This window comes from Streptomyces sp. NPDC002018, assembly GCF_042890865.1.
In the GTDB taxonomy this organism is placed as follows: domain Bacteria; phylum Actinomycetota; class Actinomycetes; order Streptomycetales; family Streptomycetaceae; genus Streptomyces.
Genome location: NZ_JBIASO010000011.1, coordinates 1 through 180191, shown reverse-complemented (window position 1 = coordinate 180191; position 180191 = coordinate 1). Strand labels below are relative to the sequence as shown.

Annotated in this window: 131 protein-coding genes, 1 tRNA gene and 4 pseudogenes; 85 read left to right on the top strand and 51 right to left on the bottom strand. The window is 71.7% G+C overall.

Features of this window, described 5'->3' with window-relative positions; all coding sequences use genetic code 11:
• The first annotated feature begins 258 nt into the window (after positions 1–258).
• Complete coding sequence (locus tag ACFYYH_RS20150) at positions 259–1134, top strand: DMT family transporter (RefSeq protein WP_388552563.1); 876 nt, start codon at positions 259–261, stop codon at positions 1132–1134.
• A gap of 66 nt (positions 1135–1200) precedes the next feature.
• Here ACFYYH_RS20150 and asnB read toward each other — a convergent pair whose 3' ends face one another.
• Positions 1201–3039 (bottom strand): asparagine synthase (glutamine-hydrolyzing), encoded by a 1839-nt coding sequence (gene asnB / locus ACFYYH_RS20145; protein WP_388552560.1) that lies wholly within the window; start codon positions 3037–3039, stop codon positions 1201–1203.
• A gap of 736 nt (positions 3040–3775) precedes the next feature.
• Between asnB and ACFYYH_RS20140 the strand changes: the two genes are divergently transcribed.
• The 4 genes from ACFYYH_RS20140 (at position 3776) to ACFYYH_RS20125 (ending at position 7685) form a co-directional block, all read left to right on the top strand.
• Positions 3776–4732, top strand: coding sequence for a ParB N-terminal domain-containing protein (locus ACFYYH_RS20140; protein ID WP_388552557.1), 957 nt, complete (start codon positions 3776–3778; stop codon positions 4730–4732).
• Positions 4733–4870: 138 nt separating this feature from the next.
• Positions 4871–5494, top strand: a complete 624-nt coding sequence (locus tag ACFYYH_RS20135; RefSeq protein ID WP_388552554.1) for an isochorismatase family protein — start codon at positions 4871–4873, stop codon at positions 5492–5494.
• Positions 5491–7353: an anthranilate synthase family protein gene (locus tag ACFYYH_RS20130; protein ID WP_388552551.1), complete on the top strand. Its 1863-nt coding sequence runs from the start codon at positions 5491–5493 to the stop codon at positions 7351–7353. The genes ACFYYH_RS20135 and ACFYYH_RS20130 overlap by 4 nt, the downstream gene beginning before the upstream one ends.
• The gene (locus ACFYYH_RS20125; RefSeq protein ID WP_388552548.1) at positions 7350–7685 is read left to right on the top strand and encodes a hypothetical protein; all 336 of its coding nucleotides are present in this window, start codon (positions 7350–7352) and stop codon (positions 7683–7685) included. Before ACFYYH_RS20130 ends, ACFYYH_RS20125 begins: the two co-directional genes overlap by 4 nt.
• Positions 7686–7813: 128 nt before the next feature.
• Here ACFYYH_RS20125 and ACFYYH_RS20120 read toward each other — a convergent pair whose 3' ends face one another.
• Positions 7814–8698: a PhzF family phenazine biosynthesis protein gene (locus ACFYYH_RS20120; RefSeq protein ID WP_388552546.1), complete on the bottom strand. Its 885-nt coding sequence runs from the start codon at positions 8696–8698 to the stop codon at positions 7814–7816.
• Between the two features lie 189 nt (positions 8699–8887).
• On the opposite strand from ACFYYH_RS20120, the gene ACFYYH_RS20115 reads away from it, so the two are divergent.
• A complete protein-coding gene (locus ACFYYH_RS20115) occupies positions 8888–9379 on the top strand; it encodes a PhzA/PhzB family protein (protein WP_388552543.1) in 492 nt (163 codons plus the stop codon).
• Between the two features lie 81 nt (positions 9380–9460).
• The gene (locus ACFYYH_RS20110; protein WP_388552540.1) at positions 9461–10471 is read left to right on the top strand and encodes a methyltransferase; all 1011 of its coding nucleotides are present in this window, start codon (positions 9461–9463) and stop codon (positions 10469–10471) included.
• Between the two features lie 76 nt (positions 10472–10547).
• Here ACFYYH_RS20110 and ACFYYH_RS20105 read toward each other — a convergent pair whose 3' ends face one another.
• The 5 genes and pseudogenes from ACFYYH_RS20105 to ACFYYH_RS20085 all read right to left on the bottom strand — a co-directional run bounded on the left by ACFYYH_RS20105 (position 10548) and on the right by ACFYYH_RS20085 (position 37625).
• Positions 10548–11123 (bottom strand): flavoprotein, encoded by a 576-nt coding sequence (locus tag ACFYYH_RS20105; protein ID WP_388552537.1) that lies wholly within the window; start codon positions 11121–11123, stop codon positions 10548–10550.
• Positions 11124–11275: 152 nt separating this feature from the next.
• Entirely contained in the window at positions 11276–12163 is an 888-nt protein-coding gene (locus ACFYYH_RS20100) for an NAD(P)-dependent oxidoreductase (RefSeq protein WP_388552534.1), read from the bottom strand.
• A 97-nt stretch (positions 12164–12260) separates the two neighbouring features.
• Positions 12261–18797, bottom strand: a complete 6537-nt coding sequence (locus ACFYYH_RS20095; protein WP_388552531.1) for a type I polyketide synthase — start codon at positions 18795–18797, stop codon at positions 12261–12263.
• A gap of 183 nt (positions 18798–18980) precedes the next feature.
• A pseudogene (locus ACFYYH_RS20090) lies at positions 18981–23654 on the bottom strand (SDR family NAD(P)-dependent oxidoreductase); the annotation flags it as partial.
• 108 nt (positions 23655–23762) lie between these two features.
• Positions 23763–37625: a type I polyketide synthase gene (locus ACFYYH_RS20085; RefSeq protein ID WP_388552529.1), complete on the bottom strand. Its 13863-nt coding sequence runs from the start codon at positions 37623–37625 to the stop codon at positions 23763–23765.
• A 261-nt stretch (positions 37626–37886) separates the two neighbouring features.
• Here ACFYYH_RS20085 and ACFYYH_RS20080 point away from each other — a divergent pair, with 261 nt between their 5' ends.
• The 3 genes from ACFYYH_RS20080 (at position 37887) to ACFYYH_RS20070 (ending at position 40233) form a co-directional block, all read left to right on the top strand.
• Positions 37887–38264 (top strand): YybH family protein, encoded by a 378-nt coding sequence (locus ACFYYH_RS20080; RefSeq protein ID WP_388552526.1) that lies wholly within the window; start codon positions 37887–37889, stop codon positions 38262–38264.
• A gap of 51 nt (positions 38265–38315) precedes the next feature.
• Positions 38316–38741 (top strand): YybH family protein, encoded by a 426-nt coding sequence (locus tag ACFYYH_RS20075; RefSeq protein WP_388552523.1) that lies wholly within the window; start codon positions 38316–38318, stop codon positions 38739–38741.
• 316 nt (positions 38742–39057) lie between these two features.
• Complete coding sequence (locus tag ACFYYH_RS20070; protein WP_388552520.1) at positions 39058–40233, top strand: acyl-CoA dehydrogenase family protein; 1176 nt, start codon at positions 39058–39060, stop codon at positions 40231–40233.
• A 76-nt stretch (positions 40234–40309) separates the two neighbouring features.
• Here the strand turns inward: ACFYYH_RS20070 and ACFYYH_RS20065 are convergent, their stop codons facing one another.
• On the bottom strand, positions 40310–40858 hold the full coding sequence (locus ACFYYH_RS20065; protein ID WP_388552517.1) for a flavin reductase family protein: 549 nt from the start codon (positions 40856–40858) through the stop codon (positions 40310–40312).
• Between the two features lie 196 nt (positions 40859–41054).
• Here ACFYYH_RS20065 and ACFYYH_RS20060 point away from each other — a divergent pair, with 196 nt between their 5' ends.
• Positions 41055–42653: an aspartate aminotransferase family protein gene (locus ACFYYH_RS20060; protein ID WP_388552514.1), complete on the top strand. Its 1599-nt coding sequence runs from the start codon at positions 41055–41057 to the stop codon at positions 42651–42653.
• 195 nt (positions 42654–42848) lie between these two features.
• Complete coding sequence (locus tag ACFYYH_RS20055; RefSeq protein ID WP_388552511.1) at positions 42849–44912, top strand: BTAD domain-containing putative transcriptional regulator; 2064 nt, start codon at positions 42849–42851, stop codon at positions 44910–44912.
• Here ACFYYH_RS20055 and ACFYYH_RS20050 read toward each other — a convergent pair.
• From ACFYYH_RS20050 to ACFYYH_RS20035, 4 genes are all read right to left on the bottom strand, one after another.
• Entirely contained in the window at positions 44884–45504 is a 621-nt protein-coding gene (locus ACFYYH_RS20050) for a hypothetical protein (RefSeq protein ID WP_388552508.1), read from the bottom strand. The two genes, ACFYYH_RS20055 and ACFYYH_RS20050, sit on opposite strands and share 29 nt — an antisense overlap.
• Positions 45505–45629: 125 nt before the next feature.
• Positions 45630–47864: a BTAD domain-containing putative transcriptional regulator gene (locus tag ACFYYH_RS20045; RefSeq protein WP_388552506.1), complete on the bottom strand. Its 2235-nt coding sequence runs from the start codon at positions 47862–47864 to the stop codon at positions 45630–45632.
• A 51-nt stretch (positions 47865–47915) separates the two neighbouring features.
• The gene (locus tag ACFYYH_RS20040) at positions 47916–48671 is read right to left on the bottom strand and encodes a thioesterase II family protein (protein WP_388552503.1); all 756 of its coding nucleotides are present in this window, start codon (positions 48669–48671) and stop codon (positions 47916–47918) included.
• A 7-nt stretch (positions 48672–48678) separates the two neighbouring features.
• Positions 48679–49287, bottom strand: a complete 609-nt coding sequence (locus ACFYYH_RS20035; RefSeq protein ID WP_388552500.1) for an NADPH-dependent FMN reductase — start codon at positions 49285–49287, stop codon at positions 48679–48681.
• Positions 49288–49461: 174 nt separating this feature from the next.
• Here ACFYYH_RS20035 and ACFYYH_RS20030 point away from each other — a divergent pair, with 174 nt between their 5' ends.
• Entirely contained in the window at positions 49462–52734 is a 3273-nt protein-coding gene (locus ACFYYH_RS20030) for a BTAD domain-containing putative transcriptional regulator (protein ID WP_388552497.1), read from the top strand.
• Positions 52735–52849: 115 nt separating this feature from the next.
• Here ACFYYH_RS20030 and ACFYYH_RS20025 read toward each other — a convergent pair whose 3' ends face one another.
• The gene (locus ACFYYH_RS20025) at positions 52850–53287 is read right to left on the bottom strand and encodes a winged helix-turn-helix transcriptional regulator (protein WP_388552494.1); all 438 of its coding nucleotides are present in this window, start codon (positions 53285–53287) and stop codon (positions 52850–52852) included.
• A 217-nt stretch (positions 53288–53504) separates the two neighbouring features.
• On the opposite strand from ACFYYH_RS20025, the gene ACFYYH_RS20020 reads away from it, so the two are divergent.
• The 4 genes from ACFYYH_RS20020 to ACFYYH_RS20005 all read left to right on the top strand — a co-directional run bounded on the left by ACFYYH_RS20020 (position 53505) and on the right by ACFYYH_RS20005 (position 58147).
• Positions 53505–54908 (top strand): MFS transporter, encoded by a 1404-nt coding sequence (locus ACFYYH_RS20020; RefSeq protein WP_388552492.1) that lies wholly within the window; start codon positions 53505–53507, stop codon positions 54906–54908.
• A gap of 360 nt (positions 54909–55268) precedes the next feature.
• Complete coding sequence (locus ACFYYH_RS20015) at positions 55269–56447, top strand: acyl-CoA dehydrogenase family protein (protein ID WP_388552489.1); 1179 nt, start codon at positions 55269–55271, stop codon at positions 56445–56447.
• A gap of 133 nt (positions 56448–56580) precedes the next feature.
• Positions 56581–57423, top strand: coding sequence for an NAD(P)H-binding protein (locus ACFYYH_RS20010; protein WP_388552486.1), 843 nt, complete (start codon positions 56581–56583; stop codon positions 57421–57423).
• Between the two features lie 235 nt (positions 57424–57658).
• Positions 57659–58147, top strand: a complete 489-nt coding sequence (locus ACFYYH_RS20005; RefSeq protein ID WP_388552483.1) for a pyridoxamine 5'-phosphate oxidase family protein — start codon at positions 57659–57661, stop codon at positions 58145–58147.
• A gap of 52 nt (positions 58148–58199) precedes the next feature.
• On the opposite strand, the gene ACFYYH_RS20000 is transcribed toward ACFYYH_RS20005, so the two are convergent.
• The 7 genes from ACFYYH_RS20000 to ACFYYH_RS19970 form a co-directional block, all read right to left on the bottom strand.
• Positions 58200–58841, bottom strand: coding sequence for a hypothetical protein (locus ACFYYH_RS20000; protein WP_388552480.1), 642 nt, complete (start codon positions 58839–58841; stop codon positions 58200–58202).
• Positions 58842–58974: 133 nt separating this feature from the next.
• Positions 58975–61185, bottom strand: coding sequence for an FdhF/YdeP family oxidoreductase (locus ACFYYH_RS19995; protein WP_388552859.1), 2211 nt, complete (start codon positions 61183–61185; stop codon positions 58975–58977).
• A 124-nt stretch (positions 61186–61309) separates the two neighbouring features.
• A complete protein-coding gene (locus ACFYYH_RS19990) occupies positions 61310–61822 on the bottom strand; it encodes an SRPBCC family protein (RefSeq protein ID WP_388552477.1) in 513 nt (170 codons plus the stop codon).
• Between the two features lie 226 nt (positions 61823–62048).
• On the bottom strand, positions 62049–62915 hold the full coding sequence (locus ACFYYH_RS19985) for an alpha/beta fold hydrolase (RefSeq protein WP_388552473.1): 867 nt from the start codon (positions 62913–62915) through the stop codon (positions 62049–62051).
• 356 nt (positions 62916–63271) lie between these two features.
• Entirely contained in the window at positions 63272–64459 is a 1188-nt protein-coding gene (locus ACFYYH_RS19980) for a cytochrome P450 (protein ID WP_388552470.1), read from the bottom strand.
• A 189-nt stretch (positions 64460–64648) separates the two neighbouring features.
• Entirely contained in the window at positions 64649–64900 is a 252-nt protein-coding gene (locus tag ACFYYH_RS19975) for a hypothetical protein (protein ID WP_388552467.1), read from the bottom strand.
• Positions 64901–65379: 479 nt separating this feature from the next.
• Positions 65380–65464: transfer RNA gene (locus tag ACFYYH_RS19970), tRNA-Leu, on the bottom strand.
• 207 nt (positions 65465–65671) lie between these two features.
• Here ACFYYH_RS19970 and ACFYYH_RS19965 point away from each other — a divergent pair.
• The 3 genes from ACFYYH_RS19965 (at position 65672) to ACFYYH_RS19955 (ending at position 68380) form a co-directional block, all read left to right on the top strand.
• A complete protein-coding gene (locus ACFYYH_RS19965; RefSeq protein WP_388552465.1) occupies positions 65672–66997 on the top strand; it encodes a M20/M25/M40 family metallo-hydrolase in 1326 nt (441 codons plus the stop codon).
• Between the two features lie 244 nt (positions 66998–67241).
• A complete protein-coding gene (locus ACFYYH_RS19960; RefSeq protein ID WP_388552463.1) occupies positions 67242–67475 on the top strand; it encodes a chaplin in 234 nt (77 codons plus the stop codon).
• A 137-nt stretch (positions 67476–67612) separates the two neighbouring features.
• Positions 67613–68380, top strand: a complete 768-nt coding sequence (locus tag ACFYYH_RS19955; RefSeq protein WP_388552460.1) for a chaplin family protein — start codon at positions 67613–67615, stop codon at positions 68378–68380.
• 82 nt (positions 68381–68462) lie between these two features.
• On the opposite strand, the gene ACFYYH_RS19950 is transcribed toward ACFYYH_RS19955, so the two are convergent.
• Entirely contained in the window at positions 68463–68651 is a 189-nt protein-coding gene (locus ACFYYH_RS19950; RefSeq protein WP_030354641.1) for a DUF5703 family protein, read from the bottom strand.
• Between the two features lie 47 nt (positions 68652–68698).
• Between ACFYYH_RS19950 and ACFYYH_RS19945 the strand changes: the two genes are divergently transcribed.
• Positions 68699–69349 (top strand): hypothetical protein, encoded by a 651-nt coding sequence (locus ACFYYH_RS19945; RefSeq protein WP_388552458.1) that lies wholly within the window; start codon positions 68699–68701, stop codon positions 69347–69349.
• A 296-nt stretch (positions 69350–69645) separates the two neighbouring features.
• On the opposite strand, the gene ACFYYH_RS19940 is transcribed toward ACFYYH_RS19945, so the two are convergent.
• Both ACFYYH_RS19940 and ACFYYH_RS19935 read right to left on the bottom strand, forming a co-directional pair.
• Positions 69646–71961: a helix-hairpin-helix domain-containing protein gene (locus ACFYYH_RS19940; RefSeq protein WP_388552856.1), complete on the bottom strand. Its 2316-nt coding sequence runs from the start codon at positions 71959–71961 to the stop codon at positions 69646–69648.
• A gap of 41 nt (positions 71962–72002) precedes the next feature.
• Positions 72003–72986 (bottom strand): aldo/keto reductase, encoded by a 984-nt coding sequence (locus ACFYYH_RS19935; RefSeq protein WP_388552456.1) that lies wholly within the window; start codon positions 72984–72986, stop codon positions 72003–72005.
• A gap of 129 nt (positions 72987–73115) precedes the next feature.
• Here ACFYYH_RS19935 and ACFYYH_RS19930 point away from each other — a divergent pair, with 129 nt between their 5' ends.
• Together ACFYYH_RS19930 and ACFYYH_RS19925 are read left to right on the top strand one after the other, a co-directional pair.
• The gene (locus ACFYYH_RS19930) at positions 73116–74168 is read left to right on the top strand and encodes an LLM class F420-dependent oxidoreductase (protein ID WP_388552453.1); all 1053 of its coding nucleotides are present in this window, start codon (positions 73116–73118) and stop codon (positions 74166–74168) included.
• 330 nt (positions 74169–74498) lie between these two features.
• Positions 74499–75284: a ferritin-like domain-containing protein gene (locus ACFYYH_RS19925; RefSeq protein WP_388552853.1), complete on the top strand. Its 786-nt coding sequence runs from the start codon at positions 74499–74501 to the stop codon at positions 75282–75284.
• Between the two features lie 144 nt (positions 75285–75428).
• Here ACFYYH_RS19925 and ACFYYH_RS19920 read toward each other — a convergent pair whose 3' ends face one another.
• The gene (locus ACFYYH_RS19920) at positions 75429–76454 is read right to left on the bottom strand and encodes a magnesium and cobalt transport protein CorA (protein WP_388552450.1); all 1026 of its coding nucleotides are present in this window, start codon (positions 76452–76454) and stop codon (positions 75429–75431) included.
• Positions 76455–76556: 102 nt separating this feature from the next.
• Here ACFYYH_RS19920 and ACFYYH_RS19915 point away from each other — a divergent pair, with 102 nt between their 5' ends.
• The 4 genes from ACFYYH_RS19915 to mshC all read left to right on the top strand — a co-directional run bounded on the left by ACFYYH_RS19915 (position 76557) and on the right by mshC (position 80196).
• Positions 76557–77243, top strand: a complete 687-nt coding sequence (locus tag ACFYYH_RS19915; RefSeq protein WP_388552448.1) for a histidine phosphatase family protein — start codon at positions 76557–76559, stop codon at positions 77241–77243.
• Positions 77244–77381: 138 nt separating this feature from the next.
• The gene (locus ACFYYH_RS19910; RefSeq protein ID WP_388552445.1) at positions 77382–77972 is read left to right on the top strand and encodes a DUF3090 domain-containing protein; all 591 of its coding nucleotides are present in this window, start codon (positions 77382–77384) and stop codon (positions 77970–77972) included.
• The gene (locus ACFYYH_RS19905) at positions 77936–78763 is read left to right on the top strand and encodes an SCO1664 family protein (protein ID WP_388552442.1); all 828 of its coding nucleotides are present in this window, start codon (positions 77936–77938) and stop codon (positions 78761–78763) included. The genes ACFYYH_RS19910 and ACFYYH_RS19905 overlap by 37 nt, the downstream gene beginning before the upstream one ends.
• Before the next feature lie 203 nt (positions 78764–78966).
• Positions 78967–80196, top strand: coding sequence for a cysteine--1-D-myo-inosityl 2-amino-2-deoxy-alpha-D-glucopyranoside ligase (gene mshC / locus ACFYYH_RS19900; protein ID WP_388552439.1), 1230 nt, complete (start codon positions 78967–78969; stop codon positions 80194–80196).
• 485 nt (positions 80197–80681) lie between these two features.
• On the opposite strand, the gene ACFYYH_RS19895 is transcribed toward mshC, so the two are convergent.
• The gene (locus ACFYYH_RS19895) at positions 80682–81755 is read right to left on the bottom strand and encodes a PAC2 family protein (RefSeq protein WP_388552437.1); all 1074 of its coding nucleotides are present in this window, start codon (positions 81753–81755) and stop codon (positions 80682–80684) included.
• 251 nt (positions 81756–82006) lie between these two features.
• On the opposite strand from ACFYYH_RS19895, the gene ACFYYH_RS19890 reads away from it, so the two are divergent.
• Genes ACFYYH_RS19890 through ACFYYH_RS19870 form a run of 5 tightly spaced genes read left to right on the top strand, consistent with a single transcriptional unit; the run spans position 82007 to position 87791 of the window.
• Positions 82007–83326, top strand: a complete 1320-nt coding sequence (locus ACFYYH_RS19890; RefSeq protein WP_388552434.1) for an enolase C-terminal domain-like protein — start codon at positions 82007–82009, stop codon at positions 83324–83326.
• Entirely contained in the window at positions 83323–84099 is a 777-nt protein-coding gene (locus tag ACFYYH_RS19885) for an SDR family NAD(P)-dependent oxidoreductase (RefSeq protein WP_388552431.1), read from the top strand. The genes ACFYYH_RS19890 and ACFYYH_RS19885 overlap by 4 nt, the downstream gene beginning before the upstream one ends.
• Before the next feature lie 28 nt (positions 84100–84127).
• Positions 84128–85216 carry a sugar ABC transporter substrate-binding protein gene (locus tag ACFYYH_RS19880; RefSeq protein WP_388552429.1) on the top strand — a complete coding sequence of 363 codons (1089 nt, stop codon included), beginning with the start codon at positions 84128–84130 and terminating at the stop codon, positions 85214–85216.
• 2 nt (positions 85217–85218) lie between these two features.
• Positions 85219–86766: a sugar ABC transporter ATP-binding protein gene (locus ACFYYH_RS19875; protein WP_388552426.1), complete on the top strand. Its 1548-nt coding sequence runs from the start codon at positions 85219–85221 to the stop codon at positions 86764–86766.
• Complete coding sequence (locus tag ACFYYH_RS19870) at positions 86763–87791, top strand: ABC transporter permease (protein ID WP_388552423.1); 1029 nt, start codon at positions 86763–86765, stop codon at positions 87789–87791. Before ACFYYH_RS19875 ends, ACFYYH_RS19870 begins: the two co-directional genes overlap by 4 nt.
• Positions 87792–87911: 120 nt before the next feature.
• Here ACFYYH_RS19870 and ACFYYH_RS19865 read toward each other — a convergent pair whose 3' ends face one another.
• The 4 genes from ACFYYH_RS19865 to ACFYYH_RS19850 all read right to left on the bottom strand — a co-directional run bounded on the left by ACFYYH_RS19865 (position 87912) and on the right by ACFYYH_RS19850 (position 92985).
• Positions 87912–88583, bottom strand: a complete 672-nt coding sequence (locus ACFYYH_RS19865) for a FadR/GntR family transcriptional regulator (protein WP_388552420.1) — start codon at positions 88581–88583, stop codon at positions 87912–87914.
• Positions 88584–88727: 144 nt separating this feature from the next.
• The gene (locus ACFYYH_RS19860) at positions 88728–90338 is read right to left on the bottom strand and encodes an FAD-dependent oxidoreductase (RefSeq protein ID WP_388552417.1); all 1611 of its coding nucleotides are present in this window, start codon (positions 90336–90338) and stop codon (positions 88728–88730) included.
• An 80-nt stretch (positions 90339–90418) separates the two neighbouring features.
• Positions 90419–91984: a glycerol kinase GlpK gene (gene glpK / locus ACFYYH_RS19855; RefSeq protein WP_388552415.1), complete on the bottom strand. Its 1566-nt coding sequence runs from the start codon at positions 91982–91984 to the stop codon at positions 90419–90421.
• 236 nt (positions 91985–92220) lie between these two features.
• Positions 92221–92985 (bottom strand): IclR family transcriptional regulator, encoded by a 765-nt coding sequence (locus ACFYYH_RS19850; protein ID WP_388552412.1) that lies wholly within the window; start codon positions 92983–92985, stop codon positions 92221–92223.
• A 258-nt stretch (positions 92986–93243) separates the two neighbouring features.
• Between ACFYYH_RS19850 and metH the strand changes: the two genes are divergently transcribed.
• From metH to ACFYYH_RS19835, 3 genes are all read left to right on the top strand, one after another.
• Positions 93244–96753 (top strand): methionine synthase, encoded by a 3510-nt coding sequence (gene metH, locus ACFYYH_RS19845; protein WP_388552410.1) that lies wholly within the window; start codon positions 93244–93246, stop codon positions 96751–96753.
• 181 nt (positions 96754–96934) lie between these two features.
• Positions 96935–97636 (top strand): HAD family hydrolase, encoded by a 702-nt coding sequence (locus tag ACFYYH_RS19840; RefSeq protein ID WP_388552408.1) that lies wholly within the window; start codon positions 96935–96937, stop codon positions 97634–97636.
• A 503-nt stretch (positions 97637–98139) separates the two neighbouring features.
• Positions 98140–99750: an ABC transporter substrate-binding protein gene (locus tag ACFYYH_RS19835; RefSeq protein ID WP_388552405.1), complete on the top strand. Its 1611-nt coding sequence runs from the start codon at positions 98140–98142 to the stop codon at positions 99748–99750.
• Between the two features lie 76 nt (positions 99751–99826).
• On the opposite strand, the gene ACFYYH_RS19830 is transcribed toward ACFYYH_RS19835, so the two are convergent.
• A complete protein-coding gene (locus tag ACFYYH_RS19830) occupies positions 99827–100498 on the bottom strand; it encodes a response regulator transcription factor (protein WP_351391057.1) in 672 nt (223 codons plus the stop codon).
• Positions 100499–100572: 74 nt separating this feature from the next.
• On the bottom strand, positions 100573–101460 hold the full coding sequence (locus ACFYYH_RS19825; protein WP_388552402.1) for a RecB family exonuclease: 888 nt from the start codon (positions 101458–101460) through the stop codon (positions 100573–100575).
• A 64-nt stretch (positions 101461–101524) separates the two neighbouring features.
• Here ACFYYH_RS19825 and ACFYYH_RS19820 point away from each other — a divergent pair, with 64 nt between their 5' ends.
• From ACFYYH_RS19820 to ACFYYH_RS19810, 3 genes are all read left to right on the top strand, one after another.
• Positions 101525–102766, top strand: a complete 1242-nt coding sequence (locus ACFYYH_RS19820) for a site-2 protease family protein (RefSeq protein WP_388552399.1) — start codon at positions 101525–101527, stop codon at positions 102764–102766.
• 422 nt (positions 102767–103188) lie between these two features.
• Positions 103189–104091 carry a tRNA (adenine-N1)-methyltransferase gene (locus ACFYYH_RS19815; protein WP_388552396.1) on the top strand — a complete coding sequence of 301 codons (903 nt, stop codon included), beginning with the start codon at positions 103189–103191 and terminating at the stop codon, positions 104089–104091.
• 185 nt (positions 104092–104276) lie between these two features.
• On the top strand, positions 104277–104861 hold the full coding sequence (locus ACFYYH_RS19810) for a hypothetical protein (protein ID WP_388552393.1): 585 nt from the start codon (positions 104277–104279) through the stop codon (positions 104859–104861).
• A 41-nt stretch (positions 104862–104902) separates the two neighbouring features.
• On the opposite strand, the gene ACFYYH_RS19805 is transcribed toward ACFYYH_RS19810, so the two are convergent.
• The gene (locus tag ACFYYH_RS19805) at positions 104903–105223 is read right to left on the bottom strand and encodes a ferredoxin (protein ID WP_388552390.1); all 321 of its coding nucleotides are present in this window, start codon (positions 105221–105223) and stop codon (positions 104903–104905) included.
• Positions 105224–105475: 252 nt separating this feature from the next.
• On the opposite strand from ACFYYH_RS19805, the gene arc reads away from it, so the two are divergent.
• The 5 genes from arc to prcA all read left to right on the top strand — a co-directional run bounded on the left by arc (position 105476) and on the right by prcA (position 111235).
• Complete coding sequence (gene arc / locus ACFYYH_RS19800; protein WP_388552387.1) at positions 105476–107242, top strand: proteasome ATPase; 1767 nt, start codon at positions 105476–105478, stop codon at positions 107240–107242.
• 242 nt (positions 107243–107484) lie between these two features.
• Entirely contained in the window at positions 107485–108996 is a 1512-nt protein-coding gene (gene dop / locus ACFYYH_RS19795; RefSeq protein ID WP_388552384.1) for a depupylase/deamidase Dop, read from the top strand.
• Between the two features lie 135 nt (positions 108997–109131).
• Positions 109132–109350 (top strand): ubiquitin-like protein Pup, encoded by a 219-nt coding sequence (locus tag ACFYYH_RS19790; RefSeq protein ID WP_030754525.1) that lies wholly within the window; start codon positions 109132–109134, stop codon positions 109348–109350.
• A 143-nt stretch (positions 109351–109493) separates the two neighbouring features.
• Positions 109494–110339, top strand: a complete 846-nt coding sequence (gene prcB / locus ACFYYH_RS19785) for a proteasome subunit beta (protein WP_388552380.1) — start codon at positions 109494–109496, stop codon at positions 110337–110339.
• A gap of 53 nt (positions 110340–110392) precedes the next feature.
• Positions 110393–111235: a proteasome subunit alpha gene (gene prcA / locus ACFYYH_RS19780; RefSeq protein ID WP_388552377.1), complete on the top strand. Its 843-nt coding sequence runs from the start codon at positions 110393–110395 to the stop codon at positions 111233–111235.
• 83 nt (positions 111236–111318) lie between these two features.
• On the opposite strand, the gene ACFYYH_RS19775 is transcribed toward prcA, so the two are convergent.
• A complete protein-coding gene (locus ACFYYH_RS19775; RefSeq protein ID WP_388552374.1) occupies positions 111319–112338 on the bottom strand; it encodes a LacI family DNA-binding transcriptional regulator in 1020 nt (339 codons plus the stop codon).
• Positions 112339–112482: 144 nt separating this feature from the next.
• On the opposite strand from ACFYYH_RS19775, the gene ACFYYH_RS19770 reads away from it, so the two are divergent.
• The 12 genes from ACFYYH_RS19770 to ACFYYH_RS19715 all read left to right on the top strand — a co-directional run bounded on the left by ACFYYH_RS19770 (position 112483) and on the right by ACFYYH_RS19715 (position 124746).
• Entirely contained in the window at positions 112483–113742 is a 1260-nt protein-coding gene (locus ACFYYH_RS19770) for an MFS transporter (RefSeq protein ID WP_388552371.1), read from the top strand.
• Between the two features lie 9 nt (positions 113743–113751).
• Positions 113752–115113, top strand: coding sequence for a Pup--protein ligase (gene pafA, locus ACFYYH_RS19765; protein ID WP_388552368.1), 1362 nt, complete (start codon positions 113752–113754; stop codon positions 115111–115113).
• Between the two features lie 233 nt (positions 115114–115346).
• On the top strand, positions 115347–116282 hold the full coding sequence (locus ACFYYH_RS19760) for an FKBP-type peptidyl-prolyl cis-trans isomerase (RefSeq protein ID WP_388552365.1): 936 nt from the start codon (positions 115347–115349) through the stop codon (positions 116280–116282).
• Positions 116283–116325: 43 nt separating this feature from the next.
• Positions 116326–116700: an FKBP-type peptidyl-prolyl cis-trans isomerase gene (locus tag ACFYYH_RS19755; protein WP_388552362.1), complete on the top strand. Its 375-nt coding sequence runs from the start codon at positions 116326–116328 to the stop codon at positions 116698–116700.
• A gap of 127 nt (positions 116701–116827) precedes the next feature.
• On the top strand, positions 116828–117784 hold the full coding sequence (locus ACFYYH_RS19750) for a helix-turn-helix transcriptional regulator (protein ID WP_388552359.1): 957 nt from the start codon (positions 116828–116830) through the stop codon (positions 117782–117784).
• A 14-nt stretch (positions 117785–117798) separates the two neighbouring features.
• Entirely contained in the window at positions 117799–118755 is a 957-nt protein-coding gene (locus tag ACFYYH_RS19745; protein WP_388552356.1) for a helix-turn-helix transcriptional regulator, read from the top strand.
• Between the two features lie 45 nt (positions 118756–118800).
• On the top strand, positions 118801–119049 hold the full coding sequence (locus tag ACFYYH_RS19740) for a hypothetical protein (protein ID WP_388552354.1): 249 nt from the start codon (positions 118801–118803) through the stop codon (positions 119047–119049).
• Between the two features lie 154 nt (positions 119050–119203).
• Entirely contained in the window at positions 119204–119401 is a 198-nt protein-coding gene (locus ACFYYH_RS19735; RefSeq protein ID WP_388552351.1) for a hypothetical protein, read from the top strand.
• A gap of 257 nt (positions 119402–119658) precedes the next feature.
• A complete protein-coding gene (tatA, locus tag ACFYYH_RS19730) occupies positions 119659–119949 on the top strand; it encodes a Sec-independent protein translocase subunit TatA (RefSeq protein WP_388552348.1) in 291 nt (96 codons plus the stop codon).
• A 43-nt stretch (positions 119950–119992) separates the two neighbouring features.
• Entirely contained in the window at positions 119993–120958 is a 966-nt protein-coding gene (gene tatC / locus ACFYYH_RS19725; protein WP_388552346.1) for a twin-arginine translocase subunit TatC, read from the top strand.
• An 18-nt stretch (positions 120959–120976) separates the two neighbouring features.
• Positions 120977–121873, top strand: a complete 897-nt coding sequence (locus ACFYYH_RS19720; protein WP_388552343.1) for a diacylglycerol kinase — start codon at positions 120977–120979, stop codon at positions 121871–121873.
• A 44-nt stretch (positions 121874–121917) separates the two neighbouring features.
• The gene (locus ACFYYH_RS19715; RefSeq protein WP_388552340.1) at positions 121918–124746 is read left to right on the top strand and encodes a DEAD/DEAH box helicase; all 2829 of its coding nucleotides are present in this window, start codon (positions 121918–121920) and stop codon (positions 124744–124746) included.
• A gap of 174 nt (positions 124747–124920) precedes the next feature.
• Here ACFYYH_RS19715 and ACFYYH_RS19710 read toward each other — a convergent pair whose 3' ends face one another.
• A complete protein-coding gene (locus ACFYYH_RS19710) occupies positions 124921–125571 on the bottom strand; it encodes a fasciclin domain-containing protein (RefSeq protein WP_388552337.1) in 651 nt (216 codons plus the stop codon).
• 129 nt (positions 125572–125700) lie between these two features.
• Positions 125701–127248, bottom strand: coding sequence for a molybdopterin-dependent oxidoreductase (locus ACFYYH_RS19705; protein WP_388552850.1), 1548 nt, complete (start codon positions 127246–127248; stop codon positions 125701–125703).
• Positions 127249–127474: 226 nt separating this feature from the next.
• On the opposite strand from ACFYYH_RS19705, the gene ACFYYH_RS19700 reads away from it, so the two are divergent.
• Genes ACFYYH_RS19700 through ACFYYH_RS19680 form a run of 5 tightly spaced genes read left to right on the top strand, consistent with a single transcriptional unit; the run spans position 127475 to position 133110 of the window.
• Positions 127475–128782, top strand: coding sequence for an NAD(P)/FAD-dependent oxidoreductase (locus ACFYYH_RS19700; protein ID WP_388552334.1), 1308 nt, complete (start codon positions 127475–127477; stop codon positions 128780–128782).
• Positions 128779–129531 (top strand): DUF1365 domain-containing protein, encoded by a 753-nt coding sequence (locus ACFYYH_RS19695; protein WP_388552331.1) that lies wholly within the window; start codon positions 128779–128781, stop codon positions 129529–129531. The genes ACFYYH_RS19700 and ACFYYH_RS19695 overlap by 4 nt, the downstream gene beginning before the upstream one ends.
• A complete protein-coding gene (locus ACFYYH_RS19690; protein ID WP_388552328.1) occupies positions 129528–130964 on the top strand; it encodes a class I SAM-dependent methyltransferase in 1437 nt (478 codons plus the stop codon). Before ACFYYH_RS19695 ends, ACFYYH_RS19690 begins: the two co-directional genes overlap by 4 nt.
• A complete protein-coding gene (locus tag ACFYYH_RS19685) occupies positions 130961–132280 on the top strand; it encodes a class I SAM-dependent methyltransferase (RefSeq protein WP_388552325.1) in 1320 nt (439 codons plus the stop codon). The genes ACFYYH_RS19690 and ACFYYH_RS19685 overlap by 4 nt, the downstream gene beginning before the upstream one ends.
• Positions 132277–133110, top strand: coding sequence for a DUF1295 domain-containing protein (locus tag ACFYYH_RS19680; RefSeq protein WP_388552322.1), 834 nt, complete (start codon positions 132277–132279; stop codon positions 133108–133110). The genes ACFYYH_RS19685 and ACFYYH_RS19680 overlap by 4 nt, the downstream gene beginning before the upstream one ends.
• A gap of 57 nt (positions 133111–133167) precedes the next feature.
• On the opposite strand, the gene ACFYYH_RS19675 is transcribed toward ACFYYH_RS19680, so the two are convergent.
• From ACFYYH_RS19675 to ACFYYH_RS19655, 5 genes are all read right to left on the bottom strand, one after another.
• Complete coding sequence (locus ACFYYH_RS19675) at positions 133168–134541, bottom strand: cryptochrome/photolyase family protein (protein ID WP_388552319.1); 1374 nt, start codon at positions 134539–134541, stop codon at positions 133168–133170.
• A 50-nt stretch (positions 134542–134591) separates the two neighbouring features.
• Positions 134592–135347: an anti-sigma factor domain-containing protein gene (locus ACFYYH_RS19670; protein WP_388552316.1), complete on the bottom strand. Its 756-nt coding sequence runs from the start codon at positions 135345–135347 to the stop codon at positions 134592–134594.
• A complete protein-coding gene (locus ACFYYH_RS19665; RefSeq protein WP_388552313.1) occupies positions 135344–135928 on the bottom strand; it encodes a sigma-70 family RNA polymerase sigma factor in 585 nt (194 codons plus the stop codon). Before ACFYYH_RS19665 ends, ACFYYH_RS19670 begins: the two co-directional genes overlap by 4 nt.
• 340 nt (positions 135929–136268) lie before the next feature.
• Positions 136269–137108, bottom strand: a complete 840-nt coding sequence (locus ACFYYH_RS19660; protein ID WP_388552310.1) for a siderophore-interacting protein — start codon at positions 137106–137108, stop codon at positions 136269–136271.
• A gap of 59 nt (positions 137109–137167) precedes the next feature.
• Positions 137168–138073, bottom strand: a complete 906-nt coding sequence (locus tag ACFYYH_RS19655) for a 5'-3' exonuclease H3TH domain-containing protein (RefSeq protein ID WP_388552847.1) — start codon at positions 138071–138073, stop codon at positions 137168–137170.
• A gap of 308 nt (positions 138074–138381) precedes the next feature.
• Between ACFYYH_RS19655 and ACFYYH_RS19650 the strand changes: the two genes are divergently transcribed.
• From ACFYYH_RS19650 to ACFYYH_RS19635, 4 genes are all read left to right on the top strand, one after another.
• Positions 138382–139557 carry a glycine betaine/L-proline ABC transporter ATP-binding protein gene (locus ACFYYH_RS19650; RefSeq protein ID WP_388552307.1) on the top strand — a complete coding sequence of 392 codons (1176 nt, stop codon included), beginning with the start codon at positions 138382–138384 and terminating at the stop codon, positions 139555–139557.
• Positions 139550–141397 (top strand): ABC transporter permease/substrate binding protein, encoded by a 1848-nt coding sequence (locus ACFYYH_RS19645; protein ID WP_388552304.1) that lies wholly within the window; start codon positions 139550–139552, stop codon positions 141395–141397. Before ACFYYH_RS19650 ends, ACFYYH_RS19645 begins: the two co-directional genes overlap by 8 nt.
• Positions 141398–141663: 266 nt before the next feature.
• A complete protein-coding gene (locus ACFYYH_RS19640; RefSeq protein ID WP_388552301.1) occupies positions 141664–142209 on the top strand; it encodes a helix-turn-helix domain-containing protein in 546 nt (181 codons plus the stop codon).
• Between the two features lie 13 nt (positions 142210–142222).
• Positions 142223–142942, top strand: a complete 720-nt coding sequence (locus ACFYYH_RS19635) for a helical backbone metal receptor (RefSeq protein ID WP_388552298.1) — start codon at positions 142223–142225, stop codon at positions 142940–142942.
• Here the strand turns inward: ACFYYH_RS19635 and ACFYYH_RS19630 are convergent.
• Positions 142881–144047, bottom strand: a complete 1167-nt coding sequence (locus ACFYYH_RS19630) for a TDT family transporter (protein ID WP_388552295.1) — start codon at positions 144045–144047, stop codon at positions 142881–142883. The two genes, ACFYYH_RS19635 and ACFYYH_RS19630, sit on opposite strands and share 62 nt — an antisense overlap.
• 70 nt (positions 144048–144117) lie before the next feature.
• Between ACFYYH_RS19630 and ACFYYH_RS19625 the strand changes: the two genes are divergently transcribed.
• Positions 144118–145083 (top strand): LysR family transcriptional regulator, encoded by a 966-nt coding sequence (locus ACFYYH_RS19625; protein WP_388552292.1) that lies wholly within the window; start codon positions 144118–144120, stop codon positions 145081–145083.
• Between the two features lie 130 nt (positions 145084–145213).
• Here ACFYYH_RS19625 and ACFYYH_RS19620 read toward each other — a convergent pair whose 3' ends face one another.
• The 3 genes from ACFYYH_RS19620 to ACFYYH_RS19610 form a co-directional block, all read right to left on the bottom strand.
• Entirely contained in the window at positions 145214–145942 is a 729-nt protein-coding gene (locus ACFYYH_RS19620; RefSeq protein WP_388552289.1) for a gamma-glutamyl-gamma-aminobutyrate hydrolase family protein, read from the bottom strand.
• A 79-nt stretch (positions 145943–146021) separates the two neighbouring features.
• Positions 146022–147536, bottom strand: a complete 1515-nt coding sequence (gene eat, locus ACFYYH_RS19615) for an ethanolamine permease (protein ID WP_388552287.1) — start codon at positions 147534–147536, stop codon at positions 146022–146024.
• 117 nt (positions 147537–147653) lie between these two features.
• Positions 147654–148370 (bottom strand): FadR/GntR family transcriptional regulator, encoded by a 717-nt coding sequence (locus ACFYYH_RS19610; RefSeq protein ID WP_388552844.1) that lies wholly within the window; start codon positions 148368–148370, stop codon positions 147654–147656.
• A 99-nt stretch (positions 148371–148469) separates the two neighbouring features.
• Between ACFYYH_RS19610 and ACFYYH_RS19605 the strand changes: the two genes are divergently transcribed.
• From ACFYYH_RS19605 to ACFYYH_RS19595, 3 genes are read left to right on the top strand one after another with little or no spacing between them, the layout of a single operon-like run.
• Entirely contained in the window at positions 148470–149834 is a 1365-nt protein-coding gene (locus tag ACFYYH_RS19605) for a glutamine synthetase family protein (protein ID WP_388552284.1), read from the top strand.
• Positions 149835–149842: 8 nt separating this feature from the next.
• Positions 149843–151219 (top strand): aldehyde dehydrogenase family protein, encoded by a 1377-nt coding sequence (locus ACFYYH_RS19600; RefSeq protein WP_388552281.1) that lies wholly within the window; start codon positions 149843–149845, stop codon positions 151217–151219.
• Between the two features lie 6 nt (positions 151220–151225).
• Positions 151226–152017: a 3-oxoacyl-ACP reductase gene (locus ACFYYH_RS19595; RefSeq protein WP_388552278.1), complete on the top strand. Its 792-nt coding sequence runs from the start codon at positions 151226–151228 to the stop codon at positions 152015–152017.
• A 97-nt stretch (positions 152018–152114) separates the two neighbouring features.
• Here ACFYYH_RS19595 and ACFYYH_RS19590 read toward each other — a convergent pair whose 3' ends face one another.
• Entirely contained in the window at positions 152115–153317 is a 1203-nt protein-coding gene (locus ACFYYH_RS19590) for an amino acid deaminase/aldolase (protein WP_388552275.1), read from the bottom strand.
• Between the two features lie 744 nt (positions 153318–154061).
• On the opposite strand from ACFYYH_RS19590, the gene ACFYYH_RS19585 reads away from it, so the two are divergent.
• Together ACFYYH_RS19585 and mycP are read left to right on the top strand one after the other, a co-directional pair.
• The gene (locus ACFYYH_RS19585; protein ID WP_388552841.1) at positions 154062–154934 is read left to right on the top strand and encodes a hypothetical protein; all 873 of its coding nucleotides are present in this window, start codon (positions 154062–154064) and stop codon (positions 154932–154934) included.
• Positions 154934–156232: a type VII secretion-associated serine protease mycosin gene (gene mycP, locus ACFYYH_RS19580; protein ID WP_388552272.1), complete on the top strand. Its 1299-nt coding sequence runs from the start codon at positions 154934–154936 to the stop codon at positions 156230–156232. The genes ACFYYH_RS19585 and mycP overlap by 1 nt, the downstream gene beginning before the upstream one ends.
• Here the strand turns inward: mycP and ACFYYH_RS19575 are convergent.
• Positions 156198–156920: a serine hydrolase gene (locus tag ACFYYH_RS19575; RefSeq protein WP_388552269.1), complete on the bottom strand. Its 723-nt coding sequence runs from the start codon at positions 156918–156920 to the stop codon at positions 156198–156200. The two genes, mycP and ACFYYH_RS19575, sit on opposite strands and share 35 nt — an antisense overlap.
• Positions 156921–157067: 147 nt before the next feature.
• Here ACFYYH_RS19575 and ACFYYH_RS19570 point away from each other — a divergent pair, with 147 nt between their 5' ends.
• Positions 157068–157829 (top strand): SseB family protein, encoded by a 762-nt coding sequence (locus tag ACFYYH_RS19570; protein ID WP_388552266.1) that lies wholly within the window; start codon positions 157068–157070, stop codon positions 157827–157829.
• Positions 157830–157954: 125 nt separating this feature from the next.
• Here ACFYYH_RS19570 and ACFYYH_RS19565 read toward each other — a convergent pair whose 3' ends face one another.
• Entirely contained in the window at positions 157955–158317 is a 363-nt protein-coding gene (locus ACFYYH_RS19565) for a DUF1844 domain-containing protein (protein ID WP_388552265.1), read from the bottom strand.
• Positions 158318–158801: 484 nt separating this feature from the next.
• Here ACFYYH_RS19565 and infC point away from each other — a divergent pair, with 484 nt between their 5' ends.
• From infC to ACFYYH_RS19515, 10 genes and pseudogenes are all read left to right on the top strand, one after another.
• Entirely contained in the window at positions 158802–159464 is a 663-nt protein-coding gene (infC, locus tag ACFYYH_RS19560; RefSeq protein ID WP_388552263.1) for a translation initiation factor IF-3, read from the top strand.
• Between the two features lie 125 nt (positions 159465–159589).
• Positions 159590–159784 (top strand): 50S ribosomal protein L35, encoded by a 195-nt coding sequence (gene rpmI, locus ACFYYH_RS19555; protein ID WP_388552261.1) that lies wholly within the window; start codon positions 159590–159592, stop codon positions 159782–159784.
• A 102-nt stretch (positions 159785–159886) separates the two neighbouring features.
• The gene (gene rplT, locus ACFYYH_RS19550; RefSeq protein ID WP_066950970.1) at positions 159887–160273 is read left to right on the top strand and encodes a 50S ribosomal protein L20; all 387 of its coding nucleotides are present in this window, start codon (positions 159887–159889) and stop codon (positions 160271–160273) included.
• 217 nt (positions 160274–160490) lie between these two features.
• Positions 160491–161330 (top strand): TrmH family RNA methyltransferase, encoded by an 840-nt coding sequence (locus tag ACFYYH_RS19545; RefSeq protein ID WP_388552257.1) that lies wholly within the window; start codon positions 160491–160493, stop codon positions 161328–161330.
• Positions 161331–161412: 82 nt separating this feature from the next.
• Positions 161413–162576, top strand: coding sequence for an ATP-binding protein (locus tag ACFYYH_RS19540; protein WP_388552254.1), 1164 nt, complete (start codon positions 161413–161415; stop codon positions 162574–162576).
• A 172-nt stretch (positions 162577–162748) separates the two neighbouring features.
• On the top strand, positions 162749–163900 hold the full coding sequence (gene pheS, locus ACFYYH_RS19535) for a phenylalanine--tRNA ligase subunit alpha (RefSeq protein WP_388552838.1): 1152 nt from the start codon (positions 162749–162751) through the stop codon (positions 163898–163900).
• A complete protein-coding gene (pheT, locus tag ACFYYH_RS19530; protein ID WP_388552251.1) occupies positions 163900–166428 on the top strand; it encodes a phenylalanine--tRNA ligase subunit beta in 2529 nt (842 codons plus the stop codon). Before pheS ends, pheT begins: the two co-directional genes overlap by 1 nt.
• A 289-nt stretch (positions 166429–166717) precedes the next feature.
• Positions 166718–167836: pseudogene (locus ACFYYH_RS19525) on the top strand (PP2C family protein-serine/threonine phosphatase); the annotation flags it as partial.
• A gap of 822 nt (positions 167837–168658) precedes the next feature.
• Complete coding sequence (locus ACFYYH_RS19520; protein ID WP_388552248.1) at positions 168659–169999, top strand: transcriptional regulator; 1341 nt, start codon at positions 168659–168661, stop codon at positions 169997–169999.
• Between the two features lie 86 nt (positions 170000–170085).
• Complete coding sequence (locus tag ACFYYH_RS19515; protein ID WP_388552245.1) at positions 170086–170616, top strand: NUDIX hydrolase; 531 nt, start codon at positions 170086–170088, stop codon at positions 170614–170616.
• A gap of 138 nt (positions 170617–170754) precedes the next feature.
• Here the strand turns inward: ACFYYH_RS19515 and ACFYYH_RS19510 are convergent, their stop codons facing one another.
• Positions 170755–171615 carry a 3-hydroxybutyryl-CoA dehydrogenase gene (locus ACFYYH_RS19510; protein ID WP_388552836.1) on the bottom strand — a complete coding sequence of 287 codons (861 nt, stop codon included), beginning with the start codon at positions 171613–171615 and terminating at the stop codon, positions 170755–170757.
• Positions 171616–171840: 225 nt separating this feature from the next.
• On the opposite strand from ACFYYH_RS19510, the gene ACFYYH_RS19505 reads away from it, so the two are divergent.
• Positions 171841–173121: a glycoside hydrolase family 10 protein gene (locus ACFYYH_RS19505; RefSeq protein WP_388552242.1), complete on the top strand. Its 1281-nt coding sequence runs from the start codon at positions 171841–171843 to the stop codon at positions 173119–173121.
• Between the two features lie 236 nt (positions 173122–173357).
• Here the strand turns inward: ACFYYH_RS19505 and ACFYYH_RS19500 are convergent, their stop codons facing one another.
• Complete coding sequence (locus ACFYYH_RS19500) at positions 173358–174113, bottom strand: SDR family NAD(P)-dependent oxidoreductase (RefSeq protein WP_388552239.1); 756 nt, start codon at positions 174111–174113, stop codon at positions 173358–173360.
• A gap of 150 nt (positions 174114–174263) precedes the next feature.
• On the opposite strand from ACFYYH_RS19500, the gene ACFYYH_RS19495 reads away from it, so the two are divergent.
• Positions 174264–177122, top strand: a complete 2859-nt coding sequence (locus ACFYYH_RS19495) for a BTAD domain-containing putative transcriptional regulator (protein ID WP_388552236.1) — start codon at positions 174264–174266, stop codon at positions 177120–177122.
• 256 nt (positions 177123–177378) lie between these two features.
• Here ACFYYH_RS19495 and ACFYYH_RS19490 read toward each other — a convergent pair whose 3' ends face one another.
• Positions 177379–177882 carry a MarR family transcriptional regulator gene (locus ACFYYH_RS19490; protein WP_388552233.1) on the bottom strand — a complete coding sequence of 168 codons (504 nt, stop codon included), beginning with the start codon at positions 177880–177882 and terminating at the stop codon, positions 177379–177381.
• A 164-nt stretch (positions 177883–178046) separates the two neighbouring features.
• On the opposite strand from ACFYYH_RS19490, the pseudogene ACFYYH_RS19485 reads away from it, so the two are divergent.
• Positions 178047–178730: pseudogene (locus ACFYYH_RS19485) on the top strand (type 1 glutamine amidotransferase domain-containing protein); the annotation flags it as partial.
• Positions 178725–180050: an aldehyde dehydrogenase family protein gene (locus ACFYYH_RS19480; RefSeq protein WP_388552833.1), complete on the top strand. Its 1326-nt coding sequence runs from the start codon at positions 178725–178727 to the stop codon at positions 180048–180050. The pseudogene ACFYYH_RS19485 and the gene ACFYYH_RS19480, both read left to right, overlap by 6 nt.
• A 15-nt stretch (positions 180051–180065) precedes the next feature.
• On the opposite strand, the pseudogene ACFYYH_RS19475 reads toward ACFYYH_RS19480, so the two are convergent.
• Positions 180066–180191: pseudogene (locus tag ACFYYH_RS19475) on the bottom strand (IS5/IS1182 family transposase); the annotation flags it as partial.

Here is a 180191-nt window from a genome sequence, read left to right as displayed (position 1 = left end):
GTCCCGCGGCGCGGGAGCCGCCGGGTTCGGCCCGGTCCACGGCCGCGCCCAAATACCCCACACAATTTTACGGGGGGGGGGGGGGGGGGCGCCCGGGGCCCCCCCCCCCGGGCCCCCCACACCCGTATGTCCCGACGGCCACCCGGGTGGTCGGGGCGCGTCCCCCGGTGACCCGCCGGGTGACCCGTTCGGCTCCCGGGTGGGCCGTATGCGGCGGTATGACAGGGTGACGGCGGCGGTGACCCGCATGATGGTCCGGTGATCAGTGTTCTGTTCGCCGTCCTGACCGCGATCAGCAACGGCTCCGCCTCGGTGCTCCAGCGCCGGGCCGCCGCCACGGTCCCCGATGGCGAGGCCATGCGGCTCTCGCTGATCCGGCATCTGCTGCGGCAGAAGGTGTGGCTGGCGGGGATCGGCCTGGTGATGGTGGCGGCGGTGTGCCAGGCGGTGGCGCTCGCCACCGGGCCGATCGCCGTGGTGCAGCCGATCTTCGTGATCGAGCTGCCCGCGACCCTGCTGATCGCCGGATATGTCTTCCACCGCCGGCTGCCGCGCACCATCTGGTACGGCGTGGCCGCGGTGACCTGCGGGCTCGCGCTCGGCATGGCCAGCGCGGCGCCCGGCGGCGGCCAGGAGTCGGTGCGCGGGTACGCCTGGATCCCGGCGCTGATCGCCACCGGCGTCTTCGAGGCCGTACTGATCCTGTGGGCCCTGCGGCTGCGCGGCAATCCGCGCGCCGCCCTGCTCGGTCTCGCCGCGGCCTGCGGATACGCGCTGACCGCCGCGCTGATGAAGGACGCCGTCTCGCGGCTCGACGACGGGGGCGGGGCCGGGGCCCTGTTCTCCGCCTGGCAGCTCTACGCCACGGCCGTGGCCGGGGTGGGCGCGCTGTTCCTGTTGCAGAACGCGCTCCAGGCCGGCTGGCTCGCCGCCTCCCAGCCGATGCTCACGCTCGGCGACGCGCTGATCAGCATCACCTACGGGGTGACCCTGTTCGGCGAGACCCTGCGCACCGGCTGGTGGCTGGTGCCCGAGATCGCGGCCGTCGGGCTGATCGCGGTGGGCTGTGTGGACCTGGCCCGCTCGCCCCTCGCCGGGGGCGGCCCGGCCCCGGCGAAGCCCCGCGACCGCTGACGCGCGGGCCACGGGACCTTCGGGGCCCGCGCGGATGACACGACGCGGGCCGCGCGGGCCGACGGCTCAGCCGAGCTGGATCTCGGGCCGGTACAGGTCGAACCAGTGGTAGAGGTCCAGGACCCGTTCGAGGCCCCGCCGGTCACCGCCGGGCATCGTGACGTCCCGTCCGACGGCATCGGTCAGCCAGACCCGGTCGACCAGGGTGAACACCGGATGGCCGTGGTCGGCGAGCACCTCCTTCGCCTGCTGCTGGAGGGCGGCCCCGTACCCGGGGTCCTGTGTGGAGGGGTACGGGCTCTTCCGCCGGCCCTGCACCGACGGGGGCACCACATGCGCGGTGGCGTGCCGCAGCAGGCTCTTCTCCCGGCCGTCGAAGGACTTCAGCGACCACGGGGTGTTGTACACGTACTCCACCAGCCGGTGGTCGCAGAACGGCACCCGCACCTCGAGCCCCACCGCCATCGACACCCGGTCCTTGCGGTCGAGCAGCATCCGGACGAACCGCGTCAGATGGAGATGGCCGATGGTGCGCATCCGCCGCTCGTGGGCACTGTCCCCCGGAAGCCGCCCGACCGCCGCCACCGCCGTCGCGTACTGGTCGGCGACATAGGTGCCGAGATCGAGCGAGCGGCGCAGCTCCGGACGGAGCGGCGCCGCCCGGTCGCTGCTCATGGGACTGCGGAAGGCCAGCCACGGGAAGGTCTCCGCGTGGACCGCGGCGGGATCGTGGAACCAGCGGTACCCGCCGAACACCTCGTCCGCGGACTCGCCCGACAGGGCCACCGTCGACTCCGCCCGGATCGCCTTGAACAGCAGATAGAGCGAGGTGTCCGTCTCGCCCAGGCCGACCGGCATGTCGCGTGCGGTGATCACCGCGCGGCGCAGCGCCGGGTCGGTCAGCTCGTGCGGGCCGAGCGTCACGAAGCGGTGTTCGGAGCCGACCAGATCCACCACGTCGCGGATATAGGGCGTGTCCGGGCTGTCCCAGTTCTCGTCGGCACGGAAGGTCTCCTCCCGGTCGGCGAAGTCCACCGAGTACGTCCGCAGCCGCTCGCCCCGCGCGGCCTGCCGGGCCGCCGCGAGTCCGGTGACCGCGCTGGAGTCCAGTCCGCCGGAGAGCAGGACGCACTGGGGCACATCGGCGACGAGCTGGCGGTCCACGATGTCGGTCATCAGCGCGCGGATCCTGGCGACCGTCGTGTCCCGGTCGTCGGTGTGCTCCGTGGCGTCGAGCCGCCAGTAGACGCGGCTGCGGATGCCCCGCGCGTCGACGGTCACGACGGTGGCCGGCTCGACCTCGTACATGTCCTTCCACAGGGCCCGGCCGGGGGCCATGGTGAACGCGATCAGTTCGCGCAGACCGGCCGTGTCGACCACGCGGCGCGCCGCCGGATTGGCCAGGATCGCCTTGGGCTCCGAGCCGAACAGGACGCCGTCGTCAGTCGGGTAGTAGTACAACGGCTTGACGCCCAGCCGGTCGCGGACCATGACGAGCTTGTTCTCCCGCTCGTCCCAGACCGTGAAGGCGAACATGCCGTTGAGGCGCTCGGCCAGGCCCTCGCCCCACTCCAGATAGCCGAGCAGGACGACCTCGGTGTCGCTCGCCGTACGGAACCGGTGCCCCTTGCCCGCCAGCTCCGCGCGCAGCTCGGTGAAGTTGTACACCTCGCCGGTGTAGACCAGGGCCACCGCGCCGTCGGGGGTACGTCTCTCCATCGGCTGCCCGCCGCCGGCGAGATCGATGACCGCCAGACGCCGGTGGCCCAGACCCACCCGCGGCCGGACCCAGACCCCCGCGTCGTCCGGGCCCCGGCAGGCCATGGTCGCCGTCATGGCGTCCAGCACCTCGCGGCGCTCCGTCAGATCGGTGTCGTAGGAGACCCAGCCGGCGATACCACACATGAGGAGTCCACTCCTGGTAGCGGTGCGAGGGAGATCACGAAGCTGCGGAGATGAAATACGTCCGAAAAGCAGTGGCAGTAACCGGCCCGGGTGCTTGAATTCTTTTATCACTCTCCCTCGATGCCTGTCCAGGGTTCATGCCGGTGCACGGCGCCCGTGGTCACAGGTGTCCAGCCGGGGAAAATCGTCAGTTGGACGGCCCGGTGGTCCGGTATTTTTCTGGCAGACCCGGAACAGTGGCTCATGGCCGTATTCCCGCGACCGTCCGTATCCCCCGGGGCGGTCGCGGGCCGCTGTCCGGTCCCGGAAATCCGGCAGCGTCGCCGGAATGCGGGACCGTATCCGTGCCGACGTCTTCGCCGCTATGTCTCCTGCGGGCCGCCCGGCTGTCCGTACGGGGATGGATTTCTGTCGAACCGGAGCAAAATTCCCACCGAACTGGAGGCGTGGCATGGCCGCCAGCAGGTCACAGGGCGCCGTGGACCAGGAGTTCCGCCGCCCTCCTGGCACGGGCGCGATGCGGTGCACCGTCTGCGACTTTTGTGATATTGACGTTCTCGACATTCATTCCCTAGTGTTGCGGCGGATCTTCATCGGAGGTTTATCTCATTTCCTAGCGACGGTTGGGGTGTAGATGGTGAAGAATTCGGCGGCCAATTCTCTCGAAAAAGAGAAAGGTCTTTCCCAGGAACGCAGGGGCGCAATTCCGGGACGGCGCAGGAAGCCGCTGGGTCCGGTGGTCAAGGTGGTCATCGGGTCATTGGTGATCGCCGACACCCCACGTATCGCGGGGCAGAATGCGGAGCATGTCAGAATGCTGGCCGGTGCCCCCGGTGAATTCCCGCCGATCGTTGTGCACCGCGCGACCATGCGCGTCGTCGACGGCCTGCACCGGCTGCGCGCCGCCGAGCTGCGCAAGCAGGAGTTCATCACCGCCCGTATGTTCGAGGGGGACGAGGCCGAGGCGTTCGTCCTGGCCGTACAGGCGAATCTGACGGGCGGGCTGCCGCTCTCCGTGGCCGACCGCAAGGCCGCCGCCGCGCGCGTCATCGCCTCGCACCCCCAGTGGTCGGACCGATTAACCGCCTCCGTCACCGGGCTGTCCGCCAAAACGGTCGCCGAGGTGCGCCGCAGGCACCCCGCGGCGACCACGCGCCGCCCGGACAGCAGGATCGGCAGGGACGGCCGGGTGCGGCCCACCGACGCCCTGGAGAAACGAAGGCTCGCCTCCGAACTGATCCTGCGCAATCCCGAGCTGTCCCTCCGTCAGATCGCCAAGGCCGTCGGCATCTCGCCGGAGACGGCGAGATCGGTCCGGGCCCGGCTGCTGCGCGACAAGGACCCGGCCGACCGGGAACCCGGCGAAGGGCGGTGGACGGCCGAGCCGCCGCCACCCCCGTTCCCGGATCCGCCAGGCACCCGGGCCGGCACCGGTCCGGGCCAGGAGTCCGCGGACCGCGCCACGGTGGTCCAGCGGCTCAGAACGGATCCCTCGCTGCGCTACAGCGAGAACGGACGCACCCTGCTGCGTCTGATGGAAGCCCACGCCATGAGCAGCGAGAAGTGGGCGACCCTCGCCAACAGCGTCCCCGCCCACCGCCGGGGCGCCATCGCCAACGCGGCGATGGAGTACGCCAGGGGCTGGCGGGTGGTCGCCGAGCAACTGGCACGCAACGCGCCCCACTCGGCCTAGGGCCTGTCAGTCGGACCCCTGTCAGGCGGACAGGACCTGTCCGGCGGACAGGAACCTGAGGGCTGTCCCGGCGCGGCTGTCCCGGCGCCCTGGCGTTCCCGGCCCGGACTCATGTCTTCCTCGAGGAGAGAACCACTCATGCCCGGTATTCCCCCGATCGCGCCCTACGCGTTACCCGGCGCCGCCGACCTCCCCGCCAACTCCGCGAACTGGACCGCCGATCCGGCGCGGGCCGTCCTGCTGGTCCACGACATGCAGCGCTACTTCCTGCGGCCGTTCCCCGAGAGCCTGCGCGACGGGCTGATACGGAACGCCGCCGCACTGCGCGACCGCTGCCGCGAGCTGGGCGTGCCGGTGGCGTACACGGCGCAGCCCGGCGGTATGACCGACGAACAGCGCGGGCTGCTCAAGGACTTCTGGGGCCCCGGGATGCGGACGGACCCGGCGGACCGGGAAGTGGTCGCGCCGCTGGCTCCCGGCCCGGACGACCGCCGGTTCACCAAGTGGCGCTACAGCGCCTTCCACCGCTCCGACCTGCTCCCCTGGATGCGCGCACAGGAGCGCGACCAGCTTCTCGTCTGCGGGGTGTACGGACATGTGGGCGTCCTGGCGAGCGCGGTGGAGGCCTTCACCCACGACATCCAGACGTTCCTGGCCGCCGACGCGATCGGGGACTTCTCCCGGCGCCACCACCGGATGACGCTGGAGTACGCGGCGGAGCGCTGCGCGATGGTGGTCACCCACCGGCAGGTCCTGGCATGACCGGGGACCCGCTGGCCCGGGTGCTATCCGACCGGCCGCCGCCCTTCGCGCTGCTGCACCGCCCGGAGACGACCGGCCCCGGACGGCTGGACGTGCTGCTCGGCGACCTGTCCGAGCCGGCCACCCTCGCCGATGTCCCCGTACCGGCGGACTCCCGGGGGCGGGGCCACGACGTCCTGGTGATCATCCCCTACCGGCAGATCACCGAACGCGGCTTCGCCTGTGTCGACGACGGGGCCCCGCTGCTCGCGCTGCGGGTGACGGAGCAGGCCGTCCTGCCCCTGCCCGAGGTGCTCGGCCGGCTCCCCGATGTCCCGGTCACCCTCGCGAACCGCCGGTTCGATCTCGCCGACGAGGAGTACGCGGAGATCGTCCGCAGGGTCGTCGCCGACGAGATCGGCGCGGGCGCGGGCGCGAACTTCGTCGTCAAGCGGTCGTTCACCGCCGATATCGAGGAGTACGGCCCGGCCCGCGCGCTGGCGTTCTTCCGGCGGCTGTGCGCCCGGGAGTCGGGCGCGTACTGGACCTTCATCGTGCACACCGGCACCCGTACCTTCGTCGGCGCCACCCCGGAGCGGCACATCAGCCTGCGCGGGGGCACCGCCGTCATGAACCCGGTCAGCGGCACCTACCGCTACCCGCCGGGCGGCCCGGTGCTCTCCGACGTCCTGGAGTTCCTCGCCGACGAGAAGGAGAGCGACGAGCTGTACATGGTGCTGGACGAGGAGCTGAAGATGATGGCCCGCGTCTGCGACTCCGGCGGCCGGGTCGTGGGGCCGCGCCTGAAGGAGATGGCGCGGCTGGCGCACACCGAGTACCTCATCGAGGGCCGCTCCCACCGGGAACCGCAGGAGATCCTGCGCGAGACGCTGTTCGCGCCGACCGTGACCGGGAGCCCCCTGGAGAGCGCCTGCCGGGTCATCAGCCGGTACGAGCCGGGGGGCCGCGGCTACTACAGCGGTGTCATGGCCCTGATCGGCCGGGAGGGCGGTGCCCGCTCCCTGGACTCCGCCATTCTGATCCGTACCGCCGACATCGACCGCACGGGCCGGGTGGACATCGGTGTGGGCGCCACACTCGTACGGCACTCCGATCCCCTCTCCGAGGCCGCCGAGACCAGGGCCAAGGCGGCCGGTCTGCTCTCCGCCCTGGAAGGGGACGGACAGGGCCGCCTCGGCGGCCATCCCGCCGTACGGTCGGCCCTGGCCGCCCGCAACGAGGACCTCGCCCGGTTCTGGCTCGCCGGGGACGGCGGCCGGGAGCGGCCGGCACCGGCCCTGGCCGGGCTGCGCGTCCTGGTGGTCGACGCGGAGGACACCTTCACCGCGATGATCGGCCATCAGCTCCGCTCCCTGGGCACCCGGGTGACGGTGCGCCGGTACGACGAGGCCTACTCCTTCGACGAGCACGACCTGGTCGTCATGGGCCCGGGTCCCGGGGATCCCAACGACAGCGGGGATCCCCGTATCGCCCATCTGCACACGGCCGTCGGCACCCTGCTGGAGAGGCGCCTGCCGTTCCTCGCGGTCTGCCTCAGCCATCAGGTGCTCAGCCGGCGCCTCGGTCTGGAGGTGGCGCGCAGCGAGGACTGCCGTCAGGGCACCCGCCGGGAGATCGACCTGTTCGGCACCCGCGTGCTCGCCGGCTTCTACAACACCTTCGCCGCCCGCTGCGACCGGGACGAGATCCACCTCCCCGGTGTGGGCCCGGTCGAGGTCAGCCGGGACGCCGGGAACGGTGAGGTGCACGCGCTGCGCGGGCCCCGCTTCGCCTCGATGCAGTTCCACGCCGAATCGGTGCTCACCCGCGACGGGCGGCACATCTGGGCCACACACATGGAAGAGGTGCTCCGCGCGTGATCGTCACCGTCGCCTGGTGGGATCTGACCGGGTCCGAGCAGACCATCGACTCGCTGCGGGAGTACCTCCGGGACGACGGGGTGCCGCCGTGGACCACGGTCAAGGGGCTACGGCTGAAGTGCTGGCTCTCCGACCGGCCGGGAAACCGCTGGGGAGCGGTGATGATCTGGGAATCGGCCGAGGCGCCCGAGCCGCCGCTGCCGCCGCACCGCGCCGCCAGGCTGATCGGCTATCCGCCCACCGAGCGGGTCCGGTTCGAGGTCGAGGCCACCGTCGAGGGCGCCTACGACCGGGCCGCGCTGTCCGGTCTCGGCCTGGTCTACGACACCTGACCCGCGAGGCCGCGCCGCCCCCGCCGGTGCCCGGTCCTCAGGGGGAAGTCCTCACCGGGGGCGGTCCTCCGGGGGCGGTCCTCACCGGGGGCGGTCCCGGCGGGCGTCCGGCGCCCGGCGGGCCGGCCTCACACCCGGTAGGTCCCCCGGGCGACGACGACCGCGGAGCCCGCCACCTCCACCGTGTCCACCCGCAGGCCCCCGCCCCCGCCCTTGCCTGCGCCTGCGCCTGCGCTTTCGAGTGTGGTGGCGGTGGCGGTGGCGAACATCGTGGAGGGGCGGCCCATCTCGACACCCTGGCGGATCTCGATCCGGCGCCCGAACGGGATCAGCCCGTGGCGCGCGAGATGGATCGCGAGCGGTCCGGCCGCCGACCCCGTCGCCGCGTCCTCCGCGACCCCGTAGGCGGGCGAGAACATCCGCGTCCGCCAGGTGCCGCCCGAGCCCGCGAAGCAGTTGGCCGCCATGTCCGGGTGGCGGGCCAGCGCCCGCAGATCGGGCTCGACCGCGGACAGCTCCGCCACACTGCCGAGTCCGACGAACACATGGCGCGGCCCGTTGCGGTAGACCTCCACCGGCAGGACGGAGGACCGCACACCGAGCGCGGCGAGCAGGTCGTCGGCCTCCTCGTAGGGCTCCCAGGTCGGGACGGGCTGCCGCATCCGGGCCGAGCGGATCCCGCCGTCCGGGCCCCGGTCGAAGACGAACGGCACGGTGCTCATGGCGGTCTCCATCAGCAGCCGGTCGCGGCGGGTCGCCGTGCCCAGCACGATCGCGGTGCCCAGCGTCGGATGGCCGGCGAACGGCAGCTCGTTCACCGGCGTGAAGATACGCACCCGTACGTCCCCGCCGTCGCGCGGCGGCAGGACGAAGGTCGTCTCCGAGAGATTCAGTTCCCTGGCCAGCCGTTGCATCTGGCCGGTGGAGAAACCGGCGGCGTCCAGGAAGACGGCCACGGGATTTCCTGAGAGAGGTTCGTCGGTGAAGACATCGGCCACCACGTAATCGTGCATTCCCGCAAAATACTGGGCCGGTGGGAGGCCCGCAAGGAGTCGCTCCTTGTCCAAGTGCGGGCCCGGTTCCGCATGTCCAACGGCCGCATATCGCCGGTTGGACACCCGAGGGTCCGGATAAGGTGCTCCGGACCGGCCCGGGAATTCCTGGCCCCATCATCCATCCATCGTCTTCTGTGAGGTACGGCAATGGCTGAAGTCACCGTCAGCGAACCGGCGTCCGACGGCGAGGCGGATCTCCGGCGGCGCAACCGGGCCGTGGTCGAGGACTATATGAGCAGGAGGGGCGAGGGACGGCTGACCCGCTATCTCCTGTTCACCGAGGAGGGCAGCGGCGGTCTGTACACCGCCGACACCGAGGAGCCGATCGTCTCCCGCGGCCTCGACAAGCTGAAGGCGCACGGCGCGTGGTCGCTGGAGTGCTTCCCCGACTGGGTCTGGTACAACGTCGAGATCTATGAGACCCAGGACCCCAACCGCTTCTGGGTCGAATGCGACGGCGAGGGCGCGATCCTCTTTCCCGGCTATCCGCCGGGGCATTACAAGAACCACTTCATCCACTCGTTCCTGCTCGACGACGGAAAGATTGTCCAGAACCGGGAATTCATGAATCCGTACAACCAGCTCCGTGCGCTGGGCATAGATATTCCGGTGATCAAGCGCGGCGGTATTCCCACCTGAGCCCGGGGTTTTCGGCGGGGCATGCGGCAGATGATTTCTCCAGACCCTGGAATGATTCCCCGACATCCTGGAGGGTTCGCAGTGAAAGCCGATCTGAAGGCGGCGCAGGACGTAGTCGAGCTGATCACCGGGGGATGGCGGGCCCAGGCCGTCCACACCGCCGCGAAGCTCGGCCTGCCCGATCACATCGAAGCCGGACGTGCCACCAGCGGCGAACTCGCCGCGGCCACCGGAGCCGAGGAGGAGGGCATCCGCAGGCTGATGCGTCTCCTGGTGGCGATGGGTGTGTTCGAGGGGGATCACGAGAGCGGCTACCGGAACACGCCGGTGGCCGCCGCGCTCCTGGACCGGCCCGGCACCCTGCGCGACATGTGTCTGCTCTACGGCGAGGAGTTCTACACCGCCTGGGGCAACGCGGTGGAGTGCTTCACCACCCTGACCGCGGGCTTCGAACTCGCCTACGGCCGGCCCCTCTACTCCTATCTCGACGGGCACGAGGACCTGGCCGTGCGGTTCCAGCGGACCATGAGGGCCGGCAATCTCTTCTTCGAGTACGTCCCAGGGATCTTCGACTTCTCGGGCGGCAAGACCGTCGTGGACTGCGGCGGGGGCAACGGCCATCTGCTCTCCGTCATCCTCGGGGCCGCCCCCGACGCCCGGGGCGTGCTCATCGACCGCGACCATGTCATCCCCATCGCCCGCGACCACCTCGCGCGCACCATCGGACTCGACCGGGTCGAACTCCACGCGGGAGACATGTTCAAGGCCGTGCCCCTGGACGGCGACGTCTATCTCTTCTGCCGTGTGCTGGCGGGCTGGTCCGACGACGACGTGGTGGAGGCCTTCCGGCACTGCCGGCACGCGATGAGCGGACCCGACGCGCGGCTTCTCGTCCTCGACCGCACCGTGACCGACAAGGACTCCACGGTGCTGCCCGCGCTGTGGGACCTGCATCTGCTCATGACCAACGGCGGCCGGCACCGCTCCGACGCCCAGTTCCGTACGCTCCTCGACCGGGCCGGCTTCGATGTCGAGCGCGTCGCGGAACTGCCCATGGAGACCACGGCGCTCATCGCGGCGCCCCGTCCCTGAGCGGACGGGAGCCGGGGCGGCCCGGTTGGGTGGGATCATCGTGGCGGGCCGGGCCGGGCCGGGCCGCGCCGGGGGCTCAGCGCATCAGTCCCGCGACCACCTCGGCCACCCGGGGCGGTGGCGGCAGGGCCGGGTCGCGTACCACCGTGCGCAGCCCGGCGGCGGGCCGGTCCGCCCGGACCGGGTCGTTCACATGGAAGCCGTCCGCGCGGAGCCGGGCGACATCGCGCGCGACCGACGGCCTGCGCCACAGGTCCCTGTGCATCACGGGAAAGAACACGACCGGGAAGTCCGCGGCCAGGATGACCGCGGCGAGACGGTTCGGCGCCGAGCCCGTGGCGGCGTCGGCGAGCGTGTTCGCCGTGGCGGGCAGCACGACGAGCAGGTCGTGCTCCGCCACGAGCCGTGCCTGGTTCTCGGCGGCCGGATCGGCGGGAGAGTTCCCGCTCACCACCCGGTCCGCGAAGAGCGCCACCGTGTGGGACGGGAGGAACTCCGTCGCCGTATGGGTCATCAGCACCGTGAACCTGCCGCCGAACCGCTCGCGCAGGGTGTTGACGTACCGGGGCAGCATCGTGACGGCCGCCGCACCGCAGGCGCCGATGAGGAACCGCTTACCGGGCGGTGGCCCGTCAGCCTGTCGGGTGATCATATTGGCACGCTAACACGTGCAATTCCGACATTCTTCTCCTGTCCCGGGGAATGGGCCAGGGGAGTGAGCACCGGCTCGTCCCCACCACGACGGGAACGGGCGGCGGCCGCGTCCCGGCCGCCGTCCGTTCCCGTCCTGTGGGTCCCGGGCGGCTACTCCGACAGCCTGCGGTACGCCTTGACCACCGCCGCGTAGCTGTTCCCGGCATGCCCCTGCTCGATGACGCGCTCGATCAACGCCTGCGAGTACTTGGGGAGTTCGGTGTCCACGCCCAGCGCCTCACTCTGGTGGACCAGATGCTTGAGCGCTTCCAGATGCGTCTCCAGGGTGGCGTCATGGGCGGGGAACGCGCCGTCGCCCGCGTCGATCTGGGCCGCGTAGTCGGCCGTGAATCCCTTGACCGCGTCCAGCCACATATGGGCCCAGGGAAGGTACTGACGCGCCCCGATCCCCGCCGTCTCCAGTACCGCGACCCCGTGCAGGAAGCTGTTGAGCGTGCCCCACATCAGGCCGAGCAGCGACACGTCGTACAGCGCCGGCATCCCGTGGTCCGCGCCGAGATAGGTGGTGCCGCCGCCCAGGAGCTTCAGCGTCGGCTCATGCGCCTCGTAGACGGCCCGGGGCCCGGCGTAGAAGAGCACCGAGGAGTCGGCGCCGATACCGGGCGGCGTGGCCATGATCACGCCGTCGAGATACTCGGTGCCCTGTTCGAGCGCCCACTCGGCCGTCTCATGGGCCCGCTCCGAGGGGCCGGTCGTCAGATTGACCAGGACCTTGCCCCGCAGAGCCGCGCCCAGCGGACCGATCACCTCGTGCACGGAGTCGTACGTCGACAGGCACACCACGACCAGTTCACCGGCCGCCACCGCCTCGCCCGGGGTGGCGGCGGACACGGCTCCCCGCGAGACGAGCCCGTCGGCCTTGCCGGCCGTACGGTTCCACACGGTCGTCGGGTGTCCGGCCCCGAGGAACGCGGCGGCCAGCGCCTGTCCCATGAGACCGAGTCCCAGGACCGTGACGGGGGTGCGGTTGTCGCTCATGAATCATCCTTCGGTGCGAGGGAGCTGCGGGTGGGGGGCTGACCGGAGGCGGTGCCGGGGAACGCGTGCGGGGTGGCCTGCCCACCCCGCCCCCGGCCTATCCGGCCGCCGCGGGGAAATGGCCCTCCGCCACGAAGAACTCGACGTATTTGGCGAAGAGTTCACCGGTCAGTGGCGGACAACTGATCCCGGTGCCCCGCAGGGCTTGCTCGGTCTCGGTGGTGTCGATGGGCGGATAGAAGGCGTCCGTGTCCGTCGTCATCATCTCGAAGGCGTGGAGCAGCGGCAGCAGGGCGTTGTCGCGGTCGGAGCGCACCGCGCGGATCCACTCGTCCCGGTCCATGTCGTCGAGCCGGTACCCGAGACCCCGCAGCCCCTCCACGCAGTCGGCGAGACTCAGTGAGCTGCGGTTGAAGAGATGGAAGGTGCCGCCCGCGGCCTCGGGGCGCCGGGAGACCGCGAGGATCGCCGCGCTGACATAGTCGGCCGGCAGGAGGTGGAAGCGCCCGCCCGTACCGGCCGGCACGGCCCCGGACTGGAGCAGCCCCTTCAGCGTGAGCCAGACGAAGTCGCGGGTCTGGCAGGCGCCGTTCACCTGGTCGCCGGAGATCACGTCGACGCGGTAGACGGAGACCGGAAGACCGCGCTCCCGGGCCAGCTCCAGGACCTGTTCGGCGACCCACTTGCTCTGGAGATAGCCGCTGGGCAGCGCCCGCGCGGGCCCGGTGGGATCCGTCACCTTCAGCGGCACGCCCGGGGTCACCGGCCCGTTGAACACGCCCACCGTGGAGACATAGTGGACCGGGACCGTGCGGTGGCGCGCGGCGAGCCGCAGTATCTCCTCGGTGCCGCCGACATTGGCCGCCTTGAGCGCCGGGTACGGATGGAGCCAGTGCACGGTGGCCCCGGCGTGGTAGACGACGTCCACCGTACGGGCCAGACCGTCGAAGACCTCCCCGGTGAGACCGAGTCCGGGCTCGGCCAGATCGCCCGCGAGGACCGAGAGCCGGGCGGGATCGATCTCGTCCCAGACGCGGTACCACCGCAGGCTCGCGCGCAGCCGCTCGTACGCGGCCGTGTCGTCCGCCCCGCGGACCAGGCAGTGGACACGGGCCCCGGTGGTGCGCATCAGATCGCGCAGCAGGAACGCGCCGAGGAATCCGCTGGCCCCGGTGAGCAGCACCTCGCGCGGATCCCCGACGGTCCGTACGACCTGCCCGGCGGGGCGGATGTCGTCGGCGAGCCGGATGTCCGCCGTGTGGTCGACGGCGTCGGCGGCCCCCGACGCGGGGTCCTCACCGCCGTCGCCGGAGGTGAGACGCCTCAGCAGATACGCGGCCAGCGCGTCCGGGTCCGGATGGTCGAAGACCAGGGTCGCGGGCAGCCGCAGACCGGTGCGCACCGCGAGCCGGTTGCGCAGCTCCACCGAGGTCAGCGAGTCCAGGCCGAGCTGCTGGAAGGGGCGGCCCGGGTCGATGCCCCGGGCGCCGGTGTGCCCGAGCGCCCCGGCGATCTCGTCGAGCACCGCGTTCCGTACGGCCTCGTGCCGCCGCTCCTCGTCGAGCCCGGCGAGCTGCTCGCCGAGGGTGCCGGCCCCGGCCGTCCCGCCCTGTACGGTCTCCCGCGCGGGACGCCGTACGAGTGAGGTGAACACCGGGGAGATACGCGGCTGTTCGCGCAGCGCGCCGAAGTCGAGCGGGGTGGCCACGGCGTCGGCGCGGCCCGAGCGGAGCGCCAGATCCAGCAGGGCGGGCCCCTGGGCGGTGGGGACCGGGAGCAGTCCGCTGCGGGCGATGCGCTTGAGGTCGGTCTCGCTGAGCCCGCCGGTGAGACCGGTGGCCTCGGCCCACAGGCCCCAGGCGATCGAGGTGGCGGGCAGACCGCTCGCCACCCGGTGGTGCGCGAGGGCGTCCAGCGCGGCGTTCGCGGCGGCGTAGTTGGACTGGCCGGGACCGCCGACGAGGGCCGCCACGGAGGAGAACAGCACGAACGCGGTCAGGTCCAGCCCCTCGGTCAGCTCGTGCAGATGCCAGGCCGCGTCCGCCTTCGGCGTGAGGACCGCCGCCAGCCGCTCGGCGGTCATCGCCGGGACGAGCCCGTCGTCCAGGATGCCCGCGGTGTGCACGACACCGGTCAGGGGACGGTCCTCGGGGATGCCGTCGATGAGCGCGGCGAGTTCGTCCCGGTCGGAGACGTCGCAGCTCCTGATGGTGACGGTGGCGCCGAGCCCGGTCAGCTCGCGCGCCAGCGCGGCGGCCCCGGCGGCCTGTTCGCCCCGGCGGCTGACGAGCAGGAGATGGCGTACGCCGTGCCCGGTGACGAGATGCCGGGCGAAGAGCGAGCCCAGGGAGCCGGTACCGCCGGTGATCAGGACGGTGCCCCCGGGACGGAACGACGGTGCCGGCGCCTCGGGCCCCGGGCGCCCGGCGCGGGCCAGCCGGGGCACCAGCACGGCGCCCCCGCGGATCGCCGCCTGGGGCTGGCCGGACGCGGCGGCGGCGGCGAGCACCGCCGGGTCGGTGTCCGGCTCCGCGTCGACGAGGACGATCCGGTCCGGGGCCTCGGACTGCGCCGAGCGGAGCAGACCCCAGGCCGCGGCGGCGCCCGGATCGGTGATCGGTTCGTCCGCCCGGGTGCCCACCGCGCCCGAGGTCACCACCACCAGCCTGGTGCCGGTGTTCTCCTCGTCCGCCAGCCGGCGCCGTGCGAGGTCGAGCGCCCGCCGGGTGGTGTCGTGGAGGGAGGCGACGGGGTCACCGGGATCGGAGGAGCGCAGATACGCGATCTCGATCCCGGCGAGGGGAACCGTGACCGGGGCGCCGGACGGGGCGTCGGAGGGAGCGCCGGACGAGGTGCCGGACGAGGTGCCGGACGGGGCGTCGGAGGTGACGAGCGGGTACGGCGTCCACTCCAGGTGGAAGAGTGCCTCGTGGTCGCGGGCCGCGCCGGCCGCCAGGGCCGACAGATCGACGGGGCGCACACCGATGGCGGCGATGTCCGCGACGGGCTGTCCGGCCGGGGTGGTCAGCCGTACCGCCACCGTGCCGTCCTCCCCCGGAGTGAGCCGGACCCGGAGATCCGTCGCCCCGGTGGCGTACAGACGTACCCCCCGCCAGGCGGTCACGGCGGCGGGCCCGGCCTCGGCGAGCAGCGGGCACAGGGCCGCTTCGAGCAGCGCCGGATGCAGCCCGAACAGGCCCGCGTCGGCCGCCGCGCCCTCCGGGAGCCGTACCTCGGCGAAGACTTCCCGCCCCCGGTGCCAGAGCCCGGTGAGAGCCCGGAACTCCGGCCCGTAGGTCACCCCGGCCGCCGCGAAGCGCTGGTCGAGGTCGTCGTGAGCGGTCTCCGTCGCCTCGGCGGGCGGCCACCGCTCCGCGTCCGCGGACGGGTCGGGGGCCGGGACCGGAGCGGTGGCACTCAGGACGCCCCGGGCATGGACGGTCCAGGGCACCTCGGCGCCGTCCGGGCGCGCGTGGAAGGTGATCCGGCGCCGTCCCCCGGCGTCCGGGGCACCGAGCAGGACCTGGAGCTGGACGCCGCCCTCGGCGGGCAGCACCACGGGCTCGTCGACGAGGAGTTCGTCCAGGGAACCGCAGCCCGCCTCGTCACCGGCCCGTATCGCCAGCTCCACCAGCGCGGATTCGGGGAGCACCCCCGTACCGCCCCGGGCGTACTCCGTCAGCCAGGGCGCCGTCCCGCGCGACAGCCGGCTGGTGAACACCGTCTCGTCGCTCCCGCCCAGCCGCAGCGCGGCCCCGAGCAGCGGATGCCCGGCCGCGGCGAGGCCGAGCCCGGCGGCGTCGGCGGGGGCGCCGGCCTGCTCCACCCAGTACCGCTCGTGCTGGAAGGCGTAGGTGGGCAGGGGGACGCGCCGGGCGCCGGTGCCCGCGAAAAAGGCCGCCCAGTCGGGACGTACGCCCGCGCAGTGCAGGTGGCCGAGCGCGGTGACCACCGTCTCCGCCTCGGGGCGGTCGCGGCGCAGCAGGGGGACCGTGGTGACGGCCCCGCGCCCGCCGTCCAGGACGGCCTTGGCCAGACCGGTGAGGATGCCGTCCGGGCCCAGCTCGGCGTAGGCCGTCACCCCCCGTTCCTGGAGGGTGTGGAGTGCGTCGGCGAAGCGGACGGTGTCGCGGACCTGGTTGGTCCAGTAGTCGGGGGTGCGGAGGTCGTCTCCGGTGGCGGGGCGTCCGGTGAGGGTGGAGATGACGGGGATGCGGGGTGGTGCGTAGGTGAGTTGTTTGGCGGTGGTGCGGAAGTCGTCGAGCATGCCGTCCATATGGGGCGAGTGGAAGGCGTGCGACACGGGCAGTCGGCTGGTCTTCCTGCCCGCCTGGCGCAGGAGCGCCGCCACTTCCTCGGCGGCGTCGGTGTCACCGGAGATCACCACCGACGACGGTCCGTTGACGGCGGCGATACCGAGCTGGGTCTCGCGGTCGGTCAGCAGCGCGCGGACCTCGTCCTCGGATGCCTGGATGGCGATCATGGTGCCGCCGGGGGGCATGGTTTGCATGAGGCGGGCGCGGGCGGTGACGAGTCGGGTGGCGTCGGGGAGGTCGAGGATGCCGGCGATGTGGGCGGCGGTGAGTTCGCCGATGGAGTGTCCGGTGAGGTAGTCGGGGGTGATGCCCCAGGTTTCGAGGAGTCGGTAGAGGGCGACTTCGAGGGCGAAGAGGGCGGGTTGGGTGTGTGCGGTGTCGTTGAGGGTTTGTCCGGTGGTGATGATGTGGTGGAGGGGGTGGGTGAGGTGGGGGTCGAGGTGGGTGGCGATGGTGTCGAAGGCGTGGGCGTAGGCGGGGTAGGTGGTGTAGAGCTGTTGGCCCATGCCGATGTGCTGGGCGCCTTGTCCGGTGAAGAGGAAGGCGAGGCGGCCCGAGCTGCGGGCGATGGTGTTCGGTGTGTTGGGTGTGTTGTCGGCGAGTGAGATGAGGCCGGCACGGAGGTCGTCGCGGTGGGTGCCGGTGGTGACGGTGCTGTGGTCGTGGGTGGTACGGGTGACGGCGAGGGAGTAGGCGATGTCCTGGGCGCTCAGTGTGGGGTGGGCGTCGAGGTGGGTGAGGAGCTTGCGGGCCTGGTCCGCGACGCCCTGCGGGGTCTTCCCGGACAGGATCCACGGTACGGGTGCGCCGGATCCGGCAGCGGCGGTCACGGTCACGGTCTTCACGGCCGGTGCCGCCGCGGTCTTCACGGCCGGTGCGCCCTCGGCGGGTGTGTGACCCGCCGGTGTCTCCTCGGCCGTTTCGGCCGGGGCCTCCTCGACGATCACATGGGCGTTGGTGCCGCTCACACCGAACGCGGACACGGCGGCGCGCCGGGGCCCGTCGGCCCGCACCGGCCAGGGGCGCTCCTCGGTCAGCAGCTCCACCGCGCCCGACGACCAGTCGACCATCGGGGTCGGCTCGTCGACATGGAGCGTCCTGGGCAGGACGCCGTGGCGCATGGCCTGCACCATCTTGATGACACCGCCCACCCCCGCCGCCGCCACCGTATGGCCGATGTTCGACTTCAACGATCCCAGCCACAGGGGCCGTTCGGCCGGGCGGTGCTGTCCGTAGGTGGCGAGGAGTGCCTGTGCCTCGATGGGGTCGCCGAGCCGGGTCCCGGTGCCATGGGCCTCGACGACGTCCACATCGGCGCCGGTCAGCCGGGCGTCGGCGAGCGCCTGCCGGATCACCCGCTCCTGGGACGGTCCGTTGGGGGCGGTCAGTCCGTTGCTCGCGCCGTCCTGGTTGACCGCGCTGCCGCGCAGCACGGCCAGCACCCGGTGGCCGTTCTTCCGCGCGTCCGAGAGCCGCTCCACGACCAGGATGCCCACGCCCTCCGACCACGAGGTGCCGTCGGCCGCCGCGGCGAAGGACTTGATACGGCCGTCGGGGGCGAGGCCCTTCTGCCGGGAGAAGTCCACGAACCCGCCGGGTGTCGCGGTGACCGTGGCGCCGCCCGCGAGGGCGAGGGCCGACTCCCCGCGCCGTACCGACTGCGCCGCGAGATGCAGCGCGACCAGTGAGGACGAGCAGGCGGTGTCCACCGAGATCGCGGGGCCTTCGAGGCCCAGGGTGTAGGCGATACGGCCGGAGGCGACACTGCTGAGCCGGCCGGTCATCAGATGGCCCTCCAGCTCCTCGGGCCCCTCCAGCCCCAGATAGCTCTGCTCCACGACCCCGGCGAACACCCCGGTGCTGGACCCCCTGAGCGTCACCGGATCGATACCGGCGTCCTCCAGCGCCTCCCACGCGGTCTCCAGAAGCACCCGCTGCTGAGGATCCATAGCCCGCGCCTCGCGCGGGGAGATCCCGAAGAAGCCCGCGTCGAACAGGGCCGCCCCGTCGAGGAATCCGCCCTCCTTGGTGTAGGAGGTGCCCGGGGTGTCCGCGTCGGGCGAGTAGAGCCGTTCGAGGTCCCAGCCCCGGTCGGCCGGGAACTCGCTGATGGCGTCGGTGCCTTCGGCCACCAGGCGCCACAGTCCGTCCGGCGAGGTGACCCCGCCGGGGAAACGGCAGGCCATGCCGACGATGGCGACCGGTTCCTCACCGGCGTTCTCCAGCTCCGCGATCCGCTCACGGGCCTTCTGAAGATCCGCGGTGACCCACTTCAGGTAGTCGACCAGCTTCTGCTCTTTGGACGGGTCTGCGGACATGCGGGATCAGTGACTCCTCGTTTCGGGGTGCGGCGGGGGGTTGCCGGTGCGCGTCGGTGTGTGCCGGGCGCGGGGTGCGTGCGGTGCGTGGGCGCGTGCGGTGTGTGCGGTGTGTGCGGTGCGTGCGGTGTGTGGCGCGTGCGGTGCGGGGGCGTGTGGACGCGCGGTACCGGAGGGGGGAGGTCAGCCGCCGCTCCGGCCGAGCTGGTTGTCGATGAAGTCGAAGATGTCGTCGGCCGACGCCGTCGCGAACCGCTCGGCGGAATCCTCCGCTGGGGCGTCCGGAGCGGTGGCGCTGAGCCGGGTGAGCAGCGCGTGCAGACGGACGGAGACGGTGGGCCGGACCTCGTCCTCGGGGGCCAGCGAGGCCAGAGCCGCTTCCAGCCGGTCCAGTTCACCGAGGACGGCCTTCGCGGTGTCCTCGGCGCCGGGCGCGGACCGGGTGTGCAGATACGCGGCGAGCGCGGCCGGCGTCGGCTGGTCGAAGACCAGGGTGGCGGGCAACGGGACTCCGGCCGCGGCGCTCAGCCGGTTGCGCAGCTCGACCGCCGTCAGCGAGTTGAAGCCGAGTTCCTGGAAGGGCCGGTCGGGGGTGACGGCCGTGGCCGCCGTGTGGCCCAGCACGGAGGCGACCTCGTTCGTCACGAGGGTCAGCAGATACGGATCGCGCTCGGCCGCCGGCAGCTTCGCGAGCCGCTCCGCCAGTGTGGCCGGGCCGGCCGTGCCGGCGGGCGCGGCCGGCCGGGCCGGGCCGCGCAGCGCCCCCGTCCCCACCGGACCGGCGATCAGGGTCGGGCGCCCCGACGCCAGGGCGCGGTCGAGCAGCGCGAGTCCCTCCTCGTCCGTGACCGCCCGGAAACCGTCGCGCTCGAACCGGTCCAGCTCCGTCCGGCCGAGATGGGCGTTGATACCGCCGGTCCGCCACAGTCCCCAGGCGACCGAGGTGGCGGGCAGGCCCTCCGCCGCCCGCCGCTCGGCGAGGGCGTCGAGATAGGCGTTGGCGGCGGCGTAGTTGGACTGACCGGGCGCGCCGAACGTCCCGGCGGCCGACGAGAACAGCACGAACGCCGCCAGATCGAGCCCTTCGGTCAGTTCGTGCAGATGCCGGGCCGCGTCCGCCTTCGGCGCGAGGACGGCGGCGAGCCGGTCCGGGGTCATACCGGACACCAGACCGTTGTCGAGGACACCCGCGGTGTGGACGACCCCGGTGAGCGGATGCTCCGGCGGTACGGTGCCGAGCAGCGCGGCGAGCCCGTCCCGGTCCGCGACATCACAGGCCGCGACCGTCACCGAGGCGCCGAGGTCCGTCAGCTCGGCCCGCAACCCGGCCGCCCCGGGCGCGTGTTCACCCCGACGGCTCGCCAGCAGCAGATGGCGCACGCCGTGCCCGGTCACCAGATGGCGGGCGACCAGTGAGCCCAGCGCCCCGGTGCCGCCCGTAATCAGGACCGTGCCGTCGGGGTCGAATCCGCGGGGCGCGGGACCGGCCGCGTCCCGTACCGGCCGGAGCCGGGGCACCAGGACCCCCTCCGGGCGGACGGCGGTGCGGAGTTCACCGGAGGCGATGATCGCGGAGAGGACCGCGGGATCGATCTCCGACGCGGCGTCGACCAGGGCGATCCTGTCCGGTGCCTCGGACTGCGCCGAGCCGAGCAGTCCCCACGCGGCGGCGGCGTACGGGTCGACGGCGCCGCCGGCCGGCACGGCGCCGCTGGTCACCACGGTCAGCCGGATGCCGAGCAGCCGGTCGTCCGCCAGCCACTCCTGGACGAGACGGAGCGCCCGGCCCGGTGCCTCGTCCGACCCGGTGAGGTGATGCACCACGGCGTCGGGCCGGAATCCCGCCTCGGCCCGTGCGGCGATGTCCGCGACCCGGGCGAACCGGGGCGTGTCGTGCGGCGCGTCGAGCGGGGGGCCGGCCGGGGCGTCCTGCGACGGATCGACGGGCGGGGCGGCGGGCGGGTTGACGGGTGCGTCGTTCCCGGGCGGTGCCAGTACGGCCCAGCGCACCGGCTCGTCGGGCCGCGGCAGATCGAGGGGTTCCCACGCGCGGTGGACGAGTCCGGCCTCCTCGGCGGCGACGGGCGCGGGTGCCTCGGGGGCGAGCCAGTACCGCTCGTGCTGGAAGGCGTAGGTGGGCAGCGGGACGCGCCGGGCGCCGGTGCCCGCGAAGTAGGCCGCCCAGTCCACCCGTACCCCCCGGGTGTGCAGGGTGCCGATCGCGGCGGCGAGGGTCCGGTCCTCCGGCTGGCCACGGCGCAGCGCGGGGACGGCCGTCAGCGCTTCGGGCCGGTCGGCGCCCGCCGCCGCGAGCGCGCTGAGGACGCCGTCCGGACCCACCTCCAGGAAGGTGGTGACGCCTTCGGACTCCAGGGTGTGGAGTGCGTCGGCGAAGCGGACGGTGTCGCGGACCTGGTTGGTCCAGTAGTCGGGGGTGCGGAGGTCGTCTCCGGTGGCGGGGCGGCCGGTGAGGGTGGAGATGACGGGGATGCGAGGCGCCGCGTAGGTGAGTTGTTTGGCGGTGGTGCGGAAGTCGTCGAGCATGCCGTCCATATGGGGCGAGTGGAAGGCGTGCGAGACCGTGAGCCGGCGGGTCCGGTGACCCAGCTCCTTCAGCCGGGTCTCGATCAGCGTCGCCGTGTCCGCGTCGCCCGAGATCACCACCGACGACGGTCCGTTGACCGCCGCGATGCCGATCTCGCTCTCCAGGCCCGTCAGCAGCGGACGCACGACGGCTTCCGGTGCCTGGATGGCGATCATGGTGCCGCCGGGGGGCATGGTTTGCATGAGGCGGGCGCGGGCGGTGACGAGTCGGGTGGCGTCGGGGAGATCGAGGATTCCGGCGATGTGGGCGGCGGTGAGTTCGCCGATGGAGTGTCCGGTGAGGTAGTCGGGGGTGATGCCCCAGGTTTCGAGGAGTCGGTAGAGGGCGACTTCGAGGGCGAAGAGGGCGGGTTGGGTGTGTGCGGTGTCGTTGAGGGTTTGTCCGGTGGTGATGATGTGGTGGAGGGGGTGGGTGAGGTGGGGGTCGAGGTGGGTGGCGATGGTGTCGAAGGCGTGGGCGTAGGCGGGGTAGGTGGTGTAGAGCTGTTGGCCCATGCCGATGTGCTGGGCGCCTTGTCCGGTGAAGAGGAAGGCGAGGCGGCCCGAGCTGCGGGCGATGGTGTTCGGTGTGTTGGGTGTGTTGTCGGCGAGTGAGATGAGGCCGGCACGGAGGTCGTCGCGGTGGGTGCCGGTGGTGACGGTGCTGTGGTCGTGGGTGGTACGGGTGAGGGCGAGGGAGTAGGCGATGTCCCGGGCGCTCAATGTGGGGTGGGCGTCGAGGTGGGTGAGGAGTTTGCGGGCCTGGTCCGCGACGGCCTGCGGGGTCTTCCCGGACAGGATCCAGGGCACCGCCGCCGGCGTCGGGTCGCCCACGGGCGCGGTGACGGTCTCCACGGCCGGTGCCGCCCCTGTCTCCACGGCCGGTGCTCCCTGGGTGGGCGCTTCTTCCGCCGCTGTCTCCTCGGCCGTTTCGGCCGGGGCCTCCTCGACGATCACATGGGCGTTGGTCCCACCGAAGCCGAAGGAGGAGACGGCGGCGCGGCGGGGGTGTCCGGTCTCGGGCCAGGGGGTGGCTTCGGTGAGGAGCTCCACCGCGCCGGAGTCCCAGTCGACCATCGGGGTCGGTTCCTCGGCGTGCAGGGTCTTGGGCAGGATGCCGTGGTGCATGGCCTGCACCATCTTGATGACGCCGCCGACGCCCGCCGCGGCCTGTGCGTGGCCGATGTTGGACTTCAGTGAGCCGAGGAGCAGGGGGCGTTCGGCGGGGCGGTCCTGTCCGTAGGTGGCGAGGAGTGCCTGTGCCTCGATGGGGTCGCCGAGCCGGGTGCCGGTGCCGTGGGCCTCGACGACGTCCACATCGGCGCCGGTCAGCCGGGCGTCGGCGAGTGCCTGCCGGATGACGCGTTCCTGGGCGGGGCCGTTGGGGGCGGTGAGTCCGTTGCTGGCGCCGTCCTGGTTGACGGCGCTGCCGCGCAGCACGGCCAGCACGTGGTGGCCGTTCTTCCGTGCGTCGGAGAGGCGCTCGACGAGGAGCAGTCCGACGCCTTCGGACCAGCCGGTGCCGTCCGCGTCCGCCGAGAACGACCGGCACCGGCCGTCCGCCGCCAGTCCGCGCAGCCGCGAGAACTCGATGAACGCGACCGGGGTCGACATCACCGTGGCGCCCCCGGCGAGGGCGAGATCGCACTCCCCGTTGCGCAGCGCGTTCGCCGCGAGGTGCAGGGCGACCAGCGAGGACGAGCAGGCGGTGTCCACCGTCACGGCGGGACCCTCGAAGCCGTAGGTGTACGAGAGCCGGCCCGAGGCGACGCTGCCCGCGCTGCCGCTGAACAGATAGCCCTCGAAGCCGTCGGACGGCAGATGGGGGCGGGAGCCGTAGTCGTTGTACATCACGCCCGTGAAGACACCGGTACGGGAGCCGCGCAGCGCGGTGGGGTCGACCCCCGCGCTCTCCAGCGCCTCCCACGCGGTCTGGAGCAGCAGCCGCTGCTGCGGGTCGGTCGCCAGGGCCTCGCGCGGGGACATCCCGAAGAACTCCGCGTCGAAGCCGTCCGCGTCGTGCAGGAAGCCCCCCTCGCGCCCGTACGACGTACCGGCGTGGTCGGGGTCCGGGTCGTACAGCCGCTCCACCTCCCAGCCCCGGTTGTCGGGGAACTCGCTGATGGCGTCGGTGCCTTCGGCCACGAGCCGCCACAGCTCGCCGGGGGAGGCGACGCCGCCCGGATAGCGGCACGCCATGCCCACGATCGCGATCGGCTCGTGCCGCCTGTCCTCGGCCTCGCGCAACTGCCTGCGCGCGTCACGGGCATCCGCGATGGCCTTCTTGAGGTAGTCGCGGAGCTTGTCCTCGCCCGCCATGGTGGTCTCAACTCCTGTTTGATCGGTCTGCTTGCCGGATGGGTGCGCCGGGACGGCCCCGGGTCATTCGAGGTCGTCGAGCAGGGCGAACAGCTCCTCGTCGGTGGCGGTGTCGAGATCGTCGTCGGTGTCGTCCCCGGCGGCTTTCCCGGCGGCGGTGGCCGACAGGCCGGCCGCGTCGGCGGCCTCCAGGAGTTCCCTGAGCCGCGCGATGATCCGGTCGTGTGCCCCGGCGTCCCCGGAGGCCGCCTCGATGGCGGGCCTGAGCCGGGTCAGCTCGGCCAGGACGGGTTCGTCCGGGGTGAGGTCGTCGACCGCGAGCCGCTCCCGGAGATGGGCGGCGAGCGCTCCCGGGGTGGGATGGTCGAAGGCGAGCGTGGTGGGCAGCCGCAGTCCGGTCTCGGCGGCCAGCCGGTTGCGCAGCTCGACCGCCGTGAGCGAGTCGAAGCCCAGTTCCTGGAGGGCCCGTTCGGAGGCGATCTCGGTGGGATCCGCGTGGCCGAGCACCTCGGCGACCACCCGGCGCACCAGGTCGGTGAGCAGACGGTCCCGGTCCCCGGGCGTCAGGGCGGCCAGCCGTTCGGCCAGGCCGGGGCCGCTCTCCCGGGCGGACACCGTGCTCGCGGCGCGCTTCGGCGCCGTACGCACCAGTCCGCGCAGCAGCGCCGGAGGCAGCTCCCCGGAGGCCCGCAGGGCCGCGGTGTCGAGCTGGGTGACCGCGAGCAGCGCCTCGCCCGTGGCGGGCACCGCGTCGAACAGCGACAGCGCGTCCTCGGTGGCCAGGGGCCGCAGTCCGGAACGGGCCAGCCGGCGCAGATCGGCCTCGGCGAGATGCCCGCTGAGGGCGCTGCTCCGCGCCCACAGTCCCCAGGCCAGCGAGGTGCCGGGCAGACCGAGCGCCCTGCGGTGGGCGGCGAGGGCGTCGAGGAAGGTGTTGCCCGCCGCGTAGTTGCCCTGCCCCGCCGTGCCGAGCAGTCCGGCGACCGAGGAGTACAGCACGAACGCCGACAGACCGAGGTCCCGGGTCAGCTCGTGCAGATGCCAGGCCGCGTCGGTCTTGGGACGCAGCACGGCGTCCAGCCGCTCGGGGGTCAGCGACTCGACCGTGGTGTCGTCGAGTATCCCCGCCGTGTGCACCACCCCGGTGAGCGGACGCTCCGCCGGTACGGAGGCGAGCAGCGCCGCGAGCTGCTCCCGGTCGGCGACGTCGCAGGCCGCGAACCGTACGTCGGTGGCGCCCGCGCGCGTCAGTTCCGCGCGCAGTTCACCGGAGCCCGGGGCGTCCTCGCCGCGCCGGCTGACCAGCAGCAGATGACGGACGCCGTGCCGCCGCACCAGATGTGCGGCGAGTACCGCGCCCAGCGCCCCGGTGGCCCCGGTGACCAGGACCGTACCGTCGCCCCAGGAGGACGTGGCGTCCCCCGCCGGCCGGCTGCGGGCCAGCCTCGGTGTGTGGATCCGTCCGTCGCGCACGGCGAGTTGGGGCTCGTCGCCGCGCAGCGCGGCGAGGAGCGCGGGGCCGTCGGCGGTGCCGGTGGCGGCGGCGCCGTCACCGTGGTGAGCGTGGGGAGCGTGGTGAACGGCGGGGGCGGTGTCGAGATCGGCGAGCACGATCCGGCCGGGGTTCTCCGTCTGCGCGGAGCGCAGCAGCCCCCAGACCGGGGCGTGCACCAGGTCCGTCCGCTGCCCGGCCGCCGTGGCGACGGCGTTCCTGGTGACCACGGCGAGCCGCGAGGCGGCGAACCGGTCGTCGGCCAGCCATGCCTGTACGTCCGCGAGCACACGGTGCAGCACCGCGCGGGCGGCGTCCGGCACCGCGGGTCCCTCCACCGGCGCGGCGGTGAGGAGCGGAAGCAGGACGAGGGAGGGCACGGGCGCGCCCTTGTCCGTCGCGCGCAGGAGTTCGGTCAGGTCGCCGTACTCCGTCGCCCCCGCCGCCCAGGGGACGTCCCCGGCCGGGCCGACGACGGCCGTACGGCCCTGGTCCGCGCCCCCGGCGCCGCCGGCGAGCGGGATCCAGTCCACCCGGAACAGCCCGTCCGCCGTCCCGCCGCCCGCCGACCGCAGCGCGTCGGCCGACAGGGGCCGCAGGGTGAGCGCCTCGACGGAGGCCACCGGTGCCCCGGTGGAGTCGGCCACCGTCAGGGCGAACACGGGGGAGTCGGCGTCGCCGCCCGGCGTGGGCGTCAGTCTGACCCGCAGGCTCGCCGGGCCGCTCGCGTGCACGGTGACACCGGCCCAGGAGAACGGCAGCCAGGGCCGTCCCCGGCCGTCCGTGACCCCGGGCAGCAGCGGGTGGAGCGCGGCGTCCAGCAGCGCGGGGTGCAGGGCGAACCGTCCCGCGTCGGCGCGGAGTTCCTCACCGAGCGCGACCTCCGCGTACAGCTCACCGGCGGATCCCGTCCACAGCCGGCGCAGATTGCGGAACGGCGGCCCGTAGCCGTAGTCCCGCGCGGCGAGCCGTTCGTAGGCCCCGTCCAGACCGGTCTCGGTCGCGCCGGGCGGCGGCCATGCCGTCAGCTCCTCACCGGTGGCGGCCGGGGCCGTGACCAGACGCCCGTGCGCGTGCAGCGTCCACTCCTCGTCCCCCTCGCCGCCGTCCGGCCGTGAGTGGACCCGTATCGCGCGCCCCCCGTCGGCCTCGGCCGCCGACACGGACACCTGGAGCTGGACGCCGCCGTGCTCCGGCAGCACCAGCGGCGCGGCGAGCGTCAGCTCGTCCACTCCCTGCGCCCCGGCCTGGCGCGCCGCCCTGAGGGCGAGTTCGAGCAGACCGGTGGCGGGCACGAGGACGGTGTCCGCGACCATATGGCCGGTCAGCCACGGATGGCTGTGCCGGGAGAGCCGGCCGGTCAGCACATGCTCGTCGCGGTCCGCCAGGACCACCGCGGCGCCGAGGAACGGATGGGCCGCCGCGGCCAGACCGAACCCGGCCGCGTCGCCCGCGCCGGACGGCGCGTCCAGCCAGTAGCGCCGGTGCTGGAAGGCATAGCCCGGCAGCCCGACCGGGCGCGCGCCGGGGAACACGGTGTCCCAGCGCACCGGGGCGCCGCGCAGCGCGAACAGCGCGAGGGCCGAGGCGAACACGGCGGCCTCCGGGCGGCCCCTGCGCAGCGCCGGGGCCAGCACCCCCGCCTCCTCGTCGCCGAGGCAGTCCCGTACGAGCGCCGTGAGCACCCCGTCGGGACCCAGCTCCAGCCACTCCGTGACGCCCCGGCCGGCCAGATACCGTACGCCGTCGTGGAAACGGACCGCCTCGCGGATGTGCCGTGCCCAGTACTCCGGCGAGGCGAGCTGCTCCGCCGTGGCGAGGGTCCCGGTGACATTGGAGACGACCGGGATGCGCGGCGCGTGGAAGGTGAGGCCCTCGGCGACGGTACGGAACTCGTCGAGGATCTCCTCCATGTGCGGGGAGTGGAAGGCATGGCTGACCGGCAGCCGCTTGGCCCTGCTGCCCCGCTCGCGCCAGAGCGCGGTGAGCCGGTCGACGGCTTCGGCGTCCCCGGAGATCACCGTGGCGCGGGGGCCGTTGACCGCCGCGACGGTCACCGCGCCGTCCAGGCCGTCGAGTGTGGCGCGCACCTCGTCCTCGCCCGCCTCGATCGCGGCCATGGCGCCGCCCTCCCGGGCGGCCTGCATCAGCCGGCCGCGCTCGGCGACCAGGACACAGGCGTCCGGCAGGTCGAGCACCCCCGCGAGATGGGCGGCGGTGACCTCCCCGATGGAGTGGCCGAGCAGGAAGTCCGGTACCAGCCCGTGGTGTTCGGCGAGCCGGAACAGCGCGGTCTCCACCGCGAACAGCGCCGCCTGGGTGAACGCCGTCTGGTCGATCAGCGCCGCGTCGGCGGACTCCTCCGGCGCGAGGAGCACCCGCTGGAGCGGGCGTACCAGCTCACGGTCGAGATGCTCACACACCGCGTCGAACGCGGCGGCGAACACCGGGGAGGACGCGTACAGTTCCCGTCCCATCCCGAGCCGCTGCGCGCCCTGGCCGGTGAAGAGGAACGCGGTCCTGCCGCGCTGGGCCGGGGAACCGCCGCGCACCACCGAGGCCGAGGACTCGCCCCGGCCCAATCGCTCCAGCCCGGTCAGGAGCTCGTCCCGGCCCGAGGCGAGGACGGCGGCGCTGTGCTCGTGCAGGGCGCGGGTGGTGGCCAGGGACAGCCCGATGTCCGCGAGATCCGCGTCGGACAGGCCCGGCCGGTCCGCGATATGCGCGCGCAGCCGTTCGGCCTGGGCGCGCAGGGCGTCCTCGCCGCGCGCCGAGACCAGCCAGGGCGCGACGGGCGGGGCGGGCGGGGCGGCCTCGGCGGCCGTGTCCCGCTCCGGGGCGGACGGACCCTGTTCGATGATCACATGGGCGTTGGTGCCGCTGATGCCGAAGGAGGAGACGGCGGCGCGGCGGGGGTGTCCGGTCTCGGGCCAGGGGGTGGCTTCGGTGAGCAGTTCCACCGCGCCGGAGTCCCAGTCGACCATCGGCGTGGGTTCACCGACATGGAGGGTTTTCGGGAGGACGCCGTGGTGCATGGCCTGGACCATCTTGATGACGCCGCCGACTCCGGCGGCGGCCTGGGCGTGGCCGATGTTGGATTTCAGTGAGCCGAGGAGCAGGGGGCGTTCGGCGGGGCGGTCCTGTCCGTAGGTGGCGAGGAGTGCCTGTGCCTCGATGGGGTCGCCGAGCCGGGTCCCGGTGCCATGGGCCTCCACCGCGTCGATGTCCACCGGGGTGAGCCCGCCGTCGGCCAGCGCCTCACGGATGACCCGTTCCTGGGCGGGGCCGTTGGGGGCGGTGAGTCCGTTGCTGGCGCCGTCCTGGTTGACGGCGCTGCCGCGCAGGACGGCCAGTATCTGGTGGCCGTTCTTCCGTGCGTCGGAGAGCCGTTCGACGAGGAGCAGTCCGACGCCTTCGGACCAGCCGGTGCCGTCCGCGTCCGCCGAGAACGACCGGCACCGGCCGTCCGCCGACAGACCGCGCTGCCGCGAGAACTCGACGAAGACACTCGGCCCCGCCATCACCGTCACACCCCCCGCCAGCGCGAGATCGCACTCCCCGCGCCGCAGCGCGTTCGCCGCGAGGTGCAGGGCGACCAGCGAGGACGAGCAGGCGGTGTCCACCGTCACGGCGGGACCCTCGAAGCCGTAGGTGTACGAGAGCCGGCCCGAGACCACACTGGAGAGGTTCCCGGCGAGCAGGAAGCCCTCGTACTCCTCGGGGCTGGCGGCCAGCCGCGAGACGTAGTCGTCGTACATGGCACCCGTGAACACACCGGTACGGGACCCGCGCAGGGCGGCCGGGTCGATGCCCGCGCTCTCAAGGGTCTCCCAGGCCGTCTCCAGGAGCAGCCGGTGCTGGGGGTCGGTCGCGGTGGCCTCGCGCGGCGAGATACCGAAGAACTCGCGGTCGAACTGGTCGGCCTCGTGGAGGAACCCGCCGTGGCGCACATAGGACGTGCCGGTGTGGGCGGGGTCCGGGTCGTAGAGCCGGTCCAGGTCCCAGCCCCGGTTGACGGGGAATCCGCTGATCGCGTCCCCGCCCTCCTCGACCAGGCGCCACAGGTCCTCGGGCGAGGCGACCCCGCCCGGATAGCGGCACGCCATGCCCACGATCACGATCGGCTCGTCGTCGGTGGCGGTACGGGCCGGGGCGGTGCGCGCCGCCCCGGAGGCGGGCTCCGTACCGGCGGTCAGGGTGACGAGATGGTCCGCCAGCGCCTGCGGCGAGGGATGGTCGAAGACGACGGTGGCGGAGAGCCGGATCCCCGTGGCGGCGTTCAGCCGGTTGCGCAGTTCCACCCCCGCCAGTGAGTCGAAACCGATCTCGTTGAACGCGCGGCGCGGATCGACGGCCGTGGCACCGCTGTGCCCGAGGACACCCGCGACGGTCGACCGCACCAGCTCCAGCACCGTGTCACGGCGTGTGTCGTCGGGCAGCCCGGCCATGAGCGCGGCCCATCCGGAGTCACCGCCGGCCGCCGCGGCGGCGGCGCGGCGCGGCCTGCTCCTGACGAAGCCGCGCAGCAGCGGCGAGGGCGCCTCGGTACGGCCGCGCAGCGCGGCCAGGTCGAGGGCGACGGGCACCCGCAGCGCCCGCTCGCCCGCGAGCGCGCGGTCGAACAGGGCGAGACCCTGCTCCGGGGTGAGCGGCCTGACCCCGGCGCGGCTCCACCGGGCGAGGTCCGCCTCGCCGAGCGTGCCGCCCATCCCGTGGGTGGCGTCCCACAGCCCCCAGGCCAGGGAGGTGGCGGCCAGTCCGAGCGCGCGCCGGTGCGCGGCGAGCGCGTCCAGAGCGGTGTTGGCGGCCGCGTAGTTGGCCTGACCGGCGGTACCGGTGAGTCCGGAGACCGAGGAGAACAGGACGAACGCCGACAGCGGCAGATCACGCGTCAGCTCGTGCAGAAGCAGGGCGGCGTCGGCCTTGGGACGCAGTACGGCGTCCAGCCGCTGCGGGGTCAGCGCCTCGACGGTGGCGTCGTCGAGCACACCGGCGGTGTGGACGACCCCGGTCAGCGGATGGCGCGCCGGTACGGAAGCAAGCAGCGCGGCCAGGGCGTCCCGGTCGCCGGCATCGCACGCGGCGACGGTGACCCGGGCGCCCAGCTCCTCCAGGGCGGAGCGGAGTTCCCCGGCGCCGGGGGCGTCCTCGCCGCGCCGGCTCACCAGCAGCAGATGCCGTATCCCGTGCGCGGTGACGAGATGACGGGCGATCAGCGCGCCCAGACCGCCGGTCCCGCCGGTGATCAGCACCGTGCCGTCCGGGTCCAGCGGGGAGGCGCCGCTCCCGGCGGCCTCCTGCCCCGCCCGGACCAGCCGGGGCGCCAGCAGCTCGCCCCCGCGCACGGCGAGCTGGGGCTCGCCGGTGGCCAGGGCTGCCTGGACCGGCTCCTCGGGACCGGGCGCGTCGACCAGGACGAGACGGCCGGGATGCTCGGTCTGCGCGGAGCGGACCAGGCCCCACACCGGGGCGGACGCGAGGTCCGTGATCTCCTCGCCGTCCCGGGCCGCGACGGCGCCCCGGGTGAGGAACACCAGCCGCGTGCCGTCGTACCGTTCGTCGGCCAGGAACCGCTGTGCCAGATCGAGGGCGCGCCGCGCCGCCGTGTGCGCCGCGCGCACCGGATCGCCGTCGGGGGCGGCGAGATCCCCGATGCGTACGACGACGGCCCCCAGGCCCTCCTCGTACGGGAGCGGGCCGTCCGTCGCGTGCGCGATCCGGATCTCCCCGCCGGGGGCGGGCGCGGGTACGGCCGTCCACTCCACGCCGTACATCGCGTCGTCAGGACGCCCCGCCGCACGGGCCGTTCCCTCCCGGGGGACCGCGCGCAGGGTGAGGGACTCCACCGACGCCACCGGAGCGCCCGCGGTGTCCGCGACGGTGAGTGCGAAGGTGTCCGGTCCCGCCGGGGAGATACGGACGCGCAGCTCGGTGGCGCCGGTCGCGTACAGCTCCGTGCCCGTCCAGGCGAACGGGAGCCGGACCGCGCCGTCGGCCGCCGCGTCGGCGGCGTGCAGCACCAGCGGGTGCAGCACGGCGTCGAGGAGCGCGGGATGGAGACCGAACCGGTCGGCCCGCGCCCGCTGTTCGTCGGGCAGCCGCACCGTCGCGTACAGATCGTCGCCGGACTTCCACAGGCCCGTCAGCCCCTGGAAGGCCGGGCCGTACGCGTACCCGAGATCCGCGAGACGGTCGTAGACGCCGTCCAGCGGTACGGCGGACGCGCCGGCGGGCGGCCATGGCCCGAGCGGGACGGCGGCGGACCCGGCGGGACCGCCGAGCACACCGGAGGCATGGCGGGTCCATGGCTCCGCGCCGGGCGCGTCGGCCGTGCCGTGGTCGGTCCTGGCGTGCACGGCGAAGGGCCGGCCGCCGTCGCCGCCGGGAGCGCCGACCGAGACCTGGACGCGGACATCCGTGTCGGCGGGCAGCGGCAGCGGCGCCTCCAGGGTGAGATCACCGACCCGGTCGGTGCCGAGGCGTTCGCCCGCCGTCAGGGCCAGCTCGACGAAGGCGGTGGCGGGCAGCAGGACGGAGCCCCCCACGGCGTGGTCGGCCAGCCAGGGGTGGGCGGCGGTGGACAGCAGACCGGTGAGGACCAGACCGTCGCCGTCCGCGAGATCCACGGCGGTGGAGAGCAGGGGGTGCTCCGCCGGATCGAGGCCGAACGCCCGCGCGTCCCCGGACGCCCGGGGCGCCAGCCAGTAGTGCTCGCGCTGGAAGGCGTACGTGGGCAGATCGACGGGGCGGGCGCCCGGGAAGAAGGAGGCCCCGTCGAGCGGCGCCCCGTGCACGCGCGCGGTGGCGAGGGCGGTGACCAGGGTCTCCGGCTCGGGGCGCCCGGCGCGCAGCAGCGCCACCGTGACCGCCTCCTCGCCGAGCAGGCAGCCCCGGGCGAGCGGGGCCAGCACCGCGTCGGGGCCGATCTCCACGAACACGGTGGCGCCCCGCGCCTCCAGTTCACGGGCGGCGTCGAGGAACCGCACCGCCTCGCGGATCTGCCCGGCCCAGTAGTCGGGCGAGGTGAGTTCGGCGGTGGTGGCGAGCCGTCCGGTGACCGTCGACACGAGCGGGATCCGGGGCGCGTGGAAGGTCAGCTCCGCCGCGACGGCGCGGAACTCGTCGAGCACCCCGTCCATATGGGGCGAGTGGAACGCGTGGCTGACCTGGAGGCGGCGTGTCCTGCGGCCCTGGGCCCGGCGGCGCTCCTCGACCGCCGCCACGGCGTCCTCGTCACCGGACACCACCACGGAGGCCGGGCCGTTGACGGCGGCCACGGCGAGCCGGCCGGTGAACTCGGCCAGATCGGACGCGAGTTCGCTCTCCTCGGCCTCGACGGCGAGCATCGCGCCACCCGCGCGCGCCGCTTCCATCAGCCGGCCCCGGGCGGCGACCAGACGGGCCGCGTCGTCGAGCGAGAGGACCCCCGCGCAGTGGGCGGCGGCCAGCTCGCCGATGGAGTGCCCGGCGACCAGATCGGGGGTGAGCCCGTGATGGGCGGCGAGACGGAACAGCGCGACCTCGACGGCGAACAGCGCGGGCTGGGTGTAGGCGGTGCGGTGCAGCGGCGCCGCGTCGTCATCGTCCTCGGCGGCGGACATCACCGCGCGCAGCGGCCGTTCGAGATGGGCGTCCAGGGCGGCGCAGACGGCGTCGAGGGCCTCGGCGAAGACCGGGTGCGCCGCGTACAGCTCCTGTCCCATGCCCGTGCGCTGGGCGCCCTGGCCGGTGAAGAGGAAGGCGGTCCTGCCCGCGCCCGCGGCGCTGCCGGTCACCACCCGGGGGTCGTCGGTGCCCTGCGCGAGGGCGTCGAGCCCGGCCAGCAGACCGTCCCGGGTGGTGGCGACGACGGCCGCCCGGTGGGGGAGCGTGGCCCGGGTGGTGGCGAGGGAGTGTCCGATGTCGGCGGGAAGCGCCCCGGCGGAGGCCAGCTCGCGGATACGGGAGGCCTGTGCGCGCAGCGCCGGCGCGTCGTGGGCGGAGAGCAGCCAGGGCGCGGGCCCGGACGGCGCGGTGGAGATGGCCGGCGCAGACTCGGCGGGCTCGGCGGGCTCAGAAGGCTCGGAGGACTCGGCCGGCCGGGAGGGCTCGGCGGGCTCAGAGGGCTCGGCGGGCTCGGCCCCGGTGTCCTGCTCGATGATCACATGGGCGTTGGTGCCGCTGATGCCGAAGGAGGAGACGGCGGCGCGGCGGGGGTGTCCGGTCTCGGGCCAGGGGGTCGCCTCGGTGAGGAGCTCCACGGCGCCGGAGTCCCAGTCGACCATCGGCGTGGGCTCGTCGACATGCAGGGTCCTGGGCAGGACGCCGTGGCGCATGGCCTGCACCATCTTGATGACACCGCCGACGCCCGCGGCTGCCTGCGCGTGGCCGATGTTCGACTTCAGCGAGCCGAGCAGCACGGGGGAGCGGTCCGTACGGTCGCGCCCGTAGGTGGCGATGACCGCCTCCGCCTCGATGGGGTCGCCGAGCCGGGTGCCGGTGCCGTGCGCCTCCACCGCGTCGATGTCCACCGGGGCCAGGCCCGCGTCGGCCAGTGCCTCGCGGATGACGCGTTCCTGGGCGGGGCCGTTGGGGGCGGTGAGTCCGTTGCTCGCGCCGTCCTGGTTGATCGCGCTGCCCCGGATGACCGCCAGCACCTGGTGGCCGTTGCGCCGGGCGTCCGAGAGCCGCTCGATCACCAGCAGACCCACACCCTCGGCCCAGGAGGTGCCGTCGGCGGAGGCCGCGAACGACTTCGACCGGCCGTCGGCGGCGAGCCCGCGCTGGCGCGAGAACTCCACGAACATGCCGGGGGACGACATGACGGTGGCGCCGCCCGCGATCGCGAGCGCCGACTCGCCGGAGCGCAGCGAGCGCACCGCGAGATGCAGGGCGGTCAGCGAGGACGAGCACGCCGTGTCGACCGTCACCGCGGGCCCGGCCAGACCCAGTTGGTAGGCGATGCGCCCGGACATGACGCTCGGTGTGGTGCCGGTCAGCAGATAGCCCTCGACGCTGTCGGGGGCGTCCTGCATCCGGGGCCCGTAGTCCAGGGTGGTGGCGCCGATGAACACGCCCGTACGGCTCCCCCGGAGGGTGTCCGCGTCCAGCCTGGCCCGTTCGACGGCCTCCCACGCGGTCTCCAGGAGCAGCCGCTGCTGCGGGTCCATCGCCAGCGCCTCGCGCGGCGAGATCCCGAAGAAGGAGCTGTCGAACCGCGCCGCGTCGGCCAGGAACCCGCCCTCGCGCACCGTGCTGTGGCCGCTGCGGCCCGGGTCGCTGTCGTACAGGTGCCGGTCCCAGCCACGGTCCGTGGGGAAGCCGGAGACCGCGTCCCGCCCGTCGGCCAGCAGCCGCCACAGGTCCTCGGGCGAGGCGACCCCGCCCGGGTAGCGGCAGGCCATGCCGACGATGGCGATCGGTTCGTCCGAGCCGCCGGGCGCGGGGGGCCCACCGGCGGCGGTGGTGTCCGTGCCGGCCAGGCCCGCGCTGAGATGGTCGATGAGCGCGGCGGGCGTCGGATGGTCGAAGAGCAGCCCGCTGGTGAGCCGCAGACCGGTCGCGGCGGCCAGCGCGTTGCGCAGCTCCACCGACATCAGCGAGTCGAAGCCCAGCTCCTTGAAGGTGGTGTGCGGGGAGACCTGCCGCCCGGCCGGGTACTCCAGGACGGCGGCGACCTGACCGGTGACCAGCGCGCTCACCGCGACCGCGGCACTCGCGTCGTCCGGCGCCGCCGCCGCCGTCTCCTGTCCGGCGGGCGCGGGCGCGGCGCCCCGGGCGGTGCCCGAGACCCAGTACCGCTCGCGCTGGAAGGCATAGGTCGGCAGGGGGACCCGGCGGGCGTCGCCGTGGATCCCCGGGGCGCTCCAGTCCAGGCCGGCGCCGTGGACGAAGACCGAGGCCAGGGCGGTCAGCAGGGTCCTGGGCTCGGGACGGCCCCGGCGCAGCGCGGCCACCGCGACCGCGGCGTCCGGATCCCGCAGGCTGTCGTCGACCATGGCGGAGCAGACACCGTCGGGCCCCAGCTCCAGGAAGGCGGTGGCGCCGGCCGTCTCCAGGGCGCGCGCCGCGTCCAGGAAGCGCACCGGGCGGCGCACCTGCTCCACCCAGTACTCCGGCGACGACCACTCGTCGGTGACGGGCTCACCGGTCACCGACGACACGGCGTCGATACGGGGCGCGCGCAGCGTCAGCCCGGCGACGACCGTGCGGAAGGCGTCGAGCATCGGCTCCATGAGCGGCGAGTGGAAGGCGTGCGACACGGTCAGCCGCCTGGTCCTGCGCCCCTGTTCCCGCAGCCGGTCCGCGAGGGCGAGCACCGTGTCCTCGGCGCCCGACAGGACCACGGAACGGGGCCCGTTCACGGCCGCGATCCCCGCGTGCCGCTCATGGCCGGCGAGCAGCTCCCGTACCTCGCTCTCCGTCGCCTCCACCGCGCACATGGCGCCGCCCGCGTCGAGGCTCTGCATCAGCCGGCCCCGGGCGGCGACCAGCCGCGCGGCGTCCGGCAGATCGAGGACCCCCGCGACATGGGCGGCGGCGATCTCGCCGATGGAGTGCCCCGCGACCAGCGCGGGCACCACGCCCCACGACTCCACGAGCCGGTGGAGGGCCACTTCGAGGGCGAACAGCGCGGGCTGGGTGAAGCCGGTCCCGTCCAGGCCCTCACCGGAGGTGATCACCTCCAGCAGCGGCCGGTCGAGCAGCGGGTCCAGCTCGGCGCGCACCGCGTCGAACGCGGCGGCGAACGCGGGGAACGTCCCGTACAGCTCCAGGCCCATCCCGGCGCGCTGGGCGCCCTGCCCGGTGAACACGAACGCGAGCCGCCCCGGTCCCGCGGCGCCGCGCACCGTCTCCGTCGACGCGCGTCCCTCGGCCAGCGCGGTGAGCGCCTCCAGATGCGCGTCGCCGTCGGGCGCCGCGAGCACGACCGCCCGGTGCTCGAACACGGTCCGGGTGGTGGCCAGGGACCAGGCGGTATCGGCCAGGGAAGGGGATCCGTCACGGCCGAGGGCGTCCCGCAGCCGGCCGGCCTGGGCCCGCAGGGCCGCCTCGGAACGGCCGGAGAGGACCAGCGGAACCACACCCGGGGCGACGGCCGCGGGCTCCGGCGCCCGCGCCGGGACCACCGGGCCCTCGGTGAGCACGACATGCGCGTTGGTGCCGCCCATGCCGAAGGAGGAGACCCCGGCGACCAGCGGACCGTCCGGCGCGGGCCATTCCGTCAGCTCCCGCTGTACGTCGAGTCCCAGCTCGGCCAGCGGGATGGCGGGGTGGGGGGTGTCGAAGTTGAGGCTCGGGGGCAGCCGCCGGTTGCTCAGCGCGAGCAGCGTCTTGAGCAGGCCCACGATGCCCGCCGCGCCTTCGAGATGGCCCACATTGGTCTTCGCGGAGCCGACCCGCAGCCGGGTCCCCGGGGTGCGCCCCGCACCGAGCACCGCGCCCAGCGCCGCCGCCTCGATCGGGTCGCCGACGGGCGTCCCCGTGCCGTGGAGCTCGACATACCGCACGGATGCCGGGTCGACCCCGGCCTTCCCGTACGCCTCGCGCAGCACGCGCTCCTGCGCGTCGCGGCCGGGGACCGTCAGACCGGGCGTCGTCCCGTCGTTGTTGACCGCGCTGCCCCGGATGACGCCGTAGATCCGGTCACCGTCCTCGACCGCGCGGGCCAGCGGCTTCAGCACGACGACGGCCCCGCCCTCACCGCGTACGAAGCCGTTGGCGCGGGCGTCGAAGGTGTAGGTCGTGCCGTCGGGGGAGAGCCCGCCGAACCGTTCCTCGGCGACCGCGCCCTCGGCGAGGACATTGAGGTTGACGCCCGCCGCGATCGCCGTGTCGCTCTCCCCGGCGCGCAGCGACTCGCACGCGAGATGGACGGCGACCAGCGACGAGGACTGCGCCGAGTCGACGGTCAGGCTCGGCCCGTGCAGACCGAGATGGTAGGAGACCCGGTTGGCGATGACTCCGCGGTTGACCCCGGCCATGGTGTGCTGGGTGACCGCCCGGTCACCGTACTGGTAGAGCAGTGCCGCGTACTCGTCGCGCAGGGTGCCGACGAACACGGCGGTACGGCTGCCGCGCAGCGCGGCCGGCAGCGTCCCCGCGTCCTCCAGGGCCTCCCAGGCCAGTTCCAGGACGAGCCGCTGCTGCGGATCCATGGTGACGGCCTCGCGGGGCGAGATGCCGAAGAACGCCGCGTCGAAGGTGTCCACCCGGTCGAGGAACCCGCCCCGGCGCATCCCGGGCTCCGCCGCCTCGTACGTCTCCTGGCTCGCCGCGGCCACCCAGCGGTCCCCGGGCACCTCGGTGATGGCGTCCGAGCCGGTGCGCAGCAGGTCCCAGAAAGCGGCGGGGCCGTCGGCCCCGGGAAGCCGACAGGACACTCCGACGACCGCGATGCCCTCGTCGAGCCCGCCGCCGTGAGCGGCCCTGCGGGAATGGTGCTGATTCGTCATCGCGCTCGACTTCCCTTTCCAGTGAATCCGGCCGAACTGGGGGTCCATGAAAGGCATTTCCATGACACTGCTCGCAGATCGTAGGCAGGTGGTCCTCTCTGGCCCCTCAGTGCCGCTCCATCGGACGGTAACCACACGCGCCGGAACCCGGGAGATCGCGGTATTACCCGTTCATGGGTGGGAAGTTGCTGGCACCGCAATAGTGTCGGGCCACGGAATGTGTGGCACCGGGCCACATGAGAAGGCAGGTTGGATCTCCTCATGTCTCAGCTCACCGATGACGTGGAAAAGCACACCGATCTGTATGTGCAGGCCTTCAACGCGGGCGACTTCGAAACGGTCGACAGCTTCTACACGGCGGAGGCCGTCGCCGTGTGGGAGCAGGGGAAGCCGCTGACGGGTGACGCGCGCCGCGAGTACCAGCGGGAATTCCTCAGGAGCCGGCCGACGATGACGGCCCAGCCCCGCCAGACGTTCGTCACCGGCGACACGGCCCTGCTGATCGTCGACTGGACGATCGACACCGTCGACGAGGAAGGAAAGCCCGAGCGTCTCCAGGGCACGGGCGTCGACGTCCTGCGGCTCGGCGAGGACAAGGTATGGCGCTACGCCATCGACGACCCGTACGGCCAGGGCTGAACCGGGTCGCACGGATATCCCCCCGAACTTACGGAAAGGACCGACCGACCCATGTCGTACACCTTCAGTATCGACTTCGATCCGGCACGCCCGGATCTCACCGGCGACACCGACACCCAGAACGAGATCTTCATTCAGGCGTTCAACTCCGGTGACGGGGAACTGTTCAACAGCCTTTACCGCGAGGATTCCATCTCGAATTTCTCCGGTGAGCCCCTCACGGGCAAGGAGCGCCTCGCGTTCTTCAAGGAGTTCCTCGCCACCAAGCCCGATCTGCACGCCACCGTCACCCACGCGTATGTCGCCGGTGACGTCGCGCTGATCGGCGTCGACTACAAGATCGACACCACCGGGCCCGACGGCGAGCCCGTACAGCTCAGGGGCGTGTGCACCGACGTCCTGCGGCGCGGGGACGACGGCCGCTGGCTGATGTCGATCGACCGTCCGGTGGCCGCCAACGGTCTGGTCGCCGACTAGGACGGCGCCCCGGCCGACAGGGTCCGGGCCCGCGGCGCCCAGGCCGACCGGGCCCAGGCCGGGAGAGCCCGGTCCTGGCCGCCGGCCGGGCGGCGGCCAGGACCGCACACGGGTCCCGGCCGGCGCGGGAGGTCCCGGCACACGGCCGGCACACGGCCGGGACACGAGCGAGGGGCACGACCGCGAACCCCCCTGGTCGCAGGGGGGTTCTGGCGTGGTGAAGGCGATCACGCCCCCCCCGGACCCCACCACCCCCGCGCCCTCACGACCCCACCAGCTCACGACATCGCGACATCACGCACACCGAGGAGAGACAGTGGCCACGCAGGAAGAACTGACCTCAGTACTGGACGCGGTACGCGACGCCGTCCCCGTGCTGCGCCGCAACGGGGCCGGCGCGGAGGAGCGGCGCTGGATACCCGACGAGAACATCGACCTGCTGGAGAAGGCGGGGGTGTTCCGTACGGCGGTACCGCGCGAGCACGGCGGTCTCGACTTCGACGCGGCGCAGCAGGCCCAGGTCATCGCCGAGGTGGCCCGGGGCTGCCCCTCCACCGGCTGGCTGACCATGGTGTGGCTCACCAGTGCCTGGTGCGCCACGCTCTATCCGGACCAGGCGCAGAAGGAGGTCTTCGAGGGCGGCAGCAGCCGGGTCTCGATCGTCTTCGCCCCCACCGGCACCCTGCGTCCGGTCGAGGGCGGCTACCGTCTCAACGGCACCTGGCGGTTCAACTCCGGCTGCCGCGGCGCCGGCTGGGACCTGCTCGCGGCCGAGGTCGAGCACCCCGACGGTACGAGCGAGGAACTCGTCGCCCTGGTGCCCACCGGGGAACTGGACCTCGCGGACGACTGGCATGTCTCGGCCGGCGCCGCCACCGGCAGTTCGACGACCACCGCCACGGATGTCTTCGTGCCGGCCCACCGGGTGGTGCCGCTGGAGGAGGCCATGGTCAGCGCCACCGGCAACCGCTCCAACACCGGGGCCACCGGGCGCAACTACGGTCTGCTCGGCTACATCATGTCCAGCGTGTCGGCGACCTTCCTGGGGATGGCCCGCGGCGCGTTCGAACTCTTCCTGGAGCGGCTGCCCGGACGGGGCATCACCTATACGCAGTGGACGGAGCAGAGCCTGCACCCGCTCACCCAGCAGCAGGTGGCCATCGCGTCCAGCAAGATCGACGCGGCCGAGGCGCTCTCCCACTCCTGGCACCGGGTGCTCCAGACGGCGGCCGACGCGGGCGAGCAGCCCTCCGACGAGGAGAAGGCCGTCATCCGGGGCCGGACCGCCTATGCCGCGCAGCTCTCCAAGGAGGCCGTGGAACTGCTCTTCGCGGCGAGCGGGGGCTCGGTCATCCGCCTCGACGTGGACCTCCAGCGCTTCCACCGCGACATCCAGGGGTTCTCGCTGCACGCGCTGGTGCAGCTCAACGCCAATCTGGAGGTGCAGGGACGGGTCCTGATCGGACTGGACCCCGGTACGTACTTCCTCTGACGCTCGCGGGTACCCCAGAAGGCCCGGGTCGCTGTTACGGCCCCGGGCCTTCCCGTATGTCCGGCGGCGCCGGGGATCAGGCGCCGGCCTGATCCGCCCTGCCGAAGCGGCCGTTGACGAACAGCAGGCCCTCCTCGTCGCTCTCCTGCCCGGCCGCCAGGACCGTCCCGATGAAGATGGTGTGGTCGCCGAAGTCGTGCGAGTCCGTCAGATCGCACTCCAGCCAGGCCACCGAACCGGCCAGCAGGGGCGCTCCGGTGTGCTCCCCGGCGTGCCAGGCCAGCCCCTCGAACTGGGCGGCGCCCAGCGTCCGGTGCTTGTCCGCGAAATGCCGTGCCAGCCCCTCCTGCCGCACTCCGAGTATGTTCACGGCGAATCGCCCCGCCGAGGTCAGCGCCGAGTGCATCACCGCGCTGTGACTCACACTGCACAGCACCGACGGGGGTTCGAGGGAAACCGAGCTGAACGCGTTCGCCGTCATGGCGTGCAAATGCTCACCCCCCACCGTGAGCACCGTCACACCGGTCGCGAAGCGGGACATCACTTCTCTCAGCCGGACGGGCTTCACCGGCTGTGGCCCGGAACGCAAGGCCGCGGGATCGAGTTCAGTGGACGCGGAATTCATGCCACCCTCTCCGAGGTATCTTTCGCGAGGCACATCACGTGCCGTCCATGGGCATTGGCAGCCAGTGGCCTTCAACGTACCCGGGCCGGCGTCGCCGTCTCCCACCGTCGGGTAACCGCTGCCGCACCTGGCCCCGCACACCGGGGATGACCCTCCGGTGACCGCTGGTTGACCGGGCCCGAGCACCCTGTGGGGCATGAATCACAACAGCACCGCAACCAAGGCCCCCGAACTGGCCGAGCCGTTTCTGCGCGAGGTACTCGACAGCGCCGGGCTGGCCGTCGAATATGTGAGCGCGAAGGGCAACACGCTGTACTGGCGGGACGACGAGGGACACGAGACGCCCGTGGCCGACTTCGCCGGCGGCTACGGATCCGTCCTGCTCGGGCACAACCACCCCGAGATCGTCGAACGGGCGCGGGAACTGCTCGCCGGGAACACCCCCGTGCACGCGCAGTTCTCCAGCCACCCCTACGCCAACCGCCTCGCCGCGGAGCTGAACCGGATCATCCACCGGGAACTGGGCACCGACGAGCCGTACTTCGCGGTCTTCGCGAACAGCGGCGCGGAGGCCGTCGAAGCCGCGGTCAAACACGCCGAGCTGGACCGGGGCATGCGCATCGCCGCCCTGCTTGAGGAGATCGCCGCCGGGAACGAGGCCGCGCGCACCGCCGTGGAGAACGGTACGGCCACGGTCGCCGAGCACACCCTCGAACGGGTCGGGCTGACGGCGTCCGCGGCGGGCGCCCGGGAGTCCCTCCGGCTGATGGAGACGGCACTGGCGCTGCGCAACGCGGAGCAGACGGCCCGGCCGCCCCTGTTCCTGGCGCTGGAGGGCGGCTTCCACGGCAAGCTCGCGGCGAGTGTGCAGCTCACGCACAACGAGGGGTACCGCACGCCCTTCAAGGCGCTCGCGGCCCAGGCCCGGTTCATTCCCCAGGACCGGCCGGACGTGCTCAAGCAGGTGCATTCCGAGGAGCGGGGCGTTCTTCTCGGCATGCGGGTCGTCGACGGCCAGCTCACCATCACGGAGCGGGAGTTCCCGGTCTTCTGCGCCTTCCTGGTGGAACCCATCCAGGGCGAGGGCGGAATCCGTGTGCTTTCCCGGGAATTCGCCGGGGAGATCCAGGAATTCTCCGAGAGCGTCGGCTGCCCGGTGATCGTCGACGAGATCCAGAGCGGAATGGGAAGAACCGGCGCCCTGCTGGCGAGTTCCCGGCTCGGACTGCGCGGCGACTATTTCACGCTCGCGAAGACGCTGGGCGGCGGTATCGCCAAGACATCCGTGATGCTGGTGCGCCAGGCGTATTACAGAAAGGAATTCGAGATCGTCCACAGTTCGACCTTCGCCAAGGACAGCTTCTCCTGTCATATCGCGCTCAAGGTCCTCGAACTGCTGGAGGCCGACGGCGGCGCGGCGTACCGCAGGGCCGAGGAGCGGGGCGAGGCGCTGCGCGCGATGCTGACCGCCGTCCACACGGACTTCGGCGATGTGGTCGCCGACGTCAGGGGCCGGGGCCTCATGCTGGGCCTCGAATTCCGTGATCAGTCGCACTCCCCGTCGGACGTGATCCAGGGGGCCGCGCGCGGCGGTCTGTTCGGCTACGTACTCGCCGGTCACCTGCTGCGGCACCACCGGGTCCGTACGTTCCCGACCGCGAGCGCGGTCAACACCCTGCGCTTCGAGCCCTCCGTGGAACTGAGCGACGCGGAGATCGCGCAGTTGGAGGCGGGGCTGCGCGATGTGTGCGCGCTGCTGCGCGCCGGGGCGGGAGAAGCGCTGACCGCGGCCTGAGCCGGCCGGCCGCCACCGCCGGCGGCCACCGGCTCGTCGCACCCCGGTAATACCCACGCCTCGGTAAACCTTTGACGAAAGCGTTATCCGATTATTACCGTGGCCGGTGGCCATTGAACGGGGGAGTTCATGCGTTTTCGTGTCCTGGGCGCGTTGGAAGTCGATAATGACGACGGTCTGGTGGAACTTGGTGGCGTGAGGCAACGATCCGCTCTCGCCTACCTGTTGCTGCACGCCAATCAGGTGGTCTCGACCAGTCAGTTGCTCGGCGCGCTGTGGCCGGCGGACGACGCGCCCATGACCGCGCGGAAGATCCTTCAGAACGCCATCTGGCGGCTGCGCGGGGTGCTCGCGCGGCCGTCCTCCGAGCATCCCGCTCCCGAGCTGCTGACCCGTAACCCCGGCTACATCCTGCGCGTACGGCCCGAACAGGTCGACCTGCTCGTCTTCCAGCAACGGGTCGCCGCGGGCCGGGCGGCACTGGCCGGCGGCCGGCCGCTGGCCGCGCGCGATCTGCTGACCGACGCGCTCGCGCTCTGGCGCGGCTCGGTGCTCGCGGACCTCGCCGAGGAGGGCACGTACTGGGCCGAGGTCTCCTCGATCCAGAAGAAGCGCCTCGATGTCATGGAGGACTGCTTCGAGGCGGAGCTGGCGTGCGGCGGGCACCAGCGGGTGCTGCACGAGCTGAAGGCACTGGTCGAGGCCGAGCCCCTGCGCGAGCGCGCCTCGCGCCAGCTCATGCTCGCGCTGTACCGGTGCGGCCGGCAGGCGGACGCGCTGGCCGTGTACGGGAGGGTGCGGGAGGCGCTCGTCGACGGCCTCGGGCTGGAGCCGAGCCCCGAACTCCAGCAGCTCCAGCGGGCCGTCCTCACCCAGGACCCGGTGCTGGACCTGCCGCGCACCGCGCCCGTCGCGGAACACGCGGCTCCCGCGGCCCGTCCGGTGCCCAGGCCGGAGTCGCCGCGCGTGCCCGGTCCGCCGGTGCCCGAGGCCGTCGAGATGCCGAGCGAGTACCGGCAGGCCAGTGTGCTTCTGCTGCGCTTCGGGCTCGGACCGGACGTCGGGCGGCTGCCCCCGGAGGTCGTCGACCGCGTGCTCGACGCGGTGACGCAGCTCGCCCGCGAGAAGATCGAGGCGGAGGGCGGCATCGTCGCCTCGGCGCTGGGCTCCGTCCTGCTCGGGCTCTTCGACGACGACACGTCGGAGGCCGCGGGCGCCGTCCGCGCGGTACGGGCGGCGGCGGCCGTCCGTGACTGCCTCGCCATCGCGTCGGCCACCCTGCGCTCCGCGGCCCACGGGCTCTCCGCGCACGGCGCCGTGTACACCGGACAGGTCGTCGTCTGCCGCTGGCCGGGCGCCGGGGTGACCCCGCCGTGGATCGGCGGCCATCTCGTGGACGACTGCCAGGCCGCGCTGTCGTCGGTCCCGGCGGGCGAGGTCCATGTCTGCGACACCACCCGCCGGCTGACCGAGCCGCACATCACCTACCGCGAGGGCGGCACCGTCCTGGCCCCGTGGGAGCTGATGGCCGTGGGGGACGGCTTTCCCAACCAGTGGCCGGCCCCGGCCGGCGACCGGGAGTGCGAACTGGACCTGATGCGGGCCATCCTGCTGCGGACCCGGCACCGGTCCACACCGCACCTCGTCACCGTTCTCGGCCCCTCGGGCCGCAAGACCCGGCTGCTCGTGGAGTTCCAGCGGCTGGTGGAGGCGGGCGCCGCCGAGCCGGTACGGGTGCTGAGCGGCACGGTCACCCCCTCGCGCGACGGGATGTCCGCCCCGGCCGAGATGCTCGCCTCGTACGCGGGGATCGTCGCCGAGGACACCCCCGAGGCCGCGTCCGCCAAGCTCGACGGGGTCCTCGCCGTGCTCACCGGGGACCAGGACATCGCCCGGACGCTCCGCTCCTCGTTGCGGCCGATGATCCACTCGCGCGGCCCGGTGCGCCGCGAGGCGCTCGCCGCCTGGCGGGACTTCCTCATCCTGGCCGCGTCGAAGCACCCCCTGGTGGTGGTCTGGGACGATCTCGATCTCGCCGACGAGCCGCTGCTCGACCTGGTGGAGAGGCTGGCCGACCCCCGTGCCGACGTACCGCTGCTGAATGTCGTCGGCGCGGACGCGCGGCTGCTCGCCCGCCGTCCCGGCTGGGCCGCCGGGCGTCCGCAGGCGATGACGATCAGCCTGGGTCCGGTGACCGACGACGCCCTGGATCAGCTCCTCGAATGCCTGCTCATGCCGGGCCGGGCAGCAGTGGCCTAGGGCCTCTCGGGCGCGCCCCGCGGGGCGCGGCGGCGGTCCTGGCGCCTGCGGGGCCGCCGGCGCGGGCCAGGGCGCGGATGACCTCCAGGCCCTCCGGCGCGTGGGACGGCAGCGACAGGGTCGCAGACTCGATCAGCAGGGATATCGCGACGGCGTGCTGATGGGCCGCCCCCCGGGGGAAGGCGGGAGCGCCCCCGTCCCCGGGGCGCGGGGTCCGGCAGGCGCTGGAGAGCACCTGCCGTGCCCACCGCACCACCGACGGCCGCGTCCTGTGGTGGCCCAGCAGCGTCGCGGTGGGGGCGGTGAGCAGTGTCTTCTCGAAGCGGCGGAGGATCGCGTCCGCGTGCTCCGCCAGCAGGGATTCGCCCGGCTCGTGCCGATGGGCCGGCGCGGGACGGGGAAGGGGGACTTCGCCGCCGGACGCCGTTGTCCGGGAGGTGATTCTCGCGCGACGAAGTCCCTCGGTCAGGGCTACGGTGAACTCCCTGCCGACGAAGGCGGCGAGGGTCGCGTCATGTTCGAAGGGCCCCAGGACGACCTGGGATGAGGACCCGGGGCCAGGCTGCTCGCGGTGCGTATGGCTGTTGTCCATACGGAGCAGCTAACCAAGTCCCGTACACCGGGGAACCACTTGCTGATCTGCGTGGCGGTCATGGAGGGCCCGTGACCGTACGGTTCCCGGCGCCCGCGCTTCCCGCGGCGTCCGGACGGAAGACCCTAGGCATCGCCGCCGGACACCGCCTGGAGCGGTACACGCGGCGACTCGGAGAGCCGGGTGAGACTCAGCGTGCTGGTGCTGCGCTGCCCGACTCCCCAGAGCGGACGCTTCCCGAGCAGTTCGGGGCGGGCACTCGCCACGATGAGCAGGGCGGCGTTGTCGGCGGTCGTGGCCAGCTCCTCCACCCAGTCGAGCACGGCGTCCGAGGCGAGGTGGAGATTGTCCAGACACAGGACCAGTGGCTGCTGCCGTGCCCGCAGCGACAGCAGGTCGGCCCAGCCGTTCATGACATGACGGGGATGCATGGCGGGCGGCGGATGGTTCGGTACGAGCAGGTCCTGGAGCAGCCGGTCCGCGACCGGCCCGATGCCGACCGTGCCGTGCACGAGACCGGTGAGCAGCTCGCCCTGCGGGGTGTCCGGCGGGGTGGACGAGAACTCCCGCCAGGCGTCGAGCAGGGCACCGGCCAGACTGTGCAGGCTGGTGGCGCCGTTCGCGGGCGCCGCCGGCCGCAGCACGAGCACCTCGTCGGGCCCTCCGGTGATCCGGCGCTCGAACTCCGCCAGCAGCCGGGACTTGCCCGCCCCGGGCTCACCGAGCACCGTCAGCAGATAGGGGACCCGGTGATGGCGGGAGTGGGCCAGCAGGCTGTTCAGGATGTCCAGTTCGTACTCCCGGGGGAACGGCGCCCCGCCGACGGCGCTCACCGGGAGGCCCTGCGGACAGACGGCACAGGCCTCGCGCACATCGGGGACGGAGCCCCCCTTCCCCGGGACCCGGAGATAGCGGACCTGGCTGTCCGTGCCGACCGCGGCCTTCCTGCTGACGTAGACCTTCCCCGGCGGTACGTCCGAGAGCAGATGCTGGGTCGTGTCCAGCAGCGCCCCCACCACGGAGACGGCGCCGTCGGGGGCGTCGGGGGCGTGCCGCACGAGCACCCCGCCCGTGGTGACCACCGCCCGGACGGCGAGGTCCGGCACATCCCCGAACCGGTCCCGTACCGCGAGCGCCGCCCGTACCGCGTCCAGCGAGGCGGACAGCGGATCGGAGCGCAGCCCGAACAGGGCGGCGGAGAGATGGCCGACGGATCCCACGACGGTGCCGCCGTGCTCCTCGATGCCCTCCGCCACGACGGTGACCGCCCGGTGCAGCGCGGTGTTGAGCCGCCCCGGCTCCAGCCGTCCGTCCTCCGGTGTGCCGGTCTGGATCAGCAGGACGGAGACCTCCTGCCGGGTGCTCACCGGAGTACCGCCGCGCGTGCGTGCCGGGCGCTGGTCCACCACGAGCCGGGGCTCGGCGGGACGGCGCGCCGTCCCGGGATCCGGGCGGTTCCCGTCGGCCGCGGTGGCGGGCACGGGAGCGGGCGCCGCCTCCACGGCGTGCCGCACGGGCCCGCCGTCCGGCCGTCGCGGCAGATCCGTCACCTGCGCCACCTCCGCGGGCGCCCCGGTGGGAGCCGCGAGCGAGGGGTGGTGGTGCAGGATGTGCTGCTGGAGCGTCTGGAGATCCCGGGAGGGTTCGAGACCGTACTCCTCGACCAGTTCGAGCCGTACCCGGCTGAACACACTGAGGGCCTCGGCCTGCCGCCCGCAGCGGTACAGCGCCAGCATCAACTGCCCGCAGAGCCGTTCGCGCAGCGGCTCGGACTCCACGAGGGAGACCAGCTCGCCCAGCACGGCGTGGTGACGCCCGCACGCCAGTTCGGCCTCGAAGCGGTACTCCATGGCGTCGAGCCGCAACTGCCGCAGCCGTGCCACCTCGGGCCAGTCCAGCCCCTGTTCCACCAGGTCGGACAGGACGGGTCCGCGCCACTCGTCCAGCGCCTCGCGCAGCAGCTCGGCCGCCAGGGCCGGCTCGTCGGCGTCCAGCAGGGTCCGGCCCTCGGCCACCCTCCGGTCGAAGCGCGACACGTCCAGCGTGTCGGGTGCGACATGCAGCATGTATCCCGGGGACCGGGTGAGCAGCTCCGGCGTCGCGGCCCCGGACACGTCCACCAGGGAGTGCGGCCGTGACAGCGCCGCGCGCAGCCCCGACACCGCGTTCTGAATGATCTTCCTGGCCGTTACGGGACGGCTCTCCTGGGACCAGAGCGCGTCCAGCAGCTCGCTGGTGGCCACCACTTGATTGGCCCGCAGGAGCAACTTCCCGAGAACGGCCCGTTGTTTGAATCCTCCCAAGGCCAGCGTCCGGTCGCGGGACTGTACTTCCAGCGGCCCCAGAATCCTGAATTCCACGCCTTCTCCCCCATTGCTTGACCACCTGTCGGTCGGTGACTGGCGCTCGCGCTACCTGCCTCCCTGCGTGACCGGGTCCTGGGCACCGCTCACCAGCAGTTCGGCGACGGCGTCGAGATGCCGGTCCAGATAGAAGTGGCCGCCGGGGAAGACCTTCAGCTCGCAGCCCGCGCGGGTGAACTCCTCCCAGCGGGCCGACTCCGTGACCGGGACGACCGTGTCGTCCCGCCCGGTCAGGGCGGTCACCGGGATGTCCAGCGGCCCGCCGGGCCGCCAGCGGTACGAGGCGAGCGCCCGGTAGTCGGCGCGCAGCGCGGGCAGCGCCATCTCCACCAGCTCGGGGTCGTCGAGCACGGCGGCGCCGGTCCCGCCGAGCGAGCGGACGGCGGCGAGGATCGCCTGGTCGTCCGCCAGCAGATCGTGGGGATTGGGGTACGGTCCTGGCGCACCGCGCCCGGAGAGGAACAACCGGATGGGGAGGGGCGCTCCCCACCGCTCCAGGGCGCGGGCGGTCTCATAGGCGACCAGCGCCCCCATGCTGTGGCCGAAGAGCGCGTACGGGCGGTCGTCGGCCCCGCGTAAGCCCTCGGCGATCCGCTCGGCGAGACGCACGATGTCGTCCGCCGGTGTCTCGCGTCTGCGGTCCTGGCGCCCCGGATACTGCACGGCCAGGACATCGAGGCGCGAGGAGAGCCGGCGCGACAGCGGGGCGAACACCCCGGCGGAGCCGCCCGCGTGCGGAAAACAGATGAGTCGGGTGTCGTGGAACCTGGCCTCTCCGAACCGCCTGAACCACTGACTGTCCATGGTGATCTCACTCCTCCGTGTGGGATTGAGGTTGCTCGTAGGGTTCCTGGGCGCGGGCCCCGCGCAGGGCCCGCGCCCACCAGCTCAGCCGGTCGAGCATCAGACGGGCCGCCTCGTCGCTCGCCTCCGTGGCGACGGGGCGGCCCTCCGGCCCGAAGCGCTCCCAGTAGTTGTGGAAGCTCACGGTCTCGCGCACCGTCACGGCGTGGACCTCGGCGAAGACCTGGCGCAACTGGCCGACCGCGGCCAGCCCGCTGGAGGGGCCGCCGTAGGAGAGGAAGCCGACGGGCTTGGCGTGCCACTCCTCGTCGTACCAGTCGATCGCGTTCTTGAGGGAAGCCGGGAAGCTCTGGTTGTATTCGGGCGTCACCACCACGAAGGCGTCGGCGGCGGCCAGCCACGGCGCGAGATCCTTCACCGACTGCGGTTTGACCGCCCGGGGATCGGCGGACATGACATCGGGCAGCCATGCGGTGGCGAGATCGATGACATCGACGTCGAAATCACGCCGTAACCTCGCGCGCGAGGCGAGCCACTCCGCGGCGACCGGCCCGAACCGGCCCTTCCTGACACTGCCGATGACAATGACCAGCCGAAGCCGTTCACTTTCGGCCATTCCGTTCTCCCCCACCGGACTCCCCCTCTGGCCCTCGGTCCGGTCCCACAGTCGCGGATGGTCCTTCGGGTTTGCTTCGGGTCCGGTTCGGAGTTGTTCGGGCAGCCGTCCGATCCGCTTTGGGGCCCACGGAACAGCCGTCACTCCATGAGGCGCCCGGGTTACTGTGAGGTCATGCGATTCGGGGTGCTGGGACCACTGGAGGTGTGGAGCGCCGAGGGAAGGCTGGTGCCGGTTCCCGAGGTCAAGGTCCGGACGCTCCTCGCGGACCTGCTCGCCCACCACGGCGAAGTCGTCCCCACGGGACGGCTGATAGAGGACCTCTGGGGCGGCTCCGCCTACACCGCGCGTCCCACCTCCTCCCTCCAGGCCAAGGTCTCCCAGCTGAGACGGGCACTGGAGAACGCCGAACCGGGCGCCCGTTCCCTCGTCGCCCACCAGGCGCCCGGGTACACCATCGACGTGCCCGCCGAGGCACTGGACATCGGCCGCTTCCGCGCCCTGGTGGCCGAGGCCCGGCTCGCCGAGGAGCCCCGCGCGAAGGCCGCCGTGCTGACCGACGCGCTCTCCCTGTGGCGCGGGGCGGCGTTCGCCGACTTCGCGGACCAGCCGTTCGTACGGTCCGCGGCGGCGGCTCTGGAGGAGGAGCGCCTCGCCGCGGTGGAGGAGTACGCCGAGACCCGGCTCGAACTGGGCGAGCACAGCGTACTGGTCGGTGAACTCACCGCCCTGGTGGACCGGTTCCCGCTCCGGGAGGGCTTACGCGCGGTGCAGATGCGCAGCCTCTACCGCGCGGGACGCCCGTCCGAAGCCCTCGACAGCTACGCGGATCTGCGCCGCCGCCTCGACGAGGAACTGGGACTGATGCCGGGACCCGCGCTCGACGCGCTCCAGCAGGCCATCCTCCGCCACGATCCCGCACTGGCCCGGCAGGAGGTACCTCCCGATCCCGCCACCACGGCCCGGGTCCGCACCAATCTGGCCGCCTCGGTGAGCACCCTGGTGGGCAGGGACGGGGCGATGGAGGAGGTGCGTACCCTCATCACCCGGCGGCGCCTGGTCACCCTCACCGGCCCGGGAGGCGTGGGCAAGACCCGGCTGGCGGTCGCCACGGTCGCCGGACTCTGCTCGGAATTCCCCGACGGTGCCTGGCTGGTGGAGCTGGCGGGCGCCTGTGCCCCCGATTGTTCCATCGGTGCGGAACCATTGGCTGAACGGGTGATGGCCGTCCTGGGAATCAGGGAGTCGGCCTTCGACAGCCGCGCGGCCCCGGCGACCCAGCGCCTCGCGGACGTCCTGGCCTCCCAGCGGCTGGTGCTGGTCCTGGACAGCTGCGAGTACGCCATCGACGACGTGGCGCGGCTGGTGGGGCCGCTGCTCGACAGCGCGCCCGGACTCCACGTCCTGGCGACCAGTCAGGAGCCCCTGCGCGTCAGCGGGGAGACGGTCTGGCCGGTGCCCTCGCTCGGGCTTCCGCTGCCCGGTGAGAGCAGGCACGACGTCCTGCTCGCCTCCAGTGCCGTACGGCTCTTCGTCGAGCGCGTCCGTGCCACCGGGCCGGACTTCGCGCCGGACGCCGCCACCGTCCGGCGGATCGCCGAGATATGCCGCCGTCTGGACGGCATCCCGCTCGCCCTGGAGCTCGCCGCCACCCGGGTCAGGGCGCTCGGCGTGGACGAACTGCACGACCGGCTCGACGACCGCTTCCGCATACTCACCAGCGGCTACCGTGACGCCCCCCAGCGCCACCGCACCCTCCAGGCCACCATCGAGTGGAGCTGGAGCCTGCTGGACACACGGGAGCGGACGGTGCTGCGCAGGCTCTCCGTCTTCGCCGACGGCTGCGACCTGGAAGCGGCCGAACAGGTCTGCTCCGGCGCGGGGATGCCGGGAGAGGACGTGCTCGACGCCCTCGCGGTCCTGGTGGACCGTTCCCTCGCCCTCAGAAGCGACAGCCCGGCCGGGGCACGCTACCGGCTGCTCGAGTCCGTCGCCGCGTACGGCCAGCAGCGACTCGCCGAGTCGGGCGAGGCCGCCGAGGCCGGCGCCCGGCAACTGGACTACTACACCGAGCTGGCCGAGCGTGCCCAGCCTCATCTGCACGGACGTGACCAGCGCCGCTGGCTGCGCCGTCTCGACGCCGAGGCGGCCAACTTCCAGCGCGCCCTGGAGGAGGCCAGGCGCGGCAAGGACGCCCATCGTGCCCTGCGGCTGTCCAACGCGCTGAGCTGGTACCGGTTTCTGCGGGGCCGCCTCGGCGAGGCCCGCAGGGCCCTGGCGGCCGCGCTGGCCATCGACGGCGAGGCGACACCCACCGAACGGGCCGAGGCCACCGCCTGGCACGCCGGGTTCGCGATGCTGCTGGGGGAGGGGACCTCGGACACCGGGTTCCCCGCCGAGCGCGAGGGCGGCGGCCGCGAGGGCGGCGGCACGGAGCGGGAGGTGGGGCAGGTCAGGGCCGAGTGGTTCCTCGGCGCCGCCCACTGGAGCGTGGGCGTGCTGTCCGCCGGGGAGGACGGCGTGCAGCGCGCGCTCCAGCACTTCCGCGCGCTGCGCGACAGCTGGGGTACGGCGGCGGCGCTCAGCAGCCGCGCCGCGCTGGCCCTGGCCCGGGGGGACCTGGACGGGCTGCGTGACAACGCGCTGGAGGCCCGCGAGCACTTCACCGAACTCGGCGAGCAGTGGGGGCAGTTGAAGGCGGCGGAGGTCCTCAGCGTGCTGGCCGAGATCAACGGCAGTTACGAACAGGCCGAACAGCTCCACCGGGAGGGCCTGCGGATCGCCGAGGCCCTGGAACTGTGGCCGGAGGTCTCCCGCCAGTTGTCGGGACTCGGCCGTATCGCCCTCCTCGAACGCCGCTACCGGGAGGCCGAGGAGTTCCACACCCGCGCCCAGCGCCTGGCCGTCGAGCAGGGCAACCGGCCGGCGGAGCAGTTCGCCGCGCTCGGCCTCGCGCTCGGCGCCCGGCGCGAGGGGCATCTCGATATCGCGGAGGCCCGGCTGCGCCCCTGGCTCACCTGGAACCGCAGCCGCTCCGACGTCCCGGGCCTCGCCCTGGTCCTGGCCGAACTGGGCTTCATCGCGGAGCAGCGGGGCGACGCCGCCCAGGCGCTGGCCCTGCACCAGGACGGCCTGGCCACGGCGATGGCCACCGGCGACCCGCGCGCGGTCGCGCTCGCCCTGGAGGGGCTCGCCGGCGCGCACTCACTCGCCGGTCTGTGGGCCAGGGCGGCCCGGCTGCTGGGCACGGCCGCCGCCACCAGGAGAAGGGCCGGGGCACCGCAGCCGCCCGCGGAGCAGGCCGATGTGGAGCGGATCGCCGCGCGGCTGCGCCAAGCGCTCGGCGAGGACGGGTACGCGGCGGAGTTCTCGGCGGGCGGGACGACGGACCATGTGACCCAGGCGGCCGCGGAGATGGAGCACCTCGACTCCGCACGCCGCCCGTGACGGCGGCGGGACGAGTCCGTCCGGTCACGGACGTCGGGTGAACGCCCCTCCGTGGACGGGCGGTTACCCGGCGATTGCCGGGGCCGGCCGGCCCCGGCGCGCACCGGCCGACGGGTCAGGAGGCCTGCTTGTCGTACTCCAGACGGCGGTCGTACTCGGTGCGGGCGATCGCGATCTCGTGCTGGTGCTGCTCCGTCCACGCCACCAGGGCCTGGATGGTGTCATGGAGCGTCGCGCCGAGCGGTGTGAGTTCATAATCGACACGAGGCGGCACGACCGGGTGAACGGTCCTCCGGACGAGCCCGTCACGTTCGAGCTGACGCAGGGTCACCGTCAGCATGCGCTGGCTGATGCCCTCGATCCTGTGGCGCAGTTCCGTGAAGCGCAGGGTCCGGCGTTCGAGGAGCGCGATGACCAGCAGTGACCACTTGTCCGCGACGCGGTCGAGGATCTGACGCACCTCGCAGCCCTCGCGCGTGTCCCACTGAAGGATGTCGTAGTCCCCATCGGTACCCGTGCAGTGCGTCGGTGACTTTAAAGTGCCTTCTTCCATGGCCAGTCAGCTTGCCCGATGATTCCGAGAGTTACAAGTGGGAACCGGCAGGCTCCCGCGTAACTGGACTTGTGCGCCCGGGAACCCCGAATTGATTCCCTGGGCGCTTCACCGACGCGCCGGGAGCGCGGACGGAATCCCATTCATCATTCCTGCGTGTTCAAGGAGACATCCTGTGTCCACAGTGCAATCCCCATCGAGCAGCGGATCTGACCGCATGAGCGGGCGCGCTTGGGGCGTGCTCTTCGTGCTGTGCGGCGCGATCTTCCTGGAGGGTATCGACGTAGCCATGCTCAATGTGGCGCTTCCGTCGATCCGCGAGGATCTGGACATGTCCACGGGCATGCTTCAGTGGGTCATGAGCGCGTATGTCCTCGGCTACGGCGGCTTCATGCTGCTCGGCGGCCGCGCCGCCGACCTGTTCGGCCGCCGTCAGATGTTCGTGTTCTGGCTGGTGGTGTTCCTGCTCTTCTCCGGCCTGGGCGGTTTCGCCACCGAGGGCTGGATGCTGATCGTCGCCCGGTTCGTGACCGGTGTGGCGGCGGCCTTCATGACCCCGGCCGGTCTGTCCATCATCACCACGAGCTTCGAGGAGGGTCCCAAGCGCAACAAGGCCCTGCTCGTCTACTCCGGCACCGCCGCCGGAGGCTTCTCCATCGGTCTGGTCGTCGGTGGTCTCCTGGCCGCCGTCAACTGGCGGTGGGTGTTCTTCGCGCCGGTGATCCTCTCCTTCCTCATCCTGGTCACCGCGCTCGCCCTGATCCCCAAGTCGGCCCGCCCCGACCGCAAGGGCCAGCCCGTCGACCTCGGCGGCGCGATCACCGTCACCGCCGCCATCCTGCTGCTGGTGTGGGCCGTGGAGCGCGCCACGCACGTGACGGCCCTCTGGACGGTCGGCACGGTCGCGGTCAGCCTGCTGCTGTTCCTCACGTTCACCGCCATCGAGCGCAGGTCGGCCTCGCCGCTGGTACGGCTGGGCATCTTCCGCAACGCCGCGCTCGTCCGCTCCAACATCGCCGGTCTGCTCTTCGCCGCCGGGTTCTTCGGCTTCCAGTTCATCGTCGTCCTGTACCTCCAGGAACTGCGGAACTGGTCGACGCTCCAGACCAGCTTCGCCATGATCGTGATCGGTATCGACGCGATCCTCTCGCCCACGCTGACCCCCAAGCTGGTCGAGAAGTTCGGCAACGCACGGGTCATCTTCGGCGGTCTGATCCTGGCCTCGCTGTCGTACGCCCTGTTCCTGCCGGTCCAGGCGGACTGGACGTACGCGGTCATGTTCCCGAGCCTGATCGTCCTGGGTCTGGCCTTCTCGCTCGCGTACGGCCCGCTGACCATCGTCGCCACCGAAGGCATCGCGGAGGAGGAGCAGGGCGTCGCCGGCGGTCTGCTCTACACCTCCTTCCAGTTCGGAGCCGCTCTGGGACTCTCCTCGGTGGCCGCGGTCAACATCGCGGCGACGGACGGTTCGTCCCCGGCGGAGCAGCTCTCCGGATACCAGGCCGCCCTGGTCGTGCCCCTGGTCGCGGCCCTGATCGCCACCGTGATCAGCGCGTTCGGCCTGCGCAGCCGCGCCGCCGCCCCCGAGGTCGCCCCCGAGGCCCCCGCTCCGGTCCGGTAGAGGCGTCACGCCGACCTCCCGGAGCAGTACTCCGCGCCACCCCCCGAACGCGACGCCCTGGCCGCAATTCCCCCGTCGGCCAGGGCGTCGCTTTTTGCTGTGCGGCGCCAATTGACGTGAGGATTGGCGAAGACTTTCTGATTACCGATACGTGACCGCCCCTGGGCAAGAATGGCGGGGCGCGCCGGAATCGAGGTCGATTGCTTTCGGTTCCCGCCGCCCAGTCGCGTTGCGGTGCGAACCGCGCGGCGCACGTATTGCCCCATTCACGAACCGGTCCCGGGCCGTCGTCCGACAAGCGGCCCGGGGCTCGGCTCCGCCTCCCACCCCCCGGTGGGACAAGACTGCTCAGGAGGCAGAATGACTACCACGGACAGTGCCGTCGCCGCGGTTCTCGACGAGGTGACCGGTCTGGCCGCGACGCTTCGGGAGAGCGGTCCTGAGGCCGAGGAGCGCCGCTGGATCCCGGACGCCAACATCGAACTGCTCGACAAGGCCGGTGTGTTCCGGCTGTCGGTGCCGCGCCGCTTCGGTGGGCTGGAGGCACCGCTCGCCGACCAGGTCAGGATTCTGTCCGAGATCTCCCGCGCCGACACGGCGAGCGGCTGGGTGTCGATGATCTGGGTGTCCAGCTCATGGGTTCCCAGCCTGTTCCCCGACCAGGCGCAGGAGGAGGTGTACGCGGGCGGTGCGGCGCGCGTGTCCACCGGCTTCACCCCCACGGGCACGCTCACCCCGGTCGAGGGCGGCTACTCGCTCAGCGGCTCGTGGAAGTGGATCTCGGGCTCACGGGGCGCCAACTGGGGCCTGCTGTCGGCCCTGCTGGCCGGTCCTGACGGAACTCCGGCCCCCTACGCGGCCCTGGTGCCGTTCTCCGAGCTGACCATCGCGGACGACTGGCACACGTCGTCCGCGGCCGGCACCGGCAGCTCCACCGTCACCGCCGAGAATGTGACCGTGCCCGCCCACCGGGTGGCCGGCCTGCTGGACATCCTCTCCGGCGCGACCGGTGACCGTTCCAACACCGGGGCCACCGGCCGTAATTACGCGTTCATCCCGTTCTTCATGGCCCAGGGCGCGTCGGCGTACCTCGGTATCGCCAAGGGTGCCTACGACCTGTTCCTGGACCGGCTGCCGGGCCGGGGCATCACGTACACCTCGTGGACCGACCAGAGCCAGTCGCCGGTCACCCAGATCCAGGTCGCCACGGCGGCCAACAAGATCGCGGCGGCCGAGGGGCTCCAGGAGGCCTGGCTGAGCCTGATCCAGCGGCACGCCGACGCCGGCACCCAGCCGTCCGTCGAGGAGCGGGCCGCCGTGCGCGGCAAGGCCGCGTTCGCCATCCAGTTGGCGAAGGAGGCCGTGGACGAGCTGTTCGAGGCCAGTGGCGCGTCCGTCATCATGCGCGACGTCCCCTTCCAGCGCTTCCACCGGGACATCCGGGGCCTCTCGCTGCACGCGCTGTTCGCGTTCAACTCCAACCAGGAAGTGCACGGGCGCTCCATTCTCGGTCTCGCCCCCGACACGCCCTTCCTGTGAGCCGCCCCCGATAGCCGGTTCCGGCCGGCGCTCCTCCGGGCCACCCGCCGTGCCCGCGGGCGGGTGGCCCTCCTCGGCGCGCCCCATGTCCCTCATGTCCTCTGCTCGAACGGTTGGAAGGAACTCCGCTGCCATGACCGACAAGACCGTCCTCGTCCTGGGAGGGACAGGCAAGACCGGCCGCCGTCTGGTGGACCAGCTCCAGGAGCGCGGCGCGAACGTCCGGGCCGCGAGCCGGTCAGGACGTACACGTTTCGACTGGGACGACCGCAACACCTGGGAACCGGCGCTCCAGGGCGTCGACGCCGCCTATCTGGTGGACATGCAGGACAAGCCGGGAACCTGGGACGCGGAGAAGCACATCCGCGAACTGGCCGCCCTCGCCGTGGAGTCCAAGGTCCGCAGGCTGGTCCTCCTCCAGGCCCGGGTCACCGAGCCGGTGGGCGGCAAGTCCCTGATCGCCGGTGAGCAGGCGGTCAAGGACTCCGGCGCCGAGTGGACCGTGCTGCGGCCCAACTGGTTCAACCAGAACTTCGACGAGGGAGTGCTGCTCGACGGCGTCAAGGACGGCGAGCTGCGACTGCCCGCGGGCGACGGCCGGGAGCCCTTCGTGGACGCTGCCGATGTCGCGGCCGTCGCCGCCGTCGCGCTCCTGGAGGACGGGCACGCCGGGGAGACCTATGAGCTGAGCGGTCCGCGCGCGCTCACCCTCGACGAGGCGGCCGGCGAGATCACCGCCGCCATCGGCCGCGACGTGCGCTATGTCTCCGTACCCCACGGGGAGTACGTGGAGGAGCTGGTCCAGTACGAGGTGCCCGCCGACTACGCGCTCTTCGTGGCCGACCTCGTCGCGCAGATCCGTGACAACAAGAACGCCGTCCCGACCGACACCGTACGACGTGTCCTGGGGCGCGAGCCGCGTGACTTCTCCGACTTCGTGGCGGACGCGGCGGCCCGCGGGGCATGGAACCTCTGAGCCCGGCCGGCATTCCGTAAAGCCGCCCCCGGATATTTCCGGGGCGCGGGACGCGGGATGACTACTCGCTCGTGATCGAACGGTCCCGTGGTGGACTCGCTTGGTATGGCGGGGGTGAGTAGGTGACTTTGAAGTGCCCTCTTCCGCGACCCCTGAGGCCCATGCATGCTGGCTTCGGGTGAGTCTTCCACGGATCACTGTTCGATCAGGTAATTGCACGCAGACAGGAGCTGGCATGGCCGCCAAAGTCGACTCGTTCTCCGAGCTCGAGGACAAATTCTTCGAATACATCAAAGATATTCGTTACTGCACCATGATTACGGTGGACAAGAAGTCCCGCCCGCGTGCCCGTGTGCTGCTGCCGATCTGGGAGGTGGTCGACGGGCAGCCGGTCGGCTGGCTCGCCGCGTACAAGACCCCGGTGAAGGTCGCCCATCTCGCGAACAACCCGCACACCACCTACGCGTACTGGAGCCCCCGGCAGAACGCGGTCTATGTCGACAGCGTCTCCACCTGGGCGGAGGACATGGAGACCAAGACCTACGCCTGGGAGCTGTACCAGAAGGGCAGCCCGGCCGGGGTCGGCTACGACCCGTACAACTTCTGGCGCGGCGGCCCCGCCGATCCGCAGTACCACATCCTGAAGATCGAGCCCTGGCGGGTGCAGGTGCTGCGGGGCACGGACCTGAGCAGCCGTATCTGGACCAAGAAGGAGCAGGACTGAACGGACAGCGGCGCTGGCCGATGAGCACGCACTCGTCGGCCGGAAGGCCCGGTCAGCCGGACGGCAGCGCGTAGTCCAGCGAGATGTTGAGCGTGGTGGCGAAGGTCAGGTACATCAGCCACAGCCCGGTGAGGATGTGGAAGAACCCGAGCGCCAGCTCGCCCGGATTGCGCACCGCGGGCGCCTTCTCGTTCGCGCCTCCCACGGGCCGCGTGCGCGCCCCGATCCGGAAGCTGGCGAAGATCTCGCTGAGATAGACCCCGGTGAGTCCGGCGAACAGCACCCCCAGCGGCCAGGAGTCGGCGGAGAAGAAGACCACCATGCCCAGCACCGAGATGATGGTGAACGGAATCGACATGAGCCCGTTCGGACGTACGTCATTTCCCTGGTAGCGGTTCCACCCCATCGCGAACCAGTGAATGCCGTACGCCGAGAACGCCAGCGCCGCCGTGTAGAGGGCCGGTTCCTTGAGCGTCTCGAACCAGGCGAGGGCGACGAACAGATAGACGCCCGTGATGAACTGGCAGAAACCGGGGAGCCAGATTCCCCACACACCGCTCGCCCGGTCGACCGAGGTATTCCTCTCCGGGAACCGGAAGAGTTCCTGCGGCCCGTAGATGAGATAGCCGGTCCCGAGACCGAAGAATCCCAGGACGACCGGCGCGAACGTCGTCGTAGCGAACCCGATGCTCATCGGCGCTCCACTCCGAGGGGGAAAGCCAGGTCGTTCCGATCATGCGTCGGGCCCGTCGGCCGCGCAAATGGAGCCGAGCCGCCCCGGGTGCGTACTCCCCGGGGCGGCTCGTACGGCCTCGTACGGCGGGAGTTCAGCTCCCCACCCGCCGCGCACGGGGTTCGAGACGGACGACGACCCCCTTCGACGTCGGTGTGTTGCTGATCTCCGCGACGCTGTCCAGCGGCACCAGGACATTGGCCTCGGGGTAGTACGCGGCGGCGCACCCCCGCGCGGTCGGGTACGAGACCAGACGGAAGTCGTCCGCACGCCGCTCGACCCCGTCGTGCCACACCCCGATCACGTCCGCCCGGTCGCCGTCGGCGAGGCCGAGGGCCCGCAGGTCGGCCGGGTTCACCAGCACGATCCGTCTGGATCCGTGGATTCCGCGGTAGCGGTCGTCCAGGGTGTACGGGACGGTGTTCCACTGGTCGTGGGAGCGCAGGGTCTGGAGCAGCAGATGCCCTGCGGGGGCCCGGAGCATCTGGAACTCGTTCGCGGTGAACAGCGCCTTGCCGCTCGGGGTCGGGAAGACGCCCTCGTTCACCGGGTTGGGCAGTCCGAAACCTCCCGGGACGGCCACCCGTTCGTTGTAGTTCTCGAATCCCGGCACGACCCGGGCGATCCGCTGCCGGACGAGGTTGTAGTCGGCCTCGAAGCCTTCCCAGGGCACATCGACCCGGTCGCCCAGGGTGTGGCGGGCGAGTCTGCACAGGATGCCCACGTCGCTGAGCAGCTTTCTGGAGGCCGGTTCGAGCCGCCCGTACGAGGCGTGCACCTGACTCATCGAGTCCTCGACGGTGATGAACTGCTCCCCGCCGGCCTGCCGGTCCTTCTCGCTGCGGCCCAGCGCCGGGAGGATCAGCGCGATGTCGCCGCAGACCGTGTGCGAGCGGTTCAGCTTGGTCGAGATGTGCGCCGTGAGGCGGCACCGGCGCATGGCCTGCTCGGTCGCCCCGCTGTCGGGTGTCGCCCGGACGAAATTGCCGGCGAGACCGAGGAAGATCTTCGCGCGGCCGTCCAGCATGGCCCGGATGGAATTCACCGTGTCCCAGCCGGGCTCGGCCGGCGGGGTGAACGAGAATTCGCGCCCCAGGGCCTCCATGAACGACTGCGGCATTTTCTCCCAGATGCCCATGGTGCGGTCGCCCTGGACATTGCTGTGGCCGCGCACCGGGCACGCGCCCGCGCGGGCCTTGCCGATATTGCCGCGCAGCAGCAGGAAATTGACGATCTCCCGGATCGTGGGCACCCCGTGCTTGTGCTGCGTCAGGCCCATCGCCCAGCAGACGACGATCCGTTCACTGCGCAGTACCAGATCGCGCAGTCTCTCGATCTCCGCACGCTCGATTCCGGTGGCCGCGCGGACATGGTCCCAGTCCAGCCTCCGCGCATGGGCGGCGAACTCGTCGAAGCCACTGGTCCGTTCGTCGATGAACTCACGGTCGAGCACCGTGCCGGGGCGGGCGTCCTCGGCCTCCAGCAGCAGCAGATTCAGCGCCTGGAAGAGGGCGAGATCGCCGCCGAGACGGACACGGAGGAAGTCGTCGGCGATCCGGGTGCCCCGGCCGATCACACCACGGGCCTCCTGCGGATGCTTGAACCGGATCAGACCGGCCTCGGGCAACGGGTTCACCGCGACGATATGTCCCCCGTTGAGCTTGGTCTGCTCCAGCGCGGTGAGCATCCGCGGATGATTGCTGCCCGGGTTCTGGCCCACCAGGAAGACCAGATCGGAGTGGTGGATGTCGCGCAGACTCACATCCCCCTTGCCGACGCCCAGTGTCTCGTGCAGTGCGGCGCCGCTCGACTCGTGGCACATGTTGGAGCAGTCCGGCAGGTTGTTGGTGCCGAAGGCGCGCGCGAAGAGCTGGAAGACGAACGCGGCCTCGTTGCCGGCCCTTCCGGAGGTGTAGAAGACGGCCTCGTCGGGGGAGTCCAGCCGTTTCAGTTCCCCGGCGAGCAGCGTCAGCGCCTCGGTCCAGTTGACGGGTTCGTAGTGGTCGGAACCGGCCCGCTTCACCAGGGGCTCGGTGAGCCGGCCCTGCTGGTTGAGCCAGCGGTCCGACTTCCCGGCCAGCTCGCTGACCGGGTGGCGCGCGAAGAAGGAGGCCGGGATCCGCCGCGAGGTCGCTTCGTCGTTGACGTGTTTGGCGCCGTTCTCGCAGTACTCGTTGCGGCTGCGGTGCCCGGGTGCGGGGTCCGGCCAGGCGCAGCCGGGGCAGTCGAACCCCTGGGTCTGATTCATGTTCAGCAGCGTCAGGCCCGTACGCCGCAGTGTGGTCTGCTCCAGGGAGTACTCCATCGCGTGCGCCACCGCGGGCACACCCGCCGCCCAGGTCTTGGGCGGTGTGACCTGTGGGTCGTCACCGCTCGGATCGGCGATCGGTGGTTTTCTCTGCACAAGCTCAGCCTTTCGCTCGGCGCGCTCAGCCGGTGGGCCAGGTCGGGACCCGGGGACCGCCCTGCACGGGGTCGGGCCGTACCCGGCCGCGGCGGATCTCGCCCCGCCAACTGCCGGTCTCCCGCCCGTGTCCCTCGATGAAGTCCTTGAAGGACTCCATGCCTCGGTGGATCCGGCGGTGCACGACCTTGAGGGCGCTCCCGGTCCTCTCCACCACTCCGCACGGTTCGAGGTCCAGCCGCAGACGCACCCGGGTCCGTCCGGGGGCGAGCGATTCGAAGGCGACGGTGCCCTCGTGCCGGGGCTCGGTCAGCATCAACCAGGACATCAGCTCGTCCGGCCGCTGCTCCACGATCTCCGCCTCGAACTCGCGGGTGACCGCGCCGATCCTGGCGACCCAGTGGGTCAGTGTGCGCTGGGGCTGGTCGATGCTCTCCACCCCTTCCAGGAAGCGGGGGAAGCTCTCGAACTGGGTCCACTGGTTGTAGGCGGTCCGCACGGGGACGTCGACGTCCACCGAACTCTCGATGATGGTCATACCGGCCTGTCCTCCGCTGCCCCTCGTGGGGCGGATCGGAATGCGCGTCCGACCGAGCCCAGGCGGTCGCGCTCCGGACCTGGGGATACGTGTTTTCCATTAGATACGGATACACAACGGCGTGCATGTTGTCGGAGCCGCCCACGCGCCGGAGAGGATGACATGCACGCGGACGGTGCCGGCCGGGGAGCCGGCCGGCACCGCCCGTTCCGCACGCGGGATCACCTCACCGCTGTCGGCCCACCGCGTCGATGGCGGCCTCGATGACCTTGGTGACGGCTTCCGGGTGGGAGATGAGCGTCAGGTGCGAGCCGCCCTCGAACGTGGTGATCTTCGAACCGGCCCGGCGCGCCATCATCCGCTCCGATTCGGGAGTGATGATCCGGTCGCCGGTGCTGATGAAGTACCAGGAGGGGATCGTCTTCCACGCCGCGTACGCCGACGGGGTGTCGAACGCGGCCATCGACGCGGCGCGCTGGGTGGCCCAGAGGTCGGTGGCCTGCTGGACCGGCAGGTCCTGGGCGAACTTCTTGAGGAAGATGTCCTTCTTCAGATAGAGGTTCGTCACGCCTGCCGGGGCGTTGGCGTACGGGACGCTGTCGAACAGCGTGGCGGCGGGGGCGTTGAGCGCCGAGGTGGAGCCGCTCAGCGATCCGGTGGTCTCCCCGACGGCCGGCGCGGCGGCGTCGACGTAGACGAGGGCCTTCACGTTGTCGGTCTGCGCGGCGGCGTTCGTGATGACCGAGCCGCCGTACGAGTGGCCGACCAGCACGACGGGGCCGGGAATGCTCTTGAGGAAGCCGGCCACCGTCTCCGCGTCGGTGGTGAGGTTCTCCAGCGGGTTGGCGATGGCGCGCGCGGTGTATCCCTCACCGCGGAGGATCCGCACCTCGCCGCTCCAACTGGAGGTGTCGGCCCAGGCTCCGTGGATCAGGACGACCGTCGGCGCGGCGTCGGTGCCGCCGCCCCCAGGCAGGGCGGGACGGGCAGCGGCGGGAACGGCGACGGCGAACACCGTGGCGGTGAGGACCGCGGCGAGCGTGTACCCGTGACGTGGACGTGTCCGCGGGGCGGGAGTGGACGGCTCGGCCATCTGCTCTCTCCTTCGAACGGCTTCGAACGGCGAGTGGGCTGGCCTCAGCGTCACCGGCCCGCGCGGCCGGGGCGCGCGATGAGCGGCAGCCGGGTGAAACACAACCGCCACCCGAGTGACGATCCCCGCACATCCGTGAGGGGCGCCCCCGACGCACACGGTGCCGGCCCGCCCCCACGGGCCCGCCCCCACCGGCCCGAGCGGGACGGCTCGGGCCGGACGGGTGTCCGGCTGAGCCGCCACGGCATCCCGTGCGAGATCTTCGAACGCCGCTCGGCGCCCTGTCCGCCGGCCGACGCGGTCCGCGACGCGTTCATGACCGGTGAGTTCGTGATTCCGTGACGGCTCGACCTGGCTCAGGAAAATTTCAGCGGCAGTTCTTTCAGCGCCCGGACGGAGAGGTTGTCGTGCCAGGTCTCTTCCTTCTGGAGAGTGAACGAGGATGTTCGTTTCAGCAGTTCGCTGAATACGATCTCGGCCTCCAGGCGTGCGAGATTCGCTCCGGGACAGGCATGTATCCAGTCGCCGAACGCCAGATGGGAAGTGGGCTTCCTGTGGATGTCGAATTTTTCCGGGTCGGGGAAAACGTCGGGATCATGGTTGGCCGCACCGGTGAGGAAGAAGACCAGGTCTCCTGCGCGAATATGTTTTCCGTTCAGTTCCAGATCCATGGCTGCCATGCGCGAGAGCCGCTGCACCGGACTTTCGATGCGCAGCATCTCCTCCACTGCGGCGGGTATCAGATCCGGCTGCTCGCGCAGGGCGTTTCGCTGATCAGGGTGGCGCATCAGGAGAAGCAGTCCGTTGCCCAGGAGGTTGGTTGTCGTCTCAAATCCGGCGAATACCATCATCATGCATGTCGCCGCTACTTTTTCCGTGGTGGCGGATGGATCGGCGAGTAATGTGCTGATCATGTCGTTGCGTGGGCTGCGACGACGTTGCTCTATGATTTCCTTCAGGAAGTCGTTTGCCTGACTGATACTGCGAAGAGCTTCTGCGGCAGTGGGAAGATAAGTGGCGGGAGGGGTGCCGAAGAAGGACACGATGTCCACGGCGCAACGCTTCAGGAGGTCGAGACCGTCACGCGGAATTCCGATGATCTCGGACACCACGAGAAGTGGCACCGGGACGGCCAGTTGGTCGACCGCGTCCAGGGTGCCGTCGCTGAGGGCGCCGGAAAGGATCTCCTGGACCGTCCTGGTCACCAGAGGGCGGAACGACCTGATGATCCGCTGATGAAGCGCGCTGGTGACGGGCTTGCGCACGGAGGCGTGACGTGGAGGGTCGGCCATCAGGGGCCACGCCCTCAGCATGGTGGCCAGGGACTCGAACTGGGCCCGGGAGTCTTCGGGGAATTGGTTGATCCGGGGGGTGATGCGGTCTGCCGAGATGGCGGGGTGGGCGAGACCCGTGACGACGTCTTCGTAACGGGTGACCAGCCAGGCGTTCAATTGAGGGCTGAAGTGAACGGGATCCGACCGGCGCATCTGTCTGAGCGTCGGGTAGGGATCCTCACGGAATTCAGGTGTCAGCAGGTCATACATGAGGAAGGCAACCTTCTTCTGATGGGTTTGATTTACGGAAGGGGGACCGGCGGAGAGAGGACCGCGCGATCGGCCGGGAAATCTGCTCGACGAGGCACGACGAGGCAGTGTGCTGCCGCCGGCATGGGCGGGGGTATGTCCGGAGTGTGCGCTCCGAGGGGCGGCAGCCGCATATGCGGGCACGTCCGTCTAGACAGGAGAATTCTTGTGCCAGACCAGGGTGGTGTCGCTCTGGCCGATTCTTCCGCTGATCGTCAGTAGTGCCCCGGCCGCGGACTGGATGAGCGATGCCCTACGGGTGATCGAAACCCCGGGAGTGATGGGCTCCAAGCCGACGGTGACGTGGTGGATGATCTCCCGGTCCTCGATGGAGAAACGCCCGCCGTACGCCACGAACGGCCAGCCGAACAGGGTCTCCGGGGCCTGAACCAGGGCAGACATGTGACCACAGTCGGTATAAGTGAGAAGTCCCAGCACACCGGGAAATTCGGTTCGCGTCACACCGCCGGCTCCGGACACCTCAAGAGAGTCCAAGGACCATGAGCCCACCAGAACTAAGCCGGTCAGCTTCTCATCGTCAGCCATCGATCCTCGCATTCGGCGTGTATTTCGAGTGGCTGATTCAGCCCAAACAATCGAAAAAACTTGAATACCGGTGAGCCGAGCGCGTGAACGCAACCACGATAAGAGGACATTGCCCGGATCTCCAGCCACCGTGCGACAAATGGCTAATTTTCGATCAGGATGCGATCGGGACCGACCAGGATACCGATCGGGATCCGGGGGCAGGGCTGATGCGCGGCCTCGGCGGACAGGGCAGGTACACCCCCGGAAAACAGCAGGTCCGGGCAGAGGAGAACCTCTGTCCGGACCTGATCACCGCTTCCGCGTCACCCCATGGGGCGACGCTCCGTGCTCTGTGTCCGAGGGGGGACTTGAACCCCCACGCCCGATAAAGGGCACTAGCACCTCAAGCTAGCGCGTCTGCCATTCCGCCACCCGGACCAGGTGTCCGCCGGAGGGCTCAGGGCCGTTCCGACGTGGAAAACCATAGCAAACAATCGGCGGTGCCCGATCACGGCCCGGTCGCCCCGTCCCCGGGCCCGCTCCGTTGTGACGGGCGTATGTCGGGCGGGGTACGGCCTTGGGGTGCGGGGGCGGGACGCGCGAGGATGAGGGGGACCACCAGCACCGACCGTGGGAGTGAGCAGCGTGAGCGAGTCGAACGCGGGCAGGACCGTCTCCGCCGAGGACGAGGTCGTCGACCTCTGCCGTGACCTGATCCGGATCGACACCAGCAACTACGGCGACCACTCCGGACCGGGAGAGCGGGCCGCCGCCGAGTATGTGGCCGAGAAGCTCGCCGAGGTGGGCCTCGAACCGCGGATCTTCGAGTCGCACAAGGGCCGCGCCTCGACCGTCGCCCGGATCGAGGGCGAGGATCCCTCCAGGCCCGCCCTGCTCATCCACGGCCACACCGATGTCGTTCCCGCCAACGCCGACGACTGGCAGCACCACCCGTTCTCGGGCGAGATCGCGGACGGCTGTGTCTGGGGCCGTGGCGCGGTCGACATGAAGGACATGGACGCCATGACCCTCGCGGTCGTACGGGACAGGCTGCGCAGCGGCCGCAAGCCCCCGCGCGACATCGTGCTGGCCTTCCTCGCCGACGAGGAGGCGGGCGGTACGTACGGAGCGCGCTTCCTCGTCGACAAGCACCCCGGTCTCTTCGAGGGCGTCACGGAGGCGATCAGCGAGGTCGGCGGCTTCTCCTTCACCGTCAACGAGAATCTGCGGCTGTATCTGATCGAGACCGCGCAGAAGGGCATGCACTGGATGCGTCTGACGGTCGAGGGCACCGCTGGCCACGGCTCGATGACCAACAAGGACAACGCCATCACCGAGCTGTGCGAGGCCGTGGGCCGGCTCGGCCGCCACGAGTGGCCGGTCAGGATGACCAAGACCGTACGGTCCTTCTTGGACGAGCTGTCCGACGCGCTCGGCACCCCGCTCGACCCGGAGGACATGGAGGCCACGCTCGCCAAGCTCGGCGGGATCGCCAAGATGATCGGCGCGACCCTGCGCAACTCCGCCGCTCCCACCATGCTCGGCGCCGGCTACAAGGTGAACGTGATCCCCGGCCAGGCGACCGCGCATGTCGACGGCCGCTTCCTGCCCGGCTACGAGGAGGAGTTCCTCGCCGACATCGACCGGATCATCGGCCCCCGGGTCAAGCGCGAGGACGCGCACTCCGACAAGGCCCTGGAGACCAGCTTCGACGGGAGTCTGGTGGACGCCATGCAGAGCGCGCTCCTGGCCGAGGACCCGATCGCGCGGGCCGTTCCGTACATGCTCTCGGGCGGCACCGACGCCAAGTCCTTCGACGACCTCGGTATCCGCGGTTTCGGTTTCGCGCCGCTCAAGCTCCCGCCCGAGCTGGACTTCGCCGGGATGTTCCACGGGGTGGACGAGCGGGTGCCGGTGGACGGTCTGCGGTTCGGGGTCCGGGTTCTCGACCGTTTCATCGACCAGAGCTGACACCGACCAGAGCTGACACCGACCAGAGCTGACACCGACCCGAGCTGACATCCGCCGGAACTGACACCGCGGCCGGACCTCGTCCGGGGGAGATCCGGCCCCGGAACCCCCAACAATCGTCAACGCGTGCGCATTTGACTGAAAAGAGTGAATCGGACCATACGCTCGTAGCCTCATTGGTCCCTCCTCGTTACAGGTGTTGTGACCCGTGGTTGGGGTCGCGTTTGCCAACAAGGAGGAAATAATGATCAAGAAGATCGTCGCTGCTGCGGCTGTCACGGGTGGTCTGGTGCTCGCCGGCGCGGGTATGGCCGTCGCCGACTCGGATGCCCAGGGTGCCGCTGTGGGCTCTCCCGGCGTGGTCTCGGGCAATGTCATCCAGGCGCCCATCCACGTGCCGGTGAACCTGTGCGGTAACACGATCTCCGTGATCGGGCTGCTGAACCCCACCTTCGGCAACGTCTGCGTCAACAACTGACGTCTCACTCGCACCCGTGAGGGTCTGAGCCCGAGCGGCCCCGGAGTGCGCGCCATGCACTCCGGGGCCGTTGGGCCTCCTGCCCCGGCACCGATGCCCAGGGCAGTCCCGGAAGGCAGAAGGCAGGGATCGAAGCAATGCGACAGGTCACGCGCAAAGGCCTGATCACCGTGGCAGCCGCGGGCGGCGTGCTCGCGCTCGGCGGCGGCCACGCACACGCGGACTCGGGAGCCGAGGGAACCGCGGCGAAATCTCCGGGCGTGCTGTCCGGGAACACGGTGCAGGTACCGGTACACGTCCCGGTCAATGTGTGCGGCAACACCGTGGATGTCGTCGGGGTGCTCAACCCGGCGTTCGGCAACGGCTGCGCCAATGGAGGCGGCCCGTCGTCCGGCGCACAGGGCGGCTCGGGCACCGCACCGGGGGGCGGCGGCTCGCATCAGGGCGGCTCGCACCACGGCGGCGGATCACAACCGGGCGCCACGGACACCGTGCCGGGCGGCGGGTCCCACGCGGAGGGAGGGTCGGCGAACTCTCCCGGTGTCGGCTCCGGCAACACCATCGAGGTGCCGATCGAGATCCCCGTGAACGTGTGCGGGAACAGCGTCTCCCTCGGCGGTCTGCTCAATCCCGCCACGGGCAACGGCTGTGAGAACGACGCGCCGGTCGCCCCGCCGGTCGGGCCGGAGCAGCCCGGGAAGCCCGTCGTCCCGGTCAAGCCCGAGAAGCCGACCCAGGTGCGAATCGTTCCGCCGTCCCCGGAGCCGAGGACGGTCACACCGCCCGAAGCCAGTGGGACACTCGCCCGGACCGGCGCGGGCGGGCTGGGGATCGCCGTTCCGGTGGGTGCGGGGCTCCTGCTCGCGGGCAGCCTCATCTACCGCCGCGCCCGCGCCGCCGCGTAATCAACGGCGTACGAACGGTGCGTACGGCGGTGGGGTACGGACAGGGGCGGGCCTCGCGACAGCGGGGCCCGTTCCGCCGCACTCACCAGGTGGCGCGCACCTGGCGGATGATGCGTCGGCGCAGCCGCACTCTGCGACTGCCGTCCCGGTGCAGACTCAGACGGTCCAGTTCCCAGTGTCCGTACTCGGCATGGTCGGTCAGCAGACGGGCCGCTTCCTTGCGGGAGACCCCGCGCGGCACGTACACGTCGACAAATTCGTATTCCGGCATCGCATCTATTGTGCGGGCAGAGGCCAGGTACGGATAGCGTCTGCACTATGTCTGATGCTGCGCAGCCCACCGCTGCCGAGGTACGCGCCGCCGCCGAGGCGGTCAAGGTAGCCCTGGACCGCCACCTAGCGGCGGTCGAACACCGCACGGGTGAGGACGATCCGGCGGTCTCCGACGCGTTCAACGCCCTCGCCGTCGCGGCCGAGGTCTACGACGAGCGGCTCTACAACCGGTACGACGAGGTCACCCCCTTCGAGATCCCGGATCCGGACGACTCGCTTCCGCCCTACAAGGGCCCCGAGGAGCCGAACGCCCTCAGCGTGCTGATCCGGCGTGACTACGCGGTGGTCGAACCGCAGCGGCTGCTCGCCCAAGCACAGCGCATCGCCGATGTGGAGGGCGACACCATCACCGGCGGTGTGGTGGGCAGCAGTGTGCACGCCGCCCTCGGCGTGCTCTTCGGTGAGTACGAACCGGACGAGATCGCGTCCCGGCACAAGGAATTCGGGCTCGAAGAGGGCGATTCGACGCTCTGGGTGGCGGCGGCCGACGATCTGCCCGAACCGGGGGAGTGGCTGAGCGCCCCCTTCGACCAGGCCGATCCGCAGCAGGTGGTCTGCCGCTTCGATGTCAGCGCGGTCTTCGACGAGGACGATCTCGACGCGGATCTCGACGACCTGGAGGAGCAGGACGCCTGACCGGCGGCCGGTGGCCCTGGAGCCGGGGGTCACCGCAGGCCGCCCGGCACCACCGGACGGGCTGAGGATCCAGCCCGTCCGGCGCGCGCCCGCCGCCGGACCGCCCGCAAGGCCGAGGCGCCCCCGCGCCCGGCGCCGGACCGCCCGCAAAGCCGGACCGCCCGCAAAGCCGGACCGCCCGCAAGGCCAGGCGCCAGCGAAGCCCAGACGCTCCCCCCGGATGACGGCCCCGCCGGCCGGCGAACCCTCCCACCGGCGAACCGTCCCGCCGGGCCCTCCGCCCGCGGTGGCCGGGCCTACGCGTGCGGTGCGGCCGGGGTCAGCAGGCCCTCGATCAGGGGGCGGAGCCGGGTGGTGCGCTGCTGGGAGGGGATCGCGGCCACCGCGTGCGGCAGGGCCTGGTCCACCCCGTGGACCACGGAGAGATGCCGGTCGCCCCGGCCGAAGGCCGTATAGACCCAGGGGCGGCTCAGCCCCGGGGCGGCGTCGCCCGGGAGGACCACGACCGCCGCGGGCCAGCGCATTCCCGCCGCCTGGTGCGCGGTGAGCGCCCAGCCGTGGCGCACGGCCGACTCGACCTGCTCCCGGGGGACGGTGACCTCCCCGCCCTCGCAGTCGAGACGCAGCCCCTCCTGGTCCGCGGCGACCACGGCGCCCTGGAGCGTCCTGCCCGGTGAGGGTACGTACGCGATCCTGTCTCCCGGGTCGAAGCCGCCGAACCGGCCGGGGCCGGGGTTGAGCCGCTGTTTGAGCGCCGCGTTGAGCGCGCGGGTGCCCGCCGCCCCGCCATGGCCCACGGTGATCACCTGGGTCTCCCCGGCGGCCGTCCCGAAGGCGCGGGGCACCGACTCGGCGACCAACTGCACCGTGCGGTGCACCGCCTCTCCCGCGTCCCGCACCGGGACGATCACCACTTCCCTGCCGGGTGCCGCCACCTGGTTCAGCTCGCCGGCACCGATCCCGGAGACCAGCTCCCCGACGGGTCCCGGGTCGGGGACACGGGAGGCGATCCGCGGGCACACCCGGGCGGCCAGCAGATCGGCGAAGACGCAGCCCGCGCCCGCCGACCACAGCACCCCGGGATCCCCGCTGAGCACCAGCCGGGCGCCGTCCGGCAGGGACTCGACCAGCAGCGCGGCCGTCTCCACATCGAGCTGCGGCGCGTCCAGCACCACCAGGAGATCGAGGGCGAACCGGCCGTCCCCGTCCCGCCCCGGGCCCTCCGCGCCGGCCAGCAGCCCGGCCACGGTGACCGCCTCCGCGCCCAGCCTGGCGCGGCCGTTCTCACTGTGGACCGCGACGACGGCGCGCACTCCGAGCGCGCGGGCGGCCTCGGCCAGCGCGGCCGGCTCGGCGCGCGCCGCCTCACCGCCCGTGTGCAGGACCAGCCCGTGCCCGGCGGCCGCGCGGATCAGCTCGGCGCCCGAGGGAGTGGGGGCCGCCGTCGCGGCCTCTTCCCAGGAGGCGTCGGCGGCCGTCTTGACCAGCCGCGCCAGTCCGTCGGCGAGGCTCTCCTCCGCGAGGGCGTAGCGGTCCAGCCCGAGCAGGACCGGCACCGGCGCCGCGTCGGCCACCGCTCCGGTCTGCCGCGCGGGTCCCTGGGCGCCCTCGGCCTCTCCCGCGCCGCTCTCCGTACCCTCGTCCTCCGCGCCCTCCAGGCCCTCTTCGAGGCCGTCCTGGAAGACCAGCACACCGCCCCCGGCGATGGCGTGCTCCATGGCCTCGTCGGGATCGGGCACCGCGTGCTCGGCCAGCGCGCGGCGCACCGACGACGCCTCCAGCGCGGTGTGGCCCCGCAGCGCGGCCCGCTCCAGCAGCCAGCCGACCAGCGCGGCGGCCCGGCGCTCGTCCCCGGGGCCGCAGGCCGCCCCCAGCAGCGCCCGCGCGAAACCGTCGGCCTGCTCGGGCCGCACCCCGGACACGGCGAGGAGCTGCCACGGGTCCTCCCGCAGCGTGTCCGCCGCCCGCTCCCCGAGCACGGCCGCGGCCTGCTCGGCGAGGGACTCCGGTGCGCCGCCCTCCGTGAGGACGGCCCGCACGCCGGACACGGTCCCCGGCGCGGCCCCGCGCGGCCCGGCCGGGGGCGCGGACGCCGGCGCGGGGGAGGGAGCGGCGGGCGCCGCCGTGGGCGTGCGTACGGGCGCGGGAGTGCGCAGCAGGGCCGGGTCCACCGTGGCCCCGCTCTCCACGGCCCGTACGGCGGCGAGCAGATCGGCGGCCTGCCCGCTCAGCTTGGTGCCCGCGGCGATGGGCCCGTCCTTCTCCGCCTTCCGCCGCTCGATGCGCTCCCGCAGCTCCCGCTGCGCCGCCAGCTCGGCCGCGGCCTCCGACACCTCGGCGCCGTCCCCGGCGTCTCCGGCGTCCTTGCCGTCCTCGGCCGTGCCACCGGCTTCCCCGGACGCGCCGTCGGACACATCGCGGGACGCGTCGTCCGGCTCGGCCGTGCCGTCGGTCCCGGCCGGGGCCTCCTCGGCCCCGGCCGGCCCGCCGGGGGACTCCGTGACGGCCTCGGGCGCCTCCGTCTCCGTTTCGGTCTCCGGCTCCGTACCGGCCGCGGCGGTGTCGGGGCCTGGCGCCGCCGGGGCCGCGGGGTGCTCACCCGTGTCGGCCATGGGCTCGGCCTCCTCCGTGGCAGCGGTGTCGCGGTCCGTACTCACAGCGTGCTCCAGTCCTGGTCGGGATAGCGGTGCACGGGCGCCGACACATCGTCGAGCGCCTGGCAGATCTCGTCAGGAAGACTAAGGCTCTCCACTGACAGTGCCGCCGTGAGCTGCTGCACGGTGCGTGCGCCGATGATCGGGGCCACCACTCCGGGGCGGTCCCTGACCCAGGCCAGCGCCACCTCCAGCGGTGTCGTGGCGAGCCCGTCGGCGGCCGTCGCGACCGCGTCCACGATCCGGCTCGCCGCCTCGTCCAGATACGGCTCGACGAACGGTGCCATCTGCTCCGACGCACCCCGGGAGTCCGGCGGGGTGGTGTGCCGGTACTTGCCGGTGAGCACCCCGCGCCCGAGCGGGGACGAGGGCAGCAGTCCGACGCCCAGGTCCAGCGCGGCGGGCAGCACCTCACGCTCCACACCGCGCTGGAGCAGGGAGTATTCCATCTGGGTGCTGGCCAGCCGGGTCCGTATCCCGGGTGCGGCAAGCTGCCAGGTGGCGGCCTTGGCGAGCTGCCAGCCGCAGTAGTTGGACACTCCCGCGTACCGGGCGCGACCGCTGCTCACCGCGATGTCCAGGGCGTGGAGCGTCTCCTCCAGCGGTGTCTCCGTGTCGAAGGCGTGTATCTGCCACAGATCCACATAGTCCGTTCCCAGCCGCTCCAGGGACGCGTCGAGCGCGGCGAGCAGATGCCCGCGCGATCCGTCGAAACGCCGGTACGGATCGGGGACGCTGCCGGCCTTCGTCGCGACGATCAGATCGCGGCGCGGCACCAGCCGTTCGATCAACTGCCCGAGCAGATATTCGGACTCCCCTCCGCCGTACACATCGGCTGTGTCGACGAGCGTCCCGCCCGCCTCCCAGAAGGCCTTCAACTGATCGGCGGCGTCGTGCTCGTCGGTGTCCCGCCCCCAGGTCAGGGTGCCGAGCCCGATCCGGGACACACGCAGGCCGGTACGGCCGAGATGCCTCTGCTCCATGGCTGCTGAGATTACTGGCCAGGGCCCCACGCGGAGAGAGCCTGTGGACAACCCGCCGCTGACGGAAGCCCGTACGGCGCGCTAGAGTCCCGGCACACGGACGTTACTCATCAGTAGTAGGGAGTGGCCATGCGGCTCGGCATCAACCTCGGGTACTGGGGCGCGGGGATGGACAGCGACAACCTCGCGGTCGCGCAGGAGGCCGACCGGCTCGGCTACGACGTCTGCTGGGCCGCCGAGGCGTACGGCTCGGACGCCCCGACCGTACTGAGCTGGGTCGCCGCGCAGACCGAGAGCATCGACGTCGGCTCCGCGATCCTCCAGATCCCCGCCCGCCAGCCCGCGATGACCGCCATGACCGCGGCCACCCTCGACTCCCTCTCCGGTGGCCGGTTCCGGCTCGGCCTCGGAGTCTCGGGCCCCCAGGTCTCCGAGGGCTGGTACGGCGTCAAGTTCGACAAGCCGCTCGCCCGCACCCGGGAGTATGTCGAGATCGTCCGCAGGGCCATGTCCCGTGAGCGGCTCTCGTACGAGGGCGACCACTGGACGCTGCCGCTGCCCGGCGGCCCCGGCAAGCCGCTGAAGCTCACCGTGCACCCGGAGCGTGAGCACATCCCCCTCTACATCGCCGCGATCGGCCCCAAGAACCTGGAGCAGACCGGTGAGATCGCCGACGGCGCGCTGCTGATCTTCCCCTCCGCCGCGCACCTGGAGGACACCGCGATCAGCCATCTGCGGGCGGGCCGCGAGAAGGCGGGACTGACCATGGACGGCTTCGACGTCTGCCCCACCGTGCCGCTCGCGGTCGGTGACGACATCGGCGCCCTGGCCGACACCTTCCGCCCGTACACCGCGCTGTACGTGGGCGGCATGGGCAGCCGCAGGCAGAACTTCTACAACCAGCTCGCCTGCCGCATGGGCTACGAGAAGGAGGCCGCGGAGATCCAGGACAAGTACCTCGCCGGCGACAAGGAGGGCGCGGCGGCGGCCGTGCCGCACACGCTGATCGACTCCACCACCCTGCTCGGCCCGGTGGAGCGGATCGCGGACGGGATGCGGGCCTACGCCGCCGCCGGTGTCACCACGCTGACCCTCGCCCCGGCCGGCTTCACCCTCGACGAGCGCGTCGCCGCCCTGCGCGCCGGCACGGAGGCGCTGGAGCACGCGGGGCTGGTGTCCTAGACGGCGCCCGGCCGGGTCCCGGCGGTCCTCACCGGGTCCCACCGGCCCCTTACAGGTGCCGACCTGCTCCGGGCCCCGGTCCGTTGGCCCGGACGGGCGATACGGGCGGCCGGGAACGCGCACGGAAAAGTCCGCGGCCGTGGTGGGGGCTCGGGGGGTCTTCCCCGCCACGGCCGTCATGTACGACAACGCCTCCGGGCCCGCTCGGTTACGCGCGGGACCCGCCGGAGCGCTCCTTCTTTCGGCTCAGCCGAACGGCACACCTGTTGCCTGTTGTCCCGCACCCCATTTGACTCGTTTTCTGCGGATGTCTGTATGGAGGTGACAGTGATGCTCTCGGCCCGAAGCCTGTTCCAGGAAATCCTGGACGACGACCGTTCCTTCCGGCTCTTCTGTTCCATCGCGGCCAGCGGAGAGGCCCAGGGAGGGTGGGAGAACGGCCGGATCGCCGCCCTGGTGCCCGAGTCCATGCGGGATCTCGCCCCGAAGATCGCCCGGCACGGAGCCGACGAGGACAAGCACGGGCGCATCTTCCACGCCCTCCTGAAACGACGCGGCCTCGAACCGGTCGAGGTGCCGCGCGAGACCGACTACACCATGCTGCTGGAGCGCCGGGGCATCGGGCTCACGCATGTCAAGCTGCGCCGCGACGAGCAGCTCACCGAGGCGGACATCGTCATCTATCTCGCGCACAGCCGGATCACCGAACAGCGCGCCGCCGACCAGATGGTGATGCTGGTCAAGTACTTCGGCGGCCACCCCGAGGTCGGCAGGGCCGTCAAGATGATCAGTGATGACGAGGACAACCATCTCGCCTACTGCCACGAGGAACTGCTCAGGCTGGCGCGGGAGGGGCACTCCCGCACCATCCACCGGATCCTGCGGGAGTGCGCGCTGGCGGAGATCGAGGTCTACCGGCAGGTGAGTCTCGCCGTGATGGCACGGATGGGCCGGCTCCTCGACTGGCCCGCGCCCAAGGCCGCGGTGCTCGCCGCGGGGATCCACGCGGTGTACGCGCACGAGCGGCTCCTCGGCTGGCGCCGGATGGTCCGCCTCAGGATGCCCGAGCGCCGTAACGCCCTCGGCGGCCCCGCGACCACGGCCCCGGCCTTCTAGACCCCGGCTTCCGGGCCCCGACCTTCTGGCCCCTGCCTTCTGACCCAGGCCTTCCGGGCCCTGGACGGCGGCCTGAACGGCCCCGGACCACGGCCCCGGACCACGCGGCCCCGGACCACAGCCCCGGACCACGGCCCCGGCTTCTCAGAGCCAGCCCCGGCGTTTGAACTGGCGGTGCAGTCCGAGGACCACGACCGCCATGAACCCGATCACAGCGGGATAGCCCCACACATAGTGCAGCTCCGGCATGTGGTCGAAGTTCATGCCGTAGATCCCCGCGACCAGCGTGGGCACCGCGGCCATGGCCGCCCACGCCGAGATCTTCCGCATGTCGTCGTTCTGCCGCACCCCCATCTGCGCGAGATGCGCCGACAGGATGTCCGACAGCAGCCGGTCCAGCGCCTCCACCTGCTCGTTGGCGCGCAGGAGATGGTCGTTGACATCCCGGAAGAACGGCCGCGAACGGTCATGGACGAACGGCACCCCCGCGCTCGCCAGCCGGGCCATCGGCGCCGCCAGCGGCCCACTGGCGCGGCGGAACTCCAGCACCTGCCGCTTGAAGTTGTAGATCCGCGCCGCGGTCGACGTCGCGGACACCGAGGCCCGCGACGAGCCCGGCGCGCCGTCGCCCCCGCTCGGCGCGAAGACGTCCGCCTCCAGCTCCTCCAGATCGACCTGAAGCTCCACGGCGACCTCGATGTAGTGGTCCACGACCGCGTCGCTGACCGCGTAGAGCACCGCGGTGGGACCGTGTTTGAGCACCTCGGGCTCCGCTTCGAGCCGCTGCCGTACGGCCGTGAGCGCGGAGCCGCTGCCGTGGCGGACCGTCACCACGAAGGAGTCGCCCATGAAGACCATCAGCTCGCCGGTGGAGACGGTGTCGCCCTGCGGCTCGTACTCCACGGGCTTGAGGACCATGAACAGCGAGTCGTCGTAGACCTCCAGCTTGGGCCGCTGATGCGCGTGGAGCGCGTCCTCCACGGCCAGCGGATGCAGCCCGAACTCGTCGCGTACGAGGTCGAACTCGTGCTCCGTCGGATCGTGCAGCCCGAGCCAGAGGAAGACGTCGCCCCGGGAGCGCGCCTCGTCGAGGGCATCGGAGAAATCGGCGGGGCCGTCGGTGCGGCGTCCGTCGCGGTAGATGGCACAGTCCACGATCACGGCGGGCATTCTTCCCGCTCATGTGCCCGGCCGCACCCCCCGGGGGCCCCCGGCTCACCCCGCCGGGCCCCGGGCGGCCCCGCGCGGCATACGCGGCATACCCTGACGGGCATGGCCACGTTGATCCTCGTACGTCATGGACGGTCCACCGCCAACACCGCGGGGGTGCTCGCCGGCTGGACGCCGGGGGTCGCCCTCGACGAGCGCGGCGCCGCGCAGGCCGCCGCGCTGCCGGGACGGCTGGCGGGCGTGCCGCTCGCCACCGTCGTCACCAGCCCCCTCCAGCGCTGCCGCGAGACCCTCCAGCCGCTGCTCGACGCCCGGCCGGAGCTGGAGGCGCGGACCGACGACCGGATCGGCGAGTGCCACTACGGCGACTGGTCGGGCCGCAAGCTCGCCGAGCTGGCCGACGAGCCGCTGATGACGGTCGTCCAGCAGCACCCCTCCGCCGCGGCGTTCCCCGGCGGCGAGTCGATGCGCGCCATGCGGACGCGCGCCGTGGAGGCCGTACGGGAGTGGAACGCGCGGGTCGAGGAGGAGCACGGCGAGGACGCCGTCTTCCTGATGTGCTCCCACGGGGACATCATCAAGGCGATCGTGGCGGACGCCCTGGGCATGCACCTGGATCTCTTCCAGCGGATCCATGTGGACCCGTGCTCGGTGACGACGATCCGCTACACGCGTCTGCGCCCGTTCCTGACCCGGCTCGGTGACACCGGGGACCTCGGGGGGCTGGCCCCGCGCGAGAGCACCGGCGGCGGCAGCGGGGTCGTGGGAGGCGGAGCGGGAGCACCGTGATCGCTCCGCGCAGTAGGGTGGACGCGCCGTCCGCGCGATCCGGGGGGCCGTACGCGGCCTCCGGTTCCGCCCGCTGCGATGTCCGTCCGTATCCGTCACTGTTTGTCAGTGCCGGTCGATTTCCAAGGGAGACAGGACGTGTCCCGTCAGGTGTACCTCTACGATCCGCCGGACCGCTTCGTGGCCGGCACGGTCGGGCTGCCTGGACGCCGTACGTTCTTCCTCCAGGCTTCCGCCGCGGGGCGCGTGACCAGCGTGGCCCTGGAGAAGACCCAGGTGGCCGCGCTCGCCGAGCGGATCGACGAACTGCTCGACGAGGTCGTACGCCGCACCGGGGGCAACGCCCCGGTACCGGCCATGGCGCCCCCCGACATCTCCGACTCCGCCCCGCTGGACGCCCCGGTCGAGGAGGAGTTCCGGGTCGGCACCATGGCGCTGGCCTGGGACGGTGACGAGCAGCGCATGATCGTCGAGGCGCAGGCGCTCGTCGAGCTGGACGCCGACACCGACGAGGACCTCGCCGAGGCCGAGGAGCGGCTGCTCCAGGACGAGGAGAACGGTCCCCCGATGCTCCGCGTCCGGCTCTCCGGCGCCCAGGCCAGGGCCTTCGCCAAGCGCGCCCTGGACGTGGTCAACGCCGGCCGGCCACCGTGTCCGCTGTGCAGCCTGCCGCTCGATCCGGAAGGACATGTATGCCCGCGCCAGAACGGATACCGCCGCGGAGCGTGACCGTGGTAGATCTGCTGACCAAGGGCGAACTGACCGTGCGCGGGCGGATCCGTGACGCGTCCAACGCGGTGCTGTACTGCTCCGTCTCGTACGAGGGCATGGAAGCCCACTGTGTGTACAAGCCCGTCGCGGGGGAGCGGCCCCTGTGGGACTTCCCCGACGGGACGCTGGCCCAGCGCGAGGTGGCGGCGTACGAGGTCTCCGAGGCGACCGGCTGGTCCCTGGTGCCGCCGACCGTGCTGCGGGACGGCCCGCACGGACAGGGCATGTGCCAGCTCTGGATCGAGCCGGAGGCCGAGGACGCGGCGCGGCCGCTGCTGGCCCTGGTCGAGGACGAGGAGGCGGGCGACGGCTGGAAGGCGGTCGGCCTCGCCGAGGTGGGCGAGGGGCGTACGGCGCTGCTGGTGCACGCCGACGACGAGCGGCTGCGGCGGCTCGCGGTGCTCGACGCGGTCATCAACAACGGTGACCGCAAGGGCGGTCATCTGCTGCCCGCGCCCGAGGGGCGGCTCTACGCCATCGACCACGGTGTCACCTTCCACGCCGACGACAAGCTGCGCACGCTGCTGTGGGGCTGGGCCGGTGACGCCCTGACCCCGGAGGCGCTCGATGTGCTCGCGCGTCTGGAGGACGCCCTGGCGGAGTCGGCGCCCCTCGCCACCCGGCTGGCCGAACTCATCACCCCGGCCGAGACCGAGGCCCTACGGGCCCGGGTCCGCGAACTGCGCCGCACGGGCCGTCATCCGGAGCCCTCGGGCCAGTGGCCCGCCATCCCCTGGCCTCCGGTGTAGGCGGCGGTGCGGGCGGGGGTGTAGGCAGGGGTGTAGGCGGGGGGACCGACGAGGGCAGGGGCCGGGCGGGGAGCCATCCGCGCCGGGGCGGGTACCGGCCAGACGCGACATGCACTTTCCGGCCCGGGGCGCAAGAGTGCCCAACCGGCCAGGGCCACCCATCCGGTTCGTATGCGGAACATCCACCCGGTTACGCTCATGGCATGTATGCCTGGCCCGCTTCCGAGGTCCCCGCCCTGCCTGGCAGTGGCCGCGACCTCAGGATTCACGACACCTCGACCCATGGCCGAGTCACCCTCGAGCCCGGTCCCGTCGCCCGTATCTACGTCTGCGGAATCACGCCGTACGACGCGACCCATATGGGTCACGCGGCGACCTACAACGCGTTCGACCTCGTTCAGCGCGTGTGGCTCGACACGAAGCGGCAGGTTCACTACGTCCAGAACGTGACGGATGTCGACGATCCGCTGCTGGAGCGGGCACGGCGTGACGGGGAGGACTGGGTCGGCCTCGCGGAGCGCGAGACGGCCCTCTTCCGGGAGGACATGACCGCCCTGCGGATGCTGCCGCCCCAGCACTACATCGGCGCCGTCGAGGCCATACCGGGCATCGTGCCGCTGGTGGAGCGGCTGCGTGACATGGGGGCCGCCTACGAACTGGAGGGCGACGTCTACTTCTCGGTGGCGGCCGACCCGCACTTCGGCGAGGTCTCCCGGCTCGACGGCGAGGCCATGCGGCTGCTTTCGGCCGAGCGCGGCGGCGACCCCGACCGGCCGGGCAAGAAGAACCCCCTCGACCCGATCCTCTGGCTGGCCGCCCGTCCCGGCGAGCCGAGCTGGGACGGGGGCAGCCTCGGCCGTGGCAGGCCCGGCTGGCACATCGAGTGTGTGGCCATCGCCCTCGACCATCTCGGCATGGGCTTCGACGTCCAGGGCGGCGGCAGCGATCTGGCCTTCCCGCACCATGAGATGGGCGCCTCGCACGCCCAGGCGCTGACCGGTGAGCACCCGTTCGCGCGTGCCTATGTGCACGCCGGAATGGTCGCCCTCGACGGCGAGAAGATGTCCAAGTCCAAGGGCAATCTCGTCTTCGTGTCGACGCTGCGCCGTGACGGCGTGGACCCGGCGGCGATCCGTCTCGCGCTGCTCGCGCACCACTACCGCTCCGACTGGGAGTGGACCGGCCAGGTGCTCCAGGACGCCGAGGAGCGTCTCGCGCGCTGGCGGGCGGCGGTGTCGAGACCCGACGGACCGCCCGCCGAGGCGCTCGTCGAGGAGATCCGCGAGGCACTGGCGGACGATCTGGACGCGCCCGCGGCCCTGGCGGCCGTCGACCGCTGGGCGGCGCTCCAGGAGTCCACGGGCGGTACGGACGAGGGGGCGACCGGGGTGGTGTCCCGCGCGGTCGACGCGCTGCTGGGCGTCGCGCTGTAGGGAGTCGCACGGGGGCGGGCGCGCTGGAGGACGGCACATCCGGCGGGCACTCCGGCCCCGGGCCCCGACGGGGTCCGGGGCCCCGACGAGGTCCCAGGCCCGGACGAGGTTCCAGGGCCGGACGAGGTTCCAGGGCCGGACGGGTCCCAGGGCCGGACGAGGGCCCAGGTGCCCGACGAGTCCCGGGCCAGGACGAGGGGCCCAGGTGCCCGTCGAGGCTTGGGCCCGGACGGGTCCCGGGCCCGACGGGAGCGGGGGGGGGGGGGGGGGGGGGCGCCCGCCCCCCCCCCGGGGCGCCGAGAGGGGGGCGGGGGGGGCGGGGGCGGGGGGGGGGGCGGGGGCCGGGGGGGGGGGCGGCGGGGGCGCGGTGTGGGTTGGGCCCGGGGGGGGCCCGGGCCCGGGGGGGGGGGGGGGGCCGCCCCGGGCGCCCCCCCGCTTCTCTCTGTCCTTCTCTGTCTCTCTCCGTGCTTTCGCCGGGCGGAGGCTCAGTCCTCGGAGGAATCGTCCTCGTCGTCCGGCGCCTGGTCCGGTCCCCGGGAGGGACCCTGCCCGGACCCCGGAGCCTGCCCGGAACCCGGGCCCTGCTCGGTGTCCTTGCCCGGCTCGCCGCCGCCGCGCTGCGGCCGCTGCGGCCGGCCGCGCCCGCCCGAGGCGTCCCGCAGATAGGAGGACCCCTCGCCGCTCTCGGTGGCATGGCCGCCCGGCGTCTGCCCGGGACCGCCGTCACGGCGCCGCAGATACCGTTCGAACTCGCGGGCGATGGCCTCGCCGGACGCCTCGGGAAGCTCCGCGGTGTCCCGCGCCTCCTCCAGCGACTGGACGTACTCCGCCACCTCGCTGTCCTCGGCGGCCAGTTGGTCCACACCGAGCTGCCAGGCCCGCGCGTCCTCGGCCAGTTCGCCCAGCGGGATCCGCAGACCGATCAGATCCTCCAGCCGGTTCAGCAGCGCCAGTGTCGCCTTCGGGTTGGGCGGCTGCGACACATAGTGCGGCACCGCGGCCCACAGGCTCACGGCGGGAACGCCCGCGTGGGTGCAGGCCTCCTGGAGGATGCCGACGATGCCGGTCGGTCCCTCGTACCGGGTCTCCTCCAGATCCATCGTCCTGGCCAGGTCCGTGTCCGAGGTGACCCCGCTGACCGGCACCGGCCGGGTGTGCGGGGTGTCGCCCAGCAGCGCGCCCAGGATGACCACCATCTCCACACCCAGCTCATGGGCGAAGCCCAGCAGCTCGTTGCAGAATGAGCGCCAGCGCATGGACGGCTCGATCCCGCGGACCAGCACCAGGTCACGGGGTTTCTCGCCGCCGACCCGCACCACGGAGAGCCGGGTGGTCGGCCAGGTGATCTTCCGTACGCCGCCGTCCAGGTAGACCGTGGGCCGGTTGACCTGGAAGTCGTAGTAGTCCTCGGCGTCGAGCGCCGCGAACACCTCGCCCTTCCACTCCCGGTCGAGATGCGCGACCGCTGTGGAGGCTGCGTCGCCCGCGTCGTTCCAGCCCTCGAACGCGGCCACCATGACCGGGTCGATCAGCTCGGGAACCCCCTCGAGCTCGATCACCCAGTGCCTCCTTCCGAAGTTCCCTTTCGTACGGACCAACCTTACGGCTTTCCCCGTGCCCGCCCGCAGCCCCGTGCACGCCCGGGTGAACTTCCGCGTACGGGGGCATAGGCCCGAGAGCTGACGCTTCTCCCGGAAGATTCATCCGAGCTGTCATCGTAATTTTCGTTCCGACCCTGGACTATCGAGGTTCGACGGCGCTATACATCGGATGACCACTAGAGGTCCGATGTTCTTCTCAGGGAGCGTGCATGAGTCAGACCGTCTCGGGGTTCGAGGTTCACGACATCCGTTTTCCCACCTCGGAACAGCTCGACGGCTCCGACGCCATGAACCCGGATCCCGACTACTCGGCCGCCTATGTGGTGCTGCGTACGGACAGCGGCGCGGAGGGCCATGGGTTCTGCTTCACGATCGGGCGCGGCAACGAGGTCACCGCGACCGCCATCGAGGCGCTGCGTCCGTATGTGCTCGGCAGACCGGCCCCGCACACGGCGGCCGACCTCGCCGCTCTCTACTTCGAACTGACCCATGACTCCCAGCTCCGCTGGCTCGGCCCGGAGAAGGGTGTCATGCATATGGCGGCGGGCGCCGTCGTCAACGCGGCCTGGGACCTGGCGGCCAAGGCAGCGGGCAAGCCCGTCTGGGAGTTCCTCTCGGACATGACGCCCGAGGAACTCGTCTCGCTGGTCGACTTCCGCTATCTGAGCGACGCCCTCACCCCGGACGAGGCGCTGGCCATCCTGCGCGCCGCCGAGCCGGGCCGGGCGGAGCGGGCGGCCCGGCTGCGCGCCGAGGGCTACCCCGCGTACACCACCTCGCCCGGCTGGCTCGGCTACTCCGACAGCAAGCTCGTCACGCTCGCCAAGCAGGCCGTCGCCGACGGGTTCGAGCAGATCAAGCTGAAGGTCGGCGGCGATCTGGAGGACGACATCCGGCGGATGAAACTGGCCCGCGCCGCCGTCGGGCCCGACATCCGGATCGCTGTCGACGCCAACCAGCGCTGGGACGTCGCCGAGGCGGTGCGCTGGATGTCGGCCCTCGCGCCGTACGAACCGCACTGGATCGAGGAGCCGACCAGCCCCGACGACATCCTCGGCCACGCCGCCGTGCGCGCCGGCCAGCCGGTCAAGGTGGCCACCGGTGAACATGTCGCCAACCGCGTGATGTTCAAGCAGCTTCTCCAGGCCGAGGCCGTCGACTACGTTCAGATCGACGCGGCCCGGGTCGCCGGCGTCAACGAGAACGTGGCGATCCTGCTGCTCGCCGCCAAGTACGGCCGGCCCGTCTGCCCGCACGCGGGCGGGGTCGGACTCTGCGAACTCGTGCAGCATCTCTCGATGTTCGACTACGTCGCCGTCTCCGGGAGCTGGGAGGACCGGGTCATCGAGTACGTCGACCATCTCCACGAGCACTTCGCCGACCCCGTGGTGATCACCGCGGGACGGTACGCCACGCCGGGCGCACCGGGCTTCTCCGCCCGGATGCTCCCCCAGTCGATCGCCGCGCACAGCTATCCGGAAGGGCCCGTCTGGCAGGCCCGCCGCACCGCCGAGGAGAGCAACCGATGACGGACCCACGGGACTTCGAGGGGCTCGGCGCCCTGGTCACGGGCGGTGCCTCCGGCATCGGCGCGGCCATCGCCACGCTGCTGCTGGAGCGCGGCGCCCAGGTCGCCGTACTGGACCGTGACTGCGCGGGCGCGCCCAAGGGGACGCTGGCGCTCACGGCGGACGTCACCGACGACGCGGCGGTACGGGTCGCGGTGGACACCGCGGCCGCGGAGTTCGGCGGGCTGCACACGGTGGTCTCCAACGCGGGTCTCGGCGCCGTCGGAACGGTCGCGGACAACCCCGACGACGAGTGGCGGCGGGTCCTGGACATCAATGTCCTCGGCATGGTCCGCACCGCCCGCCACGCCCTGCCGCATCTGCGCCGCTCGGCCCCCGAACGGCCCGGCGCCGTCTCGATCACCCAGACCTGCTCCATCGCCGCCACCGCGGGACTGCCCCAGCGCGCGCTCTACAGCGCCAGCAAGGGCGCCGTCCTGTCGCTGACCCTGGCCATGGCGGCCGACCATGTCCGCGAGGGCATCCGGGTCAACTGCGTCAACCCCGGTACCGCGGACACCCCCTGGGTCGGCAGGCTGCTCGACCAGGCCGCGGACCCCGAGGCCGAACGCGCCGCCCTCGAAGCCCGCCAGCCCACGGGACGGCTGGTCGCCGCGGCCGAGGTCGCCGCCGCCGTCGCCTATCTCGCCAGCCCCGCCGCGGCGGCCGTCACGGGGACGGCGCTCGCGGTCGACGGCGGAATGCAGGGACTGCGCCTGCGCCCCGTCAACTGAGCCGCACTTCACCAACAGGATGGACATCATGCAGCGACACAGCACGGGACGCTCCGCTTCGCACAGAATTCCCCTGGGGCGGCTCCGCACCACGGGCGCCTCGGCCTGCGCCGTACTCCTGGCCGTCGCGGCCCTGGCCGGCTGCAACCGTGAACAGGGCAGCGACGCCGCGGGCGGTGGCAAGGTCGGTATCGACCTGCCGCGCAGCGACAGCGACTTCTGGAACTCGTACCAGCAGTACATCGAGAAGGGCGTCGACGCCGGTGAGGTCGACGCGCTCTCCCTGACCAACTCGCAGAACGACATCGGCAAGCTCGTCTCCAATGTCCAGGTCTTCACCGACCAGGGCGCCAAGGCCGTCATCATGGCGCCGCAGGACACCGGCGCGATAGCCGAGACGCTCCAGACGCTGAGCGACAAGAAGATCCCCGTCATCAGCGTGGACACCCGCCCGGACAAGGGCGACGTCTACATGGTCGTACGGGCCGACAACCGCGCGTACGGCGAGAAGGCCTGCCAGTACCTGGGCGAACAGCTCAAGGGCAAGGGCAAGGTCGTCGAGTTCCAGGGCGACCTCTCCTCCATCAACGGCCGTGACCGCTCGGAGGCGTTCAAGTCCTGTATGGACGAGAAGTTCCCCGGTATCCGGGTCTTCGAGCTGGCCACCGAGTGGAAGGGTGACGTCGCCTCGGCCAAGCTCCAGTCGACCCTGGCCGCCCACCCCGACATCAACGGCATCTACATGCAGGCCGGCGGTGTCTTCCTCCAGCCCACACTGGCCCTGCTGGAGCAGAAGAAGCTGCTCAAGGCGCCCGGCACACCGGGGCACATCACGATCATCTCCAACGACGGCATCCCCGAGGAACTGGACGCCATCCGGGAGGGGAAGATCGACGCCACGGTCTCCCAGCCGGCCGACCTGTACGCCAACTACGCGCTGTACTGGGCCAAGCAGGCGCTCGCCGGGGTGACCCCCAAGGAGGGGCCGACCGACCACGACTCCACGATCATCAAGATTCCCAACGGCTTCGAGGACCAGCTCCCCGCGCCGCTGGTCACCAAGGAGAACGTGGACGACCCGAAGCTGTGGGCGAACCAGCTGGAGAAGAAGAGCTAGCGATGGACTCCTTGCGGCAGGAAGCGCCCGCTGCGGTACACGCGGAGGGCATCGTCAAGCGCTTCGGTCCCACCGTGGCGCTCGACGGGGTCCGGCTCACCGTGCGGCCCGGCGAGTCCCACGCCCTCGTGGGACGCAACGGCGCGGGCAAGTCCACCCTGGTGAGTGTGATCACCGGGCTGCACAGGCCGGACGCGGGCGAGGTGAGCTTCGGCGGGGAGCCCGCGCCCGCCTTCGGCGACACCACGGCCTGGCAGTCCAAGGTCGCCTGTGTGTACCAGAAGTCGATGGTCGTCCCCGATCTGACCGTCGCCGAGAATCTGTTCCTCAACCACTACGGTCTGGACCGGACCGGCGCCGGACCCGGCGGCCGGTTCATCAGCTGGCGCGGACTGCGGGCGCGGGCCCGCGATCTGCTCGCGGAGTACGGGGTCGATGTCGACCCGAACGCCCGCGCCAAGGACCTCCCGGTCGAGCAGCGGCAGTTCGTCGAGATCGCGCGGGCGCTGTCCTTCGGCGCCCGGCTGATCATTCTCGACGAGCCCACGGCGCAGCTCGACGCCCGGGGCATCCAGCGGCTCTTCGACAAACTCCGCGAACTGCGGGAACAGGGAGTGGCGTTCCTCTTCATCTCCCACCATCTCCAGGAGGTGTACGAACTGTGCACCGCCGTCACCGTCTACCGCGACGCCCGCCATGTGCTGACCGCACCGGTGGCGGAGCTGTCGAAGACGGATCTGGTGTCGGCGATGACGGGGGAGTCGGCGGGCACGGCCGTCGCCTGGCACGCCGCGCACGCGAGCGCGCCGGACGCCGGGGCCGCGCCCGTACTGGAGACCGAGGGGCTCGCCCTGGAGGGCGAGTTCGAGCCGCTCGATCTCACCGTGCGGCCGGGTGAGGTGCTCGGTCTGGCCGGGGCCGCGGCCAGCGGCAACACGGCGCTCGGCGAGACGCTGGTGGGGATGCGGGCGGCGACCTCGGGCCGGATCGCCGTGCGCGGCCGGACGGTCAGGCCCGGCAGCGTCCCGGACGCCCTGGACGCGGGGATCGGCTACATCCCGGAGGACCGGCACCGTCAGGGGCTCGTCCTGGACCGCAGCGTCGCCGAGAACGCCACGCTCACGGTCACCGACCAGCTCGGCCCGTGGGGGACCGTACTGCCCTCGCGTACCCGGGAGTTCGCCCGGGGAATGATCGAGTCGCTGGACATCAAGACCCAGGGCCCGGAACAGCCCGTCTCGGGGCTGTCCGGCGGTAATCAGCAGAAGGTCGTCGTCGCCCGCGCCCTGGCGCGCGGCCCGAGCGCGCTGGTCGCCCTGCGGCCCACCGCCGGTGTCGATGTGAAGTCGAAGGACTCGCTGCTCGGCGTGGTGCGCCGGGTGGCGGACGAGGGCAGCGCGGCCGTGATCATCTCGGACGAGCTGGACGATCTGCGGGTGTGCGACCGGGTGCTCGCCCTGTTCCACGGGCGGGTGGTGGCGTCGTTCGACAGCGGGTGGACCGACCGGGAACTGGTCGCCGCCATGGAAGGTGTGGGAGAGCGGGAATGACGGAGACCATACGACCCCCGGTCGCGGAGAAGACCGGGACCGCGAGTCCGGGCGGCCGGCTCCGGCTCATCCGGTGGAGCGACTTCTCGCTGGTGCCGGTGATCCTGGTGCTGATGGTGATCGGCTTCATCGTCTCGCCGGTCTTTCTCACCTCCAGCAATCTGATCAGCGTCGTCCAGCAGTCCTCGGAGCTGAGCCTGCTGGTCCTCGGCCAGGCGCTGATCCTGATCGCCGGCCGGATGGACCTGTCGCTGGAGTCGACGATCGGTATCGCGCCGGTCGTCGCCATGTGGCTGGTGCTGCCCTCGGAGGGCGGCCGGTTCGCCGGGCTCGATCTGCTGCCGGTCTGGATGGCCATCCCGGCCTGTCTGCTGGTCGGCATGGCCATCGGGGCGATCAACGGCTTCCTGATGCTCAAGCTGCGGGTGAACGGCTTCATCGCCACCCTCGGCATGCTCACCATGCTGCGCGGCCTCCACATCGGCATCACCGAGGGCAAGTCGATCACCGATGTCCCGGAGTCCTTCCGGTACCTGGGCAAGACCGACTGGCTGGGCGCCCCGGCGGCCGTCTGGATCTGTCTGGCGCTCTTCGCGATCGGCGGCGCGGCACTCGCCTGGCTGCGGCACGGACGGTCGCTGTACGCCATCGGCGGCAACCCGGAGGCGGCCCGCGCGGCCGGTATCCGGGTGGACCGGGTCACCTGGATCGTGCTGGCCATCGGCGGGCTGCTCGCGGCCTTCGCGGGCATCCTCTACACCGGCCACTACGGGTCCGTCGCGGCCACCCAGGGCAACGGCTGGATCTTCCAGGTGTTCGCCGCGGCCGTCATCGGCGGTATCAGCCTCAAGGGCGGGCGCGGCACGCTCTTCGGCGCGCTGACCGGTGTGCTGACCCTTCAGCTCGTGGTCAATGTGATGACGCTCGGGGGTGTGCCCGCGCTCTGGAACCAGTTCCTCAACGGCGCGATCATCATCGTCGCGCTGGTCATCTCCCGCTTCGCGAGCGGCGAGAAGCAGGACTGACGGCGGGCGCCGCCGGCCCGCGCCACCCGCGCGGGCCGCGCGGCGCCGTCACCGGCGCCCGCGACTGCGCCGCGCGGCGGGGCGTCCCGCGGGGCCGGGCGTCCCGCGGGGCCGGGCGCGTCACAGCGTCGAGCGCAGCCACATCTCGACGCTCGCGATATGCACGGTCGCCCAGGACCGGGCCGCTTCCGCGTCCCGGTCCCTGAGCGCGTCCAGGATCGCCCGGTGCTCGTGGAGGGTACGGCTGACGGCGTCCTCCTGGGTCAGCCCGCGCCAGATCCTCGCCCGGGTGGTGGGCCCCGAGAGCCCGTCCAGCAGCGAGCAGAGCACCGAGTTGCCCGACGACTGCACGATTCCTCGGTGGAACTCCAGATCGGCCGCGACGAGCTGCTCCACCGAGGGCCACTCCCCGAGCGCGTTCAACTGGGCGTCCAGCACGTCCAGTTCGGCTTCCGTTATCCGCGCGCTCGCCATGGCCGTGGCGGCCGGCTCCAGGATGCGGCGTACGGCGAGGAACTCCAGCACCGTGTCGTCCCGGTGGAAGTCCACCACGAAGCTGAGGGCCTCCAGCAGCAGTTGGGGATCGAGGCTGGTGACATACGTGCCGTCGCCCTGCCGTACGTCGAGGATCCGGATGAGCGACAGCGCGCGCACCGCCTCGCGCAGCGAGTTGCGCGACAGCCCCAGATCGGCGGCGAGTTCGCTCTCCTTCGGGAGGCGGTCTCCCGGGCGCAGCGCACCGGAGACGATCATCCCCTTGATCTTCTCGATGGCCTCGTCGGTGACTGCCATGGCGACCTCCATACATCCGATGTATCGGCTCCCATTATGCGTCGAGGACGCGCGAAGAGGGGCGCTCCGGGACAAGGAGCGCCCCTCTGTTCGTACATACGTCCCCTCGGGCCGGGTCGGACGTCTGTGCCCGTGGCGCCGGGCTCAGTCCCGCTTGGCGAGCAGCTCCTCGACCCGGGTGCGGATGTCCTCGGTGTCCAGACCGCGGATCGTCAGGGTCGTACGGCGGCGCAGCACGTCGTCCGCTGTCTCGGCCCACTCGTGGTCCCGGGCGTGGACGACCTGGGCCCAGATCTCCGGCGCGTCCGGATGGATCCGCTCGCCCAGCTCCGGGCGCTCGTTCGCCAGCCGGACGATGTCGAAGGCGAGCGAGCCGTAGTGGGTGGCGAGATGGCGGGCGGTGTCCGGCGCCATGGAGGGGCCCGTACCGCCGCCGTCGACGAGCAGCCGGTGGGTCACCGCGTTCGGGCTGGCGATGCCCGGCAGGGGCAGTTTCTTCGGCAGGGCCGCGAGCGGTTCCATGCCCTGGCCGAGCGGATGCCCCGGCAGCGACTCCAGCTTGGCCAGCACCGTACGGCCGATGTGCCGGAAGGTCGTCCACTTGCCGCCGGCCACCGACAGCATGCCGCCGCGGCCCTCGGTCACGACCGTCTCGCGCCTGGCCCGGGAGGTGTCCCCGGGGCCGCCGGGCAGCACCCGCAGCCCCGCGAAGGAGTAGGTGATCAGATCAGGGGAGAGCTGCTGGTCGCGGACCGAGAGCGCGGCCTCGTCCAGGATCTGGCGGACGTCCTTCTCGTTGACCCCGACCGCGCCGGGATCGCCCTCGTACGCCTCGTCCGTCGTACCGAGCAGCAGCATGTCCTCCCAGGGGAGGGCGAAGGTGATCCGGTACTTGTCGATGGGCGTGGCGAGCGCGGCCCTCCAGGGCGCGGTGCGCCGCAGGACGAGATGCGCGCCCTTGGAGAGCCGGATGGACGGGGCCGCCCGCGGGTCCTCCATCCGGCGCAGATGGTCGACCCAGGGGCCGGTGGCGTTGAGGACCAGCCGCGCGTCGACGCCGAACTCCGTACCGTCCGTACGGTCCCGCAGCTCCGCGCCCGTCACCCGGTCCCCGGTGAAGCGCAGCCCGGTGACCTCCGCGTGGTTGAGCACGGTGGCCCCGGACTCGACCGCCGCGCGGACCGTCATCAGCGCCATCCGCGCGTCGTTCATCTGGTCGTCGCCGTACACGGCCACGGCCTTGAGCCCGTCCGTACGCAGCTCGGGCACCGCCCGGCGGGCCTTGGCGGGGCTGATCACATGGCCGACGCCGTCGCCGAAGGCGGAGAGCGCGGAATAGGCGAAGACGCCCGCGCCGAGCTTGGCGGCGCCGTGCGGCCCGCCTCGGTAGACCGGCAGATAGAAGGTGAGCGGACGGGCGAGATGCGGTGCCACGTCGCGGGAGAGCGCGCGCCGCTCGAAGTGGTTCTCCGCCACCAGCCGCACGGCGCCGGTCTGGAGATAGCGCAGACCGCCGTGGAGCAGCTTGGAGGAGGCGGAGGAGGTGGCGCCGGCGAAGTCGCCGCCGTCCACCAGGGCCACCCGCAGTCCCGACTGGGAGGCGTGCCAGGCGGTGGATATGCCGAGAATGCCGCCGCCTATCACCAGGAGGTCGTACGCCGCCCTGGACAGGGTGTCCCGGGTCTGCGCCCGGCTCGGCAGGGAACCGCCCGCCGGATGGGTGCCCAGGGCGGGGACATGCTGCGGGTCGCTCATTCGTTGCTCCAGTCCTTTTCCGACGGCCGCACGGGCGCGCTGCTCGTCCGGCCCGTGCGGCCGTCCTCGGCGGCCGGCGCTCAGCCGTTGCTGGTGTTGCTGGTGTCGCTGTTGTCGAGCCAGCCCATGGTGCGGTCGACGGCCTTGAGCCAGTTCCGGTACTCGCGGTCGCGGGTCGCGCTGTCCATCCGCGGGGTCCACTCGGCGGCCCGGCGCCAGTTGGCGCGCAGCGCGTCGGTGTCCGGCCAGAAGCCCACGGCCAGCCCCGCGGCGTAGGCGGCGCCGAGACAGGTGGTCTCCGCGACCAACGGACGCACCACCGGGGCGTCCAGTACGTCGGAGAGCGTCTGCATCAGCAGATTGTTGGCGGTCATCCCGCCGTCGACCTTCAGCGAGGCCAGTTCCACCCCGGAGTCCTTGGCCATGGCGTCGCTGATCTCGCGGGTCTGCCAGGCCGTGGCCTCCAGGACCGCGCGGGCGATGTGCGCCTTGGTGACATAGCCGGTCAGTCCGGCGATCACACCGCGCGCGTCGGAGCGCCAGTGCGGTGCGAAGAGCCCCGAGAAGGCGGGGACGAAGTACGCGCCGCCGTTGTCGTCGACCGAGGACGCCAGGGTCTCGATCTCCGCCGCCGACTTGATCAGCCCCATCTGGTCGCGCATCCACTGCACCAGCGACCCGGTGACGGCGATGGCGCCCTCCAGCGCGTACACCGCGGGCTCGTCACCGATGCGGTAGCCGACGGTCGTCAGCAGACCGCTGTAGGAGTTCACCGGCTTCCCTGCGGTGTTCATCAGCATGAAGGTGCCGGTGCCGTAGGTCGACTTGGCCTCCCCCTCGGCGAAACAGGTCTGGCCGAAGAGCGCCGCCTGCTGGTCACCGAGCGCGGAGGCGACCGGGACGCCGTCCAGGACCCCGCCCTTGGCCGTGCCGTACACCTCGGACGAGGAGCGGATCTTCGGCAGGACCGCGGCCGGCACCCCCATCGAGGCGAGGATCTTGGGATCCCACTCCAGCGTGCGGAGGTTCATCAGCATCGTGCGCGAGGCGTTGGTGACGTCCGTGACATGGGTGCCGCCGTGGACCCCGCCGGTCAGATTCCAGATGACCCAGGAGTCCATGGTGCCGAAGTGGATCTCGCCGCGCTCCGCCCGCTCGCGCAGTCCCTCGACGTTGTCCAGCAGCCAGCGCGCCTTCGGACCGGCGAAATAGCTGGAGAGCGGCAGGCCCGTCTCACGGCGGAACCGGTCCTGGCCGACATTGCGCCCCAGCTCACGGCAGAGCGCGTCGGTGCGGGTGTCCTGCCAGACGATGGCGTTGTGGACGGGCCGGCCGGTGTTCCTGTCCCAGAGCACGGTGGTCTCACGCTGGTTGGTGATACCGATCGCCTTCACATCGGCGGAGGTGATGCCCGCCTTCTCGATCGCGCGCGCCACGACCTCCTGGACATTGGTCCAGATCTCGGTCGCGTCGTGCTCCACCCACCCCGGCCTCGGGAAGATCTGCTCGTGCTCCTTCTGGTCGACGGCGACGATGCGGCCGTCCCGGTCGAAGACGATGCAGCGGCTCGATGTGGTGCCCTGGTCGATGGCCGCGATGAACGGCCCGGTGCCGCGGGAGGTGCCGGTGGTGGTCGCGTCGCTCACGGTGTCTGCTCCTGCTCGTCTGCGAAGGGAGAGGGTGCCCGCGTGGAGCCCCAGGAGGTGGGGTACCCGCCGCCGTCCGGTGCGCCCGTCCCGTATGGCGCAGTCACACCCTAACGCTTCACTCCGACAGCCGTTCGGCAATGCCGACCGGCAGACGGCGAAAAGCCCCCGAGGCAACGTCCCGGGACGGGGGCGGCAGCCGGAACCCGCTCCTCACCGATGATCCGCCCTCCGGTTCAGAACCGCCCGGCGCCGATCTCCCTGGAGACCGCGCGGGCACACGCGCGGACCGCCGCGACCAGCTCCGACCGCACCTCACCCGTGGGACAGAGGCGTTCCACCGCGCCGGTGACGGCGATCGCGCCGACCGGCATCCGCCGCCGGTCGTGGACGGGCGCCGCCACCGCGGCCACGCCCTCCCAGGTCTCCTCGACGTCCGCGGCCCAGCCGCGCGCCCTGGTCAGCTCCAGCACCGCCGCGAACTCCGCCGCGGCGGTGACCGTCCGCGCGGTGAGGGCCGGGCGCTCGTTCCCGACCGCCTCGGCGCGCGCCACCGGGTCGTACGCGGAGAGCACCTTGCCCAGCGCGGTGGAGTGCAGCGGCTGCATGGCGCCGACCTCCAGCACCTGCCGGCTGTCGTCCGGGCGGAAGACATGGTGGACGATCAGCACGCCCCGCTGGTGCACGACCCCGAGATGCACGCTCTCCCCGCTGGACCGGGCCAGATCGTCCGTCCAGACCAGCGCGCGGGCCCGCAGCTCGTGGATGTCCAGATAGCTGTTCCCGAGCCGCAGCAGTTCGGCCCCGAGCTGATAGCGGCCGGACGCGGGGTCCTGCTCGACGAAGCCCTCCGCCTGGAGGGTGCGCAGGATGCCGTGGGCCGTGCCCTTGGCCAGACCGGCCGCCGCGGCGATCTCGGACAGACCGAGCCGGCGCTCGCCGCCCGCGAGCAGCCGCAGCATCGCCGCCGCCCGCTCCAGCGACTGGATGTTCTTCGCCATCGGAACCGGACCTCCACGACCGTCGACCATGCTGAACACTATCGGGCACTGCCGACCGCGTACCGTCCGCGGGAAGGCCTGTCCCCGCCGGAGCCAGGGCCCCGTTCGGCCGCGCGTCCGGATCCTTCCGTGCACAGGATGCCGTCCGGCCGCTGGGATGCCACACCGCGAAGGGGCCCGCCCGGCTACGCTGGCCGGGTGCGCCCTCCGATCAGGGGGCGCAAAGCCGACAGCCGTCGCATCCCAGGGAGTACTTTCATGGCCTCGTCGCCGACCCCCTCCACCGACAGCCGGACCCGTATCGAAGCCCTCCGCGAGGCACTCGCCACCCGGGTGGTGGTCGCCGACGGCGCGATGGGCACGATGCTCCAGGCACAGGATCCGACGATGGAGGACTTCCAGGACCTGGAAGGCTGCAACGAGATCCTGAACGTGACACGCCCGGACATCGTCCGGTCCGTCCACCAGGAGTACTTCGCGGTCGGTGTGGACTGCGTCGAGACCAACACCTTCGGTACGAACTACGCGGCGCTCGCGGAGTACGACATTCCCGAGCGGGTCTTCGAGCTGGCCGAGGCCGGCGCGAGGATCGCCCGTGAGGTCGCGGACGAGTTCACCGTGTCCACCGGGCAGCAGCGCTGGGTGCTGGGCTCCATGGGCCCCGGGACGAAGCTCCCCACGCTGGGGCATGTCCCGTATCTCACCCTGCGCGACGCCTACCAGCGGAACGCGGAGGGCATGATCGCGGGCGGCGCCGACGCGCTGCTGGTGGAGACCACACAGGACCTGCTCCAGACGAAGGCCGCCGTCCTCGGTGCCCGCCGCGCGCTGGCGGCCACGGGCACGAACCTCCCGGTCATCTGCTCCGTGACGGTCGAGACGACCGGCACGATGCTGCTCGGCTCGGAGATCGGCGCCGCGCTGACCGCGCTGGAGCCGCTGGGCATCGACATGATCGGCCTGAACTGCGCCACCGGTCCCGCCGAGATGAGCGAGCACCTGCGCTATCTGGCCCGCCACTCCCGTATCCCGCTCTCCTGCATGCCCAACGCCGGTCTGCCCGTCCTCGGCAAGGACGGGGCGCACTACCCGCTGTCCGCCGGTGAGCTGGCCGACGCCCAGGAGACCTTCGTCCGCGAGTACGGCCTGTCGCTGGTGGGCGGATGCTGCGGTACGACGCCGGAGCATCTGCGCCAGGTGGTCGAGCGCGTACGCGGCAAGGAGCTGACGGAGCGTGAGCCGCGTCCCGAGCCCGGCGCCGCGTCCCTCTACCAGACCGTGCCGTTCCGCCAGGACGCGTCGTACCTCGCGATCGGTGAGCGGACCAACGCCAACGGCTCCAAGAAGTTCCGTGAGGCCATGCTGGACGGCCGCTGGGACGACTGTGTGGAGATGGCCCGCGACCAGATCCGCGAGGGCGCCCATCTGCTGGACCTGTGCGTGGACTACGTCGGCCGCGACGGTGTCGCCGACATGGCCGAGCTGGCGGGCCGCTTCGCCACCGCCTCCACCCTGCCGATCGTGCTGGACTCGACCGAGCTGAACGTGATCGAGGCCGGGCTGGAGAAGCTCGGCGGCCGCGCGGTGATCAACTCGGTGAACTACGAGGACGGGGACGGCCCCGAGTCGCGCTTCGCCAAGGTGACCGCGCTGGCGGTGGAGCACGGCGCGGCGCTGATCGCGCTGACCATCGACGAGGAGGGCCAGGCCCGTACCGTCGAGCACAAGATCGCCATCGCCGAACGGCTGATCACCGACCTGACCACCAACTGGGGCGTCCATGAGTCGGACATCCTCATCGACTGCCTCACCTTCACCATCTGCACCGGGCAGGAGGAGTCCCGGGGCGACGGCATCGCCACCATCGAGGCGATCCGCGAGCTCAAGCGCCTCCACCCCGACGTCCAGACCACCCTGGGACTCTCGAACATCTCCTTCGGTCTGAACCCGGCCGCCCGTGTCGTCCTCAACTCCGTCTTCCTGGACGAGTGTGTGAAGGCCGGCCTGGACTCGGCGATCGTGCACGCCTCGAAGATCCTTCCGATCGCCCGGCTGGAGGAGGAGCAGGTCGAGGTCGCACGCGATCTGATCTACGACCGCCGTGCCGAGGGCTACGACCCGCTCCAGAAGCTGATGGAGCTGTTCGAGGGCGTCAACACCAAGTCGATGAAGGCCGGCCGTGCCGAGGAACTCCTCGCCCTGCCGCTGGAGGAGCGGCTGCGGCGCCGGATCATCGACGGCGAGAAGAACGGCCTGGACACGGACCTGGCCGAGGCCCTGGAGACCCGGCCGGCCCTGGACATCGTCAACGACACGCTGCTGGAGGGCATGAAGGTCGTCGGTGAGCTGTTCGGCTCCGGCCAGATGCAGCTTCCGTTCGTGCTCCAGTCCGCCGAGGTGATGAAGACCGCGGTGGCCTATCTGGAGCCGCACATGGAGAAGACCGACGACGACGGCAAGGGCACGATCGTGCTGGCCACCGTCCGCGGGGACGTCCATGACATCGGCAAGAACCTGGTCGACATCATCCTCTCCAACAACGGCTACAACGTGGTGAATCTGGGCATCAAGCAGCCCGTCTCCGCGATCCTGGAGGCCGCCGAGGAACACAAGGCGGATGTGATCGGCATGTCCGGTCTGCTGGTGAAGTCGACCGTGATCATGAAGGAGAACCTGGAGGAGCTGAACCAGCGCAGGATGGCGGCCGACTACCCCGTCATCCTCGGCGGCGCGGCGCTGACCCGTGCCTATGTCGAGCAGGACCTCCACGAGATCTACGAGGGCGAGGTCCGGTACGCCCGGGACGCGTTCGAGGGTCTGCGGCTGATGGACGCGCTGATCGCGGTCAAGCGCGGTGTGCCCGGCGCCGTACTCCCCGAGCTGAAGCAGCGCCGGGTCAGGGCCGGCGCCACCGCCGTGGTGGAGGAGCGTCCCGAGCAGGGCGCGGTCCGCTCCGATGTCGCCGTCGACAACCCCGTCCCCGCACCGCCGTTCTGGGGCACGCGCGTGGTCAAGGGCATCCAGCTCAAGGAGTACGCCTCCTGGCTGGACGAGGGCGCCCTCTTCAAGGGCCAGTGGGGCCTCAAGGAGGCCCGCAAGGGCGGTCCCAGCTACGAGGAGCTGGTCGAGAGCGAGGGCCGGCCCCATCTGCGCGGCTGGCTGGACCAGATGCACACCCAGAACCTGCTGGAGGCGGCCGTCGTCTACGGCTACTTCCCGTGTGTCTCCAAGGGCGACGACCTGATCGTCCTCAACGACGACGGCTCCGAGCGCACCCGCTTCACCTTCCCGCGCCAGCGCCGAGGCCGCCGGCTCTGCCTGGCGGACTTCTTCCGCCCCGAGGAGTCCGGCGAGCGGGACGTGGTCGGCTTTCAGGTCGTCACCGTCGGCTCGAAGATCGGTGAGCGGACCGCCGAGCTGTTCGAGTCCAACGCCTACCGCGACTACCTCGAACTGCACGGGCTCTCCGTCCAGCTCGCCGAGGCGCTCGCCGAGTACTGGCACGCGCGGGTCCGGGCCGAACTGGGCTTCGCCGGTGAGGACCCGGCCGATGTCGAGGACATGTTCGCCCTGAAGTACCGGGGTGCCCGGTTCTCGCTGGGCTACGGCGCCTGCCCCGACCTGGAGGACCGCGCGAAGATCGCCGCGCTGCTGGAGCCCGAGCGGATCGGTGTCCAGCTCTCGGAGGAGTTCCAGCTCCACCCCGAGCAGTCCACCGACGCCATCCTCATCCACCACCCCGAGGCCAAGTACTTCAACGCACGCTGACCCGGTGACGCGGCGCAGCCGCTCCCGGCACCCCCGGGGAGTGGTCCGCCGGAATCCGTTCGGCGCGGAAGACGGACGAGTCGTACACTGGTCGGTCCAGCGCAGGCCGGTCGCCTGTCCCTGGGGGGAAACCCCGCGGGACAGGTGACCGGCCTTCTCGTCCCTCATGGAGGTGTGCCGGATGACCAGTACGGTCCCCGCGTCCTTGACCCGTACGGCCGAAGGCTCGGCCCTTCAGGCCGTTCTTCTCGACATGGACGGCACCCTGGTCGACACCGAGGGATTCTGGTGGGACGCCGAGGTGGAGGTCTTCAAGACCCTCGGCCATGTCCTCGACGAGACCTGGCGCGATGTGGTGGTGGGCGGTCCCATGACGCGCAGCGCGAGCTTCCTCATCGAGGCCACCGGCGCCGCCATCACCCTCGCCGAGCTGACCGTGCTGCTCAACGACACCTTCGAGAAGCGCATCGGGCGCGGCGTACCGCTGATGCCGGGCGCCACCCGGCTGCTCACCGAGCTGGCCGCGCACGAGGTGCCCACCGCCCTGGTCTCCGCGTCGCACCGGCGCATCATCGACCGGGTCCTGGCCTCGCTCGGGCCCGAGTACTTCTCGCTCACCGTCGCGGGCGACGAGGTGACCCGTACCAAGCCGCACCCGGACCCGTATCTGCTCGCGGCCCGGGGCCTGGGCGCCGAGCCCGCGCGGTGCGCCGTCATCGAGGACACGGCCACCGGTGTCGCCGCCGCCGAGGCCGCGGGCTGCCGGGTGGTCGCCGTACCCTCCGTCGCCCCGATCGCACCGGCCGCCCGGCGGCTCGTCGTCGGTTCCCTGGAAGAGGTCGATCTGGTATTTCTGCGCGGGATGATGACGCGCGGGCACTGATCCCCACACAGAGCGTCGCACCGGAATAAGGACGGAAACTCTCGGCATTGGAACGGGTATTTTCCGTTACCGTCGGCTCCGGCAATCCAGCACCCCCTAAACGGGATGCGGAGTGACGTTTATCACCTGCGCTCACGTCGACAGGCGTGGGCGAGGCTGATCCATGGCCGCCCGGGCGGGGTCCGCGTGGGCCCTTGTGTCCTGATTGATGGAGGCCTGTACGAAACATTCCGGGCCCGTATATCCACACGCCGCTATTGCCGATCACTGTGTGATTACGTTTCAGATCAGGCCCGTTCCGGCATTCCCGGTGCCTCCGACTAATCTCATCGCGAGCACTTCGCCGCATCAACGACGTGTCCCGACGACCCACCAAGTCGCCATGTACACAGGACCGATCGCCCTGTATCCCGGCCCGATCGCACTGCCCCGAACGGGTGGGCGCGGAGGAGTCTCCGTTAGCACCGCTGTATCTCAGTGCCGGATGAGGGAGTACGTCCAGGATGAACCGCAAGACTTTGGCGCTGTCGGCCGTGATCGGCCTGCTTGCGCCCGTGCTCGCCGGTTGCGGCGGCTCGGACGGTGGGTCCGACGGAGGCGAAGCCATTGTCGTGGGCACCACGGACCAGTACGTCGCCACGGAGGACGGCCCCGCCCCGCTGGACCCGGCCTTCGCCTACGACACCGGTTCCTGGAACGTGCTCCGCCAGACCATCCAGACGCTGATGCATGTGCCGCGCGGCGGCGGGGCGCCGGTGCCCGAGGCCGCCTCCAAGTGCGGATTCACGGACCGCGAGAACGAGAGCTACCGCTGCACCCTGCGCGAGGGGCTGAAGTTCTCCGGTGGCGACCCGGTGACCGTCGAGGACGTGAAGTACTCCATCCAGCGCGTCCTGGACATCAAGGACCCCAGCGGTATCTCCGGTCTGCTGAGCAATATCGACACCATGGAGACGAACGGCGACTACGAGATCGTCTTCCATCTCAAGGCGCCCGACGCGACGTTCCCCTACAAGCTGTCCACCCCGCCGGCGGGCATCGTCAGCCAGAAGCTGTACGAGCCGAACAAGCTCCGTGACGGCTTCGAGGTCAACGGCTCGGGTCCGTACAGCTTCAAGGCCGAGGTCAAGGGCGACACCGTCGTCAAGGCGATCTTCACCAAGAACCCGGACTACAAGGGCGATCTGAAGCTCCGCAACAGCAAGGTCGAACTGCGGCCCTTCAAGGACGCCGACGACATGGGCAAGGCGCTCGACAGCGGCGACATCGACGTGATGACCCGGGCGATGACGCCCGAGCAGGTCCACTCGATGGTCGACAACCCCAAGGAAGGCGTCCAGCTCACCGAGATGCCCGGCCTGGAGATCCGCTACCTCGGCTTCGACACCGAGGCGCCGACCGCCAAGGAGAAGGCGGTACGCCAGGCCATGGCGTACACCATCGACCGCGGGAAGCTCATCACCAAGGTCTACGGGGGCATGGCCGAGCCGCTGTACTCGCTCATCCCGTCCAGCGTCGCGACCCACACCAACTCGTTCTTCAACAAGTACGGTGACGCGAACCCGGCCAAGGCGGCCAAGCTGCTGGAGGAGGCCGGCATCACCACCCCGGTGAAGCTGACGCTGAACTACACCACCGACCACTACGGCGAGGCGACCGCCAAGGAGTTCGAGACTATCCGGGAGCAGCTCAACGGCAGCCGGCTCTTCGACGTCTCGATCAAGGGCGCGGAGTGGAGCGTCTTCCGGCCGAAGCAGACCAAGCGGGAGTACGCGGTCTACGGCATGGGCTGGTTCCCGGACTTCCCGGACCCGGACACCTACATCGGGCCGTTCCTCGACAAGGACAACTTCCTCAACACCCCGTACAACAACCCGACGCTGCGCAACCAGCTCATCCCGCAGTCGCGCCGTGAGGCCGACCGCAGCGCCGCCTCGAAGACGTTCGCGAAGATCCAGGACATCATCGCCGAGGACGTACCGGTGCTGCCGCTCTGGCAGGGCAAGCAGTACGTCGCCGCCCGCGACGACATCACGGGCGTGGAGTGGGCGGTCAACTCGTCCGCCGAACTGCTCCTGTGGGAGTTGCGCAAGGGCACGGGCACGGGTTCCTGACCCGGCGTCGAGCAGAGGACGAGGCCGGCCGGGGCGCACCCCGGCCGGCCTCGTCCGTATCCCTGTCCCTGTGCTCCTACTGGGCGCCGGGGCGCACCAGCCCGCTCTCGTACGCGTACACCGCCGCCTGCACCCGGTCGCGCAGCCCCAGCTTGGTCAGCACATGGCCCACATGCGTCTTGACGGTGGTCTCGCTGACGAAGAGATCCGCGGCGATCTCCGCGTTCGACAGCCCGCGCGCCACCAGCTTGAGCACCTCGACCTCGCGCTCGGTGAGCGTGTGCAGGGTGTCGGGCACCGGCTCCTCGCCGGACGGCAGATGGTCCGCGTACTTGTCGAGCAGCCGGCGGGTGATGCTCGGCGCCAGCATCGCCTCGCCCGCCGCGACCACCCGGATCGCCTGCACCAGCTCATGGGCGGGGGCGTCCTTGAGGAGAAACCCGCTGGCCCCGGCGCGCAGCGCCTCCACCACATACTCGTCCAGATCGAAGGTGGTCAGGACCAGCACCTTCGCCGGACCGTCCCGGCCGGGCCCGGTGATCTGGCGGGTCGCCTCGACGCCGTCCATCCGGGGCATCCGGATGTCCATCAGCACCACATCGGGCTGGAGCGCCCGGACCTGGTCGATGGCCTGGAGGCCGTCCCCGGCCTCGCCGACGACCGCGATGTCCTGCTCGGCCTCCAGGATCATCCGGAAGCCGGTGCGCAGCAGCGGCTGGTCGTCGACCAGTAGGACGCGGACTGTCACGGGGAACTCCTTCACTAGACCGGCCCCATTCTGCCCTGACGGCCCTCAGGGAATTCCGCCGGGCGCGAACGCCCCTACTCACCGCCCCGCGCGGTGTCCGCGGGCCGCACGCTCAGCGGATACACGGGAGGAGTGCCGCCGAATTCCGGGCAGAACGCCTGGTGATCACACCAGCCGCACAGCTTCGTCGGCCGGGGCCGCCAGTCACCCGTCTCGGTGGCCGTCCTGATCGCGTCCCACAGGGCGTGCAGCTTGCGCTCCACCCGCAGCAGATCCGCCTCCACCGGGTCGTACGTCACCACCTCGCCGCTGCCCAGATAGACGAGCTGGAGCCGGCGCGGCACCACACGCTTCAGCCGCCAGATCACCAGGGCGTAGAACGTCATCTGGAACAGCGCCCCCTCCGCGTACTCGGGGCGGGGCGCCTTGCCCGTCTTGTAGTCGACGATCCGCACCTCACCCGTCGGCGCCACATCGACCCGGTCGATCACCCCGCGCAGCCGCAGCCCGGACTCCAGCTCCGTCTCCACGAACAGCTCCCGCTCCGCGGGCTCCAGACGTGTCGGATCCTCCAGCGAGAACCACCGCTCCACCAGCTCCTCCGCCTGGCCCAGCCAGCGCGTCAGCCGCTCGCCCTCGGAGTCCTGCGCGAACAGCTCGGCCAGCTCGGGCCGGGACTCCAGCAGCCGGTCCCACTGACCGGGGATCAGCGCCTTGGCGCGCGGCGCCGTGCGCTCGACGGCCGGAGCGTCGAAGAGCCGCTCCAGCACGGCGTGCACCAGAGTGCCCCGGGTGGCCGCCTCGCTCGGTTTCTCCGGCAGTTTGTCGATCACCCGGAACCGGTACAGCAGGGGGCACTGCATGAAGTCGCTCGCACGTGACGGCGACAGCGAGGAGGGGGGCAGGCTCGTACTCATGACGCAGACCCTATGACCCGACACCGACAGCGATCCGAATACCATCGACTACAGAGCCACTCGCACCGCATGATCGAGCGAGCGACGCTGCCGCGAACGAAGGGAACCCGTGAAAGAGGACGACGAGAGCGGCGAGAGCAGGCGGCCGCAGCCCGGCCAGGGGGACGCGGGCCCCGACGGGAAGCCCTCGAAGCGCGAAGACCCCGGCGGGGGCATTCTCATGGGCCGCCCCTTCGGCGTGCCCGTCTATGTCGCCCCGAGCTGGTTCCTGGTGGCGGCGCTCATCACCTGGATCTTCGGCGGCCAGCTCGACCGGGTCCTGCCCGAGCTGGGCAACCTGCGCTATCTGGTCTCCCTCTTCTTCGCGGTCGCCTTCTACGCCTCCGTCCTCGTCCATGAACTGGCCCATACGGTCGCCGCGCTGCGCTTCAAGCTGCCGGTGCGCCGGATCCAGCTCCAGTTCTTCGGCGGAGTCTCGGAGATCGAGAAGGAATCCGAGACACCGGGCCGTGAATTCGTGCTGGCCTTCGTGGGGCCACTGCTCTCCCTGGTGCTCTCGGGGCTCTTCTACCTCGGTCTGCTGGCCGTCGAGGCCGGCACGGTCCCCGGTGTCCTGCTCGCCGGACTGATGGTCTCCAATCTGATCGTCGCCGCCTTCAATCTGCTGCCCGGCCTCCCCCTGGACGGCGGCCGGATGCTGCGCGCGGTCGTCTGGAAGATCACCGGCAAGCCGATGAGCGGCACCGTGGCCGCCGCCTGGGTCGGCCGCGGACTCGCCGTCGCGGTCCTCATCGGCCTTCCGCTGCTCACCCAGACCGGAGCGCTCGGTACGTCGGCGGCTCACGTCAGCGGGATGGAGACGGTCACCGACGCGCTGCTCGCCGCCATCCTCGCCGCGATCATCTGGACCGGAGCGGGCAACAGCCTGCGGATGGCCAGGCTCCGTGAGCACCTGCCCGAACTCCAGGCCCGCGCGCTCACCCGCCGCGCGGTCCCCGTCGAGTCCAGCACCCCCCTGTCCGAGGCCCTGCGCCGTGCCAACGAGGCGGGTGCCCGCGCGCTGGTCGTGGTCGACGGCCACGGCGATCCGACGGCCCTGGTACGGGAGTCCGCGATCGTCGGCGTACCGCAGCACCGCCGCCCCTGGGTCGCGGTGAGCGCCCTCGCCCAGGACCTGACGGACGGCATGAGGGTCCCGGCGGAGCTGGCGGGGGAGGCGCTCCTGGACCGTCTCAGGGCCAATCCCGCGACGGAGTATCTGGTGGTGGAGGAGTCCGGCGCGATCTACGGGGTGCTGTCGACGGCCGACGTGGAGCGCGCGTTCGTCTCGGCGATGGCCCGCCCGCAATAGCCCCCGCCGGGGCCGGTCCGGACGGTGCCGTGCCTTCCCGGAGCGCCCTGGCCCCCCGTACGGCGCCCGCGGGGCGGTGCACTGACGTTCTGGCCGCTGTCGCCCGCCGGCGAGTGAGCCGAAGGGGCGCGTCGGTGCCGAAAAGGAGAGCGCGCGGAGGTTCGTGAGGTACGAGCGGACCGAGCACGGTCGACTGTCGGCATCGACATAAAGCGCCCCGGAGGCGAACCGAGCCCAAAAAAGAAGGTGCGTGAGCCGAAGGGCGCGCCGCTGTCGAAAGGGAGAGCGCGCGGAGGTTCGTGAGGTACGAGCGGACCGAGCACGGTCGACTGTCGGCATCGACATGAGGCGCCCCGGAGGCGAACCGAGCCCCGGAACAGCAGGCGAACCGAGCCCTCGGAAGAACGTACTAAGGTGGGACCATGTCCGAACCGACCGGTGCCGCCCGCCGACGCGGGCCCTTCAAGGTCGGGGACCAGGTCCAGCTCACCGACCCCAAGGGACGCCACTACACGTTCACGCTCGAAGCCGGGAAGAACTTCCACACCCACAAAGGGTCCTTCCCGCACGACGAGCTGATCGGTGCTCCCGAGGGCAGTGTTGTCCGTACCACGGGAAACGTCGCCTATCTCGCGCTGCGCCCCCTGCTCCCCGACTATGTCCTGTCCATGCCCCGCGGCGCCGCCGTGGTCTACCCGAAGGACGCCGGCCAGATCCTGGCCTTCGCCGACATCTTCCCCGGCGCGCGCGTCGTCGAGGCAGGTGTGGGCTCCGGCTCGCTCAGCAGCTTCCTGCTGCGTGTCATCGGTGACCAGGGCATGCTCCACTCCTACGAGCGCCGCCAGGACTTCGCCGAGATCGCCCAGCAGAACGTGGAGCGCTACTTCGGCGGACCGCACCCCGCGTGGGAGCTGACGGTCGGTGATCTCCAGGACAATCTGTCGGACACCGACGTCGACCGGGTCATCCTGGACATGCTCGCTCCCTGGGAGTGCGTCGAGGCCGTCTCCAAGGCGCTCGTCCCCGGCGGCATCCTCTGCGCCTATGTCGCGACGACCACGCAGCTCGCCCGCACGGTGGAGACGATCCGGGAGTTCGGCACGTTCAACGAGCCGGCCGCCTGGGAGTCGATGATCCGGAACTGGCATGTGGAGGGCCTGGCCGTACGCCCGGACCACCGCATGATCGGCCACACCGGCTTCCTCGTGACCGCCCGTCGGCTCGCGGACGGGGTAGAGCCCCCGCTGCGCCGTCGCCGGCCCGCCAAGGGCGCGTACGGGGACGACTACGACGGCCCGGGTAGCGGCAGCGGCTCACGCGGCTGATCGCCGGTCCCAACACGTCGGTGATGCCGCCGACTTCCCCTTGAGGAGGGGGGAAGTCGGCGGCTCTGTCTTTACGTTGACCTTACGGACCCCCCTGTTCCGCCCCGCTGTGACGTGTGGCACGATGCTGTCTCCCCTCCCACCGTTGGTTACTCGCCGGCACCCCTTCACAGGAGACACTCCGCGTGCAGATCTCCGACGTACCGGACCTGGCGCACACCCGGCCCCACCCCATGCACTGGCTCGCGACAGCCACCGCGATGGCCGGTGTGGTGGCTCTGGCGGGTCTGCTCCAGCCCGGCGCCGCCACCGCGTCCCAGACGGGCTCCGGCCCCGCGAGGACGGCGTCCGGCGAGGCGCCCCTGCCCGCCCCCGATCCGGCCGGGGCCGACTATCCGCTGGAGTGCGGGGGAGCGGGGACGGTGGTCGTCCGGCAGGCCTCCGGCGATCTCGACGGCGACCGGAATCCCGAGACCGTGGTCGCGGTGCGCTGCCAGGCGGGCTCGGGCACCCCGCCCCAGGGTGTGTATGTGCTGACCAGGGGCGCGGAGGCCGGGCCGAGGATCGTGGCGACGCTGGTCGACCCGGGGGAGAAGCGGAGCGTCGGACCCGACTTCGAGATCCGTGAGGGAGTGATTCTCGCCACTCTGCTCGGCTACTCGGGGCCCGAGGTGCCGAGCTGCTGCCCCGACGAGGAGGAGCGGGTCTCCTGGCAGTGGAAGAACGGTGCCTTCGTACGGGCGGAGAGGCCCGAGGCGCGGAGTGTGTGAGCGGTCGCCCCGGGTGACCTCCGGCCGCCGGTAAGGCCGCCTTATTCCGCGTCGGGTCCGTAAACCTCTACCCTGTCCGAAACGCGACGTACATGAATACAGTCACCCGGGCACTCCTTGGCGGAGTCGACGACATCACGCAGCAGGGGAAGCGGTACCCGGGTGGTGGCCCCGGGGGCCTGGAGCAGTTCGTCCTCGGGACTCTTCACATACGCGAGCCCGTCGATGTCCAGCTCGAAGACCTCAGGAGCATACTGGGCACAGATCCCGTCCCCGGTGCAGAGGTCCTGGTCGATCCAGACCTCGAGCGGCTCACCGGACTCGGTGGTGCCTTCGGTGGGAGCCTGCTGCTGCACGGTCATCTCTCCTGCCGTTTGCCCCGCTGGACGGTGCGTTGTTAAGTAAGTCGCGCAAGCCCTGACGGGTGTTGAACACTTCGACGATACAACCGACAGCTTTCCGACGGTCCTGGGTGGGTATTCCCCTGGCGTGAGGGAGAGCGCAAGGGTGAAGATCGGACACACCCCGGAGTCTTTGTGATCTAGGGGTTTCAATCATCACCCACCCAGGTAGGGTCAGGAAGCGTCCAGCTCCCCTTGGAGGAGGTGAGGACCGTGGCAGCCCACGACGACGACATCAACCGCGGCATCCGGCCGGGGCGGGGGTCTGAAGACCCAGCCGGCCAGGTTGCCTATCTCGAGCAGGAAATCGCCGTCCTGCGACGAAAGCTCGCCGACTCTCCGCGGCACACGAGGATTCTCGAAGAGCGGATCGTCGAGTTGCAGACGAACCTGGCGGGTGTGTCCGCACAGAACGAGCGGCTCGCCAATACGCTGCGTGAGGCCCGCGACCAGATCGTGGCCCTCAAGGAGGAGGTCGACCGGCTCGCACAGCCGCCGGCCGGCTTCGGTGTGTTCCTGCAGGCGAACGAGGACGGCACCGCCGACATCTTCACCGGGGGCCGCAAGCTCCGGGTGAATGTCAGCCCCAGTGTCGAGCTCGACCAGCTCAGGCGCGGCCAGGAAGTCATGCTCAACGAAGCGCTCAACGTGGTCGAGGCCATGGCGTACGAGCGTGCCGGGGACATCGTCACCCTCAAGGAGATCCTTGAGGACGGCGAGCGCGCCCTGGTGATCGGGCACACCGACGAGGAACGGGTGGTGCGGCTCGCCGAGCCGCTGCTGGACATCACCATCCGCCCCGGCGACGCCCTGCTGCTCGAACCCCGCTCCGGCTATGTCTACGAAGTGGTCCCCAAGAGCGAGGTCGAGGAACTGGTCCTCGAAGAGGTCCCCGACGTCGACTACGACAAGATCGGCGGCCTCGGCGGCCAGATCGAGATGATCCGCGACGCGGTGGAGCTTCCGTATCTCCACCCGGATCTCTTCAAGGAGCACGAACTGCGGCCGCCGAAGGGCATCCTGCTCTACGGCCCGCCCGGCTGCGGCAAGACACTGATCGCCAAGGCCGTGGCCAACTCCCTTGCCAAGAAGGTCGCGGAGGTGACCGGCAGGCCCGCGGGGAAGAGCTACTTCCTCAACATCAAGGGTCCGGAGCTGCTGAACAAGTACGTCGGCGAGACCGAGCGGCATATCCGCCTGGTCTTCCAGCGGGCCCGGGAGAAGGCGAGCGAGGGCACCCCCGTCATCGTCTTCTTCGACGAGATGGAATCCCTCTTCCGCACCCGCGGATCCGGTGTGAGCTCGGACGTGGAGAACACCATCGTCCCGCAGCTCCTCGCCGAGATCGACGGTGTGGAGGGCCTGGAGAACGTCATCGTCATCGGCGCCTCCAACCGCGAGGACATGATCGACCCCGCGATCCTGCGGCCCGGCCGGCTCGATGTGAAGATCAAGATCGAGCGTCCGGACGCGGAGGCGGCGAAGGACATCTTCGCGAAGTACCTGACGGCCACGCTGCCGCTGCACACGGACGACGTCTCGGAGCACAACGGCTCCAAGGCGGCCGCGGCCCACGGAATGATCCAGTCCGTGGTCGAGCAGATGTACGCGGAGTCCGAGGAGAACCGCTTCCTCGAGGTGACGTACGCCAACGGCGACAAGGAAGTCCTCTATTTCAAGGACTTCAACTCCGGCGCGATGATCCAGAACATTGTCGACCGGGCCAAGAAGATGGCCATCAAGGACTTCCTCGACCACAACCAGAAGGGCCTCAGGGTCTCCCATCTCCTCCAGGCTTGCGTGGATGAGTTCAAGGAGAACGAGGACCTGCCGAACACCACCAACCCCGACGACTGGGCCCGTATCTCCGGCAAGAAGGGCGAGCGGATCGTGTTCATCCGTACCCTGGTCACCGGAAAGCAGGGCGCGGACACCGGACGCTCCATCGACACGGTGGCGAACACCGGTCAGTACCTGTAAAGCGCAGACGCAGACCGGCTGCGGATGTCCGGAAGGGCATCCGCAGCCGGTTGCTTTCCACGCTCCTTCCACCACACCAGGCCAATGACGGAAATGATCTCCCCACCGGCGCGGAGGCGTTCTAGGCTCTTTCGTACCGCCGTGTGGCGGCGCCCGGAGCCGGGTGCCGCACACGCACCGGAGGAAGAGCGGTACTTGAGCGCCGTTCCCGGAGGGGAGCGCCGCCGGGCAAGGAGGGCCGCATGACCGTACGGCGAGTAATGGGCATCGAGACGGAGTACGGGATCTCCGTCCCGGGGCACCCGAACGCCAATGCCATGCTCACCTCGTCCCAGATCGTGAACGCCTACGCGGCGGCGATGCACCGCGCGCGGCGGGCCCGCTGGGACTTCGAGGAGGAGAATCCGCTGCGGGACGCCCGTGGCTTCGACCTCGCCCGCGAGACGGCCGATTCCAGCCAGCTCACCGACGAGGACATCGGTCTGGCCAATGTGATCCTCACCAATGGCGCGCGGCTGTACGTCGACCACGCCCACCCCGAGTACAGCTCTCCCGAGATCACCAATCCGCGGGACGCCGTGCTCTGGGACAAGGCCGGCGAGCGGATCATGGCCGAGGCCGCCGAGCGCGCGGCCCAGCTTCCCGGCGCCCAGCCGATCCATCTGTACAAGAACAACACCGACAACAAGGGCGCGTCCTACGGCACGCACGAGAACTACCTGATGAAGCGGGAGACCCCCTTCTCGGACATCGTGCGCCACCTCACCCCGTTCTTCGTCTCCCGCCAGGTGGTCACCGGCGCGGGCCGGGTCGGTATCGGCCAGGACGGCCATGAGCACGGCTTCCAGATCAGCCAGCGCGCGGACTACTTCGAGGTCGAGGTCGGGCTGGAGACGACCCTGAAGCGCCCGATCATCAACACCCGTGACGAGCCGCACTCCGACGCGGAGAAGTACCGCAGACTCCATGTGATCATCGGCGACGCGAACCTGTCGGAGATCTCCACCTATCTCAAGCTCGGTACGACCTCGCTGGTGCTGTCCATGATCGAGGACGGCTTCATCAACGTCGATCTGGCCGTGGACCAGCCGGTCCGTACGCTGCACCAGGTCTCGCACGACCCCACGCTCGGCCGGCTGGTCACGCTCCGCAGCGGCCGGACACTCACCGCTGTCCAGCTCCAGATGGAGTACTACGAGCTGGCCAGGAAGTATGTCGAGGAACGGTACGGCGCCGACGCCGACGAGCAGACCAGGGATGTCCTGGGCCGCTGGGAGGACACGCTCAACCGGCTGGAGAACGATCCGATGAGCCTCTCCGGCGAGCTGGACTGGATCACCAAGCGGGAGATCCTGGAGGGCTACCGCCGGCGGGACAGCCTGGACTGGGACGCGGCCCGGCTGCATCTCGTGGACCTCCAGTACGCCGACGTGCGTCCCGAGAAGGGTCTGTACAACCGTCTGGCGGCCCGGGGCAGGATCAGCCGCCTGCTGGACGAGCAGGACGTCGAGCGGGCCAGGACGAAGCCTCCTGAGGACACCAGGGCGTACTTCCGCGGGCGCTGCCTGGAGCAGTACGCGGACGATGTGGCCGCGGCCTCCTGGGACTCGGTCATCTTCGATCTGCCCGGCCGTGACTCGCTGCAACGGGTTCCCACGCTGGAGCCGCTGCGCGGTACGCGCAACCACGTCAAGGAGCTGCTCGACCGCTGCCGCACGGCGGAGGAACTGGTCCGGGTGCTGTCCGGAGGCTGAAAGAGCACCGGTCCGGGAATCATCGGGGTGGTACCCGGACGTTGTAGCAACTGCGGGGCCGATGTCAGACGCTCCTTGTAGGGTCTGATCTTGAAGGTCACATCGAGCGGGGCGAAACCGAGCGGGGTGAGGGATATGGCGACCAAGGACACCGGCGGCGGCCAGCAGAAGGCGACGCGTTCCACGGAGGAGACCGAGGAGCAGGCCCAGGAGGCGCAGGCCTCCGAGGACCTCAAGGAGCGCCAGGAGAAGCTGTCCGACGACGTGGACTCCGTCCTGGACGAGATCGACGACGTCCTCGAGGAGAACGCCGAGGACTTCGTGCGGTCCTTCGTGCAAAAGGGCGGCCAGTAGCGGCCGTTGTCCGTCCCGGGCCGTCGGCGAAAGCCGGTAGCACCGGGACGGATGACAGGCGACGGCGCGGGTAAGGTCCGTGCACAGATTCAAAGATCGGCCCGGCGCGAGCGGCGGGCCGCCGCCCATCCGGAAGGAAACGTGTGGAAGCCAACCCTCGTAGCACCGGGCGTCTGCCGGCAGCCTTCCTGACGCCCGGCTCGTCCTCGTTCATGGACTTCCTGTCCCACCACTCGCCGGACATGCTGCCGGGCAAGCGTTCGCTGCCGCCGTTGCAGGGTGCCATCGAGGCGCCGCACGGTACGACGATCGTCGCGGCGACCTTCCCCGGCGGGGTGGTGCTCGCCGGTGACCGGCGGGCGACCATGGGGAACATGATCGCGCAGCGCGACATCGAGAAGGTCTTCCCGGCCGACGAGTACTCGGCCGTCGGTATCGCCGGCACCGCCGGTCTCGCGGTGGAGATGGTCAAGCTCTTCCAGCTCGAACTGGAGCACTTCGAGAAGGTCGAGGGCGCCCAGCTCTCCCTGGAGGGCAAGGCCAACCGGCTCTCCACGATGATCCGCAGCAATCTCGCCATGGCCATGCAGGGCCTGGCCGTGGTCCCGCTCTTCGCCGGCTGGGACGTGGACCGCGGAAAGGGCCGCATCTTCTCGTACGACGTGACGGGCGGCCGGTCGGAGGAGCTGGGCTACGCGTCCACCGGCTCCGGCTCGATCTTCGCCCGCGGCGCGATGAAGAAGCTCTACCGCGAGGACCTGACGGAGCAGCAGGCCACCACCCTGGTCATCCAGGCGCTGTACGACGCCGCGGACGACGACTCGGCCACGGGCGGCCCCGATGTGGCGCGCCGTATCTATCCGATCGTCACGATCATCACGGACGAGGGCTTCCGGAGGCTGACCGACGAGGAATCCTCGGAGATCGCCCGCTCGATCATCGAGCGCCGGCTGGAGCAGCCCGACGGCCCGCGCGCCGCGCTGCTCTGACGCCGCCCTCTTCTGGAACAAACACGCCACTGACAGAAAGGGACGGATAGCCGGTGTCGACGCCGTTCTATGTCTCACCCCAGCAGGCCATGGCCGACCGGGCGGAGTACGCGCGCAAGGGCATCGCCCGTGGTCGCAGCCTGGTCGTGCTTCAGTACGCCGACGGCATCGTCTTCGTCGGCGAGAACCCGTCCCGCGCGCTGCACAAGTTCAGCGAGATCTACGACCGCATCGGCTTCGCGGCGGCCGGCAAGTACAACGAGTACGAGAACCTGCGCATCGGCGGTGTCCGCTACGCCGATCTGCGCGGATACACCTATGACCGCGACGATGTCACGGCCCGCGGTCTGGCCAATGTCTACGCGCAGACGCTCGGCACGATCTTCTCCAGCGCCGGCGAGAAGCCCTACGAGGTGGAGCTGGTGGTCGCCGAGGTGGGCGCGACGCCGGACGGCGACCAGATCTACCGGCTGCCGCACGACGGGTCGATCGTGGACGAGCACGGCTCGGTCGCGGTCGGTGGCAGCTCGGAGCAGATCAGCACCTATCTCGATCAGCGGCACCGCGAGGGCATGTCGCTCGCGGAAGCGCTGAAGCTGGCCGTGCAGGCGCTGTCCAGGGACACGAACGGCGGCGAGCGGGAGATCCCCGCGGAGCGGCTGGAAGTGGCGGTCCTGGACCGTACGCGACCGCAGCAGCGCAAGTTCAAGCGGATCGTCGGCCGTCAGCTCTCCCGGCTGCTGGACGCGGACGGCGCCGCCTCGACCCCGACGGACGCTCCCTCGGACACGGAGGAGCCGGACGGCACCGCCGCCGGGTCGGCGGACTCGCCCAAGGACGCCAAGAACGTCAAGGACGTCAAGGACACCGAGAAGCCCGACAGCACCGAGAAGTAACAGCACCGAGCAGCGGCGGGCCTGGACCGGCCCCCCCCGTGCCCCGGCCCGCCCACGCGGCCCGGGGCACGGTCATGTGTGGCTCAGCCGCCCGGGGGCGGGGGCGCGGTCGAGGCGCGGACCACCAGGGAGACCGGCAGATCACCGGAGTCCGGCCGCCGGCCGTCCAGCACCGCCAGCAGGGCCGACATCCCGCGCTCGCCCACCCGCTCGGCCGGGAGGCTCACCGTGGTCAGTTCCGGCTCGATCGCCGTGGCGAGCGCCAGATCGTCGAAGCCGGTGACCGAGATGTCCTCCGGCACCCGCAGACCGAGGCGCCGTACCGCCTTGCAGGCTCCCGCCGCCAGGATGTCGTCGTCGCAGATCAGCGCCGTGGGCCGGGGGCCCGGGGCGCCGAGGGCGCGCTCGGTGGCCGCACGCGCGGCGCCGACCTCCAGGGGTGCCGAGACCGTTCGTACGACCGCGTCCGGCACTCCCCGTACCGCGGTGGCCAGTGCCTCGGCCCGTACGTCGAAGGTCCACGAGGCGACCGCGGAGGCGAGATGGACCAGACGCCGGTGGCCGAGGCCGAGCAGATGCGCGCTCACCTGCCGGATGCCGTCGGCGATGTCGAGATTCACCCGTGCGGCGGCACCGGGGGCCGCCGGATCGCTGTCCAGCATCACCAGCGGCAGGTCCGCGCCCCGGATCGCGTCCAGCGCCTCCGTCGCCATCGAGGAGGCGATCACCCCGTCCAGCGCGGCCCGCGCCGAGGCGAAGGGGTCCCGGGCCGGCCCCACTCCGGCGGGTGAGGGGTAGAGGACCACCCCGAAACCGTGCTCGGCGGCGACCTCGGCCGCGCCGGTGTACACCCGGGCGAAGAACTCGTTGGTGAGCGCGGGGACGACGAGGAGCGCGGTCCTGGTCGTGCCCAGACGGAGATTGCGGGCGGCGAGATTGGGCCGGTAGCCGAGCGCGTGCGCCGCGTCCCGTACGAGTCCCGCGGTGCGCTCCGAGACCCTGCCCCGCCACTTGTCCCCGAGGACCAGCGAGACCGTGGCCTGGGACACACCCGCGGTCCGCGCCACATCCCTGCTGGTGGGCCTGGCGGGCTGTGCTGTCATCGCTGCGGTTCTCCATCGCGCTCGTCCGGCGGTCCTGTCCGCCGTGGCGCCGGCAGTGGACCCGCGGACAGGCCACATGGTACGTATGACGCCGACGTTATACGTAAAACCCCGGCCGGGCCGGGGAAAGAGAAGGGGCGGCACATGGCCACCGGCTACGTGGACATCCTCAAGGCGCCGCACGCCGCGCGGCTGCTCGCCGGCACACTCGTGGGCCGGCTGCCGAACGCCACGGGCCCCATCGCCATCGTGCTGCTCGTCCGGGGCGCCGGGGGCAGCTACAGCCTCGCCGGGGCGCTCGCCGCGGTGTACGGGGTCGCCAACGCCGTCGGGCAGCCGCTGCTGGGCCGGGCCGTGGACCTGTACGGGCAGCCCCGGGTGCAGCTCCCCGCCGCCGTCGTCTCCGCCCTCGGCGCCGTACTGCTCGTCGTCGCCGGGACCGACACCCTGCCGCTCGCCTACGGCGCCGTCGCGGTCGCGGGTCTGTTCACCCCGCCGCTGGAGGGCGGGCTGCGGGCCCTGTGGCCGAATGTCCTCGGCGGTGAGGAGCGGGTCCACCGGGCGTACGCCATGGACGCCGTGGCGCAGGAGATCATGTTCACCGTCGGCCCGCTGCTCGTGACCCTGCTGGTGGCACTCTGGTCACCGGCCGCCGCGCTGCTCGTCATCAACGCGACAGGGGTGCTCGGAGCGCTCTCCGTGGTCCTCTCCGCGCCCTCCCGAGCCTGGCGCTCCGCGCCCCGCGAGGCGCACTGGCTCGGCGCCCTGCGCTCACCGGGCCTGCTGGCCCTGCTGGGCGCCTTCCTCTTCGTCGGGATCGCCCTCGGCTCGATCACCGTCGCGGGCGTCGCCTTCGCCGACGACCACGGCCGCGAGTCCGTCTACGGCTGGCTGATGGCCGCGTTCGGCCTGGGCGCGCTGGTGGGGGGCTCGGTCTACGGGGCCGTTTCCTGGACCGGCGCCCCGGAGCGGCGGCTGCGCGCCATCATCGCGCTGCTCGCCCTCTGCTATCTGCCGCTGACGCTCACACCCGGTGTGCTCCCGATGACAGGGCTGGCCGCCGTCGCCGGGATATTCCTGGCCCCCGCCATCGCCTGCGCCTTCATCGTCGTGGACCGGCACGCGCCGCGCGGCACCGTCACCGAGGCGTTCTCCTGGCTGGTGACCACGATAGGTGTCGGTGCCGCGCTCGGCACCGCCGTCGCGGGCCCGGCCGTGGAACTGGGCGGCACCTCCGCGAGCTTCGCGGTCGCGGGGGCCGGCGGCATCGCCGCACTGCTGGTGCTGCTGGCCACCCAGCGGGTCCTCGCAGCTCCCGACCGTGGTCCCGATGCCACCATCCGGACGGAAAATGATCCAGGCGGAGCGGCCGAACCCGGTTTCAGCTCTGGTCATCAGGCGTAATGTTCAGACATGGACCGCCGCATTTTCGGGCTGGAGAACGAGTACGGCGTCACGTGCACGTTCAGGGGACAGCGCCGACTGTCACCTGACGAAGTGGCGCGCTACCTCTTCCGCCGTGTTGTCTCATGGGGCCGCAGCAGCAATGTCTTCCTGCGGAACGGCGCCCGTCTCTACCTCGACGTGGGTTCGCATCCGGAATACGCAACTCCCGAATGCGACAACGTGACCGAACTGGTGACCCACGACAAAGCGGGCGAGCGCATTCTCGAAGGCCTGCTCGTCGACGCCGAACGCCGCCTGCACGAGGAGGGAATCGCGGGCGACGTCTATCTCTTCAAGAACAACACCGACTCGGCGGGAAACTCCTACGGCTGCCACGAGAACTATCTCGTCGCCCGCCATGGAGAGTTCTCCCGGCTCGCGGACATCCTCATCCCCTTCCTCGTCACCAGGCAGCTCCTCTGCGGCGCCGGCAAGGTGCTCCAGACCCCGCGGGGCGCGGTCTACTGCGTCAGCCAGCGTGCCGAGCACATCTGGGAGGGCGTCAGCTCCGCCACCACCCGCTCCCGTCCGATCATCAACACCCGTGACGAGCCGCACGCGGACGCGGAGCGCTACCGCAGGCTCCATGTCATCGTCGGCGACTCGAACATGTCCGAGACGACCATGCTGCTCAAGGTCGGCGCCACCGATCTCGTGCTCCGCATGATCGAGGCGGGCACGGTGATGCGCGATCTCACCCTGGAGAACCCGATCCGGGCGATCCGCGAGGTCAGCCACGACCTCACCGGCCAGCGCAAGGTGCGGCTGGCGAGCGGCCGGGAGGCCTCCGCGCTGGAGGTCCAGCGGGAGTACTACGAGAAGGCCGTGGACTTCGTGGAGCGCCGGGGCATCCGCACCGGCACGGTCGACCAGGTGCTCGAACTGTGGGGCCGTACGCTCGACGCGATCGAGGAGGAGGACCTCGACCGGATCGCCACCGAGATCGACTGGGTCATGAAGTACCAGCTCATCGAGCGGTACCGGGCCAAGCACAATATGACGATGTCGCATCCGCGGGTCGCTCAGATAGATCTCGCCTACCACGACATCCACCGCCGCCGCGGCCTCTACTACCTGCTGGAGAAGCGCGGCCAGGCCGCCCGTATCTGCAACGACCTGAAGATCTTCGAGGGCAAGTCCGTGCCCCCGCAGACCACCAGGGCGCGGCTGCGCGGGGACTTCATCCGCCGGGCGCAGGAGCAGCGCCGGGACTTCACCGTCGACTGGGTGCATCTCAAGCTCAACGACCAGGCGCAGCGCACGGTGCTCTGCAAGGACCCGTTCCGGTCCGTGGACGACCGGGTGGAGAAGCTGATCGCCGGTATGTGACCGGCGGGCGCCGGCACCCGGCACCGGGAGTGGCGCGATGCGATCGGGCCCCGTACGCGATGGCGTACGGGGCCCTCGCGGTGTGCCCGGCGGTCGCCTACGCTCCGCCTGGGCCCCCTTCCCCCCACCCCCAGGTGCACCGCACCGGAGCCCGCTCGCCTATCCGGCCCGATCGAGGGGACAACCCCTAGAGTGTCGGGCAACTACTGTGCCGTCTGAGATCTGAGGAATACGTGCGCCGACTTGCCGGCCTGATCGTCGTCCCCTTGCTGCTGCTGTCGACAGCGGCCTGCGGCGATGACGGAGGCTCCGATCCCGCCCCGTCCAAGAACGGACTTCCCGCGATCACCGCGGGCGCCAAGTTCGGTCAGAAGCCGACCCTCGCCAAGGGGGAGGGCACTCCGCCCAAGGAGCTGAAGGTCGACGTCATCAGCGAGGGTGACGGCGCCGCGGTCAAGAAGGGTGACGCGATCCAGGTCAACTACCTGGGCCAGAGCTGGGACTCCGAGAAGCCGTTCGACAACAGCTTCGACCGCAAGCAGCCCTTCGATCTGACCCTGGGCGCCGGCATGGTCATCAAGGGCTGGGACCAGGGCCTGGAGGGCCAGAAGGTCGGCAGCCGGGTCGAGCTGGGCATTCCGCCGGAGCTGGGGTACGGGGCGCAGGGCCAGGGCGACATCAAGCCCAACGCCACGCTGGTCTTCGTCGTCGACATCCTGAAGGCGACCCAGGTGCCGGCCTCCGCCAAGGGCACCGCCGTCGCACAGGACAACATCGATCTGCCGAAGGTCGGGACGAACGACGACGGCAAGGAGCCGACGGTCACGATCCCGAAGTCCGACCCGCCCAAGAAGCTGGTCTCCAGCTATGTGCTGGAGAGCGACGGACCGGTCGTCAAGGACTCGGACACGGTGGTGCTGAACTACGCGGCGTACCTCTGGAAGGACCGCAAGCAGTTCGACAGCACGTACAAGACGGGCCGCACCACCACCTTCCCGCTGCCCCAACTGACGCTGAAGGGCCTGAAGTCGGGAATCGTCGGCAAGAAGGTGGGCAGCAGGATCCTGATCGTGATCCCGCCGGACCAGGCCTTCGGCGACCAGGAGCAGCAGGGCATCCCGAAGAACTCCACGCTGGTGTTCGCGGTGGACATCCTGGCGAAGGTGTAAGACTGTCCCGGTTGCCCCGTTCATCATTTAGAGGAGCAGTTCAGTGAGCATCGAGAAGCCCGAGATCGACTTCCCGGGTGGCGAGCCGCCGGCCGATCTGGAGATCAAGGACATCACGGAGGGCGACGGCCCGGTGGCCAAGGCGGGCGACACCGTCTCCGTCCACTACGTGGGTGTGGCCTTCTCCACCGGCGAGGAGTTCGACGCGTCCTGGAACCGCGGTACGCCGCTCCAGTTCCAGCTCGGCGCCGGTCAGGTCATCAAGGGCTGGGACCAGGGCGTCCAGGGTATGAAGGTCGGCGGCCGCAGGCAGCTCACCATCCCCGCGCACCTCGCCTACGGCGACCGTGGCGCCGGTGGTGGCCGTATCGCTCCGGGCGAGACGCTGATCTTCGTCTGCGACCTGGTCTCCGTCTGATCCCGCCGGACCGACAGCGCCGAGGGCCCATGCCGTCCGCATGGGCCCTCGGCTTTTGTCCCGACACCCCGGGGCGGTACGGTCAACGAGCGGAGGACGCAACGATCAAAAGGGGTGCAAGGCGTCGATGGCCATTGCCAAGGCCGAGCGACTGATGAATCTGGCGCTGTGTCTGCTCGGGACCCGGCGGCCGCTCAGCAAGCGCGAGCTGCGGGGCTCCATCGAGGCCTATCTGGAGGCGGGCACCGACGACTCCTTCAACAGGATGTTCGAGCGCGACAAGGAAGATCTGCGCGAGCTCGGGCTGGTCATCGAGACGGTGGAGAACCTCGACGGGGAAACCGGCTATCTCGCCCGGCGCGACAGCAACCGGCTGCCCGCCATCACCCTCGACGCCGAGGAGGCCGCGGCCCTCGGACTCGCCGCCAAGGTCTGGCAGCAGGCCCGGCTGGCGGGCGCGGCGAGCGGCGCGCTCCAGAAGCTGCGCGCCGCCGGGATGCCGGAGGCGGAGGACGCCTACGAGGCGCACCACAGCGCGCTCGAACCGCGGATCCCGGTCCATGAGGCCGCGTTCGAACCGCTGATGCTCGCCTGCCGCGACCGGCGGCCCGTCATCTTCGACTACCGCAAGGCCAACGCGGCCCGCCCCGAGCAGCGCCAGGTCGAGCCCTGGACGCTGGAGTGCTGGCGCGGCCACTGGTATCTGGCCGGCTGGGACCGGGACCGCGGCGCCGAGCGTGTCTTCCGGCTCTCCCGGATCACCGGCCGGGTCCGCTCCCGCAACGGCGTGTTCACCGCGCCCGTGCCCGATGTGGTGACGGTACGGGAGACCGTGGAGACCTGGGCGGGGGAGACCGCGACCCGCTCCGCGCTGATCAAGCTGCGCTCCGGCTGCGGCTATCCGCTGCGCTCCCGGGCGCTGTCGTCCAGGGAGCTGGGGAACGGCTGGGACGAGCTGGAGATCCCGTACGGGCACGGACTGGACGCCTGGCTGGTGGAGTTCGGCCCGGATGTGGTCGTACTGGAACCCGCCGATCTGCGGGCCGATGTGGTCGAGCGGCTGCGCGCCGTGGCCAAGGGCTGAGGGGACTCGACACCATGGCAGCCAACGCCATCGACCAGACCCGGCGGATGCTCTCGCTGGTGACCTATCTGCGGGAGCGCCCCGGCGCCCATGTCAGCGATGTGGCCCGCGCGTTCGGGATCAGCGAGGACGAGCTGATCTCCGACCTCGATGTCCTGCCCATGTGCGGGACCAGCTTCCGCGGCGGCGATCTGCTCGACATCGACACCGACGGCGACCGGATCTGGTGGCACAACCCGGACGATGTCGCCGAGCCGCTGCGGCTCGCCGCCGACGAGGCGACGGCCCTGCTGGTCGCGGCCCGTGCCGTCACCACCCTGCCGGGGCTGCGGGAGGGCGACCGCCAGGCGCTGCTGCGCGCCACCGCCAAGCTGGAGGCCGCGGCCGGGGAGGTGGCGGGGGCCAGCTCGCGGCTCTCGGTGACCTTCGAGTCCGAGGGCGGGGTGTTCGCCGAGGTCGACCGGGCCATCTCCGAGCGCCGCAGGCTGTGGCTGCGCTACTACTCTCCGGCGCGCGACGAGCTGACGGAGCGCGAGGTCGACCCGATCCGGCTGTTCGCCGTGGGCCACACCTATATGGAGGCCTGGTGCCGGCTCTCCGAGGCGCGGCGCACGTTCCGGCTCGACCGGGTCGCCGAGATCAAGCTGCTGGACGCCCCGGCCGCGCCGCCGGAGCTGGAGCTGAGGGATCTGTCGGAGGGGCTGGTGCAGCCGTCGGCGGACGATCCCGAGGTGGTGGTCGAGGTCGGGCCCGGCGGCCGGTGGGTCGCGGAGTACTACCCGCACGACAGCGCGGTGGAGCTCCCCGACGGCGGACTGCGGATCACACTGCGGACCCCCGCGCCCGCCTCGCTGCGGCGGCTCGCGCTGCGGCTCGGCGGTGACGGACGGATCGTGTCCCCGCCGGACCTCGCGGAGAGCGCGCGGCTGGCGGCGGGTGAGGCGCTCGCGGCCTACGACGGCCGAGAGTGAACGGGAACGGACAGGAAAGAAGGAGAACCGGGGAATATGTCGGCCATGTCTGAAGTGTCGGAAATCTCGGCGGTGCTCCCCGTTCTCTTCAAGGCGGCCTGTCCGGAGTGCCGGGCCCGCTTCGAACTGTCGGCGGGCGCGCTCCGGCTGGCCATCGGGGCCACGCGGAAGACCACCTTCTACTCCTTCACCTGTCCGGAGTGCGACACCCTGGTGCGCAAGCCCGCCGGGGAACGCATCGTCGAACTGCTCACCGGCGGCGGGGTGCGGACGCTGCGGCTCGCCACCTCGTAGCCCGTGCGGCGCCCGGCGGTCCCCGCCCTTGTGCCCGGTCCCGCGTGCCCGGTCCTTCGTGTCCGCCCCGCGTGCCCGGCACGGCCGCCTTCTTCCTCCGTCCATGAGTTCCCTGTACACCATGCCCTTCTCGAGAACGGTCTAGGCTCCGCTCATGTTCTGGCCCATGCTCGCCATCGCCCTGGGTTTCTGCGGGATCGCCGTGCTCGGCGTCCTGGCGGTCCGGGTCTTCGTCGAGGCCCAGCGGCTCGGCCGGCAGGTCGCCGCGACCACCGAGCGGATCAACCGGGCCACGGAGGACCTGGAGCGCGCCGCCACCCGGCTCGCCTCGACCGGGGACGCGCTGCGGTAGCCGGGCGCCCCGTGCCCTCCGGCGCGGGCGGGGCGGACGGTACGCTGATGATCGCGCCCCTCCGAGGGGGACGGACGCGGCCGGACCGTGAGGTACGGGTCGCGTTCGGGAGTAAGCACGGCAGTCGGGAGTATGCACAGGCATTGCCCCGCGTTTACCCCTGCGGGTTACGATCGCTCCGAGTACTAAGGCCGGACACCGGTTCGGTTGTACGGGCAGCGCCCGTCCCAGCCGCCTCAGCGAGAAGGAAGTCGTACATGATCGGCAATCTGAAGCCCCTCGAGATCGTTCTGATCATCGCTGTCATCCTGCTGCTGTTCGGTGCCAAGAAGCTTCCCGACATGGCGCGTTCGCTCGGCAAGTCGGCCCGCATCCTCAAGAGCGAGGCCAAGGCCATGAAGAAGGACGACGAGACCGCGGCGCCGGCGGCCGAGCAGCCGGCCGACCCCACGGCCCAGCAGGCCGCTCCGAGGACGATCCAGGCCGCGCCCGGGGATGTCACCAGCTCCCGTCCGGTCACCGAGCCGAACCGCACCGCCCAGAGCTGACGCGCCCCGCTGACGGCTGCCGCTACGAGACGAGGGACGCGGGTTGCTCAAGTCTGCCCGGAAGCAGGAGAAAAAGCAGGAGAAAGACGTCGAGGGGCGCATGCCCCTCGCCGAGCACCTGCGTGAACTGCGAAACCGCCTGCTCAAGTCCGTCCTGGCGATCCTGGTCATCACGGTTGTCGCCGCGTTCTACTACAAGGACCTCATCGAGTTCATGATGAAGCCGATCCTCGACTCGGTGGGCTGTGTGGACGGCGCACTGAAGCAGAGGAACGGCGAGGCGTGCGCGGACATGACCGTCAACGGTCTGATCTCGCCCTTCTCCATCGCGCTGAAGGTCTCCCTCGTGTCCGGCGTCGTGCTGTCCACGCCGGTCTGGCTGTACCAGCTCTGGGGCTTCCTGGCGCCCGGTCTGCACAGCCACGAGAAGAAGTACGCGCTGTCGTTCGTGGGAATCGGCGTCCCGCTCTTCCTCAGCGGTGCCGTCCTCGCCTACAAGATCCTGCCCCAGACCGCCACGATCCTGCTCGACTTCACCCCGGACAACGCGCGGAACCTGCTGCCGCTCGACGAGTATCTCGATCTCGTGGTCCGTATGGTGATCGTCTTCGGTCTGGCCTTCGAACTGCCGCTGCTGCTCGTCCTGCTGAACTTCACCGGAGTGCTCACGGCGAAGCGGCTCGCCTCGTGGTGGCGTCTGATGGTGCTGGGCATCACGCTCTTCGCCGCGTTCGCGACGCCGACCGGTGACCCGCTCACCATGCTGTCGCTGGCCGCCCCCATCGTGGTGCTCTACTTCCTGGCGCTGGGTGTCTGCTTCCTCAACGACCGGCGGCGCAGGCGCAACAACCCCGACGCGGACCTCGACGACGACGAGGCCTCCGATCTCGATCTGACCCCCGAGTCCGTCGGGGCGATCGAACCCGTCTCCCCGCCGGGCTCGCTGCCCGGACAGTCCGACGGCGGCGGCCGTACGAAGCGGCTGAACGGTTACGACGACATCACCTGATCTTGTAGGGTCCGCCGGGTGGCCAGCGAGATCACCCTGTTCGTCAATCCCACCGCGGGGCGCGGCCGGGGCGCGCGAGCCGCGCGACCGGCCGCCGCCGCGCTGCGGGACGCCGGATTCTCCGTCCGTACGGTCCTCGGCTCCGACGCCGCCGACGCGCTCCGCCGGGCCCGCGAGGCGGTCGAACGCGGCACCGGCGCGCTGATCGCGGTGGGCGGGGACGGGCTGGTCTCGCTCGCCCTGCAAGCCGTCGCCGGCACCCCGACCCCGCTCGGAGTCATAGCCGTCGGCACCGGCAACGACTTCGCCCGCGCGCTGGGGCTGCCCCTGCGCGACCCGGCCGCCGCCGGACGGCTGGCCGCGGACGCGCTCAAGAACGGCGGTGTCCGGGCCGTGGATCTGGGGCGGGCCGGCGGGAACTGGTTCGGGACGGTCCTGGCCTCCGGATTCGACTCGCGCGTCAACGACCGGGGGAACCGGATGCGCCTGCCCGCCGGCCGGTTCACCTACGACCTGGCGATGGTGGCGGAGCTGGCCGCCCTCAGGACCGTCCCGTACCGGCTCATCCTCGACGACGGCGTGGAGCGGGAGATCGAGGCGACCCTCGTCGCCGTCGGCAACGGCTCCTCGTACGGCGGGGGCATGCGGATCTGCGCGGGGGCCCGGCTGGACGACGGGCTCCTCGATGTGACCGTCGTCGGGCCCTGCTCCCGTACGACGCTGCTCACGGTCTTCCCGAAGGTCTACCGGGGAACACATCTGGACCATCCCGTGGTCACCCGTCATCGGACGGCCCGGATCACCCTCGCCGCGCCGGGCGTCACCGGCTACGCCGACGGGGAGCCGCTGGGCCCGCTGCCGCTCACCGCCACCTGCGTACCGGGCGCCGTGCGGGTGCTTTCCAAGGACGGATAAAGATCGGCTGACTGTCGGAGGCGGCGGGTAGGCTCGACAGCAAGATGACAGAGGACCTCTCCCCAGCCGAGCGGTACGCCGCTGCCCGGACCCGCGCCGCCGAGCAGGCCACCGCGCTCGCACCCTTCCGCGAGATGTACGACTTCGCGCTCGACCCCTTCCAGATCGAGGCCTGCCAGGCCCTGGAGGCCGGCAAGGGGGTGCTGGTCGCCGCGCCCACCGGCTCGGGCAAGACGATCGTCGGCGAGTTCGCCGTGCACCTGGCCCTGGCCAAGGGCCGCAAGTGTTTCTACACCACGCCCATCAAGGCGCTCTCCAACCAGAAGTACGCCGATCTGGCCAAGCGCTACGGCGCGGACAAGGTCGGCCTGCTGACCGGGGACAACAGCGTCAACTCCGACGCTCCGGTGGTCGTGATGACCACCGAGGTGCTGCGGAACATGCTCTACGCGGGCTCCCAGTCGCTGCTCGGGCTCGGTTATGTGGTGATGGACGAGGTCCACTACCTCTCCGACCGGTTCAGGGGAGCCGTCTGGGAAGAGGTGATCATCCATCTGCCCGAGTCGGTCACGCTCGTCTCGCTCTCGGCGACGGTCTCCAACGCCGAGGAGTTCGGCGACTGGCTGGACACCGTCCGCGGTGACACCGAGGTGATCGTCTCGGAGCACCGGCCCGTGCCGCTCTGGCAGCATGTGCTGGCCGGCCGCCGGATGTACGACCTCTTCGAGGAGGAGACCGACCACGGCGGCCGGGGCGTGGCCAAGCGGGAGGTCAACCCCGATCTCGTCCGGCTGGCCCGGATGGAGAACCAGCGCACGTACAACCCGCGCGAACGCAGACGCGGGAAGATGATCCGCGAGGCCGACCGCGAGCGTGAGCGCAGACAGCGAAGCCGGATCTGGACGCCCGCCAGACCCGAGGTCATCGAGCGGCTCGACACCGAGGGCCTGCTGCCCGCCATCACCTTCATCTTCAGCCGGGCCGGCTGCGAGGCCGCCGTACAGCAGTGCATGTACGCGGGGCTGCGGCTCAACAACGACGAGGCGCGGCGGCGGGTCCGTGAGATCGTCGAGGCGCGCACCGCCTCCATCCCCGGCGAGGATCTCCATGTCCTCGGGTACTACGAGTGGCTGGAGGGCCTGGAGCGGGGCATCGCCGCGCACCACGCCGGGATGCTGCCGACCTTCAAGGAGGTCGTCGAGGAGCTGTTCGTCCGCGGCCTGGTCAAGGCGGTCTTCGCCACCGAGACGCTGGCGCTCGGCATCAACATGCCGGCCAGGTCGGTGGTGCTGGAGAAGCTGGTCAAGTGGAACGGCGAGCAGCACGCCGACATCACCCCCGGCGAGTACACCCAGCTCACCGGACGGGCCGGGCGGCGGGGCATCGACATCGAGGGCCATGCCGTGGTGCTCTGGCAGCGCGGTATGGACCCGGGCGCGCTCGCCGGGCTGGCCGGGACCCGGACCTACCCCCTGCGCTCCAGCTTCCGGCCCTCGTACAACATGGCCGTCAATCTCGTACACCAGTTCGGCCGGCACCGCTCGCGTGAACTGCTGGAGACCTCCTTCGCCCAGTTCCAGGCCGACAAGTCGGTCGTCGGGATCTCCCGCCAGGTGCGGAAGAACGAGGAAGGGCTCGACGGCTACCGCGCGGGGATGACCTGCCATCTCGGGGACTTCGAGGAGTACGCGCGGCTGCGCCGCGACCTCAAGGACCGTGAGACCGATCTGGCCAAGCAGGGCGCGGCACAGCGCAGGGCAGCCGCGGCCTCGTCGCTGGAGAAGCTCAAGCCGGGCGATGTCATCCATGTACCGACCGGGAAGTTCGCGGGGCTCGCGCTGGTGCTCGACCCCGGGCTGCCCGCGGGACGGGCCAACGGACACCGCGGCTTCGAGCACCAGGACGGGCCCCGGCCGCTGGTGCTGACCGCCGAGCGGCAGGTCAAGCGGCTGGCGTCGATGGACTTCCCGGTTCCCGTGGAGCCGCTGGAGCGGATGCGGATCCCCAAGTCCTTCAACGCGCGCTCGCCGCAGTCGCGGCGCGATCTGGCGTCCGCGCTCCGCTCGAAGGCCGGTCATATCGTGCCCGAGCGGCACCGCAAGCAGCGTGCGGCAGCCGCCGACGACCGGGAGATCGCCCGGCTGCGCGCGGAGCTGCGCGCCCATCCCTGCCACGGCTGCGACGAGCGCGAGGACCATGCCCGCTGGGCCGAGCGCTACCACCGGCTCCAGCGGGACACCCGTCAACTGGAGCGCAGGATCGAGGGGCGGACGAACACCATCGCCCGCACGTTCGACCGGATTGTCGCGCTCCTCACCGAGCTGGACTATCTGCGCGGCGACGAGGTGACCGAGCACGGCCAGCGGCTGGCCCGGCTCTACGGCGAGCTGGACCTGCTGGCCAGTGAGTGTCTGCGCGACCGCGTCTGGGAAGGGCTCTCGCCGGCCGAGCTGGCCGCCTGTGTCTCCGCGCTGGTGTACGAGGCCCGGCAGTCCGACGACGCCGTGGCGCCGAAGCTGCCGTCCGGCGACGCGAAGGCCGCGCTCGGCGAGATGATCCGTATCTGGGGCAGGCTCGACGCCCTGGAGGAGGATTTCAAGATCAACCAGGCGGAGGGCGTCGGCCAGCGCGAGCCGGATCTCGGCTTCGCCTGGGCGGTCCATATGTGGGCCTCGGGCAAGGGGCTCGACGAGGTGCTGCGCGAGGCGGAGATGCCGGCCGGTGACTTCGTGCGCTGGTGCAAGCAGGTGATCGATGTGCTCGGCCAGATCGCGGCGGCGGCGCCGCGGGAGAACAGCACGGTCGCGAAGAACGCGCGCAAGGCGGTCGACGCGGTGCTGCGGGGAGTGGTGGCGTACAGCTCGGTCGGCTAGACCCTGTCCGGTCGGTCTTCCTCGGCCCTGTCCGAGCGGTCTTCCTGGGCCCTGTCCGAGCGGGCAGGGCCCAGGGCGCGCCGTGAAAGGAGCGCCCCCCGTGGTGGCCGGTGGCCGCACGCGCCGCTCACGGTCCGGAGCCCGAGCGCGGCCGCGGGGTCATATGCCGCGGGGTCACATCGTCGGCATCAGCACGGTGTCGACGATGTAGACGGTGGCGTTGGCGGTCGGGACGTTGCCGCAGACCACCTTCGCGCTGTCGTTGACCGTGTACGACTCGCCCGAGCCCTTCGTGGTCAGCGTGGACTTCTCCAGGGTCGGATAGGTGCCGTTCGCGAGCTGTCCGGGTGTCAGCTTCTCGCCCACCACGTGGTAGGTGAGGATCTTGGTCAGTGTGGCCTTGTCGGCGAGGACCTTGTCCAGATCGGCCTTCGGGATCTTGGCGAAGGCGTCGTTGGTCGGCGCGAAGACCGTGATGTCCTGGGCGTTGTTGAGCGTGTCCACCAGACCGGCCTGCTTCACCGCGGTGACCAGCGTGGAGAGGGCGGGGTTGTTCGACGCGGCCGTGGCGACCGGGTCCTTCGACATACCGTCGAAGCTCCCCGCGCCGTCCTTGGGCACTGACGCGCAGGCCGTACCGAACGGCTGGTCGGCCGGGCCGGCCGCGTCGTCCGCCGTGCCCCGCGACTCCTCCGGCGCGACCGAGGACGCGGAGTCCCTCGTGTCCTTGCTCCCGTCGTCGGAGGAACAGGCGCTCAGGGCCAGCGGCAGGACCGCGGCGGCGGCGACGGCGAGAGCGGCCCGGCGGAAACGAGTGGTGATCATGAGATGACTCCTTGGGAGAGCGCGCGGTATGTCCGTGCGCGGGAAGAGGGTCGGTAAGGGACCCGTGGAGGGGCTGATGAACGGGGGCGGGGGGCGGCGCGGGGCCGCGGAAGCCGGCGGGGTACGGGGTCAGACCACGGCGACCACCACCGAGTGCCGGCCCGTGGCGCCGTCGGGCACCGTCCCGGCGCGCCGCTCCGTCTGCGTGTCGCCGTCGCGGTCGGTGGCGCGGACCTCCAGCGTGTGACTGCCGCTGGTGGCGGGCCACTCCCACACCCACTGGCGCCAGGTGTCCCTGGTGTCCTCCGCCGCCAGCCGGGCGGTGTGCCACTCCCCGCCGTCGACCCGGACCTCCACCCGGGCGATCCCCCGGCGCTGGGCCCAGGCGACCCCGGCGACCGGGACCGTTCCGGCCCTGGGGCTCGCGAACGGCCGGGGGGTGTCGATCCGCGACTGGGTCTTGACGGGGGCCGTCGGGGACCAGGACCGCCTGACCCAGTACGCGTCGTAGTCGGCGAACGTGGTCAGTTCGAGGTCCTGGAGCCATTTGCAGGCCGAGACATAGCCGTACAGCCCCGGTATCAGCATCCGGACCGGGAAGCCGTGGTCGAAGGGCAGCGGTTCGCCGTTCATCCCCACCGCCAGCAGCGCGTCCCGGCCGTCCATGACCGTCTCGACCGGTGAGCCGATGGTCATACCGTCCACCGAGCGGGCCACGAGCTGATCGGCGGGCCCGCCCTCGGAGGGAGGCGTGACCCCGGCCTCGCGCAGCAGATCGGCCAGCCGTACCCCGGTCCAGCGGGCATTGCCCACATAGCGTCCGCCGACCTCGTTGGAGACACAGGTCAGGGTGATGTCCCGTTCGATCAGCTCGCGGCGCAGCAGATCACGGAAGCCGACCGTCAGCGGCCGGGTGACGCCCCTGCCATGGATGCTCAGCCGCCAGCGAGTGGCGTCGATCCGGGGCACCACCAGCGCGGTGTCCACCCGGTAGAAGTCCTTGACGGGCGTGGTGAACGGACTCAGCCCGGGGATCCGCGGCCCCGCCCCGGCCGGCACCGGACGCGCCGGTGAGGCCGGCGCGGGCAGCACGGTGTTCTCGCGTGAGGCGACGGCGCCGGCCGCTCCCGACACACCGAGCAGGCGTCCGAGCGCGCCCGCTCCGGCCGACGCCGCCGCCGCTCCTGACGCGGCTATCACGAAGCCGCGCCGGTCGAGGGGTCCGTCCGTCCCGCCCGCCGCACGGGACGGACGGAGTGTGAGCCTGCCGGCCAGCAGATACAGCACTCCGCAGGCCACCAGGGCGCCGAGGGCGGACGGCAGGGCGTCGAGCGTGCCGCCGCCCGGCCGCCCCACCGCCGCCACCGCTCCGACGGCGCCGAAGACCAGAACCGCCGCGGAACCCGCCCGCCGGTGGCGTGACGCGGCCACTCCGACCGCCAGGGCGAACACTGCCAGCACGGCCAGGATGCCGAGCTGGAGCACCAGCTTGTCGTCGGTCCCGAAGTTCCGTACCGCGAAGTCCTTCAGCCACGGCGGGGTGCGGTCGATGAACGCCCCGCCCACCGCCGTGACCGGACTCGCCTCGGGCCGTACGGCCGCCGCGGTCAACTCCGCCACGGCCAGCGCCGAGAGCCCGGCGATCAGCCCGCTCAGCGCGCCCAGACCGGCGCGCAGCCGGCGTGCCGCCGGACGAGGGCTCTCACCCTCCGGCTCGGGAACTTTCTGATCCTTGCTCACACCGGCCATTCGGTACGGGAAGCAAGGCGGATTGGTCGCGCACCCGAAGGAATGACGATGCGTGTCAGAGGAAGAAAGAGCGCACCGCCGACCAATCCCCGCCCGGCACGGCCTCGAATGCTCACTGAGGGGCTTGCCCCGGCACAGGAGAGGACGGAACGGGATGAGTGACGCACGCCGGCGTACGGCCGTGGTGGGGAGCGGAGTCGCGGGGCTGACCGCCGCGTACGTACTGGGGCGCTCGCACGAGGTCGTGCTGTACGAGGCCGCCGAGCGGCTCGGCGGGCACGCCCACACCCATGACATACCGTCGGCCGACGGCCGGATCCACCGCGTCGACTCCGGATTCATCGTGCACAACGAGCGGACCTATCCGTATCTGCTGCGGCTCTTCGTGGAACTCGGGGTCACCACCCAGGAGTCGGAGATGAGCCTCTCCGTGCGCTGCGACGGCTGCGGACTCGAATACGCGGGAGCGCGCGGGCCGTCGGGTCTCCTCGCCCGGCCGGGCAACGCGCTGCGCCCCCGGTATCTGCGGATGCTCACCGAGGTCCCGGCCTTCCACCGCCGGGCCCGCCGGCTGCTGGAGTCACCGCCCGCCGGTTCCGCGCCGGACGTGAGCCTGCCCGTCGGCACCCAACGGGACCCGACACTGGGGGAGTTCCTCGCCGAGGGCGGCTTCTCGCCGTATTTCACCTCGCACTTCATGACGCCGCTCGTCTCGGCCGTCTGGTCCTGCGACGCGCGGACGGCGCTGAGCCATCCGGCCCGGCACCTCTTCCGTTTCCTGGCCCACCACGGTCTGCTGTCGATCGGCGGGTCCCCCGTCTGGCGGACCGTCAGCGGCGGTTCCCGCGCCTATGTCGAACGGATCGCCAAGCTTCTCGGCGCCGTGCACACCTCCACCCCGGTGCGCGCGGTGCGCCGCCACCCGGCCGGCGCCGAGATCGTCGCCGACGACGGCACCGTCCGGTCGTACGACTCGGTGGTCATCGCCGTCCATCCCGACCAGGCGCTGCGGCTCCTCGCCGACGCCACCGAGGAGGAGCGCCGGGTCCTCGGCGCGTTCCGGTACTCCCGCAACCCCACCCAACTGCACACCGACACCCGGGTACTGCCACGCGCCGCGGCCGCCCGCGCGTCCTGGAACCTGCTGATGCCCTCCTGCGACGCGGACGCCGGCGCCGTACGGATCAGCTACGACATGAACCGGCTCCAGCGGCTCGACGCCCCCGAGACCTATGTGGTCACACTGAACGGCGCCGACCGGGTCGACCCGCGCCGGGTCCTGGCCGAGATGGTGTACGAACATCCCCTGTACACCCCGGAGTCCGTCGCCGCGCAGCGGCTGCTGCCCTCGCTGAACACCCCCGTCACCGCCTACGCGGGGGCGTACCACGGATGGGGCTTCCACGAGGACGGCTGCCGCTCCGGTGTCGAGGCCGCCTACGCCCTGGGGGTGACCTGGTGAGCCCGCCCGCCGCGCGGCACCGTACGGCCCCCACGCTCTACACCTGTCTCGTCAGCCATGTGAGGACCGCGCCCCGCCGCTACGCCCTGCGCCACCGCACCTATATGTGGCTGATCGACCCCGATCTGCCGCCCCGGCTGCCCCGGCCGCTGCGCCCGCTGGCCCGCTTCGACGCCCGCGACCACTTCGGCGGCACCCTGCCCACGATCCGCGCGGGCCTGGAGGCGTTCCTCGCGGCCGAGGGGATCGACGCGACGGGCGGCCGGGTGACGATGCTCGCCCATGCCCGGGTCCTCGGCCATGTCTTCAACCCACTGACCCTCTTCTGGGTGCGCGGGCCCGGCGGCGAACCGCTCTGTGTGGTCGCCGAGGTCCACAACACCTATGGCGAACGGCACTGTTATCTGCTGCGGCCCGACAGGGGCGGCCGGGCCACGGTGGACAAGGCTTTCCATGTCTCGCCGTTCTTCCCGGTCGACGGCGGCTACACCATGCGGCTGCCGGAACCGGACGGACGGCTCGCCCTGACGATCCATCTGGAACGGCCCGGGGGACGCCCGTTCACCGCGACCGTACGGGGCGAGCGCCGCCCCGCCACCACCGCCCATCTGCTGCGTACCGTGCTGCGCCACCCCTGGTCCACCGCGGCCGTCTCCGCCGCGATCCGGCTGCACGGTGTCCGCCTGTTCCTGCGCGGGCTGCCCGTGCGCACCCGTCCCCGTCACCGGCCCCAGGAGGGTGTCAAGTGAGCGTGTCCATGTCCCCGTCGCCGTCCTCCGCGGCCTCCCCGTCCTCCCTGCCCTACCCGTCCTCCCCGGCCGCCGGGTCGGCCGGGTCGGCCGGGTCGGCCGGGTCGGCCGGGTCGGCCGGGTCGTTGGAGTCCGCCGGGGCCGCCGGGTCCGCTGCGGCTGTCCCGTCTCCTGGCGCCGTCGACGCGCGGCGCTGGCCCGATGTGGCACATCAGCCGCGTACCTCCTGGCTCCGTACGGCCGTGGCCGAGCGGATCGTCCGGCACGCGCTCGCCGGTCTTCGCCTCCGGGCCCGGCTCGCCGGCGGGGAGACGCTCGGCCTCGGCGGCCCGCTGCTGGAGGTACGGGATCCGAAGGCGTTCTTCCGCCGGATCGGCGCCGACGGGCTGATCGGCTTCGGGGAGTCGTACATGGCCGGTGAGTGGGACGCCGCCGATCCGGTCGGTGTCCTGACCGCGCTGGCCGAACGGGCCGCCGATCTCGTGCCCCGGCCGCTCCAGCGGCTGCGCGGGGTCTGGGCGCCGGAGCGGCCCGCCGCCCAGCGCAACACCCCCGAGGGCTCCCGCGACAACATCAGCCGTCACTACGACCTCTCGAACGACCTCTTCGCGCTGTTCCTCGACGAGACCCTCTCGTACTCCTCGGCGCTCTTCCGCGGCTTCCCGGCCGAGTGGCCGCTGCTGGCCGCCGCCCAGCACCGCAAGATCGACCGGCTGCTCGACCGGGCGCGGGTCGGCCCCGGGACCCGGCTGCTGGAGATCGGCACCGGCTGGGGCGAACTGGCCGTCCGCGCGGCGGCGCGCGGCGCGGACGTCAGGACCGTGACGCTCTCCCGGGAACAGCGTGACCTGGCGCGCGAGCGCGTCCGCGCCGCGGGGTACACGGACCGGGTCAGCGTCGAACTGTGCGACTACCGGGCCGTGGAGGGCACCTTCGACGCCGTCATCAGCGTCGAGATGATCGAGGCGGTCGGCGCCGAGTTCTGGCCGGAGTACTTCATGACGCTGGACCGTCTCCTCGCGCCCGGCGGCCGGATCGCCCTCCAGGCGATCACCATGCCCGACGACCGGATGCTCGCCGCCAAGGACACCTTCACCTGGATCCAGAAGTACATCTTCCCCGGCGGCCTGCTGCCCTCGGCCGAGGCCATCGAGCGGACCGTCGCGGAACACACCACCCTGCGGACGGAGGGCCGGGACAGCTTCGGACCGCACTACGCCGAGACGCTCCGCCTGTGGCGCGAACGCTTCACGGGGCAGGCCCCGCGCGTGGAGGACCTCGGCTTCGACGCGACCTTCCGGCGGATGTGGACCTTCTATCTGGCCTACTCCGAGGCGGGGTTCCGCTCCGGCTACCTCGATGTGCGGCAGCTCGTCCTCGCCAAGCAGGAAGCCAAGCAGGAAGCCAAGCGGGAAGGCGGGACCGCCCGATGACGGATCCGAGGAAGCGCCCCGGGCGGCGCACCGGCGCCGCCCAGCGGCTCCACCCGCTCGTCGAACAGCTTCTCGGCGGCCCGCTGCCCCTGCGGCTGCGGACCTGGGACGGCAGTACGGCCGGACCCGAGGACGCCCCCGTCGTCGTGCTCCGCTCCCGCCGAGCCCTGCGCCGGCTCGTCCGGCAGCCCGACGAACTCGGCCTCGCCCAGGCGTACATCACCGGTGAACTCGACGTCGAGGGCGATCTCGCCCAGGGGCTGCGCACCGTCTGGAGCGCCGTACGCGAACGCGGACTGCGCCCGCCCGAGCTGACCCGCGGCGACCGGGCGAGGGCGGTGGGCGTCGCGCTGCGCCTGGGAGCCCTCGGACCGCGTCCGCCCGTACCGGCCTCCCAGGCCCTGCTGACCGGCTCGCCGCACAGCAGGGCCCGTGACCGGGCCGCGATCAGCCATCACTACGACCTCTCCAACGACTTCTACGCCCTGCTGCTGGACGAGACCATGGCGTACTCCTGCGGTTACTGGACGAGCGAGGACCCGGGGTACGGACCCGCCGACGCCCAGCGCGACAAGCTGGAGCTGATCTGCCGCAAGCTCGAACTGCGCCCGGGGGCACGGCTGCTGGACATCGGCTGCGGCTGGGGCGCGCTCGCCGTCCACGCCGCCCAGGAGTTCAAGACCCAGGTCACCGCGGTCACACTGGCCCGGGAACAGGCCGAGTACGTCAGGGCGCGGGTGGCCGAGCGCGGACTGACGGAACTGGTCGACGTACGGCTGTCCGACTACCGCGACATCGAGGGCGGCGCCTACGACGCCGTCTCCACCGTCGAGATGGGCGAACACGTCGGCGACGCCGCATACCCGGGATTCGCCGCCACCCTGTACCGGATGCTCCGGCCGGCGGGCCGGGTGCTGGTGCAGCAGATGTCGCGGGGGACCACCGCCCCCGGCGGCGGCGCCTTCATCGAGTCCTACATCGCCCCCGACATGCATATGCGTCCGCTCGGTGACACCGTCTCGTTGCTGGAGCGCGCGGGCCTGGAAGTGCGGGCCGTCGAGGCGATGCGGGAGCACTACACCCGTACGATCGGCGCCTGGCACCGCACCCTGGAGGACCGCTGGGCGGAGTTCACCGCGCTGGTCGGTGAGGAGAGGGCGCGGGTCTGGCGGCTCTATCTGGCCGGCGGGGCACTGGCCTTCGAGGAGGGCAGGATGGGCGTCGACCAGATCCTCGCCGTACGGCCGACGGAGCGGGGAGCCAGCGGGATGCCCGGCACGCCCCGGGAGTGGTACGCGCCGGGCGGCGTCCGGTGACCGGCTATCCCTGGGCCGCGTTCGGGCAGGGCGTCGGGACCGCGGCGGCCACTGCCCTCGCGGTCATGCTCGTCACCTTCGCGATCGCCGTCGTCAGGGGCCCGCACCGGATCGTCGACATCGCGTGGGGCCTCGGCTTCACGGCGGTCGCCCTCGTTTCGTACGGCGTCTCGGCGGGCGAGGGGGACGGGGGACGGCGGCTGCTGGTCACCGTTCTGACCGCCGTGTGGGGGCTGCGGCTGGCGGCGCACATCGGCGCCCGGGGGCGCGGCCACGGTGAGGACCCGCGCTACGAGGCGATGCTCGCCAGGGCGCCGGGCCACCGGAATCTCTACGCGCTGCGCCGGGTGTATCTGCTCCAGGGGGCGCTGGTGCTGCTGGTCTCGCTGCCCGTTCAGGCCGCGCAGTACCTCCCCGGCCCACTCGGGCCGGTCGCGTACGCGGGCTGCGCCCTCTGGGCGGCCGGGCTGTTCTTCGAGACGGTGGGGGACGCCCAGCTCGCCCGGTTCCGGGCGGATCCCGCCAACCGGGGGCGGATCATGGACCGCGGTCTGTGGAGCTGGACCAGACACCCCAACTACTTCGGTGACTTCTGTGTCTGGTGGGGGCTGTTCCTGATGGTCTGTGACGCGCCCGTGGTGGCCGCGGCGACCGTGGTGAGCCCGCTGGTGATGAGCTTTCTGCTGATCAACGGCAGCGGGAAGCGCCTGCTGGAACGGCATATGGCGGACCGTCCCGGCTTCGCCGCGTACACCGCCCGTACCAGTGGTTTCTTCCCGCTGCCACCCAGCTTCCCGCTGCCACACAGGAAGCGTCCTCGGGCTCGCTGATCCGGGAGTCGTGCCGGAGGCGGGGCCGGGGCCGGGCCGGGGCCGGGCCGCAGGCGGTCAGCCGCGCGCGGAGCCCGGTTCGCGGGCCCGCGCGAACCGGTCCCGGCCCTCCGCCAGATCCACGACCGGGGCCGGATAGTCCAGCCGGGCCCGGTCGGCGCCCGTGAGCCTCCAGGGTTCATGGACGCTGGAACCGGCCAGCCCCGCCAGCTCGGGGATCCAGCGCCGTACATACGCGCCGCGCGGATCGAACCGTCTGGCCTGGACGAGCGGATTGAGTACCCGGTTGGGCCGGGTGTCCGTGCCGGTGCCCGCCACCCACTGCCAGTTGAGCTGGTTGTCGGCGATGTCGCCGTCCGCCAGCAGCTCCAGGAAGTGGCGCGCGCCGGTCCGCCAGTCCACATAGAGGGTCTTGGTGAGAAAGCTCGCCGCCAGCAGCCGCCCCCGGTTGTGCATCCAGCCCTCGTGCAGAAGCTGGCGCATGGCCGCGTCCACGACCGGATAACCCGTGCGGCCCTCCCGCCAGGCCGCGGTCTCCTCCTCGTCCGTACGCCAGCGGTCGCCGCGCGTACGGTAGTCCGACCACGAGGACTCCGGCCGGGCCGCGAGCACCTGATGGTGGAAGTCCCGCCAGGCGAGCTGGCGTACGAAGGCCTCGGCGCCGGGCCCGGGGACCCGCTCGGCCCGCCGCACCAGCTCCACCGGGGAGAGACAGCCGAAGTGGAGATACGGCGAGAGCCGGGAGGTCGCGTCGCCCGCGAGATCGTCGTGCCGGTCCGCGTACGACCCGATCCCGCCGGCGAGCCAGGAGGTGAGCCGTTCGCGCGCCACCTTCTCGCCGCCCCGCGCCAGGCCGGGTGAGACTCCCCCGACCGCGGCGCGCTCCGGCAGCGGCTCCCCGTCGATCCGCGGGACCCGCACCGCGCGGGGAGCGGCCGCCGTCGCCCGCCGCCCCGTCTCCTCCCAGCGGCGGAAGTACGGGGTGAAGACCGAGAAGTGGTCCTTGCCCAAGGGGGTGATACGGCCCGGCGGTACGGCGGTGACCACCGCGTCGTGCGCGGTCAGCGAGGCTCCCGCCGACTCCAGCTCCGTACGGAGCCGGTCCTCCCGGCGCCCGGCGTACCTGCTGGCCCCCGCCGCGACATGGACCTCCCGCGCGCCGCTCTCCCGCACCACCCGGCAGACCTCGTCCACGACATCACCCGAACGGATCACCAGACGGCCCCCGCGCTCACGCAGCGAAGCGTCCAGGGAGGCCAGACAGTCGGCCAGGAAGGCGCGGCGGTTGGGGGCGTCGAACCCCGCAGCCGCGATCCCCGTGTCACGGACGAACAGCGGCACCACCTCGTCGGCGCCGTCCACGGCCGCGCGCAGCACCGGCTGGTCGTGGACCCGTAGGTCGGAGGTGAAGAGCACCACCGCAACACTCATCTGTCGTGTCCTTACGCGGTCTGGGTGTGTTCCTGCGCGGTCCGGGGTTCCTACGCGGTCGGGAAGTCCATCAGGGCCAGGGGCTCGGACGTCGGCCGTGGCGAGCCGCCGGCCGGTTCCACCGTGATGCCCATGCCCGAGGCCGCGCCCAGGGGGCCGGCCATCAGCACGGTGTCCGAGCCGGCCGAGGGATCCATCAGGCCCGCGGGGCGCATCGTTCCCCCGTCGTCGTACCAGAGCTGATAGACCTTGCCGGCCGGCGGTTTCGGCAGGCCGGACGCGATGAACGCCGCCCTGTCCCGGCCCCGGGAGACGACCACCGTGCCGGTCGCGCCGTCCGCCAGCCGGCCGGTGGCGACCTCGGCGTCCGGCGCGGCCAGCACCGTCGCCAGACCCTCGGCCTGCCGGTGCGCGTCCTGCGCCTGCCGGAGGGCGTCCCGTGCCTCCTGGTGCTGCCAGACCGCGATCCCGCCGAACGCGGCGGCCGCGGCCAGACAGGCCGCCAGCGCGAACCGGGAGAGCGCGCGCCCCCGCGCCACGCCTCCGCCCGGACGGGGCAGCGGGACGACCCTGGGCGGGTCCTGACGCTCGGTGGTGATCCGCCGGAGCACCTGCTCCCTGAGAGCGGGCGGCGGCGTCACGGACACGGCCCGCCCCAGCCGGGCGGCGGTGGCGGCCAGTTCCCGTACCTCCTGGGCGCAGGCCGGGCACACCGCGAGATGGCGCTCGAACTCGGCGCGCTCCCCGGGGTCGAGGGCGTGCAGAGCGTACGCGCCGGTCAGTGTGTGCAGTTCGGCGGAGATCATGCCTGTACCCCCAGGCAGTCGCGGAGCCTGATGAGACCGTCACGCAGCCGGGTCTTGACCGTACCCAGCGGGACCGAGAGCAGCTCGGCCACTTCCCGGTAGGCCAGGCCCTGGTAGTACGCGAGGGTGACGGACTGGTGCTGGAGTTCGGTCAGCGTCCGCAGACAGCGGCGTACCTGCTCCCGTTCGAGGCTCGCCTCCACCTCCTCGGTGACCTCGTCGAAGGCCGGGGTCCGCTCCAGCAGCGCGGCCCGGTGCTCCCGGTCGCTGGACGCCTGCGCCGAGCGCACCCGGTCCACCGCCCGCCGGTGGGCGAGGGTGAGCACCCAGGTCATGACGCTGCCGCGGGCGCTCTCGTAACGGGCGGCGGAACGCCAGACCTCCAGCAGCACTTCCTGGGCCACCTCCTCCGACTGGGCCGGATCGCGCAGCACGGAGCGGACCAGGCCCAGGACGGGGCCGCAGACCCGGTCGTACACCCGGGCGAAGGCGTCCTGGTCGCCCCTGGCCACCCGGCCCAGCAGCTCCTGAAGGTCGGGCCCCGCCGGAACGGGTCCGCCGATGTGCACGGCTTCTTTCACGCGGCTTTCCTCCAACACGTCCGGATCTACCTCAGCACGTATTCGGAGCCGCCGCCCCGCCGGACTGGTGCCGGACGCGGGAGAACTGGTGTCCTGGAGGAGGTGTGCTGAGAGGTGTGCTGGAGGAGATACGGAACCGGCGCCCGCGCGTTCGGCCGGGCGGCGGCGGCCCCGCCGCGCGGACCGCGGCGGGACCGGATCGGCCGGCTCCCCGGCCCGGCCGCCGTGCGCGTGGGGCCCGTGCGCGTGCCGCCCGTGCGCGGGGGAGTGGCATCAGCGGTACCGGCGCGTGAGCGGCGCGGCCGTGAGGGGCCATCAGCGGTACCGGAGGGGAGAGGCCCTAGCGCTGCTCCTGCTCCCGCTCCACCTGCTCGTTCCACTCGCGCTTGACGGCGCGCCAGGCCTCGTCGGTCTGGCCCAGGCGCCAGTACCCCGAGACCGACAGCCGCTCGCGCGGGACGTTCCGCTCCAGCCGCAGATGGTGGCGGAGCTCCTTCACGAACCCCGCCTCGCCGTGCACGAAGGCGTGGACCTCACCCGCGGGGAAGTCCAGTCCGCGCACGGCGGCCACCAGGGCCTCACCGACCGGCCGGTCCCCCCGGTGCAGCCAGGTGATCCCGGTGCCGTCCGGTGTCGTGATCTTCTGCTCCTCCTCGGGGCCAGGGATCTCCACGAAGGCGTGGACCGGCGCACCGGCCGGCATCCGCTCCAGCGACGCGGCGATCGCGGGCAGGGCGCTCTCGTCCCCCACCAGCAGATGCCAGTCCGCCGCCGGGTCCGGTGCGTAGAGGCCGCCGGGGCCGAAGAACCGTACGGTCTCGCCGGGCCGCGCCCGCGCCGCCCAGGGTCCGGCCAGACCCTCGTCGCCGTGCACCACGAAGTCGACGGTCAGCTCCAGGGCGGCCGGGTCCCAGGCGCGCACCGTGTACGTACGGGTGGTGGGCCACTGGTCACGGGGGAACTCCGCGCGGATCCGCTCCATGTCGAACGGTTCGGGATAGGTCACGCCCTCCGCGGCGAACAGCAGCTTGATGTAGTGATCGGTGAACTCACCGGCCTCCAGCGCGGCCAGCCCCTCCCCGCCCAGGACGACACGCACCATGTGCGGAGTGAGCCATTCGGTGCGCACGACCTCTGCCTCACGGGCCTTCGGTGCCTTGCGGGCCGGCTGTTCTGCCACGGCGGTCTCCCCAGACTCTTGTGCTGCTTAGGCTTACCTAAGCTAACACCCCGGGAGGCTCAGCGCCCCAGTGTGACCAGAAGCCTCTGGAGCGCACCGCCGAGCCCCCACCGGGCGGCGAGCGCCTCGACCAGGGCCGGATCGCGCGGCGCGGAGGGCAGGGCGGGGTCGAACTCCGGCAGCGGTACGTCCCCGGCGACCCGGACCACGGTGGGCGCGACCGCCACATAGTCCCGGGCCCCGTCGAGCCGTTTGCGCTGCGACGGGGTGAGCTTCGCGCGCGGATCGTCCACCGCCGCCATGATCCCGGCCAGATCGCCGAAGGCGTCCAGCAGTTTGGCCGCGGTCTTCTCACCGATGCCCGGCACCCCGGGCAGCCCGTCGCTCGGGTCGCCGCGCAGCAGCGCAAGATCGACATATCCGGGTCCGTCGACCCCGTACTTCTCGCGCAGCACGGCCTCGTCCGTGAGCTGGAGCGTGCCCACCCCCTTCAGGGGATAGAGCACCCGCACCCCCCGGGCGTCGTCGACGAGCTGATAGAGATCGCGGTCGCCGGTGACGATGTCCACCGGGCCCGTCGCCCGGCCGGCGAGCGTGCCGATCACATCGTCCGCCTCGTACCCCGCGACACCGACCCGGGCGATACCGAGCGCGTCGAGCACCGCCTCGATGATCGGGACCTGGGGCGCGAGGGTGTCCGGGATCTCCTCCGCGTCCGCCCCCTCCGCCCGCTCCTCGGCCACCCGGTGGGCCTTGTACGACGGGATCAGATCCACCCGCCACTGGGGCCGCCAGTCCGCGTCCATGCAGGCCACCAGCTCGTCGGGCCGATGGTCCTGGACCAGGCGCGCGATGAAGTCGAGCAGACCGCGCACCGCGTTGACCGGTGTGCCGTCCGGGGCCCGCACGGAGTCGGGGACCCCGAAATAGGCCCGGAAGTAGAGGGAAGCGGTGTCGAGGAGCATCAGGCGTCGCGTCACAGCCCCGATGATGCCCCAGCCCACTGACAGCGGCCGACGGCGAAGGGCCCGCAGTCGTCACGGACCGTCACGGAACCCGTGCGGGAAGGGGTTTTCACGCCGATGTGGTCCCAGCCGTTGTGACCTGGACCACAAATCGTTTGGCCTGTGCCGGTACGGGCATGCGCGGCCCCGGAGCGAACCCGGGCGCGCTGTTCCACCGCCGTATCCGGGCACGGCGGGCCGAACCCGCCCGTTCCACGGCCTGTCCGCGGGGGTGACGGGCCGTTCTCCGTTCGACGCGTGAGGTGTATGTGTCCAGGCTGCAAGCCGAACACCTGTACAAGGTCTTCGGCAGACAACCCGACCAGGCCGTGACCCGGCTCCGAAGCGGTACGGACCGTGACGAGCTGAGAGCGGCCGGCACGACGGCGGCGGTGATCGACGCCTCCTTCTCGGTCGAGCCGGGCGAGATCTTCGTCGTGATGGGACTGTCGGGATCCGGCAAGTCCACCCTGCTGCGCATGCTCAACGGGCTCCTCGAACCCACCTCGGGACGGGTGCTCTTCGACGGCGAGGAGCTGACCGCCCTCGGCCCGCGGGAGCTGCGCCGGGTCCGCTCCACCCGGATCAGCATGGTCTTCCAGCACTTCGCGCTCTTCCCGCACCGCAGCGTCCTGGAGAACGCCGCCTACGGGCTGGAGGTGCGGGGCGTGCCGCGCGCGGAACGCGAGAAGCGCGCCGCCGAGGCGCTGGAACTCACCGGCCTGGGCGGCTGGGAGGCGTCCTGGCCCGACGAACTGTCCGGCGGTATGCAGCAGCGTGTGGGACTGGCCCGCGCCCTCGCCACCGACGCCGACCTGCTGCTGATGGACGAGTCCTTCAGCGCGCTCGACCCGCTGATCCGCCGCGATATGCAGGACCAGCTCCTCGAACTCCAGAAGCGGCTCAGGAAGACCATCGTGTTCATCACCCACGACCTCAACGAGGCCATGCGCCTCGGTGACCGGATCGCGGTGATGCGCGACGGCGAGATCGTCCAGCAGGGCAGCGCCGAGGACATCCTCGTCACCCCCGCCAACGACTATGTCGCCTCCTTCACCCAGGACGTCGACCGCTCCCGGGTGCTCACGGCCGGCGCGATCATGGCCGACCCGGAGACCGCCTACGGCACCCTCACGGACGACGGCAGGGAACTGCGCACCGCCGAGGACGTCCTGTCCGCCGCGCCCGCCAGCGTGACCGCGTCGACGCCGGTCATCGAGCTGTTCACGCCCTGCTCCACCAGCGGGGTCGCGGTGGCCGTCACCGACGGCGAGGGGGAACTCGTCGGTGTCGTGCCGCGCGCCAGGCTGCTGGAGGTACTCGGTGAACCGATGACCCCGCCGGCCGCCGACGGGGCGGGGGCCACGGACCCGGCGGACCCGGCGCGGACGACGGGCCCGAATGCCGGGACCGGCCGGGCGGACAAGGCGGTCGCCCGTGCCTAGGCTCCGTCTCGGCGACGGCGTCGACTCCGCCGTCGACTTCCTCCAGCGCCATCTCTCCTGGCTGTTCGACGCGATCGGCGCGGTCGTCTCCGGTATGTACGAGGGCATCGACGCGGTGCTCTCCGCGCCCGAGCCGCTGCTCCTCGCGGGCATCCTCGCCGTGCTCGCCTGGTGGCTGCGGGGCCTGGTCGCGGGTGTGTTCACCTTCGCGGGCTTCGCCCTGATCGACTCCGTCGAGCTGTGGGACGACTCGATGGCGACCCTCTCGCTGGTGCTCGTCGCGACCGTCGTGACCCTGCTCGTCGCGGTCCCGCTGGGCATCTGGGCCGCACGCTCCAGGACGGTCAGCTCGCTCACCCGGCCGGTGCTGGACTTCATGCAGACCATGCCCGCCATGGTCTATCTGATCCCGGGTGTCTTCTTCTTCGGCGTCGGCGTGGTCCCCGGCATCATCGCCACGATCATCTTCTCGCTGCCGCCCGGCGTCCGGATGACCGAGCTGGGCATCCGTCAGGTCGACGGTGAACTGGTCGAGGCCGCCGAGGCGTTCGGCACCAGCCCCCGCGACACACTGGTGCGCGTACAGCTTCCGCTGGCCCTCCAGACGATCATGGCCGGCATCAACCAGGTCATCATGCTGGGCCTGTCCATGGTGGTCATCGCGGGCATGGTCGGCGGCGGGGGCCTCGGCGGCGCCGTCTACCGCGCCATCGGCAATGTCGACATCGGCCTCGGCTTCGAGGCGGGCGTCTCCGTCGTCGTCCTGGCGATGTATCTGGACCGGATCACCGGCGCCCTCAGCCTCCAGGTCTCCCCGGTCGGCCGCCGCGCGCTGGCCAAGGCGAAGGAGCTGACGGGCGGGGGCAAGCTCTGGAACCACCGTCCGCAGCCCGTCGTCGCCCTCGCCGGGGTGGTCGTGCTCGCGCTCGTCGCGGGCGGCATCGGCCTCTTCGGCGGTTCCCCGGCCGGCACCACCGCCACCGGCGCCGGAAACGTCGGCCAGGGCAAGAAGATCAGCATGGGGTACATCCCCTGGGACGAGGGCATCGCCTCCACCTTCCTCTGGAAGGAACTGCTGGAGCGGCGCGGCTTCGAGGTCGACGCCCGGCAGTACGAGGCCGGTTCGCTCTACACCGGCCAGGCGGGCGGCCAGATCGACATCCAGACCGACTCCTGGCTGCCCATCACCCACGCCGCGTACTGGGCGAAGTACAAGAACGACCTGGAGGACCTGGGCTCCTGGTACGACCGGACCTCCCTGGAACTCTCCGTACCCGCCTATGTGAAGGGCTTCGACTCCCTCGACGACCTCAAGGGCAAGGCCTCCACCTTCAAGGGCCGGATCATCGGCATCGAGCCCAGCGCCGGTGAGATGGGACTCCTCAAGGACAAGGTCCTCGAGGAGTACGGGCTGGAGGGCGAGTACACCCTCGTCGACGGCTCCACCCCCGGCATGCTGGCCGAGCTGAAGCGCGCGTACCAGAAGAAGGAACCCGTCGTCGTGGTGCTCTGGTCGCCCCACTGGGCGTACAGCACCTATGACCTCACCAAGCTGAAGGACCCCAGGAAGGCCTTCGGCGCGGAGAGTGACGGCGTCCACACCCTGGCCCGCGGGGGATTCTCCGCCGACAACCCGCGGGTCGCCACCTGGCTCAAGGACTTCGAGATGACCGAGGAGCAGCTCACCGGCCTGGAGGCCACGATCCAGTCGACCGGCAAGGGCAAGGAGCAGCAGGCCGTACGGACCTGGCTGGACGAGCACCCCGGTCTTGCCGACAGGTGGACCCCGGTCGAGGGCGCGGACAAGGCGGCCGGCGCGGCCCCTGTGGCCTTCCGGTAGCGGCGGCCGGCCGAGGGCCCGCCGCACCAGCGGCGGTACGGGGGCGGGCTGCGCCGGCGGGCGCGGTCCGCCCCTTCCGCGCTGTCGCGTGGACGCCGGGCTCTTTGCGAATCACCCGCCGACGCGCATCATTGATCCGGGGGGCCGCCCGCTTCACTCGCCCGCGTGTTCGTGCCGGCCGGGGTTCGGATGCGGGTGAGGCAGGACAGCTCTTGCACCGGCGTCAACTCTGAGAAGATGACGATCCGGTCGGGAGGGAGCCAGTCATGGACGACAAGGAAGCGCTCAGGGTGGGCGCGGCCGTCCGCAGGCGGCGCAGGTCCCTGGGCCTGACCCTGGCGGCGGTCGCCGCCCGCAGCGGACTGTCGGTGCCCTTCCTCAGCCAGATCGAGAACGAGCGCGCCAGGCCGAGCACCCGCTCACTGGAACGGGTGGCGGACGCCCTGGAGACGACCCCCGCACGGCTGCACGCCGCCGCCGATTCCGCGCGGACGGTCGATGTGGTGAGGGCGGCCGCCGGACCCGGGGTCCGCCGGGTGGTCCGGGGCGGGCACCAGCTCAACGCCAAGGAATTCACCGGCGAGCAGGACACCGGCCGGGAGTACCAGCACCGCAACGACGAGATCATGTACATCGCCGACGGCGCCGCCGAGGTCGAGGCCGAGGGCCGCGCCTACCGGCTGGAGCGCGGTGACACGCTGTATCTCTCCGGTGGGGTACGGCACCGCTGGCGCGCCACCGAGCCCGGCACCCGCATCCTGGTCGTCGCCGTCGCCGAGCACATCGACGCGACCGTCGACCCCCGGCGCTGAGCGGCCCGCCGCCGTGTCCGGCCCGCGCGTCGTCTCCCTCGTGCCCTCGCTCACCGAGGCCGTCGCGGCGGGCGCCCCCGGTCTGCTGGTGGGCGCCACCGACTGGTGCGTCCTGCCCGCCGGCCTCGATGTCGTACGGATCGGCGGCACCAAGAACCCCGAGGTGGCCGCGATCGCCGCGCTCCGCCCGGATCTGGTCGTGGCCAACGAGGAGGAGAACCGCGCCCAGGATCTCGACGCGCTCCGGGCGGCCGGGCTCACGGTGCTGGTCACCGAGGTCAGAACGCTGGAGCAGGCCTTCACGGAGCTGGAACGCGTGCTGGTGGCCGGGTGCGGCGTGGCATCGCCGCGCTGGCTGGACGAGGCCAGGGAGGCCTGGGCGGCGCTCCCGGCGCCCGCGTACGGGCGGCGCGGCGCCGTCGTCCCGGTCTGGCGCAGACCCTGGATGGTCCTCGGCCGGGACACCTTCGCCGGGGATCTGCTCGCCCGGCTGGGAGTGGTCAATCTGTACGGGAACCACCCCGAGCGCTATCCGCGTGTCCCGCTCGACGAACTGCGGGCCGCCGGGGCCGATCTGGTCGTCCTGCCCGACGAGCCGTACCGCTTCACCGCCGACGACGGCCCCGAGGCCTTCCCCGGGCTGCCCGCCGCGCTGGTCGACGGGCGGTACCTCACGTGGTACGGACCGTCACTGGTCCGGGCACCGGCGGCGCTGCGAGCAGCGCTCCGCTGAGCAGCCCGCGCAGCGTGCACCACGCTGCCGCCGCCCAGGCCGTCACCAGCAGCGCGCAGAGACCCACCGCCAGCCCTTGCAGGGCCACCAGGCCGGTACGGCCCGCCAGCGCCTCGGCGCCCGTCGCACACGTACCGACCGGGAAGGTGAAGGCCCACCAGGTCATCGAGAACCGCATGCCGCGCCGGGCGGCCCGCACCACCAGGGCCGCCGCCAGTGCCAGCCACAGCAGCGCGAACCCCAGCACCGGCACGCCGTACACCACGGCGAAGGCGCCCAGCACCCGCGCGTACGGGGCGCCGACCGCCCCCGGCGCCACCTCCGCGAGCCGGACGGCCGCCGTGGCCGACTGCCCCAGCGGGCCGAGCACCAGAAAGAGCGTGGGGGTCAGCGCGAGCGGCAGCGGGCCGCGGAGCACCAGCCTGCCGAACAGCAGTGGCAGGACGGCCAGCGTCGCGAGCAGACTCAGCCCGAACAGCGCGTAGCAGCCGAACAGCAGGGTCTGGCGCGGTTGACCGGCGGGCAGATACGGCACCAGCGAGGGGCCGACCGCCGCGGAGACCATGGGCGGCACCACCGCCAGCAGCCAGAGCGGCGACACCTCCCCGAGGCCCGGCCGGTGGCGTACGACCAGCAGATACGGGATCGCCACGGCGCACCCGAGTCCGAGGACCGTTCCCGCGCCGAACAGCGCCGCGTCCATGACGACCGCCGCCCGCTCCCCGATTACGTCCCGGCCCACGGTGAGCGTGGCGGCCCCGACGGCCAGCGGCGCCATCGCCAGACAGCCGTAGAACGGCGCGACGGCGGGATCGAGGAGCTGGGCGCGCGCCCGGTCACGGTGCAGGAGCCAGTGTCCGGTCCGGGCGGTCAGCAGCACCGCGAGCGCCACCACCGACAGTGCCCACACCGCCACACAGCCGGCCCGCAGCCCCGGGATGTCCAGGGGGAGCCCGGCGCCCGCGGTCGCGACGATCGCGGTCCCCATCACCGTCGCGTACCAGTTCGGTCCGAGATACCGGAGCGAGGACCGCCGCACCCGGGGGACGGCGCGCGGACCGCCGGTCGCGACGGGGCGGGCCCTGGGGGGCGTGAGCGTGGCCATGGCTCCACCCTCACCCCCGGTCAGGGACCCCACCAGGCCCGTTGTTCCTATGAGGTCATAACCTGGGCTTATGGCCCGTGTCCCGCCCTCCACCCGTGCCGCGGCTCCTGCCACCGGCCCTTCCGGCGCGCCCCTGGCCCACCGGGTGCCCGACCTCGGCTCGCTGGAGCTGCTGCTCGCCGTGGCCCGGCTCGGCAGCCTCGGCCGGGCCGCCCGTGAGCTGGGCATCAGCCAGCCCGCCGCCAGCGGCCGGATCCGGGCGATGGAGCGGCTGCTCGGGGTGGCCCTGGTGGACCGTTCACCGCGCGGGTCCCGGCTCACCGACGCCGGGGCGCTCGTCACCGACTGGGCCGGATGGGTGATGGAGGCCGCGGAGGCCTTCGACGCCGGGGCGCAGGCGCTGCGCGACCGCAGGGACTCACGGCTGCGCGTGGCCGCCAGCATGACGATCGCGGAGTATCTGCTGCCCCGCTGGCTGACGGCGCTGCGCACGGCCCGGCCGGACACCGCCGTCTCCCTGCACGCGGGCAATTCCGCGGCGGTCGCCGAGCGGCTGCTCGCCCATGAGGCCGATCTCGGTTTCGTGGAGGGGACGGCCGCGCCCGAGGGGCTGGACTCCGTGGTCATCGGCCATGACCGGCTGCTGGTGGTGGCCGCGCCCGGCCATCCCTGGGCCCGCCGCCGTGGACCGATCGATCCGCGGGAGCTGGCCGGGACCCCGCTGATCCTGCGGGAACCCGGCTCGGGCACCCGTCAGGTGCTGGACGCCGGACTCTCCCCGTACGGGGGAGTGGCCGAGCCGCTGCTCGAACTCGCCTCCACCACCGCGCTCAAGGCCGCCGTGGTGAGCGGCGCGGGGCCCTGCGTCCTGAGCGAGCTCGCGGTCGGTGAGGAACTGGCCGCGCACCGGCTGGTCAGGGTGGCGGTGGAGGGCATCCGGCTGCGCCGCGATCTGCGCGCGGTCTGGCCGGCCGGCACCCGGCCCGCGGGCCCGGCCCGCGATCTGCTCTCCCTGACCCGGCGCGGCCCCGGCTGACGGACCGTCCGTGCCGCCGGTGCCGCTGGTGCCGCTGGTGCCGTCCGCTGCCGTCCCGCCGCCGGGTCCGTCCGGTGCCGCCCGGTGCCGTCAGGGTTCGTACGGGTCCGTACGGTGCCTTCCCGGGGGGTCAGCCGCGCGTCGCCCGGGAGCCGGGGGTGTGCGATCCGGCGGCCCGGGACTCCGCGGCCCGGACCAGCGCGCCCAGGACCCGGGTGTCGTCGGCCATCTCGGGATGCCACTGCACGCCCAGCGCCCAGCGCGGGTCCGGCAGTTCGACGGCCTCGACGGTGCCGTCCGCCGCGAACGCCGAGACGGTGAGTCCCGTGCCGAGCCGGTCCACCGTCTGGTGGTGGTGGGTCGGTACGGCGGACTCCTCGGGCACCAGCTCGCCGTACCGGGTGCCCGGCACCGGCTTCACCCAATGCTCTCCGAACGCCCCCCTGACCGGCGAGGTGTGGCCCTCCACGTGCTGGACGAGCGTTCCGCCCAGCGCCACATTGAGCAACTGCATGCCCCGGCAGATTCCCAGCAGCGGGGTGCCGGACGCCAGGGCGGCGTCGATCAGGGCCAGTTCCCACGCGTCCCGCTCCCGGGCCGGCGGTCCGGTACGGGGGTGCGGCTCGGCTCCGTACCGTACGGGCTCGACATCGGGGCCGCCCGCGATCACCACCCCGTCGAGCCGGTCCACCACCGAGGCGGCCGCGGCCGGGTCGTCCGGCGGGAGCATCGCGGCCAGGCCCCCCGCCCGCCGGACGATCCTGGGGTAGCCGGCGGGCAGCAGCGCCGCCGGAAGCCGCCAGTCGCCCCACGCGGCGGACTCCTCCAGATAGGTGCTGATGCCGATGAGCGGCTTCATACGGTCCCGGTCCTCCCGTCGGTCCTGCGGGTCTCGTGCCGGCCGGTCGCTCCGGTCGCTCCGGGCGTCCGTCCGGTCCTCAGCCGCGTTCGAGTTCGGCCTCGGCGGCGGCCAGGGCCGCGAACTCCTCCTCCGGGGCCGCCGCGACCAGCCGGTGCCGACTGTAGAAGGTGAAGTACGCGAGAGCGACGACATAGACCCCGAGCGCGATGAACGCGGCGTCCTTGTCCACCAGGAAGGTGGCCACCAGCGCCGACAGGGCCAGGACGAACGCGGCGCCGGAGGTGAGCATGCCGCCCGGTGTGCGGTACGGCCGGGGCAGCCCCGGCTCACGGCGGCGCAGCACGAGATGCGACAGGGCCATCAGCGCGTAGGAGATGGTGGCGCCGAACACCGCCACGTTCAGCATCCGCCCGCCGTCGCCCGTGCCCGCCGCGAGCGCGAAGCCGATCGCACCCGGGATCAGCAGCCCCAGATAGGGGGCCTTGCGGGAGCTGGTCAGGGAGAGGAAACGGGGCAGATAGCCCGCCCGGGAGAGCGCGAAGAGCTGCCGGGATCCGGCGTAGATGAGCGAGAAGAACGAGGCGACGAGACCGGCGAGACCCGCGTAGTTCACGAACCGGCTCAGCGCGGTCGGCTCGCCGTCCCCCTGGAGCGCGACCACCAGCGGATTGCCCGCGTCCTGCACGGCGGCCGAGCCGCGCGCGCCCGTCGCGGCGAAGAACGTGATCAGCGCGAGCAGGACCAGCACGCCCATCGAGATCGACAGGGCCCTCGGCATCGAACGGACCGGGTCCTTGGCCTCCTCGGCGGCCAGGGGCACCCCCTCCACCCCGAGGAAGAACCACATGCCGAAGGGGAAGGCCGCCCAGATGCCCAGCACGCCGTACGGCAGCCAGGAACCCGAGCCGAACGCGTCCTGGTCGACCGGGATGTCGTCGAGACCGCTCGCGTCGAACTCGGTGAACGCCCCGACCGCGAAGATGAGCAGGGCCGCCACCGCGATGGCCGTCACCACGAGGCTGAAGCGCAGCGCCTCGCCGACGCCCCAGAGATGGATGCCGATGAAGATCGCGAAGCAGGCCAGATAGACCGGCCACCCGGCCGTGAGCCCGAAGAGGTTCAGCGACTCGACATAGTCACCGATGAAGATCGAGATGGCCGCCGGCGCGAGGATGTACTCGATGAGGATGGCCGTACCGGTCAGAAAGCCGCCCCAGGGGCCGAGCGCCCGCCGGGCGAAGCCATAACCGCCGCCCGCGGTGGGCAGGATGGCCGACAGTTCGGCGAGCGAGAAGACCAGACAGGCGTACATGGCACCCATCAGCAGCGTGGCGATCGCGAGACCGCCGAAGCCTCCCTCGGCGAGACCGATGTTCCAGCCCGAGAAGTCACCGGAGACGACATAGGCGACACCGAGGCCGGTGAGCAGGAGCCAGCCCGCGCTGCCCCGGCGCAGCGTGCGCCGCTGGAGGTAGTCGGCGTCCCGCCGGGCGGTGTCCTCCGGAGCCGTCCGCGGCGCGGCCGTGTGCTGCGGGGCCGCGCCGTCGGCCGGGCCGGCCGGTGGGATGCGCGAGTCGGTGCCGTCGGACATGAGCAGCTCCTGCCTCGGGGTAAAGGTGTGAGGCCATACCTTTGCGCTCCGTATGGCCACGCGCAAGACGCGTGCGTTAAACGGCTGTTACGGCTCACGCCCCGGCGGGCCCCGCGCTCAGGTCAGAAAGCCCCGCAGCAGCGCGGCCGTACCGCCGCAGTGCTCACGCGCGATCTCGCGCGCCGCCTCCGCGTCCTGGTCGAGCACCGCCTCGGCCAGCGCCGTGTGCTGCCGCTGCGAGTGCTCCAGATTCCGTACCAGCAGGGGGATGCAGTCCAGCAGATCGTTGACCGTCGCCCGGACGGCCGCGTACTGGGCGGTCAGGGTCGCGGACCCGGACAGCTCGGCGAGCGTGAGATGGAACAGGGTGTCCAGCCTGCGGTACTCCGTGAGCGGCGCGTCGTGCGTCGCGGCGAGTGCCGCGCGCAGCCGCCCGGCCCGCTCCCCGGTCAGTCCGTCGGCCGCGCACAGTCCCGCCGCGCCCGCCTCCAGCACCTCGCGGAAGCGCAGGACGTCCTCGATGTCCACCCCCGCCACCCGCCGGCGCAGCTCCCGCTCGGCACCCCCGGCCGGGGTGTCGGGTCTCTGCCGGACGAACGTCCCGCCGTACCGGCCCCGCCGGCTCTCCAGCAGCCCCTGGTCCTGGAGCACCTTGAGCACCTCCCGGAGCGTCACCCTGCTGATCCGCAGCCGGTCCGCCAGCTCCCGCTCCGCGGGCAGCCGCTCACCGCCCGCCACCAGACCGAGCCTGACCACCTGGAGGATCTGCTCCAGCGCCTCCTCGAAACCGTTCCCCGCCCGCACGGGCCGCAGCACCGGAGTCAGCGGGTCCATCGGCTCGTTCTTCTTCGCCACGTCGCCGATTCCCCTTCCCAACCAAAGGTCTACAGGAATACCTTATGGCTTCCGGCTGACCGAAGGAGGAGCAATCCCGTGGCAGACCGCACACCCCCGCTCGCCGTCGACAGGCTGCGCATCCTTGTGGAGAGCGGTGAGATCGACACGGTGGTCCTGGCGTTCCCCGACATGCAGGGCCGGCTCCAGGGGAAGCGGTTCGCCGCGCGCTTCTTCGTCGACGAGGTCCTGGAGCACGGCGCCGAGGGCTGCAACTACCTCCTCGCCGTCGACACCGACATGAACACCGTCGACGGATACGCGATGTCCTCCTGGGACACCGGCTACGGCGACTTCGCCATGCGCCCCGACCCCGGCACCCTGCGGCTGCTGCCCTGGAACGAGGGCACGGCGATGCTCGTCGCGGATCTCGCCTGGAGCGACGGGTCCCCCGTCGTCGCGGCACCCCGCCAGATCCTGCGCCGTCAGCTTGAACGGCTCGCCGAGCACGGCTACACCGCGCATGTCGGCACCGAGCTGGAGTTCATCGTCTTCAAGGACACCTACGAGCAGGCCTGGGACAGCGGCTACCGCGGGCTCACCCCCGCCAACCAGTACAACATCGACTACTCCGTCCTCGGCACCGGACGTATCGAGCCGCTGCTGCGCCGGATCCGCAACGAGATGGCCGGCGCGGGACTGACCGTCGAGTCCGCGAAGGGCGAGTGCAATCCCGGCCAGCACGAGATCGCCTTCAAGTACGACGAAGCCCTGGTGACCTGCGACCAGCACGCGATCTACAAGACCGGTGCCAAGGAGATCGCCGCCCAGGAAGGGGTCTCCCTCACCTTCATGGCCAAGTTCAACGAGCGGGAGGGCAACTCCTGCCATATCCACCTCTCGCTCCGGGACCGGCACGGCACCAGCGCCATGGCCGGGGACGGACCCGACGGCATGGCCCCCGTGATGCGCCACTTCCTGGCGGGACAGCTCGCCGCGCTCCGGGAGTTCTCCCTGCTGTACGCGCCCACCATCAACGCGTACAAGCGCTTCCAGCCGGGCTCGTTCGCCCCCACCGCCGTCGCCTGGGGCCATGACAACCGCACCTGCTCGCTGCGGGTGGTCGGCCACGGCCCGTCCCTGCGCTTCGAGAACCGGCTGCCCGGCGGCGACGTCAACCCGTACCTCGCCGTCGCCGGCATGATCGCCGCCGGACTGCACGGGATAGAGAACGCCCTGGAACTCCCCGAGGCGTGCGAGGGCAACGCCTACACCGCCGCCTACGACCAGGTCCCGACCACCCTGCGCGAGGCCGCGGAACTCTGGGAGAACAGCTCCATCGCGCACACGGCCTTCGGCGACGACGTCGTGGCGCACTACCGCAACATGGCCCGCGTCGAGGTGAAGGCCTTCGACGCCGCGGTGACCGACTGGGAGCTTCGCCGCTCCTTCGAACGTCTGTGAGGAACGACGTGCACGCACACCACGCCGCCGGACATCTGGTCCTCAACCCGGCCACCGGCGAGACCCTCGCCACGGTCCCGGCGACAAGCCCGGCGCGGGTCGACACGGCCGTACGACGGGCCGCCGGGGCCCAGCTCCGGTGGGCGGCGCTCGCTCCCGCCGACCGCGCACGGCTGCTGCGCCGCTTCGCCGTCGTCGTCGACGAGCACAACGAGGAACTGGCCCGCCTGGAGGTCCGCGAGGCGGGCCACACCCTCGGCAACGCCCGCTGGGAGGCCGGCAACGTCCGTGACCTCCTCGACTACTGCGCCGGGGGAGTGGAACGGCTGAGCGGCCGGCAGATCCCCGTCGCCGGCGGACTCGACATCACCCTGCTGGAACCGCTCGGTGTCGTCGGGGTGATCGCCCCCTGGAACTTCCCCCTGCCGATCGCCGCCTGGGGCACGGCCCCCGCGCTCGCCGCGGGCAACGCCGTACTCCTCAAGCCCGCCGAGACCACCCCGCTCACCGCCCTGCGGCTGGCCGAACTCGCCCTGGAGGCCGGGCTTCCCGAGCATCTCTTCCAGGTCCTGCCCGGCGCCGGCGAGGTGACGGGCAACGCGCTGGTCGAGCACCCCGGGGTCGCCAAGATCGTGTTCACCGGCTCCACCCGGGTCGGCAAGCAGATCATGGCCAGGAGCGCCGCGCTGGTGAAGCGCGTGACCCTCGAACTCGGCGGCAAGAGCCCCAATATCGTCTTCGCCGACTCCGATCTCGAACAGGCCGCCGCCACCGCCCCGATGGCGTTCCTCGACAACGCGGGCCAGGACTGCTGCGCCCGCACCCGCATCCTCGTCCAGCGCGAGGTCCACGACCGGTTCCTGGAACTACTCGCCCCGGCCGTCGAATCGGTCGTCGTCGGAGACCCCTCCGACGAGAGGACCCAGATGGGCCCGCTGATCTCGGCCGTCCAACTGGAGCGCGTACGGTCCTATGTCCCCGAGGGCGTCAAGGGCATCCGCGGCAGCGCCCCGGGCGGCCCCGGCTTCTGGTTCCCGCCGACCGTCCTCACCGATGTGGAACCGGACTCCCCGGTCGCGACCGAGGAGGTCTTCGGACCGGTCGCCGTCGTCCTGCCCTTCGAGGACGAGGCGGACGCGGTCCGGCTGGCCAACGCCACCGACTACGGCCTCGCCGGGTCGGTCTGGACCCGTGACCTCGGCCGCGCGCTGCGGGTCTCGCGCGCCGTCGCCGCGGGCAACCTGTCCGTCAACTCCCACAGCAGCGTCCGCTACGGGACTCCGTTCGGCGGCTACAAACAGTCCGGCCTCGGCCGTGAACTGGGCCCCGACGCCCTCGCCGCCTTCACCGAAACCAAGAACGTCTTCATCAGCACGGAGGCCTGAGCCATCATGACCGCCCCCACGAACGACACCGTCTGCCGCCGACTGGTCGGCCGTACTGCCGTGATCACCGGAGCCGGCAGCGGCATCGGGCTCGCCACCGCGCGCCGGCTCGCCGCCGAGGGCGCGCACATCGTCTGCGGTGACATCGACGAGACCGCGGGCAAGGCCGCGGCCGACGCGGTCGGCGGGACCTTCGTACGGGTCGACGTCACCCGTGCCGAGGAGGTCGAGGCGCTCTTCAGGACCGCCTACGACACCTACGGCAGCGTCGACATCGCCTTCAACAACGCGGGCATCTCACCGCCGGAGGACGACTCGATCCTCACCACGGACCTCGACGCGTGGAAGCGCGTCCAGGACGTCAACCTCACCTCCGTCTACCTCTGCTGCAAGGCCGCCCTCCCCTATATGCGGCGCCAGAAGAAGGGGTCCATCATCAACACGGCGTCCTTCGTGGCCCGGATGGGCGCGGCGACCTCACAGATCTCGTACACCGCCTCCAAGGGCGGGGTGCTCGCGATGTCCCGCGAGCTGGGAGTGCAGTTCGCCCGGGAGGGAATCCGGGTGAACGCGCTCTGCCCGGGGCCGGTCAACACCCCGCTGCTCCAGGAACTGTTCGCGAAGGACCCCGAGCGGGCCGCGCGCCGGCTGGTGCACATCCCGGTGGGCCGGTTCGCCGAGGCGGACGAGATCGCGGCGGCGGTCGCCTTCCTCGCCAGCGACGACGCGTCGTTCGTGAACGCGACGGACTTCCTGGTCGACGGCGGTATCTCCGGGGCGTACGTCACCCCGCTCTAGGGCTCGGTCCGAGCCTCGCTCCAGGGCGTGGTCCGAGCCCCGCTCAGGGCGTGGTCCGAGGTCCCGTCCTCCTCCCGCGGTGGGGGAGGGCGGGGCCTCAGAGGTAGGTACGGCCCTCGCCCCGGTAGGTCGGTACGGACGCCACCACGCGATCGCCCTCCACCAGGCGCAGTGTGTCGAACCGCTCGCACAGCTCACCGGCCTTGGCATGCCGGAACCACACCTTGTCACCGATCAGCAGATCGTCCGCGGCGGCCCCCAGCAGCGGGGTCTGCACCTCGCCGGGGCCCTCCAGCCCGTCGTAACGCAGGCCCTCGGGCAGATACGGCACCGGCAGCCGGTCCCGGCCCGCCGCGCCCGACGCCGGATAGCCACCGCCGAGCACGGTCACCACACCGACGCCGGGCCTGCGGACGACGGGCTGGGCGAAGAGCGCCGCCGGACGGCCCGTGAACGACGTGTAGTTGTCGAAGAGCCGTGGCACATAGAGCCCCGAGCCCGCGGCGATCTCCGTCACGGCGTCCTCCGCCGCCGTGTGCTGGACGCTGCCCGTGCCTCCGCCGTTGACGAACTCCAGCTCCGGGGCGACGGTCCGTACGGCGCGCACCACCGCCGCGCGCCGCTCCGCCAGCTCTTTGCGTGCCGCGGACTGCATCAGCCGGACCGCCCGCGAGCGCAGCGGCCGGCCGGCCAGGGCGTCCCCCACCCCGGCGATATGGCCTTCGTAGGCCATGAGCCCGACCAGCCGGAATCCGGGGCGCCGGGCCACGGACCTGGCCAGCTCGGCCAGTTGGGCCGGCTCACGCAGCGGGGAACGCAGCGCGCCGATCCTGACCCGGCCCCCGAACAGCCGCAAGGCGGTGTCCAGTTCGAGACAGACCCGGATCTCCTCCTGGCCGCCCCCACGCGCCGCGTCGATCAGATCCAGGTGCGCCGGGTCGTCGATCATCACCGTCACCGCGGCGGCGAGCTTGGGATCGGCGGCGAGTTCCGCGAACGCGGCGCGGTCGGCCGACGGATAGGCGAGCAGCACGTCCTCGAACCCGGCGCGCGCCAGCCACAGCGACTCGGCGAGCGTGAACGACATGATCCCGGCGAATCCTTCGCGGCTCAGCACCCGTTCGAGCAGCGCACGGCAGCGCACCGACTTGCTGGCCACCCGGACCGGTTTGCCCCCGGCCCGTCGTACGAGATCGTCGGCGTTGGCGTCGAACGCGTCGAGATCGACGAGGGCGAGCGGTGCGTCGAGATGGGCGGTGGCCCGGTCGTACCGGGCCCGGTCGGTGGCGCGCGGAGTCATGGCCAGAGCTTGCCAGACCTGATTACCGCACGGTAGGGGGATGATCGGGGCAGATCACCCCGGGCCTCGGCGCTCGTTCCCGCCCGGCCTGCCCGAGCCCGTAGAGTGACGCACACGCAGCGGCGAACGGGCCTGTCCCGTACGGCGGGACCGGTGTGCGCGGGACCGGTGCGCGCGGGCTCCGGGCCAGTGACGGCCCCGCGCACGCGGTGGAAACCGGTCCGCAGCGGGGATGAGTCTGTACGGTCGGTCGTCACAGGGGGGCGGATGAGCACCGAAGCACAACGCGCTCCCGTACCACCCCGTCCCACCGTGCCCCCGGCCCCCACGGCACCGCCCGCCCCGTCCGGGACCGGCGCGGCCCACGGGGCGCCACCCGCCGTCTCGCCGGGGACCTCGCACCCGAACGCCCCGCGCCAGAACGCCCCGCGCCCGCGCACGCCCGCCTCCGGTACCGACGCCCGGCGCGCCGACGCCCCGCGTACGGCCCCGGCCTCACGGATCACCGGCGCTCCGCCCCCGCCGGCGCCGCCGTCCGGGCCGCCGCGGATACCGCCGCCGCCCCCGGTCCCGCCGTCGGCCGGCGCCCCGTACACCGCGCCGCCACCGTTCGCCCCGCCGCGGACGCCCGCCCCGGTCCCGCCGCCCCGGGCCCCGGGCCCCCGCGGCGAGAGCCGCCCCGCCCCGCAACCCCCGCGACTTCCGCAACTCCCGCAGGACGAGATCACCACCCGGCTGCGGATCGTGTCCCCGGGGCCGGTCGCGCCGCCCCGGCCATGGGGCCGGCCCCTCGGCGGGACCGGCCTCGTGCCGGGTCCCGAGACCCCGATGGAGACCACCACCCGGCTGCGGCCCGTACCGCCCCGGCGCCCGGTCCGGGCGGCGGCCGCCGTCACCTGTGTCGTGCTCGGCCTCGGTCTGATCGGCGGCGCCGTCACCGGGAGCTGGCTGACCGGCGACTCCGCCGCCGAGCCCGCCGCGCGCGACACGTACACCACCGCGCGCGCCCTGTGGCACAGCGTCCCCGTCGACACGCTCTTTCCGCCCACCCTCCAGGGGGACGGCGCGGGGCCCGGCGGCGCCGACCGCGACTGGACCCGGATCGCGGTGGCCCCCGACAGCGGATGCGCGGGCACCCTCGACCCGCTGCTCCTGGGGACCCTGCGCCCGGTCGGCTGCGCCCGCGTGCTGCGCGCCACGTACGCCGACGCCACCTCCACCAGCGTCACCACCGTGGGGCTCGTATTCACCGACGCCGAGCCCGCCGCGATGGCCGCCCTGAACAACCGGTTCCGCGCCGAGCGCCTCACCGAACGCGCCGATCTGATGCCCCTCACCTTCCCCGTGAAGGGCACCGTGGCCGCCGGATTCGGTTCCGCGCAGCGCGCGAGCTGGACGGTGAGCGTCCTCACCGAGGCACCCGTCGTCGTGTACGCCGTCTCCGGCTTCGCGGACGGCCGTGCCGTCACCGCGCCCCAGCCCGCCGGCAGGGCCACGGCCAAGGGCGCCACGAGCGCACCCGCGCAGGCCGGGCTGGGCCACGAGGCCAAGGGCATCGCGGACCGGGTCGAGCGAGGACTGCGCGCGACCGTCGGCGCCGGGGCGGTGACCCCCTGATGGCCCGGACCACGACGTCCCCGACGACGGCCCGGACCACTCCGGCCGGGGTGAAGACGGCCGGGGTGACGACCACGCGGACGACACCGGCGACGGCCCCCGCGCTCCGCGCTCCGCGCCGCCGGCACCGTCTCGCCGCCGTGCTCGCCGCCACGGCCTTCCTGCTCGTCCCCGCCACCCCCGCGCACGCCGACGCGATACGGGCCCAGCAATGGGCGCTGGAGGCCCTGCACACCGAGCAGGCCTGGCGCACGTCCCAGGGCGCCGGGGTCACCGTCGCGGTCCTCGACACGGGCGTCGACGGCACCCATCCCGACCTCGAAGGACAGGTGCTGCCCGGCAAGGACCTGATCGGCTTCGGCGCGACCGAGGGCGACCGGTCCTTCGCCCGGCACGGCACCGCCATGGCCGGGATCATCGCCGGGCACGGCCACGGGTACGACCGTTCGGAGGGGGTCCTCGGGATCGCGCCCCAGGCGAAGATCCTTCCCGTGCGCGTGATCCTCGAAGGTACCGACCCCGCCCGTGCCAAGGCCCGCAACTCCAAGGGCGGCGCGCTCGCCGAAGGCATCCGCTGGGCCGCCGACAACGGCGCCGACGTCATCAACCTCTCCCTCGGCGACGACAGCAAGTCGGCCCATCCGGAACCGGGCGAGGACGCGGCCGTCCAGTACGCCCTGGCCAAGGGCGCCGTCGTCGTCGCCTCGGCGGGCAACGGCGGCGAGAAGGGCGACCACATCTCGTACCCCGCCGCGTACCCCGGGGTGATCGCGGTGGCCGCCGTGGACCGCTACGGCACGCACGCCGCGTTCTCCACCAGGCGCTGGTACGCCACCGTCAGCGCCCCGGGTGTCGATGTCGTGATAGCCGATCCGGACCGCCGCTACTACGAGGGCTGGGGCACCAGCGCCGCCGCCGCGTTCGTCTCCGGTGCCGTCGCGCTCGTACGCTCCGCCCATCCAGGACTCACCCCCGCGCAGATCAAGAAGCTGCTCGCGGACACCGCGCGTGACGCTCCGCAGGGCGGTCGCGACGACGCCAAGGGGTACGGACTCGTCGATCCGGCCGCCGCCATCGAGGCCGGTGCCGGGCTGCCGCGCACGGAACTGAAGAGCCAGGCCACCGGGTACGGCAAGCGGTACTTCGGCAGCGGGCCCACCGTGCCGCGCGTGCGGCCGGAACCGGCCGCGTGGCTCGCCCCGACGGCCGGCGGGATCGGCGCCGTGCTGCTGGCCTGCGCGGTGGTGCTCTGGCGCGGCGGTGTCAGACGCTCCGGCGCATACGGCGTACGGCGCTGACGGCGGCCGTCTCGACCCGGGCGATCCCCGACTCCAGGGACGCATGGCCCTCGGAGAGCACGGCGATCAGACAGCCGTCCACCCGCCCCACCGAATGGACCAGCCACCGGCCGCTCGCGGTCCTCGGCAGCCAGCCGTTCTTGAGCGCCCAGTCGTCGCCCGCGGCGGACACGCCCCAGTCCTGCCCCGGTACCACCCGTCCCATCAGCCCCGCGAGGAACCGGCGCGACCTCGCGTCGAGCCCGGGGCCCGGCCGCGAACCGTTCTCCGTGCCCGTGCCCGTGCCTGTGCCTGTGCCCGTGACCTGATCCGGGCCCGTGCCCGCGTCCGGGCGGAAGACGGCCTTCAGCAGGGTGAGCTGGTCGCCGGCGGTGGTCCGGGTCAGCCCCCAGGCCGGCGCCGCCGAGGTCCTGACCATGCCGAGCCGCGCCGCCGTCGCGTCCAGCGCCGCCACCCCGCCGGCCGCCGCGCGCAGCACCGTCGCCGCGTCGTTGTCACTGCGCTCGATCATGGCCGCCGCGAGCCGCTCCTCGTCGGCCGACAGCCACCGCCCGGCGTCCCGCGCCCGCAGCAGCAGCGCCGCCAGGATCACGAGCTTCGCCACGCTGGCGCAGGCATAGGTACGGTCCTCGCCGTACGCCGCCTCACGCCCGTCGGCCAGGTCGTACACCGCGACGGAGAGATCCATCCGACGACCGTACGTCCCCGGCCGGGCCGGGGACGGGACCGGGCTCCGACCATGCTCCGAACGGCTCCTGACACGGCCCTGACCTTGGTCCCGGCCCCGGGAGGGGGCGCGCACCGCCGGGGCGCGGACGGCGTCTAGTCTCGACCCGTGGCGCTCAAGAACATTCCCGACCCCGGTTTCTCCGACGACGACGGCACCGCCGACCCCGGGCTGGCGGCGGCGCTCGCCGCCTGGGCCGTGGACCGGTCGGCGGAACCACGGGTCCTCACCGCGCTCAGGAGCGCCCGGCTGCTGGTCCCCGTCGTCGCCGTGCTCGGTGAGACGGAGGAGGACGAGCGGGGGCTGCGCCGCGAGAAGACCAGCGACATGGCCGTACCGACGCTGAGGGCGGGCGACCGCCGTGCGCTGCCCGCGTTCACCTCCACCGAGACGCTGGCCCGCTGGGATCCCGGGGCCCGCCCCGTCGCCGTACCGCTGCACCAGGCGCTCCAGGCCGCCGCGCACGAGAAGGCCGACACGGTCGTGCTCGATCTCGCGGGGCCCGTGCCGTACCAGCTCACCGGGCCCGCGCTGCGCGCCCTCGCCGAGGGCCGTACCAGCGCCGATCCGCTGGACGACCCCGCCGTGACCGGGGCGGTGCGCTCCGCCGTCGCCGCCGAGCCCGCCGTCCTGCGGGCGCATCTCGGTCCCGGCAGCGCGGACGGCACCCTCGCGCTGGTCCTGGACCCGGCCGTGCCCCCGGCCGAGGCGGCCCGCCGCGTCGCCGAGTCCCTCGCGGCGGACGACGTGCTGAGGGCCCGCCTGGTACGCGGACTCGACCTGGCTCTGCTGCCGGCCGAGGCCCCGCCGCCGGGCGAGCCCCTCTTCGTACGCGGACAGGCAACACCCGGGCCCGACACGCGTCCATGAAGGCACGTCCATGAAGGCACGTGGATCAAGGCACGTGCACCAAGGCGCGTCCATGAAGGCGCGCGTACGGGAAGCCGCGCCCCGGCGGGACGGGTGACCCGTACGCGGGGACGCGTCCCCGGGGATCAGCCGTAGACCGGGCCCGTGTACTTCTCGCCGGGCCCCTGCCCCGGCTCGTCCGGTACGACCGACGCCTCACGGAACGCGAGCTGGAGCGACTTCAGCCCGTCCCGCAGCGGGGCCGCGTGGAACGAGCTGATCTCCGTCGCGCTCGCGTCCATCAGCCCGGCCAGCGCGTGGACCAGCTTCCGCGCCTCGTCCAGGTCCTTGTGCTCGTCGCCGTCCTCGGTCAGACCGAGCTTCACGGCGGCCGCGCTCATCAGGTTCACCGCGACCGTGACGATCACCTCGACCGCGGGTACCTCCGCGATGTCACGGGTCATGGCGTCGAAGCCGGGGGACTCTTCGGGGGAGGTGGCGTCACTCATGCCCCATACGATAGGCGTACCCGGGGCGGGTCCCGTCCACGGGCGGCGGCCGGAGCCCGCGGGCCCGCACACACCCGTGGACATGCCGGGGCAGTCCTGCGCGAGGACGCTGCATGCCCCTGCATGCCCCTGCATGCCCCTGGAAGGCCCTCGGGAGGCCCCCCTGGAGACCGCTGGGTTAGCACCGGCCCGGGGGAGCTGCTAACCTTGTGTTACGACCGGCCGGACATCCTTATGCCCGGCCCACAAGTGGAGGCTCCGATCTCCCACCTGGCTGCCCCTCAGGGGCGGCGGGTCACCGGTCAGGTGGTGCCCATCGTTCCGTACGGACGATGGAGCCACCCGACGCGCCCCGTGGTACGTGCACGGCGGTGCTCCGGTAGTTAGAAGGAGCCCTGCCTGTGTGCCGTCCCGGGGCATTTTTCGTGTTCCGTCGCGGTTGGTCCTATGAAACAGACGTTACGCGGCTGTCTGCCAGACAGTCGTGTGGTGCTACCGAGGAGGATCCATCAGCGCCGAGCCCCGCATCAACGACCGGATTCGCGTTCCCGAAGTGCGACTTGTCGGTCCCAGTGGCGAGCAGGTGGGCATCGTGCCGCTCGCCAAGGCCCTGGAGCTTGCGCAGGAGTACGACCTGGACCTGGTCGAGGTCGCGGCGAACGCCCGTCCGCCCGTGTGCAAGCTCATGGACTACGGGAAGTTCAAGTACGAGTCGGCCATGAAGGCCCGTGAGGCGCGCAAGAACCAGGCGCACACGGTCATCAAGGAGATGAAGCTCCGGCCCAAGATCGACCCGCACGACTATGACACCAAGAAGGGTCATGTCGTCCGGTTCCTCAAGCAGGGTGACAAGGTCAAGATCACGATCATGTTCCGTGGTCGTGAGCAGTCCCGCCCGGAGCTGGGCTTCCGGCTGCTCCAGCGGCTCGCGTCCGACGTCGAGGAACTCGGCTTCATCGAGTCGAACCCGAAGCAGGACGGCCGGAACATGATCATGGTTCTTGGCCCGCACAAGAAGAAGACCGAGGCCATGGCCGAGGCCCGTGAGGCGCAGGCCGCCCGCAAGGCGGAGCGCCAGGGCGGCACGGCCGAGGAGTCCGCGGACAGCCCCGCGGAGGCTCCGGCCGAGGCATCGTCCGAAGCGTGATCCGAGGGACGCCATCCAGGCGGCCCGCGGCTCCGGTCCGGAACCACACACCAGAGATCTGACGCTCCCGCGCGCCGGCTGACCCGGCCGGCTGGGAGCGCCACTGACGAGGAGAGAACGGCGCTATGCCGAAGAACAAGACGCACAGCGGTGCCAGCAAGCGCTTCAAGATCACCGGCTCCGGCAAGGTGCTGCGCGAGCGGGCCGGCAAGCGCCACCTGCTCGAGCACAAGCCGTCCAAGCTGACCCGCCGCCTCACCGGCAACGCCGAGATGGCCCCGGGCGACGCCAAGAAGATCAAGAAGCTTCTCGGCAAGTGATGTCGCGGCCCCCGGTGACCGGGGGCGCGGCAGCAGGACCGGGACCCATTCGTTTCCGGGCCGTGTGAGTCCAACCACGGCCCCGCTACAAGGAGTTAACACGTGGCACGCGTCAAGCGGGCAGTCAACGCCCACAAGAAGCGCCGGGCGATCCTGGAGCAGGCCAGCGGTTACCGCGGCCAGCGCTCGCGCCTGTACCGCAAGGCGAAGGAGCAGGTCACCCACTCCCTCGTCTACAACTACAACGACCGCAAGAAGCGCAAGGGCGACTTCCGTCAGCTCTGGATCCAGCGCATCAACGCCGCTGCCCGCGCCAACGGCATCACGTACAACCGCTTCATCCAGGGTCTGAAGGCCGCCAACGTCGAGGTGGACCGCAAGATCCTCGCCGAGCTGGCCGTCAACGACGCCGGCGCGTTCGCCGCGCTGGTCGAGGTCGCCCAGAAGGCCCTTCCGAGCGATGTCAACGCCCCGAAGGCCGCTGCCTGATCTCCGTCAGGCCGTCTCTCCTTCACGCCGGACCCGCAGGCAGCCCGCCTGCGGGTCCGGTGCGTTCCCGGGCCACGCGACCCCTCTCCCCTCGCGGCCCCTCGCGGCCCCTCGCGGCCGCCCCCACGGCCGTCCCCGCCCGTGTGCGAGGCGGCACGGCCGGCCGGGTACCACGCGCACGACCACGATCCACCCGACGAGAAGCGAGCCACCGCCCATGGGCACCCCCGAGCTGATCTCCCCGCGCTCCCCGCGCGTCACGGCCGCCAGAAGGCTCGCCAAGCGCGCCTTCCGGGGCAAGGAACGCCGGTTCATCGCCGAGGGACCGCAGGCCGTACGGGAAGCCGTCGCCCACCCGGGAGAGGGCGGCGAACCGACGCTGACCGAGCTGTTCACCACCGTGGAGGCCGCCGAGCGGTACGAGGACATCGTCGACGCGGCACGCGCCACCGGGGCCCGGGTCCACTACGCCCCCGACACCGTGCTCGCCGATGTCTCCCAGACCGTGACCCCCCAGGGACTGCTGGGCGTCTGCCGCTTCCTCGACTCGCCGTTCGAGGACATCCTGCGCGCCCGGCCCCGGCTCGTGGCCGTACTGGCCCATGTCCGCGACCCCGGGAACGCCGGTACGGTGCTGCGCTGCGCCGACGCCGCGGGCGCCGACGCCGTCGTCCTCACCGACGCCTCCGTCGACCTCTACAACCCCAAGTCGGTCCGCGCCTCGGCCGGCTCCCTCTTCCACCTCCCCGTCGCCGTCGGCGTCCCGGTGGAACAGGCCGTGCGGGGGCTCCAGGACGAGGGCGTACGCATCCTCGCCGCCGACGGCGCGGGCGAGAACGACCTCGACGACGAACTGGACGCGGACACCATGGGGGGACCCACCGCCTGGATCTTCGGCAACGAGGCATGGGGGCTGCCGCAGGAGACCCGCGCCCTCGCGGACGCGGTGGTACGGGTGCCGATCCACGGAAAGGCGGAGAGTTTGAACCTGGCGACCGCCGCGGCCGTATGTCTGTACGCCTCGGCGCGCGCCCAGCGAGTCCTTCGCGCACGCTGAGGGGGTCCGCTCCGTCACATTCAGCTAGTAATGTTGCGGCTTCCGGGGCCCGCTGAGCTACGCGGAAGAGGTGGGATGCGGCATGACTGTCGGGGCGAGCGGACCCGCCGCGGTCCAGGGAGCCTTACCGCGCGCCGTCTCCGGCGCCGAAGGGGCGCCGGAGCGCGTCACCGGGCCCGGGGGCGGTGAGACGCCGGGCGTCGATCCCGACGATCTTCCCGACGGTCTGGTCGTCGCCGACGAGAACGGCCGGGTCGTCTGCTTCAACGCCGCCGCCGCACGCATCACCGCCGTACCGGTCGCCGAGGCCCTCGGCCGGCCGCTGGACCTCGCGCTGCCGCTGGAGGACCTCAAGGGCCGCCGCTGGTGGGCGCTGACCGATCCGTACGGCGGACTCGCCATCCGGGTCGGCCAGCCCGAGCGGAATCTGCTGCTGCCCGGCGGCCGTGAGGTGCTGGTCTCGGTCCGCTATGTGCGCGCGTATCCGACCGGGCCCGTGCGCCGGCTCGTCATCAGCATCCGGGGCACGGAGGCGCGCCGGCGCACCGAACGCAGCCACGCCGAGCTGATCGCCACCGTCGCCCATGAGCTGCGCTCCCCGCTCACCTCGGTGAAGGGCTTCACGGCGACCCTGCTCGCCAAGTGGGAACGGTTCACCGACGACCAGAAGCGGCTGATGCTGGAGACCGTCGACGCCGACGCCAACCGTGTCACCCGGCTGATCGCGGAGCTGCTCGACATCTCCCGGATCGACTCCGGCCGGCTGGAGGTGCGCCGCCAGCCCGTCGACATCGGCGCGGCCGTCGGACGCCATGTCCAGGCGCACACCGCCGCCGGACAGTCGCCCGACCGCTTCCTCGTACGGATCCAGCAGCCGCTGCCCGATCTGTGGGCCGATCCCGACAAGATCGACCAGATCCTCGGCAATCTGCTGGAAAACGCGGTGCGCCACGGCGAGGGAACCGTCACCATCGAGGTGGCCGCCGCGTCCCTGCAACGCGACGCGAAGACAGAGAAGGGAACATCCGTCACCGTGTGCGACGAGGGGCCCGGCATTCCCGAGGAGTCGATGGGCCGTGTCTTCACCCGCTTCTGGCGGGGGAGCAAGCGCGGCGGTACGGGACTGGGCCTGTATATCGTGAAGGGCATCGTCGAGGCGCACGGCGGGACGATCACCGTCGGCCGCGGACCCGGCGGCGGTGCCGAGTTCCGGTTCATCCTGCCCGTCGGCGCCCCGGTCTACTGAAAGAGCAGGTCCGCGCGGCGTCGGCCCGGGGGGTGGCGGGCGACGGGCGGGCCTGAGCGGCCCACGGGCTTCTTCACCTTCGTACGGCCTTTAGACTCGACCTTTGGCAACCTTCGTGCCCTCAGTGATCGAGCAGGGCCGTTTCGCCAGCCAATCGGAAGTACGGGAAGAGATGTCCGCACCCAACAAGTCGTACGACCCGGTCGAGGTCGAGGCACTGAAACCGGAACAGATCGAGCGCATCCGGGACGAGGCGCTAGCCGCCTTCGCCGCCGCAGGCGATCTCGACGCGCTCGCCCACGCCAAGACCGCGCACACCTCGGGCACCTCGCCGCTCGCCCTCGCCAACCGGGAGATCGGCGCGCTGCCGCCGCAGGCCAAGGCCGAGGCGGGCAAGCGGGTGGGCCAGGCCCGCGCGGCCGTCGGCAAGGCCCTCGCCGCACGCCAGGCCGAGCTGGAGGCGGAGCGTGACGCCCGGGTACTGGTCGAGGAGGCGGTGGATGTCACGCTGCCGTACGACCGTGTGCCCCCCGGCGCCCGCCATCCGCTGACCACGTTCATGGAGCGGGTCGCGGACGTCTTCGTGGCTATGGGGTACGAGGTCGCCGAGGGACCCGAGGCCGAGGCGGAGTGGTTCAACTTCGACGCGCTCAACTTCGTCCCCGACCACCCCGCGCGCCAGATGCAGGACACCTTCTTCGTCCAGGCCCCGACGGACGGGTCCGGCGGCGGCCCCGCCACGGCCTCGGGTGACGAGTCCGGTGTGGTGCTCCGTACGCACACCTCACCGGTCCAGGCCCGCGCCCTGCTCGACCGGGAGCCCCCCGTCTATGTCGTCTGTCCCGGGCGGGTCTACCGCACCGACGAACTGGACGCCACGCACACCCCGGTCTTCCACCAGATCGAGCTGCTCGCCGTCGACGAGGGCCTGACCATGGCCGATCTCAAGGGCACCCTGGACCACATGGTCCAGGCGCTCTTCGGACCGGACATGAAGACCCGCCTCCGCCCGAACTACTTCCCCTTCACCGAGCCGTCCGCCGAGATGGACATGGTCTGCTACGTCTGCCGCGGCGCCTCCGTCGGCAACCCGGACCGGCCCTGCCGCACCTGTGGCAGTGAGGGATGGATCGAGCTGGGCGGCTGCGGCATGGTCAACCCCAAGGTGCTCGTCGCCTGCGGCGTCGACCCCCAGAAGTACAGCGGGTTCGCCTTCGGGTTCGGTATCGAACGGATGCTGATGTTCCGCCACAACGTCGAAGACATGCGAGACATGGTCGAGGGTGACGTCCGGTTCACCCGGCCGTTCGGGATGGAGATCTGATGCGCGTCCCGCTTTCCTGGCTGCGGGAGTACGTCGACCTGCCGGCGACGGAGACCGGCCGCGACGTCCAGGCCAAGCTCGTCTCCGCGGGCCTGGAGGTCGAGACCGTCGAGCAGCTCGGCGCCGGTCTCAAGGGCCCCCTCGTCGTCGGTGAGGTGCTCACCATCGAGGAGCTGGAGGGCTTCAAGAAGCCCATCCGCTTCTGCACCGTCGACGTCGGCACCGCCAACGGCACCGGTGAGTCGCAGGAGATCGTCTGCGGCGCGCGGAACTTCTCCGTCGGCGACAAGGTCGTCGTCGTCCTGCCCGGCGCGGTCCTGCCGGGCGACTTCGCGATCGCCGCGCGCAAGACGTACGGCAAGACCTCGCACGGCATGATCTGCTCCGGCGACGAGCTGGGCATGGGCGACGACGGCTCCGGCGGCATCATCGTGCTGCCGCCCGAGCACGAGGCAGGCACCGACGCCGTCGCGCTGCTGGAGCTGGTGGACGAGGTCCTCGACATCGCCGTCACGCCCGACCGCGGCTACTGCCTCTCGATGCGCGGAGTCGCCCGCGAGACCGCCATCGCCTACGGGCTGGCCCTGCGCGACCCCGCGCTGCTCGACGTACCCGCGCCGAACTCGTTCGGCCACCCGGTGAAGATCTCCGACCCCCGGGGCTGCGACCGCTTCACGGCCCGTACGGTCACCGGACTCGACCCCGAGGCCCGCAGCCCGCTCTGGCTGAGCCGCCGGCTCCAGAAGGCCGGCATGCGGCCGATCTCGCTCGCCGTCGACATCACGAACTACGTGATGCTGGAGCTGGGCCAGCCGCTGCACGCCTACGACCGGACCCGGCTGGAGGGCCCGATCGGTGTCCGCCGCGCCCTGCCCGGCGAGAAGATCACCACCCTCGACGGCGCCGAGCGGGTCCTCGACCCCGAGGACCTGGTCATCACGGACGACCGCGGGCCCATCGGCCTCGCGGGGGTCATGGGCGGCGCCCACACCGAGATCGCCGATCTCACGGCCCACCCCGAGACGGGCGAGGTCCAGGGCACCACCGAGGTGGTCATCGAGGCCGCGCACTTCGACGCGCTCTCCATCGCCCGCACCGCGCGCCGTCACAAGCTGGCCTCCGAGGCGTCCAAGCGCTTCGAGCGCGGGGTCGACCCGCAGGCCACGGCCGCCGCCGCGCAGCGGACCGTCGATCTGCTGGTGCTGCTGGCCGGCGGCTCCGCCGGGGCCGGTGTCACCGAGATCATCGCGCCCTCCGCGCCGCACAGCATCGCCATGCCCGCCGATCACCCCGACCGGGTCGCCGGGGTGGCCTACGGCCGGGAGACCGTCGTACGACGGCTCCAGGAGATCGGCTGCGACGTCTACGGGCAGGACGAACTGGTCGTCACCGTCCCGTCCTGGCGTCCCGACCTGCGCGAGACCAACGACCTCGCCGAGGAGGTCATCCGGCTGGAGGGGTACGAGAACCTCCCCTCGACGCTGCCCACTCCGCCGTCGGGACGCGGGCTCACCGAGCGCCAGCGGCTGCACCGCCGGGTCGGCCGGGTCCTCGCGGGCGCCGGCTATGTCGAGGCGCTGAACTACCCGTTCATCGGGGACGCGGTCCTCGACGCCTTCGGGCTGCCCGCCGACGACGCCCGCCGCCGCACGGTCACGCTCGTCAACCCGCTCTCCGACGAGGAGCCGGCGCTGCGCACCACGCTGCTGCCGGGGCTGCTCGCGGCGCTGCGCCGCAACGACGGCCGGGGCTCGCACGATCTGGCGCTCTTCGAGACGGATCTGGTCTTCCGGCCCACCGGTGAGGAGACCGTGCCGGTACGGCTGCCCGTCGACCGGCGCCCCACCGACGAGGAACTGGCCGGGCTCGACGCCGCGCTGCCCGCCCAGCCGCGCCGCGTCGCGGTCGTCCTGGCCGGGGCGCGCGAGCAGGCCGGCTGGTGGGGCGGGGGCCGCCCGGCCGACTGGGCGGACGCCGTCGAGGCGGCCCGCGCGGTCGCCCGGGAGGCCGGCGCCGGGCTGACCGTACGCGCCGACCGGCACGAGCCGTGGCACCCCGGCCGCTGCGCGGCGCTGCTCGCCACCGTGGACGGCGAGGAGACCCTCGTCGGACACGCCGGGGAGCTGCACCCCCGGGTGGTCAAGGCGCTCGGTGTGCCGGAGCGCACCTGCGCCATGGAGATGGACCTCGATCTGCTGGAGCGGGCGGGCACCGGTGCGCTCCAGGCGCCGCGTATCTCGACCTTCCCGGTCGCCACCCAGGACGTGGCGCTGGTCGTCGCACGGGACGTGCCGGCCTCCGAGGTCGAGCGGGCGCTGCGGGAGGGCGCGGGTGACCTCCTGGAGTCCCTGCGGCTGTTCGACGTCTACACCGGCGAACAGCTCGGGGATGGCCAGAAGTCGCTGGCGTACGCCCTGCGTTTCCGCGCGCCGGACCGCACCCTGACCGTCGAGGAGGCGACGACGGCCCGGGAGGCCGCCGTCGCGCTCGCCGCCGAGCGGACCGGAGCGGTTCTGCGCGGCGCGTAATCGCCAGTGCGTAACACCTGGTCATAGGCCGTCGTTGGACAGACGGCCGTCCCTTGAGGGGCGCCTCCGGACCTCCGGAAGCGCCCCTCACTCATTCGGGTGAGAAGTCCGGGGCGGGTTCGCCAACGCACATGCGTGATCGACACAATCGATCCGGCCACTACGGTCGACGTACGCCCATCGGCTTAACGGCCGGGCGGCCGAAGGGGGCCGACGGATGAATCGGACCAGGGCAGAAGAGACCGCGTCCGAGGACGCCCCAGCACCCTGGGGCGTCGTCGAATGCGCGATTCCGGGCGGTGTGCTCGCCCTGGTGATCACCTGGGAGCTGACCTGCCCGCCCAGCACGCATGACAACGTCGTCGCGCGCATCGTGACCTGCGTGGCCTTTCTGCTGGTCGTGGCGTATCTGCTCAACCGGGTACGGCGGCGGGGGCTGAAGGAGCTGAGCGAGGTACGCGCCGTGGCGCGCGCCGCGCAGGAGGTACTGCTCCGGCCGCTCCCCGCGCGCCTCGACGGACTGGCGTTCTCCGCCCGTCAGCTCTCCGCCTCCCGGCGCGCCGATGTCGGCGGCGATCTGTACGAGGCGGTGGCCACCACCTATGGCGTCCGTGTCGTCATCGGGGATGTGCGCGGCCATGGACTGCCCGCCATCGGAGCGGTCGCCGCGGTCCTGGGCAGCTTCCGGGAGGCGGCCCACGACGAGCCGGGACTCGACGGCGTCCTGCGCAGACTCGACCGGGCCCACCAGCGCCATCTGCGGCAGTCGTCGGGGCAGGAGGCGGCCGGGACCGAGCGCCGAAGAGCCGGCGGCCGGGGAGCCGGCGGCGCGGGACCCGGCGGCCGGGACCGCCAGGACGGCCACCACGGCCACCACGGCCACCACGGCCGGGACGGCCGGGACGGCTGGGACGACTGGGACGGCTTGGACGGCTTGGACGGCTTGGACGGCTGGGGGTACGACGACCAGGAGCCGGAGGGACTGTCGGCCGAGGAGTTCGTCACCGTCCTGCTGCTGGAGATCGGCCCCGACGCGCAGGTGCGCGCGCTCAACTGCGGCCATCCCTGGCCCTATCGGCTCGGCCGGGGCGCCGCGCCCCTCGCGACCGCCGAGCCGCTGCCACCCCTGGGCGCCTTTCCGCTGCCCGCCGAGCTTCCGCTGCAACGGTGCGGGCCGCTGCTGCCCGGCGAGTCGCTCTTCCTGCACACCGACGGTGCCGAGGACGCCCGGGACTCCGCGGGACAGTTCTTCTCCCTGGAGGAGACCCTGACCGAGGCCGCCTCGGGGACGGCGGGGGTCTCGCTTCCGCCCGCCGCGATGGTGCGGCGGGTGCACGCGGCGCTGCTGCGGCACACGGGCGGGCGGGTGACCGACGACATGGCGCTGCTCGTCCTGCGCAACGACCGACCGCCGGTACCGGCGTGGGTGGGGCTGGACCCGGGCGTCCGAGGGGCGAGAAGACTGCCGGGCGGCCGGACACCGGGCGGCCCGACGCCTGGGACGGTCCCACCGGACGAGCGGCTCCCGGACGAGCGGCTCCCGGACGAGCGCCTGCCGGGTGAGCCCGCGCCGACGGCGGACCGGAGACCCGAACGTCAACTTCCCGGTCTCCACCCATCGGGCGATTCTTCACCGGACGCGCGGGCGCCGGATGTGCGTCCGCCGGAGGCGTGTCCGCCGGACTCCCGGGGCAGGGAAGCACGCCCGCCTGAGCAACGGCCGCCGGACACCTACCCGCCGGAGCGATGTGCGCCGGGCCTGGCCGCGTCCGACATGCCCACGTCCGATGGGCCCGCCTCGGACAGGTGCGGGCCGGACGCGTACGCACCCGAGCACCGTCTCCCGGATACGTACGCGCCCGAGCAACGCCCGCGCCCCCGCTCGGGGATGACCGCCGCCACCGGGGTCCGTACGACGTCCTTCCGCCGGTAGGGGGGCGGTATGGCCGGTGCGGCCGGCGCCGCCTGCCCCGCCGCGGAGTGTCAGGCAGGTCGGCAGGGCAGACGGCGCGGTTGCGGGCCACCGCACAGGACGAGGGGGAGTCGGTGGCCCGGCCGCCTCTTTGCGAGGCGATTCAGTCAATCGCCCGCGGGCCCGCGGCGGCAGAGTGCACACGGTGCGGATGCGGGCATTACGTTCACACCCCGTGCGAAGCGCACTACGCCGAGCCCCCGCCGAGGGGCCGGCGGGTCCACGAGGTCCACAGCGGCCGAGCCACCGGAGGGGCATATGCAGCCCAACACCCTGCTCGATTCCCTGCTCGACGAGGCGGGCATCTCCCACGCGGGGCTCGCCGCCCGGGTCAATGAGGCGGGCAGGCTGAGAGGCCTCGCCCTGCGGTACGAACACACGGCCGTGGCGCGGTGGTTGAAGGGCCAGCGGCCACGGGGCCAGGTGCCCGACCTGATCTGCGGTGTGCTGGGCGACCGGCTGCGCAGACCGCTCACCCTCGACGACATCGGGCTGGGAGTGGTGGGGGAGCCCCCGATGGGAGGTGTCACCCCGCTCTCCGGCTTCGTGGAGCGGGCCACCGCGCTCTGGCGCTGCGACGAGCAGCGCAGGCCGCACATAGTGGACGCCCCCGCCGTCACCGGCACACCCGCGGTGATTCCCGTCTGGGAGTGGGAGAACCCCCCGGAGGACGCCGATGTCTCGCGCAGCGGGCGCACGAAGGTGGGCGCCTCCGACATCGAACTGCTCAGATCCGCCAGGGAGCACTACGAGCTGATGTACCGGAGGGCGGGCGGGGTCGCGACCCGCGCCCGGATCGTCCGCTTCCTCAACACGGAGACCGCTCCGCTGCTGCGCGGCGGCTACAGCGATGCCCTGGGCCGTCAGCTCCACCGTGCCACCGGCGGACTGCTGGCCGTGGCCGGAATCTGCGCCTATGACTCCGACGCCCATGGACTCGCCCAGCGCTATTTCCACCAGGCGCTGCGGCTGGCCAAGGCCAGCGGCGACCGGGGGCTCGGCGCCTATGTGATCGCGCTGCTGGTCAATCAGTCGCTGCACATGGGGGAGTACCGCCAGGCCGTCGCCTTCGCCGAGGCCGCGCTGCGGACGGCGGGCCGCCAGATCACCCCCGCGCTCGCCGCCGATCTCTACGCGATGCAGGCCAAGTCGTACGCCCATCTCGGCGACGGCAGCGGCGCGCTGGGGTGCATCGGACGCGCCGAGACGGAGGCCGAGCGCATCAGGCCGGGACACGAACCGGAGGAGACGGGCTACGTCCAGCCGGGGCTGGTGAATGTACAAGTGGCGGAGGCACTGCTCAGTCTGGGGGATCTGGCCGCCGCGCGGGCGCATGCGGCGGCGGCCGTCGACACCCCGGCGCACGATCGCGGCCGGGTGCACCGGCTCGCCATGCTCAGCCATATCGAACTGCGGCAGGGGGAGGTGGACCGGGCCGCGGGAACGGCACGCGAAATGGCGGAACGGGCCCGGGGAATGGAGTCCCAGCGGCTGCGGGACCGGCTGCGCGCCGTGCGCTCGCAGTTGGTGGCCAGCGGATCCACCGTCGCGGAGGCCGCGGCCGAACTGATCGAAGGAGCGCTGCGCGTTCCTCTGTGAGCCCTTCTGTGAGCCCCCTCCGAGCCGCCGTATATGAGAGCCGCTGCTGCGATATTGCCATCAACTTGTCGGAAGGTGGCAGAAACATGCAGTGGACGAAACTTAGCGAACAAACTGTCTATGAAAACCGTTGGTTCCAAGTGAATCTCGCGGATGTCAAGCTCCCCGACGGTCGTCGTCTCGACCACTTCCTCATCCGGCTGCGCCCGGTCGCCGTGGCGACCGTCGTGAACTCCGCCAACGAGGTGCTGATGCTCTGGCGGCACCGGTTCATCACCGACAGCTGGGGCTGGGAGCTGGCCGCGGGCGTCGTCGAGGACGGCGAGAGCGTCGAGGCCGCCGCGGCACGGGAGATGGAGGAGGAGACCGGCTGGCGTCCCGGCCCCTTGCGGCATCTGATCACGGTCGAGCCGTCCAACGGCCTCACCGACGCCCGGCACCATCTCTACTGGGCGGAGGAGGCGACGTACATCGGCCATCCCGAGGACGACTTCGAGTCCTCGCGCCGCGAGTGGATCCCGCTCAAGCTGGTGCCGGACATGATCGCGCGCGGTGAGATCCCGGCCGCCAATATGACGGCCGGGCTGCTGATGCTGCATCACATACGGCTCGGCTGACCGCCATCGGTCCGCCACGCCCCTTCGGCCGGTGTCCGCGCCGCCCTTCGCGCCTGCTTCCGGCGGCCGGGCACCGGTGATCCGCCGGACGGCCCGAGCCAGGGGCAGGGACCGGTATCAGGAGCAGAGGGACCGGTATCAGGAGTAGGGGTAGAAGCCCGCGCCGGTCTTGCGGCCGAGCCGGCCCGCGTCCACCATCCGCTGGAGCAGCGGAGGCGCCGCGTACAGCGGTTCCTTGAACTCCGCGTACATCGAGTCGGCGACCGAGGCCACGGTGTCCAGACCGATCAGGTCGGAGAGCTTGAGCGGTCCCATGGGGTGGGCGCAGCCCAGCTCCATCCCGTTGTCGATGTCCTCGCGGCTCGCGATGCCGGACTCGAACATCCGGATCGCGGAGAGCAGATACGGGATGAGCAGCGCGTTCACGACGAAGCCGGAACGGTCCTGGGCACGGATCGCGTGCTTGTCCAGCACTTCCCGGACCACGGCCTCGGCCCGCTTGATCGTCTCCTCGGAGGTCGTCAGCGCCGGAATCAGCTCGACGAGCCGCTGCACCGGCGCCGGGTTGAAGAAGTGGATACCGATGACCTGGTCGGGACGCGAGGTCGCGACCGCCAGCCTGACCAGCGGGATCGACGAGGTGTTGGAGGCCAGGATGGCGTCCGGGCGGGTCACCACCTGATCGAGTACCTGGAAGATCTCGGTCTTGACCTTCTCGTTCTCCACCACGGCCTCGATGACGAGATCGCGGTCGGCGAATTCCCCGAGGTCGGTGGTGAAGCTGAGTCTGCCGAGCGCCGCGTCGCGCTCCGCCTCGCTGATCTTGCCGCGTTCGGCGGCCTTCGACAGCGAGTTGTGCAGGCGGGTACGGCCGATCTCCAGCGCCTCGCCGGTGGTCTCCGCGACCTTCACCTCCAGGCCGCTGCGGGCGACGACCTCCGCGATTCCTGCGCCCATCTGGCCGCAGCCCACTACGCCGACGCGGGCGATATCGGTCAGGATGTCGGTCACATCGTGCCTTTCACTGGTCCGTGTCCCGGCGGGTCCCCCGTGTGGTTCCGGCGCCCGCCCGGGACAGGACGTTACTCCGCGAGGGTGCCCGGACGACCGGCCGGGGCGGGCATGCCCGCCCCGGCCGCGGGGCATGCCCGGCGGACACGGCGGCCCTCCGGCGACCGGTGGGGGGCCCGTACGGCGGCGGGCGGAAGGACGGCGGGACGGTTCATGACACACATCGGCAGACGCGGGCTGATGGCGGCCGCGGCGGGGGCGGCGGCCGCACTGATGGCGGCGGGTGACGCGGCGGCGGGCGGCATGACGGCGGGCGGCGCGGCCGCCGGTGACGCGGCGGCAGGGGCACACCGGCGGCGCCGTGCCCCGCGCCGGGAGTTCCGCGGGATGTGGCTCGCGACGGTGGCCAACCGCGACTGGCCGTCCAGACCGGGGCTGACCGCCGCGCGGCAGCGTGCCGAACTCGTCGCGCTGCTGGACACGGCCGTGACACGGGGACTGAACGCCGTGGTCCTCCAGGTCAGGCCGACGGCGGACGCCCTGTGGCCGTCGCCGTACGAACCCTGGGCCCAGTGCCTCACGGGCATCCAGGGCAAGAACCCCGGCTGGGACCCGCTGGGCACGGCGGTGCGCGAGGCGCGCGCGCGCGGTCTGGAACTGCACGCCTGGTTCAACCCGTACCGCGTCGCGAACCACACCGATCCGGCGCGGCTGACCGCGGGCCACCCGGCGCGGCTCCACCCCGAGTGGATCCTGCCGTACGGCGGGAAGCTCTACTACAACCCGGGGCTGCCCGAGGTCGGACGCTTCGTGCAGGACGTCGTGCTGGACGCCGTCGCGCGGTACGACATCGACGCCGTGCACTGGGACGACTACTTCTATCCCTATCCGGTCGCGGGACAGGTCTTCGCGGACCACGAGGCGTACGCGCGGTACGGAGCCGGATTCCCCGACCGGGCGGCCTGGCGGCGGGACAACACCGACCGGCTGGTACGGGAGACCGCCGCGCGGATCCGGCGGACCGGGAAGCGGGTGCGCTTCGGGATCAGCCCGTTCGGGGTGTGGCGCAATGCCGCGACCGATCCGCTCGGCTCCGACACCAGGGCCGGTGTGCAGACCTATGACGATCTGCACGCCGACACCCGCGCATGGGTCGAGCGGGGCTGGATCGACTACATCGTTCCGCAGCTGTACTGGTTGGCACAACCGCGTGACGTGCAGGATCCCGCGAACTACACGGTCCTGGTGGACTGGTGGGCGGACGTGGTGAAGGGCACGGGGGTCGACCTCTACGTGGGTGAGGCGCTGTACAAGGTGGGCGATCCGGCGCAGCCGAAGGGCTGGCAGAACCCTGCTGAACTGTCCCGGCACCTTGACCTCTGCGCGACGTACCCGGAGGTGAGGGGGAACATCTACTTCGCGGCGAAGGAGGTCGCCGGCGATCCCTTGGGGGCGGTGTCCATGATCGCTGAGCGCTACCGGCGACAGGGATGAGGGACAAAGGTGCGCATCGACCAGGTGATGGCCGTGCTTCTGGCCAAGCCGCAGTAGCCGGGCGCCGGTGCGTGCCGGTCACAGCATGAATCCACCCGCTACGACGGGTCAGCGGAGTCGTGGCGACACCGAGTGACAGCCCACCCCATGGCAGACCCTCGTACACGTGCGTCGGTCTGATCTCGGCGCGGGGATCACACCGAGCGCGGAGATCACACCGATCCGCGTCACCGTGGTCAGATGGCCGTGCGGCCGCCGTCGACGTTGAGGACGACACCGTTGACGAAGCTGGCGTCATCGCCGGCGAGGTAGGCGATCGCCGAGGCGATCTCGGCCGGGTCGGCGACGTAGCCGAGCGGAGACTGCGCGGCCAGTTCATCCAGCGCGTCGCCCAGAGGCGCCACGAAGGGGGTGCGGGTGGTGCCCGGGCTGACCGCGTTGACGCGTACGCCGGAGGGGCCGAACTCGGCGGCCCAGTTCTTCGTCAGCAGGCCCAGGGCCGCTTTGCAGGCTCCGTACACGGCCATGCCGGGGATGGCGAACTGGCCGGCCATCGAGGTGATGTTCACGATCGCACCGCTGCCGTGCTGTGCCATCGTGGGGGCGATCGCGCCCACGAGGCGGAACGGTACCTTCACGTTGAGGGTAAAATGACTGTCGTACAGCGCCTCGTCGAAACCGGCGGTGGCGCCGAGAGCACCGATCGCGGCGTTGTTGACCAGGATGTCGATCCGGCCCCCGGTCGTCGCCAGCGCCAGCTCGGCGAGATCGTCGGCCGAGCGGGCGTCGGACAGATCGGCCAGGAGAAAATCGGCTTTGCCGCCCGCGGCACGGATCGTGTCCACGACCTCCTCGCCCCGCTGTCGGCCTCGCCCGGTGACCAGTACGTACGCACCCTGGCCGGCCAGGAGCATCGCGGTGGCCCTGCCGATACCGCTGGTCGATCCGGTGACGAGTGCGTTCTTGCCGGCTATGTCCTGCGCGGTTGTCATGGTGGTGGTTCTCCAAGTGAGCGGTAGTCTCGCGGCCGGCCGGCTCGGTCGGCCATGTCCCGCAGTCAACCCGGGCGGTGTCGACGCGGTATCACCGTTGGATCACCACCGAGGTCAGCGGCGTGATCGCGAAGCTCGAGGAGAACACCGATGAGCAGAGGTCTGTCGTTCACCGTTCTCGGCCCGGTGACCGCCCGTCGGCACGGCGTCGAACTCGCTCTCGGGTCGCCGCAGCAGAAGGCCCTTCTGGCCGCGCTGCTGCTGCACGAAGGCGCGCCGATGTCGATCGACGAGATCGCCGACGCCCTGTGGGGCAATGACGTTCCGGCGACGGTCGCCGGAGTTGTGCGGACCTATGTCTACCGATTGCGCCGTGCCCTGGGCGACGGCGCCGGGGCGCCCGTGATCCGTTCGGGGTTCGGCGGGTACGAACTTCCGCTCGAGCCCGGCGAGCTCGACCTCGGCGTCTTCCGCCGGCATGCCGCCGAGGCCGAGTCCGCCCGGCGCTCCGGCGCCGCCGGGCGCGTCGTCGCCGAGTTGCGTGCTGCCCTCGACCTGTTCCCGGGGACTCCGCTGGCCGGGCTGCCCGGCCCGTACGCGGAACGGCAGCGCGACGCGCTGGACCGGATGCGCTCGTCCGCCCGTAACGCTCTGCTACAGGCCGAGCTGGACCGTGGCGGACACGCCTTTGTGGTCGATGAGCTGACCGCCCTGGTCGCGGACCGGCCGTTCGACGAACGGCTGCGCGAGATGCAGATGGTCGCGCTCTACCGCTGCGGGCGCCAGGCCGAGGCGTTGTCCGCGTATCAGGAGGCGCGCCGGGTGCTCGCTGACGAGCTGGGCGTCGATCCGGGAGTGGGGCTGCGAACGCTCCACGAACGCGTTCTGAAGGCCGATCCCGAGCTGGCCGTCGCGCCGAGCGTCGATGAGGAGCTGGTGTCCCGGCCCGTTCCCGCCCCGGCAACGGCGCAGTTGCCGCCGGATCTGAGTGTCTTCTCCGGTCGGGCGGAGCATCTCCGCGAGGCCGTCAGGCTGCACGCCCGGCCGCGGACCGGACCCGGCCCCACGATTGGCCTGGTGACGGGCACCGCCGGGGTCGGCAAGACCATTTTCGCGGTGCATTGGGCCCATGCGGTGGCGGACGATTTCCCGGACGGCCAGGTGTACGTCAATCTCCGGGGATTCGATCCGACCGGCACTCCGACGCCGCCGGACGAAGCGGTGCGCGTCGTCCTGCAGTCGCTCGGCGTCGCCGCTGACCGGCTTCCGGCCCATCTCGACGCGCAGCACGCGCTGTACCGCAGCACGCTCGCCGGGCGCCGTCTGATCCTCTTGCTCGACAACGCTCGCGACGCCCAGCAGCTCCGTCCGCTGCTTGCCGGCGGACCCGGGTGTCTGGTGATCGTCACCAGCCGTGCCCAGTTGGGCGGGATCGTAGCCGTCGACGGTGCTCACCCGATCCATCTGGACCTGCTCACCAAGGCCGAGGCCGTCGATCTGCTCCGGCGCCGGCTGGGCGACCAGCGGATGGCGGCGGAGCCACAGGCGGTACGGGAACTCGTGCGGCTGTGCGCCGGCCTTCCGCTCGCCCTCGCCCTGGTCGCGGCCCGGACCGCGTCGCGTCGCGATTTCAAGCTCCGTGACATCGCGGCCGAGGTCTCCGGCGGCGGTCTCGACGCACTCGGGGCGGGCGACCCGGCAAGTGACGCCCGCAGCGTGTTCTCCGCGTCGTACGCCGCCCTGAGCGAACCCTCGGCGCGGGTCTTCCGGTTGCTCGCGCTGCATCCAGGTCCGGGCATCACCGTCGCCGCTGCCGCGGCGTTGGCAGACGTGCCGCACCGCACGGCCCGCCACGCCCTGCGCGAGCTGGCCGAGGCGGTCCTGCTCCTGGAGGAGCGGCGGCCGGGGCGGTACTGCTGGCACGACCTGCTACAGGCGTACGCCGGCGAGATCGACACCGGGATCGACCGGGCGGACCGCTGGAACGCCGCACGACGCCGGTTCTTCGACCAACTTCTCCGGAGCACGATGAACGCGGCCTCGGTTCTGGACCCGTCCCGCACGCGGTACACCCCGGGCCTCCCGGTCGGCGAAGTCGTGGCGGAGCACCCGGCCGACTACGCCGCGGCGCTGGCCTGGACGGCGCGTGAACACAGGGTCCTGCTGGCCGCCGTCACCGCCGCGGCCACGACCGGGTTCCCCCACCATGCATGGCATCTGGCCCGGGAGCTGGAGACATTCCAGATGCGCGTCGGTGACTGGACGGAGATGACCATGGTCCAGCGGGTCGCGCTCCAGTGCGCCCAGGACGTGGGCGACGTGGTGATGCAAGCCGGGGCACATCACTCCCTCGCCAAGGCGCAGCAACTGCTGGGAGACCACGAGGCCGCCTACGCGGCGGCAGCCGCGGCAACAGGCGAGTACCAGGCCGCCGAGCACAGGCGCGGCGAGGCCGACGCCCTGGGCAGCCTGGGCGACGCGGCCGCCTCACTCAAGCAGTTCGAGAGGGCGGTTCGGCATTACGAGGCCGGCATCGCCCTGCACCACGAACTCGGTGATCTCCTGGAGATGTCGGCCCTCCGCAACAGCCTCGCGCTGGTTCTGATCGAGACCGGCGATTTCGACCGGGCGAGCGCGGTGTGCCAGGAGGCGCTGGCCGGGTTCGAGGCCGTACGGGACGAGCAGGGCACCGCTCGCACTCACGAGACGCTCGCGCTGGTGCGCTCGCGGAAGGGCCGTCCCGAGGCATCGCTGCCCGCGCTGCGGCCGGCGCCGACATCATTCGCGGAGCCGGAGGTGACCTACTTGGTCGCGGAGAGCTTCGCATACGTCGGCGACGCCCACGCGGCCAAGGGCGACACGGCCGCCGCCCTCGACTCATGGCAGCGCGCCAGTGATCTGCTCGCTGAGCTGACCGCTCCGGAGGCGGTCGCACTGCGTCAACGGGTGTCAGGGTGGACGGCGGCCGCAGGCCGTCTTCCCAATTCGACGGCGCACCACGGTTCCTGATCCACCGTCCTCAACGGCCTGCACCCGGGCCGGCTGAGCGGCGTGGACGAGTTGCCCATGCGAGAAAGAGATATGGGCCCATTGGCGTCAGCCCTGTTCAGCGTTCATCGTTCGCGGAGATCGTCGGACAGGACGTGCGAACTCGGTGGACTGGAACTACAGGACGACTGGAACTACAGGACGATGCCAAGGGCGGCCTCGGGGCCGCTGACCGCCAGTGGGTGCGGATCCTGCTTCGACCTGCCGCGTATCCGCCTCAGCCGCCGGTGCCGGGGAAGATCCGCACCAGCAGGTCGTGGAAGGCGCGCCGCTGCGGGGCGTCCAGCTGTTCCAGCGCGGTGAGGTTGGACATCATCTCGGCCCGGATCCGCCGGATCGCCTCGGCGCCCTCGTCGGTCACCCCGACGTTCTTGATACGCCGGTCGTGCCGGTTGACCTCCCGGTGGACGAGCCGGCGGGCCTCCAGGCGGTCGACGATCCCGGTGACGTTGGAGGCGTCGCAGCCCAGCAGTTCGGCCAGCGCGCGCATCGACCTCGGCTCCCGGAGCAGGCTCAGCATCTTGCCCTGCATGAACGTCAGGCCGTGCTCCGCGGCGACGAGGGCGAAGTTCCGGTAGTAGTCGGCGGCGGCCTCGGCGAACTGCTCCATGAGCTGGGCCGGCGTCGGGGTGGGGGTGGGCGAAGAGCCGGCGGCGGAGGTGCCCGCGGGCGTCGGCGGAGCGGCGCTCGTCGAGGAGGCGGTCGGGGAGGCGTGGGTCATGGCACCAGTGTAAGGGATATTGCTTGACAACCTCAATCATTGAGAGTTACCTTCGATTTATTACTTGACTTATTCAATCATCGAAGGGTTCAAGCGCCTGTGGGTTCCCCGGCACCCGCCGCCCTTACCCACCCCGCTCTCGCGCCGCCCGAAGGGGAAACACCATGACCTCAGCACTGTTCGTCATCACCGGCGCCGCCCACTGGACGCTCGCCGACGGCACGGCGCACCCGACCGGCTACTGGGCCGAGGAACTCACCGAACCGCACCGGATCTTCAGCGAGGCCGGATTCGAGATCAGCTTCGCGACACCCGGTGGCGTCGTGCCGGCCGTCGACCCGGCCAGCCTGGCCGCCGCTGCCAACGGGGGTCAGCGGCGGGCCGACGAGATCGCCTGGTACCTGGACTCCCTCAAGGCCGGGCTGAGCGGTGCGACGGCACTGGCGGACGTCGACCCGGACGACTACGACCTGGTCTTCTACCCCGGCGGCCATGGCCCGATGGAGGACCTGGCGGTCGACGAGGACTCCGGCCGGATCCTGACCCGCACCATGCGGTCCGGCAGGCCGCTGGGCATCCTGTGCCATGGCCCGGCCGCCCTGCTCGCCGCCCACGACACGGACGGTGGCTGGCCGTTCGCCGGCTACCGGATGACCTCGTTCAGCAACGCGGAGGAGCGCGAGGCAGGGCTGGCGGAGCAGGCGAAGTGGCTGGTCCAGGACCGGCTGGTGGGACTGGGCGCCGACTTCGCCGAAGGCCCGCCGTTCGCTCCGCACACCGTCGTCGACCGCAACCTGTTCACCGGCCAGAACCCGGCCTCCTCCGCCGGCCTCGCGCACGCCCTGGTCAAGGCGGTCCGACCGTCGGAGAGCATCGGCTCGGTCGTCGCTGGGCTGCGCCGCACCTTCGCGTCCGGCCGGACCAAGCCACTGGCCTGGCGACTCGGCCAGCTGGCGGCCCTTCGCGCCCTCCTGACGGAGCAGGGAGAGGTCCTGCGGGAGGCTCTCCACGCCGACCTGGGCAAGAGCCCGACCGAGGCCGACCGCTACGAGATCGGCTACATGATCGGCGAGATCGACCACACCGTGCGGCATCTGGAACAGTGGTTGGCCCCCAAACCTGCCGCCGTCCTGGACCGGTTCCTTCCCGCGCGGGCGCGGGTCGTCCGGGAACCGCTCGGCGTGGTGCTGGTGATCGCCCCGTGGAACTATCCGCTGCAGCTGGCCCTCACGCCGCTGATGGGCGCGCTGGCCGCCGGGAACGCCGTGGTCGTCAAGCCCAGTGAGCTCGCTCCGGCCACCTCGGCCGCCATAGCGCGCCTGCTGCCGCGCTACCTGGACCCGCAAGCGGTCGGCGTCGTGGAGGGTGGCGTGCCGGAGACCACCGCCCTACTGGAGCAGCGCTTCGAGCACATCTTCTACACCGGCAACGGCACGGTCGGCCGGATCGTCCTGGCCGCCGGGGTCAAGCACCTCACCCCGGTCACACTGGAGCTGGGCGGCAAGAGCCCGGCCGTGGTCGAGCCCGGCGTCGATCTGGCGGCCACCGCCCGGCGGATCGCGGCCGGCAAGTTCCTGAACGCCGGCCAGACCTGCGTCGCTCCGGACTACGTGCTCGCCATCGGCGACACCGCCGCCGGCCTGGAGGCCGAGCTGTCCGGCGCCGTCACGGCGCTGTACGGGAACGACCCGGCGACCAGCCCGGAGTACGGACGGATCATCAACGAGCGGCACTTCGACCGGCTGGCCGCTCTGCTGACCGACGGACGGATCGTCACCGGCGGTGACCACGACCGGTCGAGCCGCTACCTGGCTCCCACCGTGCTCGCCGACGTCGCCCCCGACGCCCCGGTGATGCGGGCGGAGATCTTCGGACCGGTACTGCCGATCATCAAGGTGCCCGACCTGGACGCCGCGATCGCCTTCATCAACGACCGGGACAAGCCACTGGCGTTGTACGCGTTCACCGAATCCGAGCCGACCAAGCGGCGTCTGATCGAGGAGACCTCTTCCGGGGCCGTCGCCTTCGGACTGCCGGTCTCCCACCTGGCCCTGCCCGAGCTGCCCTTCGGCGGCGTCGGTGAGAGCGGTATGGGGCGCTATCACGGCGAGTACTCCATAGACACCTTCAGCCACTCGAAGGGCGTCCTGGACAAGCCCATCAGCTAGGACTTGTCCGGTCGATCATGTGCGGAGCCAGATGGTGAGGGCTGCTGCTGTTGCGGTGCCGAGGAAGATGTAGCCGCGCTTGTCGTATCGGGTGGCCACGGCCCGGTGCTGTTTCAGCCTGTTGATGGCCCGTTCGACGGT

What these genes read in the sequence shown, in the direction of transcription:
- asnB (WP_388552560.1), bottom strand. Translation starts at nt 3,039, where the DNA reads ATGTGTGGTATCGCCGGCTGGGTCTCCTACGACACCGATCTGACGGAG.
- ACFYYH_RS20135 (WP_388552554.1), top strand. Translation starts at nt 4,871, where the DNA reads ATGCCCGGTATTCCCCCGATCGCGCCCTACGCGTTACCCGGCGCCGCC.
- ACFYYH_RS20130 (WP_388552551.1), top strand. Translation starts at nt 5,491, where the DNA reads ATGACCGGGGACCCGCTGGCCCGGGTGCTATCCGACCGGCCGCCGCCC.
- ACFYYH_RS20120 (WP_388552546.1), bottom strand. Translation starts at nt 8,698, where the DNA reads ATGCACGATTACGTGGTGGCCGATGTCTTCACCGACGAACCTCTCTCA.
- ACFYYH_RS20115 (WP_388552543.1), top strand. Translation starts at nt 8,888, where the DNA reads ATGGCTGAAGTCACCGTCAGCGAACCGGCGTCCGACGGCGAGGCGGAT.
- ACFYYH_RS20105 (WP_388552537.1), bottom strand. Translation starts at nt 11,123, where the DNA reads ATGATCACCCGACAGGCTGACGGGCCACCGCCCGGTAAGCGGTTCCTC.
- ACFYYH_RS20100 (WP_388552534.1), bottom strand. Translation starts at nt 12,163, where the DNA reads ATGAGCGACAACCGCACCCCCGTCACGGTCCTGGGACTCGGTCTCATG.
- ACFYYH_RS20095 (WP_388552531.1), bottom strand. Translation starts at nt 18,797, where the DNA reads ATGTCCGCAGACCCGTCCAAAGAGCAGAAGCTGGTCGACTACCTGAAG.
- ACFYYH_RS20085 (WP_388552529.1), bottom strand. Translation starts at nt 37,625, where the DNA reads ATGACGAATCAGCACCATTCCCGCAGGGCCGCTCACGGCGGCGGGCTC.
- ACFYYH_RS20080 (WP_388552526.1), top strand. Translation starts at nt 37,887, where the DNA reads ATGTCTCAGCTCACCGATGACGTGGAAAAGCACACCGATCTGTATGTG.
- ACFYYH_RS20075 (WP_388552523.1), top strand. Translation starts at nt 38,316, where the DNA reads ATGTCGTACACCTTCAGTATCGACTTCGATCCGGCACGCCCGGATCTC.
- ACFYYH_RS20065 (WP_388552517.1), bottom strand. Translation starts at nt 40,858, where the DNA reads ATGAATTCCGCGTCCACTGAACTCGATCCCGCGGCCTTGCGTTCCGGG.
- ACFYYH_RS20060 (WP_388552514.1), top strand. Translation starts at nt 41,055, where the DNA reads ATGAATCACAACAGCACCGCAACCAAGGCCCCCGAACTGGCCGAGCCG.
- ACFYYH_RS20050 (WP_388552508.1), bottom strand. Translation starts at nt 45,504, where the DNA reads ATGGACAACAGCCATACGCACCGCGAGCAGCCTGGCCCCGGGTCCTCA.
- ACFYYH_RS20040 (WP_388552503.1), bottom strand. Translation starts at nt 48,671, where the DNA reads ATGGACAGTCAGTGGTTCAGGCGGTTCGGAGAGGCCAGGTTCCACGAC.
- ACFYYH_RS20035 (WP_388552500.1), bottom strand. Translation starts at nt 49,287, where the DNA reads ATGGCCGAAAGTGAACGGCTTCGGCTGGTCATTGTCATCGGCAGTGTC.
- ACFYYH_RS20030 (WP_388552497.1), top strand. Translation starts at nt 49,462, where the DNA reads ATGCGATTCGGGGTGCTGGGACCACTGGAGGTGTGGAGCGCCGAGGGA.
- ACFYYH_RS20025 (WP_388552494.1), bottom strand. Translation starts at nt 53,287, where the DNA reads ATGGAAGAAGGCACTTTAAAGTCACCGACGCACTGCACGGGTACCGAT.
- ACFYYH_RS20020 (WP_388552492.1), top strand. Translation starts at nt 53,505, where the DNA reads ATGAGCGGGCGCGCTTGGGGCGTGCTCTTCGTGCTGTGCGGCGCGATC.
- ACFYYH_RS20015 (WP_388552489.1), top strand. Translation starts at nt 55,269, where the DNA reads ATGACTACCACGGACAGTGCCGTCGCCGCGGTTCTCGACGAGGTGACC.
- ACFYYH_RS20010 (WP_388552486.1), top strand. Translation starts at nt 56,581, where the DNA reads ATGACCGACAAGACCGTCCTCGTCCTGGGAGGGACAGGCAAGACCGGC.
- ACFYYH_RS20005 (WP_388552483.1), top strand. Translation starts at nt 57,659, where the DNA reads ATGGCCGCCAAAGTCGACTCGTTCTCCGAGCTCGAGGACAAATTCTTC.
- ACFYYH_RS20000 (WP_388552480.1), bottom strand. Translation starts at nt 58,841, where the DNA reads ATGAGCATCGGGTTCGCTACGACGACGTTCGCGCCGGTCGTCCTGGGA.
- ACFYYH_RS19995 (WP_388552859.1), bottom strand. Translation starts at nt 61,185, where the DNA reads ATGGAGTACTCCCTGGAGCAGACCACACTGCGGCGTACGGGCCTGACG.
- ACFYYH_RS19990 (WP_388552477.1), bottom strand. Translation starts at nt 61,822, where the DNA reads ATGACCATCATCGAGAGTTCGGTGGACGTCGACGTCCCCGTGCGGACC.
- ACFYYH_RS19985 (WP_388552473.1), bottom strand. Translation starts at nt 62,915, where the DNA reads ATGGCCGAGCCGTCCACTCCCGCCCCGCGGACACGTCCACGTCACGGG.
- ACFYYH_RS19980 (WP_388552470.1), bottom strand. Translation starts at nt 64,459, where the DNA reads ATGTATGACCTGCTGACACCTGAATTCCGTGAGGATCCCTACCCGACG.
- ACFYYH_RS19975 (WP_388552467.1), bottom strand. Translation starts at nt 64,900, where the DNA reads ATGTCTGCCCTGGTTCAGGCCCCGGAGACCCTGTTCGGCTGGCCGTTC.
- ACFYYH_RS19960 (WP_388552463.1), top strand. Translation starts at nt 67,242, where the DNA reads ATGATCAAGAAGATCGTCGCTGCTGCGGCTGTCACGGGTGGTCTGGTG.
- ACFYYH_RS19955 (WP_388552460.1), top strand. Translation starts at nt 67,613, where the DNA reads ATGCGACAGGTCACGCGCAAAGGCCTGATCACCGTGGCAGCCGCGGGC.
- ACFYYH_RS19950 (WP_030354641.1), bottom strand. Translation starts at nt 68,651, where the DNA reads ATGCCGGAATACGAATTTGTCGACGTGTACGTGCCGCGCGGGGTCTCC.
- ACFYYH_RS19945 (WP_388552458.1), top strand. Translation starts at nt 68,699, where the DNA reads ATGTCTGATGCTGCGCAGCCCACCGCTGCCGAGGTACGCGCCGCCGCC.
- ACFYYH_RS19940 (WP_388552856.1), bottom strand. Translation starts at nt 71,961, where the DNA reads ATGGCCGACACGGGTGAGCACCCCGCGGCCCCGGCGGCGCCAGGCCCC.
- ACFYYH_RS19935 (WP_388552456.1), bottom strand. Translation starts at nt 72,986, where the DNA reads ATGGAGCAGAGGCATCTCGGCCGTACCGGCCTGCGTGTGTCCCGGATC.
- ACFYYH_RS19930 (WP_388552453.1), top strand. Translation starts at nt 73,116, where the DNA reads ATGCGGCTCGGCATCAACCTCGGGTACTGGGGCGCGGGGATGGACAGC.
- ACFYYH_RS19925 (WP_388552853.1), top strand. Translation starts at nt 74,499, where the DNA reads ATGCTCTCGGCCCGAAGCCTGTTCCAGGAAATCCTGGACGACGACCGT.
- ACFYYH_RS19920 (WP_388552450.1), bottom strand. Translation starts at nt 76,454, where the DNA reads ATGCCCGCCGTGATCGTGGACTGTGCCATCTACCGCGACGGACGCCGC.
- ACFYYH_RS19915 (WP_388552448.1), top strand. Translation starts at nt 76,557, where the DNA reads ATGGCCACGTTGATCCTCGTACGTCATGGACGGTCCACCGCCAACACC.
- ACFYYH_RS19905 (WP_388552442.1), top strand. Translation starts at nt 77,936, where the DNA reads ATGCCCGCGCCAGAACGGATACCGCCGCGGAGCGTGACCGTGGTAGAT.
- mshC (WP_388552439.1), top strand. Translation starts at nt 78,967, where the DNA reads ATGTATGCCTGGCCCGCTTCCGAGGTCCCCGCCCTGCCTGGCAGTGGC.
- ACFYYH_RS19890 (WP_388552434.1), top strand. Translation starts at nt 82,007, where the DNA reads ATGAGTCAGACCGTCTCGGGGTTCGAGGTTCACGACATCCGTTTTCCC.
- ACFYYH_RS19885 (WP_388552431.1), top strand. Translation starts at nt 83,323, where the DNA reads ATGACGGACCCACGGGACTTCGAGGGGCTCGGCGCCCTGGTCACGGGC.
- ACFYYH_RS19880 (WP_388552429.1), top strand. Translation starts at nt 84,128, where the DNA reads ATGCAGCGACACAGCACGGGACGCTCCGCTTCGCACAGAATTCCCCTG.
- ACFYYH_RS19875 (WP_388552426.1), top strand. Translation starts at nt 85,219, where the DNA reads ATGGACTCCTTGCGGCAGGAAGCGCCCGCTGCGGTACACGCGGAGGGC.
- ACFYYH_RS19870 (WP_388552423.1), top strand. Translation starts at nt 86,763, where the DNA reads ATGACGGAGACCATACGACCCCCGGTCGCGGAGAAGACCGGGACCGCG.
- ACFYYH_RS19865 (WP_388552420.1), bottom strand. Translation starts at nt 88,583, where the DNA reads ATGGCAGTCACCGACGAGGCCATCGAGAAGATCAAGGGGATGATCGTC.
- ACFYYH_RS19860 (WP_388552417.1), bottom strand. Translation starts at nt 90,338, where the DNA reads ATGAGCGACCCGCAGCATGTCCCCGCCCTGGGCACCCATCCGGCGGGC.
- ACFYYH_RS19850 (WP_388552412.1), bottom strand. Translation starts at nt 92,985, where the DNA reads ATGGCGAAGAACATCCAGTCGCTGGAGCGGGCGGCGGCGATGCTGCGG.
- metH (WP_388552410.1), top strand. Translation starts at nt 93,244, where the DNA reads ATGGCCTCGTCGCCGACCCCCTCCACCGACAGCCGGACCCGTATCGAA.
- ACFYYH_RS19840 (WP_388552408.1), top strand. Translation starts at nt 96,935, where the DNA reads ATGACCAGTACGGTCCCCGCGTCCTTGACCCGTACGGCCGAAGGCTCG.
- ACFYYH_RS19835 (WP_388552405.1), top strand. Translation starts at nt 98,140, where the DNA reads ATGAACCGCAAGACTTTGGCGCTGTCGGCCGTGATCGGCCTGCTTGCG.
- ACFYYH_RS19825 (WP_388552402.1), bottom strand. Translation starts at nt 101,460, where the DNA reads ATGGTATTCGGATCGCTGTCGGTGTCGGGTCATAGGGTCTGCGTCATG.
- ACFYYH_RS19815 (WP_388552396.1), top strand. Translation starts at nt 103,189, where the DNA reads ATGTCCGAACCGACCGGTGCCGCCCGCCGACGCGGGCCCTTCAAGGTC.
- ACFYYH_RS19805 (WP_388552390.1), bottom strand. Translation starts at nt 105,223, where the DNA reads ATGACCGTGCAGCAGCAGGCTCCCACCGAAGGCACCACCGAGTCCGGT.
- dop (WP_388552384.1), top strand. Translation starts at nt 107,485, where the DNA reads ATGACCGTACGGCGAGTAATGGGCATCGAGACGGAGTACGGGATCTCC.
- ACFYYH_RS19790 (WP_030754525.1), top strand. Translation starts at nt 109,132, where the DNA reads ATGGCGACCAAGGACACCGGCGGCGGCCAGCAGAAGGCGACGCGTTCC.
- ACFYYH_RS19775 (WP_388552374.1), bottom strand. Translation starts at nt 112,338, where the DNA reads ATGACAGCACAGCCCGCCAGGCCCACCAGCAGGGATGTGGCGCGGACC.
- ACFYYH_RS19770 (WP_388552371.1), top strand. Translation starts at nt 112,483, where the DNA reads ATGGCCACCGGCTACGTGGACATCCTCAAGGCGCCGCACGCCGCGCGG.
- pafA (WP_388552368.1), top strand. Translation starts at nt 113,752, where the DNA reads ATGGACCGCCGCATTTTCGGGCTGGAGAACGAGTACGGCGTCACGTGC.
- ACFYYH_RS19750 (WP_388552359.1), top strand. Translation starts at nt 116,828, where the DNA reads ATGGCCATTGCCAAGGCCGAGCGACTGATGAATCTGGCGCTGTGTCTG.
- ACFYYH_RS19745 (WP_388552356.1), top strand. Translation starts at nt 117,799, where the DNA reads ATGGCAGCCAACGCCATCGACCAGACCCGGCGGATGCTCTCGCTGGTG.
- ACFYYH_RS19740 (WP_388552354.1), top strand. Translation starts at nt 118,801, where the DNA reads ATGTCTGAAGTGTCGGAAATCTCGGCGGTGCTCCCCGTTCTCTTCAAG.
- ACFYYH_RS19735 (WP_388552351.1), top strand. Translation starts at nt 119,204, where the DNA reads ATGTTCTGGCCCATGCTCGCCATCGCCCTGGGTTTCTGCGGGATCGCC.
- tatA (WP_388552348.1), top strand. Translation starts at nt 119,659, where the DNA reads ATGATCGGCAATCTGAAGCCCCTCGAGATCGTTCTGATCATCGCTGTC.
- ACFYYH_RS19715 (WP_388552340.1), top strand. Translation starts at nt 121,918, where the DNA reads ATGACAGAGGACCTCTCCCCAGCCGAGCGGTACGCCGCTGCCCGGACC.
- ACFYYH_RS19710 (WP_388552337.1), bottom strand. Translation starts at nt 125,571, where the DNA reads ATGATCACCACTCGTTTCCGCCGGGCCGCTCTCGCCGTCGCCGCCGCC.
- ACFYYH_RS19700 (WP_388552334.1), top strand. Translation starts at nt 127,475, where the DNA reads ATGAGTGACGCACGCCGGCGTACGGCCGTGGTGGGGAGCGGAGTCGCG.
- ACFYYH_RS19685 (WP_388552325.1), top strand. Translation starts at nt 130,961, where the DNA reads ATGACGGATCCGAGGAAGCGCCCCGGGCGGCGCACCGGCGCCGCCCAG.
- ACFYYH_RS19675 (WP_388552319.1), bottom strand. Translation starts at nt 134,541, where the DNA reads ATGAGTGTTGCGGTGGTGCTCTTCACCTCCGACCTACGGGTCCACGAC.
- ACFYYH_RS19670 (WP_388552316.1), bottom strand. Translation starts at nt 135,347, where the DNA reads ATGATCTCCGCCGAACTGCACACACTGACCGGCGCGTACGCTCTGCAC.
- ACFYYH_RS19655 (WP_388552847.1), bottom strand. Translation starts at nt 138,073, where the DNA reads ATGCTCCTCGACACCGCTTCCCTCTACTTCCGGGCCTATTTCGGGGTC.
- ACFYYH_RS19640 (WP_388552301.1), top strand. Translation starts at nt 141,664, where the DNA reads ATGGACGACAAGGAAGCGCTCAGGGTGGGCGCGGCCGTCCGCAGGCGG.
- ACFYYH_RS19630 (WP_388552295.1), bottom strand. Translation starts at nt 144,047, where the DNA reads ATGGCCACGCTCACGCCCCCCAGGGCCCGCCCCGTCGCGACCGGCGGT.
- ACFYYH_RS19625 (WP_388552292.1), top strand. Translation starts at nt 144,118, where the DNA reads ATGGCCCGTGTCCCGCCCTCCACCCGTGCCGCGGCTCCTGCCACCGGC.
- ACFYYH_RS19620 (WP_388552289.1), bottom strand. Translation starts at nt 145,942, where the DNA reads ATGAAGCCGCTCATCGGCATCAGCACCTATCTGGAGGAGTCCGCCGCG.
- eat (WP_388552287.1), bottom strand. Translation starts at nt 147,536, where the DNA reads ATGTCCGACGGCACCGACTCGCGCATCCCACCGGCCGGCCCGGCCGAC.
- ACFYYH_RS19610 (WP_388552844.1), bottom strand. Translation starts at nt 148,370, where the DNA reads ATGGACCCGCTGACTCCGGTGCTGCGGCCCGTGCGGGCGGGGAACGGT.
- ACFYYH_RS19595 (WP_388552278.1), top strand. Translation starts at nt 151,226, where the DNA reads ATGACCGCCCCCACGAACGACACCGTCTGCCGCCGACTGGTCGGCCGT.
- ACFYYH_RS19590 (WP_388552275.1), bottom strand. Translation starts at nt 153,317, where the DNA reads ATGACTCCGCGCGCCACCGACCGGGCCCGGTACGACCGGGCCACCGCC.
- mycP (WP_388552272.1), top strand. Translation starts at nt 154,934, where the DNA reads ATGGCCCGGACCACGACGTCCCCGACGACGGCCCGGACCACTCCGGCC.
- ACFYYH_RS19575 (WP_388552269.1), bottom strand. Translation starts at nt 156,920, where the DNA reads ATGGATCTCTCCGTCGCGGTGTACGACCTGGCCGACGGGCGTGAGGCG.
- ACFYYH_RS19565 (WP_388552265.1), bottom strand. Translation starts at nt 158,317, where the DNA reads ATGAGTGACGCCACCTCCCCCGAAGAGTCCCCCGGCTTCGACGCCATG.
- rpmI (WP_388552261.1), top strand. Translation starts at nt 159,590, where the DNA reads ATGCCGAAGAACAAGACGCACAGCGGTGCCAGCAAGCGCTTCAAGATC.
- ACFYYH_RS19545 (WP_388552257.1), top strand. Translation starts at nt 160,491, where the DNA reads ATGGGCACCCCCGAGCTGATCTCCCCGCGCTCCCCGCGCGTCACGGCC.
- ACFYYH_RS19540 (WP_388552254.1), top strand. Translation starts at nt 161,413, where the DNA reads ATGACTGTCGGGGCGAGCGGACCCGCCGCGGTCCAGGGAGCCTTACCG.
- pheS (WP_388552838.1), top strand. Translation starts at nt 162,749, where the DNA reads ATGTCCGCACCCAACAAGTCGTACGACCCGGTCGAGGTCGAGGCACTG.
- pheT (WP_388552251.1), top strand. Translation starts at nt 163,900, where the DNA reads ATGCGCGTCCCGCTTTCCTGGCTGCGGGAGTACGTCGACCTGCCGGCG.
- ACFYYH_RS19520 (WP_388552248.1), top strand. Translation starts at nt 168,659, where the DNA reads ATGCAGCCCAACACCCTGCTCGATTCCCTGCTCGACGAGGCGGGCATC.
- ACFYYH_RS19515 (WP_388552245.1), top strand. Translation starts at nt 170,086, where the DNA reads ATGCAGTGGACGAAACTTAGCGAACAAACTGTCTATGAAAACCGTTGG.
- ACFYYH_RS19505 (WP_388552242.1), top strand. Translation starts at nt 171,841, where the DNA reads ATGACACACATCGGCAGACGCGGGCTGATGGCGGCCGCGGCGGGGGCG.
- ACFYYH_RS19500 (WP_388552239.1), bottom strand. Translation starts at nt 174,113, where the DNA reads ATGACAACCGCGCAGGACATAGCCGGCAAGAACGCACTCGTCACCGGA.
- ACFYYH_RS19495 (WP_388552236.1), top strand. Translation starts at nt 174,264, where the DNA reads ATGAGCAGAGGTCTGTCGTTCACCGTTCTCGGCCCGGTGACCGCCCGT.
- ACFYYH_RS19490 (WP_388552233.1), bottom strand. Translation starts at nt 177,882, where the DNA reads ATGACCCACGCCTCCCCGACCGCCTCCTCGACGAGCGCCGCTCCGCCG.